This is a genomic window from uncultured Flavobacterium sp. (assembly GCF_963974175.1).
Classification (GTDB): domain Bacteria; phylum Bacteroidota; class Bacteroidia; order Flavobacteriales; family Flavobacteriaceae; genus Flavobacterium.
In genome coordinates, this window is the sequence record NZ_CAXBBR010000007.1 from 1 (window position 1) to 179,391 (window position 179,391).

Annotated in this window: 151 protein-coding genes and 5 pseudogenes; 40 read left to right on the forward strand and 116 right to left on the reverse strand. The window is 34.0% G+C overall.

Annotation, left to right across the window (positions count from 1 at the left end; translation table 11 throughout):
- The 3 genes and pseudogenes from AAC069_RS11845 to AAC069_RS11855 form a co-directional block, all read right to left on the reverse strand.
- Nucleotides 1–918, reverse strand: a pseudogene (locus AAC069_RS11845) (hypothetical protein); the annotation flags it as partial.
- 39 nt (nt 919–957) lie between these two features.
- Nucleotides 958–1,992 carry a hypothetical protein gene (locus AAC069_RS11850; protein WP_339920681.1) on the reverse strand — a complete coding sequence of 345 codons (1,035 nt, stop codon included), beginning with the start codon at nt 1,990–1,992 and terminating at the stop codon, nt 958–960.
- Nucleotides 1,993–2,918: 926 nt separating this feature from the next.
- Nucleotides 2,919–4,991 carry a hypothetical protein gene (locus tag AAC069_RS11855; RefSeq protein ID WP_339920683.1) on the reverse strand — a complete coding sequence of 691 codons (2,073 nt, stop codon included), beginning with the start codon at nt 4,989–4,991 and terminating at the stop codon, nt 2,919–2,921.
- A 587-nt stretch (nt 4,992–5,578) separates the two neighbouring features.
- Between AAC069_RS11855 and ccsA the strand changes: the two genes are divergently transcribed.
- Nucleotides 5,579–8,770 carry a cytochrome c biogenesis protein CcsA gene (gene ccsA / locus AAC069_RS11860; protein WP_339920684.1) on the forward strand — a complete coding sequence of 1,064 codons (3,192 nt, stop codon included), beginning with the start codon at nt 5,579–5,581 and terminating at the stop codon, nt 8,768–8,770.
- A gap of 83 nt (nt 8,771–8,853) precedes the next feature.
- Here ccsA and AAC069_RS11865 read toward each other — a convergent pair whose 3' ends face one another.
- The 3 genes from AAC069_RS11865 to AAC069_RS11875 form a co-directional block, all read right to left on the reverse strand.
- Complete coding sequence (locus AAC069_RS11865; RefSeq protein ID WP_339920685.1) at nt 8,854–9,798, reverse strand: tRNA-dihydrouridine synthase family protein; 945 nt, start codon at nt 9,796–9,798, stop codon at nt 8,854–8,856.
- 147 nt (nt 9,799–9,945) lie between these two features.
- Nucleotides 9,946–10,731, reverse strand: coding sequence for an anti-sigma factor (locus tag AAC069_RS11870; RefSeq protein ID WP_339920686.1), 786 nt, complete (start codon nt 10,729–10,731; stop codon nt 9,946–9,948).
- A complete protein-coding gene (locus tag AAC069_RS11875) occupies nt 10,731–11,261 on the reverse strand; it encodes an RNA polymerase sigma factor (RefSeq protein ID WP_339920687.1) in 531 nt (176 codons plus the stop codon). The genes AAC069_RS11870 and AAC069_RS11875 overlap by 1 nt, the downstream gene beginning before the upstream one ends.
- Nucleotides 11,262–11,504: 243 nt before the next feature.
- On the opposite strand from AAC069_RS11875, the gene AAC069_RS11880 reads away from it, so the two are divergent.
- The 5 genes from AAC069_RS11880 to AAC069_RS11900 all read left to right on the forward strand — a co-directional run bounded on the left by AAC069_RS11880 (nt 11,505) and on the right by AAC069_RS11900 (nt 17,140).
- Entirely contained in the window at nt 11,505–12,155 is a 651-nt protein-coding gene (locus AAC069_RS11880; RefSeq protein ID WP_339920688.1) for a DUF4331 family protein, read from the forward strand.
- A 29-nt stretch (nt 12,156–12,184) separates the two neighbouring features.
- Entirely contained in the window at nt 12,185–12,736 is a 552-nt protein-coding gene (locus AAC069_RS11885; RefSeq protein ID WP_339920689.1) for a DUF4331 family protein, read from the forward strand.
- A 97-nt stretch (nt 12,737–12,833) separates the two neighbouring features.
- On the forward strand, nt 12,834–14,132 hold the full coding sequence (locus tag AAC069_RS11890) for a hypothetical protein (protein ID WP_339920690.1): 1,299 nt from the start codon (nt 12,834–12,836) through the stop codon (nt 14,130–14,132).
- A gap of 7 nt (nt 14,133–14,139) precedes the next feature.
- Nucleotides 14,140–16,353, forward strand: coding sequence for a TonB-dependent receptor plug domain-containing protein (locus AAC069_RS11895; protein ID WP_339920691.1), 2,214 nt, complete (start codon nt 14,140–14,142; stop codon nt 16,351–16,353).
- A 199-nt stretch (nt 16,354–16,552) separates the two neighbouring features.
- Complete coding sequence (locus AAC069_RS11900; protein WP_339920692.1) at nt 16,553–17,140, forward strand: glutathione peroxidase; 588 nt, start codon at nt 16,553–16,555, stop codon at nt 17,138–17,140.
- A gap of 59 nt (nt 17,141–17,199) precedes the next feature.
- On the opposite strand, the gene AAC069_RS11905 is transcribed toward AAC069_RS11900, so the two are convergent.
- A complete protein-coding gene (locus AAC069_RS11905) occupies nt 17,200–17,697 on the reverse strand; it encodes an N-acetyltransferase family protein (RefSeq protein WP_339920693.1) in 498 nt (165 codons plus the stop codon).
- Nucleotides 17,698–17,840: 143 nt separating this feature from the next.
- Here AAC069_RS11905 and menD point away from each other — a divergent pair, with 143 nt between their 5' ends.
- Both menD and AAC069_RS11915 read left to right on the forward strand, forming a co-directional pair.
- A complete protein-coding gene (gene menD / locus AAC069_RS11910; RefSeq protein ID WP_339920694.1) occupies nt 17,841–19,502 on the forward strand; it encodes a 2-succinyl-5-enolpyruvyl-6-hydroxy-3-cyclohexene-1-carboxylic-acid synthase in 1,662 nt (553 codons plus the stop codon).
- A 232-nt stretch (nt 19,503–19,734) separates the two neighbouring features.
- The gene (locus AAC069_RS11915; RefSeq protein ID WP_339920696.1) at nt 19,735–20,076 is read left to right on the forward strand and encodes a DUF2853 family protein; all 342 of its coding nucleotides are present in this window, start codon (nt 19,735–19,737) and stop codon (nt 20,074–20,076) included.
- Between the two features lie 102 nt (nt 20,077–20,178).
- On the opposite strand, the gene AAC069_RS11920 is transcribed toward AAC069_RS11915, so the two are convergent.
- Together AAC069_RS11920 and AAC069_RS11925 are read right to left on the reverse strand one after the other, a co-directional pair.
- Entirely contained in the window at nt 20,179–20,799 is a 621-nt protein-coding gene (locus AAC069_RS11920; RefSeq protein ID WP_339920697.1) for a TlpA disulfide reductase family protein, read from the reverse strand.
- A gap of 71 nt (nt 20,800–20,870) precedes the next feature.
- Complete coding sequence (locus AAC069_RS11925; protein ID WP_339920698.1) at nt 20,871–22,223, reverse strand: M28 family metallopeptidase; 1,353 nt, start codon at nt 22,221–22,223, stop codon at nt 20,871–20,873.
- 322 nt (nt 22,224–22,545) lie between these two features.
- On the opposite strand from AAC069_RS11925, the gene AAC069_RS11930 reads away from it, so the two are divergent.
- The 8 genes from AAC069_RS11930 (at nt 22,546) to AAC069_RS11965 (ending at nt 31,402) form a co-directional block, all read left to right on the forward strand.
- A complete protein-coding gene (locus tag AAC069_RS11930; RefSeq protein WP_339920699.1) occupies nt 22,546–23,400 on the forward strand; it encodes a S1-like domain-containing RNA-binding protein in 855 nt (284 codons plus the stop codon).
- 729 nt (nt 23,401–24,129) lie between these two features.
- Nucleotides 24,130–24,960, forward strand: a complete 831-nt coding sequence (locus tag AAC069_RS11935) for a 1,4-dihydroxy-2-naphthoyl-CoA synthase (RefSeq protein WP_074724270.1) — start codon at nt 24,130–24,132, stop codon at nt 24,958–24,960.
- Between the two features lie 80 nt (nt 24,961–25,040).
- Nucleotides 25,041–25,556, forward strand: a complete 516-nt coding sequence (locus tag AAC069_RS11940) for a PH domain-containing protein (protein WP_339920700.1) — start codon at nt 25,041–25,043, stop codon at nt 25,554–25,556.
- Nucleotides 25,556–27,058 (forward strand): PH domain-containing protein, encoded by a 1,503-nt coding sequence (locus tag AAC069_RS11945; RefSeq protein ID WP_339920701.1) that lies wholly within the window; start codon nt 25,556–25,558, stop codon nt 27,056–27,058. Before AAC069_RS11940 ends, AAC069_RS11945 begins: the two co-directional genes overlap by 1 nt.
- Nucleotides 27,059–27,115: 57 nt before the next feature.
- Nucleotides 27,116–28,066 carry a 1,4-dihydroxy-2-naphthoate octaprenyltransferase gene (gene menA / locus AAC069_RS11950; protein ID WP_339920702.1) on the forward strand — a complete coding sequence of 317 codons (951 nt, stop codon included), beginning with the start codon at nt 27,116–27,118 and terminating at the stop codon, nt 28,064–28,066.
- A gap of 11 nt (nt 28,067–28,077) precedes the next feature.
- Complete coding sequence (locus tag AAC069_RS11955) at nt 28,078–28,755, forward strand: metal-dependent hydrolase (RefSeq protein WP_339920703.1); 678 nt, start codon at nt 28,078–28,080, stop codon at nt 28,753–28,755.
- A gap of 116 nt (nt 28,756–28,871) precedes the next feature.
- Nucleotides 28,872–30,074 (forward strand): hypothetical protein, encoded by a 1,203-nt coding sequence (locus AAC069_RS11960; protein ID WP_339920704.1) that lies wholly within the window; start codon nt 28,872–28,874, stop codon nt 30,072–30,074.
- Between the two features lie 275 nt (nt 30,075–30,349).
- Complete coding sequence (locus AAC069_RS11965; RefSeq protein WP_339920705.1) at nt 30,350–31,402, forward strand: o-succinylbenzoate synthase; 1,053 nt, start codon at nt 30,350–30,352, stop codon at nt 31,400–31,402.
- A 103-nt stretch (nt 31,403–31,505) separates the two neighbouring features.
- On the opposite strand, the gene AAC069_RS11970 is transcribed toward AAC069_RS11965, so the two are convergent.
- From AAC069_RS11970 to AAC069_RS12180, 43 genes are all read right to left on the reverse strand, one after another.
- A complete protein-coding gene (locus AAC069_RS11970) occupies nt 31,506–32,324 on the reverse strand; it encodes a hypothetical protein (protein WP_339920706.1) in 819 nt (272 codons plus the stop codon).
- A gap of 344 nt (nt 32,325–32,668) precedes the next feature.
- Nucleotides 32,669–34,402 carry a response regulator gene (locus AAC069_RS11975; protein WP_339920707.1) on the reverse strand — a complete coding sequence of 578 codons (1,734 nt, stop codon included), beginning with the start codon at nt 34,400–34,402 and terminating at the stop codon, nt 32,669–32,671.
- Nucleotides 34,403–34,586: 184 nt separating this feature from the next.
- On the reverse strand, nt 34,587–35,816 hold the full coding sequence (locus AAC069_RS11980; protein ID WP_339920708.1) for a sodium:proton antiporter: 1,230 nt from the start codon (nt 35,814–35,816) through the stop codon (nt 34,587–34,589).
- A 2-nt stretch (nt 35,817–35,818) separates the two neighbouring features.
- Entirely contained in the window at nt 35,819–36,718 is a 900-nt protein-coding gene (locus AAC069_RS11985) for a mechanosensitive ion channel family protein (RefSeq protein WP_091086148.1), read from the reverse strand.
- 3 nt (nt 36,719–36,721) lie between these two features.
- A complete protein-coding gene (locus tag AAC069_RS11990) occupies nt 36,722–37,531 on the reverse strand; it encodes a mechanosensitive ion channel domain-containing protein (RefSeq protein WP_339920710.1) in 810 nt (269 codons plus the stop codon).
- Nucleotides 37,532–37,589: 58 nt separating this feature from the next.
- Nucleotides 37,590–39,332: an APC family permease gene (locus AAC069_RS11995; RefSeq protein WP_339920711.1), complete on the reverse strand. Its 1,743-nt coding sequence runs from the start codon at nt 39,330–39,332 to the stop codon at nt 37,590–37,592.
- 190 nt (nt 39,333–39,522) lie between these two features.
- Nucleotides 39,523–39,978, reverse strand: a complete 456-nt coding sequence (locus tag AAC069_RS12000; protein ID WP_339920712.1) for a DUF1572 family protein — start codon at nt 39,976–39,978, stop codon at nt 39,523–39,525.
- Nucleotides 39,975–40,448, reverse strand: coding sequence for a nuclear transport factor 2 family protein (locus AAC069_RS12005; protein WP_339920713.1), 474 nt, complete (start codon nt 40,446–40,448; stop codon nt 39,975–39,977). Before AAC069_RS12005 ends, AAC069_RS12000 begins: the two co-directional genes overlap by 4 nt.
- 135 nt (nt 40,449–40,583) lie before the next feature.
- Nucleotides 40,584–41,642: a class I fructose-bisphosphate aldolase gene (locus tag AAC069_RS12010; RefSeq protein WP_339920714.1), complete on the reverse strand. Its 1,059-nt coding sequence runs from the start codon at nt 41,640–41,642 to the stop codon at nt 40,584–40,586.
- A 54-nt stretch (nt 41,643–41,696) separates the two neighbouring features.
- On the reverse strand, nt 41,697–42,785 hold the full coding sequence (locus AAC069_RS12015) for an alkene reductase (RefSeq protein ID WP_339920715.1): 1,089 nt from the start codon (nt 42,783–42,785) through the stop codon (nt 41,697–41,699).
- Nucleotides 42,786–42,981: 196 nt separating this feature from the next.
- Nucleotides 42,982–45,012 carry an OmpA family protein gene (locus AAC069_RS12020; protein ID WP_339920716.1) on the reverse strand — a complete coding sequence of 677 codons (2,031 nt, stop codon included), beginning with the start codon at nt 45,010–45,012 and terminating at the stop codon, nt 42,982–42,984.
- A 71-nt stretch (nt 45,013–45,083) separates the two neighbouring features.
- Entirely contained in the window at nt 45,084–46,865 is a 1,782-nt protein-coding gene (locus AAC069_RS12025) for an Ig-like domain-containing protein (RefSeq protein ID WP_339920717.1), read from the reverse strand.
- Nucleotides 46,866–47,239: 374 nt separating this feature from the next.
- Nucleotides 47,240–47,677 (reverse strand): histidine kinase dimerization/phospho-acceptor domain-containing protein, encoded by a 438-nt coding sequence (locus AAC069_RS12030; protein ID WP_339920718.1) that lies wholly within the window; start codon nt 47,675–47,677, stop codon nt 47,240–47,242.
- Nucleotides 47,678–47,855: 178 nt separating this feature from the next.
- Complete coding sequence (locus tag AAC069_RS12035) at nt 47,856–48,185, reverse strand: hypothetical protein (protein ID WP_339920719.1); 330 nt, start codon at nt 48,183–48,185, stop codon at nt 47,856–47,858.
- 1 nt (nt 48,186) lies between these two features.
- Nucleotides 48,187–48,534 (reverse strand): hypothetical protein, encoded by a 348-nt coding sequence (locus AAC069_RS12040; protein WP_339920720.1) that lies wholly within the window; start codon nt 48,532–48,534, stop codon nt 48,187–48,189.
- A 40-nt stretch (nt 48,535–48,574) separates the two neighbouring features.
- Nucleotides 48,575–48,853, reverse strand: a complete 279-nt coding sequence (locus AAC069_RS12045) for a YtxH domain-containing protein (RefSeq protein WP_339920721.1) — start codon at nt 48,851–48,853, stop codon at nt 48,575–48,577.
- 35 nt (nt 48,854–48,888) lie between these two features.
- Nucleotides 48,889–49,041: a lmo0937 family membrane protein gene (locus AAC069_RS12050; RefSeq protein WP_139174262.1), complete on the reverse strand. Its 153-nt coding sequence runs from the start codon at nt 49,039–49,041 to the stop codon at nt 48,889–48,891.
- Between the two features lie 71 nt (nt 49,042–49,112).
- Complete coding sequence (locus tag AAC069_RS12055; RefSeq protein WP_339920722.1) at nt 49,113–49,745, reverse strand: porin family protein; 633 nt, start codon at nt 49,743–49,745, stop codon at nt 49,113–49,115.
- Nucleotides 49,746–49,954: 209 nt separating this feature from the next.
- Nucleotides 49,955–50,140, reverse strand: a complete 186-nt coding sequence (locus AAC069_RS12060) for a hypothetical protein (RefSeq protein ID WP_091086104.1) — start codon at nt 50,138–50,140, stop codon at nt 49,955–49,957.
- Between the two features lie 226 nt (nt 50,141–50,366).
- The gene (locus AAC069_RS12065) at nt 50,367–51,146 is read right to left on the reverse strand and encodes a DUF4382 domain-containing protein (RefSeq protein ID WP_339920723.1); all 780 of its coding nucleotides are present in this window, start codon (nt 51,144–51,146) and stop codon (nt 50,367–50,369) included.
- 218 nt (nt 51,147–51,364) lie between these two features.
- Nucleotides 51,365–52,102: an MlaD family protein gene (locus AAC069_RS12070; protein WP_339920724.1), complete on the reverse strand. Its 738-nt coding sequence runs from the start codon at nt 52,100–52,102 to the stop codon at nt 51,365–51,367.
- Nucleotides 52,103–52,125: 23 nt separating this feature from the next.
- The gene (locus AAC069_RS12075) at nt 52,126–52,905 is read right to left on the reverse strand and encodes an ATP-binding cassette domain-containing protein (RefSeq protein ID WP_339920725.1); all 780 of its coding nucleotides are present in this window, start codon (nt 52,903–52,905) and stop codon (nt 52,126–52,128) included.
- Nucleotide 52,906: 1 nt separating this feature from the next.
- On the reverse strand, nt 52,907–53,665 hold the full coding sequence (locus tag AAC069_RS12080; RefSeq protein ID WP_339920726.1) for an ABC transporter permease: 759 nt from the start codon (nt 53,663–53,665) through the stop codon (nt 52,907–52,909).
- A 93-nt stretch (nt 53,666–53,758) separates the two neighbouring features.
- Nucleotides 53,759–54,208, reverse strand: a complete 450-nt coding sequence (locus AAC069_RS12085; protein WP_339920727.1) for a PA2169 family four-helix-bundle protein — start codon at nt 54,206–54,208, stop codon at nt 53,759–53,761.
- Between the two features lie 213 nt (nt 54,209–54,421).
- Complete coding sequence (locus tag AAC069_RS12090; protein WP_339920728.1) at nt 54,422–54,805, reverse strand: hypothetical protein; 384 nt, start codon at nt 54,803–54,805, stop codon at nt 54,422–54,424.
- A gap of 258 nt (nt 54,806–55,063) precedes the next feature.
- Nucleotides 55,064–55,966 carry a YihY/virulence factor BrkB family protein gene (locus tag AAC069_RS12095; protein WP_339920729.1) on the reverse strand — a complete coding sequence of 301 codons (903 nt, stop codon included), beginning with the start codon at nt 55,964–55,966 and terminating at the stop codon, nt 55,064–55,066.
- A 292-nt stretch (nt 55,967–56,258) separates the two neighbouring features.
- On the reverse strand, nt 56,259–56,702 hold the full coding sequence (locus AAC069_RS12100; protein WP_339920730.1) for a hypothetical protein: 444 nt from the start codon (nt 56,700–56,702) through the stop codon (nt 56,259–56,261).
- Nucleotides 56,703–56,820: 118 nt separating this feature from the next.
- On the reverse strand, nt 56,821–57,294 hold the full coding sequence (locus AAC069_RS12105) for a DNA starvation/stationary phase protection protein (protein WP_339920731.1): 474 nt from the start codon (nt 57,292–57,294) through the stop codon (nt 56,821–56,823).
- A gap of 119 nt (nt 57,295–57,413) precedes the next feature.
- A complete protein-coding gene (locus AAC069_RS12110; protein ID WP_339920732.1) occupies nt 57,414–57,626 on the reverse strand; it encodes a hypothetical protein in 213 nt (70 codons plus the stop codon).
- A 261-nt stretch (nt 57,627–57,887) separates the two neighbouring features.
- Nucleotides 57,888–58,082, reverse strand: coding sequence for a hypothetical protein (locus tag AAC069_RS12115; protein ID WP_091086069.1), 195 nt, complete (start codon nt 58,080–58,082; stop codon nt 57,888–57,890).
- A gap of 62 nt (nt 58,083–58,144) precedes the next feature.
- Entirely contained in the window at nt 58,145–58,312 is a 168-nt protein-coding gene (locus tag AAC069_RS12120) for a Thivi_2564 family membrane protein (protein WP_317040161.1), read from the reverse strand.
- A gap of 182 nt (nt 58,313–58,494) precedes the next feature.
- Nucleotides 58,495–59,313, reverse strand: coding sequence for an ice-binding protein (locus AAC069_RS12125; protein ID WP_339920733.1), 819 nt, complete (start codon nt 59,311–59,313; stop codon nt 58,495–58,497).
- Nucleotides 59,314–59,528: 215 nt separating this feature from the next.
- Nucleotides 59,529–59,963, reverse strand: a complete 435-nt coding sequence (locus tag AAC069_RS12130; protein WP_339920734.1) for a response regulator — start codon at nt 59,961–59,963, stop codon at nt 59,529–59,531.
- Nucleotides 59,963–63,316, reverse strand: a complete 3,354-nt coding sequence (locus AAC069_RS12135) for a PAS domain S-box protein (RefSeq protein WP_339920735.1) — start codon at nt 63,314–63,316, stop codon at nt 59,963–59,965. The genes AAC069_RS12130 and AAC069_RS12135 overlap by 1 nt, the downstream gene beginning before the upstream one ends.
- A gap of 14 nt (nt 63,317–63,330) precedes the next feature.
- Complete coding sequence (locus tag AAC069_RS12140; protein WP_339920819.1) at nt 63,331–63,897, reverse strand: helix-turn-helix domain-containing protein; 567 nt, start codon at nt 63,895–63,897, stop codon at nt 63,331–63,333.
- A 339-nt stretch (nt 63,898–64,236) separates the two neighbouring features.
- Nucleotides 64,237–65,235, reverse strand: coding sequence for an NADP-dependent oxidoreductase (locus AAC069_RS12145; protein ID WP_339920736.1), 999 nt, complete (start codon nt 65,233–65,235; stop codon nt 64,237–64,239).
- A 108-nt stretch (nt 65,236–65,343) separates the two neighbouring features.
- The gene (locus tag AAC069_RS12150) at nt 65,344–66,708 is read right to left on the reverse strand and encodes an NAD-dependent succinate-semialdehyde dehydrogenase (RefSeq protein WP_339920737.1); all 1,365 of its coding nucleotides are present in this window, start codon (nt 66,706–66,708) and stop codon (nt 65,344–65,346) included.
- Nucleotides 66,709–67,172: 464 nt separating this feature from the next.
- Entirely contained in the window at nt 67,173–67,685 is a 513-nt protein-coding gene (locus AAC069_RS12155) for a hypothetical protein (protein ID WP_339920738.1), read from the reverse strand.
- 2 nt (nt 67,686–67,687) lie between these two features.
- Complete coding sequence (locus AAC069_RS12160) at nt 67,688–68,368, reverse strand: peptidoglycan DD-metalloendopeptidase family protein (protein ID WP_339920739.1); 681 nt, start codon at nt 68,366–68,368, stop codon at nt 67,688–67,690.
- Between the two features lie 89 nt (nt 68,369–68,457).
- Entirely contained in the window at nt 68,458–68,715 is a 258-nt protein-coding gene (locus AAC069_RS12165) for a hypothetical protein (RefSeq protein WP_339920740.1), read from the reverse strand.
- Nucleotides 68,716–68,784: 69 nt separating this feature from the next.
- A complete protein-coding gene (locus tag AAC069_RS12170) occupies nt 68,785–71,193 on the reverse strand; it encodes a thiamine pyrophosphate-dependent enzyme (protein WP_339920741.1) in 2,409 nt (802 codons plus the stop codon).
- A gap of 186 nt (nt 71,194–71,379) precedes the next feature.
- A complete protein-coding gene (locus AAC069_RS12175; RefSeq protein WP_339920821.1) occupies nt 71,380–74,127 on the reverse strand; it encodes an aminopeptidase in 2,748 nt (915 codons plus the stop codon).
- A gap of 194 nt (nt 74,128–74,321) precedes the next feature.
- The gene (locus AAC069_RS12180) at nt 74,322–75,050 is read right to left on the reverse strand and encodes a TIGR00730 family Rossman fold protein (protein WP_339920742.1); all 729 of its coding nucleotides are present in this window, start codon (nt 75,048–75,050) and stop codon (nt 74,322–74,324) included.
- A gap of 352 nt (nt 75,051–75,402) precedes the next feature.
- Between AAC069_RS12180 and AAC069_RS12185 the strand changes: the two genes are divergently transcribed.
- The 3 genes from AAC069_RS12185 (at nt 75,403) to AAC069_RS12195 (ending at nt 79,709) form a co-directional block, all read left to right on the forward strand.
- Nucleotides 75,403–78,942 carry an SIR2 family protein gene (locus AAC069_RS12185; RefSeq protein WP_339920743.1) on the forward strand — a complete coding sequence of 1,180 codons (3,540 nt, stop codon included), beginning with the start codon at nt 75,403–75,405 and terminating at the stop codon, nt 78,940–78,942.
- 222 nt (nt 78,943–79,164) lie between these two features.
- Nucleotides 79,165–79,410, forward strand: coding sequence for a type II toxin-antitoxin system ParD family antitoxin (locus AAC069_RS12190; protein WP_339920744.1), 246 nt, complete (start codon nt 79,165–79,167; stop codon nt 79,408–79,410).
- The gene (locus tag AAC069_RS12195) at nt 79,410–79,709 is read left to right on the forward strand and encodes a type II toxin-antitoxin system RelE/ParE family toxin (RefSeq protein WP_339920745.1); all 300 of its coding nucleotides are present in this window, start codon (nt 79,410–79,412) and stop codon (nt 79,707–79,709) included. Before AAC069_RS12190 ends, AAC069_RS12195 begins: the two co-directional genes overlap by 1 nt.
- 339 nt (nt 79,710–80,048) lie before the next feature.
- Here AAC069_RS12195 and uvrA read toward each other — a convergent pair whose 3' ends face one another.
- From uvrA to AAC069_RS12230, 7 genes are all read right to left on the reverse strand, one after another.
- Entirely contained in the window at nt 80,049–82,880 is a 2,832-nt protein-coding gene (gene uvrA, locus AAC069_RS12200; RefSeq protein ID WP_339920746.1) for an excinuclease ABC subunit UvrA, read from the reverse strand.
- 267 nt (nt 82,881–83,147) lie between these two features.
- A complete protein-coding gene (locus AAC069_RS12205) occupies nt 83,148–84,101 on the reverse strand; it encodes a Fic family protein (RefSeq protein ID WP_339920747.1) in 954 nt (317 codons plus the stop codon).
- Between the two features lie 68 nt (nt 84,102–84,169).
- The gene (locus AAC069_RS12210; protein ID WP_339920748.1) at nt 84,170–85,954 is read right to left on the reverse strand and encodes a chloride channel protein; all 1,785 of its coding nucleotides are present in this window, start codon (nt 85,952–85,954) and stop codon (nt 84,170–84,172) included.
- Nucleotides 85,955–85,998: 44 nt separating this feature from the next.
- The gene (locus AAC069_RS12215; protein WP_339920749.1) at nt 85,999–86,664 is read right to left on the reverse strand and encodes a DNA alkylation repair protein; all 666 of its coding nucleotides are present in this window, start codon (nt 86,662–86,664) and stop codon (nt 85,999–86,001) included.
- Nucleotides 86,665–86,666: 2 nt separating this feature from the next.
- Complete coding sequence (gene ggt, locus AAC069_RS12220; protein WP_339920750.1) at nt 86,667–88,355, reverse strand: gamma-glutamyltransferase; 1,689 nt, start codon at nt 88,353–88,355, stop codon at nt 86,667–86,669.
- A 31-nt stretch (nt 88,356–88,386) separates the two neighbouring features.
- Complete coding sequence (gene ggt, locus AAC069_RS12225; RefSeq protein WP_339920751.1) at nt 88,387–90,072, reverse strand: gamma-glutamyltransferase; 1,686 nt, start codon at nt 90,070–90,072, stop codon at nt 88,387–88,389.
- 142 nt (nt 90,073–90,214) lie between these two features.
- A complete protein-coding gene (locus AAC069_RS12230) occupies nt 90,215–90,805 on the reverse strand; it encodes an acyl carrier protein phosphodiesterase (RefSeq protein WP_339920752.1) in 591 nt (196 codons plus the stop codon).
- A 98-nt stretch (nt 90,806–90,903) separates the two neighbouring features.
- Here AAC069_RS12230 and glmM point away from each other — a divergent pair, with 98 nt between their 5' ends.
- Entirely contained in the window at nt 90,904–92,292 is a 1,389-nt protein-coding gene (glmM, locus tag AAC069_RS12235; protein WP_339920753.1) for a phosphoglucosamine mutase, read from the forward strand.
- 123 nt (nt 92,293–92,415) lie between these two features.
- Here glmM and AAC069_RS12240 read toward each other — a convergent pair whose 3' ends face one another.
- The 4 genes from AAC069_RS12240 to AAC069_RS12255 form a co-directional block, all read right to left on the reverse strand.
- The gene (locus AAC069_RS12240; RefSeq protein WP_339920754.1) at nt 92,416–92,814 is read right to left on the reverse strand and encodes a DoxX family protein; all 399 of its coding nucleotides are present in this window, start codon (nt 92,812–92,814) and stop codon (nt 92,416–92,418) included.
- A gap of 219 nt (nt 92,815–93,033) precedes the next feature.
- On the reverse strand, nt 93,034–95,586 hold the full coding sequence (locus AAC069_RS12245) for a carboxypeptidase-like regulatory domain-containing protein (protein WP_339920755.1): 2,553 nt from the start codon (nt 95,584–95,586) through the stop codon (nt 93,034–93,036).
- Complete coding sequence (locus AAC069_RS12250; protein ID WP_339920756.1) at nt 95,552–96,460, reverse strand: FecR domain-containing protein; 909 nt, start codon at nt 96,458–96,460, stop codon at nt 95,552–95,554. The genes AAC069_RS12245 and AAC069_RS12250 overlap by 35 nt, the downstream gene beginning before the upstream one ends.
- Nucleotides 96,461–96,521: 61 nt before the next feature.
- A complete protein-coding gene (locus AAC069_RS12255; protein WP_091085998.1) occupies nt 96,522–97,037 on the reverse strand; it encodes a sigma-70 family RNA polymerase sigma factor in 516 nt (171 codons plus the stop codon).
- Between the two features lie 248 nt (nt 97,038–97,285).
- On the opposite strand from AAC069_RS12255, the gene AAC069_RS12260 reads away from it, so the two are divergent.
- From AAC069_RS12260 to AAC069_RS12275, 4 genes are all read left to right on the forward strand, one after another.
- Nucleotides 97,286–98,329, forward strand: coding sequence for a hypothetical protein (locus AAC069_RS12260; RefSeq protein ID WP_339920757.1), 1,044 nt, complete (start codon nt 97,286–97,288; stop codon nt 98,327–98,329).
- Nucleotides 98,330–98,425: 96 nt separating this feature from the next.
- On the forward strand, nt 98,426–99,202 hold the full coding sequence (locus AAC069_RS12265; RefSeq protein ID WP_339920758.1) for a membrane metalloprotease: 777 nt from the start codon (nt 98,426–98,428) through the stop codon (nt 99,200–99,202).
- Nucleotides 99,203–99,226: 24 nt separating this feature from the next.
- Entirely contained in the window at nt 99,227–99,805 is a 579-nt protein-coding gene (locus AAC069_RS12270; protein WP_339920759.1) for a porin family protein, read from the forward strand.
- Between the two features lie 216 nt (nt 99,806–100,021).
- A complete protein-coding gene (locus AAC069_RS12275) occupies nt 100,022–101,509 on the forward strand; it encodes an aminotransferase class V-fold PLP-dependent enzyme (RefSeq protein WP_339920760.1) in 1,488 nt (495 codons plus the stop codon).
- Nucleotides 101,510–101,584: 75 nt separating this feature from the next.
- Here the strand turns inward: AAC069_RS12275 and AAC069_RS12280 are convergent, their stop codons facing one another.
- Nucleotides 101,585–103,150 (reverse strand): YdiU family protein, encoded by a 1,566-nt coding sequence (locus AAC069_RS12280; protein WP_339920761.1) that lies wholly within the window; start codon nt 103,148–103,150, stop codon nt 101,585–101,587.
- A 78-nt stretch (nt 103,151–103,228) separates the two neighbouring features.
- Nucleotides 103,229–104,098: a lysophospholipid acyltransferase family protein gene (locus tag AAC069_RS12285; protein ID WP_339920762.1), complete on the reverse strand. Its 870-nt coding sequence runs from the start codon at nt 104,096–104,098 to the stop codon at nt 103,229–103,231.
- A gap of 115 nt (nt 104,099–104,213) precedes the next feature.
- Here AAC069_RS12285 and AAC069_RS12290 point away from each other — a divergent pair, with 115 nt between their 5' ends.
- Both AAC069_RS12290 and AAC069_RS12295 read left to right on the forward strand, forming a co-directional pair.
- Nucleotides 104,214–104,852 (forward strand): rhomboid family intramembrane serine protease, encoded by a 639-nt coding sequence (locus AAC069_RS12290; RefSeq protein WP_339920763.1) that lies wholly within the window; start codon nt 104,214–104,216, stop codon nt 104,850–104,852.
- A 53-nt stretch (nt 104,853–104,905) separates the two neighbouring features.
- Nucleotides 104,906–105,598, forward strand: coding sequence for an SIMPL domain-containing protein (locus AAC069_RS12295; RefSeq protein ID WP_339920764.1), 693 nt, complete (start codon nt 104,906–104,908; stop codon nt 105,596–105,598).
- Nucleotides 105,599–106,330: 732 nt separating this feature from the next.
- Here AAC069_RS12295 and AAC069_RS12300 read toward each other — a convergent pair.
- The 4 genes and pseudogenes from AAC069_RS12300 to AAC069_RS12315 form a co-directional block, all read right to left on the reverse strand.
- Nucleotides 106,331–107,551 (reverse strand): annotated as a pseudogene (locus AAC069_RS12300) (HAD-IC family P-type ATPase); the annotation flags it as partial.
- A 131-nt stretch (nt 107,552–107,682) separates the two neighbouring features.
- Nucleotides 107,683–108,165 carry a hypothetical protein gene (locus AAC069_RS12305; protein ID WP_339920765.1) on the reverse strand — a complete coding sequence of 161 codons (483 nt, stop codon included), beginning with the start codon at nt 108,163–108,165 and terminating at the stop codon, nt 107,683–107,685.
- Between the two features lie 158 nt (nt 108,166–108,323).
- Nucleotides 108,324–109,049 carry a hypothetical protein gene (locus AAC069_RS12310; RefSeq protein WP_339920766.1) on the reverse strand — a complete coding sequence of 242 codons (726 nt, stop codon included), beginning with the start codon at nt 109,047–109,049 and terminating at the stop codon, nt 108,324–108,326.
- 134 nt (nt 109,050–109,183) lie between these two features.
- Nucleotides 109,184–110,215, reverse strand: coding sequence for a hypothetical protein (locus AAC069_RS12315; RefSeq protein ID WP_339920767.1), 1,032 nt, complete (start codon nt 110,213–110,215; stop codon nt 109,184–109,186).
- Between the two features lie 187 nt (nt 110,216–110,402).
- Here AAC069_RS12315 and AAC069_RS12320 point away from each other — a divergent pair, with 187 nt between their 5' ends.
- From AAC069_RS12320 to AAC069_RS12330, 3 genes are read left to right on the forward strand one after another with little or no spacing between them, the layout of a single operon-like run.
- Nucleotides 110,403–110,924 (forward strand): sigma-70 family RNA polymerase sigma factor, encoded by a 522-nt coding sequence (locus AAC069_RS12320; protein WP_339920768.1) that lies wholly within the window; start codon nt 110,403–110,405, stop codon nt 110,922–110,924.
- 45 nt (nt 110,925–110,969) lie between these two features.
- The gene (locus tag AAC069_RS12325) at nt 110,970–111,869 is read left to right on the forward strand and encodes a FecR family protein (RefSeq protein WP_339920769.1); all 900 of its coding nucleotides are present in this window, start codon (nt 110,970–110,972) and stop codon (nt 111,867–111,869) included.
- A complete protein-coding gene (locus AAC069_RS12330) occupies nt 111,870–114,416 on the forward strand; it encodes a TonB-dependent receptor (RefSeq protein WP_339920770.1) in 2,547 nt (848 codons plus the stop codon).
- A gap of 88 nt (nt 114,417–114,504) precedes the next feature.
- Here AAC069_RS12330 and AAC069_RS12335 read toward each other — a convergent pair whose 3' ends face one another.
- Together AAC069_RS12335 and AAC069_RS12340 are read right to left on the reverse strand one after the other, a co-directional pair.
- Nucleotides 114,505–114,783: a tyrosine-type recombinase/integrase gene (locus tag AAC069_RS12335; protein ID WP_339920771.1), complete on the reverse strand. Its 279-nt coding sequence runs from the start codon at nt 114,781–114,783 to the stop codon at nt 114,505–114,507.
- 140 nt (nt 114,784–114,923) lie between these two features.
- Nucleotides 114,924–115,052, reverse strand: coding sequence for a helix-turn-helix domain-containing protein (locus AAC069_RS12340; RefSeq protein WP_339920772.1), 129 nt, complete (start codon nt 115,050–115,052; stop codon nt 114,924–114,926).
- Nucleotides 115,053–115,318: 266 nt separating this feature from the next.
- On the opposite strand from AAC069_RS12340, the pseudogene AAC069_RS12345 reads away from it, so the two are divergent.
- From AAC069_RS12345 to AAC069_RS12360, 4 genes and pseudogenes are all read left to right on the forward strand, one after another.
- A pseudogene (locus AAC069_RS12345) lies at nt 115,319–116,060 on the forward strand (hypothetical protein).
- A gap of 1 nt (nt 116,061) precedes the next feature.
- Nucleotides 116,062–116,493: a DUF5675 family protein gene (locus tag AAC069_RS12350; RefSeq protein WP_339920822.1), complete on the forward strand. Its 432-nt coding sequence runs from the start codon at nt 116,062–116,064 to the stop codon at nt 116,491–116,493.
- A 13-nt stretch (nt 116,494–116,506) separates the two neighbouring features.
- Nucleotides 116,507–116,785, forward strand: coding sequence for a hypothetical protein (locus AAC069_RS12355; RefSeq protein WP_339920773.1), 279 nt, complete (start codon nt 116,507–116,509; stop codon nt 116,783–116,785).
- Nucleotides 116,772–116,948, forward strand: a complete 177-nt coding sequence (locus AAC069_RS12360) for a hypothetical protein (RefSeq protein WP_339920774.1) — start codon at nt 116,772–116,774, stop codon at nt 116,946–116,948. Before AAC069_RS12355 ends, AAC069_RS12360 begins: the two co-directional genes overlap by 14 nt.
- Nucleotides 116,949–117,073: 125 nt before the next feature.
- On the opposite strand, the gene AAC069_RS12365 is transcribed toward AAC069_RS12360, so the two are convergent.
- The 4 genes from AAC069_RS12365 to AAC069_RS12380 form a co-directional block, all read right to left on the reverse strand.
- Nucleotides 117,074–118,501, reverse strand: a complete 1,428-nt coding sequence (locus tag AAC069_RS12365; RefSeq protein ID WP_339920775.1) for a bifunctional metallophosphatase/5'-nucleotidase — start codon at nt 118,499–118,501, stop codon at nt 117,074–117,076.
- 110 nt (nt 118,502–118,611) lie between these two features.
- Complete coding sequence (locus AAC069_RS12370) at nt 118,612–119,703, reverse strand: efflux RND transporter periplasmic adaptor subunit (RefSeq protein WP_339920776.1); 1,092 nt, start codon at nt 119,701–119,703, stop codon at nt 118,612–118,614.
- Nucleotides 119,693–122,977 (reverse strand): efflux RND transporter permease subunit, encoded by a 3,285-nt coding sequence (locus AAC069_RS12375; protein WP_339920777.1) that lies wholly within the window; start codon nt 122,975–122,977, stop codon nt 119,693–119,695. Before AAC069_RS12375 ends, AAC069_RS12370 begins: the two co-directional genes overlap by 11 nt.
- A gap of 12 nt (nt 122,978–122,989) precedes the next feature.
- Complete coding sequence (locus AAC069_RS12380; protein WP_339920778.1) at nt 122,990–124,375, reverse strand: TolC family protein; 1,386 nt, start codon at nt 124,373–124,375, stop codon at nt 122,990–122,992.
- Between the two features lie 163 nt (nt 124,376–124,538).
- Between AAC069_RS12380 and AAC069_RS12385 the strand changes: the two genes are divergently transcribed.
- The 4 genes from AAC069_RS12385 to AAC069_RS12400 all read left to right on the forward strand — a co-directional run bounded on the left by AAC069_RS12385 (nt 124,539) and on the right by AAC069_RS12400 (nt 127,498).
- Nucleotides 124,539–125,570 (forward strand): histidine kinase, encoded by a 1,032-nt coding sequence (locus AAC069_RS12385; RefSeq protein WP_339920779.1) that lies wholly within the window; start codon nt 124,539–124,541, stop codon nt 125,568–125,570.
- Nucleotides 125,567–126,268, forward strand: coding sequence for a LytTR family DNA-binding domain-containing protein (locus AAC069_RS12390; protein ID WP_339920780.1), 702 nt, complete (start codon nt 125,567–125,569; stop codon nt 126,266–126,268). The genes AAC069_RS12385 and AAC069_RS12390 overlap by 4 nt, the downstream gene beginning before the upstream one ends.
- A 109-nt stretch (nt 126,269–126,377) precedes the next feature.
- On the forward strand, nt 126,378–126,947 hold the full coding sequence (locus AAC069_RS12395; RefSeq protein ID WP_339920781.1) for a TlpA disulfide reductase family protein: 570 nt from the start codon (nt 126,378–126,380) through the stop codon (nt 126,945–126,947).
- 158 nt (nt 126,948–127,105) lie between these two features.
- Complete coding sequence (locus tag AAC069_RS12400) at nt 127,106–127,498, forward strand: DsrE family protein (RefSeq protein ID WP_339920782.1); 393 nt, start codon at nt 127,106–127,108, stop codon at nt 127,496–127,498.
- A 570-nt stretch (nt 127,499–128,068) separates the two neighbouring features.
- On the opposite strand, the gene AAC069_RS12405 is transcribed toward AAC069_RS12400, so the two are convergent.
- The 4 genes from AAC069_RS12405 to AAC069_RS12420 all read right to left on the reverse strand — a co-directional run bounded on the left by AAC069_RS12405 (nt 128,069) and on the right by AAC069_RS12420 (nt 130,037).
- Nucleotides 128,069–128,473 carry a nucleotidyl transferase AbiEii/AbiGii toxin family protein gene (locus tag AAC069_RS12405; RefSeq protein WP_339920783.1) on the reverse strand — a complete coding sequence of 135 codons (405 nt, stop codon included), beginning with the start codon at nt 128,471–128,473 and terminating at the stop codon, nt 128,069–128,071.
- Nucleotides 128,474–128,487: 14 nt separating this feature from the next.
- Nucleotides 128,488–128,847: a nucleotidyl transferase AbiEii/AbiGii toxin family protein gene (locus tag AAC069_RS12410; protein ID WP_339920784.1), complete on the reverse strand. Its 360-nt coding sequence runs from the start codon at nt 128,845–128,847 to the stop codon at nt 128,488–128,490.
- 74 nt (nt 128,848–128,921) lie between these two features.
- Nucleotides 128,922–129,722 (reverse strand): hypothetical protein, encoded by an 801-nt coding sequence (locus AAC069_RS12415; protein ID WP_339920785.1) that lies wholly within the window; start codon nt 129,720–129,722, stop codon nt 128,922–128,924.
- Nucleotides 129,723–129,830: 108 nt separating this feature from the next.
- Nucleotides 129,831–130,037: a hypothetical protein gene (locus AAC069_RS12420; protein WP_339920786.1), complete on the reverse strand. Its 207-nt coding sequence runs from the start codon at nt 130,035–130,037 to the stop codon at nt 129,831–129,833.
- A 73-nt stretch (nt 130,038–130,110) separates the two neighbouring features.
- Here AAC069_RS12420 and AAC069_RS12425 point away from each other — a divergent pair.
- Nucleotides 130,111–130,336: pseudogene (locus AAC069_RS12425) on the forward strand (heavy metal translocating P-type ATPase); the annotation flags it as partial.
- A gap of 452 nt (nt 130,337–130,788) precedes the next feature.
- Here the strand turns inward: AAC069_RS12425 and AAC069_RS12430 are convergent.
- The 23 genes and pseudogenes from AAC069_RS12430 to AAC069_RS12540 form a co-directional block, all read right to left on the reverse strand.
- Nucleotides 130,789–131,403 carry a class I SAM-dependent methyltransferase gene (locus tag AAC069_RS12430; protein WP_339920787.1) on the reverse strand — a complete coding sequence of 205 codons (615 nt, stop codon included), beginning with the start codon at nt 131,401–131,403 and terminating at the stop codon, nt 130,789–130,791.
- Between the two features lie 289 nt (nt 131,404–131,692).
- Nucleotides 131,693–131,994, reverse strand: a pseudogene (locus tag AAC069_RS12435) (heavy metal translocating P-type ATPase); the annotation flags it as partial.
- Between the two features lie 37 nt (nt 131,995–132,031).
- A complete protein-coding gene (gene merA / locus AAC069_RS12440; protein ID WP_339920788.1) occupies nt 132,032–133,690 on the reverse strand; it encodes a mercury(II) reductase in 1,659 nt (552 codons plus the stop codon).
- A 13-nt stretch (nt 133,691–133,703) separates the two neighbouring features.
- Nucleotides 133,704–133,898: a cation transporter gene (locus AAC069_RS12445; protein ID WP_339920823.1), complete on the reverse strand. Its 195-nt coding sequence runs from the start codon at nt 133,896–133,898 to the stop codon at nt 133,704–133,706.
- 180 nt (nt 133,899–134,078) lie between these two features.
- Nucleotides 134,079–134,288 carry a hypothetical protein gene (locus tag AAC069_RS12450; RefSeq protein ID WP_339920789.1) on the reverse strand — a complete coding sequence of 70 codons (210 nt, stop codon included), beginning with the start codon at nt 134,286–134,288 and terminating at the stop codon, nt 134,079–134,081.
- A 72-nt stretch (nt 134,289–134,360) separates the two neighbouring features.
- On the reverse strand, nt 134,361–134,993 hold the full coding sequence (merTP, locus tag AAC069_RS12455) for a mercuric transport protein MerTP (protein WP_339920790.1): 633 nt from the start codon (nt 134,991–134,993) through the stop codon (nt 134,361–134,363).
- Nucleotides 134,990–135,370, reverse strand: a complete 381-nt coding sequence (locus AAC069_RS12460) for a metalloregulator ArsR/SmtB family transcription factor (protein WP_339920791.1) — start codon at nt 135,368–135,370, stop codon at nt 134,990–134,992. The genes merTP and AAC069_RS12460 overlap by 4 nt, the downstream gene beginning before the upstream one ends.
- Nucleotides 135,371–135,813: 443 nt before the next feature.
- Nucleotides 135,814–137,322: an MFS transporter gene (locus AAC069_RS12465; protein WP_339920792.1), complete on the reverse strand. Its 1,509-nt coding sequence runs from the start codon at nt 137,320–137,322 to the stop codon at nt 135,814–135,816.
- Nucleotides 137,323–137,325: 3 nt separating this feature from the next.
- Complete coding sequence (locus AAC069_RS12470) at nt 137,326–137,679, reverse strand: DsrE family protein (protein ID WP_339920793.1); 354 nt, start codon at nt 137,677–137,679, stop codon at nt 137,326–137,328.
- A gap of 142 nt (nt 137,680–137,821) precedes the next feature.
- Complete coding sequence (locus AAC069_RS12475; RefSeq protein ID WP_339920794.1) at nt 137,822–138,037, reverse strand: SHOCT domain-containing protein; 216 nt, start codon at nt 138,035–138,037, stop codon at nt 137,822–137,824.
- 154 nt (nt 138,038–138,191) lie between these two features.
- Nucleotides 138,192–138,758, reverse strand: coding sequence for a Crp/Fnr family transcriptional regulator (locus tag AAC069_RS12480; protein ID WP_339920795.1), 567 nt, complete (start codon nt 138,756–138,758; stop codon nt 138,192–138,194).
- An 80-nt stretch (nt 138,759–138,838) separates the two neighbouring features.
- Nucleotides 138,839–140,857 carry a heavy metal translocating P-type ATPase gene (locus AAC069_RS12485; RefSeq protein ID WP_339920796.1) on the reverse strand — a complete coding sequence of 673 codons (2,019 nt, stop codon included), beginning with the start codon at nt 140,855–140,857 and terminating at the stop codon, nt 138,839–138,841.
- A gap of 18 nt (nt 140,858–140,875) precedes the next feature.
- Nucleotides 140,876–142,105 (reverse strand): efflux RND transporter periplasmic adaptor subunit, encoded by a 1,230-nt coding sequence (locus AAC069_RS12490; protein WP_339920797.1) that lies wholly within the window; start codon nt 142,103–142,105, stop codon nt 140,876–140,878.
- An 11-nt stretch (nt 142,106–142,116) separates the two neighbouring features.
- Nucleotides 142,117–146,439 carry a CusA/CzcA family heavy metal efflux RND transporter gene (locus tag AAC069_RS12495; protein ID WP_339920798.1) on the reverse strand — a complete coding sequence of 1,441 codons (4,323 nt, stop codon included), beginning with the start codon at nt 146,437–146,439 and terminating at the stop codon, nt 142,117–142,119.
- 147 nt (nt 146,440–146,586) lie between these two features.
- Nucleotides 146,587–146,904 (reverse strand): DUF6660 family protein, encoded by a 318-nt coding sequence (locus AAC069_RS12500; protein WP_339920799.1) that lies wholly within the window; start codon nt 146,902–146,904, stop codon nt 146,587–146,589.
- Nucleotides 146,905–147,527: 623 nt separating this feature from the next.
- Nucleotides 147,528–148,721 carry an efflux RND transporter periplasmic adaptor subunit gene (locus AAC069_RS12505; protein WP_339920800.1) on the reverse strand — a complete coding sequence of 398 codons (1,194 nt, stop codon included), beginning with the start codon at nt 148,719–148,721 and terminating at the stop codon, nt 147,528–147,530.
- 56 nt (nt 148,722–148,777) lie between these two features.
- A complete protein-coding gene (locus tag AAC069_RS12510) occupies nt 148,778–150,622 on the reverse strand; it encodes a cation-translocating P-type ATPase (RefSeq protein ID WP_339920801.1) in 1,845 nt (614 codons plus the stop codon).
- 2 nt (nt 150,623–150,624) lie between these two features.
- The gene (locus AAC069_RS12515) at nt 150,625–154,959 is read right to left on the reverse strand and encodes a CusA/CzcA family heavy metal efflux RND transporter (protein ID WP_132003561.1); all 4,335 of its coding nucleotides are present in this window, start codon (nt 154,957–154,959) and stop codon (nt 150,625–150,627) included.
- 29 nt (nt 154,960–154,988) lie between these two features.
- Nucleotides 154,989–155,615: a hypothetical protein gene (locus AAC069_RS12520; protein ID WP_132003558.1), complete on the reverse strand. Its 627-nt coding sequence runs from the start codon at nt 155,613–155,615 to the stop codon at nt 154,989–154,991.
- A 14-nt stretch (nt 155,616–155,629) separates the two neighbouring features.
- Nucleotides 155,630–156,313 (reverse strand): HupE/UreJ family protein, encoded by a 684-nt coding sequence (locus AAC069_RS12525; RefSeq protein WP_339920802.1) that lies wholly within the window; start codon nt 156,311–156,313, stop codon nt 155,630–155,632.
- 70 nt (nt 156,314–156,383) lie between these two features.
- On the reverse strand, nt 156,384–156,599 hold the full coding sequence (locus AAC069_RS12530; protein WP_339920803.1) for a hypothetical protein: 216 nt from the start codon (nt 156,597–156,599) through the stop codon (nt 156,384–156,386).
- A 44-nt stretch (nt 156,600–156,643) separates the two neighbouring features.
- A complete protein-coding gene (locus AAC069_RS12535) occupies nt 156,644–157,036 on the reverse strand; it encodes a hypothetical protein (RefSeq protein WP_339920804.1) in 393 nt (130 codons plus the stop codon).
- Between the two features lie 283 nt (nt 157,037–157,319).
- Nucleotides 157,320–157,703: a hypothetical protein gene (locus tag AAC069_RS12540; RefSeq protein ID WP_339920805.1), complete on the reverse strand. Its 384-nt coding sequence runs from the start codon at nt 157,701–157,703 to the stop codon at nt 157,320–157,322.
- Between the two features lie 1,177 nt (nt 157,704–158,880).
- On the opposite strand from AAC069_RS12540, the gene AAC069_RS12545 reads away from it, so the two are divergent.
- Together AAC069_RS12545 and AAC069_RS12550 are read left to right on the forward strand one after the other, a co-directional pair.
- Nucleotides 158,881–159,435: a hypothetical protein gene (locus AAC069_RS12545; protein ID WP_339920806.1), complete on the forward strand. Its 555-nt coding sequence runs from the start codon at nt 158,881–158,883 to the stop codon at nt 159,433–159,435.
- A gap of 60 nt (nt 159,436–159,495) precedes the next feature.
- Entirely contained in the window at nt 159,496–160,131 is a 636-nt protein-coding gene (locus AAC069_RS12550) for a DUF4136 domain-containing protein (RefSeq protein WP_339920807.1), read from the forward strand.
- 228 nt (nt 160,132–160,359) lie between these two features.
- Here AAC069_RS12550 and AAC069_RS12555 read toward each other — a convergent pair whose 3' ends face one another.
- The 14 genes from AAC069_RS12555 to AAC069_RS12620 all read right to left on the reverse strand — a co-directional run bounded on the left by AAC069_RS12555 (nt 160,360) and on the right by AAC069_RS12620 (nt 179,068).
- Nucleotides 160,360–160,803, reverse strand: a complete 444-nt coding sequence (locus AAC069_RS12555; RefSeq protein WP_339920808.1) for a universal stress protein — start codon at nt 160,801–160,803, stop codon at nt 160,360–160,362.
- Entirely contained in the window at nt 160,800–160,907 is a 108-nt protein-coding gene (locus AAC069_RS12560; RefSeq protein ID WP_222616914.1) for a heavy metal-binding domain-containing protein, read from the reverse strand. The genes AAC069_RS12555 and AAC069_RS12560 overlap by 4 nt, the downstream gene beginning before the upstream one ends.
- Nucleotides 160,908–161,088: 181 nt before the next feature.
- Nucleotides 161,089–163,680, reverse strand: coding sequence for a multicopper oxidase domain-containing protein (locus AAC069_RS12565; RefSeq protein WP_339920810.1), 2,592 nt, complete (start codon nt 163,678–163,680; stop codon nt 161,089–161,091).
- A gap of 424 nt (nt 163,681–164,104) precedes the next feature.
- Nucleotides 164,105–165,007: a hypothetical protein gene (locus tag AAC069_RS12570; RefSeq protein ID WP_339920811.1), complete on the reverse strand. Its 903-nt coding sequence runs from the start codon at nt 165,005–165,007 to the stop codon at nt 164,105–164,107.
- Between the two features lie 38 nt (nt 165,008–165,045).
- Nucleotides 165,046–165,501 carry a nuclear transport factor 2 family protein gene (locus AAC069_RS12575; RefSeq protein WP_339920812.1) on the reverse strand — a complete coding sequence of 152 codons (456 nt, stop codon included), beginning with the start codon at nt 165,499–165,501 and terminating at the stop codon, nt 165,046–165,048.
- A gap of 19 nt (nt 165,502–165,520) precedes the next feature.
- Complete coding sequence (locus AAC069_RS12580; protein ID WP_339920813.1) at nt 165,521–166,231, reverse strand: PepSY domain-containing protein; 711 nt, start codon at nt 166,229–166,231, stop codon at nt 165,521–165,523.
- Nucleotides 166,232–166,247: 16 nt separating this feature from the next.
- Nucleotides 166,248–167,492: a hypothetical protein gene (locus tag AAC069_RS12585; RefSeq protein ID WP_132003522.1), complete on the reverse strand. Its 1,245-nt coding sequence runs from the start codon at nt 167,490–167,492 to the stop codon at nt 166,248–166,250.
- A gap of 346 nt (nt 167,493–167,838) precedes the next feature.
- Nucleotides 167,839–168,405: a DUF3347 domain-containing protein gene (locus tag AAC069_RS12590; protein WP_339920814.1), complete on the reverse strand. Its 567-nt coding sequence runs from the start codon at nt 168,403–168,405 to the stop codon at nt 167,839–167,841.
- 23 nt (nt 168,406–168,428) lie between these two features.
- A complete protein-coding gene (locus tag AAC069_RS12595; protein WP_132003516.1) occupies nt 168,429–168,881 on the reverse strand; it encodes a heme-binding domain-containing protein in 453 nt (150 codons plus the stop codon).
- The gene (locus AAC069_RS12600) at nt 168,882–169,550 is read right to left on the reverse strand and encodes a DUF3347 domain-containing protein (protein ID WP_339920815.1); all 669 of its coding nucleotides are present in this window, start codon (nt 169,548–169,550) and stop codon (nt 168,882–168,884) included. It abuts the gene before it with no gap.
- A gap of 215 nt (nt 169,551–169,765) precedes the next feature.
- The gene (locus AAC069_RS12605) at nt 169,766–172,222 is read right to left on the reverse strand and encodes a multicopper oxidase domain-containing protein (protein ID WP_339920816.1); all 2,457 of its coding nucleotides are present in this window, start codon (nt 172,220–172,222) and stop codon (nt 169,766–169,768) included.
- 24 nt (nt 172,223–172,246) lie between these two features.
- Entirely contained in the window at nt 172,247–174,028 is a 1,782-nt protein-coding gene (locus tag AAC069_RS12610) for an efflux RND transporter periplasmic adaptor subunit (protein WP_339920817.1), read from the reverse strand.
- Between the two features lie 2 nt (nt 174,029–174,030).
- A complete protein-coding gene (locus tag AAC069_RS12615; protein WP_132003504.1) occupies nt 174,031–175,251 on the reverse strand; it encodes a TolC family protein in 1,221 nt (406 codons plus the stop codon).
- Complete coding sequence (locus AAC069_RS12620) at nt 175,244–179,068, reverse strand: efflux RND transporter permease subunit (protein ID WP_339920818.1); 3,825 nt, start codon at nt 179,066–179,068, stop codon at nt 175,244–175,246. Before AAC069_RS12620 ends, AAC069_RS12615 begins: the two co-directional genes overlap by 8 nt.
- Nucleotides 179,069–179,391 lie beyond the last annotated feature (323 nt).

Here is a 179,391-nt window from a genome sequence, read left to right on the forward strand (position 1 = left end):
CGCTCCAGTAGTACCAGTTGCACCGTCAATACCATTTATTCCAGCGTCTCCTTTTGCACCGTCAACACCATTTGCACCGTCAATACCATTTATACCAGTGTCTCCTTTCGCTCCAGTAGCACCGTTCATTCCGTCAACACCATTTATTCCAGCGTCTCCTTTTGCTCCAGTAGCACCATTTATTCCAGTATCTCCTTTTGCACCAGTAATACCATTTGCACCAGTATCTCCTTTTGCTCCAGTAGTACCGTTTATACCGTCAATACCATTTGATCCAGTGTCTCCTTTTACTCCAGCAGCACCGTTTATACCGTCAATACCATTTATACCAGTATCTCCTTTTGCTCCAGTAGTACCATTGGCACCGTCAATACCATTTGATCCAGTGTCTCCTTTTGCACCAGTAGTACCGTTTATTCCGTCAACACCATTAATTCCAGCGTCTCCTTTTGCACCGTCAATACCATTTATTCCATCAACACCATCTGTACCATTTAAAGAAGTGATAAACTCAAGTTCGGTACCTGTGTTTCCGAGTGATAACCATATTTCATAAGCTGATTTTCCATCATCTCCAGTCTGTGCTTTATCTCCCTTGTCTCCTTTATCTCCTTTTGGACCTTGACTAGTATTAGTTCCATTGTTTCCGTCTGAAGCCCATGTTGGGATGTCTTTTGTACCAATATTGTTCTCAATGGCGTTAACTGTAGTATTAAATATCATCAAACCCTTAGCAGGTCTTACAATTAAGTCACGTTCTGTTGAAGTCATTCTTGGCAAAAGGAACCCTTTGGTTGTAGAACTAATATCTAGAACTGAGGATTCATCGGGGCTTTTAGTCCCAATCCCTGTTTGAGCACTAATAACACCCGAAATAAGTACTATTAAAATAAATAAGTAATTTTTGACTTTTTGCATTGTTTTTATATTTAGGAGCGATTTATTGTAGATTAAAATCTAATAGCTATTATTAATTATTTTCTTTTTAATAAGTGAATTAACATTATATAATTCCGTTGTTACAATGTACATACCAAACTCATAGTTGAAAGGTTGACTGTATTTGAAGTCTCCGTTTAGGTCTTTTAAGAGTACTAGTTTGCCTGTAACATCATGAACAATCAAAGTCTTTATCGGTTGAGAAGCTTCGATAAATAACATATTTTTATTTACATATACTGTTAGTTCTACTTTATTAAATTCAGTAACCAGTAATTGCTTTGTTTTTGCGCCTAAGGAAAAAGCTGAAAAAGCCGATAAGTCTACTTTCGCATTCGTACTAATAGAGCCCGAATCTAAGTCACTTATTGCACCTAGTATAGAATGTTCATCAACTATCGAAGGTATTGTTACCCATGTAGACCCATTCCAACCTACAATAGTTAAATTAGATAGTGAAGAGGATGTTAAATCTGAAATAGCACTTGAGAGTCTCCAACTAAGCGAAATAGCGGCACTTACTCCGTTACTTTTTATATCCCAATATTCAACCGAAGAGATTGAAGAGATTGATGTATCCAAAGCTCCACCAATCGAGTTTGGCGTCGCTCTAAAATAAGCAGCATCTACACCACCAGTATTTGATGGGATTACTTGAATTGGAGCATAAACACCTGATTGCCCTATCGGTAAGATGAAGGCCTCGTGGCTTAGAGTTTGAGCATATCCATCTACAAAAGCGTTTTCGCTCGCTCCACTACACCATGCTCCAATAGGAAAAGACAAAACACCATAATTCAATTTTGTTCTGCTAGTTTTTATTGTTGCTACGCCTGAACCAAAGATAAAGTTTTCGGCTCCAACATAAAATAAACTATTATCGCCAACGTATAGATCATTGTTATTTTGAACTTGGGCCTGTAGCGTATTCAATTTGAAAAAGAGAATTACGAATAAAAAATAGGGAAAAAAGCTTTTGAATATTATGTTATACTTCATTACTGAAGTAACATCATATCCATCCAAATAGCTTGCTAACTCGTACTTTTTCATCTTTTACACTAATTTATGTAGCGTAAACTTACAGGTATAAACTGATGCTCTTTTTTATTTTCGTTAAGAGTTGTTTACCTATCGGTGAATCTATCTAAAGTGTCGACGAGTGGAATTGTTAAGGAAAACGATGGTTTTTACTTTTTTTTGTTATTGTAAAATCATGAATAGATGCATAGTGAATGCCCGAAATAACAATTAATTTCATCTCCTATATTTTTTGGAGTTTTAAAAAGCAGCAATTAAATAGTGAGCTAGATTTCCGGAGCCTATCACAATAACTTTAATCATTTGTTAAAATCAGTAAAAAAAATGAAGTAGTATGTTAAATAACAGGAGAGAGTGCGAGCGGTTCTGCTTTTCTGCAATGTAGATATAAACAAAGGGTTCATTACTTTTTTCCTTCATTATTGCTCAGGTATTGACTTTTTAAGCCCAACAGATCTTTAGAGTTTAAGACCGTTTATATATAGCCTTTATTAAATTATTCCCAATTAAATTCAATATTTTTAGGGTATTTTATCTTTAATTCTGATTCTATTTTACTTTGCATTTCCTCAAATTCAAACCCGTATATTTTATTAAAGTTGTTATATCCTTCTACCCAAAGTTTAGATGATTTTTCAAAGCCGTAATTATCAATTAAATATTTGAAAAAGGCTTCAATATACCCAAATAAGTGTGTGTTTACGCCATAAAATAGCTTTTATGGTGTTGTGCTAATTTATAGAAAAATGAGTAGAAGGAGCTCTAATTATATAAACTAAATATCACTTTTAGTCGGTTTTGCGTGAGGGGTAGAAGCTGGCTACCGCAGTAGCGCGGATGACCCGACAGCTTCCCGAAAAAGGGCGTATCTAGACAAAGTGAATTAGCCCTTTTTATGGGACGGTGGCACGCCCAGATAATTCGGTATCTTAATTTATTTATTTCAACAAATCGGGATTGCTTAGGATCAATTCTATTTTCTTTATGATTACAGTAATCTGATTCATTTGTGTTTCTATATTTCTAAAAAACAGACTAATATCTCTGTTAACCCAGCTTTCAGAAATAACTCTTGCGCCCAAACTAATTCTTAAAACAGCACTTTCAATATCAGTACTATATTTTACATTAACGGCTTGTCCGATATGGCACTTTTGGGCAGCAAGCCTAATAATTTCTAGTGGAGAATCTTCAAACTGATCAGATATATCTGAATTTAGTAATGTATAGAGCTTTTTTACATTATCAACAGATAAGACTTCGTTTTCTTTAAGTATAAAGAAAGGGAAAATGGTACGGATATTTCTTATTCCAAATTCTTGACTATTATAACTATTCGCTTTTGTATCATCACCATAAATGGGTTCTAAAAAAGTGGCTTCTTTTATTGAATCGTCAATAAAATTACAGAACATCTCAATACCCATGTTTCTATATAAAACGGGTGTTTTATAGTATCGGTCCATTTCAACGATGGCAGCGTTCCAGCGCATGTAAGAACCGTAATTATATCCATCGGATAAATCATTTGAACAGAACCACGATGTTGGCCAATCCGAATGATTGTAATATTGGGTTAATCCTTCTGGTAACTTATTTTTTGCAGAATGGATTAATTTACTAACACTCTCGGGTAGAAGTAATGCACCTGAATAGGGAGGCCCGGTAAAGTACTTACTTCCCGTTACAGTAACAATATATCCTTTATTTAAATAATTTTGTATGTCTTTAGGGTCTAATCTAAGTTGCGAACCGTCCACAATAATCTGCATTGATAGGGCATCGATTGTATTCAGTTTTTGAATTAATGCATCACTAGGTGATTGATATCCTAATTTCGATTGATCCATAGTATGCAGTACTACGTGTCTGCCTAACTCATTGGTTTTAGATATGGCATTATAGACCTCCTCGTCTAATTGATTGGTTGATTTTAACGCACCATTCTCATCTCTAAAAGTAATTTTAATCAAATCAACATCTCTAAATCCTTCAATTTTATCCCCTTTCTTAATAGGATAATTTAAAGCGGTTGTGTTTTCAAAATGACACCCTTTTAATGCCGCAGGTATACCGCTACCAGTTTCATCAGAAGCTACTAAAATATGCGTAATGTCTTTTTCGGACATAATTTGAGTTATAGCTGCTATTTGAAGTGAAGAATCAGTGCCTGATGGGGAAAAAATTATTTCACACTTATCATTTAACTTAAAAATCTTTCGGAGGTTGTCTTTTAGTAATTCAGAAAACTCGATGGTTGCGTTTTTAAAACCATTTTTCAAGCTATTTCTAATTAAAATACTTCTAACTTTATCTGTTTTATCAAACGCAAAATTAGAAACACTAGTTCCAGTTGAAGAGGCAAAAGTGAATGCATCGGGTCTTGGAAATGGTCGGCAACCATATTTATTTAACAAATCAATTTCGTCAATATTCAATCTAAGATCACCACCAGACATTAATAAATATTCTGTTGGTTTTGCTAGGTTTTCAACAATTGGTTTCCATGATTCTTTAAATGCTTTGTTGGCAGTATTCACCCCGTGAAAAGCCTGTAGCTCTTTGTATTGTAATACAGATTCAGGATTTATTTCCTTTTCATTTTTAATCAAATCAATTAAAAAATAATCAAGGTTTTCTAATTTTTCTTTATCATCTTTAGGTAGCAATTGATAAAATATTCGAGTCACTTCAAGCGCTGCTATATCGCATAAAACAATATCCTGTTTTTCGTTATTCAATGCTTTATACCAAAGCTGCCATTCAATACCATATCTTAAATAAACTAGAGCTAAAACTGGTTTATTTAATAATGACGAACCAATTATAATCGATTTGTTGGGTACAATTTTAAATACATTAGGCTCAGTAGTTGAGGTAATAATATTTATGTTATTTATCTTAGGTACTGTGTTGAATCTTTTTAAAACGCGAACTAGATAATTCACATTTTCTTTTTCAAATATACTGCTTCTTTTATATTGATTTTCAATAAGTATATTATTTGTCATAGGTATTATAATTTATAACGTTCATCAGAATGAAGTTCTTTACTAGGAATATTTTCTTGATTATCTAACAATCCAAATATAGTGTTTGTTCTAATATCAAACTTTGCAAAGAACGGCTTTATATCAATAAGAGTAGCTCAATTTAATACATCAACCATTTTTATTTCAATAGAATTGTTTGCAATTTCTAAAACTTTATCTGAAAAAAGCTTGATCGTAGCCGGTCGCTTAGCTGGTTTGTTGGTAAATATGACTTTGTGCCATAAAACGGTTTTTTGTTAATTTATAGAAATAGGATTACAAATAGTTCTAATTGTAAATGTAACACATCATTTTCATGCGAATTTGCGTGAGGGGTAGAAGCTAGCTACCGCAGTAGCGCGCATGACCCGACAGCTTCCCGAAAAAGGGCATATCTAGACAAAGTGAAGTAGCCCTTTTTCAGGGACGGTGGCACGCCCAAAAGAAAGGCGGTATTAGGGACTTTAAACCCTTAATTTTGGATTAAATTAACAATTGTAGCAAGATAGAAGTCAACAATTTTAAGTACTTTTGTCGCACTTTTATAAAAACGTAATTCCTTACAAATGGATAAAAAATTATTCTCATTTTTATTTTCTACACGATTAATGGCGCTTCTTTTTCTCTCTTTTGCAATAGCAATGGGCGCAGGAACTTTCATCGAAAGTAAATATAACACGGATACAGCTCGCATTTTAATTTATAATTCTTGGTGGTTTGAAGCGATAATGGTGTTTTTTATGATCAATTTCATAGGGAATATTAAGCGTTACCAATTATTGAAAAAAGAAAAATGGGCTACTTTATTACTTCATTTGTCATTTGTTTTTATTCTTTTGGGTGCATTTGTAACCCGGTATATTAGTTATGAAGGGATGATGCCGATACGTGAAGGAGCTGCTGAAAATCAGTTTTATTCAGACAAAACATTCCTTACCGTTTTTATCGATGGCGAGTATAAAGGGGAGATGAAACGTAGAGTTTTTGAAAAACCACTCTTGCTTTCACCAGTTACTAATAACAATTTTTCAATCTCTGATAAGTTTGCGGACACTCCGTTTGAAGTGGAATACGAAAACTTTATCATGGGTGCTAAGGAATATGTAAAAGCGGATCCTACGGGCGTTTTGTATTTCAAACTTGTGGAAGCCGGTGATGGCGGACGTGAAGAGCACTTTCTAAAAGAAGGAGAGGTTCAGAATATCCATAATGTTTTATTTGCTTTAAACAAACCAACCGAAGGTGCGATTAATATCAATACTACCGGGAAAGAATATACCATTCAAACACCATTTGAAGGGAATTTCATGAGAATGGCTGATAAATTAGAGGGTGCGGTAACGAAAGATATTGTACAGCCTTTAATGATGCGTTCACTTTATAGCATAGGAGAAAAAAGATTTGTTTTTCCAGACCCTGCTGTAAAAGGGGTGATTGCTTATGAATCTAGTAATGATTTTAAAGCAAAAAATCATACTGATGCTTTGGTGCTAAAAGTGAAGGCTGAGGGACAGGAAAAAGAAGTGACTGTTGTGGGTTCTAAGGGGAGAGTAGGAGATTTTCAAACGGTAAAAATTGGAAATTTAGATTATACTTTTTTCTACGGTAGTAAAGCTTACGTTTTACCTTTCAAGATAAAACTGAATGATTTTATCGCTGCGAAATACCCGGGAACGGAGAAAAGTTACTCTTCTTTTGAAAGTAAAGTGACAGTTCAAGATTCTACAGAGGTATTTGATGCGAGGATTTTTATGAATAATGTTTTGGATTACAAAGGATATCGATTCTTTCAATCTTCATTTGACCCGGATGAAAAGGGAACGGTCTTATCTGTGAACCACGATTTTTGGGGAACGTCAATTACGTACGCTGGTTATTTTATGTTATTTTTTGCAATGATGTCTATTATGTTTACAAAACACTCTCGCTTTGCTGATTTAAAACGAAAATTAGATGTGGTTAAAACTAAAAAATCAAAATTGATTACGATTTTAGTTTTAATGATAAGTATGACCAGTTTTGCACAGACGCACAATCACGAGCATGATGAGAATGGTGAACATGCCGATCATATTGAAAAGGGGAATCACACTAGAGTTGCACCAACAGAAAAACAGTTGGATTCTTTACTTAATAAGTTCAAAGTTAAAGAAGAGCACGCATTAAAATTTGGAAGACTGATTATTCAAGATGCCGGAGGTAGAATGAAGCCAATCAACACTTTCTCATCTGAATTATTGAGAAAAGTGAGTCATGCTAATGAGTACAAAGGAATGAATTCTGATCAGGTATTTTTATCAATGTCTCAGTATGCACAATTCTGGATCGAAATCCCTTTAATTTATTTAAGAAGCGGAAATGACAGTATCAGAAAGTTAATAGGAGTAGATGTAAATGCGAAAACAGCTCCGTTCATTGCATTTTTTGATGAAAAAGGAAATTATAAATTATCTCCTTATTTAGATGATGCATACAAAGCGGCTAATCCGAATCAGTTTGAAAAAGACTTTATTGAAACGGATAAGAAAGTAAATTTAATGGAATCTGCGCTAAGCGGAAGAATTTTAAAGATTTTTCCGATTCCGAATGATCCTAATAATAAATGGGTTTCTTCCTTAGAATTGAATGAAGCTGGATTAAAAGGAATGGATTCTACTTATACAAAGAGTGTTTTACCATTGTATTTTGGTTCTTTAAATAATGCTTCTCAAAACGGTGATTATAAAAATGCAGATGATTTAGTAGAAAGTCTTAACGGCTTCCAAAAGAGATTTGGTAGTAAAGTAAGACCTAGTGAGGATAAGATTACGGCTGAAATATTATACAACAAGTATGATTTACTTCAGAAGTTGCCATATGCTTATGTTTTCGCTTCTATTTTAATGTTACTATTTACAATCCTTCAAATATTTAAGGACAGTAAGCTAATGCGAATTTTGGTAAATAGCATGCATATTTTTATTGCATTTTTGTTTGTCTTACACACTTTGACATTAAGTGCACGTTGGTATATTTCAGGACATGCGCCATGGAGTAATGCCTATGAAGCGATTGTTTATGTGGCTTGGGCAACGATGTTTTTTGGTTTAGCATTTGATATCAAATCTAAATTAACTGTAGCTTCGGCGGCATTTGTTACATCAATGATTTTATCAGCTGCTTACATGAACTGGATTGATCCTGAAATTGCAAATTTACAACCGGTTCTTAATTCGTATTGGTTAATGATTCACGTTGCCGTTATTGTAGCGAGTTACGGTCCATTTGCATTAGGAATGATCTTAGGTTTTGTTTCGTTGTTGTTGATCTTTTTTACCAATGAAAAAAACAAGGCTAAAATGGATCTGAATATCCAAGAAATTACTTATATCAATGAAATGGCTTTAACAATAGGACTTATTATGTTGACCATTGGGAACTTCCTTGGAGGACAATGGGCAAATGAAAGTTGGGGTCGTTACTGGGGATGGGATCCAAAAGAAACTTGGGCATTGATAAGTATCATGGTATATGCTTTTGTAATTCACGCTCGATTTGTCCCTTCTTTAAGAGGGAAATGGACGTTTAACTTGATGAGCATGTTTGCTTTTGTTTCTATTTTGTTTACTTATTATGGTGTAAACTTTCACCTAGTAGGATTACACTCTTACGCAAGCGGTGAAGCACATTCCTTGAGTTGGATTTGGTATTCACTAGGAACAATAACATTTATAGGTGCTATTACGTATCCAAAATATAGAAAGTATTATAAGAAATAAGATTTTCAAATAAATTACAAAAGGTTCAACTTAACGGTTGAACCTTTTTTTATTGTAAGAAAATTTGAGTTTTATGAAATATGTTAACCAGCTTTTATAATTTCTTTGACAGCCGCTTCATAATTCCTTATACTCTGTGTCTTTTTTATCTTTTTATGCACTTTATGCGGGTTCGAAAAAATGACTGAAAAGTACTCCCATAAATGGTGCATTTTTAATAAGATGTGTGTCGAACCAGATAAGGATTCGCTATATCCTGCGTTTAGGGTGTCATGAAATTCACTAAACAATTCCATTTTATTTTTTGGGTATTCTAAGCTGTTGCTTTTAATCATACTGGGTAAAAAAGGATCAGCAATTAAGCCTCTACCTATCATCCAATGATCTATCGTCGGGAAACGCGCTTGCATTTCGTGGAACTTAGCTACCGAAGTAATATCGCCGTTGTAATACAATTTAAGTTTGGTGTTATCGACACAGGCTTGAAAAGCATCCAAATGTACGCCTCCTTTGTACAATTGTTTTCCAATGCGGGCGTGAATAGCAACATTCTTAATTGGGTATTTTTCTAGAATAGGAAAAACATCCAGGATTTCTTCGGTAGTATCATATCCTAAACGCATTTTCATCGAGACAATAATATCCGATTCGTTATGAACTTTATGTAGAATTTGGTTGATTTTTTCAGTGTTACTTATCAATCCTGATCCCATTCCACATTTGGTTACCATCGGGTAGGGGCATCCTAAATTCCAGTTTAATTCTTTATATCCTAATTCCTGTACATACTTTGATACAAACAAAAATTCATCGGCATCGTTCGTTATAATTTGTGGAATTACTTCAAGGGTATTATTGTTCTCTGGTAATAAATCACGCTGATAGGAGGATTTAATAACCATTTTTCCGTTTAAGCGGATGTAAGGCGCATAAAAAGTATCTATTCCGCCAAAAATTTTGTTTTGCGCATTTCTAAAACGGAAATCTGTAAATCCTTGTAAAGGAGAGGAAAGTAAGGTATAGCTCATGTACTGTTTAAAAAATGCAAATATAAGGTACTTTAGATTGTTATGGTTTCCATTTAAGGGATATGTTGTCCAAACTCGATTTAAGTAAAAAAACCAGACTCTCGTTTTGAAAGTCTGGTTTTAATTAAAATGCTATTTTATGAATTGCTATACCTTACCTAAGGTGTATAATTGCTCCATTGTAGGGCTTAAACTTCCACCTGCAGGTTCCAATGTAATTCCGAAGGCTTCTGCATCGCCAGTGCTACTAACAGCAAAAATGCGTTGGTTGTTTTTGTCAAAGTTGTCTAGTAATCCAATGCTCGTTGGAGTCAAAGGATTCAGTTTTAGAGCCCAAACCTGATATACCATTCCTTTTGGAGGCTCTGGTAATCCAGCTGCATCAACATAAACTACTTGGCTTTCTTTGTTCCAATATACTTTTGCAGATGATTCTGGTGCTACAGCCTGTCCACCTAAGGTTACGACGGTATTCTTGGTATCTCTTACGACTGCAAGACCTATTTCATTTTGCTTATTTTTAAGTTCTAATTGATTAAGTTCTTTTTCAACTTTTGCTTTTTCAATTTCAGTACTTACAACCTGATTACTGGTTTGTTCCAATTGATTATATTGGAATCCAATACCAACCAATAAAAGAACGGCAGCTGCCCATCCAATGTATTGTGACCAGTTTCTTGATGTTTCCATTTCTATTACTGGCGTGTGTTTTAGTTCCAACTTAGCTTTGATCTTCTCATAATTAGCCACCGAATGGAAGGGTGAAAAACTAGAGGACAAGGCTACAATTGCTTTCTCAATGGCAATAATTTCATCCTTAATTTCAGGATGCGTATTAGCCATGGTAGTAACTTCTTCATTTTCGGTATCGCTTAGCAAACCATAAACGTAGAGTTCTAATATTCCGGAGTCGTTATATTCTTTTGTTTCCATTATACTTTCAAATAGTTTCTTAAATCATTAATACAATTTCGATTGTGTGTTTTTACCGTTCCTAAAGGGATTTCCAACTCTTCCGAAGCTTCTTGTTGGGTATATCCTTTAAAGAACAATAAATCTATTATTTGTATACATTTTGGTTTGAGTCTTTTGACAAACTCTTGTATTCCAATTGTATCCACTTTATCGACTAGTTTGTTACTGTCGTCTAATAGATTTACGAAATTATCTGAGGAAAGGTTTTTTTGACTGTTGTTAAAATTTTTAGATCGAAGTTTATCTATAGAGGTATTCCTTGCTATATTAAGGATCCAAGTATAGAATCGCCCTTTACTTTCATTATAGGAATCAATATTCTTCCAAATTTTAATGAACACTTCCTGAAGTACATCTTCAGCTTCTTCCCGGTTTCTAACAAGGACATTTATTACTGAAAATAAACTTTTCGAATACATATCATATAAGTGCGTAAATGCTTTATCATCCTTCTTATATATTAATACCAATAATTCGTCTTGGGTCATAATTAATTAATTTTAGTTATACAAACATATACATTCTTATCAACAATTAAGATAATAGCTATAAACTAAGTATGAAAAAATATAAAATGTTAATTATTTAGTTTTTTTGTTTGTTAATTAATACCTTGTAATATAGGTGTTTACGTATTTTTCTAAATAATATTTAGAATTATTTATGATTTTTTAAAACCATAACGGAAACAATCCCGTAAATGCTTTTATAACCTTTTAAATTATAACAAAATGAAAAAAACAAAAATGGTATTAGGTCTTTCGCTAATTGCGATTTCAGGCTTAATCTTAGTAGCAGCGGATCACGTAGATGCTCCATCAGTAACAGGTAATGCAGCAGACATTACAGATTTGTACACTTTTCAAGGACAAGAAACTAATAATTTAGTTTTTGCCGTTAACACTCAAGGGTTGTTAAGTCCTAATGCAACGGGTGCCGCAGCATTCAATGAAAATGTGATGATTGAAATTAACATCGACAATACAGGCGATAATGTGGAAGACTTGGTTATCCAAGCAATTAAAAAAGGAGATAAGATGTACTTCTTCGGACCATATGCTCCAGGAACAACTGGAACATCAAGTACAATTAAAACCAGTGCGGCATCTGGAAGTGTTGCGATATCTAAATATGGTGCAGCAGCGGTAACGTCTACTGAAAACGGAATGAAATTTTTCGCAGGACCGAGAGACGATCCATTCTTTTTTGACTTAGGTCAATTTCAAGCAATCCTTGGAGGAACTGCTACAGCGTTTAAAAATCCAGGTACAGATACTTTCGCTGGTTCAAATGTACTATCAGTTGTAGTTGAAGTTCCAAAAACAATGTTAGGTACAGCAGCCTCTTTAAATGTATGGGCAGAAACTAAGAAAAAACAATAATTAATTATTCTTTATTAAACTTTAAAATTATGAAAACAAATAAATTCAAAATCATAGCTATCGCAGTAGTTTGCGCTCTAGGTGCAGTAAGCTGTAATGATGACGACAATAACGGAGATGCAATGGCAAGTGCTGACTTCTCAGGAACTTTTGTACAACAAGATCAAATGGCTAGACCAGCGATAAACACAGTTTTTATTGCTTCGGGACAACCTAAAGATGACTTTAATGCGGCTATACCTTCTGCAATGGGAGCGAAATATCAGCCAATTTTTGAGTCTAGATTAAAGGCGTTAAACCCTGGATATACAACGAATGCTTTAGGGTTGACTGCGGCACAATTTACAGGAGTGTTAGCAACTGATGTTTTAAACGTGAAAACTTCTGGAAAAACAACTTTTTTCGATGGTACTAATGTATTAACAGGTAGAGCTTTGGCTGATGATGTAATTGATGTTGAGCTAATCTTAATCTTTGGTGGGCCAACAGGTGGTTCTAATACTGGTCTTACTTCAGATCACGTAGATGCAAATGATAAAGCATTTACCACTTCTTTTCCATACTTGGCAGCAGCCTGGTAATAAATATATAAAAAACAGAGCTCTGTCAGAATTAGTGAGCTCTGTTTTTTTTTTTTCTAACAACAAACAAAACAACAACAAACAAAAAATATAGATTATGAAACCTTATAAAGTTATCCCCGTCCTGGTTTTTACAATCCTTTTTATTTTCGCTTGCGATACGAAGAAACAGAACCAGATTACAAATACTTCCGATTATAATAAATACTTGCATGTTGATGGTAATAAATCATTGGACTTTGCAAATAAGGAAATTGATTTTTGGCAAAAAAAATACGATGCAGCTCCTAATCAAAAAAGTTACTTAGGAATAATTGCTTCGAAGTATGCCACTCTTTTTGAATATACGGGAGATATTAAAAATTTATATAAAACAGAAGATTTACTAGTTCAGTCTAATGAAGCTAATAAGTATTCTAAAGTATCGACAATTCGATCATTAGGAAGAAATTATATTGCACAACATAGATTTAAGGAGGCTTTAGGTTTAGCTAATAAAGCTTTGGCTATTGGCGAAGGACGAAAAGAAACTCAAAAACTGTTGTTTGATGTCCAAATGGAATTGGGAAATTTCGTTGAGGCGGAAAGTAATTTGAATGCATTAAAAGACATGAATGATTATGATTATCTAATCCGTTTAGCAAAATGGAACGATCATAAAGGCGATTTGAAAACGGCGATTACTTTTATGGAGAAAGCCAGAGATATTGCTGAAAAGGAAGATAATAAAATACTTAAAATATGGTCTTATTCTAATCTAGGTGATTTTTATGGTCACGCTGGTAGAATTCAAGAATCATATGACAGTTACTTAAAAACATTAGCAATAGATCCCAATTATTCCTATGCTTTAAAAGGAATTGCTTGGATTGTATTTTCTCATGAAAGAAATACTAAAGAAGCAAAAAGAATTGTGGAAGCTATTGAAATTACACATAACACTCCAGATTTTTATTTATTAAAATCTCAGATTGCTCAATTTGAAGGTGATGATGCTGCAGCCTTAAAAGATAGAAATGCTTATTTCGCTATGCTTGAAACGAATAATTATGGAGCGATGTATAATAAATACAACACTTTGATTTATGCTGATGCAAAAGAAACAGCGCCTAAAGCATTAGAAATTGCAAAAATTGAAGTCGATCACAGACCTACACCAGATTCTTATGATTTATTAGCTTGGTCTTATTTGAATATGGGGCAAAAGGATAAAGCATTAGAAATTGCCAAGAAATATGTGGTAGGCAAATCATTTGAACCAAAGGTGCAATACCACTTGGCAATGATTTACAAGTCCAATAATGAGAACCAAAAAGTAGCGCCTATAAAGGAAGAATTGCTTTCTAGTATGTATGAATTAGGTCCTAATTTAGAGCAAAAGGTTAATCAATTATAATTCCACCATGAGATATTTTTTTACAATAGTACTTGCCTTTTTAGGGTTGGTATCGCACAGTCAAATCCAAAAAGGAGTTGTTGTAGACGAATTTGGGAATGCAATTGAGAACGCTTATATCGTAAATACCAATTCGGAGGCACATGCACATACTAATGAGTTAGGAATGTTCAGCATTGATAAATCAGTAGTAGGAAATGTTTTGATAGTAACAGCCTTGGGACACAAAAAGGCAAACTATACTCTAATTGAAACGGTTAACAGAATTCTGTTGGAAGAGGATATCTTTAGATTAGATGAGATTGTGATCCAACAACAACTATCGGCAATGAATGTCATTTCAAAAATTGATTTGCAAACTACGCCCGTAAATTCCTCTCAGGAAATATTAAGAAAAGTTCCAGGATTATTCATAGGACAGCATGCTGGAGGAGGAAAAGCAGAACAAATATTCCTAAGAGGATTTGATATAGATCACGGAACTGATATTGCCATTTCTGTAGATGGAATGCCTGTAAATATGGTATCGCATGCACATGGTCAAGGCTATGCCGATTTGCATTTTGTGATTCCGGAAACAGTAGAAAAGATAGATTTTGGAAAAGGGACGTATTATGCCAGTAAAGGGGATTTTGCAACGGCAGGATACGTCGCCTTCCAAACTAAAGAAAAGTTAGACAAGAGTAGTATAAGTATAGAGGCGGGTCAGTTTAATACTTTAAGAACGGTAGGAATGTTTAATCTTTTGGGAAACCAGAAAAAACAAAGCGCCTACATCGCAACAGAATACATCTTGACAGACGGTCCATTCGATTCTCCTCAAAATTTCAATAGGGTCAATTTGTTAGGTAAATATTCGGCGGTTTTGGATGACAATAGTAAGTTCTCAGTATCTGCTTCTCGTTTTTCCAGTACTTGGGATGCATCTGGACAAATACCACAACGATTAGTAGATAATGGAACTATTTCTAGATTTGGATCAGTTGATGATACCGAAGGAGGAACGACATCGAGAACAAATATTAATGCGTCGTTAAGCAAACCTATAGATGAAAATACGTTCTTGAAAGCCAATGCTTTTTATTCGAAATATGATTTTGAACTGTATTCTAATTTTACTTTCTTCTTAGAAGATCCTATAAATGGAGATCAAATCAAGCAAAAAGAAGACCGATCTATCTACGGTATGAATGCAGAGTTAAATAAGAAAATAAAAAGTAATGATTTGGATGCTTCATTTCAATTAGGCGTAGGTTTTCGTGCTGATGCTACTATTGATACTGAACTGTCCCATACGTTGAACAGAAGTATTACTTTAGAAAATATTAAATTAGGGGATATTGATGAGACGAATGCATTTACGTACTTGAATTCAGAATTCAAATTCGGGAAATTGACTATCAATCCAGCAGTAAGATTAGACTATTTCAAATTTAATTACAGAGATAAGTTAGCTCCTATATATAAAACACAGACCGAAAGTGAAGTAAAAGTATCACCGAAACTTAATTTTATATATTCTCAAAACAACAATTTACAATTTTTTGTAAAGTCGGGAATAGGGTTTCATTCAAATGATACTCGCGTTGTCGTTCAAAATAATGGGAAACAAATTTTACCTACCGCGATAGGAACTGATGTAGGAACGATTTGGAAACCTTTCCCAAGGTTAATTGTGAACTCAGCATTATGGTATTTGTATTTACAACAAGAATTTGTCTATGTGGGTGATGCAGGAATCATTGAACCTAGCGGAAAAACAAGAAGAATGGGAGCTGATTTAGGATTGCGTTATCAATTGAATGATTGGTTGTATTTTGATGCGGATGCTAATTATACATATGCCAGGAGCATAGATGAACCAAATGGGCAAAACTACATACCTCTTGCGCCAGACTTCACGTCTACCGGTGGATTAAGTTTTCAAAAATGGAATGGACTTTCGGGAGGATTAAGATACCGCTATTTAAAAAACCGTCCTGCTAATGAAGATAATTCAATTGTAGCCAAAGGATATGCAATAGCTGATTTTAATATCAATTATGAATTTAAAAGTGTCACTTTTGGAGTTTCAGTAGAGAATCTATTGAATACAAAATGGAATGAAACGCAATTTGCCACTGAATCAAGATTAAAAGATGAGTCTAACAGTGTGGAAGAAATTCATTTTACACCTGGAACACCCTTTTTTATGAAAGCTAGAATAACGTATAAGTTTTAGTAAGGAATAAATGATTTTGTTTGTTTTGTTAGAAAGGCCTGCCGTTACTACTTTTTGTGCGTCAGGCTTTTTTATTCCAGAAAGATATGTACTAAAACATAAATACGTCACGTTTTTTTAACGTTTGTTCAATCAAAATAGCAACCTTGAATACATAGAAGTAATTTTGAATTTGTTTAATTTTATCAAAAAATTAATTATGAAAAAACTATTGGTACTAACGTGTAGTGCATTATTTCTTTTCAGTTGCCAAAATCAGGCACAAAGCAAAAAATTAAATAAAAATAAAAGTGAAATCGCTATGGAAAAACAAAATATTTATCAATTTAAGGTTGAAGATTTATCAGGAAATGTATTCGATTTTTCTAGCCTAAAAGGAAAAAAAGTAATGATCGTAAATACGGCTTCAAAATGTGGACTAACACCTCAGTACAAGGATTTAGAAGCGATTTATAAAGAATACAAAGACAAAGGCTTTGTGATTGTCGGTTTTCCTGCAAACAATTTTGCATCGCAAGAACCGGGAACAAATGAGGAAATTGCTTCTTTTTGCCAACTTAATTACGGTGTGACTTTCCCTATGATGGATAAAGTATCTGTAAAAGGAGATGATATGTGTGAGATATACCAATTCTTGACGCAAAAATCTAAAAACGGTGTAGAAGATTCAGAGGTGTCGTGGAATTTCCAAAAATACCTAATCAATGAAAACGGAGAACTAGAAAAAGTAATTGCGCCTCAAACATTACCAACTGATGCATCAGTTATCGACTGGATAAAAGCATAGTTTTTTTAAGTTTACAGCATATAAGAAAGCGATTTTCATTTGTGAAAATCGCTTTTTTATTATTCCAAAATTAGCTGCATGAAGACAGAGTGCAACCAGCGGTCAAATTTAAATCCAGAATCTTTTATTATTCCTGCGGTTGTGAATCCAAATTTTTCATGAAAGGTTATGCTACTTTGATTTTCAGCATCAATAACTCCAATCATTGTATGTAGTCCTTGTTTTTTAGCTAAGTCAATTAATTCTTGTAGCAGTATTTTTCCAATTCCTTTGCCATGAAAATCATTGTGCACATAAACGGAATGTTCTACGGTATATTTATAAGCTTCTCTGAACCGGAATTCACTGTACATTCCAAAACCGGCAACAACGCCATCTAATTCAGCTACAATTACGGGGAATCCTTTATTAATTTTATCTTCTAAAATTGTTTTTTGTTGTTCATAGCTTCGTACATTATAATCATATAAGGCAGTTGAATTTAAGATGTTATAGTTGATGATATCTAATATTACTTGGGTATCTTCTGTTTGGTAAGGTCGAATTTTGATTTCCATTTTGATCAGTAAAATTTATTTCCAAATTTAAGAAAAATCAGTTAAAATGAGACGAAAAGAAGGAGCAAGTTTGTAACTTTGCTTAGATTGAGGTTTTGAAGAATATTAGAGACTTTAAACCTTAAACTTTAAACTAAAATTTAATGATTTACCCCAAAATACCTTTAGCGCAAAGCATTATTCAAACTTGTTTAGCCAAAGGAATTACCACTATAATAATTTCTCCAGGATCGAGAAATGCCCCTTTAACAATTGGTTTTACTAATAATCCTGCTTTTGAATGTTACAGTATTGCGGACGAGCGCTGTGCTGCGTTTTTTGGTTTGGGTATAGTCCAACAAACTAAAAAACCAGTAATATTGATTTGCAGTTCTGGTTCGGCATTATTGAATTACTATCCAGCACTTGCGGAAGCCTTCTATAGTCAGATTCCGCTAATTGTCATCTCGGCTGACCGACCGCAAAGCAAAATTGATATTGGTGATGGACAAACTATCCGTCAGGAAAATGTATTTGCAAATCATTCTTTATACAATGCCAATTTGAACGAGATGGTTTGTGTTGAAAATGACACTAAAATAAAAGAGGCGATCGACATTTCAATTGCTCAAAAAGGTCCTGTACATATCAATGCCCCTTTTGAAGAGCCTTTGTATGAGACAACTTCTGAGCTTTCTGTGAATGTGAGCGTAACCGTTTCCGCAAAAGATACGCAGTCACTTTCACACGATGAGGTAGCCGAGTATGCTACGATTTGGAACCAGGCTACAAAAAAATTATTGCTAGTGGGCGTGAATGACCCTGATGCTATTAATGAAAGCATAATCGAAACTTTAGCTGCTGATGAATCGGTGGTAGTTTTGACTGAAACGACATCAAACGTACATCATCCTACATTTATCAATACCATAGATACTTTAATCACTCCCTTTACTAGTGAGGATTTTGAGGATTTTCGTCCTGAGATATTAGTCACTTTTGGCGGGATGATTGTTTCGAAGCGGATTAAAGCCTTTTTACGAAAATACAAACCAAAACACCATTGGCATATCGATTCTCTAAGAGCATACGATACTTTCAATGCGTTGACAAAGCATTTTGAAGTAGAACCAAATCTATTCTTCGATGTGTTTTTACCGTTGACAAGATCAGTTGAGAGCGACTATTTCAAGAGTTTGGATGCTGTCAATAAATTACGTGAACAAAAAAGCAAAATCTATTTGGATACAATTCCATTTTCAGATTTTAAAGTTTTTGAAAAAGTGATTCCAAGTCTACCTAAAAATTCGCAGTTACAAATCAGTAATAGTTCGGCGATTCGTTACGCACAGCTGATTGCTATTGATCCTTCAATTGAGGTGTATTGCAATAGAGGAACTAGCGGTATTGACGGAAGTACCTCCACTGCTATTGGTGCGGCTGTGGCCAATGGAAAACAAACGGTATTTATAACGGGAGATATTGGTTTTTTATATGATAGCAATGCCTTATGGAACAATTACATTCCAAAAAATTTTAAAATAATTTTGATTAATAATGGAGGTGGAGGAATTTTTAGAATTTTACCTGGACATGAAGAGACCCCTGTTTTTAATACTTTCTTTGAAACGTCTCACTGTTTAACCGCAGAACATTTAGCTACGATGTACGGTTTTGAATATACGATTGCTAGTGATGAATCAAGCTTAGAAATAGGTTTAGCTACTTTATACGGTCAAAATGAAAAGCCAGGAATACTGGAGGTTTTTACACCAACGCTTGAAAACGATTCTATTTTGTTGCAGTTTTTTAAAGAGTTGTTGTAATCTGTAGAATTAAAAATAGCGGTTTGTTAAAATAAATTATACTAACTGAGTTTTAATAGGGAATTGTTGGTATTACTGTTGAAAACAGTTTTTTTAAGGTCTTTTGCATCATATTTCGCCCTTTATTGGTTGTATTTTGAATAATTTATTAAGAAAATAAAGCGCTCTTATAAATAAATGTTTAAATTTGAGAGTATAATAAATTATTAACTAAACTATTAAATTTTTATTTATGAGCAAGAGAGACGAATTAATTGAAAAATATGCTGCAGATTTAAAAGATAAATGTGGTGTAACTCCAGATATGGATTTATTGACAAAAGTAACTATTGGTTGTGGCCCGTCAATTTATAATGCAGATGCTGCAACAGTGGCTGGAAGCCAACAAGCAGAATTAGATACGGTTAAAAATAATTTTCTAATCAAAAAATTAGGTTTAGCAGATGGAGCAAATTTAGACGCAGGTATCGATGCAATAATGGAGAAATACGGTCGCTCTAATAAAAATAAATACAGAGCTGTTGTATATTACCTATTAGCAGTTCACTTCAAAAAAGAAAGTGTTTACAATTAATATTTTTCTTTGTATAAAATTTAAAAAGCGCCTTATGGGCGCTTTTTTTGGTTCTGTCTTATCTCTATGTATAACATTGTATGTAGTGAGTCTTTACGATATTTATTCCTCGAGCAACTGTTTTATCTGAAGATTAAATTTTTTCCCGCCATAGTTGGCGAACCCCTCATTGTGTAATCTCATTATTCCAAATTTATCCAAAACAATGGTAGTAGGTAAGGAACCCGAATAAATTTCTTTCGGAACGATTGATACGGCTTGAAAAATGGGCAACGAATAATTTTTCTTGTCTAGAAACTGCTGTCCCGTGGCTATATTATCATCCATGTTGATCATCAAAAATACAATTTTATCATTATTTTTAAATTCAGAGTGGAATTTTTCTATAGAAGGAAATTCAGCAACACATGGTGGACACCAAGATGCCCAAAAGTTGATGAAAACAACTTTACCTTTCAAGTCAGATGTATTTTGAACATTGCCTTCGTAATCCTTAAAATCAAAATGATTACGGAGTGTATTATCTGAAGAGTTAACTGATGAAATCTCAGCGTTGAAAAGACCAGTGAACATCAACTGCTTGATGAGAAAAGATTTTGCATCTGGGCTGAATAGTAAAATAGTAATAAAGATTAGGAATACAATTGTCGATAAATTTTTCTTAATCATTTTTAGATTAATGAGTTGTTTGGATTGTTTCTCGTCACTGTTTTTTCCTGTCATTACTAATTGTGTTAGATTATACTATTTTTGATGCAGACAGCGCTCTTTTGTTTGCGTAATCACATGATTTTTTAACGAATTGGTATTGGAAAAACTGGCAAGCTAGCATGTCCTAGTTCATCTATCGCTTGAACGGCAAAAAGGAAATTATCTTTAGAATACGGTATTGTTGCTTTGGTATCTGTTACAAAAATCATTTTCTCCCAGTTTGTGGATGAAGTTTCTCTAATTAGTACTTGGTACCCGTACGTTTTTTTATTTTCAGCTGCTTTCCAAACCAATGTTGAGAAATTAGTCAGGTCTTTTACCTCAATTCCCACATTGGTAGGTGCTTTTGGTGCCCAAGCTAAATTAGCCAATGTGGCTAAATTTGATGCAGTTATTTTGCGTAGGTATTCAAAGTCCATAAATTCAGGTAAGTCACCATATTTAATCGTATTTTCAGTTCGTAAGTCTTGGTGCTGGTGATTATAGTTTTCGTTCATTTCACAAAAACGAATAGCGGTAAATCCATTTTGACTAAAAGGAGTATGATCACCTCCGCGTAAAAAACGATCGTTTCTGTAGACAAGATTTATCTCTAATTGGTCAACATATTGATCTGTTACTGTTTTTATGTAGCGGGCTAATAACCTGGAAGGGCTGTCGTTGTCTCTATTTGTTAGCTTTCTCATTTTTGCTTCGTCCTCAGTTTCAAGATAGGGAGTCGCTTCGCTAAATACTCTTACTTTAGTATTGTCTCGTAGGTTTGTTCCGCTAGATAAGCTGTTTCCTATCATATCGTTGTTAATCATCGCTACGATATTCCAGTTTTCTTGTTTGGCAAGTTCAGCTAAATGCCTGGCGCCATAAAGTCCTTGTTCTTCGCCTGTTACTGCAACAAAAATGATAGTATAAGGAAATGACCTTTTACTCATTATTTTAGCTAGTTCCATCATAGCTGCTACACCGGAACCATCATCGTTAGCACCTGGTGCATCTGATTTAGCATCCATAACATCCGAAACTCTGGAGTCTAGATGGCCACTAATAATTAGTACGCGATCATCGCTAGAATCCGTTCCTTTTAATGTTCCCATTACATTTCCCAATTGGCTGTCGACTGCGATACGTCGTCCGTCTGCTTTTATGGTAAAATAATCGATTTTTGAACTAAGTCGACCATTTGATTCTAAAGCGTATTTATCAAATTCAGATTTAACCCATTGTTGTGCTGCGCCAATGCCTCGCGTTTTACTTTTTGTATCGCTTAAGGTATGACGGGTTCCAAAGGAAACAAGTTTTTTTACGGTGTTTTCAAGGCTTTCAGCTTTGACTTCAGTAATCATTTTTTTGATTTCGGGATCATCAACTGTAATTTGGGCGAAGCTGATTTGAGTAAAAAATAATAAGGCAAAGAGGTAACAAAAAGGATTTGGTTTCATTTGTTTTTTGGTATTTAATTTTCAGAATTTAAAATTAAGTAAAAAAAGAAAGTTAATAGGTAGTAAAATTAATTTTAATAGTTGTTTAATGAGTTTTTGTTGGTTTAGAAGAGAACGAAACGCTGTAATTTAGCCCCGATAGAAGTGCGTATCCTTTTTGGGCTGGGGTTTAGCCCAAAAGATACTGCGGATAGCGGGACGAATCGTTTTTGTAATTTATATTGTTTTTGCTTCTAATAAGGAAAATACTAGGGAATTGTATAATGGGGTGGGTTTACTATTTTCAAACTTCGTACCTTTGCGGCTTAGAAAATTGAATAAAATGATTGAAATAGGAAAATACAATACGCTTACAATACTTCGTGATACTAAAGTTGGTTTATTTTTGGGTACACCAGAGACAGACCCTGAGGGAATACACGACATACTTTTACCTAATAAATATGTGCCTAACGAATTTGAGATAGGTGAGGAGTTGATTGTTTTTGTTTATTTAGATCATGAAGAACGTCCTGTAGCAACAACGCTAGAGCCTTATATTTTATTAAATGAATTTGCACTTTTACGTGTAAATTATGTTAATCAGATTGGTGCTTTTATGGATTGGGGAATGGAAAAAGACATTCTGGTTCCGTTTAAAGAACAGGCTCGTCCTATGGAAAAAGGTAAGAGATATTTGGTTTATCTTTATATGGATGAGAAAACAAACCGTTTAGTTGCTTCAAGTAAGACGAATCAGTTTCTTAAAAATGAAGAGCTTACTGTTGAAAAAGGAGAAGAGGTAGAGCTAATTGTTTCTCATATAACGGAAATAGGAATCAATGTAATTATTAACGAGCAGTTTAAAGGCTTGTTGTATAAGGATGAAGTATATGATGATGCTATTCGTACGGGAGACCGTATGCGTGGTTACATTAAAAATATTCGTCCTGATAACAAAATTGATGTTTCACTACAGATTCAAGGATATCAAAGTATCGAACCCAATGCAGATATAATTCTAGATGAATTAAGAGCCAGTCGCGGTTTTTTAAGATTGACTGATAGTTCACACCCAGAAGATATTAAGACTGTTTTAAAAATGAGTAAAAAAACATTCAAGAAAGCGATTGGAGCTCTTTATAGAGAAAAGCTAATCGAAATTAAAGAAGACGGAATATACTTGATTAAAGAATAAAAAAAAGAAAGACTAATCCAAAAGGGTTAGTCTTTCTCTCTTTAATACCATTTTATAAAATATAAAACGACATCAAAATAATTACAATTTCATTTTTTAGTAGTTCTATTACTTTTGCAATTAGTTTTTTAGTATAAATACTATTTTATAAATATTGACTCAAGCATAAAATTACTTCAATGAATACTTGTCTTTAGATGTTCAAACATTTACTTAGCAGCTAAGAATCAATTTCACATTAAAAGCCATTGGTTTTGTATATATATTGCAAGATTCTTTCTCTAACATTAGTCAACTTATCCAATATGGTAAGTGAGAAAAGAATTCTTTTTTTTAACCGTCGGTGTTACTCTTTATTTTTTTGCTGGTTTTATAAATGATTTTCTCATTAGCTCGATTGTCAAGGTAGCAGAATTAGTAGTGTAATTTAGTACCTTAGAACAAGGAGCGACAAAATTTTTAATTGAATTCAAATTATTCTTTTTTTAGGTTAATAAATCAGTGAAGTTTAATTGCTAAATCAGGATTGTTTATTCGTATTCTGCTGATTAGCATGATCTAAAATTAGTCATTATAGTAGTTGACGACTGTTAATAAGCTGTTTTCTTTTAAACTTTAACACTTTACAGCCGTTTTGTAAAGGAAGGATTTCCAAAGCTTCCCTCATAGAATAGTATAAAATGCAAAAAATGATTTATTTTTACACTTAAATAATTTAAATCAATTATAATGGATTGGATCACCGCCAAAGAATACGAAGATATCACCTATAAGAAATGCAATGGAGTCGCTAGAATAGCGTTCAATAGACCTGATGTCCGCAATGCTTTTCGTCCAAAAACAACAGCTGAGTTATACAACGCATTTTATGATGCACAAGAAGACACTTCAATTGGGGTTGTTTTGCTTTCTGCTGAAGGTCCTTCGTCTAAAGATGGAGTGTATTCTTTTTGTAGTGGTGGAGATCAAAATGCTCGTGGTCATCAAGGGTACGTTGGAGAAGACGGTCAACATCGTTTGAATATATTAGAAGTACAACGTTTAATCCGTTTTATGCCAAAGGTAGTAATTGCCGTGGTTCCTGGTTGGGCGGTAGGTGGTGGTCATAGCTTACATGTCGTATGTGATTTAACGCTGGCGAGTAAAGAACACGCCATCTTTAAACAAACAGATGCTGATGTGACTAGTTTTGATGGTGGTTACGGTTCGGCTTACCTTGCAAAGATGGTAGGACAGAAAAAAGCACGAGAAATCTTTTTCTTAGGACGTAATTATTCAGCTCAAGATGCAATGGATATGGGAATGGTAAATGCCGTTATTCCACATGCAGAATTAGAAGATACCGCTTATGAATGGGCACAAGAAATATTAGGCAAATCACCTATGGCTATTAAAATGCTGAAATTTGCCATGAACCTGACAGATGACGGAATGGTAGGACAACAGGTTTTTGCGGGTGAAGCTACCCGATTAGCTTATATGACGGAAGAAGCTAAAGAAGGTAGGAATGCGTTTTTAGAAAAGCGCAAGCCAAATTTTGAAAAGAAATGGTTGCCATAAAAAGTTTAAAGTTTAAGGTTTGAAGTTGTCTTAATAAAGACCTTTAAATTGTCATACATTAAATTTTAAACAAAAAATAAATGGAGAATTTTACAAATGAAATAATTGATACGACACAGCTTCCTAAATTTGAGGAGGTGCAGTTCTCTGTTTTACATGCTGATTATTGGAAAGTAACCTTGCTTAATGTATTTTTATTTTTTTTACTAGCGGGAGCAGGCTTGGGCGTATTGCTGTTTCTTAATCGAGGATTATTGGTTTTTGCGGTTGGGATTTCAGCAGCTTATTTTATATTCCTTTTTCTTGTTTTGTTACTTTCGAGAATTAGTTTTAAGAAAAAAGGATTTGCATTCAGGACTCATGATGTTCTTTTCAGACATGGAATTATAGCGACAAATACAATCGTAATTCCTTATAACAGAATTCAACATGTGGCTTTACATGAAGGGTTAGTTTCGAGGTATTTTGGATTAGCAAAAATTGAAGTTTTTACCGCGGGTGGTAGTTCTAGTGATTTAGAAGTTCCAGGAATAGCAATAGATCAAGCAGAAAATATTAAACAATTGTTGATGGGGAAAATACAAAAACAATTATAATGGAGGAGCAGTTCAACCAGCCTCAAAGGCAGTCTTCTATTGGAGTTTTGATACTTTTTTTTGATACCGTACAAAAGTGGGGCCGTGGTTTATGGCCTGTTTTGCTGGTTTATGCTGTTAAGTTTGATGAATTAAATAAGGGCTACGTTTTTTTAGGTATTGGAGTTTTTTTAATAGTAACAGCGATAGTAGCCTATTTAAAATACTTGAACTTTACCTTTTACCTGCAGGATGAAAACGAAGAGTTTATTATTAATGAAGGAATTTTTAATAAAACAAAAACGATTATTCAACTGGACAAAATCCAGCAAGTAGATATAAATCAGTCTTTAATCCAGCGTTTTATAGGTGTTTATGAGTTGAATGTGGATACGGCAGGAAGTGCTAAGAAAGAAGGAAGGATTAAAGCAATTTCACACCCGTTAGCGTTAGCTTTAAAAGCTAGATTGTTAGATAACGAGAAGAAAACTTCGATTTTATCAGATGAGCAAACGATTGTTCAAGAGAGAAGTGTCGAGAAAGAGTCGATTGTTAAGATTAGTTTTTTGAGCTTGTTAAAAGTGGGAATTACTTCTAATTATGTGAAAACTTTGGGATTGATATTGGCTTTTTTCACAACTTTATATGAACAAAGTAAAAGCTTTATAGCGGACTCAGATTTTGACAAAGAGCAGTTTGATGCCTACGTAGAACAGCGTTCAGTAGTTAGTTCGATTGTATTTTTTTTCATCTTAATGTTTGCTTTGGTTTTGATAATCAATTTAGCTCGGGTTGTCTATAAGTATTTTGATTATAAGGTGGCTAAACAAAACAGTTCATTGTTACTTTCTTTTGGATTGTTAAGTACTAAGAATACCATTGTGAAGCCAGAAAAAGTGCAAATTGTAACTATTACCAGGAATTATTTTCAAAAGAAAATGAATATTTTGGAAATTAAAATTAGGCAAGCAACGAGCAGTGATAAAGAGAATAGTAAAACTGTAATTGAAATTCCGGGTTGCAATGAAACTGAAAAGGAGGCTATTTTTAAACTGTTATTTCAAAAAATACCTGTAAAAGGAATTGTTTTAAAACCGAATTACCGCAAGCTTGTTTTTTCCACCTTTCTGTCAATGCTGCTGCCTGTAGTTGCTTTTTTTGCTTTTGCAAAATATATTCAGCCATTGTTTTTTGATTATACCTATGCGGTAGTACTGTATTTGTTGTTTGTAGGGCTAATTGTTTATTTTGGTTTTCAGAATAATAGGCTTTATATTAACGATGACTTTATAATTAAGCAAAGCGGTGCTTGGGATATTGATAATAGAATAATTGAACCCAGTAAAATCCAGGCCATTACTACTTCGCAGTTGTTTTGGCACAAGAAGGCTAATATTGGGTCGATAATAATACATACAGCGGGAGGAAACCTTACGTTTCAATTAGGAGACTTTAGTACCATAAAACATTATGTGAACCTATGGCTGTACAAGGTCGAAACGTCTAATGATAATTGGATGTAAGCTATTAAAAAAGCTTGAAAAAGAATGAATTACAAAAATATAGTAAAATAAAATAAAATGAGACATTGGATTGAAGCAGCAAGAATAAGAACATTACCCTTATCCGTTTCTGGTATAATTGTGGGAAGTATGTATGCCTTGGCAAACCCAACGGATAATATACTTACTCCAACAGAAGTATTTAACTGGAGAATATTTGGTTTTGCCATTTTAACGACGCTTGGATTGCAGATTTTATCAAATTTTGCCAATGATTATGGTGACGGAATCAAAGGCACAGATAATGAAGATCGAGTTGGGCCTAAACGTGCGATTCAAAGTGGCGTGATTACTCCGCAAGCAATGAAAGTAGCAATTATAATTACTTCCTTGCTTACGTTGCTTTCAGCTATATTGTTGATCTATTTCGCGTTTACTGATACAAACCTTTTCTATTCGCTGTTCTATTTGGTATTAGGTATATTGGCTATTTTATCGGCAATCCGATACACAATTGGGTCAAAGGCTTATGGATATCGTGGACTTGGTGATGTATTTGTATTTGTGTTTTTTGGATTGGTGAGTACCTTGGGAGTGAATTTTTTGTATTCAAAACAAATAGATATCGAACTCTTTTTGCCGGCGATGGCAATAGGCTTTTTGAGTGTTGGTGTTTTGAACTTGAATAATATGCGTGATGAAGAGTCAGATAGAAAGGTAGGAAAGAATACGTTGGTTGTTAAAATGGGCGGTAAAAAAGCAAAACTATATCATTACTTTTTAGTCACTTTTGCTATGTCTTTGGTGTTGATTTTTGCCTTGATTAATAGTTTTAAGTTTGATCAGTATTTATTTTTATTGGCTTACATCCCTTTAACTAAACATTTAAGTAACGTTTATAAAAACAAAGATCCTAAGGCATTAGATCCTGAATTAAAAAAATTAGCATTGAGTACATTTGCACTTTCAGTACTGCTGGCTTTGTGTATGATTTTTTTCTTTTCTGATTTAATTGTCAATAATTCTTAAACATAAAATATATGAAAATTACATTTTACGGACACGCATGTGTCGGAATCAAAGTAGGTGGGAAGCACATTTTAGTAGATCCATTTATTTCGGCTAATCCGTTAGCTGAACATATTGATATCAATACGCTAAAAGCAGATTATATTTTATTAACCCACGCTCACGGCGATCATATCCTGGATGTTGAAGCAATTGCAAAGCGCACGAATGCGGTCATCGTTTCAAATGCTGAGATTGCAAGTTATTATGCCGCCAAAGAATTTCAGGCGCATCCTATGAACCACGGCGGAAGTTGGGATTTTGATTTCGGGAAAGTGAAATATGTAAATGCTGTTCATTCGAGTTCATTTCCTGATGGGGCAAACGGTGGTAATCCAGGAGGATTTGTTATCGAGGGTGAACACAAGAACATCTATATCGCTGGAGATACTGCTCTTACTATGGACATGAAGCTGATTCCAATGCGCACCAAGCTAGATTTGGCAATTCTTCCTATAGGAGACAATTTTACTATGGATGTTGAGGATGCTATTCTCGCTTCTGACTTTGTACAATGTGATAAAGTACTTGGGTATCACTATGACACCTTTGGTTATATCGAAATTGATCATAAAGAAGCCATTCAGAAGTTCTTCGACAAAGGAAAAGATTTAATGTTGCTAAAAATAGGAGAGAGTATCGAATTATAAAATAATTTAGGAGCTATTTCCAGCTGTATGTTACAATCTTATGTGCCGAACCCCGGCACATAAGGATTTTTACTTCCATCTGGGCTAGTTTCGTACAGTTAATACAAAACATACCAGTGAATAGAATAGTTTTTCTGCTATTGATTAGCATTTTTTATCAGTCGGGATTTGCTCAACAAGATGGTTATTGGGACAAAGATAGAGCTACTACTAAGGAAATTATCGTTTCTGCAAGAGATAGGATTGTCATTAAAACCGACGACTTTCCTATAGGAACCACGGAGTTAATTTATAGAATTACCCTTTTGGATGACAATCAAAAAATGGCTGGAAGTTTAGTTTCGCTTTTAAAAGCAATTCCGGATCCTACGGGAATTAGTCAAGGCTCTGCGGGTGCTGTTTTTTTGCTTTCGCGTATTTCAGGAGATGACAAAAGCAAGTATGCTATTTTTTCATCAAATGAACTGGCATTAGCGTATCAAAAAAGCGGTAAAATGGATGAGGCTTGTTTAGCGCAAGAGACACCGTTAAGCAAAGATGCAAAGCGACTTTCAATAGATAAGTCATCTTGTTTGAAAAATACGACCGGGAATCTTTGGTTTGGTTTTGAGAGCTCTAACTGGATTATGAAACAAAAAATCATTCTTGAAGTAGTTCCTTGGGTGGATACTAAATTAAGTAGAGGATGGACTTTAGAAAATAGAAAATTCATAATCAACCAATGTAAAACTTCGGCATTAGCTAGAAAACTGGCTAACTCTGACGATTTTTGCATTTGTATAGAAGAGAAAATTCAAAAAAAGTATAAGTTTCAGGAATTCCAGAATTTGCTTGCTATAGAGCAGGCTAAAGTGTATAAGGATAATGGAGAAAACTGTATTAATGAAACGGGCGTTTCTAAGGGCGTATATAATGATTTGCGTAGCCAGGCGTTAAATTTTACTAAGAAAGGGGATTATGGTAATGCAATTGCGCAATACACTAGGATAATCAATGATGGAAAGGCAACTGCATTAGATTATAGTAACATTGGCTTTGCTTATATTGCAACTAAACAATATGGGAAGGCGATTAAATTCCTAAAAGAAGGGGAGAAGCTGGATGATACAGAGTTGTTAGTGAAACTTAATTTGGCGCATGCGTATCTACTGAATGATGAGTTTAGAAATGCAAAATCAATTTACAAGGAATACCAATCCCAAAATGTAAACGACAGTCTAAGTTGGATTCAAAAAATTAAACAAGATTTTTCTCTTTTTAAAAAGGCAGGGATTCAAAGTGATGATTTTGAGAGAGTTTTAAAATTGTTAGCAAATTAGAAAACATGAAAAAAGTAATTGGTTATATGCGATTAGTAGGTTTGATTTTTCTCTTTGTAGGGATAATATTAAATCTCCAAATGTATATTTATGAGGAAATGCCAACTTATTTATTTCTTGCGTTGTGTGTGTTTGGAATTTTATTAATTGGGTTATCTTATTTAATAAAACCAAAATCATAATTTAATTGATCAATTAGACAGCAGTCTAGAAGAATTCAAAAAACGTAGTCAGCCTTACCGAAATGGTAGGGATGTTTGTAGTTAAAACAAAATATGAAAGCAACTTACCACAAATACATGCTGGACTTTAAACGTCCTTCTGGAACCTCAAGAGGCGTTATGACCGAAAAGGAAACCTGGTTTTTGGTACTTGAAAAAGACGGAAAAACAGGAGTAGGCGAGTGTGGGATTTTAAGAGGATTAAGCGTTGATGATCGTCCGGATTATGAAGCAAAGTTGAGATGGACTTGCGATAATATTCACATAGGAAAAGACCAGCTTTGGGAAGCGTTAATGGAGTTTCCTTCGATACAGTTTGGAGTCGAAATGGCTTTTCAATCATTGCAAAGTGAAAGTCCTTTTTTATTGTTTCCTTCGGATTTTACTGAGGGTGTAAAATCAATCCAAATCAATGGTCTCGTTTGGATGGGTGAAGCGGCTTTTATGAAGCAGCAAATAGAAGAAAAATTAGCGCAGGGATTTACTTGTGTAAAACTTAAGATTGGAGCGATAGATTTTAATAAGGAACTAGATTTATTGCGTTATATTAGGCAGTATTTCACTCCAGAACAAGTTGAAATTAGAGTAGATGCTAATGGTGCTTTTGGTTTAAATGAAGCTTTAGATAAAATATCACAACTATCTGAATTTAAATTACATAGTATTGAGCAGCCGATACAAAAAAACAATACTGACAGGATGGCAGAGCTGTGTAAGAGTACTCCATTACCTATTGCTTTAGATGAAGAGCTGATTGGTGTATTTACAGTAGAGGAAAAAGAGCTATTATTACTAAAAACGAGGCCTCAATACATCATTTTAAAACCTAGTTTTATAGGTGGTTTTCGAGGCACAAAAGAATGGATTTCATTGGCTGAGAAGCACCAGGTTGGTTGGTGGATTACGTCTGCATTGGAGAGTAATGTAGGTTTAAATGCAATAGCTCAGTGGACTTTTTTACAAGATAATTTGATGCCTCAAGGCCTCGGGACAGGTGCTCTTTATACTAATAATTTTGACTGTCCTTTAGATGTATCTGATGGACATCTTTGGTATAGGGAAGCAAACGATTGGCAGTTTAATATTGATGAATTATCAATTTTGTAAAAGGAATTTTAGCAGTTAAATATTAAAAAAACCGATTTTTACAGGAGTGTAAAAATCGGTTTTTTTATAAAAAATAGCCACTGCTTAATTAGTATAAAGTGACTTATAATTTGGCATAAACAGCAATGTTAATCGAGGGTGTAAGGGGTGTATTGTCATTTCCGAAAGCACCAAAAGCAGAAATATTAGCTCCATATTTGTTCTGCGAAAACTCATAATTATATTTTAATCCTACTGCGTTATACGTTTGACGGTCTAAATAAGAAGGCCATTTTGAGACGTTATTAGCGAATGCACTTTCTTTTATGACAGGATTTTTAGTGTCTAGAGCTAGTATAAGGTGTTCTTTTGGATTAATGTTATAGCCAATTTCGGCAGCAAATTTCAAATAATCGGAGTAGTTATTGGTCATATATCCATAGCCAATGTTTCCAAAATAATACCATTTCCCAGTGCTAGTTCCGGCACTTAAATAAGGAAGATAAGTGTTGGCGTTAAAATCAGTGCTTAAGCCAGTAAATAGATCATTTTTAGAAGTGTTTGCTTGGTATTGTAATCCGGTGCTAATTTTCCATTTTTCATCATAGATTTTGTATTTCAGTCCAAGTGTTAGATTACCTAATCCAGAAAGGTTTTCAGAAGTGTTATTTGCAACAGTTTCGAAACTAGCGAATTTTATTGGAACAATAAGTAAAGCTTCTAGTTTGTCAGTAATACCGTACTCACTGTATAGTTGTGTGGTTATATCAGTATAATCAGCTGCTAGGGTAGTATTTATTCCATCTATTTGTGCTTTATTGTAAAAGAGCCCTGAAACTCCTAGCTGAATATATGCTCTTCCTTTTTCTTTTGTCCATGGACTTTGCCCATGCGTTAATTGAGCTGAAACAGCCACTAATAAAATTACAATATACTTTCTCATAAATAGTTTTCTATTCAGACGGGAAATTTAGTTTTCCTGACAAATAGTAGGAGAAAAATCTTTTATACTATAATCGATTTTAAAACGAAATAAAAAGAATGAGTTCTATATAATTAGTGATGGATTTACTTTGTATAGGATCTTATTTTTATTCCTTGCACTAAAATCGGGATTGAAACGAATAATTTAGTAGTACTAGCTCGAATGTCTTTATTACTTTCGGGATCAGTTGCAAGGACTCGACATCATAGATTTTATGCTAAATTTTAATTGAGCTCTATACTTGTCTAATGGACAAATTTGGTACAAAAAAAGCTTAGATTGGAACTTCAGGTTAACTGAGATTATGAAACATTGGTAGTTTGTGATTTGTTTCTTGATTTGATTATTTGTTTGTTGATGTGGTCAATTAATTGCTTTTTATCAATTGGCTTTGAAATGTATCCGTTACCACCAACTTCAATTGCTTTTTCGGCTTCGTCCGTAAATACGAAGGCGCTTTGTGTAATTATAATTACGTCTTCGTTAAACTCTCTTATTTTTTTGATGGCTTCATATCCATTCATAACTGGCATTTGAATGTCCATTAATACGATGTCAATATCTGGATTGTTTTTGCATAAGGTTACCGCTTCAAATCCATTTCTAGCTATCAATAAGTTTTCTCCGAATATTTTTAAAATTTTTGAAATAAACTTTAGCGAGATACTGTCATCTTCTGCGACAAGTATTTTTAATTTTTGAGTTTCATAAGGAACTAAGGACAGCGGAGTTTTGACTTCTTTTTCAATTTCATTTGGTTTGATAAATGGAATTTTAAAATAAAACACTGCCCCGTTATCTATATTGTTTTCTGCCCAGATTTTACCGCCTAAAAGATCGGTATAAGATTTGGAAATATACAAACCTAGTCCAGCGCCATCATAATTCCTGTGTAAAGAATCATCCACTTGTCTGAATCGTTCAAAAATGATATCTATTTTATTAGAATCAATACCTATTCCAGAATCCTTTACATAAAAGGTAATAGAATTATCCTTTTTAAAACATCCAATCTCAATTAGTCCTTGATCGGTGAATTTTAATGCATTGGTAAGTAAATGCGACAATATAGCATAGACTTTTTCTTTATCTGTGCGTATTAAGTTATCAGCTTCGCTTAATGCATTATGTATTTGAAGCGCAATATTTTTTTGCTTAGCTTCTTCCTTAAAGGTGGTATAAATACATTCGATTTGCTCTTTAATTGAAGTCTCTTTATAAGATAGATTCATTTGTCCTGATTCTATTTTTGAGACGCTAACGATGTCATCTATGATATTAAGCATTCTGTCCCCGCTCTTTTCGATCACGCGAATATATTCCCGTTGTTCCTTCCCGGTTAACTTTGGTTCCTTTAGAAGAGCTGTAAAGCCCAAAATACCATTCATTGGGGTGCGGATTTCATGACTCATGTTTGCTAGAAATGAAGATTTTAAACGATCTCCTTCTTCAGCGGTTTCTTTTGCATAAATTAATTCAGTATTAATCTTTTGAATTTGAATAATACTTCTATGTAATTCTCTATTTCGAATCTCTAGTTTCGTATTCAGGTCTAGTAATTTTTTTTCAGCTAATTTTCGCTCTGTGATATCCTGAAAAAAAACAACTATACCTTCTTTACTGGGTATTACACGATTTTCAAACCAGCGATCCCATGGTACATAATAATCTTCAAAAACGACTTCTTTTTTGGATTTCATCGCTTTATAATACACTTTATGGTATGGCGTATCTACGGCGTTAGGAAATATAACCCATGCATTTTTACCAATGAGGTCTTCTGGTCGTTTTCCAAACATTAGAGCAGCTTTCTGGTTTACAAAAGTATATTTCCAATCATTGTCTATTGCAACAAATGCATCGGACATGTTTTCTAAAGATACAGTGAGCTTTTCATTTATTTGATTGATTTGATTTTCATTAATTTGATTCTTGTCGTTTATTGTATCAAAGCGTTCTTTTAATGAATTGTAATCTTGTTGTAGTTTATAAAAATCGTTGGCTATTTTAGTGGTATTTAAATTCGTATAATCCATCGCTAATAAATTCAAGTTAGGAATACATATATGTACGCCATACAAATTTTAAAAATTTATAGGTATAGTATTGAGTAGATTAGGGTATGATAAATATAAGGAATAAAACCTAATGAATTTAAAAGTTTTGTTTTTTTTGTAATTAATTTTCAATATCGTTTGGCAGAAATAAACCACGAATGGTTTACTGCATTCTTTTTGCGAATTTCCCTATTGTCATTCCTTGGACTAAAATTGAAAAACAAACAATAACATACGTAATGGTAACCCAAATATCCTTACTGAATTCAGGAGCGATGGATAAGGCAAGTGCTATAGAGATTCCACCTCTAAGACCACCCCAAGTTAAGATAAGAATAGTTTTTTGAGTAATTTTTTCTTTTAAACGAACGGCGATTGAAGGGATATAGATTGAAATATACCTTGTGATCAAAGTAATTAATAAAAGGATTACAGCTGCAAAAAGTATTTTTTCATTAGTTTGTATTATCAATAATTCGAGACCTATTAAAACAAATAATACGGCATTTAAAATCTCGTCAACAAGTTCCCAAAATTTATCAATATACTCAGCAGTTACGTCTGACATTCCTAATTTTTTACCTTGATTTCCTGTGATTAATCCTGCAGCAACCATAGCAAGAGGTCCAGAAACATGTATGAAATGAGCGAAAGTGTAACCTCCCATAACAATGGCTAGTGTGATTAAAACCTCTACTTGGTAATTGTCAATGCTGGCAATTAATTTATAGCCTATATAACCAATTCCAAGTCCTAAAAGCAAGCCTCCGATAGCTTCTTGTCCAAATAATAGTAAGATGCTGCTTATTTCTAAATTTGCTCCCGGTTGTGCTAATTTTAAAATCGTAATAAAAACGACAACGGCTACACCATCATTGAACAAAGATTCTCCTGCAATTTTAGTCTCTAATGATTTAGAAACACCAGCACTTTTTAAGATGCTTAAAACCGCAATAGGATCAGTAGGGGAGATCAGAGCACCAAATAACATGGCATGAATCAACTTCACATTGATTCCCATAAAAGTCAGTAAATAGTAGCTCGCAAAGCCTATTATGAAAGTACTAATTAAAACACTAAAGGTTGAGAAAAGTAAAATACTGAGTTTTTCATTATTCAAATCTTTGAATTTAATATGAATTGCTCCTGCAAATAGCATGAAACTTAACATTCCTTCTAGCAATAATTCGCTAAAATTAATATTGTCCATTTTTATCGCGATACTCTCTTTAAACGCGGGAAAGTAATACCCGAGAATTAGTATTATGAAAGAAAAAATTAAAGAAACCAACATTAGTCCGATAGCATTTGGTAACTTTAAAATTCTAAAATTGATATAAGCGAAGCCTGCTGACAATACTATAAGTATTGAAAAAAGATGAAATAGATCCATTTTTATTTTTTGATATTAACATTAAAGTCTGGAGCCTGAACTAATTGGAATGTCGCAGAAGCCATTTTTACGGCTCCGTTTGTTTTTTCAATTTCAGTTAAGATTTTTGTAAACAATTCTGATTTTGTAAATCTTCTTCTTTTATAACCTACTACATAACGAAGGGTATATTCAGCCCAGTTATCATTAGCAATTAAGGAAATCATTGGTTCGGTCTGTGCGTCTTCTAAACGGTATTTGTTTTGTAAGGAAGTCCATTTTTGTTTGGACCTCACAGTTAAGTCTCCCGCTACGTCAACTCCCGCTTTTAGAATAATTTCTTTGGCTTTTTCATAATCGCTGCCATACTGAATTGGAATTTTTATTTCATCCCACAAAAAAGGAAAATCACCTGAATAGTTAAATACCGGCTCCTTAAAAACATAACTGTTAGCAATTAAAACAATTCGTCCATTATAAAGATCACCGTCAACCCATTGTCCCGTTTCCATTATCGTAGTTCTTAGTACTCCAATGTCCATGACGTCGCCTTTAATTCCGCCAAGCTGAACGCGATCGCCTGTATTATAAAAACCGCCAAACATAATAGCTAACCAACCAGCAAATGAAGCGATTACTTCTTGTAGCGCAAAAGCAATACCCGCTCCTGCAACCCCTAAGGCTACGGTTAAGTTTCCGAGTTTATCGCTGAAGATGACCGTTAAAAGAATTATTGTTAAAAAATAACCAATGAAAGTACTGAATTTCTTAGCCTTATAGCGATTGTTATTGTCTTTAATTTTCGAAAAAAGGTTCTTTTGAATTGCTTTTATTAACATCCAAATTACTGCGATGCCAATAAAAAAGCTTACAATTTTACCAACTGTAGGATTGTAGAGATATTCTTGGATTTGCTCTTCCATTTGTTATTTATTAATGTGAACAACGCGTTGGGGGAAAGGGATGGTAATGTTATTATTTTTAAACAATTCAAATATCTTTATTCTCAATTCGCTCTTGATGTTTTCAACTCGAAACAATTCCTCCGACCAAAAAATTATTGAAAAATTTAATGATGAATCACCAAAGTCGGTGAAACGAATAAATGGACTTGGCTGTTTTAAAACGCTATTTTGATTATCCACAGCTTGTTTTAATATTTGCATTACCTGCTTAACATCGGACGAATAGTCAACGCCCACTGTTACTTCAAATCGCGATGCAAGATCATTATGAGTCCAGTTGATTAATTGATTTTTAGTTAAATCAGAATTAGGTAAAATAATATACTTATCGTCTCTGGTTAGAACCGTCGTTGTTCGTAAATTAATTTCTTGCACAGTACAAACCATTCCGTTTAACTCAATAACATCATTGACTTTTACAGAGGAATCAAGGAGTAGTAAAATTCCAGAAATAAAATCACTAAAAAGATTCTGAAGCCCTAAACCAATTCCGACTAAAAGAGCTGCTGATCCAGCTACAAGCACTGATAAATTAAAACCGAATAATTGTAATCCGGCAATAATTGATAATAGAATAATCAAATATCGAACTAACCTATAAATAGAATATTTTTTGGCTACATCAATTTTTTCGACTTTATAAATCGCTTTTCTGATAAGTTTTAATACCAATAGGACTACGATTACAAAAACAATCAGCTTTATTATACTAATAACCTTAATGCTAAAACCACCGTCTTGAAAAAGAGTATAGTCAATTATTTCCTTCATGTATTTTATGTTTTTACAGTCTATTAATCTCAGGAATTCATACTAGAGCAGACTAAAGTTACATAATTAATCGAACACCGCCTAATTCAGCAACTCTATATGAGAAGCGATCTCCAGGGGAGCCAATAAACATAAAGTTTTTTGGAATGTTCCATTTATTAGACAAAGTGTCAATTATTTCTGGACCAAAAACGCCCTCTAACTCAATGAATTCGATATCGATTTCCGGATATGCTCTATCTAATACTTTCAAATCAGAGATTAACAATTCATTATTGTCGTGATCTTTGTTGATGTTTACGATTTTTAATTTCTTTGTCGTTTCATTGTTTTGAACATATTGCATTACTTTATTAATGATTGCTACATCGTCCCCTTTAGTAAAAAATACAAATTCTTGTGACTCAATTTTTAGGTTCATTTTTAACAAATAGCGGTTAGTAAAGATGACCATTTTACGTAAAGGTTTGTAAAAATATTCTAAAGCATCTATTAAAAGCTTGATTAATAGTGAGCGGTTAAGCATAATGGCGACAAAACCAAACGCTGGAACTAAATATTGTAAAAAGGTATAAAATGAATCGATATTCAATTGTATATTTCCAATAAAGGCGGCAATGATTAATGCAACTGCAATTACAACTGAAATACCACGAGCTTTTTCTGGTCTTGGTAATTTTTTTCTTTTGAATTTCAATAGTAGATTTCCGATTCCAAACAATCCCATTACTGCCAAAAAGGAAAAAGTATATACTCCAGCAAGTGCAATGATATCCCCTTTTGTTACTAATAATACCGAGATACAAAGGATTAAGAAGCTAATGATAATTCGGTAATTTGATCCTCTATTATTTTGTTTTAAAAAGTAATTTGGTAAAATCCTATCTAATGTCATACGGTTCAACAATCCCGAAACCCCTACAAATGAGGTCAAAACAGCACCACATAATACTAGAACTGCATCAATGGAAATTAAATATGCCAACCATGAACCTCCAGTAGTAGCTCCTAAATGTGCTAAAAGTGACTCTTGGTGTTCACCTACTTGTGCCAAAGGAATGATGCAAATAAGCAATAAAGCTATTACAGGGTTGAAAAAACTAACAATTGCCCACATATTACGAAGCGTTTTTGGAAAAACGCCTTGTTCTTGTTCTTCAACAAAATTCGCTGAACTTTCAAAACCAGAAATTCCTAACATCGCTGCAGAAAAACCTAAAAACAAAGCGTTGACAATGGTGCCGGAAGTAATTGGAAGGCTCCAGTTCAGGTTGAAAACTTCCAATCCGTTCATAAAAATGAACCAAACTGAAGCTATAACTAACAAGCTTAGAGTCGTTAAGTGGGTGATGAAAATCACTACTGCGACAATTGCAGATTCTCCTATTCCTATAATGGCTAGTCCTGTAAAAATCAATAATATTATAACCGTGGCTATTGTAATGTTAATTCCGGGTGCTATATTATGTAGGTAATGCATACCTTCTGAGGCAGAAATTACAGCAGTGGCCATATAAGACAATACGGTTAATGTCGCTGCTACAGAAGCAAGTCTTTTTGAAGACGTATTTAAAAGTACGTTGTATGCACCTCCATTTAAAGGTAAAGCTCCAACGACTTCACCGTATATTTTTCTGAATAAAAATAGAACAACAGCTACAAATAATAATGAAATCCACGCATACTGTCCAGCATACATAATGGTAAGGGCTGAAACATAAAGACATGAAGAGCTAATGTCATTTCCGCAAATAGCCGTCGCCTGTAACTCATTTAATTTTGGATGTAATACCTTTTTCATTGTATAGTATTTGAATTTATTTCATTTTGCTCCGCAATATAGGCATTTGTGATAAAATGCCAAATAAGATTACTAATTCCTTCCTCTATAATATTACTTGAATAACTGATAGAACATAAATTAATTGATTTTTAATTAGTTATGTTTTTTTATTTTGCTACATCGGAAGAAATAGAAAAGTAGTAATTAATTATTGACTTGATTCTTCCAATAGTCGTCTGTGGTAATTTATTTGACCAAGATGATAGGTGAGGTGAGTAGTGAGATGAATCAACATGAATTCGGTTGATGTTGTTGTTTCAAAAACCAAAAGAGGAAATTCCATTAGTAATTCCTTTTCAGTTAGTTTATCGAGCGAACGGTCTACTACAATACTAGTCTCCTCAATTTTACGGATCAGTTCCATTTTTGGAATATCTTTTAATGAAAATTCCAATTCTCGATTCCTAGTATAATTGGTGTTTCCAAAAGTCGCGCCGATGTAGGTGTTTAGATTTCCTACTACATGCAAACAGAGGTTTCCGGCAGAATTAGTTATTCCTTTTTGAATTGTCCAGATTTGACTTTCGTTTTGATATAGTTCAATTTCTTGTTTTAGTCGATTTAAATCTCGCTTGAAAATTGTCTTTAAAGTTTGAAGTATCATGCAGTAGTTTTTTGATACTTTTTGAGAGAGTGTAGTGCGTTTTCATTTATTTTCTTTTGCATGTAACCAGTCCAGCCCAATAGATGCCCCGGAATTCCTAATGCCTGCTTTGACCATTTCCATATATCAAAATCATCAGTATGTCTAATAATTAGACCATCTTTAAAAAAGAACTCCGCTCTAATACGGTTTATCACCTCTCGATTATTTTTGCTAAAATTATATGTGGCTTCCCAAACAGCAGACCCTTGATAGTCATTGGCTTTTACTTCTGAAAACTTAATTTTCACATTTCCATTACTCTTTGTCATTAGCATCTTCCACATGCTACATACATCATTTCCTTTCAAAGAACCGAAGATTGGATCTCTAAATTCAATATTAGGATGGTAACAAGCGCACATTTTTGAAGCATCGCCATCAGCAAAAGCATCGTAAAATTTAGTTATGGTTTTTTCGTTTTCAGTCATAATTTATAAAAAAAGAAGAATAAAAATAATGAATTTTTTAATTCAAAGTACTTTATTTTTAAAATATATAGGAAATAGATTGTTTATTTTCTAAAAAGTTAAATTTTAGGATCGTCGTATACTTTCGTATACGTACTAAGCGATAGAGATCGCTTTTGCAAGATATATGTCTTGGACTGCATTTATAATTTTTACTCCATCAGTAAAAGGGCGTTGAAAAGCTTTTCTTCCCATAATTATCCCAGATCCACCAGCCCGTTTGTTTATTACAGCAGATTTTACCGCCGCTTTAAAATCGCTTGCCCCTTTTGATTCTCCGCCAGAGTTGATCATCGCAATTCGTCCAGCGTAACAATTCAGAACTTGATACCTGCATAAGTCTATTGGATGGTCACTAGTTAACTTTGTGTACATTTGTGGGTCCGTTTTTGCAAACTCAATTGCTGTAAATCCGCCGTTATTTATGGGCATTTTTTGTTTAATTATATCCGCTTGCAGGGATACTCCTAAATAATTTGCTTGAGCTGTTATGTCGGCTGCTGAGTTATAATCAACATTGTCTTTTACAAATGCATTATTTCTAGCGTAACACCATAGAATTGTAGCCATTCCTAAATTATGGGCCTCTTCAAATGCTTTTGAAACTTCTATTATTTGTCGATTCGATTCGGCTGAACCGAAATATACTGTTGCGCCTACTGCTACAGCACCCATATTCCAAGCGTCTTTTACGCTCCCAAACATTATTTGGTCGTATTTTTTAGGATAAGTTAGTAATTCGTTGTGATTGATTTTTACAATAAAGGGAATCTTATGGGCATATTTTCTGGAAAGTAGTGCTAAGCCACCCATCGTAGAAGCTATAGCATTGCAACCTGCCTCAATTGCTAGTTTTACAATGTTTTCAGGATCGAAGTACATTGTGTTTGGAGCAAACGAACTTCCGGCAGTATGCTCAATCCCTTGGTCTACTGGTAAAATTGATAGATATCCTGTAGCGGATAGTCTGCCATGATTGTAAATCTGTGTTAAGCTTCTAATAGTTTGTCCGTTTCGATTGCTTTGCAAAAAAGTATCTGTGAAATCTGAATGGGGCAAATGAATTTGGTCTTTAGTAATTCTTTTGCAAACATGGTTTAGCAAAAACTCTTCTTCCTCTCCTAATAACTCAAGTAATTGGTCTATATTTTCCATTTTTAAATTGTGTTTTATGAAATAACATTCTTCAATTCGAAAATATATATTGAATTATGGTCTATAGAGTGGATAATCAGTATATCCTTTTTCATCAGCGGTATAGAATAAATCGGCATTAAGATTTTGTGAAAGTGGCCAGTTATTTTTAAATCGTTCCACAAGATCTGGGTTATTTATAAATGGTCTTCCAAAGGCTACCAGATCAGCGAGTCCACTTGCAATAGCAACTTCTGCAGTTTCTTGATTATAGCCACCACAAAGAATTAGCGCATTTCTAAAGTTTTTCCTAATTGTTTTTTTTATTTCCATTGGTACGGGAGGCGCTCCCATGGCAGAATGATCTACAAGATGGATATAAGCGATACCAATTTTATTCAGTTCTTTTGATAGATAATCATAGGTATCGTCTATTTCTGGATAATGTGGCATATCACTGGCTACACCATAGGGAGATAAACGAATTCCTGTTTTGTCTTTTCCAATGGCTTCAGCAACGGCAGTTACTACTTCGATTACAAATCGGCATCGGTTTTCAATGCTCCCACCATATTCATCGGTCCTGATATTACTTATTGGTGATAGGAATTCTTCCAGTAAGTATCCGTTGGCCCCATGTAATTCAACTCCATCGAATCCTGCAAACAGGGCATTTTCTGCAGCGCACACATATTCAGTCTTTGCGTGCATAATATCTTGTAAGCTCATTTCTTTTGGCACGACAAAATCTTGTAATTCTTTTAAATCGGTCCACATCTGTCCGTCAGCTTTAACAGCTGAAGGGGCAAATATTTCACTTCCTTCAGGCATATTCAATGGATGACTTATTCTCCCAGAGTGCATTAACTGAACAACGATTTTACCTCCGTTTTTATGTACTGCTTTGGTTATTTCTTTCCAGCCAGTCACTTGTCGTTGTTTAAATATCCCCGGGATTCTTGCATATCCAAGTCCATTTAGAGAGGGCGATGTACCTTCGGTAATGATTAAACCAGCGCTAGATCGTTGCCTATAGTATTCAATCATCAACTCATTGGGAACATTTTTTATAGCTCTGCATCGGGTCATAGGTGCCATGACAATCCGATTTTTTAATTCTATAGAGCCAATTTTTTCGGGAATGAATAATTGTTGGTTTCTCATCTTTTTTTACGGTTAAGTTGTTGTTATAAAGATAATTATATTTATTGGATTAAGGGGTTAAAATGAATATGGAATTGATTTTGACAGTAGTAGAATTGCAGGGATTATAAAAATTAAACAAAAAAAGAGGATAGACTGTTAAGTTTCTATCCTCTTTTTTAAATTTAAAAAATACGTTTGTTGTTACATTGACCTATTATTTTACTGGTACAATATCAATAATAACAGTTCTGTTATAAGAACGTTCTTCTGGAGTTTTGTTTTCAAAAGGAGATTTGCTTTCATCCTCTCCAAACCCATTTAATTCAAATTTCACATCTTTTCTGTTAGCTTTAGATAGTGCACTTTCAATTATATTTTTCACATCGTTTGCACGAGCTAATGATAAATCTCTATTGTGATCTTCTCCACCAATAACGTCAGTATGACCATGAACTAGTACTGTTGCTCCAACTGGAATTTTTGGCGTAATTACATCAGTTAAATATTTTTCATAGATTGAAATAGCTTTTGATTTATTAAATTCATAAATAATGCTGTATCTAAGTCCTTCTTCTGTTTTAGCTGGTGTCCAAAGTACGACGTGTACAGGAGCTTCATTCTCTACAACAGCGCCACTTTTAGTTTGACCTATCATTTTTACTTTGAAATCCCCTTCTGGACGACTTCCTAAAATTGCTTTTCCAGGAATACGAACTTCGTCTTCAGTATAAGGTCCGAAAGCTTGTGTTTTACCTTGTTCGTCAGTAATTTGTAATGACCACGTAGATAAAGCTTCACCAGCACCTTTATTATTGAAAGTTACATAACTTGAAGCAGGAGCTTCTTGAGATGGAACAATTTTTACTGGTTTCAATTGAGCACCAGCACCACTTTGAAATTCCATTAATAAAGATGGAGAATTACTTTCGATAGATACTCTGCGGTCTCCTTCACGAAGAAGTCCTAATTCAAGTGTTCCACCTGGTTGTTCTGATGGAATATTTGGTTTAGATTGACCTTTAGTACTTATTCTTGTAGGATTGATTGCAAATACATCAACTAAATATGTTTTAATTGATTCTGACATTGCTAAACCATCTGCTGGTCCTTGTTCTGATGAACCTACCAAAGAAATAGTTGCATTTGGATTTTTCTGCATGCGGTCACCAAGAATGTTTAAAATATTATAATAAACAGTCATTTGTCTTTTTGAACGATCTGATAAATTTTTTGGAGCAAAAACTTCCAATTGGTCTTCTTTGAAATCTTTTACCTGATCTTTATTCAATAAAACATAACGGCTAGGTATTTCACTTGATCCATTGTTAAAATACACATAGTTTCTAAGTGGAAATATCTCAGTAAGTCTAAGATCTCCAGGAACATTACTAGGAGAATCTACAGAAAACGAAACTTCTTTATCAGCTTTAATATCAGTAGCTTCTTGAATGTTTTTTCCTTGTCCAAATTTAAGTGCAACACCTGCTCTTACAGTCGTATTGTTCCATGTTTCTGTTGAACGTGGGTTTTGACCAAAATAAGGTTGGAAAGAAACAAAAGGAGACAATACAAATTGTGTTTTGTTTGCATCTGTTGAAAGAGGAATATCATAACCTGCTCCAATTTGCATAGAAACAATTGTTTTTTCGATTTTATCAAAATCACCTGTTACTGCAGGAGTAGCTTCTTGATCTGGATACGCTGGGTTGATCCCTAATTGGTATGTAAATGATTTATCCAAGTTGAAAGCTAAACGTGGACCACCATATAAATAAAAATTAGATTTAAAAGGAGCAAAACGTAAACTTGGTTCCACTGTAATATAACTTAAGTCAGTTGATAAATCAGCTGGACAGTCGCATACAGTAGTTACTTGATCAAAATCACCTTTACGGCTATCGTAACCAGCTTGTAACATAACACCCCATCTTGAATCGGCAGGGCGATATTCTAAAAGCGGTGCAATGAAAAGTCCCGCTCCAAATCCATCATGAAATGTCTTTGGCGACGTAAAACTTGCATTCATTTGTTGTGTTGAACCACGGTAAAAATTAAAATTAGCTCCACCAGCTACACCAAAGTACCATGAAGGCTTTGCATATTTAACTGCGATAGTTTCCTGCGCTTGAGCAGTTGTTTGAAAACTTAACCAAGCTAAAGCTATTATTCCGACGCTTTTGATGGTAAGATGAGTAGGAGACCATGCATTAGATGGTTTCTCTGTATAAAAAGTTTTTGATTTCATTTTTTTTATTATTAGGTTTTATTTAAATATATCCCGCCCTGAGACGGGATATGTAAAACTTGGGGTATTACTTAGTTAGCAGGAACGTTAATAATGGTATTAACCATAGTTACTGAAGATACTAATGAAATAGCTCTTCCGTTTAATACTGTTTCTGCACCAGGTAGAGTAGTGCTGTTTGCAGGTGCTGACAATGTCACACCATTATTTGCAATAACATTTCCAACCATTACACCACCACCGGCGTAGTTGATAACTGCTTGACTACCTACGTACCAGTAAACATTGTTTGCTTTTGCACCATTTATTAATTTAACACTTCTAGATGCTGCTGGAGAACCTACTGTTAATGAAGATGCTGATTGGAAATACCAAGTCGCATTTTCATTACCTTGAGCATCTAATGTTAAATCACCATTTGTAATTTTGTAAGTACCACTTGCTGATTTATAAACACCTGGCGCTAAAGTTAATGCTCCAAGTTCTCCTGAACCTTGATCGCTACCGCCTGGTTTGTTAGCTGGAGAAATACTGTTATAAAGATCTCTTGCTGCATTTAATCCTTCTAGAGCTTTGGCTGCTTTTGTAGCATTTCCTGGTGCAGGAGCATCGGTAAAAATACCACCATTAACTAACCCATTATTAAGAGGAGTAATAGTATATACTTCAAAAGGAGATGCCATAGTATCGGTGAAACCAGTTACTAAAGACGATGCAGCAGTTGTACCTATTGCTCCGTTAACTCTGGTATTTAGTCCTTGATTTGTAATTCCTGCATTTCCTCCAAAAACTCCGAAGAATAAACCTGAAGGCGCAGGGACAACTGTTGCCGACAATGTAGTGAAGTTCCATACATAGTTATTTGCTAAAGGTACTCCGGCAGCATTTTTTGCAGCAGTTGTAATGGTTGCTGTATATACTTTACCTTCTACTAAAGCGTTTGTTGGTTTGAATGAAGCAGTAGTTCCTGAGTAAGTTACAACTCCCGTGATAGCTGTTGTACCTTGTTTCAATGTGAAATTAGTAGCATTGATCGTTAATGGATCCATTACCATACTAAAGTTAGCAGTAATCGTTTTATTAAGTGCAACACCTGTCGCATTACTGATAGGATCTGTAGAAGTTACTGTTGGGGCTACTATAGTTCCAGTTGTAAATTTCCACTCATAGTCACTTGGCAAAGGTGTGTTGTCTAGATTTGTTACAGCTGCTGAAACAGTTGCTGTATAGACTGTATTTGCAGCTAATGGTAATGTAGGAGTAAATACAGCTGTTGTTCCGCTATATGTTACAGTTCCTGCAATGGCAGTATTTCCTTGTTTTAAAGTATAGGTGGTTCCAGTAATAGTACTAGCTTTCATTGGCATATTGAAAGTCACACTTACTAATTTATTTAAAACTACGTTATTCTCGTTATTTGCTGGGTCAGTTGACGCAACCATTGGAGTAACTGTTAAACCAGTACTAAACGTCCAAATTTTTTCTGTTTGTAAAGCGTTACCTGTAAGGTCTTTTACTGTTCTTTTTATTGTAGCAGTATACGTTGTGTTAGGAGAAAGTAAAGCAGATGGTTTAAAGGTTGCTGTTTTACCTGAGTAGGTAATTACACCAGCTATCTGTGAAGTACCGCTTAAAGTAAAAGAAGACTGATTTATAGTTTCAGTATTCATATCTTCATTAAAAGTTGCTGTAATCAATTGATCCAAAGGAACATTAGTAGCTGCATTTAACGGAGTAGTACTTAGCACTTCGGGACAAAGTCCATCGATTTCTACGAAATCGTCTTTCGCACAACCTGAAATTAAAGCAATAAATAGTATTGCAAAGGTTAATAGTACATTTTTAGTTTTCATTTTATTAAGTTTTAGGGATTAATTAATTTTTAAGTAAAGGTTAGTTTAATAGCTTGTAGAAGTGTTATACTATTAAAGTGTATCCTTGTATAATTCACTTATTTAAAATGTTAAGAACAAAAACAATTCGTTTTAAATCAATAAGTTGCAAAATAAAAACTGTTAATGGCGCGTTATTTGGCATATTTTATTGAACTCAAATTAAAAAAAAGCCGTATTACTATCAATAAAAAAGGGTTGAGTTTTTTTTAAGAAAAGGATATCTTAAAAAACAGGGTTTAGGACAAGGACTGTCCGTTGCTTATGATTGGAATAATGAAAGGGGAAGCTAATGTTCTATTTTAGAAGTTTAGCAGCCTAGGTAATATAATAGTTTAGATGAGCCTATTTTTTGCTTTTTGTCTCAGGTCTAAAATATAGCTATTGAGTTCTTTAGTTAATTCATCAAGGGATTGGGCAGATGTTTTTATATGATCTAAAGTTTGTTTAAGATCTACCTTAGTATCTGTTGAAAAGTCAACTAATTGGGATAAGCCTAGAATGTTAACAATCGGTTGTCTTATTTGATGAGAGGTCATATATATCATCATCTCTATTCCTTCAATGTATTCCTTTTGATATTCTTGGGCTCTTTTGAGTTCTATGTTAGCTATTAGTAACTCTTGTGCTCTTTTTTCCTTTTCTTCATTTTGGAAAAGAAGTTCGGTGTTGGCAATAAATAACTCAGCGGCTCTTTTTTCCTTTTCTTGATTTTGAAATGCGAGTTCTTTCTTAATGATAATTAACTCTTCGTTTAATATTTTGCTGTCCATGGCTCCCTAATTGAAATTGTTGAAAAAAATGATGATTAAACTTAAAGGATTACCGGATGCTATTATTTCGGGTCACTTTCTAGAAAGAATATAAATCAGCAGTATTATTCTAATCATGATAAGTAAATTGACTTATTTAAAATATAATGTTAATTTTTTATTTAAGAAGTATTGATTTCTAAAGATCAATACGTTTAGCAACTAAATTTGTTACTACAAACTGGAATACGGTACCTAGTACTCTTTTTATTGGATTGTGAGTTGATCCTAACAATAACTTCTTTGAGATATATCCAGTAGATAAACCTATTGCAGTATTAAGTATATTGTGTCTTAAATCTGGAGAGCTTGTCATTTTGTTTAAAGCACCCTTAAGAAGATTTAAAGGCTTTACGCTTTCACTTATGACAATATAGTGTTCATGTAATGATGCGAATTCGGCAGCCTTTTTTTGTTCTAATAGTAAGATCATTTGGCTCAAATTTTCTGTAGCGTTACTTTTTTTCATGCTATTTATTTTTTAGCATTTTGGTAATAATAAAATTACTGACAGGCATTTTAATCCATTGATCTTTATAAGAATATAATACAATCGATAGGATTAAGTAGAGAAAGGCCATTATGAAGAAGCCGAAATAAAAATTCCCTAGGAGTTCACCAATCCAAAACGAAAGACCAAAGTTTAGAAGAAGAATAAACATAGCAAAAACAATAGCAACTGTTAATCGAGAGATCAATGAAGATGCAACATCTGCTGAAGTGTCAATAACTTTTAGTTTTGCCAATTCTACAGTTGTACGCGTGTAGTCTTCTACTTTTTCGAAAAGAATTTCTATTGTTGTTGCTTTGCTACTCATAATTTTATTTTTAAGCAATTAAAGTTTAAAAACTTTAGTATTAGATATTCAGATTTTCAATATCTTTTTTAGTTTTCTCAAACTTAGATTTTCCTTCCGCAAAATAACCTTGTCCTTCTTCTTTAAGAACATCATATTTTTTTGAAAGTGTTTCTAATGCAGAATCAAACTTATCTTTTAGTTCGTCTTTGTAATCGTTGCTTACGTTTTTAATTTTCTTTCTTGTTTTTTTTCCTTTTTCAGGAGCAAATAATATTCCCATTATTGCACCTGCTGCAAGACCACCTAAAACTCCTAATATTACTTTATCTGTTTTCATGTTTGTTTTTTTTATTATTTTAAAATATACTTATTCTATAACCTTCTTCCTTGGATAAGTCTTAATAATACTGCAATTACTGCAATAACTAGTAAAACATGTATGATTCCGCCCGCGCTAAATGCGAAGAATCCGATTGCCCAAAAAATGATTAAAATTACTGCTAATGTGTAAAGTAGATTGCTCATGATTTCTATTTTTATGGATTAGTTATTATTTTTAATACTTGAGGCTCTATAGTAGAAGCCCAATTTTGTTTTTAGTTTAGTCTAAGACCAACATATACATTAAATACACTGTTTTTAGCATCTGAATCCCCAAAGCTTCCTTCTTTGAATACTTTTGTTAAACCGTAATTGTATCTTACTCCAAAATTTACTACTTCTAAATCAATACCTAGACCTCCAGAAAGACCAGCGTCAAACCTTTTGAAATCATTAGTGTCTAATTGAGTTTCAGAGGTAAACAGGTTTGAATCGTTTGTTGTTTTACCGCTTACCATATAAGCTGCATACGGACCTACATGTACGTTAAATGCATCTGTAAGATTAAAAACTAGTAGTACAGGAACTTCAATATAGTTTGTTTTGAATGTTGCTGTTCCAGTTGCAAAAGCATTATTATAGGTAAGTTCAGCACCTTTAGTTGTATAAGAGATTTCAGGCTGTATGGAAACAGAATTTGAAATCGGGAACTTAGCATATAAACCTGCATTAAAACCTGTTAATATATTATTATCATCTACGTTATCAGTGTAAAGGTTGGAAAAGTTAAGACCACCTTTAAATCCAAATGCTGGAGTACTTGATTTTATGTCTTGCGCATTTGATGCATTAAATGCAAAGCATGTTAGTAAAAAAGTAGCTAACGTAAGTTGTTTTGTTTTTTTCATTTTGTTTGTTTTTAATTTGAATTTCTATTGAACTTATTGTGTTACAAATATCGGAAACATAATAAAGGAAGTTCTTATATAACTTTTGATAAATGTTACATTATTTACGGTTAGGTAATTGCTGTATAGTGATTTATAATTATAAACCTGTTTTGTCAACATGTACCATTTGAAATTGTTAACTCTACTTTATTAGTTTTGAGCCCGTTTTAAAGACCATTAATAATTTTGTATAATTCTTGTCTTGTTTTACCAAATTTAAGTTGAAGCTTTGCGATCATTTCTTCTTCTTTACCTTCGAGAAATAATACATTAGTATCAGTCAAAGCAGCAAATTTTTGCTTTAGATGTTCCTTTTGTTCTTCCCATGTCTCTTTGAGATCTTTCTTTTGCATTTCAATGTAATTTATATTCTATATTCAGTATAATGCAAAGGTGAGCACTTATGAGTTTAATTGTGTTATATAACTTTTATAAGAAGTTATATGATTCACTTATTTTTGAAAAAAGAAAGTGGTAAAGAGGATTTTTATAGAATGGAATCATTAAAAAAGGGCACAAAAAAAAACACCTCCATTTTAGTGAAAAATGGAGGTGTTTGAAATATTTTTTTTGTGTTGTCTACAACAAACTTATTGCTGCAATGATTTTTGCTTGTCCTATTTCTACATCAATATTGTCAACTTTAACTTCTTTTAAGGCAGGTACGATAGTGATATCTGGCGTAATGGTTAAAGAGTATTTTCCTGCAGGAAGACCCATTACCAGAAATTTCCCTTCAACATTTACATTCGTAGAATATGTTTCCAAAGTAACAACGTTAGTTGCAGTTGCAACGGCTAATGTTCCAACAGGCGTAATAGTACCTTTGATGGCTCCACTTATTGCAGATTCAACTGTTCTAATAACAGGTTTCAATTTATAGCCTCCATTACCTAACTTAACGATTGACTTGTTAGCATCAAAATCAAGAAGTACATGATACATTATACCTTCTTGCAATGTTTGATGCACCTGAAGTTTCAATCCAGACTGCTCTGCACTTGGAGTGCTCAATGGATAAGTCATATCGTCTAGAACCACAGTGTTTCTTGTTCCTAAAATAAGTCTTATTTGCGATATTTTCGATATTTCTAAGGTATCCGTCGCAATAAGTTTTTCCACTCCATTCGATAATTTAAGTAGGTCATAGATACCAGGAATCACATTCAATGTTACAGTTTCTGATCCTTCACCTTTAATTTCGACACCGATAACATCTACATTCACTTGTTGATAAGGCCCTGGCGCATCAGTCATACTTACTGAATACGGATAGCTTGCTTGTGCATTATCATTATTACATGAGTTCAATAGGAACCCAAACATGATAAGAGATAGAATTACATTTAATTTTTTCATTTTTTTATTCTTTAGGGATTAACTTTAAACATTTATTAATTATGTAAAGGTGAAGCTATTACCTCAACGGTGTGTTATACGATTTTAGTATTTAGTTTCATTATTTACGTGTTAAATGTACAAATAAAGAATAATGGCAAGGGTTTTCTTATGGCTTGTAGCTTTGAGTTGTAAGATTGTTAAGGAATGAAATACAGTTAGTAAAGAATATTTTAATGTTATTTTACCACTTCATTTTTTTCTTTTAATTCCTTTGCTTTTGCTAGCTCTTCAAGTCTCTTCTCTTCCGCTTTTTTCTTTTTATTAAAATAGCCTTTCAATAAAAAATTATGTTTTGCCGCTTCCATATTTTCACTTAGTCCTTTAGACCCTGTTTGAAGGTTAGTTAGTGTTTTTGTTAGACTGTTTGCAAATTTTTCATCAGTGATTAGTTTTGATAAAGCACCGTTTCCATTATTCATTTTATAAGTGAATTCCGCAAGTTCATTAGTGATGATACTTGCATTGTCCATACTCACTTTAATACTTCTCATAATTTCGTCCATTTCAATAGCTTGGATTGATTTTATGGTTGCATTATCTTTTACTATAGTCTTCGAATTAGTACCTGGAGATATGGTAAGAACTTTATCTCCCATTAAGCCATCTGATCCAATACTGGCAACAGCATCGCTCTTAATGAACTGCTGCACCTCTTTTTTAATTAATAATCGAACTACTACTGAAGTATCTGTTACTAATTGTATTTCACTTACCGTACCCACATTTATACCGGAAAAAAGTACATTGTTTCCAATTTCCAATCCGCTAACATTCTTGAAATTTGAATTTAATCGAAAGGTAGAGCCAAACATGTTTTTCTGTTTTCCAACAAAATATATGGTGGAGGTAAACGCTACTAATCCTATTATAACAAACATTCCTAATTTCCAAGTGTTCCCTGATTTGCTGTTCATAACTAACTTCTTAAATTAAATAATTATATAAAAAAGGAGCGGACCCATTGATCTTCACTCTCTTCTAATTCTTGATAACTGCCTTCCGCATGGATTACTCCATCCTTGAGAATCATAATGCGGTCTGCCGTAAGTTTTGCACAAGCCATATCATGTGTGATAATAATGGAAGAAGTGTTGTTCTTTTTCTTAAGATCCAAAATTAACTCGCTTATTTCTCTTGATGTAATCGTATCGAGACCGGTAGTAGGTTCATCGTAAAGTATAATCTCAGGTTTTAAAATAAGGGTACGGGCAAGAGCAATTCTTTTGCGCATTCCTCCTGATAATTCTGAGGGCATTTTATTTATGGCTTCAGCCAAACCTACGCTTTCTAAGACTGCGTTAATCTGCGTTTCTATTTCTTGAGATGTTAAATCAGAAGCATGACGTTTTAAGGTGAATGCCAGATTTTGTTTAACGGTCATCGAATCATATAAAGCGGAATTTTGAAATAAGAATCCAATTCTAATTCGAACTTTATTAAGTTGATGAGTGGCCAAGTTTAATACATTTTGGCCAAACACTTTGATCTCGCCTTCATCGGGTAGAACTAGTCCCACGATACATTTTATTGTTATTGACTTCCCAGAACCAGATCTTCCTAATATTACCAGATCTTCTCCTTTATTTAGAGAAAGGCTAACACCTTTTAGAACATGATTGTTTTCGCCAAAGGTCTTCACAAGTCCTTTAATTTCTATAACAGGTACTTTTTCTTCAATAGTAACTTGAGGAAGTATAGTTGTTGCTTCTTGTTCCATTTTAAAAAAGTAAATCAGTTAATTGAACGGCTAACATGTCGATGATGAAAATAGTAAGCGATGCTGTTACAACGGCTGAATTTGCAGCTTGGCCCACACTTGCCGTTCCATTTTCAGCATTGAATCCTTTGTAACAACCAATCATTCCAATAAAAAAACCGAAAAAGAATGTTTTTATGGTCGCCGGGATTATATCTATGAATGCAAGGGAATCAAAGACTTTAGAGATATAACGAAAAAGGCTTACGTCTCCATGCATGTTTATACCAATATACCCACCGAGCATACCAATTCCATCAGCAAATATTACTAGTAGTGGAACCATAAGTGTTGTAGCTAGAATTCTAGTCACCACTAGGTATTTGAACGGATTAATTGCGGCTACTTCCATCGCATCTATTTGTTCCGTTACTTTCATGGAGCCCAGCTCAGCACCTATTCCGGATGAAATTTTACCAGCACAAATCAACGCGGTGATAACGGGCGCAATTTCTCTAATCAATGAAAGTGCCACCATGCCCGGTAACCAAGATTCGGCACCAAATTTAGCTAGGGTAGGGCGAGATTGAAGAGTTAGTACTAATCCCATTATAAAACCTGTTATAGCTACTAAGGGAATCGATTTGTACCCTATAATATAACATTGTTTCAAGAATTCTTTGAATTCATATGGGGGAGAGAAAACCTCTTTAAAAAACTTTGTTGTAAATAATGTTACATTACCCACATCATTGAATACATTTTTTAGATAAACGGTCAAAGCTTCATATTTTATAAAGATTAATAATTAGTACGTTCAGTAATTTTGTATAATATTTGATTGTTTTATCTTGAGAATAAATTTTGTGTTGCTTTAAAAAGCACTTTTGAAAGACTTCATTTTATCATGATCAACATTTATAAGTAAATATTGATTATTAAGCATTACTTGTTGCTTCATGGAAAGAGATCCAAAATTGTTATAAATCGCTTCATAGTAGGATTGCATTACAATAGTTTCATTTCTTTCACAGGAATATATGACGTCGTTTAAATCCTTATAAATAAATATGTTTTTAAGGTTAAACCAAAAATTATTAAGAGATCCTTTATTACTTCTGTCTTCAACTGGAATTCCACCTAACTTTATAATTTCTTTTTTAAGTTCAGTTTTACATCGCTGACTTGTTATTTGAAAATTGCTAAATACTTTTTTTAAATACGATTTTTTGGTATCTTTTGAAGCCTTTTTATATCTTTTGATTCGGGCATTATTAATTATAATAAATGAATTTAATACGGAAATTGATTTTTCTTTATCCATTATTTTAATTTTTAAATTAATGCTATATTGCACTTACATTGGAGCAAATGTCTCTATTATCTAAATAATTCGTGTTGCATAATTTGTGAATAAATTTGTATTTTTCACAGTTTTGTTTTGAGAACGAAATAAGTAGTCCTTTTTTTTAATCAATTTTGGAGTCCTAATTCTACATATTGATTTTAAAATATACTTAGTATATTTATTGAGATGCTAATTTTCGGCAAAATATTTATTGATAAAGTCATGCTGCTGATTTACGCTCATTTTGTCCGTTTCTTTTATTTCAACTTTTATTTTTACAAAACGGTGGTCTTCGCTTAAAACATCAAATAGTTCGATTTTTGCATCAGTTGGGCCAAAAAGTACGATTTGTTTGTAGTTTTTAATTGCTTCACCTATTTTGTTATAATATGCATATAAAGTATGTTGGTCCATATTAATTAATGCTTCGGATTTTTTTGAAAGAATTAGTTGGTTGTTATCTTCAGTTAATTCAGATTCAATTGTTTTAATCTCAAAAGGGTTATTTGTGAATTCCATTAAATATGCAATAGAATGATCCATCCATACTCCTAATTTTTTTACTCTTTTCATGATGTTTATTTGTTTAATGAAAATATAAAAAATAATATTATAATTTCATTGTTCGTAATAAGTTAAAATTCAGCATTTTAATCTTAAATCATGTTACACAACTTTTATATAAGCTTATATAATTTACATATGGTATTAGGTAAAGGATAAAATTGTGATGGAGTTAAATTTGGTTGGGTTTTAGTTAATTAATGGTAATTGGCTGCTAATTCACTATTAAAAAGAGATAATTTGAAGTAGCATGTCAGAAAAATACAATTATATATCTTTCTTGTTGGATGATTCCTTTTTTGCAATTGCGGTGGGAGGAATGACACCATTATAAAATTTGGCGTAAGCCGCAGTAAATTCAGCACCAAAAAACAGAATCATCGATGAATAAGAAACCCATAATAAAATTAAAATTACAGAACCGGCAACTCCGTAAACTGATGCGGGATTTGCCGTACTGAAATAAAAAGCTAATATCGTTTTACCAACCGTAAATAGAATTCCCGTCACGATAGATCCTAGCCAAACGTGCTTCCACTTTATTTTAGCATCTGGTAAAATTTTAAACATTAACGCAAAAAGCACCGATATCACCGCAAAAGAAAATATAAAGTTTAATACGTTGAAAAAGGCAATCGTAGAATCGTTGGAATATACTTTAATCCAATCGGCCATACTGGACAGTGCCGTACTAACAACAAGAGAAACTAGAAGCAAAAAAGCGATGGCTAATATTAATCCAAATGAAAATAGTCTCGCTTTCAGGACAGTGAAGATTCCTTTCTTAGGAATTACTTCCACATGCCAAATGAAGTTTAGCGATTTCTGCAATTCCACAAATACACCTGTTGCTCCCACGAGTAAGATAACAACCCCAATTATAGATCCCCAGATGGTAGATTTTGATTCAGTAGATTTAATTAGAATTTGACTGATCTGGACCGATGTTTCTGAGCCCATCGTACTCGAAATTTGTTCTAAGATATTTCGATTTACAACGTCGTTACCAAAGAAATAACCAGCTATGGAAATTACTAACACTAAAAGCCCTGGTATGCTAAATATAGCATAGTAGGCAATAACGGCACTTTGTCTAAATGGATCTTTATCGTTCCAAGAGGTAAAAGTTGCTGATAATAGTTTAGTAGTATCTTTTGTTTTGAATTGCATTTTGAATAAAATAGTATAAGTGATAAAGGTCGGTAATTAAGGTGTTTAAACTGTTATATAACTTTTTTAATAAATTGTAATATTCACATTTTAGCATGCTATGTTTTCTTTTTATTCGAAAGGAAAAAACGCTATACATAAAAAAGGGTTGCATTTTACTGCAACCCTTTAACCAAACCAAACCAAACCAAACCAAAAAATAATTATTGAAATTGTGCCCTTTTCTAAACTTAAATAAAAAAGCGACAACTATTTTTATATTGTTTCTAATGTGTAGTGTTTTTTCAAAACACTACATGTTTCCTGTAGTAAGAATTGTTTGATTATTAGGATACTGCACTTCCGAATCTTGCTCCGCAGTTATGAAAATTTTTGTAGGCTTCAATGGAGTAACTGTTTCGAATGTAGCTTTCAATTTAGAAGATAAAAATTTTGAATCGCTTTTTATCTGTCCAATATTTTTAACCATCGAATCATCTGTTTCCATCCAAACGACATAGGCTTCTTTTGATGAATCAAGTCTCTTAACTTCTGCTAGGTTCTCCAGTTTAATTTGGATTAGGTAGTTCTTGTTCGCATCTTTTGTTACTTTGACATCACCACGGGCGGCAGGAACAATAGTTGAAGTCTGGAAAGCGACCTTTTTCGAGCAAGAAGAAAAGGATGCTGTTAGCATGATTACAAACAAACCCAAAATCAAGTTTTTTGTAATTACATTAAAAGTAGTTTTTTTCATTTTTGATAATATTTGCTGTTTAATAAAATTATATAAGAGGTATAGTAAGTTCAATCCTAAAAAAAACTCATTCCCATTGCAAGGCTTCAATAATCATAAGGATTGAAGTGTATATTATTTAGCTTAAATATCTTCGTAATATCCAAGCTATTGTTTCGTGTTCTTGTAACATTCCTGTTAGAAAATCAGCAGTACCAATATCTTTATTTTCCTTTTCAGATATGTGGATTCCCTTGCGCAGTGATACAATGACCGTTTCATGATCATTTAATAACTCAGTCAACATTTCTTTTTGAGATGGGTATTTGTTTGGGGATTCCTTAAGATTGGTAAGCTCCGTGAACTCAGCCATAGTTCCAATTGTCTTTCCTCCTAGTTTGTTGATGCGTTCTGCAATTTCATCGATACTTTCTTCTAATTGTTTGTATTGGTTTTCAAACAACTTATGTATTTCCATGAAACTTTGTCCACAAACATTCCAATGGAATTTTCGTGTTTTGATATATAAGGTCATTCCATCCGCTAAAACGGAAGAAAGTAATGCTACACTATTTGCTAAATGATTTTCTGTAATACCAATTTGTGGTTTCATAATGCTAATATTTTATTTTTAAACAGTAAACTAAATTTATTACCGTTTTTGAATAGAAATGGTTCTTAATTTAGAGAAATAAACAAGTTTTTTCAACTGATTATACCCTTTAAAATTAATTACTTCTTGTCTTTTACAACGAGTACAACACCTCCCATGATTAGTACTACACCAAGAATTGGAGACCATTGTACAGGATGACTTTGTTGTTTGTTTATTTCTATTGGTCCTATGTCTACTACTTTCTCAGTCGTCACATAATTAAATCCAGTATAAAACACCATAATGGCTCCAATAATTATTATTAGTATTCCTATGTTTTTTGCATTCATCGATTCTAAGTTTTTGATGTTTAAATTTGACAGTTGCTGTTTTGTGAAATGCTAATTACTAAATATTTGATAAAATAGATTTTTTTTTTAAAAACCTGATTTTAAAACCTATATAAAGATAGCGTACAAAAATTAAATGTCAAATTGTATTTCTTTCCAATTTTAATTAATTCTCATTGACATAGTACTCATTATGATAAATAAGATCCTAATTGATTGCTTAAGTAAGAACAATAAGGCTCTGTCAAATTTTAATATTATTTAAGATTCGTCTTTTGTTGTTCTAACTAAGCTTATTCCTGAAGAAAAGAATATTAGTCCTAGTATTCCGTAGATTATCAACGCTTTAATATCTTGATTACCGCCTGAAGTGTTCATAAATAATACTGCAGCATAAATTAACGCTCCGATACCAAGGGCTGTAAGTAATGCCCCAAAGATTCTTTTAAGATTCATAATTTTATTTTTTAGATTTATAAATTTGATAGTCTGTTTTTTTGACGATAGTATCAATTGATTTAAGAACTGAAAAGTCCAAACGCATTAAGTATCCATATGATAGTCACAATAACAATAAGTGAATTGAATATATTTTTCACTGTGGTATCCATAGGAACATAAGTATTGATGAGCCAAAGAACAGTTCCGATAACAATTAAAACTAACAATATGCTAATTAATGACATGATGATAATTTGTAATTATATTATTATCAAAGATAAAACTCTTATAGGCAGTATGTTTTATATAATTTGAAAGAAAAGTTTCATCATTCACAGATTTCCTCAAGTCCTACTTGATTTACATAAAAAAAGCACCGTTTGCCATTGGGCATTCGGTGCTTTGTTAAGTAGTCTTAAATTTTTTATTATGGTCGAGTAACCGTGTTCATTTGTAACGTAACTGCAGTTTGCGCCAACATTCTTCCGTTTATAGAAGCTCCAGTTTTTAAATTAATTCCGGTTTGACTTAATATATTTCCTTCAAAATGGCTTGTTGTTCCTAATGTAACTGCACCAGCGGTTTGCCAAAAGATATTTTTGGCTTGAGCACCTCCGGCTAAGGTAATTCTCACTGTAGCATTCATATCAAGATTTCCGGCAACTTGAAATATCCATACATCAGTCGGGCTACCCGAAATTGTTATGTCCGTTGGAATCAAAAGATCACTTGTCCAAGTATAAAGTCCTGGTGTAAGTGTTTTTCCACCGATACTTCCCGCTCCTAAATTTAAAAAATCAGGATTGGATCTGCCTGCAGCATCCGTGTAGGCCGTTTGCATGTCACCCACGGCCGTTGTCAATCGGGAAGCATTAGTTACTCTACACGGCAAAGGTCCTGCTGCATCAACTGTATATATAGTACCGGTTACTTCATTGCATTTTAAAAGAATGGCAGCGCCTGTTATAGGGCTTGCTCCAACATCTCCCGTAACGTCAGATTTGTAAACATCGGTAATTCCTGTTTTAGAAAGAATAGCAAAGTGCTCAGCAACACCAAGATTTACTCCTTGTAGTTGAGAGGTTTTTGACTGAGCGTCAGTGGATTGTTTAGCAGCTGTCGCAGTATTGGCTTCATATGTTGAATTTGCGACCACTAGCTCTGCGGAATCCATGTCTGTACTACAACTTGACATTACTGCAACTAATAGCATCGCTACGATTGGCATTACTTTTACTAATTTCATAAATTTGGGGTTTAAATTGTGAATTAATTATCACTATCCAAATGTGATGATATTATTATCAAAGAAGTTATGTTAATTTGCTTAAACATTATGCAATTAACATGTTTCAAGAAATGGAGATTTTTTAGTTTAACGTATAAAAGAGCAAAGCCTGTCAAATGACAGGCTTTGCTCTTTTATAATGTGTTTTTTAAGCGGTAGGATCAATCAGATCATTACATTCTGGCCATATACCAATTAAGTTCCTTTTCGATTCTTTCAAAATGGAAATAGGCAGTAATGTTTTTTTGAAGTCGCAAGAAAGACGTTTCGCTCTTTACCACATAATCAAAAGCTTTATGGTGCATACAACTAATGGCTACATCAATTTTATCCTGAGAGGATAGCATTACCACTGGAATATCTGGATCAAACTCTTTAATTTTGTCTAAGGTTTCAATCCCATTCATTGCGTTTTTATCAATTCCGTCCAAATGGTAGTCAAGGATGATTACATCTGGTTTTTTGTCTAAATTTGCTAGACAAAGTTCACCGGTCGCATATGTTTCCACAATGAAATCAGTGTGATGAATAAATTCGATTTCTAATGACTTTAGAAAAACGGCATCGTCATCTACTAAAAATAGTTTTATTTTTCCTTCGTTTTTCATCAGTTTTTGTTTTTTATATTATTAAATTCTATTTCTAATTCTTCACAAGCTTGATTACATACTCTTGAAAGTTGCAAGACTAAATCATCTATCTCTTCCTTTTTATCCTCTAAATCACCTGTGTAATTCTGTATTTTTTTAGCCATGTCTTCATATTCTGAGCTGATGCCCATTATCGAAAAGGAAGGTACCATTTTATGTGCTGAGGCTCGAAGTAATTCCCAATCTTTGTTTAACAAGCTTTCTTGTAGGGCAGTAACTAATGGACGCGTTTGTTGTAAGTAAGCGCCAATCATTTCCATCATTAATGTAGGATTAGATTTAGTACGAGACTCTAAATATGCTAAATCAATACATTTTTCGTTTTTGGGGGCACTATTTTGTTTAATCTCTTTTGCTTTTTTGGAAGATGGTTTTCTCACAATACCTACGATTTTGCTGTACAATAATCGTTCATCAACGGGTTTTGCGATATAATCATTCATTCCTACAGCCTTGCATTTAGCTAAATCTACAGTGGTAACATCAGCTGTTAATGCAATAATAGGAATTTCAGAATTCATTGTTGTTCTAATATATTCAGTAGCTTCAAATCCATTCATTTCTGGCATTTGAAGATCCATCAATATCAAATCATAAGAGTTGTTTTGCAGTTTTTCAATCGCTATTTTTCCGTTTTCGGCAATATCACGTTCGAATCCAAAATCATCCAATAAGGTTTTCATCAATAATTGATTCAAAGGAATATCTTCAACAACTAAAACTTTAATGTTTTTTGCGTCTTTGTCTAATTCAAGTATTTCCGTTTCTAGCTCTGCATCGGCAGTTGTTTTCTGGAAAGTCAATCTAAAACTGAAAGTAGTTCCTTCGTCAATTTTACTGATTACATTGATACTACCGCCTTGAGGTTCCACTAATTGCTTAACAATGGCTAGACCTAATCCAGTCCCACCATAAATTCTTGAGGTTCCGCTTGAAGCTTGTTGGAAGTTGTCAAATATGGAATCTAATTTTTCCTCTGGAATCCCAATTCCGGTATCGGCTACAGAAAATTCGATAGTAACATTTTCTGAATCTTCATCAACTAAACGTACACTAACAGTGATTTTTCCTTCGGATGTAAATTTGACAGCATTACTAACCAAATTTAAAATAATTTGATGCAAACGAATAGGATCCCCAACTAATACTGTAGGTATATTTGAATCGTATTCTTTAACGAGCTTTAAATTTTTCTCTTGAATTTTTGTTTCGAATAAATGAAGCATCGATTTAATAGATGATCTCATTTTGAACGGTGTTTTTTCAAAAGACATTTTCCCAGCATCTACTTTTGCTAAATCCAAGATGTCATTTATAAGTACAATAAGCGCATCACCACTCATTTTAATAGCATCGAGATACTCTTTTTGTTTGACAGTCAAATCTGTTTTCAGTACCACCTTTGTGAAACCAATAATAGCATTCATAGGAGTACGAATTTCGTGACTCATATTAGATAAAAACTGCTGTTTTGCTTTTACTGCATTTTCGGCAATTAAAGCAGCATTTTCAGCATTTCGTTTTTCTTCTTCGGCAATTCCTGTTGCGAGTTCAGCAAATACTTTAGCTTCTATCAGTTCCGTCTCAATTATTTTTTGATCTGTAATATCTCTTGCTACAACAACAACACCTAGTACATTTCCTTGATCATCTTTATAAACTGATCCGTTGAAGAGGACATCTGTTAGTTTACCGCTTTTATGGCGAAGGGTAAGCGGAGAGTCAGCAACTGATCCTTTTGCGAAAACTTCTTGATATACTTCTCTGGCCATCTGAGGTTCGGTAAAATAATCAAAGAAATCAGAACCAGTAAGAAGCTCTCGCTCCATTCCCGTGATCTTGATCGTCGCTTCATTCATATCAGTAATCTTTCCTTGGATACTTATCGTAACCAATGGATCTCGACTTGCTTCAATAAGACTCAGCGAATAATTAGAAAGTAATTTTTGTGCGGTCACATCTCTTGCGGCTGCAAATACACCAAGAACTACTCCTTTATCATCTTTGTAGACAGAAGCGTTGTATAATACATCTGTTAATTTTCCATTTAAATGTTTTATCGTCAAGGCATAATCTGAAACAAAACTTTGTTCAAATACTTGAATATAAGCTTGTCTTGCTCTTTCTGGTTCTGTAAAATAAATAGAAAAGTCTGTTCCTATTAAATTTTCTCGTTGAATACCGGTTACAGCTATTAATGCATGATTTACGTCAGTAATCTGCCCTTCGGCATTAATAGTAACTAGAGGATCTAAACTTGCCTCAAGTAGACTACGGGTATACAAAGCTGCTTGCTTTTGCTTTGTTACATCGCGTGCAACTATTACAATTCCTAATACCTTACCGACATCATTTTTATAAACAGATCCGTTAAATAATACATCAGTTAATTTCCCAGCTTTGTCACAAATAGTAAGCGGAGAGTCGATTACAAAACCTTTTGCAAATACTTCTTCATATACCTCACGTGCCATATCAGGGTGCGTGAAATAATTAAAGAAATCAGATCCTATTAATTCTTCGCGTTTAACACCGGTTATTTTAACGGTGGCCTCATTCATGTCAGTAATCTTACCATCTATATTAATGGTGATTAGTGGGTCTAAACTGGCCTCTATAAGACTAAGAGAATAATTAGAAAGTAATTTTTGTGAAGCAGTAAAGAGTTCTAATTCGTCATTTCTTACTTTTAAGCTTTTAACAATAATAAAGACAAGCGTAAAAATAACAAATATTAAAATTAAAAGTAAGAAGAACAGTATTTCCGAATATTGAATACTATTTTCATTTTCGGTTTTTCTTAGTTTAAGTGCACTGTATTCATCAACATTGATTTTAGAAATGATACTTTTAATTTCATCGGTAATAATTTTACCATCCTTTAGTATGGCGATCTTTTCATTTTCATCCAATAAATCATATGGTCTGTCATCAATGATTTTTTGCAATAAAACCAATTTTTTGCCAGTCATTATTTTTAAAGAATCGACCTGAATGTTTTGGTGCTTGTTTTCGCGGGTTAGCTCTGACAAGGTCGACAGGTTTTTGTTCATTGCTTTTACAGCATTATTATACGTGTCTAGATATACGTCATTTTCAGAGATGATATACCCTCTTACTCCAGTCTCGATATCAAGAATATCTAAAAGAACATTATCGTTTTTACGTAATACTTCCTGAGCATGTTCAGCAGAGTTGCTGCTAGACTTTACGTTTAGGTTATTGTAATAGAAAACACCCAAAACAGTAGTCAATATGATTGCTACCAGGATATAATAGAGTTGAAATCTTTTTTCTGAAATTAATTTCATGGTGGTATTAAAACTTAATTTAGATTGTTTGGATTTTTTATACCAACCTCTTCAAGAGGAGATCTTCTTTTATCTTTCAAATTTTTAAAGTGAGAAGGGGAGAGTCCCGTTACTTTCTTAAACTGACTGGATAAATGTGCTACACTGCTATAACCCATTTTCCATGCAATTTCAGTGATATTGTGTTCTCCGTATATTATCAATTCCTTAACTCGTTCTGTTTTATGAGAAATGATAAAGTGCTCAATTGTAGTCCCTTGTACTTCAGAGAATAGGTTGGATAAATAAGTGTAATCGTGATTCAGTTTATCACTTAAATAAATAGAAAAATTAACTTTGATAACTTCATCCGAATGGTGAACCATTTGAATAATTACATTCTTAATTTTTTCTATGAGCATAGATTTTTTATCGTCCATTAACTCAAAACCTGCACTAAGCAGTCCTGCTTTAAGTAGTTCTCTTTGTGCCAAAGAAATGGTTTCCATGACATCTACTTCTCCTAAATCAACAACAATAAAATGCAAGCCAAGTTTTTTTAATTCCTCTTTAACTGCTAGTTTACAGCGATTGCTGACCATGTATTTGATATATAACTTCAAATTGTTTGTTTTTAACTGATTGTGTAAAATTTGCACTTTTTTATTCAAAAAGAGTTATATAATTTATAAATTAGTTGTATAATTCACAGATTATTTTACTTTTTCTCGTACCAAAAATAGGTAATAATTAAATATAAATGGTTGGTGTCCTTAAATTAAGGGTGCAGTATCGTTATTTATTTTGTACGGGTATAATGGTATTAATATCCACTGCGGAAGTGGGATTTGATTTTCAAATAACAAAACAAAGAAGCCGTTAGCCATATTAAAATAATACAGCTAACGGCTTGTTCCTAATCTTCGATTGTTCCTTATAGTTTAAGCTTTGACAATCATTTTTCCGGTATTTGCACCTTCAAACAAACCGAGTAATGCCGTAGGCAATTGATCAAAACCTTCTTCAATTGTTTGAGTGAATTTTAATTTTCCTTCTTTAACCCAACTCGATAAATGTTTCATTCCTTCAGGAAATCTATCCTGGTAATTACTAACGATGAAGCCCTGCATTAAAACGCTTCTTGTTAATAACATAGGTTGTAATCTAGGCCCCATAGGTGTTTCTTTACTATTGTATAAGGATATCTGTCCGCATAAGGCAATTCGGGCATGAAAATTAATGGCACTAATAACGGCATCCGAAATTTCTCCGCCTACATTATCAAAATAGGCATCTACACCATTAGGACAAGCTTCTTTCACAGATTTATAAATATCCTTGGTTGTTTTATAATTGATTACTTGATCAAAACCAAAGTCTTCAATTAATGTTTTTGCTTTTTCATCAGTACCTGCAATCCCTACCACGTGGCAGCCATGTAATTTAGCAATTTGTCCTACAACCATTCCTACGGCTCCCGCAGCACCGGAAACGACAACAGTTTCACCTGCTTTAGGTTTGCAAATATCCATCAACCCAAAATAAGCGGTTAAACCGGTCATACCTAGTATGCTTAAGTAATAGCTCAACTCTGGGACATTTGTATCTACCTTTTGTAGAACGTCATCTTTTGATACAAACATTTCTTTCCACGGAAATCTTCCTACCACGGTGTCACCTACTTTAAAATTATCTGATTTACTTTCTACAATAGTAGCAACTACGCCACCCTCTAAAGGTTCGTTTATCTTAAAGGGAGCTACATATGACTTGGCGTCATTCATTCGGCCGCGCATATAAGGATCTACTGAATAGTAAAGTCCTTTTAACAGCACTTCTCCTGGCTGTAGTTGATCTAATGTGGTATTTTCAAGTTTAAAATTCTGTAGTGTAGGTGTCCCCACAGGTCTTGATTGCAATATAATTTGTCTTGTGGTCATGTTCTTTTACTTTAAATTGTTAGATAGAGATTGAAATCACTTCTTCTAAAACTTAAAAAGGATTACTCTATTTTATAGATCAGTGCTAATTAACACATTATTATGGTTTTAGCTTACTCTAATTAGTTTTTTGTTCACAAACTCATGAATTCCGAGTTCAGATAATTCACGTCCGTAGCCTGAACCTTTAGTTCCTCCAAAAGGTAAATCGGGTTGTGTCCCTGTAGGTTGGTTGATGAAAATCATTCCGCTATCAATCTGATCAGCTAATTGTATGGCTCGTTTTGTGTCTTTAGTAAAGATAGAACCTCCTAACCCAAAAGGTGAATCATTAGCAAGGTCTATAGCTTCTTGTTCATTTCCAACTTTGTAAAAAGAAGCTACGGGGCCAAATAACTCTTCCTGAAAAGTAGGAACTCCACGTTTTAGATTAGTTAAAATTGTAGGCTGCATAAAGGCGCCGGTATCAAAAGCTCTTTTACCACCAACTAAAATTGTAGCACCTGCTTTTTCAAATCGTTTCACCTGGTCTAATATGTTGACTAATGCTTCTTCACTACTTAGCGGTCCAACCTGTGTAGTAGGATCCATTGGGTCACCTACTTTAAGAGCCGCAACTTTCTTAGCAAATTTTTCTAAAAACTCATCTGCTATAGCTGCTACTGCAATAAATCTTTTTGAGGCAACACAGCTCTGTCCAGTATTACTAAATCTTCCTGCAATAGCCATTTCAACAGCAGTATCAATATCCGCATCTTCTAGAATTATAAAGGGATCACTACCTCCTAATTCAAGTACTGATTTTTTTAAATTTTTACCTGCCGCTTCAGCAATACTTGATCCGGCTCCTTCGCTACCCGTTAGAGACACTCCTTTGATTCTGTCGTCACTTACTAGTGCTGTACTTCGCTTGCCCGAAATCAATAAATTAGTGTATAATCCTTCTGGTGCTTTTGCTTCTTTAAATAATTCTTCAATAGCAATACCACATTGAGGCACTATTGATGCATGTTTTAATAATATAGTATTTCCTACCATTATATTTGGTGCAGCAAATCGTACTACCTGATAAAATGGAAAGTTCCAAGGCATAACGCCAAATAGGACGCCTACAGGTGTATTTCGAATAAAAGCTTCACCAGATTCAGGGTTTAGTTTTTTATCGGCAAGAAAGGCAGCGCCATTATCGGCATAGTAATCCAATATGTCAGCACTTAAATTGACTTCCCATTCTGCTTGTGGTAGTATTTTTCCCATTTCAAGGGTAATTAGCTTAGCTAAATCGGTTTTTCGTTCTCGCATCAAAGCGGCTACTTTATGCAAGACTTTTGCTCGATCATCATAAGAAGTTTTTTTCCATTCCTGAAAAGTACTGTTTGATTTTTCGATTGCGGCTTGAACTTGTTCATCAGTCATTTCTTCGAATGATTTAACTACTTTGTTTGTGGCAGGATTTGTTGTTTGAATAGACATAAATTTATTTTTTATTAATTAAAACAGATTTAATCTTGCTTATGCTGAACTAAAATAAGTAGAAACAGATACTGTGATTTGCGATAAGTAGAAATACAGTATCTATTCCGAAATTTTTTAATCAGCATTCTTGCAGATTAAATTTTGTTTGATAAAATTAACACGAAATTCACTCGATTTGTCGCAACTAAACGTTAAAAGAAAAAGACACCGCTATTAATTAATTCATAAATTTTAACAAGGATTTGTTTATTGTATAGGTTTGTAGGCGCGTATTGGGCTTTAACGCTGTTTGTCAGATAATTAAAAATATAGACGCTTTAAGTATTATGTTAAAAATCGAGAGATAGGGAAGTAGGGCTAGCTATAATATTAGCTTAGCATTAGAAGCGAAAAATCCAAATAGAAAATGAAATTAAGTCATCTTCTATTTGGATTATTTTAGAAATGCGAACTAGAACGAGCTATTCAGTATCTGTATCAGTATCTGTAAATAGTTTTCTTTCGAAAACATCATTCCAGTCCATAGATTTTATTGCGGCTACTTTATTTTGGTTATTCATATAAACACGAAGTTCTTTATTGGCCACAGCCTTTGTATAGAGTGCTTTATAGCGAAAAATAGTGATATTAGCCGCGTTTTCTTTATACACTTCCATTAATTTAAGATCTTTAAAAGCGCCATAACGCTGTCTGAATTTAGCACAGGTCTTTGATAGCTTTTCCAATGTTATGTTGTCGATTACAGATTGTGTCGCTTCACTTTGATTAAAGGGTTTAAACTTAGATGTGTTGCAAGTCATTAAAATTCGTTTTCCTAATTCATACGCTTTCGTCTTTAGATTAGCGTCAACTTTGGCGACAGCTAATTTCATGATTTTAACTTCTTCTGGTTTTACCTCAATTGGTGTATCAGGTTTTTTTGACTTACATCCAATAAGGACGATTAAGCTAAGCAGGAGGATTACTTTTTTCATTTCTAAGATGTTATTTTTAATAATAAGTTAGGATCAGGGCAATTGTCTAAATAAAAAGCCAAGTCGCTTTTTGTGCAAACTCCGGGGTAATCACCAAAATTAGTTCCCATGTTTTTTATAATTTGAAAATGCAGATGGGGAGAATAATCACCATTCACTGCTGAATCTCCTAACAAAGCTATTTGTTGCCCTTTTTTATAAACAGTGCCAACTTCTATATTATCTAAACTATCCAACGATAAATGACCATATAAAGTATAAAATGTTTCATTTTCGATATGGTGTTCTAAAATGATAGTGGGACCATAGTCGCCAAAACCTGCATTGAAATAAAAACTGTGGACCTTGCCATCAAGAGCCGATAAAATAGGCGTTCCAGCTTTTATCCACAAATCTAAACCAATATGTATGTTTCGTTCCTCTGTCTCCTCATCTTTAAAGATAGTGCTTCGCTTATAAAGATTTCTCTCTTCATTATAACCGCCATATGCAACTTTTGCATTGTTTGAAGTTAAGTAACTTTCAATGTATTTTTCAAAATCAGCTGAGTTTGCTAATGATTCCTTAGGTAGATTGTGATTTAAAACGGATAAATCCAAAGCGACATATTGATTTAAAGTGATAGAGTCAGCTATTACTTTAACGTCTTGGGTATTTCTTAAAACGGTTTCTAAACTTGTCATTTATTGCTATTTTGTGTTTTGAATACTATAAAAAAAGCCAACTGAACGAATCCAGATTGGCTTTATAATTTTAACTTTAAAAAATAGTATTATTTTTTAATTTCAACTTTTGCTTCACCTTCAGAAACATTTACGCTTGTTTTGTTTTCACCGTTTTTAGTGCTTACATCAACGCCATCTGTTCCTACGCTGATAGAAGTACCATCAGGATTTTCTTCCGCTTGAGGAGCTTCTGTAGTAACTTCAATAGTTTGGTTAGTTGTCGTCTCTGGAGTTTCTTCTTTTTCCTTACAAGAAACGATTGCCATAACTGACAATACACCTATGAACATTGTTATTTTTTTCATCTTTATTGTATTTAAGTTTGTAACTAATTAGGGGACAAGATACTGTTTTTTTTAAGACAGTATTATTTTTTAATATAAATTTGGATACGTTGATGGGTTTACCTCATTCATCATAGCATATACTTTTTCGAAAATATCTTCTGCAGATGGTTTAGAAAAATAGTCACCATCAGTTCCATAAGATGGTCTGTGTGCTTTTGAAGTTAAGGTTTGCGGTTTGCTATCTAAATAATTATAACCATCTTGTTGCTCAAGAATTTGTTGTAAAATATAAGCAGAAGCTCCACCAGGAACGTCTTCGTCAATTACTAAAAGACGATTTGTTTTAGCTATACTTTTTACAAGGTCGTGATTAATATCAAATGGAAGCAAAGATTGTACATCTATAATCTCACAGTCAATACCTACTTCAAGAAGTTCTTGAGCAGCTTGTTCCACTAATCTTAGTGTAGAGCCATAAGAAACTAAAGTAATATCAGCACCTTCTTTCATCGTTTCAACAACACCAATCGGGGTCTTGAATTCACCATAATTAAGTGGTTTTTTCTCTTTTAAGCGGTATCCGTTTAAACATTCGATTACTAAAGCCGGTTCATCACATTCCAAAAGTGAATTGTAAAAACCTGCTGCTTTTGTCATATCTCTTGGCACTAACACATGAATCCCTCTAATGGCATTGATGATCATTCCCATCGGAGAACCAGAGTGCCATATTCCTTCCAGACGATGACCTCTTGTACGGATAATTAATGGTGCTTTTTGCTTTCCTACTGTTCTGTATTGTAGGGTTGCTAAATCATCACTCATTATTTGTATTGCGTACAATAAATAGTCTAGATACTGAATTTCAGCAATCGGTCGTAAACCTCTTAACGCCATTCCAATACCTTGTCCTATAATCGTAGCTTCACGTATTCCAACATCAGCAACGCGTAGCGCACCGTATTTTTCCTGCATGCCCTCTAAACCTTGGTTTACATCACCAATGGCTCCTGCATCTTCTCCAAAGATTAATGTTTCAGGGTATTTTGTAAATATAGCATCAAAATTATCACGTAAAATCATTCTGCCGTCTGTATCCTCTTTTGCGTCTTCAGCATATTGCGGTAAAACTTGTTTTACAGAGAACACATTTAAATCAGAATCAGAATATAAATGACTGCTAAATTTTTCTTGATTTTTCTTAGTATAGGAAGTAATCCAATTTGACAATTCGGTTTTTCCGCCTTCATTAACGATAAGACGCAAAGATTTACGCGCTGCAATTAGAATCTCCTTTCTTATTGGGTCTTTTACACTGCTTAAGCTCGAAGCATATTTTAGTATAGCTTCTTTTTGATTACTTGAATTTGCAATTTTTTGTAGCAATGAAATCAATTCCTTTTGTTCTTCAACAATAGGCTCAATAAAAGCACTCCATGCTGCTTTTTTACCTGCTAGCACTTCTTTTTTAGCGCTTGCATCTATTGCATCTAATTCTTCAGGAGAAGCAATGTTAATTGCAATCATCCATAATTTCATCTGTCTGATACAGTCGAAATCTCTTTCCCACGCAAGGCGATCTCCATCTTTGTATCTTTCATGTGATCCAGAGGTAGAATGCCCTTGAGGTTGAGTCAGTTCATTTACGTGTATTAGCACAGGAACATGTTGTTCGCGTGAAATAGTGGATGCTTTCTCATAGGTAGCAATAAGATCGGTATAATCCCATCCTTTTACTCTAAGGATTTCATATCCTTTTTCAGTGTCATTTCTTTGATATCCTTTTAGAATTTCTGAAATGTTCTCTTTGGTAGTCTGATGTTTTGCATGAACTGAAATACCATACTCATCATCCCAAACACTTATTATCATAGGTACTTGCAAAACACCTGCTGCATTAATTGTTTCAAAAAACAATCCTTCTGAGGTACTTGCGTTTCCAATAGTTCCCCATGCAACTTCATTTCCTTCATTTGAGAAATTTGCTTTATTGGGTATTCCTTTAACTTGTCGGTATATTTTTGATGCCTGCGCAAGTCCTAATAATCTAGGCATTTGTCCTGCTGTAGGAGAAATGTCAGCGCTGGAATTTTTTTGTTTTGTTAAGTCTTTCCAAGAACCGTCTTCATTTAAACTGTGTGTAGCAAAATGACCTCCCATTTGTCTACCAGCAGACATAGGTTCTTGATCTATATTTGAATTACCATATAGTCCTGCAAAAAATTGTTCAACAGTCATTTGACCTATAGCCATCATAAAAGTTTGGTCACGATAATATCCAGAACGGAAGTCACCATTTTTGAAAAATTTAGCCATTGCTAATTGCGGCACTTCCTTTCCATCACCAAAAATTCCGAACTTTGCCTTTCCGGTCAATACCTCCCTACGTCCTAATAAACTACATTCTCTACTTATCATAGCGATTCTATAGTCGTTCAACACTTCGGTTTTAAAATCTTCGAATGTCAATGCAGTATTGGTTTTTTCTTTTATCATAGTTGAAAGGTATCACTTAACGAGACAAATTTACTTAAAAACTATGTATTATCATAATACACTGAAAGAAATATAATTTAATTATTATCAATTAATTCGCTTTAAATATATCTATAATTTAGATATTCGGAAATTAATTGCTTTTAAATCAAGAATAACATAATGAAAAAGTATTAATGCGTTCGATTAAAACCATTTTCGATTAAATAAATTGATTAATATTTTTGGAGATAAAGTAATTACAAAACGTATTTTTTCATTGTATTTATCTTGGCCAATTTCCCAACCATTAGAGGAATAGACAGGTAGGTACATTTCAAAGTAGTCCGGAACCAGATTCAAGCGGATGCCACTATCAAATACAAATTTCTCGCTTTGGTATTTATTTTTCAATAGTCCGGCGTCACCGTATACTTCGATCCAATTCCACAGCGTATAACTCGCATTCATAGTAGTCATCCATTGATTAGCATAAGGCGTATTCAGTTTTGATTTAAAACCACCCTCAGCTACGATTAACTGCTGGCTAAAAAAGCCGCTGCTTTCGGATCTTCCATAATAGCCATAATCAAATAAATAGTCGGTAGGACGGTCTAAAGCAAAGCTGAAAAAATCAGAATTGGTTTTGTTGTATAGAAAAGTACCGGCATAAAAGCGCAAGTTGATCTGACGGTTATTTTCAAATAGTTGTCTGTATTCTATTTCTGCAGAAGTTTTTCCAAACTTCGCTGCTATTTGTAGGTCAGTCGAAAAGCTGAAATGATTAGTAATCTCTGTTGTCGTATTGAAGTATTTCGCATTGAAAACAGAATAGTTCTCTGTTGAATTGTCAATAACGATATCACTTTTATCTCTGCTAACCACCACTTGTCGTAATAAGATTAACTGTTTTTTGTTGTCTCTAATGTCATCTTCCCTGATTCTTATCTGCACCATCGGATTGATTTTCAAATAAGCGGCATCTGGTGCATAATGGAAATACGCACCTGAAAGTGAATAGCGCACGTTGTAAAGCGCGGTGTTTCTATAATTTTGATTGATAACTACAAAACCGGAGCCTGAAAATGATTTTGCATTAGTTGAATAGGCTGGATTAACGTCAAAGGTAAAAGGTTTATCTAAAATCGTTTTGTTATGAAGGCGCATTCCTGGTGAAAATCCATCATATAAATTGTAGGTGAGGGTAGGGACATATAAAACCTGATTATAGTATGGGTCCTCAAGATCCTTCATGAACACAAATTTCACGGGACGATTGTTTGGAAAAAAAGACTTTAACGATTTCCAGTTGTTTCTTAAATTGTATTCTGGAACTTCATTCTTATAATTTAAAACGATTTTATCGGCATTTTTTCTTTCGAAAGTAAATACACTGTCGGGTTCTTGTGGGTCTAACCATTTTTTAAATACAATTTCACCTTTATTAATTCCATAGACAGGAACAGGAACGATTACTCCTGTTTTATTTTTAAGGGTAAACGAAACACTGTCTTTCGATTTTTCTACGTCAGCAAATTTAAAATCAATGATTTCACGGGAATCAATAATTGTTTTAAAAAACCAATCAATATTCTTACTAGAATTTGCTTTTAAAATGGTTTCAAAATCATTTCTGGAGACCTGTTTCTCTTTGTTCTCAACATAGAATTCGCGAATACTGTTTGTAACAATCCCATTTCCAAGATAGTTGTCCAGATACCTAAAACTTAGTCCGGCGCGATATTTACTTGCGATTTGCTCGTTGAATTTTATAAGAGAATTTTTTGGATCTCCCAGTGGCTGATCTAGATTTTTTCGTGCCATCAGCATATAGAAATAGCTGTATTGTTCGTTAAAATCTAAATTGGTCAGATTGTAGCTTTTCAATAAAAGAAAGGTAGAGGCGCTACCCAGCATCTTGGTGTTGGGATGATTCTGCTCTATGTATTTCATCATGACATAGACTTGAATTCCATCATAGATCCAGCTGTCTTTCCTGTTGTCTAGTCGTAAACTGTTTTTTAGATAAGCATTTAAGTAGGTTTTTAGAAATTTAATCTCAAAAGTAAACTCATCCGAAAACGGCCTGATGAACGATGGCAGTTGATTTAAACCATAAAATGGATTTCGTTCATAATCAGTCTGAGACACTACAATTTTGTCAAAGGGGTATTTCCCGACTAAACCATCTACATAATTAACGATACAATCAATAGCATAGGCTTGTTGCTTTAGGCTGACTTTATCATCTTTTAAATTAGTGACAACCTCTAGAGCTTTGGTTTTATAGCTATAAAAACTAGATTTAGGTTCTATATATAGACTGAAATTAGTCCTGTTTTTTCCTGATAGTTTATAAGTGGAATAATTTTCCTTTAGAATTGCTTCAGTACTGTCTAAATCTGTGGTGACTTCTAGACCTTTGGGCACTGTTAATTCGATATCAAAATCAGAGACAGCATTAGCGATATCATCTAAATTAGCATTGCTGTATTTTATAAAAGTATGGTCTTCATAGCGGGCAGGAGTTAGGTACCATGTTTTTAAGTTCATACCGCCAGCTGCGTTATAACCATATTTTGTAAACGCATCACTTGGAACCTTCGTGGTATAAGTAAGTCGCAATTTTATTTTCTGATTAGGCGCGAGTTTTTCTCTTAGTTTGACGCTAATTATATCCGGATTTTCAATGGTTCTCTCCCAGGAAAGGAATAATTTGTTGGCATCAATAATAGTTACATTTTTAGTACTGCCTCGTTCTTCTTCTCTAGCCAAATGGAAACCGCGATAAAACTCGTCCGAAAATCGTCTTGCTAAAGGAGTGTTAACATCAGCGTAGGCATTATTCCAGTCATTCAAAACTAGCGAAGTCAGCGTATCATTTGATTGATTAAAAAAAGTCAATTCCTGCTCAATATTCATAGTTTTATCGGCAGTATTCACTTCCACAAACATTTGGGAATGATGCTGCGCATATTGTTTTATTGATGTCAATAAAACTAAAGTACAAATCGCAATTTTAAGAAATGGTTTCAACTTTTAATTCAACTGTTTAGGGTTGCACAATATACATTTATTTAGATACAAAAGGAACTATTTTTATGAAGAAGGCATAAAAAAAAGCTGTTCGTAAAAACAGCTTTTCTTTCTTAAAAATTGGGTTTCAAATTGTACTTTTTGTAGAAACTATCTAAAACATCGACCACCTCGTCTTCGGTGTCAACGATTTTTATAAGATTCAAATCATCGGGACCAACGGTATGTTCTTTTTCGATTAATACTTTTTTGACCCATTCGATTAATCCTGACCAAAATTCAGTTCCTACCAGTATAATAGGGAATTTTGCAATCTTTTTTGTCTGTATCAACGTCATCGCTTCAAACAATTCGTCCAAAGTTCCAAATCCACCAGGCATAACCACAAATCCTTGAGAATATTTTACAAACATTACTTTTCTAACAAAGAAATAATCAAAATTCAGGTTCTTATCTCCGTCAATGTATGGATTGAAATGCTGCTCAAACGGCAATACAATATTCAATCCTACCGAAGTTCCACCGCCTAGATGTGCACCTTTGTTACCTGCTTCCATAATTCCAGGTCCTCCACCAGTAATCACGCCGTAACCGGCTTTACTAATTTTGTACGCTATTTTTTCTGCAAGTAGATAGTACGGGTCCTCTGGCTTTGTTCGTGCCGATCCAAAAATGGACACACACGGACCTATACGTCCCATATTTTCATAACCGTTTACAAACTCGGCCATGATTTTAAAAATTGCCCAACTGTCATTAGTCCGGATCTCATTCCAGTTTTTTTGCTTTAATTTATCTTGGATTACTTTATCCTCGTCATTATCAAAATCTTCTAATCTCATATTCGTATTGTATTATTAACTATTATTTTCTGGAGCCTTATCCAGCTATCCGCTTGTATCTTTTTATCTTTTGAAAGATAAAAAATAAAAAGGATATCGCTTCTATCTGGGCTAGGAATCCAAGATACTAAAGTAACTCTTTTTTCAAAAGCGGCACGGTATAGTTTAATTATTTTTAAAACCTTCTTTCTTTTTTGAATTGCCTTACCGACAGGAAATTAAATGTGATAGCCTTTTTATAAATTCGAATACATCAGAAAAACCTTAAATTTCTTAATGTAAAATTCAAAAAGATGTATATATTTGATGTTGTGTACAAGTAACCTGCAAGCATAAAAAATACTTTAACAAAATGAATGTACCTCCTGAAATTCAAGAAGCAATAAAAAATAATAGACTTGTGGTTTTTGCAGGTTCTGGTTTATCTACAAAATTCAAATTACCATCTTGGAGAAAATTAACAGAAGACGTAATACACGATATAAATGAAAAAAAATTTAATGATCTACTTCCTCTCTTAGAAAGTGGATTATTAACTCCAATTGAAGTCTTAGATAAGATTCAAAGTGAGCATACAAAAGTTCGCTCATTTATAAAGGAAAATTTTAAAATAGATAAGGAACAGGATTTTTTATTGCATAAAAAAATCTTAGAGGTAACGGATGCAATAATTACAACCAATTATGATAATGCTTTTGAGGAAGGCTGTTCAAATTCGATTATTCCTTCGAAATCTACATCTAATTTTAACATTAGTGAAATAAACAAGTCGGGGAAACCATATATTTTTAAACTACACGGCTGTTATACGGAACCAGATAATTGTGTTATTTTTAGTGATGATTACAAGAAATTATATGACGGTGACACTTCATCTAAAGAAAAGTTAAAATCTATTTTTATCGACAAAACAATTCTCTTCGTAGGTTTCAGCTTCAACGATCCTGATATAAACTTGATTTTTTCAAGTCTGGATAAAATTTTTGACAATCATAATCATCATTATATTTTAACAAAAGAAGAAAAAGGTTTTGAAAAGTATAAATTTCTAAAATCTTTGATTATTCAGGATTATGAAGTCGACATTGATACATTTTTTGGAAATTGTTTAGATCTCAAAAAGAAACAAAACATTGCTTTTGACCAAATTACTATAAATAACAATAAAGAAATTTCTAAAATACCTAGAATTGCTTTCTTAAAACCTATGCCTTTAGACCTTTTACTTGATTCGGAGTTGTCAGTAATTGAAAATTGTCTAGATGATTTAAATATTAATATATTTTCTGGTTATTTAAATACCAGAACCTTAGAATCAATAGATGACTATGATATACTAATAATTGCAACAAAAGTATTTAAGGATAAATTATATATTGAAGATGACAACCTCAAAAGTGATTTATTGACAGCAGAAGAAATTTGCAGTCATATACCAAATGACAAAATTCCAATAATATTTATCACTAATAATAAGATAGAACTTGTTTCAAATTTCAACACTATAAATATATCTACATATAAAAGAGCTACAATAAAACGATTTATATTTAAAGCTTTAAGAAACAAGGATTTAGAGTTTAATTCTAATGAAGAAATTTCAATTGGATTATCACTGATGACAAACTTAGAATTTACCAAAGGTTCTTCAAAAAAATCATCAATATATTCAAACGATAGGATTTTGGATATTGGTGAAAAATCACTTAAAAATATTATAGGAAGAATTGAAGAACAATCAGCTATAATCTCAAGACTTCATAATATAGTTAGGAGCAATAAAGTTTTAAATATTAAAGCGTCTGGAGGAACAGGAAAAACAACATTAATTAAGAAAGTCTCTTACGAATTGTATAATAGAGGCTTTTTTAAAGAAGGAGTTTCTTTCAATTCTTGCGAAAACGTAAAAAGTTTTGAAGACTTTGAAGAACTTCTAAATGATGCTTTTAATTTAAGAAATATTCTAAATTTCAAAGAATATTTAATTGAGAACTACAACTCAAGAAAAAGAGATTCACTAGTGATATTAGATAATTTTGAAACTGTTGCAAATTCATTACAAGATATCGAGTATCAACAAGTTATAGATTTAATAAAATTCGCTACTGATTTTGCAAATGTTGTAATAACTTCCAGAGAAAAAATTCCGAATTTAGATGATTTTGAGGACTTATATTCTTTAGCGCCTTTAGCCACAGAGGATGCTTTATCATTATTTGAATTAGATTATGGCATAGTAAAAGATGAAGTAGAAATAAGAATATTAAGATCTGAAATTTTAGAAGACTTACTTAATAATAATCCTTTAGCAATAAAACTAGTAACTAAATCAAGAACAAGATTTAGACATATATCAGAACTTCGTGATCAAATAAAGGAACATTTTTTTGAGTCATTAAATGAAGATTTCTCTTCTGTTTTTAAAAACAAAGCAGATTTGAACATAGAAAGAACCAAATCAATTTATCAGTCAATAAATTATTCTTACACAACGTTAAATAATAAAGAAAAGATTGCATTTGAACTTTTAAGTCTTTTCCCTGATGGAATTAGCTTATCTAATTTTAAAAAATGTTTTGAGAAAAGCACATCTTCGAATAATATAAGCGATAAAGAATTCCGAATTTTGAGAGACAAATCTCTTGTTGAAGACTACAATGGCACCTTGCAACTACAACCAATAATAAGAAGATTTGCTGAATACCAGTTTTCAAAACGACAAAATGAATCAAAACAAAAATACTGTTTAGATGCTTATATGTTTAATTGCTATATACTTGAATTACTTGATTTAATTGAAAGAAAGAAAAACGTTTCTGAAGCATTAAAGATTTATAATTATTTCAAAAATAATTTGCTAAATGTATTTAGCTATATACCAGACATAAAATTAAATGAAAAAGGGCCTGTCCCAGAAAAGAAGTACTTATTAAATTACATTTATATTATCGAAGACTTTGTAGTTAGTGAAAAACAGATAAAAGAATTTTATAAGAAATTAAATTCAACCAAAGAATATTTTAATGATTTACCACACGCTGAAACTTTGATTAATGTAATAAAACTTAATAAAAAATATTTTTTTGAAGAATTTGAACATACCTATTCTCAGCTATCGTTGCTTTTTCCACCTGAAGAAATGGAAAATAGGAATTTTAAGGAAGAAGAGTATATTGAAAAAAGATATAAAAATATAATTTCCAGTATTCATAATATGGAAGGTTACACTATTAATTGGATAAAATGTCATATCAAAAATAATGATTTTTCAAGCTATTTGGATGCTAGTTTCTTCTACTTAGGTATTACTAACTTAATTTCTAGAAAAAATGAAGGTTTTTATTTTTTTGAATATGAACTAATGTTTAATCGATTAAATGTTCGTCAATTAGAAGAATATATAGATTCTTTATATCTTGAAGAACATCTGGAAATAATGCAATCAACTTATACTTTATCCAAAGCAAAAAAAATTGATAGAAAAGAATTAAGTAAGTTGGTTGTAACAAATCCTTATACAAAAGGTTTAAAGGATATAATGTTTGCATTCGTTTCTGAATCAAAAGATGAAAAACATTTGTTATATAAAAGAGCCTTGCTCAACTTGTCTCACATAAAATATTATTATTTAGAGGCTCTTTATTTTTACTGTAAATTCCTAAAGGAGTCAGAAGACGAAGAATATCTTACATACATAAATGAAGGAGTTGAGTTAAGTAAAAAGTATTTTTATCAAAACATTCTCCATTTATTCGATAATTTATATAATAACAGAAGTAATGAGTATAACTTTGCCTATTCATTCTATCAAGTTAATGAATTAGAAACTTATGTAAACAAACATAATACAGAATGGGAAAGAATATTAAAAGAAAGAGAAATGGATTATTAAATGCCAGCTAGTAACAGCCATTGAGCTAGCTGGAATTTAGTGGAATTATCGTTTCGCATCAAGTTTTCGTTAAGCCGAAAATTGAGCGGTTACGAACTTCCAGCCATCTCAAAGTGGTATAACGTTAGGAATCACTTTGGCGCGACGCATAGAAATACCGAAAGAAATCATAAATTTTTTTTTAATACCATTAATTGGTATATTTGTATAAAATTGAAAATTATGGCACGAAATACATCAATTCTGATTGGAGAATATTATGAGAACTTCATAAACGGACAAATTGCTACAGGAAAATATAGTTCTGTAAGCGAAGTTGTGAGAACTGCATTGAGACATTTTGAAGAAGAAGAAATTCAAAAAAAATCTTTGATCACCGAATTAGAAATTGGAGAAAAAAGCCGAAAAATTAAAAATTTTGACAGAAAAGAAAACTTAACCATGCTGAATAAAGGCTTTCAAAAATAATGGCGAAATTTATAATCAGTGAAAAAGCTCTTGAAGATTTAAATAATATTTGGATTTACACTGCCGAAAATTGGTCTATTGAACAAGCAAACAGATATTACAACTTAATTGTTGATGAAATAGAGTATGTATCAGGAAATTTTGAGGAAACTAAAGATTTCGGCAATATTAGGAAAAATTATAAATTTTCAAAAGTTAAATCTCATTTGGTGTTTTATAAGAAAACCGAAAATACAGAAATGGAAGTCGTGAGAATTTTACACGAAAGAATGGACTTAAAAAATAGAATTAACGATTAAAAAAGAAAAGAGAATGCCTAACAGCCATTTGGCAAGATTGCGAATTTTGCGGTAAATTCACGTTTTCGTTTCGCAAGAAATTTTATCTTTAATGGAAAATAATCGGTTACGAACTTCCAGCCATCTCAAAGCAGCAAAACCTTAGTTCAAATAATAGCTGCTCTACGAAGTCTACCTAAAAGGGTATTGAAAGTCCATATGCTTTGGGAAGCCTTCAAACTTCTTGCTCACAAACCAATACAAACTAAAAAACTACTGCATCACACAGTAGTTTTTTCGTATGATTTCAAAGTCTCATTAAAAGATAATAGTTTGCGAATTTGCGGTAATTAAAAACACTTACTCCAATTCCTTTTTCAAAAACTTTGCGGTATAACTTTTTTTATTATCTGCTATTTCTTCGGGAGTTCCTTTTGCAACGACTTTTCCGCCGCCTTTTCCTCCTTCAGGACCAATATCTATAATATAATCTGCCAGTTTGATCACGTCCATATTGTGTTCGATAATCAGGATCGTGTTTCCTTTGTCGACTAATTTGTTGATAACACCCATCAGTACGCGAATGTCTTCAAAATGAAGTCCCGTAGTGGGTTCGTCTAGGATGTAAAACGTATTTCCTGTATCTTTCTTTGATAATTCTCCTGCGAGCTTAATACGTTGTGCTTCCCCGCCAGAAAGCGTGGTGCTCTGTTGACCCAGGGTAATGTATCCTAATCCTACATCTTGAATCGTTTTTACCTTACGGTGTATCTTCGGGATCATTTCAAAAAATGGAACTGCTTCATCAACAGTCATGTTCAAAACATCAGAAATGGATTTTCCTTTAAAACGAATTTCTAGGGTTTCTCTATTAAAGCGTTTTCCTTGACAGGTTTCACATTCTACATAAACATCAGGAAGGAAGTTCATTTCGATGGTGCGTACACCTGAACCTTGACAAGTTTCACAGCGTCCGCCTTTTACATTAAAGCTGAAACGCCCCGCCTTATAGCCCCGTATCATGCTTTCTGAAGTCATGGTGAATAATTTCCTGATTTCAGTAAACACTTCGGTGTAAGTGGCAGGATTAGAACGTGGTGTTCTCCCTATCGGGCTTTGGTCAATATTAATTACTTTATCAATAAGCTCTAAGCCTTCTATTTTTTTGTACGGTTGCGGTTTTTTGACCCCATTAAAATAATAGGCATTCAAAATAGGGTAGAGCGTTTCATTGATCAAGGTCGATTTACCGCTTCCAGAAACTCCCGTCACACAAATCAGTTTACCTAAAGGCAGTTCTATAGAAACATTTTTTAAGTTGTTTCCTGTAGCTCCAGTTAGTTTCATGAACTTTCCGTTTCCTTCCCGTCTTTTTTTCGGTACTTCGATTTTCATCTCGCCATTCAAATATTGTGCGGTAATCGTATTTGATTTCAGGGTTTCCGCCGGAGTTCCAATGCTTATGATTTCGCCTCCAAATTTCCCCGCTTTCGGACCAATGTCAATCACATAATCGGCACGTTCAATCATGTCTTTATCGTGTTCAACCACAATAACCGAGTTACCTATATCCCGTAATTGTTCCAAAGAATGAATCAGTTTATCATTGTCTCTTTGGTGTAAACCAATACTAGGTTCATCTAAAATATATAAAACACCAACCAATTGTGAACCAATTTGTGTCGCCAGTCGGATGCGCTGTGCTTCTCCACCAGAAAGTGATTTTGAACTTCGGCTTAATGCCAAATATTCCAAACCTACGTTCATTAAAAAGTTCAGTCGGTCCTTAATCTCTTTGATTACCTCAGTGGCAATACGTTGTTGTTTATCAGATAAACGACTGTCTAAATCTTTAAACCATGCGGTCAGGTCAGAAATATCCATTGCGCATAATTCTGTAATGTTTTGTTCGTCGATTTTAAAGAATTGAGCTTCTTTTTTCAAACGAGAACCTTCACAAACTGGGCATGGAATTTCATCCATAAATTCCTTAGCCCATCTTTTAATGGTCGTAGAACCGCTTTCGTCGTGTTGATTTTTTATAAAATGTGAGATTCCTTCAAAATCAATTTTGTAATCTCGGGCAACACCTAAATCTTTGGAGTTTATCGTGAATTTTTCCTTCCCGCCATTCAAAATCATCTCCATCGCTTCCTCTGGAATTTTTTCGATCGCGTCGGTTATTTTAAAACCATATTTCTCTCCAATGATTTCTAATTGCTTAAATATCCAAGACGATTTGTATTCGCCCAAAGGAGCAAAACCACCCGCTTTTATGGATAATTTTGGATTTGGAATAATCTTCTTTGTATTGATTTCGTTTACCGTACCCAGTCCTTTACAATGATCACAGGCTCCTTTTGGAGAGTTGAAAGAAAACAAATTGGGTTCCGGATTTTGATACGATATACCAGTAGTCGGGCACATTAAGTTTCTACTAAAGTAACGTACTTCCTGAGAATCCTGATCTAAAACCATAAGCACATTTTCGCCATGATGCATGGCAGTATTGATGCTTTCGCTTAAACGTTTTTCATTATCTGGAGTTTTTTCAATTACCATACGATCCACCACAATTTCGATATCGTGTGTTTTGTAACGGTCCAGTTTCATTCCCGGAGTAATATCTAGGACATCACCATTTACACGAACTTTTAAGAAGCCTTGTTTAGCGATTTGCTGGAACAGTTCTCCGTAATGTCCTTTTCTCGCGCGAATAACTGGAGCAAGAATGTTGATTCGTTTTCCTGTAAAATCATCAATAATTAGGTCTTTGATTTGTTCGTCAGAGTAGCTGACCATTTTCTCTCCCGTATTGTAACTATAGGCATCTGCTGCACGTGCATATAGCAAACGCAGGAAATCATATATTTCAGTGATAGTTCCCACAGTAGACCGCGGACTTTTGCTGGTCGTTTTTTGTTCAATGGCGATAACAGGAGAAAGTCCGTCAATTTTATCAACATCAGGACGCTCTAAGCCGCCAAGAAACTGTCTGGCGTAAGCCGAAAATGTTTCTACGTACCTACGTTGCCCTTCGGCGTAAATAGTATCGAATGCGAGGGATGATTTTCCAGAGCCTGAAAGACCAGTAATAACTACCAGTTTTTCACGAGGAATGGAAACGTCTATATTTTTTAGATTGTGAACGCGAGCACCTTGAACCTCAATAGTATTGTCTTTGTCTAACATAATTTTTGCAAAAAAGCAAAGTTACCATTTTGATTTATTCTTTCGATACAACACTTTAGAAGTTTATGTTAAAATCAATGCCTTAAAATTGAGTTTAGAGCATTGTTTGTACTGGTTTTAATAAAGTTCTCTCCCGCTTTCCGTTTCAATCTTATAAGGCAAAACACTTGCCTTATAAGGATTTTTACTTCAATCGGGGCTATTTAGTCCGTTTTGTTCTTGTAATAAGGAATGGGTATTGCGCATAAAAAAACGCTAATTATGTAATTAGCGTTTTCGTTTTCTCGTCGCCATATAATTTTCTACGGCTTCTCTTGTGGTAAGCCAGTTGCGCCCTTCTTTATAAGCGTCTATTTTACCTTGTCTGGCTAGCAGACTTATATATTCCTGACCATAAGGCATGTCAGGTTCTTGAACCAAATTAGAAATGGAAATGTATTCTGTATCGTTTCCTGGAAGTGCATTTATGTATATGTTAAGTGTGCGCTCAAGAGCTTGACACATCAATAAGGTAAGTTTTTGATAATTACCTCCATTGGCTTGATTGAGCGCTTCATAGTATTTCTTGCGGTCATTTTTTAAGATAATCGCAGGCGGAAAACCACAACGTATCAATAATAAATTCATAGCCAGCCGCACCGTTCTACCATTTCCATCAAAAAAAGGATGAATCCAAACGAGTTTATGATGAAAAACAGCCGCTAGTTCAATGTCATTAAGTCCTAACGGATTTGTATTGATAAAATCAATCAGTTCATCGAGTAAATCCGAAACTTTATTGGCATTTGGAGGAACAAAATTAGCACCTGATATACGCACCCCGCCATTGCGCAAGCGACCCGCAAAATCATCTTCAATAGAGCGTAAAACTAATCCATGCAAAGACAAGATGTCAATACTGCGCAACATATAATCATCATTTACAATGGAGAATAGATAATCTATTGCTTTGGCGTGATTATGGGTTTCAAAATGTTCTCGTAATGATTTTCCCTTGATGGTTATTCCTTCTTGAAGCACCATTTGGGTTTCTCTTAAACTCATGGTGTTTCCTTCAATACTATTAGAATTATAGGTCCATTCTATAGAAAGACTTTCCTTGATTTTATTCAATGCGATGGCGGGCAATGGTCTGCTGGTTTGCAGGACTTGCTTTTTTTCATACAATCGATCAAAGGTTGATTGAAATTCTTCTCTATAATTTGTATCTATCTTCCACATAGCCACAAAGATACAAATATTATCGGATAATATTAAAAAACATCCTATCCGATATTAAGATTTATGCATTATTCAATAGTCATCGATTTCAATTTGGTACGATAGGCTTCAAGCGCTATTGATTTGGATATAAATCCGAAGTACTTATCATCTTTTACCACTGGTAAAAAAGCAACTTTTGATCGTTCAAATTTGTTCATAACCGTTTCCATGGTATTGAATGGATAGATTATTTCAGTAGGAACCGCCATGATATTTTTTACCAAAGTGTATTTTACGCGGTACGTATTAAAAATTATTTCACGGATATTATTGAAATGAACAACACCTAACAATCGCTTATCTTTATCCACAACGGCGAAGATAACCTGATTCGAGTGCGAAATTAAATCAACCAGTTTCTCTAGATTTTCATCTGGTGTAACCGTTAAATAATCGGTTTGTATAATAGAAGTAGTATCTAATGTCGCCAGTACATTGGTATCTTTATTACTCGTAAATGCATGTCCTTTTTTAGCCAATTCTTTTACATCCATAGAATGTCGTTCAAAACGTTTTGAAATGGCAAAACTGATTGAAGCAACAATCATCAGCGGAAGCATTAAACTGTATCCACCGGTTATCTCAGCAATCAAGAAGATGGCTGTTAGAGGGGCATGAAATAATCCACTCAAAATACCGGCCATTCCTACCATCGTAAAATTACTGACAGGCAACTGGGTCAAACCAGTTAGGTTTATGGCTTTTGAAAAGACAAATCCTAGATAGGAACCTACAAATAAGGAAGGGGCAAAGTTACCTCCGTTTCCTCCAGATCCTAAGGTAATTCCAGTGGCGAAAACCTTTACCATCATCGTCATACCTACGAATATCAATAATACCCAACTGTTAGTTCTAAAACTGCTAAAAAGAGTGTTCTCTAACATTACACCGGGATTGTCCTCGGATAATACTTTGATACTCTCATAACCCTCACCAAAGAGTGTTGGGAATATAAAAATTAATACAGCTAGAATAGAGGCTCCTACCAGTGCTTTTTTATAGGGATTGAGTTTAAGTTTAGCAAAATAATGTTCTGTTCTCTGAAAATATCGAGTGTAGTATACCGACATAAAACCAGTCAATACACCTAGAAGGATATAAAATGGAATTTTATGATAATCGAAGACCTGTTGTTGTTTGAAATTTAATAAAACAGACTCGTCCAATACAATTTCAGAGACTAGAGCACCTGTAGCGGCGGCAATCATAATGGGAGTAAATGCTGCGATACTCACATCGACAAGTAAAAATTCGATAGCAAATAAAACACCGGCAATAGGAGCATTAAATGCAGCAGCTATTCCTGCAGCAACACCACAACCAATAAGAAGTGTTCTGTCTTTATAACTCAGCTTGTAGCGCTGTGCATAATTAGATCCAAAAGCGGCACCAGACACAACGATAGGACTCTCTAAACCGGCAGATCCTCCAAGACCAACGGTAAGGGAACTTGTGATGATTTGAGCATACATTTGTTTTTTTGGAACGATACTGGCTTTCTTTGCAACGGAGTATAAAATCTGGGAAGTTCCTTTTTCTATAGAACCACCTAAGACTTTTTTTACCACAAAAACCGTTAGTAACAAACCTGCAATAGGTAAGATACTATTAATGAAACTCAGTTTTAAAATACCATTGATGTAAGTCGCAAATGAGAAAACCTGGTGGGCAAACGTTTTTAGAACGATTACTGCAAATGCAGAAGAAATACCTACTAATACACTCGATAGGAAAATAAATTGCTTTTCTGTTAGCATAGATTGCGACCAGGCAATTATATTTTCTAATTTAGTAAGATATTTTTTGAGCATTTTTTTCTTTTTAAAAATGCTAATTTACTATTATTTTAATGATCCTATAAGTTTTTTAGCGCTTCTTTTCTGCTCAATATTTGTAGGTTGGTATCAGCTACAAATATTTTTACTGCTTCGGGATTTGTTTTTGCGTATTCCCGCAAGGTCCAACCAATTGCTTTCTGAATAAAAAATTCTGATGAGGATTTATGTTGAATACATATTGCTTTTAGTAAATTAAAATCGGTTTTTTCTTTATATCCCAATTGAAATAAAATCGCACTTCTGTTGAGCCATATATTCTCTGATTTGGAAAAGGTAGTAATTGTTGCGGTAATTGCTTCAGGAAATTCAAATAGGTATTGGCCAAGTATATTTTTTGAAATAGTATCGACGCTGTCCCACCAGCAATTATGTGTTATTAGTTTTTCTATGAGATCAATATCTTGTTGTATATACTTTCCCTTTAGTTCTTTTATCAAAATTTCAATGGCGCAATAATGAAATTCTCGTTGCTTTTTAGCGTATAAGTCTATGGCGATTTCTCGCGGATTTTTGGTAACTTCCTCTTTGTTCGCTTTCCATACTTCTTTAAAAAGTTGTCTTCTTTGGGTTGCTTTTATTCCAAAAAAAGGAAAACGATTCTTCATGTATTTGGCCATAGCCAAAGCATTTTCGCTCTGGCTATTTTCGTGATAGGCAACTTCTAAATCAGTAATAAATCCCATTGCTAAAAGCCAACTGCGGTATCATCTCCTCTAAAGTCGGCTCCACCTTCTAGTTTATTATTTGGTAAAACCAAGATGGCGTCTACTTTTCCAATAACAGGAGTTGTTTTTTCATTGATGAGATAGCCTTTTGCTTTTAACGCATCAAAGGTTTGTGTACTAAAAGTATTCGGTTCGAATGTGATCAAATCTGGTAACCATTGGTGGTGAAAGCGGGGGGCATTTACTGCTTGCTGCATACTCAAATTGTATTCGTACACATTCAATATCGTTTGCAATACTGAAGTGATAATGGTAGAACCACCAGGCGAGCCCACAGTCATCAATAGTTTTCCATTTTTTTCTACAATTGTAGGCGTCATAGAACTTAGCATTCTTTTTTGTGGAGCAATGCTATTCGCTTCATTTCCTACTAATCCAAACATATTGGGTACTCCCGGTTTTGCACTGAAATCATCCATTTCGTTATTCAATAGAAAACCCAGTTCATCACAGTAAAACTTTGAACCAAAACCTGCATTTAGTGTGGTTGTAGCTGCAATGGCATTTCCAAATTGGTCTACGATCGAGTAGTGGGTCGTTTCCATACTTTCGTTATAATTCACGTTCCCTTCCTTAATATCTGATGATAAGGTTGCTTTGTCAAAACTGAAATCAGCCATTCTTTGTTTAAGGTAGTTGTCGTCCATTAAAGCGTTCAAAGGTATTTTTACAAAGTCAGGATCTCCTAGAAAGTAGCTTCGGTCCGCATAGGCTCGTCGTTCGGCTTCTACAATTACTTGTATTGCCTGTGATGAATTATGTCCCATTTTAGCCAAATCATAAGGGGCAACCATTTTAAATATTTGTGCTAGACATATTCCACCGCTGCTAGGTGGTGCCATCGAAATGATGTTTAAATCTTTGTATTTAAAACTAAGTGGCGTTCTCCATTTGGCTTCATACTGCGCCAAATCTTCCATGGTGATGATAGCTCCTTTTGCCTGAAGATAATCTACTAAAGTTTTAGCGGTTTCGCCTTTGTAAAACTCGTCGCGTCCATTTTTTGAAATCCTTCTCAACGTTGCTGCTAGCGCCGGATATTTAATGGTGTCTTTTTCCTTGTAAACTCTTGAAAGCACCGAATTGGCGCCGTTAATTTTAGTAAGATCTTGACGGTAGTCGTTTAAACGTTCTTCTTGTTTGTGAGTGACTACAACACCACGTTCTGCTAATTCAATAACTGGTTTCAAAATTTCTTCGATATGTAGAGAACCTAATTTTTTATGTACTGCAAAAACACCCGCGATTGTTCCAGGAATCCCAATTGCCAGCGCAGATTTGGTGCTTTTTCCAGGAATAACATTTCCATTTGCGTCCAAGAACATATCTTTTGTGGCCGCCAAAGGTGCTTTCTCACGATAGTCCAAAGTTCCTTTTTCGCCATTTGCTTTTCTGTAGACCATAAATCCGCCACCACCTATGTTTCCTGCATAAGGATAGGCTACTGCCAAGGCTAGTTCAGTTGCGACCATGGCATCAAAAGCATTTCCGCCTTTTTTCATTATTTCGACACCAATTTTAGAAGCTTCTTCACGTGCCGAAACGACCATTGCCTTATTTGCTAAAAGCCCTGTAGGTTGAACAACACTATTTTGTGTTTTACAGCTTAAAAAAATAATGGCACACGACAGTAAAATACTTTTTTTCATCTTTCTTTCAATTTATAATGGAATCATTTTATTAAAATCCTACCGCTTTATTATCACCTCTTTTATCAGCACCACCTTCCAGTTTTCCGCTTGGAGCTACTAAGACAGCATCAACTTGACCGATGATTTCTTTGTTAGCTTCGTTTATTTTGTACTCTCTTTCTTTTAGTTCATTTATAGTTTCTTTCGAAAATGAATTGGGCTCAAAAGTGATTTCATCAGGTAGCCATTGATGGTGAAAACGGGGTGCATCTACCGCTTCCTGCATACTCATTCCAAATTCGTACACATTTAAAATGGTTTGCAAAACAGAAGTGATAATCGTAGAGCCTCCTGGAGTTCCCACAACCATAAACAATTTTCCGTTTTTCTCTACAATGGTTGGTGTCATCGAGCTAAGCATTCTTTTGCCTGGAGCGATACTATTAGCTTCGGTTCCAGTAAGTCCATAAAGGTTAGGGACTCCAGGTTTAGCGCTGAAATCATCCATTTGATTGTTTAAAAAGAAACCTAATTCATCACAATAGATTTTAGAACCGTAATTATCATTTAAGGTCGTAGTTACGGAAACTGCATTCCCGTCGGCATCAACAATAGAGTAGTGCGTGGTTTGCTTACTTTCGTAACCTGCAATTTTTCCTTTACCAATATCAGATGATTTTGAGGCCTTATCGAATGAGAAATCGCTCATTCTGTTTTTGATATAAGTGGAGTCCAATAGTTCTTTTACGGGAAGCTTTACAAAATCTGGGTCACCTAGGAATGCATTTCTGTCAGCGTAGGCTCTTCGTTCAGCTTCTGTAATTACTTGAATAGCTTTAACACTATTGTGTCCCATTTCGGAAAGATTGAAAGGTTCGATCATTTTCATGATTTGGTCTAAACAAATACCACCACTACTGGGTGGAGACATAGATGTTATCTTTAAATCTTTGTAGGTAAAAGTAATAGGTGCTCTCCATTTGGCTTCATATTGATTTAAATCTTCCAATGTCATATTTCCGTCTTTGGTCTTTAGAAAAGCTACTAATTTTTTAGCCGTTTCTCCTTTGTAAAACTCATCACGTCCATTTTTTGCAATACGTTTTAAAGTGGCTGCCAAAGCAGGATATTTAATGGTGTCACCCGCTTTATATTCTTGAGAAAATAAGCTGTTTGGACCATTAGTTTTTATAAAAGTTTCTCTGTAAGCAGCTAAGCTTTGTGCTTGATGTTGCGTAACGACCACGCCATTTTCGGCTAATGCAATTACAGGCTCAAGGATTTCGGCTATGGGCAAAGAACCATATTTCTTATGCACTGCAAATAATCCAGCTAGCGTACCTGGAATTCCAGAAGCTACTGCAGAAGCGGTACTTTTACCTTCAATTACATTTCCTGCCGCATCAAGATACATGTCTTTGGTTGCGGCAAGCGGTGCTTTTTCTCGGTAATCAAGAGCTCCGGTTTCCCCATTTGCTTTTCTAAAAACCATGAAGCCACCACCACCAAGATTTCCCGCCTGCGGATAAGATACTGCCAATGCGAGTTCAGTAGCCACCATTGCGTCAAAAGCATTGCCGCCTTTTTTCATAATGGAAACACCAATTGCGGAAGCCTCTTCCCTTGCCGAAACGATCATGGCTTTATCGGTTACTAAACCTGTTGGAGCAACGATTTTTTCATTTGATTTACAGCTGAGTACTGCGATAGAAAGGAGTAGTATTAATTTTTTCATTATAGTTATGTTATGTAGTTTTGGTTTTGTTTTTTTTACCATGTAAGTAATATGGGTAAAGTGTTTAAGTTAAGTAATCTTCAATAGGTGGAAAACTTTATTAAACTTAAATGGCTTAGATGTTTCAATAGCTAGTATGTTTTTAAATTAATTGCTCCATTAGTTTTTGTTTGGCATGCGCCCTTAAATCCTCAAAGAACAAGGTGAAATCCTGCTCAAATTCAGTATAGAACTCCGTTAGTTCCTCTGAAGCAAAGCGCATTTTTGATTGATTCTTGGTTCGGCTATCCATTTGGGTTAGTATTTTGTCAATCCCTTCAATGGTTTGATAGCTGAGCAGCCAATTTTGCTGGATCATATACGGCATGATTGTGATGGTTCTTTCACTCAAAATGGGAATGTTGTCACTCAAAGACTGATAGAAAGCAGCAACATAGTCATCTAAATCTTCAGCTGAGTAATTAACCCAGTTTTTTGCCAAAAAATGATCGTAAAAAACATCTACAATTACACCGGCATAATGATGGTATCTAGAATGCAGTTTTTTAGTACTTTGTCTAAAAACAGGATGAGCATCAGTAAACGTATCAATGGCACGATGCAGCACAATTCCTTTCTGGACTTCCAAGGGATAATTTTTAAATTGTTTCCCCCGAATCCCATCAGCCATAAAATTGCCAATTTTGATTAAATCGTTGTCGCCCGAAAGATAGATATGTGCTAAGAAGTTCATTCGCCTAAATTATGAATTCTAAATGACTTATTTAAATTGTCAATTATTATATTTGTGGGAAATTTAAAAGAAATTACTCAAAATTTAAAAATATAAGAATGACTTTAATAAAATCAATATCAGGAATACGTGGGACAATAGGAGGGAAAGTAGGGGATAACTTAACGCCGCTTGATGCAGTGAAATTTGCCTCAGCTTATGGAACCTGGTTAAAAAACTATTCTGGTAAAGACAAACTTACGGTTGTCGTAGGACGTGACGCAAGAATTTCAGGACCTATGATTCATAATTTAGTTGTGAATACCTTAATTGGCTTAGGTATTGACGTGATTGATTTGGGATTGTCAACGACACCAACGGTTGAAGTTGCTGTTCCTCTGGAGAAAGCAGACGGAGGAATTATCCTGACTGCCTCACACAATCCGAAGCAATGGAATGCCTTAAAGTTATTGAATGAAAAAGGGGAATTTCTTAATGGTATCGAAGGAGAAAAAATCCTAGCGATCGCTGAAGCCGAAGCATTTGAATTTTCGGATGTGGACAGTTTAGGCGAAATCACAGAGAATGATGCTTACATGGATATTCATATTGACGAGGTATTGAACTTGCCTTTAGTTGATGTTGAAGCTGTAAAAGCGGCTAAATTCAAAGTGGTAGTAGACGGTGTGAATTCATCAGGAGGAATCATCATCCCAAAATTGTTAGAATTAATGGGCGTTGAAGTAGTAAAGTTATACTGCGAACCTAACGGACATTTTCCACACAACCCAGAGCCTTTAAAAGAACACTTAACGGATATTTCAGAGCTAGTAGTTAAAGAAAAAGCCGATTTAGGAGTTGTCGTGGATCCAGACGTAGACCGTTTGGCTTTCATCTGTGAAGATGGTGAAATGTTTGGTGAAGAATATACTTTGGTGGCTTGTGCCGACTATGTATTGAGCAAAACCCCAGGGAATACTGTTTCTAACATGTCTTCGTCTCGTGCGTTGCGCGATGTGACTAACAGACATAACGGAAGTTACGAAGCTAGTGCTGTAGGCGAGGTGAATGTGGTAGATTTAATGAAAAAGAATAATGCCATCATAGGTGGAGAAGGAAACGGCGGAATAATATACCCAGAGTCACACTATGGTCGTGATAGCTTGGTAGGGGTAGCCTTATTCTTGACGCATTTAGCCAACAAGAAAATGACCGTTTCAGCTTTGCGTGCTTCGTATCCGGAGTACTACATGAGCAAAAACAAAATCGAGTTGACTCCGCAAATTGATGTCGATGCGATTCTAGTTGCTATGACTGAGAAATATAAAAACGAAGATATCACTACCATCGACGGAGTAAAGATTGACTTTGCTAATGAATGGGTTCATCTGAGAAAATCAAATACAGAACCTATTATCCGTATCTATACCGAAGCGCCTTCACAAGCACAGGCTGATACGCTGGCTTTGCGTATTATTGACGAAATTAAAGCGGTAGCTGGAATCTAAAACAGCGCTTTTTTTAAATACAAAACCCCTTTCAAAGTTGAATTTGAAAGGGGTTTTGCTTTTAGGCTCTTGTATATAAAAAGTGTAAATTGAAAGTTAAGCTTAATATGTATTGTCAAAAGTTTAATCCCATCTATTCGATGAAGATGCAGCCATTTTTCCACCGCCAGTAAAGAACAGTGTCAGTGCACCAAATAGGTATAAGCCCAATAATTCTAATTGCCAACCACCGTTATCGTTTAATAAAAATAGTTCTGCTGTGTGTACTAAGAAAAAAGCAAATAAATTACCGAAAATAAATACGGCTGCTGCTAATCGGGTTCGGTATCCAACTACGATTAGTAATGGCGCAATAATTTCGGTGATATAAACTCCATAGGCAAGAAAAGAGGGGAGTCCTTTTCCAGATAACATGCCTTCTATAAAAGAGATATCTCCTAATTTAGCAATTCCGTGAAGTAACATCAAGGCACCAACTGCAATACGAAGGATTAACAATCCTAAATCAGTGTTTTTATTCATAATTTTTCTTTTACATGTAATAATTAAAACACAGTGTAGTAAATCTACGCTACACTTCAGTCTCTATTTAGTTTCTCAAATATAAGCTATTTTTAAAAAGGATGTAGTTAGTTACTTATGAAATGTGTTGATTTTGAGGTATTATACAAATATCTCTCTGTAGTAATGTTGAATTTTAAAAAGGTTTTTAATTCTAAATCGGTGATGATTTATCTTTGACTAAAAATTAACTCTAAAACTTACATTAGGAGTCATACCCAGAGATTTGTTGTTTACGGCAATAGTATTACTGTTGTCGTTAGGATCTACTTTGTAATAGCGGTTTATGACATTGTCTTCATCAGTGATATTGATTACCCCACCGCGTAGTGTAGCTTTAATGGCAGAACTGAAATTGAAACTATAACTGAAAGAAGCATCTAATCGCATAAAGTCATCTAGATTTTCGCTGTTAGGTTCACCATAATTCACCATGGTATTGTTACCACTTTTTACGGTTTCGTTACCTTCAGGGGGGCGAGTGTATGGTTGCCCATTACGCCAAATTCCTCCAATTGAAATTTTTAGATTATCCAGAATATCATAATTAAACCCAAGCGAAGCAGAATGCCTAATATCAACGTTATTAGGGAAGCTAGAAGGAGTAAAGGAATCAAATTCATAGTCGTTAGTGCTATAGGTGTAACTAATCCAGGTACTGAATCGTCTCGCCGTTTTATTGGCCAGAAATTCAATTCCTTTTGCCGTATAACTTCCATGTGCGTTTTTGTATTGAAAATTATTATAAAACCCCTGATTAGAAGCAGTAATTCCGTCTACGATTTTATAAAACCCAGTCAGCTCAATATTCAATTTGTTTTGTTTGAATTCTACTCCAAAAGAACTCTGCTTGCTGGTCGCGATAGGAATGTCTTCATTGTTGACTAGTACCCATCGTCTTTTTTCAACACCTAGGAAATCGTCCTCAAAATCGATTATTTGAGTTGCGGTTTGATTTTTAAATTCCCCTTCTAGTTTTAACGCAAATTGCTTTGATAATTGTTGGCGTATATTAATACGAGGTTCTGCTAGTAATTTGTCAAATTTCTTAAAATAATTTAAGCGTGCTCCAAGTCTTAAATAGGTGTTATTCTTGTTGTACTCTGCTTCCGCAAAGACAGCATGATTCAACAATACATCTTTTTTAGTGCTGGAATAAGAGGGCGCACTCACGGTAGTCTGGTTGAGCATTCCAGTTTCATTAACCTGATACCCTAATAATAAACTAAGATTGGAGTTTGCTATATAATGCGCATTCAGCTTGGTTCCCGTTTCAAGTACTTCATTAGCTTCGGTCAATAACTGGTCTGTTGGCACGCGATAATCGGTAGCGTCAATATTGTATCGGGAAAAATAAGTTACCACTTCTGTACTAAAGGCATCCGTCCATTGCCCTTTCCAACTTCCTCCGTATCCAATGTTCTTTTGCGAAAGCTGGCTAACTTTAGATGCGCTTTGATCGGCATTAGAATATTCAGCATAATTCAAGGCGTTGTTGATTCCGATAATATTGGCTCTAAAGCTATGTTTGTCGTTTAAGTCGAATAGTAATTTAGCGGTAAAATCATAAAAATAGAAATCAGAACTGGTATTTTTATCTGCGCTGTCTGCATTGATTTCTGTGTCTTGAAAACTTCTCTGGTAATAGTTGGTAAACGTGGGTGTATTAATTAAATCAGTTACGGAGCGACGTGCAGAAATGTCCAACTCGAGATTTTTTGCTAACGGAATTTCTACAAACGCATCGGCACTAATTAGATTGACACCGCCACCTCCTGAAACAGAAGCTCCTATTTTATCATTAGTACTCATGTTGATAGTACTAGAAACTCCATCACTATAAGCAGCGCTGGTTCCGTTTTTACTTACGGTGACTTTATTAGTTACATTAGGGTTATAAGCCGAAATCAAACCAAAAAAGTGCCCAGAATGGTACATTTTTATATTGTCCCAAAGCATTAAATTCTGATCATTTGTACCGCCACGTACATTGATATTAGCAATACTTTCATTTGTACTTTCTACACCCGGTAGAGCTTGTATGGATTGTAGTACATCAGGATCTACCAGACCTGGGAGAATTCCAAATTTTTTAGTGTTTAAAACCGTGCTTCCGTCTATGTATTTCTGTAATCCAGGTGTTAGGTAAATATTTATCAACACTTGATTGAGTTCTTCCTTGGAAGGTTTCAAGAATATTTTCTTGCAAATACCTTCCGTAGAAAATAATTCATTTGCAGTAAATTGTTTCGATTCGTAGCCTATGTACGAAATGGTGATGCTGGCATCAAGTGGGACATTGTCCAGGTTAAAAGCACCATTTTTTGCAGTGATGGTTCCTTTAGAGCTGTTATCAATACGTATAGTTGCTCCCGGTAAAGAAATCTGAGAATCCTGAGCGCTCACGATGCCGCACACTGGGAATATTTTGTTTAATACAGAAACGGTTACATAACGATTGTCTAGCGCTTTAAAGTTTAAAAGCACTTTTGAGTTGAGGTATGCTATAGTTTGCTCAAGGGTTAGTTCAGGAGCTGGTTTTTCGATAGCTATGGTTGCTACATCTTCTACAGCATAGGAGAATTTTACATTAAATTGTTGCTCAATAGTAGCTATAATAGCTGTTAAAGCAGTTTTATTGGTTGCTGTTTGCGCCTGACCAATGGTTGTTATAAACAACAATAAATAAAGAGTCCATTTATTCATAGTTATAGAATACGATAGTTTTGCCATCTATTTTGTAACTCAATTTTAAAGGAATAGTTACTGCTTCCAGAGCAATTTTTTGATTGGTATGGGTAAAACTTCCTGTAAATAGCTTAGAAGTATCAACAGCATCTACTTTAATTTTAATATCGTATTGACGCTCTAATTCTGCTATTACTTGATTTAATGGGATTCTTGTAAAACTTGATTCTTGTTGCATCCACGATGGGTTTTCAGTAGTAGAATCATCGACGGCTTCAATTTGCTTATTGATAACTCTAAAAGTTTTACCAGGAGGTAACTTAACAGTTTCATTATTATAGGTGACACTTACTAATCCTTCGTAGCAACTTACTTCATAATAATTATTGTGTTGTTTTACATTAAAATGTGTCCCCAGTACTTTTACAACACCATCTGTAGTTTGTACGCTGAAGGTTTCTCCTTTTTGCACCTGAAAATAAGCTTCTCCATCAAGGGTTAAATCACGGTTGTTTTCCCATTTCTTTTCGTTGAATGTGATTTTTGATCCTGCATTCAATAAAACTTCCGAGTTATCAGGTAATCGAAACGTTTTTGTTTGTGCGATTCCAGTTTCGTAGGATTGGGTGTTGTTAAAAAACAAGAAATAGGAGGAGGTAAGTAATACTACTAAAGCGGCCGCCACCTTAAAGAAGGTTTTTAAGTTTAGGGTTCGCACTTTTGTTTCTTTTTTCGAAAGGGATCTGGTTTTGAAAGCCGCCAAAGCCGCTTGCGCATCTACAGTTGGAGTTTCCAGATGTGAAGCATAATGTGCTATTTTTTCAAGCGTGTCAAAACCTTCAGATTGTTTTAAATCTTCGATTTCTTTACTTGAAAGTTCGCCGTTAAGCCATTTTATTATTTCGTTTTCGTTTTTCATTTTTCAACTCTATATGTATAAGACAACTTCAATTCGATTTACCCTACTATAAATCAAATAATTATATGTTTTCTATTTGTGCTTTTAAAATTTTAAGCGCTGCCGACATTCTTTTCTCAACTGCTTTCTGCGAAATATCGAGCAATTCAGCTATTTCTCGGTATTTTTTTCCGTCTATTCGATTCATTAGAAAGACTTCTCGCTGTGCTTCACTTAAAGAGGCGATAGCATTCTGCAGTTTTACTTTAAATTCTTCTTCTTCGAGTAGATATTCTGGACTTTGATTAGTGGTGTCTAAATTAGGCGTCTCTTTGGCGAAAGCCATAACTACCTTATTGTGTTTTATTGTATTCAGAAATAAATTATTTACTGTGGTTAGCAAATAAGTTTTGACTTTACTAAAATCAATTTGGGAACAATTCTCCCATATTTTGGCAAACGCATCTTGAACAAGGTCTAACGCAGCATCACTGTCACCACATTTATAGTAGGCAAAATTAGTTGCTGATTGTACGTTCTTTATATAAAAGTCGCTAAAATGTTGTTCCTCACAAAGGTTTTTATCTCCGTTATTCATTTATTGTAGGTTGGTTGTATGGGTTGTAAATGTAAATTATTTTTTAAACAACGGGACAAGAGGATTAAACTGAAATTTTTTTTCGTCTTTTTAATGCATGTAAAATACTGATTTAAAGAGTTTTATATATTTATTTATTTTTTTATTAAAAAAGGGGGTAGGGTAAAAATAATGTTGATTGTCTTACTAACAGAAAGGCGAATCAATCATCGCTGTATAACATTAGAAAAACCTTAAATTTGTAAATTATGAAAAGATTAAAAAGTATTACCGGAATTGCATTGATGGCTATATTTGGTTTAACATCATGCCAAAGTGAAGTAGATGAAGTACAAGGAGAGAATCCAAATACAAATGCTGCTAATTCAACAACTGCAAACAACCTGAAACGTACTTCGATGTATGATGGTTCATTTGATGATTTTATAGATGGAGCTTCTTGTTCTTCTATTTTATTGCCTGCGACCGCAAAAGTTAACGGGATTCAGGTTTCTCTTTTTAGCCAACTGGATTACCAACAAGTGATTTCTATTTTAGGTCAGTTTAATAATGATCAGGATTCAGTGGTACTACAATTTCCATTGCGTGTTAAAACAAGTAACTATACAGAGGTTACAGTGAACAATCAAACAGAATACAATGCAATTTTGAATGCATGTAGTTCAGCCGAAAGTTCAGGTCAAGCTGCGATTACTTCATTAAATATTAACTTTCCTATTACAATTTTAACTTATAATGTGAGTTTACAACAAACGGGAAGTGTTGTTATCACATCCGAACAACAATTGTTTACGTATATGAGTAATGTAAGCAGTACTGAATTGTTTGCAGTTAAATACCCAATAACGGTTAAACTTATTGATGGTACACAATCAACAGTTAATAGTGATGCTGAATTGCAATCAAATATTAATGCTTCTCTTACAACGAAAGCAACAATAACACAAGCAGAGCAGAATTCGAAAAAACTAGAAACTATTTTAGTTAATGGTACGTTTAAAGTACAATCATTTGTAACTGCAGGAGTAGATTCAGCAAACAATTATAAAGATACTACGGTAGATTTTGCAAATGACTGGAAAGTAAAAGCGGTTACTGCTTTGACAACAGCTGCTACAGGGACTTATGCAGTAAGCTCAGAGTTAGATGTTTTTCTGAAATTGAATTTCACAGGAAGCAGTTCTTTTAGCTTATTAAATAATACATGGAAAGTAGCAAGTTTTACTACATCGACAATAACGTTACAAAGTAAAACAAATGCTGCCGTAACCTTAGTGTTGACGCAAATCTAATTAAAGCGATTAGCTTAAAAATATTGGATTAGTTTAAAACAGCAACCGGAAATGGTTGCTGTTTAAAATAAAAAGGATTCATAAAAAAAGAATAAAATGAAAAAAAGAATTGCATTAGTAACGTTGGCCTTTGCCTTATTAATTTCCTGTTCGAAAGAGGATAGTACCGATACGACCTCTGTAGACGGGTTTTCAATCACTAATAATAAGAAAGCAACAGGAAGTTCATCTCATGATTTATTATCTGGTGATACTTATAAAAGCATGGTAATCGAATTGGTTTATGTCCAAGGATACGAACCATCAGCGACAGCAATTAGCAATTTCACTTCTTTTTTGAATGCCAGAACTAATAAGTCAGGGGGAATAACAGTCGTAAAGAGAGCAATTGCGTCACCGGGGAAAGCCACTTTTACAAATCAAGAAATTGTTGCTATCGAAGATGCCAATAGAACGAAGTACAACACGCGAGATCAGATTGCAGTTTGGGCTCTTTTTATAGATGGAGCTTCTGCTTCTGACTCCGGAAATAGCTATGTTTTAGGAACTGCTTATAGAAATACGTCCTTTGTAATTTATGAGAAGACAATTCAAGGTTTAAGCGATAGTCCTTTTGAACCTAACAGATCTCTATTTGAAACAACGATTATAACACATGAGTTTGGTCATATTCTAGGACTAACTAATTTAGGAGCACCTTTGCAAAGCAACCATGAAGATACTGCACACGAAAAACATTGTAATGTCGAAAGTTGTTTAATGTATTGGTCTGCAGAATCAGGAAGTGGAGTTGCCAATATGGTTTCAGGAGGTTCAGCCCCAAAACTAGACGCCCAATGTTTAGCAGATCTTAAAGCAAACGGAGGGAAATAAAAGAATAATATAAATAATAAAATTATGAAAACGATATTTAGTACACTAGCGTTACTAGTAGGTATCGCTACATCAAACGCACAGGATACAGCGACGCAGCAGTCAAATGCAGGAATAAAAGGAGGCTATAATTTAGCTGCCGTAAGTTTTGATGGTGATGGAGAAACTGGACAACGCCATGGGTTTCACGTAGGTGTTTATGGAGAGTCCTTTATCAGCGAAAGCTTTTCTATCCAACCCGAATTGTTGTATTCTCAACAAGGGTACGAAATTAAAGATGCGAATGGAACGTTTACTCAAAAACTGAATTATATCAATTTACCGATAATGCTAAAAGCTTATCCGTCTAAAAACTTCTTCCTAGAGGCGGGACCACAAATAGGACTAGCTATTTCTCATAAGGAAGAATACGATGGTTTGTTTAGTAGTTCTCAAGAATATGATCCTAATAACTTTGACTGGGGAATGAACTTTGGAGGAGGTTTTAAAACTAATTCCGGAATCAGTTTAGGAGTGCGTTACCACTTAGGTCTTGGAGATTTGTATGATGAAGGAAAAGCACAGAACCGAGTTTGGCAATTTTCAGTTGGATTTGATTTGTAAGTTATGCCATTTTAATATTTAGACGAACCCTTTCAGAGTAGCACTTTGAAAGGGTTTCGTTTTTGTTTCGAATTATTGATTTTTTGGAAACAACTATTCCCCATTTCAAAGTGTAGATTTCAATTTCTCCAAAGTAAGTCTTTGGTAAAATGACGATCGATCTCAATTGCAGATTCCCTAAAATTCAATTATCTTTACGACCAAATAATGATTAGAATGACAACCAAAGAGAATCCTACCCAATTAGAACAGTATTTCCAACAATTTCGCAAGAACATCATAGGGATTGATCAAGATTTCACTTCTCCGTACGGACAACAACAAATTATCTATACGGATTGGACAGCCAGCGGTCGTTTATATCGCCCTATTGAGGAAAAATTGATGAATGAATTTGGGCCTTTTGTTGCAAATACGCATACGGAGACTACGGTATCTGGTACAGCGATGACCAAAGCATATCACCATTCCAGAAGCATTATCAAAAAGCATGTTAATGCAAATAGCGATGATGTTCTAATTACAGACGGAACGGGTATGACTGGCGTAGTAAACAAATTTCAACGTATTCTGGGATTGAAAGTGCCGGAGAACTTAAAAGACTTTATTAACGTACCTGCAGATAAAAGACCTGTTGTCTTTATTTCGCACATGGAACACCATTCAAATCAAACGTCTTGGTTAGAAACGATAGCCGATGTTGAGGTAATTCCTTCTACGGAGGATGGACTATTAAGTATCGAAAATTTAGAAATACTTTTAGATAAGTACAAAGACAGAAGTTTTAAAATTGCGTCAATTACTTCTTGTTCTAATGTAACGGGCATAAGAACGCCTTATCATGAGGTAGCAAAAATAATGCATCGACATAACGGACTTTGTTTTGTTGATTTTGCTTGTTCAGGACCTTATGTAGAAATTGACATGCATCCTGAAGATCCAGAAAGCTTTTTGGACGCCATTTTCTTTTCACCACATAAGTTTCTTGGTGGACCTGGAACCTGCGGTGTTTTAGTCTTTAATAAAAAATTATATCAAAATTTAGTTCCCGATAATCCGGGAGGAGGAACAGTTTCTTGGACTAATCCTTGGGGCGGACATAAGTATATTGATAATATTGAAGATAGGGAAGACGGAGGAACTCCTGGTTTTCTACAAGTGATTAAGACTGCACTTGTTATTCAGTTAAAAGAACAGATGGGAATTGATAATATCCTAAAAAGAGAACATGAAATTGTAGATTATATATTCTCAGCATTAGGAACGGTTTCTAATATTAAAATATTGGCGGCACAGCACCAAGATCGATTGGGTGTGATTTCGTTCTATATTGATGACTTGCATTTCAATTTAGGTGTGAAATTACTGAATGATAAATTCGGAATACAAACTCGTGGGGGATGCAGTTGTGCTGGTACTTATGGACATTTTTTACTGCATGTAGATCAGGAAACGTCTCATAAATTGATTGACGAAATTACCTTAGGGGATTTGATAAGAAAGCCGGGTTGGATTAGAATGTCTATTCATCCTACGACAACAAATGCCGAGATTGAATTTGTTTGTAACAGTATTAAGGCTTTGGCCGAAAGTCATAAAACATGGGCTTTGGATTACACTTACAATCGCGATAGTAACGAGTTTGTCCACAAGGATGCACAGCCGTTAGAAGACGAATTGGTTAAAAGTTGGTTCTCAATGTAACCGTTAAAATCTGTTTTATATAAAAAAGCCCTTTAAGAGATACTTAAAGGGCTTTTTATTTGGTTGTAATTCATCTTAAGAACTACAGGAAAGCATGGAGCTACCAATTTTTTCTCTGGCCCAATCCGGTCTTTTAGCAAACCATTTTTGGTATTCGTCTTGTTCTTGATATGGATTTTTTAACAAAAGATGTAGTTCTTCAATCAGTGAGTAATCCTCTTTTTCTGCGGCTTCAATAGCTAATTGTGACATGTAATTTCGCAATACATACTTAGGATTAACTTTATCCATTGCTACTTTACGGTCTGCATCTGATATCGATTCTTGTTTTAGTCTATTTAAATATTGGGTAAACCAATACATCCAGGATTCATTAGTCTTGTCTACAACTTCTTCTATTTTGTAAAAGGATTCCTTTACTAATTCAAATGCATCTTCAGCAGACTCTTCTTTTTTAATGTGGCTTAATTTTCTGAAGAAAATTGTCATATCCGTTTCCGTGAGTTGTAGATTTTCTGTTAGGATATGAATAAGTTGTTTGTCCTCTTCTTCCTTAGTGGATAGTCCTATTTTATCTCGCATCATACTTAAATATTCCTGCTCGTACTCCGATTGAAAGGCTTCTAGTATTGATTCTAATGGAGCGGCTTCTTGAATTAGGGGATATAGGGCGTTAGCCAACTGATATAAATTCCAAAGCGCTATTTCTGCTTGGTTGCCAAAACGATACCTGCGATTTTCACGATCTGTTGTATTTGGGGTCCAGTTGGGGTTGTAATCTTCTAACCATCCATAAGGGCCGTAATCTATTGTAAGTCCTAAAATGGACATGTTATCGGTATTCATCACGCCATGCACAAAACCAACGCGTTGCCAGTGCACAATCATTTCACGAGTCTTGTTTGCAACGGCTTGTAAAAGGGCAGCATAATTGGCTGTCGTATTTCCTTTAATTTCTGGAAAATGGTATTTAATCGTAAAATCAGCGAGTGTCTTTAATGTTTTGAGATCTTTTTGTGAGGAGAATAATTCGAAGTTTCCAAAACGAATAAACGATGGCGCTACTCTACAAACGACGGCACCTTTTTCATAGGCAGGGTTTCCGTCATACATCACGTCGCGCAATACCTGGTCTCCAGTTAGCATCAAGGATAACGATCGAGTAGTGGGTACTCCAAGGTGAAACATGGCTTCGCTACACAAATGCTCTCGTATGGAAGAACGCAATACTGCTAAACCATCTGCTCTACGGGAGTAAGGTGTCATGCCAGCTCCTTTTAATTGTAAGGTGTAAACTTGTTCCTTGTATTCTACTTCAGCAAGAATAATAGCTCTGCCATCTCCTAATTGCCCAGCCCAATTACCAAACTGATGTCCGGCGTAGCTCATCGAATAAGGACGTGAACCTGGAAGTAGTTCTTTCCCTGAAAATACGTTTGTGAATTCAGACGATTCTGTGTCTTCATTAGAAATGCCAAGCATTGCTGCCGTTTCTTCTGAAAAATGTATTAATTGGGGATTCGAGGGTATGTGGGGTGTCACATAGGAAAAACAAGCATTTTTTACCTGACGCGTAACATTAGTTTCGTCAGGATCTGCGGGTAATTCTGTGCTAAATCTATTGTTGATTTTTAACTTCATTTTGTTTTGCATAATGTCAAAATTAGTCAAATATATTTGGATCAACAGTTAATTAAAACTAAAATTATCTCGGGCTACTTAGCGTTTGTGTTTCCATCTTTTATGAGTCCAGAAATAATATTCGGGAGCTTCATGGATTTGTTTTTCAACTTCCTGAATAAAAGCATCGGTAATTTCAAAATCAGGAACCGACGTCGGATTGTCACTAATAGGAATCAGTGTACATTCATAATAACCTCTTCCTACTTTCTTTACTTTAGCAAAAATAACATTAAGGTCATATTTTTTTGCCAGCATTTCGGCACCGGTATGCACCGGAACTTCAATACCCATAAAGGATTTCCAATGAAAAATACGATCTGCTTTTGGGGATTGATCGCTAGCTAAACCATATATAGAAAGGATTCCCTCTTTTTGATTATGGGAGATATAAGGAATTGTTTTGCTGGTAGTAACCAGCTCAGTATTGTATTTTGATCGAATATCTCTAACTAGTTTGTCAAAATAGTTGTTGCTTAATTTTTTATAGACGCCTACGCCTTGATAACTTACTTTTTGATTAAGTGCAAGTAACCACTCCCAACTTGCATAATGGGAGGCTAAAAGCATGATGCTTTTTTCTTTTTGTTCGTATCCATTTAGCAACTCGATATTTGTGATTACAAATCTTCTGTTCATTTCCTCTGACGATATGGTCATGGTTTTTATCATTTCCATAAACATATCACATAAATGATGGTATGATTTTTTTTCGATTGCTAATCTTTCTTTATCGCTAAGATGAGGTAGTGCCAAAGCAATGTTTGCTCTAACCACTTTCTTGCGATAGCCGATAATGTAATACACTAAAAAATAGACTCCATCTGACAACCAATAAAAAATTCGAAAGGGAAGAATGGAAATAATCCAAAGAAAAGGGTAAGCTATGATGAAAACGAGAAATTGCATGCAGTATTTTTTCTTGCAAAGATAAGCCAAAAATGAATATCCAGATATATTTTGATGAGGTACTAATAGGGTCTTTGAGAATTAGTACATTTGTAATTCACAATAAATAGACTTTATGAATATCATTTTAATAGCAATAATCGTTGTAACTGTACTTATTAGTTTCAAAGGTTTTGATGACCAATCATTTTTTAGAAAATATGAATTTCATATGGGAAGTGTTCGTGCAGGTGAACAAATCAGACTTATATCCTCTGGCTTTCTTCATGCTGATATTTCGCATTTGGCATTTAATATGATTACACTTTACTTTTTTGCTCCTGTGGTGATTGATCATTTGGGCAGTTTGTCGTTTGTAATCATTTATTTTGGAAGTTTAATTTTCGGAAGCTTATTGACCATTATATTTCATAAAGACGATTATAATTATAGAGCGATAGGTGCTTCTGGGGCAGTTACGGGTGTTTTGTATTCGGCGATATTATTGCAACCGGACATGATGTTAGGCATCTTTTTCATAATTCCGATGCCGGCTTATCTTTTTGGAATCCTTTACTTGCTGTATTCTATTTACGGAATGAGAGCTAAGAACGATAACATAGGGCATACAGCACATTTTGGAGGCGCTATTGGAGGATATTTGATTACTTTGATCTCTAATCCACATTTAGTAGTCGATCATACTTTTATGGTAGTGTTACTTACTATCCCTATAATTATTCTTTTTGTAATGGCAAAAATGGGGAAATTATAGTGGCATAACTTTTGAAAGATTAATACTTCATAAATTAATTTAAATAGTTCAAGATGAAAAAAGCACTAGTAGTATTGTCCATGATGTTTATGACTATGTCATATTCACAAGAAATCAAGCAAGTTCCTCAAATCAGTGTTGCAGGTGAAGGGAAAGTAAAAGTTGTTCCAGATCAGGCAACTATTTCTGCTACGGTAGAAACAAAAGGGAATAATGCTAAGGACGTAAAAAAGCAAAATGACCAACAAATGGAAGCGGTATTGAAAATCATAAAAAAAATGAATTTGGCACCAGCCGATTACAGAACGCAGCGTGTTTCCTTAAATCCGGTTTATGATTATGAAAAAAAGAAAACGAGTTATAACGCTACACAAACGGTTGAAATTCTATTAAGAGATTTATCGCAATATGATGAGTTAATGGAAGGTCTAGTGAATCAGGGAATCAATAGAATTGATAATGTGATTTTTCAGTCTTCAAAATTAGCGCAATATCAATCAGAGGCAAGAAAATTAGCGATGAAGGACGCTAAACTGAAAGCAGAAGACTATGTGTCTGTTTTAGGGCAAAAAGTAGGTAAAGCTATGACTATCTCAGATAACTCACAAGTTTATCAACCACAGCCCGTTTATGCAAGAATGAAGACTATGGCAATGGACGAGAGTGCTGCAACAACAAGAGAAACGCTGGCGGAAGGTGAAATAACAATAACGGCAAATGTAAGCGTGAGTTTTATTTTAGAATAAAATAAGTTACTATAGATTTAATATGGCTCCGTTCTTTTTATTAAGAAACGGAGTTTTTTTTATTTTCCAATTCAGTATTGAACTACAGTAATAATTGGACAAAAAAAAACGCTGCAATTGCTTGCAGCGTTTTGTGGGGAGAGTAGGATTCGAACCTAATCGGCTGATCCCTTACTTATGCTGCATTTCTATAAATTTATAACCTAATGTGCCACGATGTTGCCATAAGAACTGAATGAATTCTTTTCATAGGTTAATTATCTTGTTATCAGCAAATTGACTTGGTTTTAATGAACGTAATAATTCCTGTTTAGTGAACAGTCAAATATAGCTAAATTTAGAATAAAATTGTAGTAGTTTAATGAAATTATTTTTGATTCTTAGCAAGAATATTATTCAATCTTGTGAGGGTATACTTTGACGCAGTAGTAAAGATAATCTTCAAATATATAAGCACTTTTAGAAATCTAAAGGAGTTATTCAATTACGCAAATATTATTTAAAAAGAAGGTAGCAAATTTATACTCGATTGCAGTTTAAAATATCAGGATGATCTTGATATACTTACCTTGATTCCATTACGGTCTCGCGATCACTTGCTAATGCAAGAAATAGGGTTGTTGAATTATTATAAAAAAGGATGATTCTTCAATTATCCAATCCAATGGAGTGACTGGGGCTTTAATCGAACACCTTGTTACAATTTTAACGTTGTTAGACAGTTGTGTTTTTAACCACTTTTACTCGTTTCCCGTCCACATCTGGTTCCAAACCTTTACCAGTAATAGTATTGAAGTTTTCAGCTTTTGGTATCGTTACCTTATTTTCTTTTACTTTTTTAATAATTCCAACGGCTATAGGATGTTCTGAACTTTGTTCTAAAGCACTTGCAAGTCGTAGCACTTCATCTGAAGTGCATTTTTCATCAACGGATTCAATACGGGTAACTCCAAAATCTCCTTTGGTCAATGTTCCTGTTTTATCAAATAGAAGTAGGGTTATTTTTCTTGATTCTTCGAATGCTGTCCTCTTGCGAATCAACAAGCCGTTCTGAGCAGAAACTGCCGATGAAATAGCCACTACCAAGGGAATGGCTAAGCCTAAAGCATGCGGACAAGCGATAACCATTACGGTAACCATTCTCTCCAAGGCAAAAACAAAGGGAAAACCCGAAATAAGCCATACTGCTAAAGTTGCAAAACCAATAGATAGCGATATATAGGTAAGCCATTTTGCCGCTCTGTCTGAAAGATTTTGCATTTTAGATTTGGTTTTCTGCGCCTCTTCCACCGTCTTAATAACCTTACTCAAATAACTGTCCTTTCCCGTGTGTACAACTGTCACTTTCAACGAACCATTTCCATTGATGGAACCTCCAATTACCTTGTCATTTAGTTCCTTTTTCACCGGTTTTGACTCGCCCGTAAGCATGGATTCATTTAAATAACTAGATCCCTCTAGAATAACGAAATCTGCCGGTATTTTTTCACCAGGTTTTATTAAAATAACATCGCCTCTCAGTAATTTTTCTAATTTTATATCAACTATTTTATCACCTTCAACGCGATGCGCATCAGCAGGCATCATACTTACTAATAATTGTAAAGCTTTGGAAGCGCCTAGTACACTTTTCATTTCGATCCAATGCCCCAAGAGCATAATGGCTATTAGCGTGGCCAGTTCCCAAAAGAAGTCTACTCCCTTTAAACCAAAAACCGTTGCAGAACTATAAAAATAGGCAACACTTATAGCCATTGCTATCAAGGTCATCATTCCCGGAGCTCCTTTTTTTACTTCTCCTACAAAGCCTTTTAGAAAAGGCCATCCCCCATAAAAACACACGATGGTTGAAAGAGCAAATAGGATATAGGGATTTCTAGGGAGTAAGTAATGATAGCCGAGTAAGTCCTGTATCATTGGAGAAATAATCGAGATCGTTAGTACGATTTTGATTACAGAAATCATAATGATGGTTGTAGGAAAAAAGATTGCTTTTTTTGGACTGCTCCCAAATCATGCCTACACTGTTGGAGGCAGTCTATAGAGGCCTTCCTCTCTAGTTTCCTTTTCTATCAATAAAATAATTAGTATCTTTCATGTTCATGCTCATGTTTATTTCCATGCTCCTCATTACCTCCAGAATCATCATTGTTATATTCTCTTTGATCATCATGTTCTCTTCGATTATCATAATTTATTGTTCTTTGTGGTCTGCCATGGTATCCTCTACGATATCTCAATCTATCATTATCAAAATTTCTATAAGGTCTTGAACCATGATAATCATTCAAAACTACTTTGTATCCTTTGTATAGGTCATAATTTCTATATTCTCTAGGCAAATATCTTGATCGTATCCATCTACCGCCACCAAAATAAATAAATTGAGAAGCTCTTATATCATAATACGCTTCAACATCTGGCAAATAATAATAATCTGCTTCCTCATATCCTACAGGCCCCCATGATGGTGGTGCGCCTATGTTGAGACTTACTGAAATTTGTGCATGAATTGAGTTGGATGCAAAAAGGATTATTCCTGCTACGATTAATTTTAATGTTCTCATTTAAAAAAATTTAAATTAATGATTTTATATTAATTTTTTATTTAAATACTTTTTTTTAAAACTAACAACTGTGCCAGTAAAAATTAGTTAGCATTTAAATAGGATTTTGCAAAAAAAAAAGAGAAGCTACGTAGGCTTCTCTTTCTATTTACTTTTAATTAATCTTTGTCATCTAAGTTAGTTTCGTTTTCCAACAGATTTTTTATTAGTTGTCCAATATCATGATGTCCATCATCATTATCCGTACTTATTTCGATAATACCATCTCCATCTGTGTCTTGTAATAAATTTTGACTTGCTAAAGAGGTTAATTTAGCCATTAGACCATCCAGTTGTATTTTAATATTAAGCGTTAAATCATTACTATTAACTGTGAAATCTTTTGTTGGATCATCAAAGTCCATTTCAAGTTCAGCATCTTGACTACTCCAGATTGAAAAGTTTTTACCATCAATAGTTCCTTTAATCAAATATGTTTTACCTAGCATTTCGCCTGGAAGAATACTTTTTTCAAACTTAAATTTTATTTCCTCATATTGTGCATTTGGAATATTAACAGAAGTTATAATTTGAGTCAAAGTTTTGTCAGGATCTAGTATATCTAGTAAAAAAGGTCCTATGAGTTTTACATCATCATCATAAATAGAATCTGTATTATGCATTTCACCTTGTTCATCTCTTTCAAATTTAATTTTTCCAATATTAATTTGAAAATCCGTGATAACCACTGTTGATGCAGTACGAGCAGTTAGTGAAGGTTTTCCTGTCGCAGAGACAGCGGAAGCTTTTAATGCCACATTCCCACTTGTAGATGGGTCACTTGAACAAGAAACAGCCATTAAGACCAATGCCGCTAAAATTGTTGTTTTTTTCATTTTTTTCATTTTTTTAAAGGTTAAGTATTATATAATTAGGGGTTAATAATTAATTTTCTGGGCAAACGAGTTTAATAAATGCATTTATAAAAAATAGTTCTTTTAAATTTAAAGTAATTAATAGGGATTATATTTAGTTTTAATTAGTTTTTGGTAAAATACAGATAATCAGTTTCTCCAATACTACTGCTTTCATTTTTCAGTCTAACATTAGTAGTTGTATATTCCGTAATTTTCCAATCGTCTTCCAATTCATCTAATTTACTGTCATCAAATTTTAACAGAAATATATCTTGACCACTATTTACAAAAGTTGACCAAGTTCCGCCAATATTATTTGTTCCTTTTACAGCCACAACAATCCCATTAGAATTGAAAGTAAAATTATAACCATTGTAATTTGAGGTTTCATCAATTTTGTTAAAAAAATAAGAAACATGCCATGTTCCATCTGTTAAAATCGAAGTAAAATTAGGATTACTTCCAGTCCCTGAATTAGTATCGCACTCTTTTATACTATCTTCAATTTGATTTTCAAAATCAGCGTTATTTGTAAGTACAACATTTTGGCCATTAAAATTTGTAATCGAAATGGGATAGTTAATGGAAATATATACATTGACGTCTAAATTGTCTAAAAAGCTAGACATATCTTTATCGTTTTGAATCACAATAGTTTTTGCAATTTGATTATTTGCATCGTAAATACTAAACGATATTGGGTAATTTATATTTATACAATCAATTTCATTAAAATCATCATCTACATTACAATTTTCAATACTCTTTTCTAATTCATCCGAATTTAATATGAGTTGTGTCTTGTAGTTTTGATACTGAATTGTTATTGGATAAATAAAATTTATAATATCATCATCATTTGGAAAAGCATCCAACGTAGCCTGTACTGTTTTATAGTCATTTTGGTTCGATACTGTAATTTGATTTCCATCTACAATAACTTTTACCGGCAACTGAATATTAAAACAGCTCGAATTATCCAAAACATTATCCTTAGAAGTTGGGTTTTGTGACACTCTAAAAATCAAATTTGTAAGCGGTGAAACGGCCGTTAAATTTTGAGTGGTATCTTGAATAAGCACTGCACCCTCATTTTGACAAGAAATAAATACTATAGCCGTTAAGGTCATGAATAAATATTTAATTGTTTTCATATTTGTTTTACGTTTAAAATGCAATAGTGAATAGAGAATTTTGCTTGTATCATCGAACTCATTTATTTTTCTTATTGTCCTCAATTCAAATAGTAGAGGATCTAATACTAAAACAGTTTAAATACAACTTACCCTACCATAAATTAAAAATAAATATATCTTTGTAAAGCAAAAACACACAAAATAAATGCGAAATAACTCAATATTAAATACTTGCAATGAAATTGTTTTTTCTGATTTTTTTAAAAAACAGGCGAAGTTAGTTCGTAATTTTATTTTTTATAAATATGGAAATAAAGAGCTAGCTGACGATTTAACGCAAGACGCTTTTATTAAACTCTGGCAAAATTGTGCTGATGTCCCTATTGAAAAAGCTAAATCATATATTTATATAATAGCCAACAACGGTTCTCTTAATGCAGTAGCACATCAAAAAGTAGTTTTGGAATTTGAAAAAAATTTCACGGGTATTGATATTACAAATGAAAACCCAGAATTTATACTCGAAGAGAAACAGTTCAAAAATAAGATTTTAAAAGCAATTGAAAATTTGAATGAAAAACAACGAGTTGCTTTTTTGATGCATCGAATTGATGGTAAGAAATATAGCCAGATTGCAGAAGAATTAAATATAAGTGTCAAAGCAGTAGAAAAGCGGATACATTTGGCTTTAGTTGAATTAAGAAAAGAAATTGATGAAATAAAGTAGGGTAAAGTTGTTTTTACTTGTTTTAAATATAATAAGAGTAATGCTATGGAAAACAATCACATTTTAGCAAAATGGCTAAACAACGATTTGACAGAAGGCGAATTAGCTGAATTTAAAGCTAATCCTGAGTATGAAAAATACGAAAAAATTAAAAATTATACCGCCCATTTAGAAGTCCCTCCTTTTAATGAATCGAAAATTTTAGAAAAGGTTATAAATCATGAAAAGGTAAAATCCAAAGTGATTCCTTTATACAAAAAATGGTTATTTAAAGTGGCCGCGGTTTTAGTTATCGGACTTGGAATTACTTTCATAATGCAAAATTTTTCTTCAGAAAACCATTATGCCCTTAACGGTAAAAGAACCACTTTTTCATTACCCGATAATTCTGAAGTTGTTTTAAATGCAGGTTCAGAAATTGAATATAAAAAATGGAATTGGTACAATAACAGAAATATTGAGTTAGATGGTGAAGCCTATTTTAAAGTGGCAAAAGGTAAAAAATTTGAAGTTACAACTGCTCTTGGAAAGGTTACGGTTCTGGGCACACAATTTAATGTAAAAGCAAGAAAAAATCGCTTTGACGTAAGCTGCTTTGAAGGAAACGTAAAAGTAAATTACAATAACTTAGAGGTGATTTTAAGCCATGGGCAAAAACTTACTTTTGAAAATGGTAATCAGGTTTATGCAGACGCTAAAACTACTAAACCAGAATGGTTAGATAATAAAATAGCTTTTGACAAAGAAAATTTACGCGGCATATTAGATGAAATTCAAAGGCAGTACAACGTTTCCATCGAAGTGAAAGCAAAATATTCAGATGAATTATTTACTGGAAAAATTCCTTTGGACAATCTTGATATTGCACTTCATATTATTGCAACTACCTATCATTTAGTTCCAAATAAAATTGCTATAAACAAAATAATTTTTGAAGAAAAATAAATGGTTTTTATTAAACGTATTTATGTCTTATTTTTTTGCTTTGTTTTTGCCTTGAGTATAAAAGCTCAAGATAGAAACAAAGCAATTGCATTAAAAGACATTCTGCAAACGATAGAAAAGCAACATCACGTTTATTTTAATTATATAGATAATGAAATAGTTTTTATTAAAATTGTACCTCCAAAAAAATCTTTGTCCTTGAAAAAGACGATTAATTATCTTCAAAAAAAAACCAATCTATTCTTTGAAAATATTGACAATAAATCCATTACTATCTTTAGTAACACTGCAATAGATACAAGAAAAATTTGTGGATTTGTATTGGCGAAAGAAGATAATTCTCCATTGGAAAAGGTGAATATTAAGTTTGAGAATGGAGTTGGTACTTCAACCAATAAAAAAGGATATTTTGAATTAAAAAAAGACAAGTCAACTGATTTATTAATTAGTTGTGTTGGCTATACATCTAAAAAAATATCTCTTAATGACTTTCAAAATAATAATTGTAGTAAAATTTACTTGGAAGTTGAACTTTTGGAACTAAACAATATAATTACAAATCTTTACTTAACATCTGGAATTTCTAAAAAAAACTATGGAACATTCGAGATAAAACCTAAGAGACTAGGAATATTACCCGGTTTAATTGAACCTGATGTCTTACAAACTATGTTGCAAATTCCAGGTATTTACAGTACAGATGAAAGCATTTCAAATATAAATGTAAGAGGTGGTACCCATGATCAAAATTTATTCTTGTGGAATGGAATAAAAATGTATCAAACGGGGCATTTTTTCGGATTAATTTCAGCATTCAATCCTAATTTAGCCCATACTATTTCTATAACTAAAAATGGAAGTTCTGCATTTTTTGGAGAAGGAGTGTCAAGTGTTGTCGCTATTTCGTCTAACCCAAATAAATTAGAAAAAAATAGTTTCAGTGCTGGAATTAATATGATTAATGCTGATGTTTATTCAAAATTTAATATCAACAAAAAAGGGTTTTTAGAAATTGCGGTAAGGAAATCCATAACCGATTTAGTAAAAACACCTACTTATAAAGAATACAATAATAAAGCATTTCAAAATACCAATATTATTGATTTTTTCAATAAGCAAAATAGCACTTATTCAAGTGATGAGAAATTTAATTTTTATGACATTACAGCTAAATTTTCTCAAAAAATTGGACAAAAAGACCATCTTATAGTGGATTTTATCACTATAAATGATCAACTAAAAGTTTTTCAAACTTCCAAAATCAATAACGTAGTTCTATCGGAAAACAATAATTTATCTCAAAAAAATTATGGAGCTAATCTTTCATGGAAGCGAAACTGGAATGCAAAAAACTATAGTACAATCAATGTTTATAGCTCATCCTATGCCCTTAATGCCGAAAAAAATAAAATACAGGATAATCTAATTGTAAGACAAGAAAACAAAGTGCTTGATACTGGTTTAAAACTTGAAAACAGTAAAATAATTGGTTCAAAATTTACTTTTAATACAGGATATCAATTAAATGAAATTGGTACTGTAAATTTAGACCAAGTAAATAAACCCATTTTTTATAGAAGAATTAAAGAAGTGCTACGAACTCATGCAGTAATAGCAGAAGGGAAATTTAATGATACCTTATCCAAAATATATTTGAGCACAGGTTTAAGATTAAACTATATCGAACAATTTAATAAATATATCCTAGAACCAAGATTGCATTTTAATTATACTGCCACAAAACATTTGAATTTGGAAGTTTTAGGGGAATTTAAAAGTCAATATAGTTATCAAGTAATCGATCAGCAGGAGGATTATTTTGGAATAGAAAAAAGACGATGGATAGTAGCAAATAACACAACAATTCCGATTCAAAGAAGCAAACAAGCCTCAATAAATTTATTTTATACCCAAAAAAATTGGTTAATTACCTTTGAAAATTTTTTTAAAAAAATAAATGGAATTAATAGTTCGGGTCAAGGATTTCAAAACCAATTGGAATTTGTGAAAATAAATGGAAATTATGAAACTTTAGGAAGTGAGATTCTAGTTCAAAAAAAAATAAATCATTTCATTTCATGGTTAAGTTATGCTTATAATTATAATAATTATAACTTTCCAAATTCAAGCTCGCCTATATTTCCAAACAATTTTAAATTAGAACATATTATTTCTTGGGCGGGGATTTATCAGAAAAAAAATCTGAAGCTAGCTATCGGTTCAAAATGGTATTCTGGAAAACCTACTACAAGTCTTAAAAGTGATGTAATTAATTATAGTGATTTTTTAAATCCAAAAATTGATTATAATAGTCCTAATAATAAAATTTTGGACGACTTTTTTCAAGTTAATTTTTCGGCAACCTATAAATGGAAGGACTCGAATGATATTCAATATAAATTAGGTTTCTCTATATTGAATCTATTTAATAGAAAAAATGAAATTAATGAATTTCACAACATAAACGCAATAACCAACTCGATTGAAGATGTAAAGACTTTTTCTATCCACCGAACTCCAAATTTAAGTTTTAGAATGACTTATTAACCTAAATCTTTGCCGAAACATCAATCCCTAACAAACTGAAAAAGGTGCAATTGTTGCACTTGGACTACTAGGAGCTAACTTATGTATTTTATGAGTTAATTCCATTCGAATTTTTTGCGAGATTGAATTTGTTTCTTAAAATTATCATATACTCACTCACTTTTTTATCCACTACTTTTGCATAGTGTTGAGTAGTTCTTATGTTTTTATGGCCTAACATTTTGCTGACGCTTTCTATTGGAACGCCATTTGTAAGTGTTGCAGTCGGCGCAAAAGTATGTCGGGCAATATGGAAGGTTAAATCTATTTTAATGTCGCAAACATTCGCTATTTCCTTTAAGTAGCTATTGATTTTTTGGTTGCTCAAAATAGGGAGCAGTCTAGTTGAAACGATAATTGGAACTTTTTATTTATTCTATAGGATTGTCTGTTTTTAATAATTCCCTTGTATTGGCTGGTGCCAAGGTATGTCCAAACATTTTAAGCAATTGATTACCTTTTCGAGATTCAGATTTTCTTTCCTTGTTCTATTTTACGAACAACAGTTAGTGCCACTCCAGCAAGTTTTGGAAAAGCTTCTTGGGTAAGGTTTACTTCATTTCTTTTCTCTTTTACAAAATCTGCGATTGTTCTCATGATGATATGTATTTACAACGATTCTTAATAAATATAGTTAATTATATGTAAAAGCATATAGTTCAGGTATATGGTTTATTCTGAGTACCAACTGACATTTAGATCGATTTCAGCCATTTATACCGCTGGCTGCCATATGAAACAGTACTTATAATTTTGCATTGAAACTCACTTCATCTTTGTTTTTAATCACTCGAAAAGTGTTGCAACAGGATGATGATTGAGAGCGTATTTAGCAAAACTATTCATTTAAAATTTCAGGAATTATGGCAAGACAGAACGGCATAATCAAATTGAAAGGTACTATCGGGGACATTACTTTTTACAAAACCAAAGATGGCCACTTAGCCAGGGAAAAGGGAGGTGTCGATGCGAGCAGATTTGCGAGCGATCCAGCCTTCCAGAGAACACGTGAGAATGGAGCCGAATTTGGAAGAGCAGGAAAGGCAGGCAAAGTTTTGAGAACGGCAATGCGAACTTTACTCATTAATTCTGCTGATGGCAGAATGGTAAGTCGATTGACTCAATCTATGATTAAAGTCATTCAGGCAGATATGGTAAGTGAACGCGGCTTGCGTAATGTGATTGATGGTGAGGCAGAATTGCTTGCCGGTTTCGAATTCAACATTAGAGGCAAACTGGGCACTTCTTTATTTGCTCCTTTTGTTGGTACAATTGACCGTGCTTCGGGTGATATTATGATTGATTTGTTGCCGTTTGTTCCTGCGAACATGATTGCGGCTGCAAGCGGAACCACGCATTTCAAAATCATATCTGCAGGTGCCGAAATAGATTTTGAAGGCGAAACCTTTGTGGTTGCCACTTCGGAAACGAATATTCTAGCGTGGGATTCGAGTCAAACCGTTGATATCAATCATATCAATTAAGTTACTCCTGGTAGTACAAAACCATTGTTCTTGGCTTTGGGAAGAGGTAAATGGAAGAATGTATCCTTTGAAAAACGGGTCATACAATCCATTGGCATTGGTTCAGGTAAGCGGTCTGTAAGATCGTTTTGGTCTTGAATAGGACCTATTTTCCCAAGGGAACACAAGGAGCTTTGGATTGGAACGGCACTTTAGTTTGTTATACCATCGAATTGCCCTGGTTGCAAAACCAAAGGAGAATTTCTTGTATTCCCGAAGGAGAATATGTTTTACAGAAGCGGTTTAGTCCAAAACTCAAATGGGATTTGCATTTACAAAATGTTCCAGGTCGAGATTTTATATTAATCCATCCTGCTAATGATGCTAAAAAAGAACTGGTGGGCTGCATCGCTCCCGTAACCAACCATACCAGAATAGGGAAGGGCAGTGGCTCTCGAATAGCGTTGGAGAAGTTGAAAGCTCTTGTTTATAAAGCTTTGGCAAACAACGAAGAAGTGAAAATAAAGATCCAATCTAATCCTTCGACTCCGCTCAGGATGACCAGGCTTAAATAAAAGCAGATAAATTATGAATGTAGTAGAAAGAACAAAATCGCCCACTCCGAAGTTTTTCAGGGTATTGCGAAGTATTGGTTTGGCCTTGTTGGCCCTAAGTGGGAGTGTGATTACGGCACCGGTAGTTTTACCAACAGTTGTTGTAAGTGCTGCGGGTTATCTGGCAGTTGCTGGAGGTGTGCTTTCTGCAGTGAGTCAAATGACAGTTGATGATGATGCGAAATCAGAAGAGGATCTCCTAAATCGAATGCTTAAAAACAATAAAAATTTACCTAGAGATGGAATCAAATAACACCCTACAAATTGGAACCGCATCTGGAACTTTATTGAGTGTAGTACCCAATATTGTTTCTGAAGACGTTGTGAAAACCATTATTCTGACAATTGTAGGAGCGATTATTAGTTTTGTTGTTTCGCTCCTTTTAAAAGGATTAATAAAATTTAGAAAAAAATAGTTTGGGTTTGGCTTGGTAACCTTTTCCCGAATTTATACGAAAGCCTGATCGTGAGATCAGGCTTTTTTCGTGGCTGGATGGTAATTTCAATTCGATATTAGGTTTATTTTGTTAATGTTTACTGATTAAACTAAAGAGAAAATAGCAGAATTACAGCCATCAAAATCGGGATGGGTTTGTAAGTAGTCAATCATCGCGGTTACTGCATTTACAGGCAGTTCACTTCTATTTCTTCCAAAATTTTTGGGTACGCCTTGAACGGTTACAAAACTGCATGTATAGTATTTCTTTTTATCCAATGGATTGTTGCCAATGTATATTTCCTGAATTCGATGGCCTTTGGGGTTCTCTATTCTCATGTTGACCTTTATCCCAATAGCTCTTTTTATATAACCACCCATTTGCATCATCGGTTGAGGGGAAAAAGTGCGCTCCAAATTTTCTTCCAGCATTTCAATAATTTTTAATCCTGTAAGTTCCACTGTTGAAACAGGAGGATTCATTGGAATTAGATTGTATAAATCCCAATCGGTTATTGCTCCTGCTGCTACAGGTGCTCCATAACGCCAACCATTTGAAAAAGCAATATCAGTCTGAGCCGCAAACTTAATTGCCGATAATAAAAGGGCGTCAGCGGAGGAGTTAATCGTATTATATCGATGCAGTATCGTGGCTGTTTTCCCTCTTACAGTATTCTTCATATTTTGATACGGCATCATGATTTCAGTGACTATATCTTTTATTTCAGGATCTTCTGCAATGGTTTCAGACACTTTGATTAATTGATAATCGTGGGATACAATTTTTTTCTGTTGAATGTTTAATTCAAGATGCCCTAAAAAAGAACCGTGGCAACCGCATTGAATCACAAGGGTATTATTGACTTGCACCGTTTCATATAATCGGTTGTGCGTATGTGCACTCAAGCAGACATCAATTCCAGCAATAGTGTCAAGCATAGCCATATCCTGAGGAAAGCCATTGTGTGAAAGTAGCAGAATAATATCCGCACCTTCTGCTTTTACGGCTTTAATATATCCGGGTAATTCTTTCGCTCCATTTGTGATGGTTAGTCCTTCGCTAAATTTCTTAGGCATCGTTTTGTCTATGATATCTGAGCAAATACCGATTACAGCAACCTTTAAATCTTCGATTTCTATAATTGAGTATGGTTTTAGAAAAAGGGTTCCATCTTCATTATAAACATTAATACCCAACATTGGATAATTCAGTTGCGACAGCAAATGCTTCAACTGTTGTGGTCCATAAGCAAAATCCCAATGACCCACCATGGCACTAAATCCCATTTTGTTCAACAGCGGAACAATGGCCTGACCTTTAGATTCTACAAGAGGCAAGGTTCCGTGAAAAGTGTCGCCGCCATCGAAAAACAGCAGCTTGGAATTGCGCTGCATCATGCTGTTTTTCAAAGTGGAAATACGGGCGTATCCTCCGGCATTTTCAATAAATTCATCAGCACCATCATAAAATAATTCTGCATGGGACTCTAGATAACCATGCACATCGTTAAGGTAAACTATATCTAATTTCATAAAGCAGTTGTGTTAAGAATTTAGTATGACTGTAGGGTTTTAGGCGAGTTAAGGTTTTGTAATGTAAAAATAGGAAATACAGCATTAGAAATCAGACTTATTTTGAAAAACTACTTGACCATCGTACCGTCTTTAAGTTCTTCTGACGCCATTTTTACAAGGAGGGAGTTTTCAGGAATATCCCCAAAAATTTCAACTCGATTTTCCAATTCTCGCCCTTTCTGAATCGGCGTTCTTACCGTTTTATTGTTCTTTATTACAAATACATAGACACCATCACTGGAAGTCACCACAGCAGATTTTGGCACAACATAATTGCTGTCTTTTGATTTTATTGGCAAAATCACTTCGGCTACCATCCCTGGTAATAATTTTTGATTTTTATTAAAAACATCCAATTCCACACGCTCTGAACGAAGCCTGTTGTCTAAAGCTCCGGACATTCGGGCAATTTTGGCACGAAAGGTCTCGTTGTTGATCGACTTTACATTAAAAATCAGCTCATCACCAATAGTCAGATAGCCGGTATAAATCTCGGGAACATAAACAGGCAATCGCAATTTATCCTGTTGTTGAAGGGTAAACAGAGGTAATTCTGATCCTTTTCCAGACGGCCCCACAAAAGCACCAAGATTTACATTTCTGGCAGAGATGATTCCGTCAAAAGGCGCTCGGATTACCAAATAGCTTTTCATAATTGTAATTTCTTTGTAAGCTGATTTGGTAGCTAGATATTGGGCATAATCAGAATTTTTTCGCGCTGCAGCCTGTTCCAAATCATTTTTTGAAATCGTTCCTTCTATTTTGCTGGTTTCAAACAGCCTGTCGAAGGTACTTTTGCTGGCGGTATAAATTGCTTTTTGTGAAAGCTCTCGGGATTGGGCAGCAGCCAATTGCGAACTTATTTCTGGCGCTTCTAAAATGAGGAGTAACTGTCCTTTCTTAACCTGTGCGCCAATATCAACGTTGAGTTCTTTGACAAAACTGCTTACTTTAGCATAAATATCTACTTGTTGAAAACCAGCCAGTTCAGCTGGAATACGGAGTTCGGTTGTTAATTTTTCTTTACTGATGGTAAAGGTTTCGATAACCGGACTTGTTTCTACGGACGCAATTTTTTTCTTTTCGGAAGAATTGCAGGCAGTTAAAACTGTGGCTAGGACTAAAAACAGAAACGATTTTTTTAATAATTTATTTTTCATTTTGGTGGTGTAAAGATGAGATATAATGTTTGCTTTCGGGGTCTTCGGGATCTAAGGATAAAGAGTGTACCGGGGTTTTTCCCATTGCCCAAGCAAAGATCAGCGGTAAAACGAGAAGTACTGTGAAGGTTGAAAATACCAATCCGCCAATCACGGCTCTTCCCAGTGGGGAAATTTGATCACCGCCTTCTCCATGTCCGATGGCCATCGGCAGCATTCCGGCAATCATGGCAATACTGGTCATAATAATGGGACGAAGTCTGAGTGAAGCAGCCTCACGTGCTGACTGCAGCGCATTGCCATTGTGCTTTCGCAGTTGTTCCGCATTGGTAATCAGCAAAACAGCATTGGCAATGGAAACCCCCACTGACATTATGATTCCCATATAGGATTGCAAATTCAAAGTGGAGCCTGTAATCACAAGTAGCAATAAGGAACCTAAAACTACAGATGGAACCGTGGTTAAGATAACCAGAGATATTTTAAAAGACTGGAAATTAGCGGAAAGCATCAGAAAAATAACCATTATAGCAATAAGCAAACCCGTTTGTAAACTGCTCATGGTTTCCTTTAAAACGGTACTTAAACCTATTTGCTCTATAAACAAACCTCTGGGAAGTTCCCCAAGAGCTTCTATGCTTTGCTGAACGGCTTGGGTGGCAGTTCCCAAATCAACATGATCCATATTTGCAGTTACTGAAATATAGGGCATGGGTCCAATATTGTCATTTTCACCATAAGTGAAAGAAGGTGTAATAGTGGCCACATCACTTAAAACCGGACGGGATGCATTTTTAAGCAACGGAATTTCTTTCAGATCATTTTTACTTTTCATTTTATTTAAAGGGACCTGAACCTGAACGTTGTAGGAGAATCCAGCTTTTTCATCTACCCAGATGTTCTTTTCGGTATATTGGGAAGAAGATGTGGAAGCGATCAGAGAACGAGAAATGTCATTCATGTCAATCCCTAATTGGGCGGCACGAACTCTGTCAATAGTGATGTCTAGCGCAGGATATTTTATGGGCTGAGCAATCTGAATATCTCTCAAATAGTCAATTTTATTAAGTTTTGCGATGAGTTTATTGGCATAGGCTTCATTTCGTTTTTTATTTTTTCCGGCTACCCTGATTTCAATTGGTGTCGGGGAACCTTGACTCAGCACTTTGTCGGTCAGTTCGATTGGTTCGAAAGAAATTTTGACATCGGGCAATATTTTTTTAATTCTCTGGCGAAATTCATCTTTGAAAATATCCATGTCCACATGATAATCTTTCAATCCAATTTGGAAAACCGCCTCATGAGGTCCGGCAGTAAACAAATAGATTGGTGAAATGGAAAATATTCCCGGATGCTGCCCCACATAAACGGAGGATATTGCGACGTGTTCTTTACCAATCATTTTCTCCAGTTCGTTAAGCACTGCGATTGCTTTGTCTTCGGTACTTTCCAGACGTGTTCCGTCGGGAGCCCGCAATCTCATTTGGAATTGACTCGAATTGACTTTTGGGAACACATCTTGCCCAATAGTATTCAAAAGCACTAATACTAAACCCACAGATAGAAAAATATACAGCAAGGTAACCGGTTTTTTATAGTCAAAAAGCCGATTGATGAATCGCATGTAACGGTTTCTAAATCGTTCAAAAAAATTGATTTTGCCATCATTGTTAAAATCGTTCCTTTGAACCAGCATTTTTTTCTGGTCAAAAGTATCTTCTTCTGATTCTATGGTCAGTCCAGATGCATTAAACTCGGCTTCATCATCGCTTATATTTGAAGAATGCGCTTTTTTTGGATGTGCTTTCATCAGCCAGTTGGCCATCACCGGGACAAAGGTCTGCGAAAGTAAAAAGGATACAATCATCGAAAATCCAATCGCTAAGGCCAACGGAAGGAATAAGGCACCGGGTATTCCAGTCATCGTAAATGCAGGTGCAAAAACGGCCAAAATACACAGTAGAATCAACAACTTTGGCAAGGCTATTTCTTTACATGCATCCCAAATAGCCAAGGACTTGGGTTTGCCCATATCCAAATGTTGGTGAATATTTTCGATTGTTACCGTACTTTCATCGACCAGGATTCCAATCGCAAGAGCCAAGCCGCTTAAGGACATTAAATTGATAGTTTGCCCGAATAGTTTTAAGAATAACACACCTGAAATGATAGCAATGGGAATGGTGAGAATTACAATTAATGCAGCTCTTCGATCACCAAGGAACAATAAAACCATCAGGCCAGTAAGAATGGCACCAATGATTCCTTCAGTTATTAAACTTTTCAACGAGTCGATTACATGAACCGACTGGTCAAATTCATACGATAGCTTTACATCATTAGGTAAAGTACTTTGTATTTTAGGGAGTTGTGATTTTAATTTTTGGACAACATCCCAAGTCGAAGCATCGCCGGCCTTTGCTATACTAATATAAACGGATCGCTTTCCATTCACCAAAGCATATCCAGCAGTAATATCGGCACCATCTGTAACTTGTGCAACATCACCCAGATATAAATTTGGGACATCACCTTTGAACAAAGGTATTTTTTCAAAATCCTTAACTTCTTTAATGGTATTGTTGGTAGGGATGATGTAGTTGATATCCCCAATTCTCAGGTTTCCTGAAGGAGCGGTCTTATTGTTAGTACGGATGGCTTCCACAATCTGATCTGCTGTCAAATTATGTGAACGAAGCAAATCCGGATCTACATTAATTTCAATAGTTCTGGGGCTTCCGCCAAAAGGAGGCGGAGATAACAGTCCTGGAATAGCAGAAAAGGAGGAGCGTACATATACGTTTGCCAAATCCTGAAGTTCATTATTAGAACGGGTTTTACTACTCAAAACCAATTGACCGATGGGTAGCGAGGAAGCATCAAACCGAATGATAAACGGAGGTTGGGAACCCGGTGGGAATCTGGACTGGATTCTGTTGGATAGCGCACTGATTTCAGCAGCTGCCTGAGCCATATTAGTTCCTTCGTAATAAGTTACTTTCATCAGCGTGAGTCCTTGAATATTCTTGGTCTCGATGTCTTTTACACCATTGGCTAAAATCATTACATTGACATAATTCTTTGCGAAATAGGATTCCATCTGATCGGGCGTGTAACCTGCAAAGGAGTGGGCTAAATAAATAACGGGAAGATTCATTTCTGGTAGAATATCCACTTTGATATCCCGGACGGCACCAATTCCAAAAAAGAATAATCCAGCAACCAGTACCATTATAGAGATGGGTTTGCGAAGGGCAAAACGTATTAAATTCATCGTTTTAAATAATTAAAATTCATTCATAAATAAGTCAAAATCTCCCGTGGCTGCCGCTTTCATCAAAAGCGATTGCCAGACATTGGTGTAAATAATGTCGCGGTCGGTTTCCGCACGGTTCAATGTATATAGGGTCTGTGTTACATCGAGTAGATTGGTCATTCCGTTTTTATACAAAGTGGTTTTTTGTAAATAGGCTTGTTGTGCTGCTCGAACCTGTTTTGGAGCTTCCGTATAGTTTTCCAAAGCATATTTTATTTTGGCATCTGCCGCATCCGATTGTATTTTTAATTGCTGGTCGATTACTTTGTATTCCTCCTGTAAACCTTCGACAATCCATTTCTGGGCACTGACTTTTTTGCGCACTCGAGCGATAGTGGTCAGGTTCCAGCTGATGCCAATACCGAATAGATAATTTTGTCGTGAGGGATCAATACCGTCTAAATAATTTTGTGAAAAAGAATTCTGATTTGTGGCATAATCCGAATTAAAGCCAGAAGCTCGGGCTTGATATATCCCAAATAAACTGAAGGTAGGATAGTATTCCTTTTTAAAAAGACGAAGCTGTTGTTCGCTGAAAGCTACCCTGCTTTTATGATATTCCAATATGGGATTCAAATTCTCGCTTGAAGTTTTCAACGATCGCATCGCTTTTGGGATTGTCGTGACAAAAGTAGTGTCGAGCACAAAATCCTGAATGGAAACGCCCATCAGCGCGATGAGTTTGTTATTTTGTTCCTTAACCTGGTCTTTCACCTGATTCAGTGTGATTTTAGCTCGGGAAACTTCGGCGGAAGCCAGAGTGGAATCTACTCCGGCCAAAAGTCCATTTTTTACTCTGACTGCCGCAATATTCTGAAAGACCATAGCGCGTTCAAGATTTTTTCTTTGGGAAATCAACAATCGCTGACTCGCCAATAAGTTGAGATAAGTTGCTGCAATTTTAATTTTATGTTGAAATTTTTCCTGATTCAGATCTTTTTCGAAACGCTGGGAGTCTGCTTTAGACAGATTTATTTTTTGTTTCATTCTTCCAAAAGTGAAAAAATCCCAATTGACATTGACCAGATATAAAGCACCGAAAGCCGCATTCCAATTTTGCTTTTCCAGCGGAAGGCCCGAGGAAGCCACTCCGAGCCCTCCAAAACCATAAAGCGGTCCGTTTTGCCCGTTAACGGTTCCGTAATCCTGCTGTCCCGAGAGCGTGACATTGGGTAGATATTCTCTGCGAACCTGTTGGATTGTTTCTTTGGAAGCATTGGCATAGTTGCTTTTTGCTTTTATCGTTCCGTAATTGGCAATTCCGGTTGCCAGAGCCTCTTTTAGCGGAAGCGTCTGAGAAAAACCCTGAGAAAGGAAAACCAGAAATAAAAAAAGGGTTAATTTTATTGTTTTCATTATTGTATTATGAATAAATTTGAACTGCAAATCTAGCCTGTGGAATTCCTTTTGGAGGGTTATAAATGACGAACACTTTTTATAAATGACGAATTGAATTGGTCACTCAATCGGTGGCTGTTCAAATTATATGTCGTTCCTTTGGAGCTTTAATTGAATAGCAATGAAATGGAAATTTAAAGCGATTTTAGAAAATAAATGGGAGCAGGAAATGGCTATTTTGGTTTTTTCTTTTATCCTTTTTACACTCAACGACTGGGTTTTTATACAAAGTTGGAAAGGTTTTAGTAACGGTTTGCTCTATTTTTTCGTGCTTTATTTTCATGCCCAGCTCAACCGCTTTTTTCTGCTTCCGGTTTTATTAAAAAAACACCAACCGATTTTATATATAATTCTAACTATTGGGTTAATAGTTTTGTTTACGGTCTTTTTACATGAAGTCTCAACCCAGTATATTTATAAAAATTGCTTTTTATACAAATCATCCCATCAAAAAACATATCAGTTTCAGTTTGCAACCTTGTCTGGAACACTTGTTTGTATTTTGGGAACCATACAGATTTTAGAACATTATCGGGAGCAAAAAAACAGGACAAACAAGGCTTTTTTGTCCAATCAGGTTCAGCTTAATGCGTTAAAGAACCAGTTTAATCCCCATTTTTTGTTTAATACCATGAATACGCTTTATGGAATTAGCCTTCAATATCCGGAACGCACTTCAGAAATGATTATGGAAGTTTCACAGCTGATGCGGTATCAGGTGGAGCAAGGGAACAAAGAATTCGTTTCGTTAGAAAATGAAATCTCGTTTATTTCCAGTTACATCCAGCTTGAAAAAGAAAGGGTAGGTTACCGTTGCAGTATTGATTTTGATTGCGAATGCGATCAGCAAGGACAGTATGAAATTGCACCAATGCTTTTAATTACTTTTATTGAGAATGCTTTCAAACACGGCGCTTCCACTATCGAAAAGTGTTTTGTAACCATTCATGTAAAGGTTAAGGGAGGAAAATTGTATTTGGAGGTATCCAATTCGGTTCCGCAACATAAGAAAGACGTAATTTCCACAAAAATAGGTCTGAAAAATACGGTTGAAAGAATGGAAATAGTATATCCAAAAAAACATAATCTCATAATCACGCAAAACAAGCAAACTTATACCGTTAATTTAGTAATTGAACTCCACCAAGCATGACTGTAAGAAAATGTATTATCGTAGATGACGAGCCTGCCGCTCATTATGTGTTGGTGAATTATATCAGTCAAAATCCACAGTTGGAACTGGTGCAGCAATGTTACAATGGTATTGAAGCCTTAAATTTTCTTCGGTCGAATCCAGTTGATTTGATGTTTTTAGACATTGACATGCCAGAAATTTCAGGCTTGGAGCTTTTACGAACGCTGAATGAACCACCCAAAACAATATTGACCACGGCTTATTCGGAATTCGCATTGGAAAGTTATGAATTTGGCATTTTTGATTATCTGCTAAAGCCCATTTATCTCCCCCGTTTTTTAAAATCGATGGAGCGCTTCTTTTCTTCTTACACAGATGAAAAAACTGAAATAATGAACCCGACTATTGCAGTAAAAATTGATGGATTTATGCTTGATCTTAATGTGAAGGATATCCTTTTTGCCCAAAGCTGTGGTAATTATGTCAAAATTTTCACGATAAAAAAAATTTTTCTCGCATCGATGACGACTAATGAACTGGAAAAAAGTCTTTCCGCAGAACATTTCATGCGGGTGCATAAATCCTATATAGTAGCCATTGCTAAAATTAAGGATTGGGAGCGTAATATGGTGGTGATCGGTAATGAGAAAATTCCGGTGGGAATTACTTATCGAAGAGCATTGACGGAACGATTAAAGCTAAATGATAATCAATAAAATTAAAAATAAAGATTAACTGAAAAAACAAGAAAAATAAGACCCGTTTTGCAAGCTAAAAAAGAGCATCAAAGAATTTGAATTATCCAACCTTACTTAAAAAAGAAAAATGAACTGGAAAACACCAAAAAAAACAACAATACAAAACATTGCTTTTGTGGTGCTTTTAGCACTATTGTTATTTAGTCCGCTGGGAACTTTTGTTAAAATACAATTAAGTCGTTTATTGGCCTTTTCGCCTACGACAATAGAAGCAACTGAACAAAAAAAACTTTCGACTTACCAATGGCAGTTGGTAGACAAAAACGGAAAGACGGTATCTTTGGAAGACTTTAAAGGAAAAATAATTTTTATTAATTTTTGGGCCACATGGTGTCCGCCTTGTATTGCCGAAATGCCAAGTATGCAAAAATTATATGCGGACTATCAAGATAAAATTGTATTTTTATTTGTGACGACCGATTCCTTTGAGAAAGCTAATGCTTTTTTAGTTAAAAAAAATTTAAACCTACCAATATTTCAATCGGTTTCCAACCCTCCTTTAGAAATGGAGTCTGCAACGATACCCGCTACTTATCTTATTGATCAACAAAGTAATGTGGTATTAGCAAAAATCGGAACTGCAGATTGGAATAGTGATTCGTTTAGAAAAAAATTAGATCAATTGCTCAAAAATTAATGCAGACTCGTATCACAGGTTTTAAAATTATTTTTTCACGGAGTCATTTTATCGATAGATATAAATACTCAAACTCTTTTTACTCTCAACATTTTTTACTCAAATTCTAATACCTAATTATGAAAAACTTAATTTTATTATTTCTAGCTCTTATCACGATGACATCATGTAATGCTCAATCAAAAAAAGCAGAAGTAAATCAAAAACATAGAGTTGTATTCCAAATGAATTCTAACGATCCGCAATCACAAAAAGTACTTATTAATAACATCGAAAATATAAAAGAAACTTGGGGTGCCAATGTCACCATTGAAGTAGTCGCTTATGGTCCGGGTATTGAATTCGTAATGACTGAAAAATCTGCTGTAGCGGAAGGCATTGCCATAATGATTAAAAACGGCGTGATTTTCGTTGCTTGCGAAAATACTATGGCTAAAAAAAACATTACTAAAGAGGAACTCATTGAAAATGTTGGAACAGTACCTAGTGGAATAGTAGAAGTAATTATCAAACAAGAACAAGGATGGTCTTACATTAAAGGAGGGATCTAAAATAAAGATTAAATCGAAGGTTAATAGCAGTAGGTGGAATATTGTGGAGTCATACTACAGTCACTCATCATTTTGTAATGAAAGGACGGATAAATTTGCTGGATTTTTTCTTTTTCTTTTTGAAAAACTGAATATGCTGTTGTTGAATAGTGAACAGTTATTTTTTATCGATTTATAACTTTTCGATTGATTTTTAAGTTTTTTACTTAAAAATCAATCGAATAACCCTCCAACTCCGCTCAGGACAAGTTCTACTCCAGGTGGTAAAGAAATTGAAACCGCGCGAGAAATGGAGACAAATATTTTCGAACTGCTGTTTTTTTAGTACTGTGTCTGTGGAACGGAGGGAAACCAAACTATTAAATCGAAGTGATAAATTGCTTATTTACCAAAAGAGCTCTTATGAAAATGTAGGGTTGACCGACTGGAGCAGCCGAACGGAACAAAGGGAACGACCGCAGAGAGATCGCTTGTTTCCCCGTTATGTTTATAATGATAGTTTGTTGTATAGATTAAACTTTTTAAATAATTAAATTTATTTTGACATTATGTTTTTAGAAATATTAATTATTAAAAAATGTTCTCAAACAACTTCAAAAGGTTTTCTCTAACTATTACATATTCTGGTAATTTATCAGGTTGAATTTGGTGTCCTAAACTGTTCTTCCAAGCCCCTTTTAAAGCTTTATCACTTTTTGGATTGATTAATTGATCTACTCCTGTGAACTCAATGTTTTTGAATTTCATTTTCTTGTAAAAAGCCTCAACAATCACTTTCCAGTTTAAGTCAGGGAAATTATTTGATAGGTACCAAATATCATAATAATCACGTGGTGCAGTATAAGAACGCTGGATTAAGGCTCTGATTTTTTCGGATAAAACTTCTTCGATTTTATAGCATGGTATTGTGTTTTCTAATGCTAGTTTGTCGGAATAGGGATGGCTTACGTTTCGTTCTGTAACTTCAAAAATCATTTCTTCATAGAGAATTATTTCGATTTTAATTTTGTCTGCCAGCGGTCTGGAGTTGTAGGCATTACATTTCTAGGATGGTCGGCACCCCAAAATTTAATGATGGCTTCGTAACCTGTTAATCGGTCTTTAAATTGTAATGGTTTTAATGAAACAATATGTGTTTTTACTCCAGTATTGTCTTCAATATGTTTTGTGATAAATTTTAAATGATCTGGAGTAAGTTCAAATTCTTGTGATTTAGATGTGAAATCCAAATCTTCTGAAAATCTATATTCTTCAAACCAACACTTCTTCAAACAAGTCCCACCTTTGAAGATTAGTGTTTCCTTTAATTCCGGTTCGTTAAATATTGCTGCTATAAAGTGACCCAACATCCAATCTTTATCAATAACTTATTTAGATACGCCTAGTTGTTCGGAAATGGTTGCTATTTCTTTTTGTAAAATCATTAATATTGTTTGTTACAGATGTCTAAAATTTCTTCGCTGCTTATGTTTAATCTCAACCGCCATTTGTTTACAAATTCGCCTTCTTCTATTCCAAATGGATCAAAGAGATTGTATTTTTCGTTGACCTCTTTTAATGCGAAGTTTATAAATGATTTCATTCCTTTTTTATTTAGTAATTCAGCGAAATATCCCATTCGTTTCGTAATAGCAATGTTTTTAATGGCTTTACAATACGCAATCATTTTCTCACTGTTGAGGTTTGCTTGATTGAATGCTCTGATTAATTCGGCATAACCACCGGAATATTGAGGTAAATCAAAACAGTCAATGATGGTTTTTTCCACATTGGTCATTTGGTAGCTATGGTTTCCAAAGCCTAATTTTTCTATTCCAACTATTTTTGATTTTGAAACTTGAATAAATTTATAAGAAACTCCAAAAACGCTTTTGTCCGATTTCCTTTTTGTAGTTTGAATAAAAATAGAATTTGGAAATTGTTCTGTAAGTCCGTGTTTGTTTAATGCGGACCAATACCCAATTGTTGAGTCTTCGGTCAACTTGCAGCCAATTACGTTTTCATCTCTAAAACTGTATCTGCAGTATTTGCCTCGTTCTATGCGTGAGAGTAGTTTTTTATGTACTAGATTTTCTAGTATCTCGTTTATGTTTTCAAATTCGCTTGATGCAATAGATTTAATCTCCTCTAAAGTAAAGATGTCGAACTCATTATCATCAAGCATTAGCATAAAATCTATTTGATTTTGTGTTGTGTTTTCTGAAATATAGGTACTTTTGGCCATTACTAATCGTTTAAGGATAAACCCTAAAAAATGAGGTTTATCTTGTGGTTAAAGGTAATCAAAAGTAATGCTAATTTTTGTATAAATAATGCTGTTGTGGGAATGTCTTTAATTCTTATCTAAATACTTCTTCATAAGCCATCCAGTTTCAATTAAATTATCTTTAGGATTGGTATAACTTACTAAAACCCATTTATGATTTACCTGTAAAATTATTACATCAAAACCTTTTGGGAGAGAGGTTATGAGGATGGTTTTAGTTTTTGGTTTCAACATTACATTTGAAACTCGGTTTGTAGTTCTGCATTCTTTCACTTTTTTGAATTTTAATTCAATTGCTTTTTGGATTCTTCTTTCAGAATTTATTATATCGTTTTTTGTAGCCGGTTCTGATTTTATTTTGGTAAATATTAACCCTCAGGATATTGCTAATTTTTTTTGGAAAAGCGACTTATAGCAAAATGTTTCAAAACTTGGTATGGGTTGCAGGCTAAAATTTGGTTGTCATTCCATTAGCTGCAGGAGTATTTTATTCTTCTGGGTTTGTTTTAGGTCCAGCCGTCGGGGCTATATTTATGATTTTAAGCACCATTATTGTTGCCATCAATGCCTAGTTATTGAAGAGAAAAATTAGCAAAAAATGATTGTAACAACAAACTCAGTATGCCTTGTGTCTTACTGAGTTTGCTTTCAATATAATCCATTAATTCTTGAAAATTGACGTAGATTAAAAAACAACAAATTGTAATTAGTATTTTGAAACAGAATGAAAAGCAATTAAAGAACGAATTATCTTAATATTTAGCCCAGTTTCTCAAAACGATATTACAGAAACAGCAGTTTTCTCTTGTTGTGTTAAATACTGATCCGAGTTTTCTAATGCTGAGGTGATTTTTGATTTTTTGTTTCAACAGTTGCAAAGTGTTGGTGACCGTCATCGTGAGAATGTTCAATTTTATAGTCAATGAGCAGAAAATCGCTTTTGATTATTAGTTATATTATTTCCTTTTTATTCAAGTGCGCAACAACGCTATTAACTATTTCTTTCATATGTCCACTCCATTAATTATATTTTTTTGAACCCACAAAATTGAAAGTTCTGAACCGTATTAAATGGTGTAGTATGATTTTCTGTAAAACATTTTACAGCTTCAAAACTTTCGCTAAAAATATGCTTCATTGAATTTTCAGAGTACTGCTTTATTTCTAGTCCGCTACATTTCAATGGTCCCTTTTCTGAAAAAGTTCCTAATAGAAAGTTACCTTCTTTATTGACTGCATTTTCTATTATGGTTTTATATTTATCAATACTCACTTCACTTGTTAAAAAATGAAAAACGGCTCTATCATGCAAAAAATCAAATTTCACTTCTGGTTTAAACTCTGTTATGTCTGCAACAATCCAATGAACTAAATCAGCTTTATCTCCCAAACGCTTTTTTGCTCTTTCTAACGCAAATTCTGAAATATCCAAAACCCAAATATTTTGAAATCCTTTTTCTAATAAGACGTCTACTAAATTACTATCTCCTCCGCCAATATCGATAATATTAGCGGTTTTTGATAGGTTTAAATTTTCTAAATAAGTCATAGCTGTTTTTGGATATTTTTGTGTCCAGCTTACTTCATTTGGATTTTTAGTTGCAAAAACATTTTCCCAATGTGATTTATTATTTTCCATATTTTTAATTTTTACTTAAGATCTTTATTCTTCCACATTTTTCATTTTCATCAAAAGTGCGTAAACGCCTTTTATTACAACAGTTGTTTATGCTAAAACAATGAAATTGGTGTCACTTTTATTAGATTCCCAATGTAGGAATTTATTTTAGGAAATAGTAGGAGGTCTGGGATGAGTTCTCAACAGAGTTATATGCTTGTGTTTTGAACTGCCCCCAAATAGTGTCTAAAATTTTGGTGGCAGTCTGTTTTTTTTACAAAAAACCTTTTTTTGAATTAAATAACTAATTTTAAACCTTCATTTGTTGTATTCTCACAGCATTTAAAATAGCCAATAAAGCCACTCCAACATCAGCAAAAACTGCTTCCCACATAAAAGCTAAAGCACTAGCGCCAAGTACCAAAACAATTGCTTTTACTGCAAATGCTAAACCAATGTTTTGATACACAATTTGTTTGGTCTTTTTACAAATATTTATGACTGTAAAAATCTTTGTAGGTTGGCGTTTTGAATCACTATGTCAGCAGTTTCGATGGTGGCATCACTTCCTAAACCACCCATTGCGATTCCGGTATCGACAACTATTGGTGCATGATATAGAATTGATAGTTACACTTTTTATCTTTATTTAACTCGCACAACAACTCAATTTTGAAACGTCTTTTCCGAATGTGATAGCCGCTAATTTTATACCTTCTCCTAGTGTCAAATAAGGATAAAAACTTTCTGCTAATTCTTTAACTGTTATTCCGTACTTGATTGCCATGCTCAACTGTTGTATTAATTCACCGCCTTCTGGAGCAATAACCCTTGCTCCAATTAAATTATCAGTTTCTGTATTACGTATTAATTTTATAAATCCTCTGGTATCGTTTGCGGCTATTGCTCTTGGTACATCTTTAAGGTCCAATTTTGATATTTCAAAAGGAATACCCTTTGATTCAGCTTCTATTTCATCCATTCCAGTTCCTGCAATTTGTGGATCTGTAAAAACAACCCAAGGTAAGGAAGAGTAATCAGTTTTATTGTTAGCTCCCGTAAATGCGTTTTCTACTGCAATTTTACCTTCATAAGCGGCTGTGTATACAAAAGCAGGGGTGTTCGCGACATCCCCAACGGCATAAATGTTTGGCAAATTGGTTTCCATTTTTTCGTTTACCCAAACGTGTCCGCTATTGGTGAATGCTAACCCGATACTCTGTAACCCTAATTTTTGTGTGTTCGGTTTTGTGCCAGATGCTACGACCACTTTTCCTTTTTCGATAATTTGTGTAAATGAACCATCAGGGCATTTGCAATGAATAACTGTTTCATTAACTGTTTTTTCAAATTTAATAGCTCTAAAGCTTGGTAAAATTTCAATCCCTTCACTTTTCATCTGAGTTTCTAAAACATCTGTAATATCCTTTGTTTGGCTTCTTAGAGGTCTATCTGTAAACTCTATAATACGGATTTTCACGCCCAAACGATTGTATGCCATTGCTATTTCCAAACCAATATAGCCAGCACCCATAATGGTGATGCTTTCGGGTTTTTCTTCTAGGTCAAAAAGTGTTGCATTTGTCAAGTACCCCACTTCGTTTAGCCCTTCAATGCTCGGGATATTGGTGGTTGCTCCTGTGGCAATAATAAATTTCAGAGCGGTATACTTTTCTTTGCGGTCTACCATAATGGTTTTAGGATCTAAAAACTCGGCCCAACCCGTTAGCATTTTCAGGTTTTTAAAATCACTTACCACGTCCATATATTTTTTTTCTTGGAGCGTTGCGACCAATTGTTTTTTGTCTTTGATTACTTGTGTAAAATCTATCTCAACCCCTTTGGGTTTGATGCCTGAAAAATTGGAATGTGTTGCGTGATACGCTGTTTCCGCTGCACGAATAAGAGTTTTAGAAGGAACACAGCCTACATTTACACAAGTCCCACCAAAATCTAAACCACCATTTATCATTAATGTGCTTAATCCTAAACTTTCTGCTTTAATAGCTGCCGAAAATGCCGCCGAACCGCCACCAATAATTATTAAATCAAAATTATTTTTATCTTGCATATTTGAAGTATTAAGGGTTTCAGGTTTTACTTTATAATTTTTAGAGGTATTGATGGTATTGATAATTTCTTCCTTGCTGGTTTTAGAAGGGTCAAATGAACATTCGCAACTGCCGTTTTGATAGCTAACGTTTGCTTGCGTTATCCCTTCTTTTTCGACAAGTATTTTTTCGATTCCTGTCGCACAATGATCACAGGTCATACCCGTTATTTCGAGTATTATATTTTTTGATTTCATATTAAATTTATTTTTAATTGACAATTTCGGCCTCATAACTAACCTTTTCAATGGCTTTAATCAGTTTTTCAGGATTTGTTTTTGTCGTATCAAATTGGATAATGGCAACATCCCCTGGATATTGAACTGATTGTTCAATAACGCCACTTACCTTTTTTAAGGTACTTGAAACGTGATTAGTACAACCTGCACAGGTCATACCTGTGATTTTTAATCTAAGCGTTTTTGTTTTTTGTTGATTCGATTTATAAAGTTTTGATTGTTGTTTAACAGAATGGCAACATTACGCATTTACTTGAAAATAAAACAGGATAAGTATGAATAGTGGTATTAGAAAATATTTTTTCATAGAAGTTTATTTAAAAGTTTACAACTTATCATTTTGGGTTTAATAACCAATCTTCCTGGGGAATTTGATGACTAATTTTTCTTTTGGTTTAAGAAAATCTTTGATTATTTTTTCACACTCGCTTATGGGTTTACCGATAAGTTTTTCCATCAGTTCTTCTGGGGGATTTTGTAGTTCACAATCTCCAATTTCTATACAGCAATCCATTTTGTCAGGATTGAATACTTTTTCATTTTTATTTGTGCTCATGATCATCTTTTTTGAATTACTATAAATAATGCTTAAAAATTAGTTGCAACCGTTTGGGTTGGAAACAGACCTTTATTTTCCCTGAGACGGATTTTCGGCTGTTGCCATTTCGCTCGATACCTTGTATCCCGTGGCATTGATAGCTTTCACGAGAGCTTCTTTGTTGGTTTTAGTGTTGTCAAATTTTACGAAAACCATTCCCTTACTGTGGTTTGCCGTAACGCTCACGATACCGCTTAACTTGTTCACGGCATGTTTTATATGTTCCTCACAGCTGGAGCAGGTCATACCGCTCACATTAAATTGTGCTTCCTGAATATTGTTCGAAGAAACAACTACTATTTGTTTGTCTGTTTTTGGATAAAAAATTTGCCCATAATAAGGGAAAGCCATCATGATTATGGAAAAAGCGGTTACGATTCCCAGAAATGTTTTGGTTTGCATAAATGGAGTTTTGTTGTCTTCGTCACAATCACATTGTATTTCTTCTGCTGTTCTGGGTTTCAACTTTTGATGCCAAGCAAAGCCCAAAACCAAAATGGTAATTCCAATTAAATAAGGTCTAAACGACTCCAACCATGAAAATGCGGACGCCGCTCCTGATGCTCCGGAAAGGAGAGCCAAAAAGGGAGTGATGCAGCACAATGAAGCTGCTATTGCTGACAGGATACCTGCTCCTGCCAATTTTCCTGATTTTGTTTTCATACGAATTCTTTTTTTGAATTTTGATTAATAATATATTTAAAAAAGGGACGGAGCAGATTGAGTTGTTCCAATTTCAGGGAATAGAAAATGGTCTGACCTGCACGCCTTGATTCTATTACATTGCCGTCTTTCATTTTGCGAAGATGTTGTGAGACAGCAGGTATACTCATCCCTAAAATATCGGCAAGATCGCAAGGGCAGAGTTCATTTTCTTCTTCTAAAAGAAACATGATTTTCAGTCGTACCTCGTTCCCTGCCAACGCCAATAGTCCACTCAATTGCTCAAAAGCAATGGCATTAGCATTTAGTTTGTTCCTGCACTCCTTGATTTGTTCTGTATCTGCCAAAATCCTAATACAAGATTGATTAACGTCCATATTTTTTAAGTATTAAATTAATATGATATAAATGTAGTTAATTATATCATTATTTAAGCAATTACTTAAATGTTTTAATGCAAATTTAACAACGGCTATTTAAAAACCATCTTAATTTCGAAGTGAATTTATTTTGTACTACTTATTGCCAGAAAAATGACTATTGTGGGTCTAAATTTCTGCAAACTTCCTAATGAATAATTCGGTTAGTTTTTCTACTGGTGTTAATTGTATGATTTGCCCAATAGTAATTTCAGATCCTTTTTAGAAAAAAACATTTTCAGCTTTCATTATTTATTGTATTGGATCTTTGACTAACAAAAAAGGATGCTTAATCTTTAGAATAAGCATCCTTTCAATCGTTTTATTCTCACTACAGTTACTATTTTCAGTAAAGCATCTCTAACATCATTAAAAAATTTTTTACTTAGTTGCAATTTTACTTAACTGATATTTAACCACTTATTTGTTCCTCCACAAAGCCAATTGGCACTACAACCTAAATCGTTTAAAATCTTTGCTCCATCGGATGAACGACCACCACCTTTTCCGCAAACGGTAACATATTTTATGTTTTTGTTAAAATTTTTAGCTTCATTTTTCAGCTCTATCAAAATAATATTTATAGCTTCCGGAATGTGTGCTTGCTCAAATTCCTCTTTTGATCTTACGTCTATAATTTGTATTTTTTTGTTTTGTAGCAACGCTTGTTTTACTTCATCGACTTCAATACATTCTTTGTTTACTTTGATGGTTTCCGGCATACGAAATTTGATTACGATTGAAGATGCTATCGTAAGTCCACCAATGAGAAAAATAGCATAATCGACCCCGAATAAATCAGCTGTTATTCCTGAAATAACAGCTCCGAAAGCATATCCTAAATCTCTCCAAAGTCGGAATGTCCCAATACTTTCTGCTCTTTGCTTTGGACTTGTAGCCTGTGCAATCGCTGCTAAAAAAGTAGGATAAACTAATGCTGTCCCCAAACCCAAAATTGCCGAAATACTTGAAAGCATAAAAAAACTATGGCAGAATGGTAAAAAAATGATAGCAATTCCTTGCAACAACATTCCCCAAAATAACATTCCTTTTTTAGAATAAATATCAGACATTTTGCCTGTAAACAATTGTCCAATTCCCCAAACTGTCGGATAAATGGCTGTTATTATTCCTATGTTCTCAGTATTGTAATTGAGGGTGAGAAGTACAAATGGCAATAAACCCCAAATCATTCCATCATTAAGATTATTGACTAGACCTGCTTGCGTAATAGAACTTAAAGTTTTGTTTTTGAAAGTTGTCTCCATAAACACATTCTCTAAGTGTATTGTGTTATCTGTCATACTTTCCTTATGAGCATGCAAACTTGTATCTTTTACCAAGAAAAGTGTCAATAAGAAACCAATAATAGAAATACCAATACCAATATAAAAAGGATAGGGTGTTATACCATATCTATTGGCCACATATCCAGAAAAAAAAGCTACTATACCCACTGCAAAATAGCCTGCAAATTCGTTTAACCCCATTGCTAATCCACGATCTTTTTCGCCGACCAAATCAATTTTCATAACTACGGTGCTGCTCCAAGTTAATCCTTGACTCATACCCAACAGTATGTTTGCAAAAATTACCCAATTCCAAGTTGTCGCATTCATCAAAATAAATGGAATAGGCAAAGCCATAAACCATCCAAATAACAACAATTTTTTTCTGCCAAATCGATTAGCTAATTTTCCGGTGAAGTAATTAGTTATTGCTTTGGTAATTCCAAAGGCTGTAATAAATGATAAAATGGCAGTTTTTGATGCTATTCCAAACTCAACTTCCGCAAATTTAGGGAATATACTTCGTTCCATTCCTATCATTCCGCCAACGAAGGCATTCACAATGACCAATATGGTGAATTGTTTCCAATTTTCTTTTAGACCAAGCTTTATGTGTTTCATAAACTAAAAGGTTAAAACTTTATCGCTTTCAATGATACTTTTAGTAAGTTCCGCCATTGAACTTACCTCTGCTTCATCAACAAGGGGAATTTCTTTCAGTCCACGAGCATCTAAACAACTGGTACAAAGAAACAGTTTAGTTGCTTTGTTGGTTGCTAATTTTAACATACATTCGATGTTGTAAAACTCATTTGGAGTATTCTGATTAGAAATAGCACAATTGACACCATCGGCTATTAAAAAAATGCAAACTTCCGCCTCAGGATAGTCTTTATTTATTTGATTGGCAATTCGCAACCTATTGTATGCTTTTTCAGTTCCATAAGGAGCATCGTTGATTATAATCAATGTTTTCATTTTGTTTATTTTTTACCAGAGTAATTCCATAAAAAATCTCCCTGCAGTTTAGCAAAAAGCAGTAATTTGAGTTCAATCCGAAAAACAGTATATTTTAAGATCTTAATTAAGTCATACTATTTTTCCATTTACTACGCTATATTCAAGAAATATTTTTTTTTATTTCTTCAAATTGTTCTTTGGTGATTTCACCATTTGCGTATCTTCTCTTTAAAATTTCCATTGGTGATTCAGAACTTGGTCCGCTTTTGGGTTGCAAATTATTTTTTACTAAAAAATAAATTGCGAGAATGATAAAAATCGGAATGAACCACATTCCCCATCCCATTCCCATTCCATAACATGAATTATCCATCATAGTTTTAGATTTTATGTTTTAACTGATTTTAATCCTGCAAAACTTTTTTTCCTGAAAATCGGTTCCAGGAATGCCATATCCATTTTTTAATGAATTAATTGAAGGACAAAGGTTTATTATTTCAGACTGAAATCCTTTAACAATTGTTAAATAATTATCGAATTGCAGCTCTAATTCTGCTCAAAGTAACTTGGGTAATCCCTAAATAAGAGGCTATGTGTTTGAGAGGGATTCTTTGTAAAAGAGTGGGTTGTTCTTTTATTAAAGAAGTATATCGTTCTGCGGCTGAATGAAATTGAATGGCTTCCATTCTATTTACTGTATCTAAATACCCCGCTTCAAAGATTTTACGAAATAATCTCTCTATCTCTGGATATGTATCATATAAATCAAAAAGTTGTATAGCGCTTATAGCTATTATTTCGCTGTCTTCTAAAACCTGTATTGCTTTTCGTGATGGCTTTCCTGTAAACAAACTTTCAACTCTAGCTATGATGTTATTTTCAAAAGCAAAGCTTTCCGTTATATCCACTCCATCATAATAGTAATAAATTCTTGCTATGCCTTTGTTTATAAAATAAATAGTTTTACAAGTGTGACCTACAGTCTGTAAGTCTTTATTTTTTTTAATCTTTATAACCGAACTGATTTCTTTAATAGCATTTTCAGCCTCTTTTGAAACTGAATTGTATTTTCTAAAATACTGGAAGAGTAAAGTCATTATTAAGTTTATTTCAAATTTAGTTAATTTTAATTCGTGGATTTACTTTATTTTTTTTAGAAGAGTGATATAAATCAAAATCAAAACCTCATTCTCTGAATTCTCACAGCGTTTAAAATAGCTAATAAAGCCACTCCAACATCAGCAAAAACGGCTTCCCACATAGTAGCTAAACCGCCAGCGCCAAGAACAAGAACAATTGCTTTTACTGCAAATGCTAAACCAATATTTTGATACACAATTTGTTTGGTCTTTTTACCAATATTTATTGCTGTAAAAATCTTAGTAGGCTGGTCGTTTTGAATTACAATGTCGGCAGTTTCGATGGTGGCATCACTTCCTAAACCACCCATTGCAATTCCGGCATCGGCAAGGGCGACCACTGGCGCATCATTTACCCCATCGCCAACAAAAGCAATGTGTAGATGTTCTTTTTTGAGTGCTTCTACCTTCTGAATTTTGTGCTCAGGTAATAAATCGCCATAGGCTTTGTCTATATTCAATTCTTTGGCAACAGCATCAACAACGGCTTGTTTATCGCCTGAAAGCATTACTGTCTTGACGTTTATTTTGTGTAAACTTTCTATAGCTTCTTTCGCATCTTCCTTAATTTCATCGGCAATCAAAAAGTAGCCGGCATATTTTTGATTGATGGCAATGACGATAATCGTAAAAGGGGTATTATCGATTCCGGCATCATAACTGATATTGAATTTTTTCATCAGTTTTACATTTCCTGCCAAGATTTCATTACCATCCACTTTTCCTTTTAGTCCGTGTCCTGCAATTTCTTCTACATCAGTTACTTTTACCTTTTTTTCTGAGCCTTTTGCATATTCTATAATAGCCGTTCCAACGGGATGTGTTGATTTGGTTTCGAGTGCTGCCGTATATTTTACTATATCGGCTTCAGGAATACTTACAGCAACTACTTTTTGAACTTTAAAAACGCCTTTGGTCAATGTTCCTGTTTTGTCCATAACGACTACTTTAATAGTTGCCATTATATCAAGAAAATTAGACCCTTTAAATAAAATTCCATTTTTGCTTGCTGCTCCAATACCACCGAAATAGCCTAATGGAATGGAAATAACCAACGCACAAGGACAGGAGATAACTAAGAAAATTAATGCCCTGTATAACCAATCGTTGAAATTATAGTTTTCGACAAATAGCATTGGGAGTAAACAAATTCCTATTGCCAATACTACGACTATTGGAGTATATATTTTTGCGAATTTTCTAATGAATAATTCGGTTGGTGCTTTTTTAGCCGTTGCATCCTGAACCATTTGTAATATTTTGGACAATTTGCTGTCTGTGTATGCTGTAGTAACTTCCACTAATACAACGGTATTAAGATTAATCATACCTGCAAGTACAATTTCACCTTTTTGTTTGGTATCCGGTTTACTTTCTCCTGTTAAAGCTGCTGTATTTAATGAAGCACTGTCTGAAAGTAATTTTCCGTCTATAGCTAATTTTTCACCAGGTCTTAATTGGATAATTTCTCCAATATTAATTTCTGATGCTTTTTTAGAAACGGCATTTTCTCCCTCCATTACTGTTGCTGTATCGGGTCTTTGATCTAACAGCGATTTGATGTTCTTTTTAGCTCTTTGAACTGCCAATGTTTGAAAAATTTCGCCAATAGCATAAAATAACATTACTGCAACACCTTCTGCATATTCGCCAATGGCAAAAGCTCCAATGGTAGCAATACCCATTAGAAAAAACTCTGAAAATATTTCTCCTTTCCGGATACTTTCATACGCTTCTTTTAGTACTGGGTAACCTACTAATAAGTAGGCGATTAAGTACCAGGATAAGCTTACATAACCAGTAAACCAAGTTGCTGTAAAATAGTTGTCTAAACCAATTGCAACAATTAAAAATATAAAACTTATTATAGCTGGCAAGAACATTTGAAATGTAGTGCGGTCGTCTCCTGAATGGTCGTGTCCATCATCATCATCATGTTCAGATTTATAGTCAACGGTGCAACATCCTGCTTGGTTATCGGTTATTCTATTTATTTTTTCTTCTAATGTGCAGCAAAGCTGTTTGCCGTTTGCATCATATTTGTGATTATGTTCCATTTTAATAATGATTAAAGTTTATTCTTCTCCTTTATTTGTCAATTTTGCATTTACAAAGAATGCACCTTTGGTCACAATCTTTGTATTTGCAGGTATGTCTTTTACTAATGTTATAGCCGTGTAACCCATATTGGAAACACCTTTTGCAACTTCAATTTTTTCAAAGTTGACATTTTTCGCTTCGTTTTCCTTTTTTACTTCAACATCTTCGGGTTTTTCCTCTGCTTCATGTTTGTTGGTAATAATAAAAATATAGTCTTTGCCATCTGCACTGACGATAGCCTCGTTTGGAATTGCAGTTGTTGTTACATCATTTAGACTTACAATGGCCGTTATGTTCATTCCGTCAATTAATCCTGATTTATTACCTTGAACGGTGGCGTGTACAGGAATACTTTTGCTGTCATTCTCAAATGCTGCACCTATTGAATATACCTTAGCGTTGTAATCTTGTCCCGAATTATTGGTAATTCTAAAATGAATAATTTGGCCTACTTTTAGCATTGGTAAATCTTTTTCAAACACATTTAAATCCAAATGCAATTGTGAGTTATCTACAATTTCGGCAACTGGTGAAGAGACATCAACATAACTTCCAATTTTAGAAAACACATTGCTAATTGTGCCACTTATTGGACTTGTTACGGATAACGAAGAACGTAAATTACTATTATTTAAATTATTAGGATTGATTCCCATTAATTGGATTTGTTGTTGTAAAGAGGCTCTGCGAGTTCGCATTGATTTTAGTTCCGCATTAGCACTCTGGTAATTTTTTAATGCTCCTGCATTTCCTTCGTTAAGCTCTTTTTGTCGTACTACTTCTTGTTCGGCAAAGATTATTTTACTGGAAGTGCTTAAATATTCTTCTTGTAATTGTATAAATTGTGGATTAGCGATTGTAGCGATTAGTTGTCCTTTCTTTACATAATCACCTAATTGTACATTGATGGTTTTTATAACGCCACCATACAACGAAGTTGCATTGGCTTTATTATTGTTAGGCACTCGCAATGCCCCATTGGCTTGGAGTGTGGCTGTTAATTGTTTTTGTTCAATTGTTCCGTATTGTATACCCACCGTTTTAATTTGCTCGGCAGTTAGCGAGGCAATTGAAGGGGTGGCTTCTTCCGTTGTTGCTTTTTGTTCTTCTTCTTGAGGATTATTTTCTTTGTTACCGCAAGAATTTAGAACGAGACAAAAGGCAATTAACAAAAGGTAATTCTTATATATTTTTAATGACTTCATTTTTTTTTATTTTATTTATTTGTGAAATAATTGTATTCTATAATCGCTTGATTGTACGCATTTAAATTGTCTAAATAATTTTTTCGAATTTCAATAGCTTGGCTTAAATACAAAGAGAGGTCTGAATAACTAATTTCTCCTGCTTGATAGGATTGGTTAGCTGCTTTAATAATTTCTTCTGCTTGATGTAATCCCGAAGTTTCGTAAAATTGCAAACCCGAAATGCTTTTTTCGACTTCAGTCTGGTGTTGCATTAAAGAAGATTTTAGTATTTGCGTTTGATATTGCAACTTTTGTTCTTGTACTTCTTTTTCGGTTTTAGCCGCTCTTATTTTATTTCTATTGGCGCCACTTCCAAATATTGGGAATGAAGTTGAAAATGAAAAACCAGTATATGGATCTTCAACACCATATAATTTTTGTGAAAAAACACGACCAGAAAACTCTGGCAAGCGATTACTTTTTTGGATTGCGATTTCACTATTGGCAATAGCTACATTTTGCTGTAATAAAAGAAGATTCGGATGGTTTTCTGTTGTACTTTGTAAACTATATTCTAATTTTTCTAAAGAGTTATCCAGTGGTAAAATTATTTCGGAATTATTCAACAATTGCATCAATACTTGTTGCTGTACCAGCATTTCTTTTTTAAGTTGAGTGATATTTGTTTCAATTTCCTTTAGTTTTACATTAGCCGAAATTTTTTCGATACCGGCACTTTCTCCAGTTTTCACTTTTAAGACAGTCGTTTTTAACAAACCAATATAAATAGTGTCTAATCGTTGATACAAAGCTGTCTTGTCCTGTAAATACCATAATTGATAGTATACAGAACGGATATTCTTTTTCAGTTCTGTATTTATTGCATCTTTATTTATTTCAAAATATTTAGTTTGCTCTTTGTAATAATTTTTCTTGGATTGATTTACTTGCGGCATATAGAAACTTTGTTGCAAGCCAATTTTCCAAACACCTGTTTTATCAGAAGGACGCAAATCTTCATTTTCTACAAAAATGCCTGTTTTAGGAAATTCCTTGTTTCCTTTTATCAATAGCTGATTTTTTGAGATTTGGGACTGATTGATATTGTATTGTAAATTTTCCTTTAAACCTAGATTCAAAACTTCATCAATGGATTTTCGTGATTGTGCTTGACCACTAGTAAATGAAAGAAACAATCCAATAACTAAAATAGTTACAATTGATTTCACTTTTGGTTTTCTTTTTAAATTCATTTTTGTATTGAATATAATATAAAGTAAAGGCAATACAAATAAGGTTAAAAACGTAGCTGAAAGCAATCCTCCAATTACGACAGTTGCTAATGGTTTTTGTACTTCGGCACCTGCACTGTGCGATAATGCCATTGGTAAAAAACCTAACGAAGCCACAGTAGCTGTCATTAATACCGGTCGCAATCTTATTTTTGTCCCTTCGATAACGCGTTTTATAACATCATCCCAACCTTCTTTTTCGAGTTGGTTGAATGTGCCTACCAGTACAATTCCGTTTAATACTGCTACTCCAAATAAAGCGATAAAACCAATCCCTGCAGAAATACTAAAAGGCATTCCACGAAGAAGTAAAGCAAATACGCCCCCTATAGCACTCATAGGGATTGCAGAAAATATCAAACTTGCTTGTTTCATAGAATTGAATGTAAAATACAAGAGCATAAAGATTAACAGTAATGATATTGGTACGGCAATCAATAGACGATTGGTTGCTTTTTGTAAATTTTCAAATGTTCCACCATAAGTAAAATAATAACCTGAAGGTAATTTTACATCTTTCGCTAATTTGGCTTGAATTTCTTGTACCACACTTTGCACATCTCTGTCTTGTACATTAAAGCCAACAACAATTCTGCGCTTTCCTGCTTCTCTGCTTATTTGTGCAGGGCCTAGTTTAAAGTCTACTTTCGCAACTTGCGATAAGGGAATTTGGTTTCCAGTTGATATTGGTATTAATAGATTATTCACATCATCGATGCTTCTTCTTGAGGTACTATCTAATCGCACTACCAAATCAAATTTTCGTTCATCTTCGTATACAACCCCTGCTGCTTTTCCTGCAAAAGCCGTACTTACAATACTGTTAATGTCTTCAATATTTAAACCATAATTTGCAATACGTAATCGGTCATATTCAATGTTTATTTGTGGTAATCCGGCCACTTGTTCTACTTGTGGAGAAGAAACTCCTTTTATATTTGTTATTACACTTTCTACTTTTTTTGCATATACGGACAGACTATCCAAGTTTTCTCCAAATATTTTTATGGCAACATCTTGTTTGATTCCCGTCATTAATTCATTGAAACGCATTTGAATAGGTTGGCTTTTTTCAATAAAAACCCCTGGAATCACGCTTAATTTTTCTTCAATAGCATCACCCAATTCATCATAGGATCTACCTGATTTCCATTCGTCTTGCGGTTTCAGAATTATCATCATATCAGTCGCTCCGGGCGGCATTGGATCTGTCGGTACTTCTCCAGCGCCAGTTTTACCAACTACAATTTTTACTTCATCGAATTGTTTTACAATTCTTGCGCCCTGCATCGAGGTTTCGATACTTTGGGATAAAGAAGTTTCGATCGGCATTTTAAATTCAAAAGCATAATCTCCTTCAGCTAATGTGGGAATAAATTCACCTCCCATTTTGCTAAAAATAAAAAATGTAACCAATAATAAAGCGACAGTAATGCCAACGACTTTGTATTTTATTGCAATCACTTTTTCTAAAAGTGGTTTATATTTGCTATATAAAAAATCCATCATTTTATCAGAAAACGTCTTTTTATGACTGATGTGTTTCGGTAAAAACAAGGCACTCATCATAGGAATGTAGGTTAATGAAAGTATCATTGCGCCTATAATGGCAAATGAAACCGTTTTTGCCATTGGGCCAAACATCTTTCCTTCGATACCTACTAAAGATAGGATAGGAAAGTATACGATCATAATGATAATTTGACCAAAGGCAGCACTACTCATCATTTTTTTAGCACTGTTTTCAACTGCAACATCCATTTGTATTTGAGTGAGTTTCGTTTTGCTTTTATTGTGTTCCAGAAAATACAAAGAGGCTTCCACAATAATTACGGCACCATCTACAATTAAACCAAAATCAATTGCCCCCAAACTCATTAAGTTAGCACTTACTCCAAAAACTTTCATTAAACCCAATGCAAATAACATCGATAGTGGTATTGCAGAAGCTACGATAAGCCCAGCTCGTAAATTCCCAAGGAATAATACCAAAACGAAAATTACAATTAATGCTCCTTCGACTAAATTTTTTTCAACAGTTGAAATGGCACGGTTTACAAATGTACTTCTATCTATAAATGGTTCAACGATTACATCATCAGGTAATGATTTTTGTATTATGATCATTTTGTCTTTAATCCTTTGTACCACTTCATTACTATTAGCTCCTTTAAGCATCATAACAATACCACCAACTGCATCTACTTTTCCGTTATAGGTCATAGCTCCATATCGTACTGCACTACCGAACTGTACATCAGCAACATCTTTTATGAAAATAGGAACACCAGTTGGGTTGCTTTTTACAACAATATTTTTAACGTCTTCTAGGGAAGTGGCTAAACCTACACCACGAATAAAATAGGCAGTAGGTTTTTTGTCAATATATGCTCCACCCGTATTTTGATTGTTTTTTTCTAAAGCTGTAAAAATTTCGGGAATCGTTACACCCATTGCTCTTAAACGATTAGGGTTAACACCAACTTCATACTGTTTTAGTTTACCACCAAAACTATTTATTTCGGCAATTCCGGGTGTGCCGTTTAGTTGTCTCGCTACTATCCAGTCTTGCATCGTACGCAAGTCCATAGCAGAGTATTTCTTCTCACTACCTTTTTTTGGATGTAAAATGTATTGATACACTTCGCCAAGCCCAGTACTTACCGGACCTAATTCTGGGGTTCCGATGCCCTGAGGTATTTGGCTAATGGCTTCTTTCAGTCGTTCGCTGATAAGTTGTCGTGCAAAATAAATATTGACATCATCATCAAAAACTACTGTGATTACCGATAAACCAAAGCGGGAAATACTTCTGGTTTCTTCTAAATCAGGAAGATTTGCAATACTTTGTTCTATTGGAAAAGTTACTAATTGTTCTACTTCTTGCCCTGCCAATGTTGGGCAAAGGGTAATGATTTGTACCTGATTGTTTGTAATATCTGGTACGGCATCAATAGGCAATTTGGATGCACTCCAAACTCCCCAAATAATGAGAAATAAAGTCATCAAACCAATGATGAATTTATTATTTATACTAAAATGGATGATTTTGTCTAACACTATTGTAAAGGATTAATGTTTAATATTGATTTATAAATCACAGCATTTGAATTTATCAAATACAGTAAAGTAATTAATGAAAAAGACTAGTTTGATTAATGTACAAGTCATTAATCGTTATTCATCTAATCATTAATAAAAAAAAAATTAAGCATTAATTTGTGGCGGTTGCCAAATACTTCCGTAGAAATTGGAAGTAAGAATTGACTTGTATTCTGGTACTTTTTTATCAATTATTGTTTTGACAGAAAAGAAATTGTATGCATAAATAGCATTGTATGAAAAGCCTAGGGCTCCACAACAGCTGCATAGGCACAAAGGCGAACAAGCATCTTTATCGTGGTGTTGTGTTGCATTATTGGTTATAGTAACTTTTTCAAACGAAACAAATTGTTCCTTGTCCGTGCAAGGCATGCAGGAAAGGATTAGAAAAACAATTGATAATATGGTGTTTGTAAATTTCAAGAATGTAAAAGTAGTAATAAAATATTTATAGTTTTAGATTTATAGTTTTAGATTTGCTTAAGATTTAATTAAGATATTTTTCGCATAATAAAAACGGAGTTCTAATTACATCAAGTTTTGATTTTACATCTTTAGGGATATTTACATACAAATTTATATCTATGACACTAAATGACTACTGGATATTTTTCCCATAGACACGAAACTAAGTAGACAAAAGTAAGGTATCAATAAGGTGGTAGAATAACATAGATTAAAGTAAATATATAAAGCGCATACACTAGTCATCGATTATGAAAGTACATATCACTATTATATTTATTTAAATTTTTAATTTATTGTGTTTATATTACTTTTAAAATTAGTGTCAAAGCCAAATTATAAAAATAATTAAATTGGAGGGCTGTTCGAAAAAAACACACATTTATTTTGATAATCGTATTTGGATTTAATTCTATTTCTTCAAATTGGAATTTGTTGATTTACTTTGGTGTTTTTGAGAAATATGTTATATACATATGTAAAAATAAAAAGGATGTTTGCTTTTTAAAACAAACATCCTTTATGAATCAAAGAATTAATTTAAAAAACTCTTTTCTGTCCATACTATATATTTACGTTTTTTATTCTTCCACATTTTTCATTTTCATCAAAAGTGCGTAAGCCCCTTTTATCACAACAGTTGCCTCATTCAAATCATCAGAAACAATTTCTGTAAATCCGTTTTCTGCATTTCCTGTTGTTACTTCTTTCATTTCAAATTGCTTGTTGGCTTTGGCAACAAAAACATAATTTTTGTTTTCATAACTTACTATAGCATCCGATGGTAAAACATTAGATTGCTGGCTTTTTAATTCAATTTCAGCATTCATATACATACCTGGTAACAAAGCTTTGTCATAATTGATAAAATGGCAATGCATTATGGTACTTCTATCTTCTGAAAAATCTTTACCGATTAAAATAATTTTACAAGGATATTTTTTCTCTGGATTGGTGTTGGTGTATGCTAATACCGATTGACCAATAGCCAGTTTATTGATGTCTTTTTCGAAAACGGTCAATGCCAAATGTATATCTGAAGGATTCACAATTTCAAATAAAATATCGCTTGGATTTACATATTTTCCAATGTTTACATTCACTTTTGATACATAACCACTTATAGGGGAATAAATATTAATGCTTTTTGAAATGTTTTTTGTAGATACACTGTTTGGATTTATTCCCGCAAATTTTAATTTTTCACCATACGATTGTACCATTACAGATAGTGAATTGTATTCGGCTTGTGCTTGTTGATACACTTTATCACTACTGGCTTTGCTTTGATTGAGTTCTTTTTGACGTTCAAATTCAGCTTTGGCATAACCAATTTTTGCTTTGGCCAAAAGGTAATCTTCCTGCAATTGAATGTATTGTTGGTCTTCCACCACACACAAAACTTGTCCTTTGGTAACAAACATTCCTTCTAACAATTTGGTGCTTTTTAAATAACCACCCATTGGTACACTTATTGACACTAAATTTTGTGGTGGCACTTCTATTTTTCCATTCAGTTTTAATATTGCAGAAATTTCCTTTTGCTCGATTTTACCGGTTTGAATCGCTGCATTTTTTATTTGTGCATCGGTTAGTGTTGTTGTGTTTGCGATAGTGGGTGTCGCATCCGCTTCGCTTTCTGATTTTTTATTCCCACAGGAAGAAAGCAATACTATTGCAATTATTGTGATTATTGAATTTTTAGTCATGATTTTTATATTTTGATATTGCTTTGGCTGTTCACTAAAGCTCGGGTTGTGAATATTCGATTTCATTTTATTTATTTTGATATTAAGAAACGGTTTGCTGTTTAAATTTTGTTGATAATCATTTATGCATCAATCTTAATGCGAAGGAGTTTTATAGAGTTAATAAAGACTAAAGTGTCGGGGAGCAAATGAATAGCTGCAGCCTCAATTGGTCCAATTATTTTAAGTAATACAAGGGTAATTCCAATTACATGAACAACACCCACCCCCACAAAAATATTTTCGCGAATGGTGCGATAGGCTCTTTTACTGATAGCGCGTGCCTTGGCAATTTTCTCTAATTTATCCTGCATTAGAACGATATCGGCTGCTTCCATTGCAGTTTCTGTACCCATTGCACCCATTGCGATACCAATATTTGCTTGGACTAAAGCAGGTGCATCGTTAATTCCATCCCCCACCATTGCTACTTTGGAACCGTCTTTTTGCAATTCTTTTATGATATTGATTTTATCTTCGGGTAATAAATTGGCTCTGTAATCTGTAATTCCTATTTGATTGGAAACATACTTTGCAGTTTCGGGATTGTCACCTGTAAGCATCACAATGTTTTTTATGCCGCTTTTTCTTAAGCCTTGAATCATTTCTTTTGCACCTTCACGAATGGCATCTGAGATATAAAAAATACCTGCCAGTTTATTTTCGATTGAAAGGTAAATAACAGTATCCGTTACATTTTCAGAAGAATTAAATAATGAAGTTTTATTTTCCTCCATAAAAAGTTTATTTCCTAATAAAATAGACTTGCCCTCAACTTTTGCAGAAACCCCTCGTCCTTTTATCACCTCAAAGTTTTCTGGTTCTCCATAGGTAAGTTTTAATTTATCTGCGTAACTTAAGATTGCTTTTGCTAATGGATGGCTGGAACGTCTATCAACTGTAGCAGCAAATTGAACTAATTTTTGCTCATTATAATTAGGATCTATTATTTCAACTTTATTCACGATAGGACTTCCAATTGTCAATGTTCCAGTCTTGTCAAAAACGATAGTAGTAACTTTTGCAAGCTCCTCTAAAAACAAACCTCCTTTTATCAAAATTCCTTCTCTGGCAGCACGTGCAATGGCCGCGATGGTAACCAATGGTGTTGCTAAACCTAATTCAGCAGGAGAGGTAAAAATCAGCAATGCAATAACCAGTTTAACATCACGGGTGAAAAAGTAAACTGTACCAACAAAAATAAATACTACAGGAATAAGCCAGGAAGCCACTTTGTCTGTAAATTTTTCAATAGGTGCCTGTTGACTTTCTGCATCCTCTACCAATGAAATGATTCGTGAAAAAACAGTATCTACACCTGCTTTTGTCATTTCAATATCCAGAGCCCCTAATTCCAGTATTGTTCCGGCAAAGGCATCACTACCGACTGTTTTTTCTTGTGGAACACTTTCGCCTGTTATTGGTGCCTGATTAACAGAACCTGAACCGGAAATTACTTTACCATCCACAGGAATTTTTTCTCCAGCTTTCACCAGAATAACATCTCCGATTTTCAAATCAGTTATTTGCACTATGGATTCCTGATTGTCTTTTTTTACTATTGCCGTTTTGGGAACGGAACCTATCAACTCTTTAATCGACGATCTTGCTTTTTCGGTACTGGCACTTGCAATATACTCGGCAATAAGAATAATCATAAGTACGACAGCACCTGCCAAATATTCTTTACCGAGAACAGAAATAATTACCGCTATGGTTATAAATAATTCGGTACCTATTTTACGTTGTTTTATTATATCCAATGCAGCTGTTTTTACTAAGGAGTAGAGCCCAAAAGCCATTGCAATAATTAATATTGGTAGTTGAATAAAGTCGAGATAAAAGAATAAACTCGCAAGACCAACGGTTATGATCCGTACAATTTCCCAAAGAAACTGACGTGAAAAGAAGGTTTTTGTGTAATTCATGGTTATTCAGTTTTAGTTAATGAATTAAGTTCAATAATGCTATTGTTTAACTTTCTAACGACTTCAATATAATTACTCTGAATTTGGGTATTTTGATTGATTAGCATTACCCATTCTAAATAATTAATGTCACCATTGTTGAATTTATCGTTGGCAGCTTTGGTTACTATATCAACACTTTTCAACGCTTTGGTTTCGTAATAATCAATGGTAGTTTTGTTTTTTTGATATTCTTGCAATACATTGTGATATTGGTTTTGCAGTTTCAATTTTTCAAAGCCCATATTATTTTCAGCGATTTGGGTTTTGGTTTCCAATGCTTTTTTCCTATTGTTGATTGATGAATTGAATAAAGGAAGTGCTACGCCAAATTGTCCGTAAACACCATTGTTGTTTTCCTGAAAAGAGGTATTGGTTTTGAAAGTCTGCCAATACAAACCACCAATTAGTTCCGGCATTTTCTTGGATTTCTCTAAAGCAATTTCGGCTTTATTGATATTTACTTCTTGTTCCTTTAGTTTTATGCTTGGCTGATTTTCAATTGCATTCTCATCGAGTTTTTCGTCGAAAGTCATTTTGAACTTATCCCACACTGGCATAAAATCTTTATCGTCATTCAATAGATATTTGAATTGTGTTTGGCGTATTTTATAATCGCTTTGCAATTCTTGTAACTGTATTTTTATTTGTCCTGATTGGTTTTCGGCTGTTACTTTTTCTAAAATATTACTTTCTCCTTTGTCAAAACGCAGGACTGATTTTCTTAAAAAATCCGAATAGATACTATCACTTTTCAGTAATATCTGTTCTTTTTCTTTGAGATAAACCATTTCATAAAACACGGTTGTAACTTGCTTGGTCAATTCTTTTCTTTGTAAAGCTTCGTTCCATTCGCCAGTTTTGGACTCTTCTATTAAAAGCTGTTTTTGCCTAGAGTAAACCGTTGGAAATTTAATGCTTTGTGAAATTCCAATTTTTATATCATTCACAATGCTATTAAACTGTCCATATTCGCTAATAATACCTGTGTTTGGAATGTCATATCCTGTCTTGGTCAGTTTTTGTAAATATTCAGAATTTAATTTTTGGTTTTTAACCTTTAGATTATTTTGCAATGCGGTTTCAATTGCTTTATCTATTGAAATTTTTTCTTGCGCATTTGTATTTTGAAAAGAGAAAAATATTCCCAACACGATGATTGTTGTAATTGATTTTATCTTTTTTGATTTTAATTTAATTCCTTTTTCGAACATAATGTATAAAATTGGTAAAACAAATAAAGTTAAGAAAGTAGCTACAATCAATCCACCAATAACAACCGTTGCTAATGGTTTTTGCACTTCTGCACCGGAACCATTGCTTAATGCCATTGGTAAAAATCCTAACGACGCTACAAGTGCCGTCATTAAAACGGGTCGCAAACGTATTCTTGTTCCTTGAAGCACAATTGCTTTTAAATCGGTTTCGCCTGATTTTTTTATGCGGTTGAATTCGGCTATAAGAACCAAACCATTCAAAACAGCCACACCAAATAAAGCAATAAATCCAACTCCTGCGCTGATGCTAAAAGGCATTCCACGCATTGCTAGAAAGAATATTCCACCAATCATTGATAACGGAATAGCCGAATAAATTAATAGTCCCTGCCTTACTGATTTGAAAGCAAAATACAATAAGATAAAAATTAGTATTAGAGATATTGGAACTGCAATTAGCAATCGTTGCTTTGCTGCATTTAAGTTTTCAAAAGCACCACCATAGGTTGGATAATAACCTGCTGGGAACTTGATTTGAGTATTTACCTTGTTTTGTAATTCGGTTACAATGCTTTGCACATCGCGACCACGAACATTAAAACCAACTACAATTCTACGTTTGGCATCTTCACGTTGAATTTGATTTGGACCTTCGGTAATTTCTACTTTTGCCAATTGAGATAGAGGAATTTGCATCCCGTTTGGCGCTGGAATTAATAAATTTTGAACATCTGCCAAGTCTTTTCTATTTTCTCCTGCTAAACGAACAACTAAATCAAATCGTTTTTCATCTTCATAAATCAATCCAGCACTTTGTCCTGCAAAGGCGGTATTCACTATTTTATTAATGTCTTCGATATTCAAATTGTATTGTGCAATTGCAGGACGATTATAGTCGATGACAATTTGTGGCATTCCAGTAACTGTTTCTACGTATAGGTCAGAAGTGCCTTCAACGGTATTTACAATCTTTCCTAATTTGTTGGCGTATAAAGCCAAAGTGTCTAAATTTTCACCAAAAATTTTGCATACTACATCTTGTCTAGCTCCTGTCATTAGTTCGTTGAAACGCATTTGTACCGGATATTGAAATCCATAAGAAACACCCGGAACAGCTTCGAGTTCCTTTGCCATTTTTGCTGATAATTCATCGAATGTTGATGCTGATGTCCATTCAGACTTGTCTTTTAGAATAACCATCATATCACTGGCATCAATAGGCATTGGGTCTGTTGGCACTTCGGAACTTCCGGTTTTACCAACCACTTTTTGTACTTCCGGAAACTTTTCTAATAATATTTTTGCCCCTTGCGAAATCGCGGTCATTGATGTTTGCAAATTACTTCCAGGCAAAACCCTTGTTTCTACTGCAAAATCCCCCTCTTCAAGTGATGGCATAAATTCTCCACCCATAAATGAAAGTGTAACGATCGCTAGAACAAATAATGCTAATGTAGTTCCGATTATAACCCTTGGAATGGCTAATGCTTTTTCTAAAAGTGGCTGATAGAAATTTTCTAATTTTGCCATCATTTTATCTGAGAAGTTTTGCTTGTGTGTTATTTTTTTATTCAAAAACAAAGCTGTCATCATAGGAATATAAGTCAATGACAAAACAAAAGCACCAAACAAAGCAAAGGCAATTGTTTGTGCCATTGGTAAAAACATTTTTCCTTCAATACCACGTAATGTAAAAATTGGAATGTAAACAATCAAAATAATTAGTTCTCCAAAAACGGCAACATTTCGCATTCTTACAGAAGTTTCTAAAACTGTTTTATCCATTTCGTGTTGAGAAACCTCTCCTTTTTTTCGACCGTGCAAACTAAACAAACAGGCTTCAACAATAATTACGGCACCATCTACAATAAGCCCGAAATCTAAAGCTCCTAAACTCATTAAATTTCCGCTTACGCCAAATAAATTCATTAGTATTACTGCAAATAACATTGCCAATGGTATAACCGAAGCTACTATTAAACCAGCTCGTACATTTCCTAAAAAAAAGATTAATACTAAAAGTACGATTAATGCCCCCTCAATTAGGTTTTTGCCAACTGTAGAAATAGAATTATTTACCATTTTTGTACGGTCTAAAAATGGTTCAACAATTACACCTTCCGGTAAGGTCTTTCTAATTTGTTCAATTCTTTCTTTAATGTCTTTGATAACAATATTGCTATTCGCGCCTTTTAACATCATTACCACTGCACCCGAAACTTCGCCTTCTCCGTTGTAAGTCATTGCTCCGTAACGAATAGCATTACCAATGCGAACATCTGCAACATCACGAATAAATAAGGGACTGCCACTATTGGTGTTTTTAATAGATATGTCTTTTATGTTTTCGATTGTATTGATTAACCCTTCACTTCTAATGTATAAAACGGTTGGTCCTTTTTCAATATAGGCACCTCCAGTATTTTCATTGTTTTTTTCTAAAGCATTAAAAACATCCGCAATCGTAATATTGTAAGACTGCAATTTATTAGGATCAATGGCGATTTCATATTGTTTTAATTTCCCGCCAAAACTGCTTACTTCTGCAACACCTTCAACGCTTAATAATTGACGGCGAACGATCCAATCTTGTATAGTTCTTAACTCGGTTACATCGTATTTTTTCTCATAACCAGGTTTTGGCCTTACTACATATTGATAAATTTCTCCCAAACCAGTTGTTACCGGTGCTAAAGTTGGAGAACCAATACCTTTTGGTATCAGTTCTTTGACAGCACTTAATCTTTCGGTTACTTGTTGACGTGCCCAATACACATCGGTTGCATCATTAAAAACAATGGTTACCACTGATAAACCAAAACGAGAGAAACTACGAATTTCTTTCAGTCCTGGAATATTACTGTTGGCTTGCTCGATTGGAAATGTTATCAACCGTTCAATATCGGTTGCTCCCAATGATGGTGCAGAAGTGATAACTTGAACCTGATTGTCTGTAATATCGGGAACGGCATCAATGGGTAATTTGGTGAATTGGAAAATACCGTACCCAATAAGCACAAGTGTAAACAACCCAACAATGAGCTTATTTTTTATAGAAAATTCTATTATTTTATTCAGCATAATTTTTTATATTATTGAATATTCAATAGTTACATTGAATATTGTCCGTTTAATTTTAGAGTAACAGTAATGGCTGTATTTTCATTATTTTTGAAAAACCAACCATGCTTTCCTTCAAAAGGAGCATAAAAGGTTCCTACCATATTATTGGAATAGGCAAGGGTGTAGCTTTCAAAATAGACATCATTAACTGCCTTTTCTTGTTTTACCTCCCCATGAAAATCTAAATAAACGGTTCCTTTGTCTGTAGTCCATTCGTACTTCATTTTGCCGTATTTCAGCATATAAATTTTATATTCAATTCCTTTTCCTGCTGGAACAATAACCTCGACGGTGTCTTCTCTTTCTGCGTATTGTTTTTCTGGAGCTGGATTATCTGCCTCGACAGGTCTTTTTACATCAGGTCCAGAACCCGCTTTTTCCATTTTTATTAATGGAAATGTTTCTTGTGTTGTTTGTCCCAGTTGATTTTCTCCTGCATTTTCTGGAACATACAATTTACTGAATCCGAACAATTTACCCGTTCCTATTGGGTCTATTCCATATTCGGCAGGTAAAACTGCACTAACTAAAATGATTATTCCTAAAACCAAAGCAAATAAGACCGCTTTGATAATTTCTTTTTTTTCTACTATTTGATGATTTATTTCTGACATTGTTTAATTTTTTTTTAAGATGTAAAATAACCTGTTAATTGATACCCTAGTAGGACAAATCCAGCAGCAATAAGCATGGTGTTTGTGAATGTTGAAAATTTCATAAAACTTGGGTGCCTACGCCATATTGTAATGAGAATCAATACAAAAGTAAGTGCGATAAACTGACCTATTTCTACACCAATGTTAAAACCAAGTAGATTCGTAAACAATCCTTCTTTTTCAAATTTGAAATCTTGTAACTTACTCGCAAGCCCAAAACCGTGGAATAATCCGAAAATCAAAACAGCTGCTTTTGTATTGGGTTGTCTACCGAAAAATCTCTTAAAACCACCTAGATTGTCAAACCCCTTATAAATTATTGATAGAGCGATGATGGCATCAATTAAAAAGGAGTTAATGGATATGCCACTCATAACACCCAACAATAAGGTTGTGCTATGACCAATTGTAAAAAAGCTCACATACAACAACACTTCTTTAGGGCGGTATAAGAAAAAGATAACACCAACTAAAAAAAGTAAATGATCGTAACCGGTAAGCATATGTTTAGCACCAATGTAAAGAAATGGACCAAAAGCTACGCCATCATTTCCTGTTAAAAAAGTTTGTGTATTTTCATCAACTCCGTGGGCAAAAACATTTCCGATGCACATAAAAAGTAGTAAGGCAAGGAATATTATTTTTTTTGAATTCATAATTTTATTTTTCTTTTAAAACCACTTCTCTTCTAAAATTTTCGGAAGAGAAGTGGCTTATTAAATTAATTTAATGGGTGTGTCCGTGTGCCGCATCAACTTTATTTGGTTCCACTATATTAATACTGTCCATGCTAACTTGATTAATACTATCTGTGTTTTCTTGAACTTGTTTAGTAGTTTCATTAGTCTGAATTTCTGTGCTTTCAGTTTCGTTTTTTGCTTTTTGGTTACAAGAAGTTAACATTCCGATTGCGATAGTCGCTACTATTAAAAAATTTTTCATAATTGTAATTTAAATTGAGTTTATTAAAGAGTAATAAAATTGAATTAATGTTGGTGTCCGTGATTAATATCATGTTCAGAGACTTGGTTGTTTCTAAATCTGGAAGTAATTGTTTTTCCTTTTACATTTACTGAAATGGTACAATAGGTATATATGTTTGCTTTAGGAACTTCTACAAACAAAGCATTATTTATGTCTAATGAAATTGGGTTTGTCGCTTTTGTTTTATTGAAAAATTCGAATACTACGGTTCCAGAAACGCCTTTGTTTGAGACTGTTTTTCCTTTGGTATCTAATACATAGAAACTACAGTTGTTTTCTCTTTCGACCATTTCGATTTTGTAGTTCCCTACATTCTGTATGACGCCGTTATGTGGTCCTTTGGATTGATTTACATTTACTTGTGCATTAGAAATTGTTGTTCCTACAACAAGCAAGAATATGCCAATTGCAATTGATTTTATTCATTACAGATGTTTTAGAGTTTAATACTAGTGATTGCATTACAGGACAGCACTAAAAACGTTATGAGAGTTCCGTGAAGTCTAAAAAGATTTTGGTTATTGGCTAACGCAAAACGCTTAAACTTTTAGTAAGTGATGAATGGTAATGGAATTAATACAAGGTATCGTTCGCTATAGGTAAGTAGCAAAAAATATTTTAAAATAAGCAATCATAAATATTTAAAATATAACTAATTGCGATTTAAAATAAAATGAATTAACTCAATTTAGGAGGGAGCCAGATAGAAGCAAAAACGTTGGAAATGTAAAAATCCCGACTGAAAGGTACAGTACGGTTTAGAGAAATAAAGTTAGGCTTGCGAAAAGAAAACTCTGTTTGGCTTTCAAAAGCAAGAACCGTATTGACATTTGTATTAATTGTCTTGAAAGGTAAATTCTGATGATTCTCATTTTCTTTGCTCGAGTGTTTCTCGGTCTTATTATAATGAAAATCAATAAAATCAGCAAATGAAATATCTAGATTATCGTCATGATGCTCTGTAAAGTGTTGTATTAAGGTGGGTATTTTCAATAATTGCCCTATTTCTGTGTTGGCACACAAAAAGATAAAAAGGAATGATATGGCAATTGATTTTTTCAAGATTGTAAAAGTAATAAATTTTATTGACTACTAATACTTTGAAAAATAAATATTAAGTAAATCTTAATATTCCATAAATTCTATACAAAATTTGATAATGGTTCATCAATTTTATTACCTTTTAGATTGTAATGTTGTATTTAATCCAAAGAACAGATTTATTATGTTTTTCACTCTAACTCATTTAAAATTAATTCAAATATGGTTTTATTAAAATTGTAACAGGAAATTGGCACCTCTGCATAATTTGACTTTCAGCTTTATAAACATAGGTGAAATAGGGGATCTAGGGTCAATGAAATTTCTAATTTATGGAAATAGAAAATTTATAAATTCCGAGGACATATTTAAATAAATCGTAAATTTATATTGAAATAGAAAAGAATATTTATAAAATACTTAAGTATAATGATTTGTGTGTTATTTAAGTGTTTTTTAGTGATTAAAAATATTGAGTATTTATATTGGTGTAGTCAAAAAAATTATTCAACAACTATGAAAAAATCAAAACATCATGGTGCATTCTTCGGACACACTCTGCATAAACTCTATCGAACTATAAAAACAATACTTGCATCATTACCTTAATGATGTATGTACTGTTAATGCTTACTTCCTGCCGGAATTCAGAAAAAAAAGAGAAACCAGTTGAACAGAACTACCCTCAACAAAAAGAAGAAGAAAATCACAATCCTGAACATAGCGAGCATTCACAACGAATGAAACTCGTGAATGGTTAAAACAGGAATTAGGCGAAAAATATGATCAGACCCTATCTCTTGGTACAGCGAAACAGCTAGCACAAGGGAAAGAGATATTCATAAAATATTGTTCCAGTTGTCACGGTCGTGGCGGTAAAGGGGATGGTCCAGGAGCAGCGACATTACAACCAAAGCCAGCCGATTTTACTAACCCTGAACATTCGTCCTATTATTCAAATCAAGGAAGAATATACCTCATAAAAAAAGGAGTCAAGGGAACTGCAATGCCAGCATGGGAAAACATTTTGAGCGAAGAAGAAATCTTTTCGGTTTATGTTTATATAAATTCTCTTAAAAATTCAGGTGAAATGATGGAACACCAAGGGCAGAATCATTAAAAAAATGAAAAAAATATAAATAATTCAAATTAAGAAAAAGAAGTACAAGCAGACCTATATTATATTAAATATAAAATCATGGCAAAAAAATTAAAAATAGTATGGGTATTCACTAATATTGTATTACTACTATGGAGCTTTTCAGCTAAGGCACAGCAAAGATATCAAACCAGGGAAGGAAGTATTGAAGTTATAGGTTCGCACAGAGATTCCATTATAATAGCCAATAGCAATCACCTGTTTGTTTTAATCAATTATGAAAATGCTGAAATCGAACTAATGTTTAATCCAGCTATTCTACGCACTTCAACAGATTCATTGAATGTGAAGCTTATCAACTCAAACATTGGGCAGGTATTACTGAAAGGACAACTAAACATTCCTTACGTGGAGACATTACAACATCCAGATCACAAACTAAATTTTGGAGCTGAATTATATTTGAATGGAAAGACGAAAAGAGTATTTGTAAACGGATTGCTTATACATATTGCAAGTAACGAAACGATCTCCTGTTTACTTACACTCAACTTTAAATTGAGATTAAGTGATTTTGGTATCATTTTACCCAAAGGATGGAACAACGAAATAACGATACAAATTTTTCAGACCGTACTTAAAAAATCTAACTAATTAAATCCATAAAAAAAAATAATTAATACTTAGAAAATGGCCCATTAAAAAAGAGAAAACATGAAAACAGATAAAAATTTTTACGGCTATTTAATTAGCTTTCTTTTCGTCGCTATGGCCGGATGCGGGGTTTATACGAAAATCACTTCTAATTATGATCGCAGTATTGATTTTACGAAATACAAAACCTTTGCTTGGCTACCGGATAAAGATACAGTTGGTGGCGAATATAATAACCAGATTATTCGCAACAATGCACGTAACTATTTTAGTCATTGTATGGGAGGGAGGGGATACAAGATAAGTATTGACACACCAGATGTTTTTCTGGAATTGGTTATCACTGCCGTTAAAAAGGAAAAAACAGTCAGTACTCCTTCTTCTACCTATCCTTTGGGTTGGTATTATCATAACCCCTATTATTACCATTATCCCGGCAATCACTATTACCTCCATCACTATAATTACAATTATACCACTTATGTTACCCAAAAGGTAGAATATACTGAAGGGGCAATCACACTGAATGTAATTGACCGGAAACTGAATAAACTTGTATGGACAGGAACCGCTAAAGGTGATTTATATGACCCTTCTTATATTGGGGATAATCTACATCCTGCAGTGTATGATATTCTTGAAAATTATCCCATAAAACCTCTTAATGGACACAGACGTCCGAAAAAAAAGATGTAAACTACATGGACTAAATAAAATGTAAAAAAGTTCAATTCATTAGATTTTACTGGAAATGAATTAAATAATAGGCCAAGAAAAAGACATGGATATAAAAACATCTACAAATCTTTTTGACGATACAATATACTTACAATAAGGGAACTTACATTAAATCGTTTTAACTACCAATAAGTTCAATAATTCGGCACAACAAAATGGATATGCGTTTGTCTCTTGTTACGTTTTTTATTTACGAACAATTTCTACAGAACATTTTGCATGTAAAGCAACTGAATGCGAAACAGAACCTAAAAAAAAACGCTCAATTGCTCCGTAACCATGTGAGCCAACTACTATCAAATCTGCTTTAAATTTTTCGGCTTCATCAAGTATTACGCTTTTTGGTGAACCTGAAACTACTTTTGTTGTTACTAACAGATTTGGATTTTTATTTTCAAGAATTTCGACTGCACTTTTTGTATTATTTTCTGCATTTTGAAATGCGTTTTCATCAAATTGTGCATAGTATTCGTGGGAGACGCCCATTGGTTCTAATGTGTTTACAATGGCTGTAATTTCATAAACAGCAAGAATGCATACTTCAGTTTTGGGCGGAAAAGGTCTGTTGGCAATTTCATTAATTGCTGTTTTACTATATTTTGAACCGTCGGTTGCCAGTAGAATTTTCATTCTTTTTTCTCGACTAAATTCATTCCGCATTTGGGACATTTTCCGGGTTTATCCGAAGTAACTTCTGGATGCATTGGGCAGGTGTACGTTTTTTGAGTTTCCATTTTCTTTAATATTTGGTATGAAGTAATTTTTACAATATAAAGGTACTATAACTAATTTATCAAAATGTTACATTATCCTTAATAATAGTTGTATAATTAACACGTTGTTAGATGTTTAGATAAAAAAAGATGCTTATATTTTACTATAAGCATCTTCAGCATTAACCTTAAATAAAAAATTTTAGTAATTAAAAGTAGCTCCTAATCCCATTCCCATATCACTATCATAATGAGTTGTTATTCCAAAGTTTCTTTTAACAATGTATCTCAAACCTGCCATATATTCTTTGTCGGTATTCCACATTAAACTCATTCGTAGTCTTTTAGAAACTGGAATATCTTTACGCTCAAATTGTAATCTAAAATTTCCATCGGTGAATACTTCCACCTGAGCCATTATTAGCATTGGCAAAGTATAGTTGACCCCCGCACTAAAAATAGCCCTGTTGTCTTTGGTATTGGTTTGGCCGAATAGATTATGTTCCTGATTGTCTATTCCCATTTTTCTGTATCTCCAATCAAAACCAATGAAAGGCATTAGCCATTGCATTTTACCAATATATCGTCCTATGTGTGTTTCGGTTTCGTAACCGTGCATATCATTGTATCCTAATCTCCATTCTGTTCCAATACTCCAACGTGTACTTTGATACATCGCTTCTCCATCGTTTCCGTTTGTTGCAAAATCATTTTCTGCCATAAAATGAAATTTTCTATCGTCAGCAAATAATTTTCGTTGTGCCAGTTTCGGGTTAGGAATTTCGGGATTTGGTTCTTGATTTTCATAGGAAAAGACTCTCCCCATACCACTCATCATATGATACAAAATATGACAATGAAAGAACCAATCACCTTCTACATTTGCATTAAATTCAAATACATCGGTTTCCATTGGCATTATATCCACAACGTTTTTTAGAGGAGCGTAATCTTCTTGACCATTTAATAGCCTAAAATCGTGTCCGTGCAAGTGCATTGGGTGTCGCATCATAGAATTGTTATGAATTGTGATGCGAACATTTTCGCCTTTTTTAATTAATATTTTATCCGCTTCGGAAACTACTTTGTTGTCTAAACTCCAAACATAGCGGTTCATATTTCCTGTCAATTCAAATTTTAATTCTCTTACTGGAGCATCTTTAGGAAGTATAGTTTTAGTTGGCGATTTTAACATTGCATAATTTAAGGTAGTAATATCCGAAAGCGCATTACTATTATAATCGGCTTCTGTCATTTTCATATCCTGCATTTTTTTATCGTCTTTCTTTTTTTGTTCTCCGGTAATTTCAGGGTACATTACCACATTCATATCCATTTGATTGTAGGACATACTCATACCCATATCATCTAAATCGCCATTCATTTTCATCATTCCGTTCATCATTTTCATTCCTTCAAAATATTTAAGTTTGGGAAGCGGTTTGATAAGTTGTTTGATACCATCCCCAATAAAATAAGAAGCTGAATACAATCTATCTTCAGTGGTGGCTAAAAATTCAAAAGCAGTTTTATCGGCAGGAATAGTAACGACAACATCGTAAGTTTCAGAAACACCAATAATTAATCGATCTACTTCTACAGGTTCTACATCGTTACCGTCATTTGCAACTACTGTTATTTTCCCACCGGCATAAGTAAGCCAAAAATAGGAAGAAGCCCCACCATTAGATATGCGTAAACGTACTTTATCACCTGCTTTTAAAGGTTTTTCATCAATACTTTTCACATCCGTACTTTGCTTACCATTCATAAGGATTTTGTCGTAAAACACATCGCTTACATCCATTGCATTCATCCTTTTCCATTCATTTTTTAGTTTAACACCTAAATAACCTTGCTTTATGGCTTCTGCATAACTTTGGGTTGTTCCTTTTTTAATGGCTGGATAATCGTTTGCGTTGTGCAACATTCGATGTACGTTTTCGGGTTTTATATCGGTCCATTCACTTAGTACTATTGGTATAGTTGGCAAATCGTCAATACCGCTTCTAAAAGTTGGGTCTTCAGCTCTTTTATTCATTACAAAATTACCGTACATTCCAATTTGCTCTTGCAAACCAGTGTGGCTGTGGTACCAATGCGTTCCGTGCTGAATAATAGGGAAGGTGTATAGATGAGTGGTATGCGCTTTGATCGGCATTTGTGTAAGATTGGGAACACCATCATAACGGTTGGGTAGAAATAATCCGTGCCAATGCAGAGAAGTTTCTTCATCCAGTTCGTTGTGTACATAAATTTCTGCAATGTCTCCTTCTGTAAAAGTAAGTTTAGGCATCGGTATTTGTCCGTTTACAGCAATTGCTCTTTTAGATTTTCCTGTGAAGTTTACGATCGTATCTCGCACATATAAATCGTAACGCACTGTTCTTGGCGGTGTGTTGTTTTCAATTTTAGTTACGGTCTCTATAGTTGCTTTTGGCATATCCATATTGCTCATATTATGATTTTGATGCGCATCAGTAGTATCCGTTTTCATATTGTCCCTATTGTCCTTCTTTTTAGAAGTCTCCTTCATGGGCATTTGCATTTCATCCTGCTTTTTAACTGCCGATTTCTTAACCGCTTTCATTTTTTCCTTAATCAATGTCATTCCACATTTAGGACATTTCCCTGGCTTGTCAGCGTGAATTTCGGGGTGCATCACGCAGGTGTATGTTACTGACTGTGTCTTCTCAGTATTTTCTTTTTTCTTCATATTCATCCCCTTCATATCTTGCGCTTGCGCAAAGGAGTAGATACAGAGAATGAATGCTACTACTATTATTCTTTTCATTTTTTTTGATTTTTAATTGGTTTATGAATTCTTAGGGTTTTATTTATCTAGTTCTTTACGTTTTGCTTTAATCAACATAATTTCAGCTTTTTAGCTGATAATACTAATTTTTATTAATTTTTTTATTTCGGGGTCGACTACCGATGTCTTTTTACCATTAACTGCGATACTGTGTGTTAAGTTTCCATAATTTTTCGATTTAAAAGTTATTTAGATTATATTATTTTTCATGATTTAGTTGTTTGTTCTAAATTTATATAATGAGGCGTATTTATTTTAGAATAGGTTATAGTGACTTCTTTCTGTATCTATGAACTATTAGATAAAAACAAAAACTACTTTTTTGTTTTTGCCTTACTATTTTCTATTTGTTGATTTATATTTTTGAATATTTTGCATCCTAGTTATTTTTGCTTTTAAATATTTAAGTTAAATATTTTTTAGGATTATCTTCGTTTCGCATAAACACGTAAAAATAGAATCCTGACAGTCCTATAAATAGATTCCACAAACTATGTGGTTGAAAATAACTGTTAGGGTTACACATAAAAGTGTGTTTATCTAACTTTAACCAAACAAGAGCTACGATAGTGCAAATAATACTTGAGACCAAGTAATTGACGTTTTCTTTCTTGGGATTTTTTAAAAGTATTGTAATAGCAAATGCAAAAAACATCAAAATACATACAAAACTGACTATATGTTCTTTGCCTTTTGGAACAAAAAAGGATAATAAAAGACAGACAATAAGATAAACGGAATAGATGGCAATAATTACACTCTTTTTTGAGATATCTGACAGTTTCGGATTATTAGTAAGCAGCCATAGGTAGGATAGATAAGTTATAGGAAAAAGCGAAAAAAAATATACAGCCGAGAAATCAATTTTAAAAGCAAAATTCGTAAGTGAAGAATGATAGAAGGTACATGCTAAAAAAACATACAGAAGAATGAAGGCAAAAAATATTTTATGAATCAGATTTTCTTTGTTTTGTTTTTCAGCGCTACTATTCTTTAATTCCTTCTGACTTTCTTTTAAAATAATAATTGCCACGATCAAATAGATTATTCCACTAAATGTATTAACAGGTTGGCGCACCACTTTTTTCATTTCTGTTTTTTCGCAAAAAAGTTCAATTATCTTATGATCTACTGGTAAATTTTTCCAGAAATCCACAAGAGATAGATCATGATTAAGCCACCATATTGCTAAAGCAAAAAGTAAGGTTATAAAAAACAATAGAGGAACAGTCCCTTTACCGATGTAGATATCAGGACATATAATGTGCTTTTTTTTGGAGTAGTATTTTATAATTTTTTTAATCATTCTCCTGTCGCTCTATGAGTCTAATCTAAGTTATGGTATTATTTTCTGGATGAATTATGACTCATCATGATTTTCCATTGCCCATTCATTTTCTTTAAAACACTTGTGCCAATTCCTTTGCGTTTTAACTCTTTATTGTCTTTTGCCACTACAATTGTATAATTGTACGTTTCGGTTGAAAACGCATACTCGCCACTCAAGGTAACAGCAACTTTATAATCGCTGAAAGTGAACGATTTGAACGCTTTCATTTCGGGTGCAAGGTGATGTTCTAAATAGTGAGCATAGCTGCCTTCATTGCCGCCTGATTCATATATTTTTGAATCGGAAGTAAATAATTTTTCAGTACCAGTAACATCTAATTTCTCAATAGCAGTATTGTACTGTTTTAGCACCGCTTTTACAGCCTCTGTGTCCTTGTCTTGGGCAAACATACTTGCCGATGACACTACTAATAAAAGAACTTTTACGAACAATTTTTTTGATGATTTCATTTCTATTAATTTTAAATTATTATTTTTTTATTTTCTTCCAAATTTTTCTAATGGTAGGAGAGGAGATGTACCAAAGTAAAAAACCACTTAAAACGGTTATTAATCCTAACAATGAAAAAACTCTTAATACAATATTATTCATATTGTCTCGCCCTTCGTAGTCCATGGTATGGGTCATCCATAAAAAATCAAACCATCTCCAATCACGATGTCTTATTGTTTGTAGTTTGCCATCATTTACTGAAATATACACTTTCAAATTATTTGGCTCTTGATAGGATATAACATAAGCAGGTAACAATCTCTCTCTGTATTCATGATGTTTCCCAACTTCTGTAATAAGTTGTATTTCTTTTACTTTTAGATTCGAAACAATATTTTTAGCTGCAATTGAAACCGCTTCTTCTTTTGAAACACCATTTTTGACTTCCCCTGTCCTGGCGTTATAAAGCAGTTTTTGATTCACCCAATAAAAAGGTTGTTTATCAATATCTCTCAATTCGATAGATTGAATAGTTGTCGAAGGTTTAAGGTCTGAAGGACTTATTAAACCTGAAAACGATTCTGCAACTATTCCTTTTTTATGAAATTGTTCTCCATGAATATCATCTATGTTGGTCCAACTAAAATACAAACCACTTATGGTCCACATTAAAAATTGAAGTCCTAAAAATATTCCTAAATAGCGATGGGATTTTCTAATCCATTTTGCTTTTTTACCTTTAATCATTAGCTCTTCTTATTTTTTAAATTGATTTTGCTATTTTTTCCATTATGGAATAGTCTGAACCAAATTTGCAAATCGCGTCACATTGACTTCGCAATTCTGAAAACAAAATGTACTTGATGTTTATTTTTGAATTCTTAATCACGGGTCTGTTCAGTTGTTGTATCACATCTTTTTCGCGACTATCCGGAATGATGATATAAAATACTTCTTCACCATTGGAAATACTAAAATATAGATCAGAAAGGCGTAAAATACCGGAGTAAATACTGGTGCTTTTTTCAACTTCAAAAGCTCCAATGATTTTGTTTGTTCCTTTTTGAAACCAAAGAACATCTATTAATTTTATTGTGTTTTGAGTGTCTTTATCCGTTGGTAATTCTGGGAATTTACTAATTGATATAAACGAAAAACTTTGACTATTAAACGCTTTACCTTTATCATTACTAGCTGGTGTAACATCATAACCCAATGAAACTCCAATTTTTAATAAATGGTATTGCATTTCATTATGAAGATTTTCAGCCAATTTTTCTTCCTGAATTTCTTTTTGTCGTTTTAAGATGTTTTTTTCAAACTTTGTACGTTCGTCTTCACTTAAATATTCATCGTTACCAATCAGCATTTTTTGGGTGCCAATTTCAAAACATAAGCCTGCAATTGCACCTAAATCGTTTGATAGTTCCGCTTTGTGTTTGCTGTTGGTTTCTAATATTGTTTCTCTAATTTTCAGGTATTCTGTCCAACTGCCTAATTTTTTTTTGTCTTTGAATAAGAAATTAAATCCATTGAGAATCGCTGTATTGAATGGGGGAAACCAAGTGGGATGCAAAAAATATATAATACTCGCTACCGCGGGACCTAACCCTTTTATTTTTAATTCATCTAGTTTTACTATTTCTTTGACAACTTGCTCTTCGGTTTTGGCGTTGATACAATTTTCTAGAAATTGCCCAAAAGCGATTTTATTGTTTTGGTTTTCGTAAATATCAGGAATTCGCAATTTTGGTTTCCAATAAAAAGGATGTGCTACACCTACAAATATTTGTTTTTGTTCAGCGATGCAACTCAATACAAATTCTAAACTACTGCCTTTAAAATCGTTTGGAAAAGTTTTGTTTTTAATATCATCAATTACTTGTAAAATACCTCGACGAATAGTTCGGAATGCTTTTAATCGCTGATCATTATCGACAAACCAAGTATTGTAAACGCTTTCCGTATCGGTTTTGTATTGTTGGATAATTTGAGTGAAGTTGCTCATTGATGATGTTATTGTTTAATATTTTAGTATTTAATAATTATTTAGTTTGTTTATCAAAGTTTATATTTTGCCTACCATTTAGAAGAGAAATGCCATTAACTTATTAATTGAGTTATCTTTATTCGATTATACAGGCTGTTTATAATTAAATCAATTTTTTTTTAAAATTTATTGTGCCTAACAAGGGAAGGGCTAGGACTAGTCATTAATATTTTACCCTTCCCTAACTAGGACTTTTCTAATACCATAAATGGGGGATTTTTTACAAATTGCGAATCAATAATGAAAACCTTATGATCCCTTTTATGAATTAGATAACTTGTTCCTCCACTATAAAAGAGCTGGCTTAATTGTTGATTTCCTTTTGAACTTTTCCACATTTAAGCATTTTGCTACCATAATATGGATTTTTTACTTCGTTACTTGTACTTAACCATGCACTACCCTTATCGTACATTGGGCAAAACTGCTGGTACAACTTATTTTTAGTTCCAGTAATGGCAATCATATCAGTAATATCAGTGCTTAAGGTCTTAAAGTGCTCACGTTGATGTGCAATAGGACTTTTTGAAATGTGTTCGGCATTTTCTACAGCATCTTCTATAATATCGACTAGCTCCTTTTGCTGTTCTTTGTTGTAGCTGCTCACATCAAAAGCCTTTAAAGAGACCATTAGTTTACTTCCAGCCTGTGCCGCTTTTTTTGAATCATCGCCTACCAATGCATCTTTCAGTATAAAATAATCAGCTAGAACTGCTTCTGCTTTAGTGTTATTCATCTTATCCATTTTCATAGTGCTATGATCCATTTTCATGTTTCCATGGTCGTGGTTCATTTTTTCTTTTTCCTGTGCATTTGCAAAAGAAACCATTAACAATACCATTGTTACAATACTCATTTTTAAATTTTTCATTTTTTTTAATATTAAATTATTGTTTATAAATTATCTTTTAATTCTGTCAACCACGTAATGACTTCCTTTTTTTCTTCTTCTGAAAAACTTGCGTTTTTATGGATTAGTGTGTAAGAACTTAAAGGCATATTATCATCTTTGATCTGACTTATAATTGATTTTAATTTGCTCTTTTTTCTTCTATCTGAATAGTCTGCCCATTCGCTAAAATTCAATTCTTCTTTTCCGTTTTTAATATGTTTTGCCATAAACCACGCTCCAGGTTGAATTTTACTATACCAAGGATAATGGGTATTGTTACTATGGCAGTCATAACAGCTTACTTGTAATTTTTCACTGATTTTTTTTGGCACTGTATTGACCAACATAAAATCTGTTTTGGGAACATATTCACTTCGATTACTTACTGTGGGAATAAACTGAATTCCCACGAACGCAACCAGTAAAACTATTACTATTACTTTTACGATTTTCATTTAATTAATTTGTTTTTTCACAGAACCACAAGTCAACATTTTGCTTCCATAAAATGGGTTTTTAATCTCTTTAGTTTCGCTTAACCAACTTACTTTTTTCATTGGGCAATAATCTTGATATAGGGTTTTATCGGTTCCTAATAAAGTTATTAAATCAGTAATATCTGTGCTTAATGTTTCAAAATGCTCTCTTTGATGATCAATAGGTTTTTTTACAATATGTTCTGCATGTTCTTTAGCACTTTCAAGTATTTCCATATATTCTTTATGTTGTGCTTCATCAAGTTTTGACATGTCAAAATTTGAAAAGGCTGTAAGTAGCGCTGTTGCTCCTTTCGCGGCATTGTCTTTATTGTCCGCAACTAATCCATTTTTAATTTGCAAATAGCCGTCTATAATAGCAGAAGTTGCCGCATTTTTTTTAGAGGACGCTGTTATTTCTCTAGTCTTCATCGAAGCGTCCTTGTCGTGAGCATGTTCATCGTTGCCTTCTGCATGATGATGTTCTTCACTTTCATTATTCATTTCCATTTGGTTTCCTTCTGAAGACATTTCTGAATGATGCTCGTCCTCATTATCATGCTCTTTTTTTGAATCTTTACATGATACAACAGTTAGGGTTACAAATACTATTGCTAAAAGTCCCATTGACAATTTTAATTTTCTCATTTTGTTTGTTTTTAGTGATTATTATTATTATTATTATTATTATTTGAAGTTTTTTTAATTACATTTTTAAGTTTAGCGGTTATTTCATCCGCATTTTCCATCATTTGATAGTTGTCAACTGCCAGCATAGAAACCATCGTGCTAATAGCTACCAATTCTATAATTATGAGATTAATCTATTGAAAGATAACGAGTTTACATCCTGATTTTAATTATTAAAACCTTACGGAAAGCCCACCTCCAGCCCCAAAACGATTATCGTAACTACCCATAAGTGAAATATTTCTGGATAGAAAATATTCAGCTCCTGCACTCCATACAGTTTCCGAAGTTAAATCTTTTCCCACGGGCAAATTATTTACAATCCCTAAATCTAATTGATACTCATAATAGCCAAAAATAGATAGTTTAGGAAATATCATTATACTTCTCCCTAACGCAATTCTTGGTCTTAACTCATTATCTACACGTACATCAAGATTAAATAAATAGGGTGTTAAATAACGTATCCCAACCACTGCAGTAGTTTTAAATTGGTCTAAACTATTGCGTGTTTTATTTTCAATGTTAACACCTCCAAAAACACGTAAGTAATCGTGTAAATAACGTTCGTAGGTAAACTCTGATTCTAAATTTTTGTTCCAACCATATTCTAAAGACGCATTAAATTGGTTTCTTATGTTAGAAGTCATTAAATTAAGACCCATAGTATGCGAAGCTGCATCTACCAATCCCCAAGAATACCATTTATCTGTTTCTGCAATAATTTTAGAAGCCGGAAACTCATCCATTCTTGGATCTCTTGGCGTATCATAGGATACTACTCTTGCCATACCTCCCATCATATGATATAAAATGTGACAATGAAAAAACCAGTCGCCATATTCATCCCCATTATTCCCGTAAAATTCTATAGTAACCTTTTGCATTGGCGGTACATTTACCGTGTGTTTTAACGGGGAGTAATCTCCGTTTTTATTGATAACCCTAAAGAAATGACCGTGTAAATGCATGGGGTGGTGCATCATAGTAAGATTATTAAAGGTAACCCGTGTTACTTCCTTACTATTTATTTTAATTTTATCAGCTTCAGATAAAGGCACTCCATTCATACTCCAGATGTAGCGATTCATATTTCCTGTAAGATTCAACAGTACTTCTTTTACAGGAATATTTTTGTCATAGTTAGTTTTCTTTAAAGATTTCAAATAGTCGTAATTATACTCGGAAAATAAATCCATTCCCTCCATATTGTCTGTTTTCGTTGTATCCTTTTGCTCATTCATCTGCATGCCTTTCATAGCATCACCATTGTTCATTTCCATTCCTTTCATTTTGGAATGATCCATTTTCATCTCATTCATTTTATCAGTTGCCATAGCCTCTTTTGGTTGACTCATATCCATTCCAGATTTCTTTGAATCATCCATATTCATACCTTCCGTTTTAGTATGATCCATTTTCATCTCTTTCATATCACCCTTTTCCATCGCCTGTTTTGGTTTACTCATATCCATTCCAGACATTTTATCCATTTGCATTCCATATTCCTCCTTCATCTTAAAGCGTTCGTCTTTTTTGGGCTGAAATTTTAAAGCATGAGCGCCCATTTTCATATCCATTTTCGCCATTTTTTGCATCATCCCTATCTTATCTGGTCTTGGAATAGTCATTGCAGGTAGTACTTTTCCATTCCCAATAAATGCAGATGCAGTTCCCGAACCATCTTGAGCTGTGATTTTAAATTCTATTTTTCCATCTTCGGGAACAGTTATAGTAAAATCGTATGTTTCAGCAATCCCGATAAAAGTCTTATTCTTTTTAATAGGAACTACATCAATACCATCAGCAGAAACCAATAGTGGTTCTTCTCCTCCGAAAGTCATCCAAAACGACGTGGATGCACCTCCATTAATGATTCTTAATCGCACTTTCTCACCAGCTTTAAATTCTGGATATTCCACGCTTTCTTCGCCATTAACTAAGAAAGCGGGATAATATACATCTGCTATGTCGGCACCGCCCATCCGTTGTCTCCAAAAGTTTAACTGTGCTCCAAATGCGCCACGTGCAATAACCTGATTTAATGGTGTAGCGGTTCCTTTTTTGATACTATACCATTCATTACCTCGTTTTAAATTGCGAAGCACATTCATTGGTTTTTCGTTGGTCCAATCTGATAACATCAACACCAATTCCTTATCATATTTTAAGGTTTGTTCTTTTGGCTTAATAACAATTGAACCAAAAACTCCACTTTGTTCTTGCAACATGGTATGTGAATGATACCAATATGTTCCAGACTGTTTAATGGGGAACTCATATTTCTGTGTGTGTCCTGGTTCTATAGGAGGTGTTGTTAAGTAAGGAACACCATCAAAGAAATTAGGCAATAACAAACCATGCCAATGCACAGAAGTTTCTTCGCTCATTTCATTTTTCACGTAAATGACGGCATATTCCCCTTCTATAAATTCTAAAGTGGGGCCAGGGATTGTACCATTTACAGTCATCCCTTTGATTTCTTTTCCTGCTTTGTTTACTATTTCTTCCTTAATGGTTAAAGTGTATTCGTGTACAGGCAAATTATTAACATTTCCCTCCATGGACTGTCCAAATATCGAACTCAGGGGTATTATCAATAACATTATTAAATATTTTAAGTTTTTCATTTTTCTATTTATTATAGTTACTATTTATTTTATGATTTCTGCCTTTACTTCTCCACATTTTAACATGGAAGCGCCAAAATAGGGGTTTGCTACTTTATTTTCTTTACTTAACCAATTTGCTCCTTTATCACTGTTTGCCATGGGGCAAAATTGTATATAGGAACTTTCTTTTAGAGGACTAAAAGATTTTGTCATGGCTATCATGACATTGGAAATGGGGATAAATGATTTTCGCATTTCTTTTATATCTTTGATATGGGCAGCATGTAAGGTGTTCTTTTTCAATTCTGTATGGTACTTCATCCAGATTTTATGCGCATCACCTTTAAAGAGATTCATGTTTATTTTACTCAATGAATTTTCAAATTTGGCTATTGTCTTTTGTGCTCCGCTAAAATTATCCTTAGTTAACGCATCTTTCAACTCAAAATAATCTTCATATAAAGGCTTTAAGCTCGTTTTTGCATCTGAGCTAATAGTAGTTTTAGTAGTTTGTAAAGCCGTAGGTTTTTCATCAGACACTGCGGCTTGGTTGCCACCATGATTGTGAGCGGTACTCGCTTTACCACCTTCTAGGTTCATCATACTAGGCTTACCCGCTAATTGAGCAGCAGCATCGATATTGAAAGTACCATTAGCGACAACTTCTTCACCAGCTTCTAATCCCTCCTCTATGAGATAATCATTGCCTAATAATGGGCCTAGAGTGACTTGTCTTAACTTGAAAGAAACTCCTTTTTCTGATTCGTTTTTAACGTATACTATGGATCGTTTACCAGTCCACATTACAGCCGATTTAGGAACGCTTAAAGAAGATTTGTTAGTAGCGACTCTCGAACTAATTGTTCCTGAGACAAACATTTCTGGTTTTAATTTTAAATTAGAGTTTCTTACCTCCACTCTTGCTGTGGCAATGCGCGTACTAGGATTAATAAATGGGTCAATAAAAGAAATTGTACCAGAGAAAGATTCCCCTGGAAAAGAGGCAATAGTATAGTTCACTTGATCTCCTTTTTTAATCCAAGGAATGTCTGATTCATAAATTTCAAAAAGAACCCACACCGTAGATAAGTCAGCTACGTCATATAAGGTTTGTCCTCGTTGCACATAATCCCCAAGCTCCACATTTTTCTTTACAACATATCCTGAAACGTCAGCGGTGATGGGAAATTTATCTTGCGCTTTTCCTGAAGAAAGCACATTTTTTATCGTTGTTTCAGAAACTTTCCAATTTCTAAGCTTTTGCTTTACAGCTTCAAACAACTGTGGTTGTAGGTCTCTTATGCTATAGGCCTCTATAAGTTCTTGCTGAGCAGTAGCTAGTTCAGGGGAGTATACATAAGCAACGACCTGTCCTTTTTTTACATATTCGCCAGTAAATGTCACTAGAATTTTCTCAATTCTTCCTGGAATATGTGACGATTGACTGTACACGCCTTTTTCATTTACTTCTACTTTTCCATTAAGTGTGATTTCTTTTATTCCATCTGAATTTCCCACTTTATAAGTTGATACTCCAGCGATAATCATTGCTGATTCAGACATACTGATAGCGTCTGGATCAATATCACTATTGTCAGATGTTTCAAGCGGAATTAAATCCATACCACATATTGGGCAGGCTCCAGGTTCATTTTGTCTTATTTGTGGGTGCATCGAACAGGTCCAAATTTGATTTTTCGTTACCGTTTCTTCCGAAGTTTTTTGTTCTTCTTTGGCGCTTCCGCCAAATAGAAGAGCACCTAATAACAACCCTAAAAGTAAAGTTGCTGCGAGTGCTATTTTTGTTTTTTTATCAAATGTCATAATTAAAATTGTTTTGCGGTTAGATAATCCAATTCAGCCAATTTTATATAAAAAGCGCTAGTACTTGCAAGCTCTAATTTTTTATATTTCAATAATTCTTGCTGCATGCGTAGTACTTCTTCAAAGTCTTTATTAGCATTGCTGTAATACGAAAATAATAAGTTCAAACTTTTCGACAGTGTAACAACTTGATTACTATAGAGCTGTAATAACTCTTTTTCTTTTTCTAATTCAAAAATGAGTTTGTAGTAGGTACCATTTAATTTATTTTCTACTGCTTCTTTTTGAAACGAATAACTTTCTTGCATTAACTTAGCTTCTGAAGTTGCAGCTGTATATTTTTTTCTAAAAATAGGCAGACTCAAAGTGACCATTGGCATAATAACATCTTTACCAGAGTCGGGAAAATTATTCATTCCTTTATCTACAAGAACATAATCTAATCCAACGCCTAGTTTTGGCAAACCTTGTTTTATAGCTACCTCTACAGCGGCATTTGAAGCTTGCTTTTTTAATTCAAGTTCTATCAACAAAGGGTTTTGTGAAATGGAATCTTTGCGATATTGAAGTGGCAGTTCTACGATTTCAATTCCTTTGGAAACAATAACTTTCTCGTTATACTTCCTATTTAGAAGGCTGTTGAACCAAGAGGTCAATGCGGGTTCTTTTTTGTCTAAAATAGATATGTTAGTTTGAGCTTCTTTAATCATTAAGTCCACTCTTAATATGTCTACTAAATTTCCTTGCCCATTTTCTAATTTTGCTAAGGCAATCTTTTTATACGATTCCAATATTTGGATGTTTTCTCGTTCAATTAGCATTAAATTCTGCAATTCGTACAAAGGGTAATAAACAGTTGCCACTTGAGAAAACAATTGGTTTTTAGTATTTAAAAAAGCTTGATACTTACTGTCGGCAAGTAGAGCAGCAACATTTTTTTGTGCTTTTAAAGTACCAAACCAAGGAAACATTTGAGTCAATGAAAACTTCATGTTTTGGGGTCCCACTCGGGTTTCAACTGGTGAAATAAAATAACCCAGTGAGAAATTAGGATCGGGCAACGAACTCACTTGTGGTAACTTTTGCAAAGAAGCTTCAAAATCCTTGTATTTTGCTTTTAGCTCGGGGTTGTTTTCAGCGGCTACTCCGTAATAGTCTGTCAGCGATTGCGCGCTTAAATCGCAAACGGCAAACAATAGAGTCATTAATACTATTTTACGCATTTTGTTTGTTTTTATTTTTAATAACTGTTTCTCTCCAATAAGCTTGTAATACGGGTACAATAAACATGGTCATAATCTGAATTGTCATTCCTCCAAAAGTTGGAATGGCCATTGGAATCATAATATCAGACCCTTTTCCGGTAGATGTTAATACGGGTAATAGCGCAATAATTGCTACTGCAGCAGTCATCACAGCAGGACGTACACGCTTTTTACCCGCTTCTACAACCGCTTCTCTAACTGCAGTTACCGTTTGCGGATTTTTTTCTTCGAAAACTTGGTGAATATAAGTCCCCATAATCACCCCGTCATCAGTAGCGATTCCAAAGAGTGCTATAAATCCAACCCATACCGCAACACTTAAGTTAATAGGGTGCACCTGAAATAAATCCCGCATGTTCACATCTGCGACTGAAAAATTTAAAAACCAATCTTGGCCGTAGAGCCATAGCAAGATAAAACCACCAGAAAAGGCCACAAATACCCCCGAAAAGTGAATCGAAGAGGCAATAATAGTTTTAAACTGAAAGTAAAGCAGTAGAAAGATAATCACCAGACAGATAGGAATTACAATTGATAATCTTTTCATTGCCCTAACTTGATTTTCGTAACTTCCGGAGAATTTAAAATTCACACCTTGCGGTACTTTAAGTTCCCCCGAATCAATTTTAGCTTTTATCGCTTTTTGAGCATCATTCACCACGTCTACCTCAGCATAACTATCATTTTTGTCAAACAACACAAAACCAACTAAAAAAGTGTCCTCACTTTTAATGGCTTGTGGCCCTTTAGTATATTCAAATTTAACTAATTGCCCCAAAGGGATTTGGGCGCCAGTAGGAGTTGCTACTAAAATTTTAGCCAAAGCCTCGGGACTGTCTCTTAATTCTCTTGGATAACGAACGCGAATTGGGTAGCGCTCTCTACCTTCAACAGTAGAAGAGATTTTCATCCCCCCAATGGCTGTTTCGATCGTTTGCTGAATGTCTTCAACATTTAATCCAAATCTTGATATTTTTTCTCTATCGATATTTAAATGAAGGTAGGGTTTCCCGACAATTCTATCGGCAAAAACGGCTTCTTTTTTAACGGAAGGAACTTCCTTAAGAATTGCTTCTAATTCTAAACCAAACTCTTCTATGGTTTTCAAATCAGGACCAAATACTTTGATACCCATAGGTGCTCTCATTCCGGTTTGGAGCATCACAAGTCGCGTTTCAATAGGCTGTAATTTTGGAGCCGAGGTCACTCCGGGAATTTTAGAAACTTTAATAATTTCGTCCCATATATCATCGGGTGATTTTATTTTGTCTCTCCAATTTCGATAAAATTCTCCGTTATCGTCTTCAATCAAGTTTTTGATGGTTATTCCTTGTTTCAATGCATCAGCATGTGAAAGACTATCGTTAGATTTTGTAATAAAACGATCTTTTCTATCGACTTTAAAGCGCATTCGATGCCCCTTTTCGTTTAGAATGTATTCTGGTTTATAATTGATAATGTTCTCGTACATGGAGATAGGAGCAGGGTCTAAAGCACTTTCAACGCGTCCCAGCTTTCCTACAGCCATTTCGACTTCAGGAATCGTATTCAACAACATGTCGAGTTGACCTATTACTTTTCGGTTTTGTTCAACGCCAGAATGCGGCATAGAAGTAGGCATTAACAAATAACTTCCCTCATTAAGCGACGGCATAAACTCTGATCCAATACCGGGAAAAGTATGAGCAGGGCCAGACCAAACTTTAGATTTTCTGATGTCCCAACCCACTTTTTCAAATCCATTTGCTATAAATCCAAAAGTCGAATTGAATCCAATCCACACCATAAGACCAAACAGCAATGTTACTAATGGCAGTAACATAAATTTCCCTTTGTTTTCTAGACACCATCTTAATACCGGCTCATAAAAACGAACGATACTTAATAATGCGGAAAGGATAATCCCCAGAAGAACTATAACGAAAAGATAGTTTCCAATAACGCTAATTTGTGGTCCCAAAGGCATCCACTCCTCAGTAAGAAAAAAAGAAACTATGAATAACACCAATACCAAATTGAAATGTTTAGTGTAGGCTTGGAATTTTTCTGGAATTTTGTGATTAAATAAATCATACAATCCCATTATACATAAGGCTAAGGGGAGTGCCATTTTAAAATAAATACTCAATAGAATTCCAGCAGCAATAAATACATAACCCCAAAAACGTTTTACTCTTTTTTTATCATAATTGATACCAAAGATGAGATGTGCTAGGGCAGGCAAAACAATTACACCGAGAATAAAAGCTCCTAATAAAGCAAATGTCTTGGTAAATGCTAAAGGCCTAAATAATTTACCTTCGGCTGATTCCATGGCAAATACAGGAATGAAACTAACTATAGTCGTGGCTAATGCAGTAGTAATTGCCGAGGCTACTTCAATGGTAGCATTATAAATTACTGTTAATAGTTTTTGACCTTTGGCACCTTCGTTTTCTGGCATTTCTAAATGCCGAATAATATTTTCGATAAAGATAACCCCAACATCCACCATGACCCCAATAGCGATAGCGATTCCTGAAAGCGCGACAACATTAGCATCTACTCCTGAATAGCGCATTACAATAAAGGTCATCAATACTCCAACAGGTAATAAACTAGAAATAATTAAGGACGCTCGAAGATTAAATAATAAAATTAAAACCACAATAATACTGATTAATATCTCATGAGAGAGTGCGGTCTCTAATGTGCCTATCGTTTCATGAATTAATTGTGTACGATCATAAAAAGGGATAATTGTCAATTGACTTTCCACACCGTTAGCCAAAGTTTTTTTAGGTAAACCAGAAGCAATCTCGCTAATTTTTGATTTCACTCCGTTAATCACTTCCAACGGATTAGAACCATATCTGGCGATAACCACACCTCCTACAGCTTCAGCACCTCCTTTATCTAAAGCTCCACGTCGCGTTTCTGGTCCTAGGGCTACAACTCCTATATCTTTTATTCGAATAGGCACATTGTTGTTTACGGCTACAACAGCCAATTCAATGTCTTCAATATTTTTTATGTAGCCGAGGCCTCTTACCAGATATTCTGCTTGATTAATTTCGATGGTTTTAGCCCCCACATCTTTATTCGACTTTTGTACGGCAGTCATAACCTTAGCTAGAGGGATGTTAAACGCTTTTAGAGCATCGGGGTTTACATCAATTTGGTATTCTTGAACAAATCCTCCTATAGAAGCTACTTCTGAAACTCCCTTAACAGCATTTAATCCATATTTAATATAGAAATCCTGAGCTGTTCTTATTTCGTTTAAATCCCAGCCACCAGTTGGGTTTCCGTCTTTATCTCGTCCTTCCACTGTATACCAATATACTTGTCCCAATGCAGTTGCATCAGGGCCTAATGACGGTTTAACGTTTTCAGGAAGCAAGCTATTAGGTATTGAACTTAATTTTTCGAGAATTCTGGAGCGTGACCAATAAAATTCTATATCATCGTCAAAAATGATATAAATACTCGAAAAACCTAAAATTGAGTTACTTCTAATTGACTTTACACCTGGAATTCCCAGCATGTAGGTGGTTAAAGGATAGGATATTTGATCTTCTATATCTTGTGGAGATCTTCCGGGCCACTGTGTGAAAACAATTTGTTGGTTTTCTCCAATGTCGGGAATGGCATCCACAGACACCGGGCTTGAAGGTAAGAAAGGAATCTTCCAGTCGAAAGGAGCGGTTGCCATTCCCCAAAATATTATTACAAGAAGAATAAGTCCTGTGACTAATTTGTTTTCAAGAAAATATTTTATAGTTTTATTTAACATGTATTTTTAATTTATTTCTTCTTAATTGGAACTTATTTTTGATTGCTATAATTAAAGTATATTTAATCAGCAATCAAATTAGATAATAATGTTCCAATGGAAGAGTACAGAATTTATTAGTATTAAGATCTTGTGGCAATTATAAATAAAATGTAATCCTTTATTATTTTTCACTACATTTTATAACAGATCCATTACAAATCCAACTTTTCTTCTTCCTTATTAGGAGAACGATTATTATATTTATAATTCTTCTTTGATGACACCACATTTTGGCATTTTACTTCCCAAGTATGGATTTTTGATTTCTTTGATTTCACTTA

Excerpts from the sequence above, each read along its gene's own strand:
- AAC069_RS11850 (WP_339920681.1), bottom strand. The coding sequence starts at position 1,992 with ATGAAAAAGTACGAGTTAGCAAGCTATTTGGATGGATATGATGTTACT.
- AAC069_RS11855 (WP_339920683.1), bottom strand. The coding sequence starts at position 4,991 with ATGACAAATAATATACTTATTGAAAATCAATATAAAAGAAGCAGTATA.
- ccsA (WP_339920684.1), top strand. The coding sequence starts at position 5,579 with ATGGATAAAAAATTATTCTCATTTTTATTTTCTACACGATTAATGGCG.
- AAC069_RS11865 (WP_339920685.1), bottom strand. The coding sequence starts at position 9,798 with ATGAGCTATACCTTACTTTCCTCTCCTTTACAAGGATTTACAGATTTC.
- AAC069_RS11870 (WP_339920686.1), bottom strand. The coding sequence starts at position 10,731 with ATGGAAACAAAAGAATATAACGACTCCGGAATATTAGAACTCTACGTT.
- AAC069_RS11875 (WP_339920687.1), bottom strand. The coding sequence starts at position 11,261 with ATGACCCAAGACGAATTATTGGTATTAATATATAAGAAGGATGATAAA.
- AAC069_RS11880 (WP_339920688.1), top strand. The coding sequence starts at position 11,505 with ATGAAAAAAACAAAAATGGTATTAGGTCTTTCGCTAATTGCGATTTCA.
- AAC069_RS11885 (WP_339920689.1), top strand. The coding sequence starts at position 12,185 with ATGAAAACAAATAAATTCAAAATCATAGCTATCGCAGTAGTTTGCGCT.
- AAC069_RS11890 (WP_339920690.1), top strand. The coding sequence starts at position 12,834 with ATGAAACCTTATAAAGTTATCCCCGTCCTGGTTTTTACAATCCTTTTT.
- AAC069_RS11895 (WP_339920691.1), top strand. The coding sequence starts at position 14,140 with ATGAGATATTTTTTTACAATAGTACTTGCCTTTTTAGGGTTGGTATCG.
- AAC069_RS11900 (WP_339920692.1), top strand. The coding sequence starts at position 16,553 with ATGAAAAAACTATTGGTACTAACGTGTAGTGCATTATTTCTTTTCAGT.
- AAC069_RS11905 (WP_339920693.1), bottom strand. The coding sequence starts at position 17,697 with ATGGAAATCAAAATTCGACCTTACCAAACAGAAGATACCCAAGTAATA.
- menD (WP_339920694.1), top strand. The coding sequence starts at position 17,841 with ATGATTTACCCCAAAATACCTTTAGCGCAAAGCATTATTCAAACTTGT.
- AAC069_RS11915 (WP_339920696.1), top strand. The coding sequence starts at position 19,735 with ATGAGCAAGAGAGACGAATTAATTGAAAAATATGCTGCAGATTTAAAA.
- AAC069_RS11920 (WP_339920697.1), bottom strand. The coding sequence starts at position 20,799 with ATGACAGGAAAAAACAGTGACGAGAAACAATCCAAACAACTCATTAAT.
- AAC069_RS11925 (WP_339920698.1), bottom strand. The coding sequence starts at position 22,223 with ATGAAACCAAATCCTTTTTGTTACCTCTTTGCCTTATTATTTTTTACT.
- AAC069_RS11930 (WP_339920699.1), top strand. The coding sequence starts at position 22,546 with ATGATTGAAATAGGAAAATACAATACGCTTACAATACTTCGTGATACT.
- AAC069_RS11935 (WP_074724270.1), top strand. The coding sequence starts at position 24,130 with ATGGATTGGATCACCGCCAAAGAATACGAAGATATCACCTATAAGAAA.
- AAC069_RS11940 (WP_339920700.1), top strand. The coding sequence starts at position 25,041 with ATGGAGAATTTTACAAATGAAATAATTGATACGACACAGCTTCCTAAA.
- AAC069_RS11945 (WP_339920701.1), top strand. The coding sequence starts at position 25,556 with ATGGAGGAGCAGTTCAACCAGCCTCAAAGGCAGTCTTCTATTGGAGTT.
- menA (WP_339920702.1), top strand. The coding sequence starts at position 27,116 with ATGAGACATTGGATTGAAGCAGCAAGAATAAGAACATTACCCTTATCC.
- AAC069_RS11955 (WP_339920703.1), top strand. The coding sequence starts at position 28,078 with ATGAAAATTACATTTTACGGACACGCATGTGTCGGAATCAAAGTAGGT.
- AAC069_RS11965 (WP_339920705.1), top strand. The coding sequence starts at position 30,350 with ATGAAAGCAACTTACCACAAATACATGCTGGACTTTAAACGTCCTTCT.
- AAC069_RS11970 (WP_339920706.1), bottom strand. The coding sequence starts at position 32,324 with ATGAGAAAGTATATTGTAATTTTATTAGTGGCTGTTTCAGCTCAATTA.
- AAC069_RS11975 (WP_339920707.1), bottom strand. The coding sequence starts at position 34,402 with ATGGATTATACGAATTTAAATACCACTAAAATAGCCAACGATTTTTAT.
- AAC069_RS11980 (WP_339920708.1), bottom strand. The coding sequence starts at position 35,816 with ATGGATCTATTTCATCTTTTTTCAATACTTATAGTATTGTCAGCAGGC.
- AAC069_RS11985 (WP_091086148.1), bottom strand. The coding sequence starts at position 36,718 with ATGGAAGAGCAAATCCAAGAATATCTCTACAATCCTACAGTTGGTAAA.
- AAC069_RS11990 (WP_339920710.1), bottom strand. The coding sequence starts at position 37,531 with ATGAAGGAAATAATTGACTATACTCTTTTTCAAGACGGTGGTTTTAGC.
- AAC069_RS11995 (WP_339920711.1), bottom strand. The coding sequence starts at position 39,332 with ATGAAAAAGGTATTACATCCAAAATTAAATGAGTTACAGGCGACGGCT.
- AAC069_RS12000 (WP_339920712.1), bottom strand. The coding sequence starts at position 39,978 with ATGATACTTCAAACTTTAAAGACAATTTTCAAGCGAGATTTAAATCGA.
- AAC069_RS12005 (WP_339920713.1), bottom strand. The coding sequence starts at position 40,448 with ATGACTGAAAACGAAAAAACCATAACTAAATTTTACGATGCTTTTGCT.
- AAC069_RS12010 (WP_339920714.1), bottom strand. The coding sequence starts at position 41,642 with ATGGAAAATATAGACCAATTACTTGAGTTATTAGGAGAGGAAGAAGAG.
- AAC069_RS12015 (WP_339920715.1), bottom strand. The coding sequence starts at position 42,785 with ATGAGAAACCAACAATTATTCATTCCCGAAAAAATTGGCTCTATAGAA.
- AAC069_RS12020 (WP_339920716.1), bottom strand. The coding sequence starts at position 45,012 with ATGAAATCAAAAACTTTTTATACAGAGAAACCATCTAATGCATGGTCT.
- AAC069_RS12025 (WP_339920717.1), bottom strand. The coding sequence starts at position 46,865 with ATGAAAACTAAAAATGTACTATTAACCTTTGCAATACTATTTATTGCT.
- AAC069_RS12030 (WP_339920718.1), bottom strand. The coding sequence starts at position 47,677 with ATGGACAGCAAAATATTAAACGAAGAGTTAATTATCATTAAGAAAGAA.
- AAC069_RS12035 (WP_339920719.1), bottom strand. The coding sequence starts at position 48,185 with ATGAAAAAAAGTAACGCTACAGAAAATTTGAGCCAAATGATCTTACTA.
- AAC069_RS12040 (WP_339920720.1), bottom strand. The coding sequence starts at position 48,534 with ATGAGTAGCAAAGCAACAACAATAGAAATTCTTTTCGAAAAAGTAGAA.
- AAC069_RS12045 (WP_339920721.1), bottom strand. The coding sequence starts at position 48,853 with ATGAAAACAGATAAAGTAATATTAGGAGTTTTAGGTGGTCTTGCAGCA.
- AAC069_RS12050 (WP_139174262.1), bottom strand. The coding sequence starts at position 49,041 with ATGAGCAATCTACTTTACACATTAGCAGTAATTTTAATCATTTTTTGG.
- AAC069_RS12055 (WP_339920722.1), bottom strand. The coding sequence starts at position 49,745 with ATGAAAAAAACAAAACAACTTACGTTAGCTACTTTTTTACTAACATGC.
- AAC069_RS12060 (WP_091086104.1), bottom strand. The coding sequence starts at position 50,140 with ATGCAAAAGAAAGATCTCAAAGAGACATGGGAAGAACAAAAGGAACAT.
- AAC069_RS12065 (WP_339920723.1), bottom strand. The coding sequence starts at position 51,146 with ATGAAAAAATTAAATGTAATTCTATCTCTTATCATGTTTGGGTTCCTA.
- AAC069_RS12070 (WP_339920724.1), bottom strand. The coding sequence starts at position 52,102 with ATGAACAGCAAATCAGGGAACACTTGGAAATTAGGAATGTTTGTTATA.
- AAC069_RS12075 (WP_339920725.1), bottom strand. The coding sequence starts at position 52,905 with ATGGAACAAGAAGCAACAACTATACTTCCTCAAGTTACTATTGAAGAA.
- AAC069_RS12085 (WP_339920727.1), bottom strand. The coding sequence starts at position 54,208 with ATGGATAAAGAAAAATCAATTTCCGTATTAAATTCATTTATTATAATT.
- AAC069_RS12090 (WP_339920728.1), bottom strand. The coding sequence starts at position 54,805 with ATGAAAAGAGTAAAAAAATTAGGAGTATGGATGGATCATTCTATTGCA.
- AAC069_RS12095 (WP_339920729.1), bottom strand. The coding sequence starts at position 55,966 with ATGCAATTCAAAACAAAAGATACTACTAAACTATTATCAGCAACTTTT.
- AAC069_RS12100 (WP_339920730.1), bottom strand. The coding sequence starts at position 56,702 with ATGAAAAAAACTACTTTTAATGTAATTACAAAAAACTTGATTTTGGGT.
- AAC069_RS12105 (WP_339920731.1), bottom strand. The coding sequence starts at position 57,294 with ATGAAACCACAAATTGGTATTACAGAAAATCATTTAGCAAATAGTGTA.
- AAC069_RS12110 (WP_339920732.1), bottom strand. The coding sequence starts at position 57,626 with ATGAATGCAAAAAACATAGGAATACTAATAATAATTATTGGAGCCATT.
- AAC069_RS12115 (WP_091086069.1), bottom strand. The coding sequence starts at position 58,082 with ATGAATCTTAAAAGAATCTTTGGGGCATTACTTACAGCCCTTGGTATC.
- AAC069_RS12120 (WP_317040161.1), bottom strand. The coding sequence starts at position 58,312 with ATGTCATTAATTAGCATATTGTTAGTTTTAATTGTTATCGGAACTGTT.
- AAC069_RS12125 (WP_339920733.1), bottom strand. The coding sequence starts at position 59,313 with ATGAAATTAGTAAAAGTAATGCCAATCGTAGCGATGCTATTAGTTGCA.
- AAC069_RS12130 (WP_339920734.1), bottom strand. The coding sequence starts at position 59,963 with ATGAAAAACGAAGGAAAAATAAAACTATTTTTAGTAGATGACGATGCC.
- AAC069_RS12135 (WP_339920735.1), bottom strand. The coding sequence starts at position 63,316 with ATGAAATTAATTTCAGAAAAAAGATTTCAACTCTATTATATCCTGGTA.
- AAC069_RS12140 (WP_339920819.1), bottom strand. The coding sequence starts at position 63,897 with ATGGTCAGCAATCGCTGTAAACTAGCAGTTAAAGAGGAATTAAAAAAA.
- AAC069_RS12145 (WP_339920736.1), bottom strand. The coding sequence starts at position 65,235 with ATGACCACAAGACAAATTATATTGCAATCAAGACCTGTGGGGACACCT.
- AAC069_RS12150 (WP_339920737.1), bottom strand. The coding sequence starts at position 66,708 with ATGTCTATTCAAACAACAAATCCTGCCACAAACAAAGTAGTTAAATCA.
- AAC069_RS12155 (WP_339920738.1), bottom strand. The coding sequence starts at position 67,685 with ATGAAAAAAGTAATCCTCCTGCTTAGCTTAATCGTCCTTATTGGATGT.
- AAC069_RS12160 (WP_339920739.1), bottom strand. The coding sequence starts at position 68,368 with ATGACAAGTTTAGAAACCGTTTTAAGAAATACCCAAGACGTTAAAGTA.
- AAC069_RS12165 (WP_339920740.1), bottom strand. The coding sequence starts at position 68,715 with ATGAAAAAAATAACAATGTTCATAGGTGTATTGTCAGTTATGGCAATC.
- AAC069_RS12170 (WP_339920741.1), bottom strand. The coding sequence starts at position 71,193 with ATGATAAAAGAAAAAACCAATACTGCATTGACATTCGAAGATTTTAAA.
- AAC069_RS12175 (WP_339920821.1), bottom strand. The coding sequence starts at position 74,127 with ATGTTTGTGGAAGTGAATACTGCCGATAAAACTATGAATATTGAGCAG.
- AAC069_RS12180 (WP_339920742.1), bottom strand. The coding sequence starts at position 75,050 with ATGAGATTAGAAGATTTTGATAATGACGAGGATAAAGTAATCCAAGAT.
- AAC069_RS12185 (WP_339920743.1), top strand. The coding sequence starts at position 75,403 with ATGAATGTACCTCCTGAAATTCAAGAAGCAATAAAAAATAATAGACTT.
- AAC069_RS12190 (WP_339920744.1), top strand. The coding sequence starts at position 79,165 with ATGGCACGAAATACATCAATTCTGATTGGAGAATATTATGAGAACTTC.
- AAC069_RS12195 (WP_339920745.1), top strand. The coding sequence starts at position 79,410 with ATGGCGAAATTTATAATCAGTGAAAAAGCTCTTGAAGATTTAAATAAT.
- uvrA (WP_339920746.1), bottom strand. The coding sequence starts at position 82,880 with ATGTTAGACAAAGACAATACTATTGAGGTTCAAGGTGCTCGCGTTCAC.
- AAC069_RS12205 (WP_339920747.1), bottom strand. The coding sequence starts at position 84,101 with ATGTGGAAGATAGATACAAATTATAGAGAAGAATTTCAATCAACCTTT.
- AAC069_RS12210 (WP_339920748.1), bottom strand. The coding sequence starts at position 85,954 with ATGCTCAAAAAATATCTTACTAAATTAGAAAATATAATTGCCTGGTCG.
- AAC069_RS12215 (WP_339920749.1), bottom strand. The coding sequence starts at position 86,664 with ATGGGATTTATTACTGATTTAGAAGTTGCCTATCACGAAAATAGCCAG.
- ggt (WP_339920750.1), bottom strand. The coding sequence starts at position 88,355 with ATGAAAAAAAGTATTTTACTGTCGTGTGCCATTATTTTTTTAAGCTGT.
- ggt (WP_339920751.1), bottom strand. The coding sequence starts at position 90,072 with ATGAAAAAATTAATACTACTCCTTTCTATCGCAGTACTCAGCTGTAAA.
- AAC069_RS12230 (WP_339920752.1), bottom strand. The coding sequence starts at position 90,805 with ATGAACTTCTTAGCACATATCTATCTTTCGGGCGACAACGATTTAATC.
- glmM (WP_339920753.1), top strand. The coding sequence starts at position 90,904 with ATGACTTTAATAAAATCAATATCAGGAATACGTGGGACAATAGGAGGG.
- AAC069_RS12240 (WP_339920754.1), bottom strand. The coding sequence starts at position 92,814 with ATGAATAAAAACACTGATTTAGGATTGTTAATCCTTCGTATTGCAGTT.
- AAC069_RS12245 (WP_339920755.1), bottom strand. The coding sequence starts at position 95,586 with ATGGCAAAACTATCGTATTCTATAACTATGAATAAATGGACTCTTTAT.
- AAC069_RS12250 (WP_339920756.1), bottom strand. The coding sequence starts at position 96,460 with ATGAAAAACGAAAACGAAATAATAAAATGGCTTAACGGCGAACTTTCA.
- AAC069_RS12255 (WP_091085998.1), bottom strand. The coding sequence starts at position 97,037 with ATGAATAACGGAGATAAAAACCTTTGTGAGGAACAACATTTTAGCGAC.
- AAC069_RS12260 (WP_339920757.1), top strand. The coding sequence starts at position 97,286 with ATGAAAAGATTAAAAAGTATTACCGGAATTGCATTGATGGCTATATTT.
- AAC069_RS12265 (WP_339920758.1), top strand. The coding sequence starts at position 98,426 with ATGAAAAAAAGAATTGCATTAGTAACGTTGGCCTTTGCCTTATTAATT.
- AAC069_RS12270 (WP_339920759.1), top strand. The coding sequence starts at position 99,227 with ATGAAAACGATATTTAGTACACTAGCGTTACTAGTAGGTATCGCTACA.
- AAC069_RS12275 (WP_339920760.1), top strand. The coding sequence starts at position 100,022 with ATGACAACCAAAGAGAATCCTACCCAATTAGAACAGTATTTCCAACAA.
- AAC069_RS12280 (WP_339920761.1), bottom strand. The coding sequence starts at position 103,150 with ATGAAGTTAAAAATCAACAATAGATTTAGCACAGAATTACCCGCAGAT.
- AAC069_RS12285 (WP_339920762.1), bottom strand. The coding sequence starts at position 104,098 with ATGCAATTTCTCGTTTTCATCATAGCTTACCCTTTTCTTTGGATTATT.
- AAC069_RS12290 (WP_339920763.1), top strand. The coding sequence starts at position 104,214 with ATGAATATCATTTTAATAGCAATAATCGTTGTAACTGTACTTATTAGT.
- AAC069_RS12295 (WP_339920764.1), top strand. The coding sequence starts at position 104,906 with ATGAAAAAAGCACTAGTAGTATTGTCCATGATGTTTATGACTATGTCA.
- AAC069_RS12305 (WP_339920765.1), bottom strand. The coding sequence starts at position 108,165 with ATGAGAACATTAAAATTAATCGTAGCAGGAATAATCCTTTTTGCATCC.
- AAC069_RS12310 (WP_339920766.1), bottom strand. The coding sequence starts at position 109,049 with ATGAAAAAAATGAAAAAAACAACAATTTTAGCGGCATTGGTCTTAATG.
- AAC069_RS12315 (WP_339920767.1), bottom strand. The coding sequence starts at position 110,215 with ATGAAAACAATTAAATATTTATTCATGACCTTAACGGCTATAGTATTT.
- AAC069_RS12320 (WP_339920768.1), top strand. The coding sequence starts at position 110,403 with ATGCGAAATAACTCAATATTAAATACTTGCAATGAAATTGTTTTTTCT.
- AAC069_RS12325 (WP_339920769.1), top strand. The coding sequence starts at position 110,970 with ATGGAAAACAATCACATTTTAGCAAAATGGCTAAACAACGATTTGACA.
- AAC069_RS12330 (WP_339920770.1), top strand. The coding sequence starts at position 111,870 with ATGGTTTTTATTAAACGTATTTATGTCTTATTTTTTTGCTTTGTTTTT.
- AAC069_RS12340 (WP_339920772.1), bottom strand. The coding sequence starts at position 115,052 with ATGAGAACAATCGCAGATTTTGTAAAAGAGAAAAGAAATGAAGTAAAC.
- AAC069_RS12355 (WP_339920773.1), top strand. The coding sequence starts at position 116,507 with ATGAATGTAGTAGAAAGAACAAAATCGCCCACTCCGAAGTTTTTCAGG.
- AAC069_RS12360 (WP_339920774.1), top strand. The coding sequence starts at position 116,772 with ATGGAATCAAATAACACCCTACAAATTGGAACCGCATCTGGAACTTTA.
- AAC069_RS12365 (WP_339920775.1), bottom strand. The coding sequence starts at position 118,501 with ATGAAATTAGATATAGTTTACCTTAACGATGTGCATGGTTATCTAGAG.
- AAC069_RS12370 (WP_339920776.1), bottom strand. The coding sequence starts at position 119,703 with ATGAAAAATAAATTATTAAAAAAATCGTTTCTGTTTTTAGTCCTAGCC.
- AAC069_RS12375 (WP_339920777.1), bottom strand. The coding sequence starts at position 122,977 with ATGAATTTAATACGTTTTGCCCTTCGCAAACCCATCTCTATAATGGTA.
- AAC069_RS12380 (WP_339920778.1), bottom strand. The coding sequence starts at position 124,375 with ATGAAAACAATAAAATTAACCCTTTTTTTATTTCTGGTTTTCCTTTCT.
- AAC069_RS12385 (WP_339920779.1), top strand. The coding sequence starts at position 124,539 with ATGAAATGGAAATTTAAAGCGATTTTAGAAAATAAATGGGAGCAGGAA.
- AAC069_RS12390 (WP_339920780.1), top strand. The coding sequence starts at position 125,567 with ATGACTGTAAGAAAATGTATTATCGTAGATGACGAGCCTGCCGCTCAT.
- AAC069_RS12395 (WP_339920781.1), top strand. The coding sequence starts at position 126,378 with ATGAACTGGAAAACACCAAAAAAAACAACAATACAAAACATTGCTTTT.
- AAC069_RS12400 (WP_339920782.1), top strand. The coding sequence starts at position 127,106 with ATGACATCATGTAATGCTCAATCAAAAAAAGCAGAAGTAAATCAAAAA.
- AAC069_RS12405 (WP_339920783.1), bottom strand. The coding sequence starts at position 128,473 with ATGATTTTTGAAGTTACAGAACGAAACGTAAGCCATCCCTATTCCGAC.
- AAC069_RS12410 (WP_339920784.1), bottom strand. The coding sequence starts at position 128,847 with ATGTTGGGTCACTTTATAGCAGCAATATTTAACGAACCGGAATTAAAG.
- AAC069_RS12415 (WP_339920785.1), bottom strand. The coding sequence starts at position 129,722 with ATGGCCAAAAGTACCTATATTTCAGAAAACACAACACAAAATCAAATA.
- AAC069_RS12430 (WP_339920787.1), bottom strand. The coding sequence starts at position 131,403 with ATGGAAAATAATAAATCACATTGGGAAAATGTTTTTGCAACTAAAAAT.
- merA (WP_339920788.1), bottom strand. The coding sequence starts at position 133,690 with ATGAAATCAAAAAATATAATACTCGAAATAACGGGTATGACCTGTGAT.
- AAC069_RS12450 (WP_339920789.1), bottom strand. The coding sequence starts at position 134,288 with ATGAGCACAAATAAAAATGAAAAAGTATTCAATCCTGACAAAATGGAT.
- merTP (WP_339920790.1), bottom strand. The coding sequence starts at position 134,993 with ATGAAAACAAAATCAGGAAAATTGGCAGGAGCAGGTATCCTGTCAGCA.
- AAC069_RS12460 (WP_339920791.1), bottom strand. The coding sequence starts at position 135,370 with ATGGACGTTAATCAATCTTGTATTAGGATTTTGGCAGATACAGAACAA.
- AAC069_RS12465 (WP_339920792.1), bottom strand. The coding sequence starts at position 137,322 with ATGAAACACATAAAGCTTGGTCTAAAAGAAAATTGGAAACAATTCACC.
- AAC069_RS12470 (WP_339920793.1), bottom strand. The coding sequence starts at position 137,679 with ATGAAAACATTGATTATAATCAACGATGCTCCTTATGGAACTGAAAAA.
- AAC069_RS12475 (WP_339920794.1), bottom strand. The coding sequence starts at position 138,037 with ATGATGGATAATTCATGTTATGGAATGGGAATGGGATGGGGAATGTGG.
- AAC069_RS12480 (WP_339920795.1), bottom strand. The coding sequence starts at position 138,758 with ATGACTTTACTCTTCCAGTATTTTAGAAAATACAATTCAGTTTCAAAA.
- AAC069_RS12485 (WP_339920796.1), bottom strand. The coding sequence starts at position 140,857 with ATGGAACATAATCACAAATATGATGCAAACGGCAAACAGCTTTGCTGC.
- AAC069_RS12490 (WP_339920797.1), bottom strand. The coding sequence starts at position 142,105 with ATGAAGTCATTAAAAATATATAAGAATTACCTTTTGTTAATTGCCTTT.
- AAC069_RS12505 (WP_339920800.1), bottom strand. The coding sequence starts at position 148,721 with ATGAAATCGAATATTCACAACCCGAGCTTTAGTGAACAGCCAAAGCAA.
- AAC069_RS12510 (WP_339920801.1), bottom strand. The coding sequence starts at position 150,622 with ATGAATTACACAAAAACCTTCTTTTCACGTCAGTTTCTTTGGGAAATT.
- AAC069_RS12515 (WP_132003561.1), bottom strand. The coding sequence starts at position 154,959 with ATGCTGAATAAAATAATAGAATTTTCTATAAAAAATAAGCTCATTGTT.
- AAC069_RS12520 (WP_132003558.1), bottom strand. The coding sequence starts at position 155,615 with ATGTCAGAAATAAATCATCAAATAGTAGAAAAAAAAGAAATTATCAAA.
- AAC069_RS12525 (WP_339920802.1), bottom strand. The coding sequence starts at position 156,313 with ATGAATTCAAAAAAAATAATATTCCTTGCCTTACTACTTTTTATGTGC.
- AAC069_RS12530 (WP_339920803.1), bottom strand. The coding sequence starts at position 156,599 with ATGAAAAATTTTTTAATAGTAGCGACTATCGCAATCGGAATGTTAACT.
- AAC069_RS12545 (WP_339920806.1), top strand. The coding sequence starts at position 158,881 with ATGGCAAAAAAATTAAAAATAGTATGGGTATTCACTAATATTGTATTA.
- AAC069_RS12550 (WP_339920807.1), top strand. The coding sequence starts at position 159,496 with ATGAAAACAGATAAAAATTTTTACGGCTATTTAATTAGCTTTCTTTTC.
- AAC069_RS12555 (WP_339920808.1), bottom strand. The coding sequence starts at position 160,803 with ATGAAAATTCTACTGGCAACCGACGGTTCAAAATATAGTAAAACAGCA.
- AAC069_RS12560 (WP_222616914.1), bottom strand. The coding sequence starts at position 160,907 with ATGGAAACTCAAAAAACGTACACCTGCCCAATGCATCCAGAAGTTACT.
- AAC069_RS12565 (WP_339920810.1), bottom strand. The coding sequence starts at position 163,680 with ATGAAAAGAATAATAGTAGTAGCATTCATTCTCTGTATCTACTCCTTT.
- AAC069_RS12570 (WP_339920811.1), bottom strand. The coding sequence starts at position 165,007 with ATGATTAAAAAAATTATAAAATACTACTCCAAAAAAAAGCACATTATA.
- AAC069_RS12575 (WP_339920812.1), bottom strand. The coding sequence starts at position 165,501 with ATGAAATCATCAAAAAAATTGTTCGTAAAAGTTCTTTTATTAGTAGTG.
- AAC069_RS12580 (WP_339920813.1), bottom strand. The coding sequence starts at position 166,231 with ATGATTAAAGGTAAAAAAGCAAAATGGATTAGAAAATCCCATCGCTAT.
- AAC069_RS12585 (WP_132003522.1), bottom strand. The coding sequence starts at position 167,492 with ATGAGCAACTTCACTCAAATTATCCAACAATACAAAACCGATACGGAA.
- AAC069_RS12590 (WP_339920814.1), bottom strand. The coding sequence starts at position 168,405 with ATGAAAAATTTAAAAATGAGTATTGTAACAATGGTATTGTTAATGGTT.
- AAC069_RS12595 (WP_132003516.1), bottom strand. The coding sequence starts at position 168,881 with ATGAAAATCGTAAAAGTAATAGTAATAGTTTTACTGGTTGCGTTCGTG.
- AAC069_RS12600 (WP_339920815.1), bottom strand. The coding sequence starts at position 169,550 with ATGAGAAAATTAAAATTGTCAATGGGACTTTTAGCAATAGTATTTGTA.
- AAC069_RS12605 (WP_339920816.1), bottom strand. The coding sequence starts at position 172,222 with ATGAAAAACTTAAAATATTTAATAATGTTATTGATAATACCCCTGAGT.
- AAC069_RS12610 (WP_339920817.1), bottom strand. The coding sequence starts at position 174,028 with ATGACATTTGATAAAAAAACAAAAATAGCACTCGCAGCAACTTTACTT.
- AAC069_RS12615 (WP_132003504.1), bottom strand. The coding sequence starts at position 175,251 with ATGCGTAAAATAGTATTAATGACTCTATTGTTTGCCGTTTGCGATTTA.
- AAC069_RS12620 (WP_339920818.1), bottom strand. The coding sequence starts at position 179,068 with ATGTTAAATAAAACTATAAAATATTTTCTTGAAAACAAATTAGTCACA.